Below are 230,686 nucleotides of genomic sequence, written 5' to 3'. Positions count from 1 at the left end.
CTTATGGCAACGGAACCAATACCAATAAACTCAGTGTTAGCCGCTTTAACGGCACTGCCTGGGAAATAGTAGGTACTGATGGATTTACGGCATCCTCTGCATTGAATGGCGCTATGACCTTAGACAAGTCAGGTAACCCCTGGGTGGTTTTTGCCGATGCCACCCGCAGCAACCGCCTTACAGTAATGAAGTACGACGGCAGCGCCTGGGTAACAGTGGGTAATGCCGGTTTTACCACAGGTATTCTTAGTACACACGTGGTGTACCATATGTGTAGCATTATAGTAGATAACACCAATAATCCCGTAGTCACTTTTGCAGATGCCAGTAATGGCGGTAAAGTATCGGCTATGCGTTTTAACGGCACTGACTGGGTGCTGTTAGGTGATGCCGGTTTTTCAGGTGGTAACAGTAATAAATGTGTGGAATTGCTGCGTTATAAAAACTGGATCTATACCGGCTTTGCCGATGTTACTACCTGGCAGGGACGTATTATGCAGTATAAACTATGTGAAGCGCCGGATGTGCCCACGATAACCGCAGATAAAAGTAAAGTGTGCCTGGGAGATGCGGCTACATTGCGCATAGGCAGCGGTGCATTGAATGATGCGGCGGAGTGGAGCTGGTACACCGGTTTCTGTGGCGGAACGGCAGCAGGTACAGGGGCTTCCATCACCGTAATGCCTACTGTAAACACTACCTATTATGTACGTGCCACCGGTGGTTGTGCCGATGAACAAAGCTGTGTGCCGTTTGCGGTGCAGGTGGCTGATAAACCGGAAACACCGGTAATTACGCAACAAACCAATGGCTTGTTAAGCAGCAGTGCCATCAATAATCAATGGTATGTAAATGGTGGGGCTATTAACGGAGCCAATGCATCCTTATATACGCCTGCTGCCAGCGGCAATTACACCGTAGTGGTTACCAATAGTGATGGATGTTCCAGTGTATCCCTGCCTTTTACAGCTACTGTAGGCACCAACCTGTCTAACGAACAGGTAATGTTGTTGCCTAATCCGGTTCACGATCATGTGAAAGTGCAGTTTAGCAAAATCATTCCCCAGGTGTTTATTAATATCATCAGCCTGGACGGAAAGCTGATCACTACTGCACGTTTTAACAATATAAACGCAGCCACCCTCGATACCAGGGCTTTACAACCCGGCGTGTACCTGGTGCGTGTGTTTAGCGACGATGGATCTTCCCAGATACTGCGTATGATCAAGGGCAATTAACTATTGTTTTATCTGCAAAAATGAATAACATGATTACCAAAAATATTACTGCTTTATTATTGATACTGCTGGCTGGCGGCACCTGGGCCGGCGCACAAAACCAGCAGGTGGTTACTACCTCTGTGCCTTTTTTACGTGTATCGCCCGATGTAAGAAGCAGTGGGATAGGTGATGCGGGCATTGCCACTACCGCCGATGCGTATTCGGTATACCGCAACCTGGCTAAAATACCTTTTGCTGCTAAACCAGCTGTCGTTGCCGCTTCTTATACTCCATGGCTGCAAAAGGTGAGTAATGGTGTATACCTGGCTGCTGCTACCGGTTATTATCAGCTGGATAACGAATCGGCAGTAGGTGGTTCTATCCGTTATTTTAATATAGGTACTGCACAGTATGCCAATGAAAACGGCGATCTGCTGGGCACGCATAAACCTTATGACATGGCTATTGATGCGGGTTATGCCCGTAAGCTTTCGGATAAATTCGGCATTGGTGTGGCCTTGCGTTATATACGTTCTTCTATCGCATCGGGTGCTATTAATGGCGACACCTATAAAGCAGGCAGTGCTTTCAGCGCCGATGTTTCTTTGTATTACAACGGAATCAATGCACAGGGTAGCGGCTTCCTGGGAGGTTTAACGCTTACTAACCTGGGTACTAAAATCAGCTATACGCAACAAGCCAATGCAGGCGGCTTATTACCTGCCAACCTGGGCATAGGTGGTGGCTACCAGATTACAGATGATGCTTACACCGTAGCATTCACTGCCGAAGTGAATAAGCTGTTAGTACCTGTGGCGGATGACGAAACTGATAAAACAGGCTATGTAAAAGAAAGTGTGATGCAAAGCTGGACAAAATCGTTTAACGCGGCTGGTTGGAAAACCCTGCAATACAGCGCAGGTGTGGAATGGGGCTGGAACCAGACCGTGTTTCTGAGAGGGGGGATACTGGCCGATGGCAGCAGGCGCATGGCAGGGGATGATGGCATGCATCTTACGTTTGGTGCAGGACTGCATTACCAGGCTATGCAACTGGATGTGTCTTTTTTATCTGCTAAAGGCTATGGTGGCAATGCTTTGCCGGCAGCCAATACGTTACGGCTGGGACTGGCCTACAGCTTTGCCGCTTCTAAATAATCAAGCATGTACAAAAGGATTGTTGTGATAGTATGTGTCCTGTTGTGGTTACCGGCTTTCAGGCCGGTAGCTGCACAGGATTATTCGAATAAAGGAAAAGATTTCTGGTTGTGCTTTCCGGCGCATTTACCTGTGGATGATTATTCGCTTGCCCAGATGAGTGTATTTGTTTCCAGCAGCGAAAACTCTTCCGGGAAAATAACGGTGAATGGATATACCACCACTTTTACGGTCAATGCCAACCAGGTAAGTGCGCCTATTGACATACCGTATAGTGTGGCTAATATATCCAATGCCGAAAGTGGCCGGCCGGTGACCAAGGGTATTCATATCACCGTAGATGAAGGGATGCCGCCGGTAGTGGTGTTTGCACACGTGTACGCGGCTATGCGTTCGGCAGCCATGCTGGTGCTGCCTACAAACGTGCTGGGTAAAAAATATTATAGTATGAATTTTTACCAGCGGTTTAAGTCGGATGCCTATTCGCAGTTTAATGTAGTGGCTACTGAGGATGCCACTACCGTGCGTTACCAGTTGCGCATTAATGGGATATTAAATGGCAGTGCGGTAACTGTAAACCTGCCACATGCAGGGGATGTGTTGCAAATTCAGAACAGGGATGATTTAACAGGTAGTATCATTGAGTCGGTATCTGCCACCGGCACAGAAGGTTGTAAAAGAATTGCCGTGTTTTCGGGCAGTTCGGCCGTTGCTATTAAAAGCTATGAATGCACGAATGTAAGTGATTGGTATTATTCTTTCGATCCGTTGTTGCAGCAGTGTTACCCGGTAAACAGTTGGGGCAAGGAGTATGCGCTGATTCCCTTTGCTGATAACCCCAAAGGTTTCCACCCGCGTGTGATGGCCTGTGAAGATAATACGGAGATTGATTTTGGCGGTATTACACTGGTGCTGAACGAAGGAGAATATTTTCCGTTAAACGACCCTAACCCCTTCCCCTTAACTATGCCGGTGGCTATCAAAGCCAAGAAGCCAATAGCGGTAGCGGAGTATATGATGATGGCGTATTGCGCCGGCAACACAGAAAGCAGTCTGGGCGATCCGGATATGGTATTGCTGAACCCGGTAGAGCAAAATATAAAAGATATTTCGTTATTTTCTTCCAACCTCGAAAGTATCACGGCTAAGTATATCAATGTGTACATGCCTACTGTGGCTACGGGTTCGTTTCGTATTAACGGCCAGCTACCGCAAAAGAAGTTTGCACCGATGGTGCCTGCTAATGGGTATAGCTGGCTTACCGAGTCGTTATCGCTTTCGCAAACGGCGTACCGGCTTACGGCCGATACGGGTTTCAATGCCATTGCCTATGGCATGGGTAAGGCCGAAAGTTATGCTTACTCGGCCGGGTCGTATGTAAAAGACCGTTACCAGTTTTTACAGGTGGCTAACCAGGAAGGTATTGCCAACCGGCTTGCTGCCTGTAAGGGTATTCCTTTTGATGTATACATGACCTTTCCTTATCAGCCTTTGCAAATTACCTGGAAGCTGCCGGGTATTCAGCCAGATGTGGTTACGTTGCAGCCGGTGCCGGATAGCAAGTCTGTTATGGATGGTAAAACCCTGTACCGGTATAAAATGCCGGGTGGGGTCACTATCGCCGCCACAGGAACTTATACGGCCGGTATTGCAGCTGTGAATCCTACCACGGATGGCTGTGGCGGATCGCAGGAAATGACCTATGATATTACTATTATAGAGCCGCCTGTGGCAGACTTTACCTACGCTACCGATATCTGTAATACACAGCAATGGCAATTTACCTACACCGGCACACAGGGTGGCAGCACGGATACGGCCTGGCGGTGGCGGCTGGGAGATGGAAGCGTTGCTGCTGTGCAGCATCCCCGGTACACTTATCCTCAACCAGGTACCTACATGGTAGGTGAATACACGGTGAACGATATTGGTTGTCATTCTGCTACCGTAGAAAAGATAATAGTGGTAGATGCTGCATTGCAGGCCAGGTTTAGTTACACGCCTGCCTGTGTAAAAGAACCGGCAGTATTTACCGGCATTAGCACCGTGCCTGATGGTTATACGGTTACACAAAGCACCTGGAGTTTTGGTGATGGTGCAGTAAATACTATCACTGCTAATGACCCGCAAACGCATGTATATGCTAAAGCAGGAAGTTATAAAGCATCGCTGCAATTACAAACCGCCAATGGCTGTAAAAGCAACTGGGATACTACCGTAGAGATACAGGATAAACCGGTGTTCAGCATTACGCCTTCACTGGTATACCTGCCCGATGGGAATGTGACGTTTACCGCTACCTCTAATGTGGCAGTAAGCGGGTATGCCTGGGATTTTGGGGATGGCGGCTCTGCCAGCGGCACTGCTTCTGTAAAACATACCTATCATGCAGAAGGCGTGTACCAGGTGGCGGTGAACGCTGTTACAGTATATGGTTGCAGTGGCGAAGCGGTTCAGGAGGTGAGGGTGGCGCCCGCACCGGTGGCGCCTGTAGTGCCTAATGTGTTTTCTCCTAATGGGGATGGCGTGCATGATTACTGGGATATTCTATTCCTGGACAGGTATACAGATGTAACCGTGCAGGTGTTTAACCGCTGGGGGGCAAAAGTGTTCAGTAGCAAAGGGTATAGTGCTCCCTGGAATGGCCGCGTAAACGGAAAGGCATTGCCACCCGGTACTTATTATTATATCATAGAAACAGGCGGCGCTACCGGTAAAATAACCGGGGCTGTCACTATTATTCAATAAACGGCATGCGCTCTGGCGCATACCGTTGTGTAAAATTATGCTGGTATGATGGATATACAGGTATATAACAGGCAGCAGCGTTTGTCGCGTCGCGAAAGCGAAATATTAAGGCTGGTGGCTTTAGGACTAACCTCCGACAAGATTGCTGCTCAATTGTTTGTGAGCAGGCGTACTGTAGAAAATCACCGGGCTAATATCCGGCGAAAATTGGATGCGCAAAACACCGCAGGTATGCTACATAAGGCCATGCAGGAGCGTTTGTTGTAAGGCGATATAAATGAGGTTTAACGGCAAAGCTTTTGTAGCTTTAAGAATAAAAAATATCTATGAGATTGCTTGCCATTGCCATTTTTAGTGTCTTTATATTTTATGTTGCAGAAGCCTGTAAACCCGCAGAGCCGAAACCAGAAAAACGCATATTAGTGTTCTCGCTCACCAAAGGGTATCATCATGCTTCTATTAAAGAAGGGAATGAGTTTTTTACCCGCTTAGGTATCCAGCACGGATTTGTTGCGGACACTACCACCAATCCGGCCCTGTTTACTTTAGATAATTTAAAAAAATATCGTTCGGTTGTGTGGTTAAGCACTACTGGCGATGTATTGAACGCGGAACAGCAGGCTGCTTTTGAAAAATACATTCAACATGGTGGCGGATACGTAGGCATTCATGCTGCCAGTGACACGGAATACGACTGGCCCTGGTATGGTAAACTGGTGGGCGCTTATTTTGTGAGTCATCCGGCCATACAGGAAGCTAAAATCGTAAACCTGGATAAATCCTTTCCCGCTACTGCCTTCCTGCCCGATTCATTTTCTCATAAAGATGAGTTCTACGATTTTAAATCAGTCAACACCGAAGCTTTGCATTTTCTGCTGCGGGTAGACGAGCAAAGCTATCAGGGTGGCAAAATGGGTAGCTTTCATCCCATGGCCTGGTATCATGAATATGATGGCGGCAGGGCATTTTATTCCAACTTTGGCCACACGCCAGAAACATTCAGCGATTCGTTGTTTGCGGAGCATTTCTGGAAAGGGCTGGAATGGACGATGCATGCTACAAAAAAATAAACTGGTGCCATATTTGTATTCCATGAGCTTAAAGAAACACGTTGACCTTGAAATGGAAAACTCTATTGTGCTGTTTGCTCACGGGCATGAACGGCTATGTGTATAGTCAGCAACCTGCTGTGGTGGATACGTTGAAAGTCGATTCGGCCAAGGCTGGATTGATGCGCAGGACGGATAATACAGCCGGACAGTTTGATGTGGGCGATCTGGCCCGTGTTATATTCCATCCGCGCAGGGAGGCATCTGCAAAACCATCATCCGGTATTATTGTGGTGCCAAACATTGCTTCCAATCCCAGCATAGGCACACAAATAGGCATTAAAGCAGTAGCAGGCCGTAAACTCGGTAGCGATCCCAATACCTTTTTATCTGTGGCGGCAACTTCTGCTTCTATTACCACCAAGGGCATTATTTACTTTTATATCAGTCATAATATTTATACACCCGGTAATAAGTGGAATTTGCAGGGTAGCCTGGTGGCGGCCAAAACAGTAACACCCGATTATGGGTATGGAATAGGCAAACCTGTTACAGATACGCCGGAAGATAGCATACTCACCAATCCGGCCCGAACGCCGCGCGCGTTACGATCTCAATTTTATGCTTTCCGGCAAAAAGTGTATAAAGAGGTATCAAAAGGCTTGTTTGTGGGGGCGGGCGTATCGTTTGAAATGAGAAGGAATATTGATGAGCGCAACACCTCCGGCAATTCTACGCCTTATGATATTTATAACAGCCGGCATGGCTTTCATCCGTATAACTATAATGCCAATGGTTTTTTGCTGAACGTACAGTATACCACGCGGGATAATCAAAACCGGGCGTATAAAGGCATTTATGCCGATGCGGGTATACGTGTGAACCAAACCTGGCTGGGTAGCTCGCGTAATGCGCTGCAGTTCACTTCCGATTTTAGAAAGTATATCAGTCTTAGTCATCGCAATCCCGAGCACGTACTGGCTTTGTGGAACTGGGGTGCTTACCTGGTGGCGGGCAATGTGCCTTACCTGGAATTGCCGGGTACGGCTAAAGATGCAGCGGTGCGAAGCGGGCGTGGATATACAACAGGTTACTTTAAAGGCACACAGTTTAACTATTCCGAAGCAGAATATCGTTTTCCTATCACGCGCAATAAGTTCCTCAGTGGTGTAGCGTTCTTTCATTTGCAAACGGGTAATAATGAATTGGGAACAGGCATCTTTCAGGTATGGCAGCCGGGTGGCGGCGGAGGTTTGCGGGTATTGTTTAATAAGGCAACACGCACGAATCTTTGTTTAGACTATGCCTGGGGTAAGTTTGGAGCAAAAGGTTTTTTTCTGGGGTTGAACGAAGCTTTTTAGCGCTATAAAATTTGCTCATAAATAATTACCTTGTAGTGTCAGCAGGCTTTTTTGTTTAAATAATTACCCAATTCCTGGAAGTTTATGTTACAGTACGGCCCTATAATTATTGTGGATGATGACAGCGATGATCGTGCTTTGTATGTAACCATTTTTAACGATTTGCAGGTGAAAAATCCTGTTAAACTGTTTGATAGCAGCACGGAAGCTTTTATTTATCTGTGTTCGTGCCGGGAGCAGCCTTTTCTTATTTTATGTGATATTAACCTGCCTTTCCCGGATGGATTAGAACTGCGCAGGAGGATCAACGATAGTGAATACCTGCGTGAAAAAAGCATCCCCTTTGTGTTTTTGTCTACCTCCGACAATAAAGACACGGTACGGGAGGCTTACGCGCTTATTTCACAAGGATACTTTGTAAAACAGCCTGATTATCAGCAGATGTTAGAAAATATGCGATTGATATATGGTTATTGGAGTGTTAGCCGTCACCCTAATAATTCGTATTTCTAAAGTTGTACATTCTATATGTCTGTGTCCGGCTTCCCAACTGTACACTCCATCACACCTGTTATCTGGCGGCATGGTTTTTTTATGTAGCAGTAAAAAATACAGTATATGTCAGATAGTAAAGTAAACATCGGAAAACAAGACCGTCTAAGGGTGGACTCCAAAGACCGCAGCGAAGTAGAATACCTGCATATGCAGTTTCCCTGGCTGCAGCATAAGCAAATTAAAGACGCAATTAAAAGTGTAGGGCCCTTTAGAAAAAATATAGAGCGTTATTTAAGCGATATCAGAAAGTAACATAGTGAAAGACTGTGTTTTGTGTTTCATCATTTCTATATCTGAAAGCTACGCAACTGTTGGCGTGGCTTTTTTATTGGTCATGCAATACGACCGTTGCTCATATATTTTTCCTCCTGCAAAGCGTAAATCGTTTTCTTTGAAATTGTAATCTAATATTCAAGAGAAAATGATGTTCCCCCGTATTCTGCTGGCGTGTTGCCTGTTGCTTTCCTGCGTTTGCTCCTATGATATAGCACACGGTCAATCTGTATCTAAAACCACATTACCCAACCATAAAGGACAAGTTACTGGTCGTGTGGTAGATTCTGCCAAGGGCGATGCTTTGGAAGCTACGGTAATTGTTACCAACAAATCGGGTTCGCAGGTGGCTACCGCTACGGCTAAAAAAGACGGCAATTTTTCCCTGGTGTTGCCGGGGTATGGCGAATACACTTTTACCATTTTATATGTGGGTTATAGCAAACATACACAGTTAGTAAGCTGGAAGCGGGGTGAGGTGGCAGAACTGGGTGTAATACAATTGAACGGGCAACCGGAAGAGTTGAACGAAGTGGTAGTGAAAAGTAAAAAGCCCCTGATACAAAGCAAGCCTGATAAGGTGGTATACAATGCTTCGGCAGACATCAGCAACGCGGCAGGCTCGGCGGCGGATGTACTGGCCAAAGCGCCTATGATCACGGTAGATGCAGAGGGGGCTGTAAAAATGCGCGGGAATGCCAATATTAAAGTGTTGCTGAACGGTTTGCCTTCGGGTATGTTTGCCCGCAACTTATCGGAAGCGTTGAAGATGATTCCGGCCAATACCATTGAATCTATAGAAGTGATCACCTCGCCTTCTGCAAAATACGAAGCCGAAGGGGCTGGTGGCGTTATTAATATCATTACTAAAAAGCTCAGGGGCTCTAACGGTAACCTCAATCTGAACCTGGGCAACCTGGAGCAATCAGGCAACGGTGCTATTAATATTACCCGTGGTAAATGGGATATCAGTTTAAGTGGACAAGCCAACAATCGTAAAAGGCATAGGATCACTGATCTTATCCGTCAAACGGTAGATGGTGATAATGTAACAGGCAGCCTGCATCAGGTATCCGACCTGGATAGGCATAACCGCAGTGCTTCGGGCGATTTCACCACAACCTATACCATCGATTCCAGTCAGAAGCTGAGTGCTAATGCCAGTCTTTGGAAAGGCAGCTGGCCGGTGATAGCCAATCAGTATACCAGTTATACCGATGCGCAAACCAATTCGCAATACAACCAGGTATCGGATCAGAAAGAGCAGGATCGTTGGTGGGAGTTCTCGCTCAACTATAAAAAAACATTCGCCCGTGCGGGGCAGGAGCTGGAGGTGGCAGGTAGCCATAGCGACTGGAAAAACAGCGCCAGTTACATCAACAACCAGTACGACATGACTGGTAAGAATTATTTCCGTGAGCAAAGTCCTAATAACGGTACCGGCCACAACTGGCGTATACAGGCCGATTATACGCATCCGCTCACCAAATCCGGCAAAAGCAAGCTGGAAACTGGTTTTCGTGCCGATAGAACCAAAGACTTTAATGAATACTCGGTAAGGAATAACCGCGATAATCCGGGCAGTGATGTGCTACAGGAAGACAGCAGCAGGGGCAATAGCCTGCACTATTACCAAAACGTGGTAGCGGGATATGTAAGTATGGTGGTGGAAGCCAAAGGAGGTTGGACTATTCGCCCCGGTATCCGTTACGAACGTACCCGGCTGGGTGGTGATTTCACCAATAATACCCAACCCGGCTTTGCTTCGGAGTTTGAGAATTGGGTGCCCAACCTGCTGATTGCTAAAAAGCTGAACGAGCGCCACGATGTAAAATTCAATTATAACGAGCGTATTAACCGTCCGGATATCTGGGATCTGAATCCTTATGTCAACGCCAGCGATCCGCGTAATATTAACTATGGTAACCCGGCGTTGCGTCCCGAACTTACCCGCACGCTGGAAGCAGGGCATTCCTATAAAGCGGGTGGTGCTTTTTCTATTACCAGCAGCGTGTATTACAGCTTTAACAGCAACGCGGTGGAATCGTTAACCACGGTGGATAGCGCTGGTGTATCTTACACTACCTCGCAGAATGTGGCTTCTAACAAGCGGCTGGGGGTGAACGTGTCTTCTTCTTTCCGCATTACCCGTAACTGGAATGTAAATACCGGTGGTGATTATTATCATGTATGGTATGCCAGCAAAGCGCTGGCGGTGAAAAATGATGGTAATTTCTATTCTGTGAATCTGAACAGCAGCTATACCTTACCGCGTAACTACACGTTGCAATTATCAGGCAATTACAACAATGGCTATGTCACTTTGCAGGGCAGGGGATCGGCTTACCTGAACTATGGTTTTTCGGCTCGTAAAGAGGTGCTGAATAAAAAAGCCGGCATTACCCTGCGTGTAAATAACATATTCCAGAAAACGTTGAACCAGTGGAGTTATACCCGCTTTTCCAATTTCAACAGCAGCACCTATAATATGTTTTACAACCGCTCGTTCACGGTTACGTTTAACTGGCAGTTTGGTGCATACCGCAAGGTGGAAGAAGGCGGCGGAGAAGGTGCTGGCGGTAGTCGATCTTAACAGCGGCAGGTTGTTATTACCGCTTATCTTCGCTGGATGAAAAAGCTGTTCATACTCCTTATTGTATTGCTGGCAGGTATTGCTGTTATTTCCTGGGGCCCCAGAGGGCACCGCACTGTAGCGCTGATTGCGCAAAAACACCTGGCGGCGAATGTAAAAAGTGCGGTAGTAACTTATTTGCAGGGCGAGAATATAGAAGCGGCAGCTACCTGGCCCGATGAACACCGTACTGCGCAAAATGCGCAATGGCATTTTGTGGATCTGCCACAGGGACTCAATTTTCAAAGCTTTCAAAACTATGTGCGCAGCAGTAAAAATACGCTGTATACTGCTTACCTGCAATCGCTGGCTACTTTGCAAAACAACAGCAGCAGCATAAGTCAGAAGCAGGATGCATTGCGGTTTCTGATACACCTGGTGGGCGATGCACACCAGCCTATGCACGTAGCGCGTCATTCTGATAAAGGCGGCAATGATATTATCGTGCGCATGGATGGAGAAAGCACGAATTTGCATGCCATCTGGGATAGCCGTTTGCTGGATCATGAAAAATACAGTGAAGCAGAAATGGTGGCAAAGTATGATGTGGCTACGCCGCAGGAAATAACCGCCTGGCAAAAGGATGATATTATCCAGTGGCTTTGGGAAAGCTACCAGCTTAGCAACCAGATCTATAGCGAAACCCGTTCGGGGCAAACTATCAGCAACGCATATTATCAAAAGTATATCAGCATTATTCATAAACGTATTAACCAGGCGGGTATTCGCCTGGCAGGGGTATTGAATACGTTATATATCAATGCGCCATTGCAAAAACTGCCGGTTAACCCAGGCAGAACCACGCCTGTGCAAAAAGAAGGCCCTGTGCGTATTACACTTACGGAAGTGAATAACAATATAGGCAAGGTGGTAACGGTAAGTGGTAAAGTGTACGATATCAAAAATGCAGGCAGCGTGTTGCTGGTAAACCTGGGAGGTTTTCATCCACATCAGTTGTTGACGCTGGCTATTAAGGGAGCAGCAAAGCAAACCGTAACGGTAAAGCAAAATGCGGTGGTTACAGTAACCGGGAAGATTATCTTGTTTAAAGCGAAGCCGGAAATTGTAATAACAGATGCAAGCCAGTTGCAATAGTTGGCTCATGTTGAAATAATAAAAAGAAATAAGGCCTTTGACTGGCAAAGGCCTTATTAGGCTTTCAGCGAGCCCCCCTTTGAGCATAATGAATGGTATGTGAACGAAAACTATGAAAGCAACACTACAAATCTACGGCCTGTACAACTGTTTATTGTTACAGCATTCCCTGAATAAGTTGCAAAATTGATTGATTGTATAAGTAAAATATCTTTTTAACACCAATCCCCACCATATAGGTTTACCTTACAGGAAGCAGGTGATTATACCTGTATTCAAATAACATATATGTTAAACATTACACAGGTAATCAGAGACAACAGGCACATGAGGAATTTTAATGAAGGTGTTACTGTGTCTGGTTTTGAACAAGTGTTGAACGGAGCTGGTCCTTTTACCGTTTTTGCTCCTTCGGATATTGCTTTTGGAAAACTGGCGTCTGGCGTATACCGGGAATTGTTGAAACCGGAAAATAAGGTAAAGCTTACCGATTTATTAAACTGTCATACAGTAGCGGGTGAAATTGAATTTAGCAGCCTGAAAGATGGCGATAAGTTGCAGTCTTTAAATGGTAAAGAGCTGCTGGTAAGTGTAATAGGAGATAGTGTGCGTGTAAATGGCGCCATTATTCAAAGCAGGGATGCGGTTTCTTCCAATGGTATTGTGCATTCATTAGATGCTATTCTAAAGAATTAGTGATCTTTTGTGTCATATCCACCATTCTTTCAGTGGTGGGTATGTTTTCTTTATTGTTCCTGCTGCATTATCCTATTATATGCCCTGTGAAAAATGAAACTAGTGATTAAAAACATGGTAAGTCTCAGATGCAAGCTTATTGTGAGATCGGAATTAGAAAAAATGCATCTTCATTGTATTGTTGTTGAATTGGGAGAGGTGGAAATAGAAGAAGAATTATCTGCTGCTCAATGGAGCACTCTTTTGGCTGGTTTACTAAAGTTTGGACTGGAGTTGATGGAGGATAAGAAAAGTATCCTCATTGAAAAAATAAAAGGCATCATTATTGAAATGATCCATTATAGTGAAGAGCCTCCTGTACAGAATTTTTCTGCCTTTTTAAGTGAAAAATTAAATTACGACTATAATTATCTTTCTTCCCTTTTTTCAGAAGTAAAAGGAACAACCATTGCCAATTTTATTATCGCACATAAAATAGAAAGGGCGAAAGAGTTATTGGTATATAATGAGTTGAGTCTTACGCAAATAGCAGAAAAGTTGCACTATAGCAGTGTAGCGCATTTGTCTAACCAGTTTAAAAAAGTGACCGGCCTGACGCCCACCTTTTTTAAAAAAATGAAATATAAACGTCTTATCGCATTAGAAGATATCTAATGGCACCTTGTATCATAGTGCTTTCAGCAATTCCAGCACAACAACATCATCTTTTCGTAAAACATCTTTAAAGGCATGAGCATGCAATCGGATAACACAGAACTGGAGAAATCTATTCCCCACATTGTAGTGGAGATTATTGAGTATGTTCCCAATTCTATTTTAATAAAAACTATTATAAAAAAAACAACAGGTAATGTAACTATTACGTCTATGGATGCCGGGGAGGAACTGGCAGAGAAAACCGTTCCTTTTGATACGTTTATCCAGATAATAGATGGAAAGGCACAGTTAATTATCAATGATAAAAAATACAACCTTCGGTTGGGTGAGGGAATTGTGATTCCGGCACATGCTGCACATTGTTTCAACGCTACCGAGCAATTTAAAATGATTTCTACCATCATTAAAAGCGGTTATGAATATTAGGAGCAAGTGTATATTGTGGGTATGTTGTTTATGGCCGTGTGTTTCTCTGGCGCAGAACCCTTCGAATGTGATGCCGCAAAACAAAGGCATAAAGGATACGGCCAGGCAAACAGATTTAATAGATATTGCAAAGGAGTTGTTCCATATACGGCAAAATAAACCCAGGAGCCAGGAAGAAAAGAAGATCTATTTCTCTGCACTTCCTTTTGGCGGTACATTACCTGGCGGTAGTGGGCGTGCTTTAATTACCAGTACCACCGCCGGTATTTATCTGGGCGCACGCCGTACCACCTATATGTCTACTGCCACGTTTGCGCCTTACTGGAATTTTAAAGGCCGCTTTGGATTGCCTTTACGCACCAGTGTATGGCTACCTGATAATACGTGGAATATCCAGGGGGATACGCGTTTTATGGTGTATCCGCAATATACCTGGGGGCTGGGCAATCATAACAATGATGAAAACAACCGGGTATTAATCAACTACAAGTATATACGCTTTTATCAAAGTGCACTGAAACGTATCCGGCCTTACCTTTTTGCGGGTTTGGGCTATCATCTCGACTACCGTTTTAATATACAAAGTGATGATCCGGAAGTGGATGTTAAGCAGTTTACACAATATGCTTACGGGCTGGGTAGTAAATCCCTTTCTTCCGGCGTTAGCTTGAACTTATTATATGATACGCGCAATAATGCCATTAATCCCTTGCCGGGGGCTTATATGAACCTCGTTTACCGTATTAATCCCACATTTCTGGGCAGCGATCATAGCTGGCAATCGGTATATCTCGATGTAAGAAAATATATGCCTTTAAACAAGGCAAGAGTAAATCAGCAGAATATGCTGGCCTTCTGGTCGTATTTCTGGACAGCACTTAACAACACAGCCCCTTATCTTGATTTACCCAGTACCGGTTGGGATCCTTATAACCGTTCTGCACGGGGCATTGATCAAAACAGGTACCGGGGCAAAAGTTTGTTGTACCTGGAAAGTGAATACCGGCGTGACATTACTAACAATGGATTATTGGGCTTTGTTGTTTTTGCCAATGCCAACACGGTTAGTGGCGCCGGTAAATTTTTCGCATCCTGGCATCCTGCAGCAGGCGCGGGCCTTAGAATAAAGTTTAACAAAGGTTCCAATACCAATATTGGTATCGATTATGGCTTTAGTAAGGGCTACAGCAGTATTATGCTCAACCTGGGCGAAGCTTTTTAACCATTTCAACCGGGTGGCTATTCGCTTATCTTTGCACTGGAATGTGTTCCCTTTTCTTTTGTACGGGCAGGTATGATGGCCGGCAGCTGAAAAATGAAGAATAATAAATCTGAAAGGTAAAGTGTGCAAAATGACGAGTTTATTTGTGAAAAATATGGTGTGCCACCGCTGTATAATGGTGGTGCAAAGCCAATTGGACAAGCTGGGCGTGGTAGCTAAAAGTATTGTCCTGGGTGAAGTAACGTTAGAGGAAGAACTGACCGCTGATAAAAAAGCTTTAATAGGCGCTGCCTTTAAAGAGGTGGGCTTTGAGCTGATAGACGATAAGAATAGCAGGATGATTGAAAAGATCAAAGGCGTGATTATCCGGCTGGTGCACCAGGAAAATTGTGCTGTTAAAACCAATCTGTCCGATCTGTTAAGCGGGGAGCTCCACTACGAATATCATTCCCTGTCTAACCTGTTTTCAGAAGTAGAAGGCATTACCATTGAAAAGTATTTTATTGCACAGAAAATAGAGCGCGTAAAAGAGTTGTTGGTGTATAATGAGTTATCGTTAAGCGAAATATCGGATAAGCTCCATTATTCCAGTGTGGCTTATCTGAGTAGCCAGTTTAAAAAAGTAACGGGCCTGACGCCCAGTCATTTTAAGCAGATCAAAGAAAACAAGCGTAAACCGCTGGATAGCTTATAACGCAAAAAAACCAGGGATATTTTACCTTCCCCGGCTTTTGCATTTTATAGTAAGGGTATGTTTATCTTACGCTGTAATAAATAAATTCGCTATTACCAATACCTCTGCTTTCGACAATGGTTCGTCAAAAGCTTCCGTTGCGGCGTTTACAGAAATGTTGCCACTTACGCCGGCAAGGTTGGTAATAGTTACACCGCCCTGCACCGTGTTATCTTCTCCTGCGTATACTGCATTCACCGATGCGCCTATGCCGCTGTCATTTGCGCCTGTGATCCAGGGTTTCATAGCAGTTTGACCGCCCCCGGCAGCAGCGCGACGCATCTGGCGGATATGAGAAGCGTGACGTGCTTCTACAGAATGAATGTTTAAGGCGGCAGTAAGGTAAGCGCCACCTTTTACCAGTTCTTTAGCTCTTCCTTTATAAGCCCTTACACCGGTATCTTCAAATGCCTGAGCTACTGCCAGGAAAGTAGTATAGTTGAGAAACACATTGCCGAAAGTGGCATTGTTTTCAAAATTAAAAGTAGGTTTGGCTATGGCTGTTCCACCAGCTCCTGCAATAGCTGTTTTCAAAAAGGTAACGTGTGCAGCTTCGTCATTTTTAATTTTAGTAATGGCGGCTTTAGCTGCATCGGTAGGAAAAGTAATACTGGTTTTAGTAAGCGCTGTAGCATAAAACTCCGCTTCCAGGTACTCTAAGGTTAATGCGTAGTTTAAAATTTCCAGAACCGTGGCGTTGGTAGATTGCCCGTAAGATTTATTAAAGAACGAACCCAGTGCCAAAGGAAGTGCTGTTAAGGCCACTTTTCCACCCAGGTGGGCAAAGTCTCTCAAGGCTGAACGGCGCGAACCCATTCTTTCTTCCAGATCCGGATCTACTTTCTCTATTTCCGATAATATGTTTTGTAAGTTCATGACAATCGTTTTAATGTGTTAAGCATTACAGGCCGTTTGCGTTTATTTTGGTTTTCAGGTACCCATTGGCCACTGCTACCACAGCCTGAGGTGTCATAGCTGTATCCATTCCATTCGCATCTGTAGAGTCAGAGAAGGTGCCATTGGAAATCAGGTCCCTGATGTAAGCCGCATGGCGTGCTTCTACAGATACTATTTTGCCGGCAAGTACCAGGTAATCGCCATTAGTGATGAGATTGCCCGCTCCGTTGTAGGCCGACACTCCCAGGTCTTCAAAGGCTTTAGCTGTGCCCAGTACGCTGGCCCGGTTACTGAAATTAATGCTACTGAAATCTACTTCCAATGCACCAATAGCATTGGTACTTAATGCTGTTTTGAAAAACTCGCGATGGGCAATTTCATGATCACGTATGCCCGTTAACAACGCTTGTTCATCCGAACTGAAAATGCTGGTAAAGCTGGCGTTAGCGGCTACCTGTATATAAAATGCGGCTTCCAGCTGCTCCAGGGCGTAAGCGTAATTCAATACACCTGTATCGCCGCTGCCTACACTAGTGCTGTTGTCGTCATTTCCACTTTTTTTACAGGCTATCGCTGCTACTGCAACAAGGCCGGAAGCGGCTCCTGCAAAGGATAGGAATTTTCGCCGTGACACGTTTCCAGAGTCTGGCGCGCTCCGAGAGATCACCTCATCGGAAGATGGATTTAATTCGGTCATCAGTTTGTTTTTAGTGATTTATCAATAAGAGTACAAGACGGCTACTCTGGTTCGATCTTCAATAGAAAGAAACGGTGGTTAGCTGAATGCAACGTCAATACATCTACGTGAGATAATGATTGCCGGTTTGAATCTGTTAAATAAATATGGTGAATTTTATAAAACCATCCCTGGATGTTATAAAGGGGGGTGGAGCTGCTGCCTCAACTTTGTATTTGTGCTGTACAAGTGCAGTGTATTTTTAGTTAATAGCTGTCAGGGATAAAAATCCGGATACATTACAAAGCTACTATAGTAATATGGAGACTGTTGGAAAACCCATATATCCGTGCCATCATGCATATGCCATTGTACACGGTGCATTTGGCAAAGTACATTTAATACACATAAAAAGTTTTTATAAGTGCAATGATCTGTGAAGTGGTAATGGATGCCGTTGACGGTATCGTTTTGGGTGATCATTTCCTGTATCCTGATGGCTGAGAAAGTAAGTTTTATTTTGTTGGTCTCCTGATTGTTGTCCAGTTCAATGCTTATATATTGTCTGGGAGGTGGAAAGAGTATGCCGCGTTTTTTCAACTCTGCTTCCATTTTGGGGCTATATGTTGCCAGGCTAATGATCCTTTTGTAACAAGGGTAGCTAAGATAATTGTATATCGCTGACACTTGTAAAGCAACTGCCAGAATTGCGAGGGCAGGGGCTAATAGATGTAAAGGTTTTGAGGATATTCTTGACAACAGTATACAATTTGTTTACTATAGAGATGCATTCTGTTTTGCTTTACATAAAATAGAACGAGTTTTTTAAACCTGGTGAAATAGGAACATAAGGCATATGAAACTTTGCTGTTATTGGTATGCCTTATGTTTTCGGGCATGCTAGTAAGGGCTGGTAGCTAGTGCCTTTTCATCGAATATCTGTTTTAGTCGCTGTTCCCAATTGTTCAATTGTATTGCACGTTCCTCTGCTGATATGCGTGATGGTTGATAGGTTACATGTGGTGTTAACGGGCTAAATCCGGTAAATTCAAATATCCCTCTTTGTATAGGTTTTAGAATATTCTGTATATTCCCATGCAATCCTCCGGGCTGGTAGGCAGTTTCAGGGCTGCCGGTAGTGAGTGACAGTAATGCTTTTTTGCCTTTGAATACTCCCTGCTCGTATATTTTTCCCTGACCGTAAAAGCGGCCCATAGCAAATATGCGATCAATCCACCCTTTTAATATGCCGGGTACACTAAACCACCACAGAGGGAATTGCCATATCATAAGGTCGCACCATTCTACTTTTTGTTGCTCGCTTTCGAGGTCGGGGGCAAAACCGTTCTCTTGTTCTACGGCGTATAATTCTTCCAGTTGTTGCTTGAAAAAAGCTTCGTTTTTCTGTTGTGAAAAATTGCGCCGGTCCGATATGGGATCAAACTTCATGGCATACAGGTTAGAGGTTTTTACTTCGTGTCCCGCTGCTTCCAGTGTTTCTATTGCTTTGTTAAACAATGCTCCATTCATGCTCAATGGCTCGGGATGCGCCAATACTATCAGTACTTTCATAATAAATCCGTTTTAAAAGCGGATAACAAAAGTATCTGGCTATGTGGTAACTTTGCAGTGCATAAAACAATGTATGATACGCACAAAAATGTAAGTAATGGCGCAGCGCAAACTCACTTCTACCAATACCATGAACCGCGATTTTCTCAATAATACCTGTGGTATGATGTACGCCATAGACATGCTGAATGGCAGATGGGCGCTATTGATATTGTACAAGTTAGAAAACCGCACACTGCGTTTCTCCGAACTCAAAAAACGCGTTCCTAAAATCACCGACCGCATGCTTACCCTGCAATTGCAGGAGCTGGAAAAGAACGGTCTGGTAATCAGAAGTGTATATGCTGAAGTGCCGCCACGGGTAGAATATCACCTTTCTGAAAGTGCCTTGAATCTCATTCCCATCTGGAAGCAGCTGGAGAAGTGGGGGGATGCTCATAAGGGAACAATGGAAAATGCTATGCAGTCAGCCGTGTAAATGCTATTCTATTAATTACAATTCCTGCCATGTGAAACCTGGAAGACTTCATTGTGGTGGGCCGGATTTTTATGGAGTATTGGAGCGTTTACCTGCTCCATAGGAAGATTATTTTGTAAAATATTTATGCGATTCCAAAGCTATGCAATTGCTTTAGGGACTACAACCGGTTAGGCCGGTCATAGGGTTTTAACAGCAAGCGTGCTCTTAACAAGGCGGCGGCAGTAGGGAAATGAACAACACGTTGTAGGGTGTTGTAGTCTGTTACATCCCAAAGGCCTGATCTGTGCCAGGGTGTTAAATGATCCCAGTCGGGTCTATCAATAGCCGGATACCAGCATATGCCCCATAACGGGGCATATGCAAGTACTATAGCACATTCCGCGGCAATAAAATCAATCCATAAGGGGCGTTCTTTTCCGGGATGACTGGTTTCACTGAGTATAAACGGGCGTTGGTAACGTTGATAAGCTTCCAGTAATAAGCTGCTTAAAGAGCGCCACCTGCTATCGGGTATTTCATTTAACCAGGGTAAAGAGGTGCCTGTTCCTGCGATCCATTGATTACTGTAGTAGTAATTAAATCCGAGAATATCCAGATATTCGGGCCTGCCGCCAAGTTCCGGACATATTTTGCCGGATAGTATATCCAGTACCTGGAATTGTTCTTCATGTTGCTGTATGGCAAATGCAGATTCTGCTTCACTGGCCTCTAAAGGTGCCACAATACTTACCAGGGGTTCTGTAGTCAGAAAACGGATATTGTTGTCCAGCATGTTGCAGGCTTCTATCCCTTTAATGTAGGCTTTCATTAAAGCGTATTTTACATCCCAGCCATTTCCTGAACAATAAGGTGTGGTGCCCGCCACTTCGCCGCCCAGCCATGATATAAAGCTAACCTCGTTAATAGGGGTGATAATTAAGGTGTCGGAAGGACTAATGCTGCGGTAAAATTGAATAAAGGACATGCACAGTGCAGCAAACCTGGTGGTGAAATGAGGATGTAAAGGAGTAAGATCATCCGGATAGCCAAAATGGCACATATCCCATATAACCTGGATGTCGTTGGCCTTGGCATAATGTATTACACGTGCCACACGGCTCCAGTCGTATTGATAGGGCTTTTTCTCCACCTGGCTCCAGCAGATGCCTTCCCGTACTGTTTGCATCTGAAACAGGCTTACATTTCTAAAATCCGATTCTATATGATGCAGGTGTCCTGTAATGTGTAAAAAGTCAACCCGGTTACCGAAAGCATTGAGCTGATCTGTACATTCAAAGCCAGCCATCCAGAACGATCTAAATGGACTGTGCATAGGTGTAGATCTTTGCAGGTAATAAATAGGTATTGTTATGCAACCTGGCTGTTTCTATTAACTGAAGCATTTTGCGTACGGTGCCATCCCATGACATATTTACCAGGTAGTTGTCTACACTTTTCAACCACTGCTCCTTCTCCTGTATGGCCAGCTCGCTGGCTGCTTTTTCTACAAATTCCTGTGGCGTACGGGCAATATGCACCAGATGTTTTATACCATAGGGATTAACAACATCTGTAATAGCTGTAGATACAACAGGTTTTCCTGCTGCCAGGTATTCGGGTGTTTTGGTGGGGCTGATGTACCGGGTAGATTCGTTCAGGGCAAAGCATATCATGGCAAGGTCCCATCCTGACAAGTACGCAGGTAAATCGGCGTATGCTTTAGCGCCTAAATAATGAATATTGGGTAATTGTGGTAAGCTATCGGGCTCTATTTTTACTACAGGGCCAACCAGCACCAGTTGCCAGGCAGGTTGTTGCGTGGCAATGTAGGTAAGCAAAGGGATATCCAGGCGTTCATCCAATACGCCACAAAATCCCAGGCGCGGATAAGGAATGTGCTGTTGATCGGCCGGGTCTATATGAATGGTGCGCGCTTTATGAAAATGCGCCTTGTCAATGCTGCTGGGAAAGGGGTGGATGTTGGCATGCTGATGCTTTCTGACTTCATAAAGACTTTGGCCACCTGTAAACACCAGGTGTGCAGATGCCAGTAGTTTTTTTTCCAGCCGCTTTAGTTCAGGTGGTGCAAATTTAAAGGCCGACAATTCATCCATACAATCATACACTACCAGATGCGGGTTGCATAAACTACCCAATGGCAGGGCCATGGGCGTATAATACCAGCACATATATTGTGTAACCCTGTTTTTATCCAGCAAAGCTTTTAAAAGCAGGTATTGCCGCAGGGGTACATCGGCTTCTTCTGCACCTTTTTCCAGGTGCGGCTGTATCACTATCACAGCTTCCTCACTTACATGCGTTACAAAATGATCTTCTGTTGCGTGAAACTGAGGTTCCTCTACGTAAAACACACGTCCTTGCCTGGCAAACCTGCCCATTAAATGTTGCGGGCGCTGATACACGAAATCCCATCGCAGATGGGAGAAACATATTATATCCATTAATTACTATTTACGGCATTGAAAGGAAAAGGGTATATGTGCAAGTGAGGTTGCGGCAGGGGTATCATTTTTAGGTACCGGGTTGTATAAGTAAAAATAGCAGGAAGGTTGTGCTCCTGCTATTGAATATGCTTACGCTTCTCCTTCTTCTGTGGCTGCTTCGTAGTTAATAGATGCTGCAATGGTGCTCAGGTTTTCATCTGTTTCCTTTTCCTCTGTCAATGTTGTTTTCAATAATTCTGCCACTTCTTCCAGTCCTAAAACGGTTGCCAGCTGAGCCAGCGCACCATAGGTGGCTATTTCATAGTGTTCAATTTTTTGCGATGCGAGTATAATACCTGCATCACGGGTAGAAGAACCGTCTTCTGTGTTTTCAATAATAGAGGCTCCCTCTATGGCCAATCCTTCCATAGCTTCACATTTCTTTGCCTGTGCTTTCATACCCAGGTGTTCAAAAACCTGGTCCAGCCTGGCTACCTGTGTTTTAGTTACTTCCAGGTGTTCGCCAATGGCGCCTGCCAGTTCCTGGCTGGTGGCCGATTTTTGCATTTTAGGTAAGGTTTTTACCAAATGCTTTTCTGCCCAGTAAATGTCTTTTATTTCGTCTTTAAACAACTCCAGTAAGGCAGGCTCTGTAGTTGTGGGTGGTTTTTGTTTTTTAGCAGTGTTCGTGCTTTTAGAAGAAGATGATGCTTTTGACATTTTATTGTTATTTGCTATTAACTCAGAATAATCATGCCAGCGCTTTTATATAAATGATAGGGATTGCCAGGATATATATGCTAACTAGGTGAGTGGCACAGGGCTATCTCTTTTTTTTACTTGTATCATCTGCCGGCAGGAAGATTTTGTTAATGGTATAAAGATATTGTGTAAGTGTTTTCGGGTAGGGAATAGGGCAGCCAGGATAAATACAGGTTTCCTGAGTAAAATAGTACCCCCTAGCTGTATACACTGTTATAAAAAAATGAAGCATTTCAATGGCGGTAATGTTTTATTAAAAGTGTCTATACTTTGGATGTCCGTTTTTAGTCCAAAAGAAAACTGTGACTTATAAGGGCCAGTAAAGCTGAATGCTGGCCCTATTAAAAAAATATAGAAAAATATGGCGGCCTTGTGCTGGCTACCGTGTCTTAATGACAACTGTTTATGTAATTGACTATGGAAAAGAGAAATATTATCATCGTTGAAAACGATGTGGATGAGCAGCTGCTTATGCGGGAAGGATTTGAAAAATCGGGCTACTTTAACCTGCTGGCTCCTTTCAATAATGGAAACGACCTGCTGTATTGGCTGAATGCTAACCCGGATGTTATTCCGGATGTGATATTGTCTGATTTAAACATGCCGGGGAAAAACGGGTATGATATAATGGTAAACTTACAAAAGATTGCAGCTTATGCAGAAGTACCATTTTTTATTATGTCTACTTTATCTAATCCTGTTCTTGTGCAAATATGCCTTTCACGAGGAGCGGCCGGGTTTCTGGTAAAGCCCCGGGTTTATATTGATTATACTACGTTTGCTTGCCAGTTGAACGCATTGGTTCTGCAAAATGTCTGGCAAAAACAAGGGGTTGGGGTAGTGTAACGCCCCACCTGGGTTTATAAGGGGATGTCGTAGAATAAGCCGCTGTTCTCAGCGGTTTTTTTTATTATTGTCAGTAAGGTGATTTTATAGATAATGAAATTGATGATGTGTTATAATGCTTGCTGTGGAATGTTTTATGGTCTCACTGTTTTCAGGGATAGTTACCGTAACATTTTTAAACTTGTTTAGGATAGAAGTATTTTTAATGTGTAGCGTAACCAGAGAATCATCTGATGTGTTTTTTTAGATATTGCAGGTATATACCATTCCTGATGGAGTTTATTATATTATGATGCAAAAGAATTCAATACAAGCTAACGTGTTATTGAAGTTGTAGACCTAAAATCCAATATATGAGTAAACCCTGCCTGCTCTCGCTAAGCGATGAAGAATTGATAGGATTATTACCTGTTAATAACGATGAAGTATTTTCCAGTTTGTATCGGCGATACTGGGGGCCATTGGTGCTTTTTGCGGCGAATTACATAACCGATAAGGATACCTGTAAAGAAGTAGTGCAGGAATTCTTTACCTCCCTGCTTGTAAAGCGGTCATTGGTAAATATAAAAACTTCAGTAGCCGCGTACTTATATAATGCACTGCGTAACTACATTTTTAACTATATCCGCAACTCCTCTGTTTATTCCAGGCATGTCAAAGGGGCTTTCCGCCTGGGAGGGCAAGTATTTGCCGAAAATAATGTGGAACAATTTGTTCGTATGAGTGAACTGGAAAGAACCATAGATGGTTGTTTAGTGAGCATGCCCCTAAAGTACCGGCAGGTATATGTTTTACACTTCCGGGAATATTATACATTACGAAAAACTGCTTACCTGCTGGATAGGCCGGTGGATACTGTTGAAAAGCAATGTCGCCGTGCGGTAAAATTGATCAGGGACAGGTTGAGTTGTCATAGGTGATAGCTGTTGTCTGATGTATTATCCGGCATAGTGTTTATGTTACGGTTACATTTTTATACAGGGATATATAAATTATATATTTGTGATACCGTAACATTTTGTTCTTTTCAGCATGAATAAGTAAGACTGATTGCTGTAATTAAGTACCAAATTAACTGTAGCTAACTCTGAAATTTGCTTTGCTTTTAATTGTTGCTATGTATTGCTATTTCATAATGTGTTTAATGTGATTCATTTAACCTATAAAAAAATGATATGTTCATGTCGAAAACACTGATTAGTGAAGTGGAAGTTTATTCACAATTAGATACCATTACTAATTCGCCGTTGTTTAAAGGGTCAAAAGTGTTGACCATTCTGCTTAAATTTATTGTAAAGGAGACACTGGAGGGTAGGGGTATGCAGCTGAAAGGGTATACTATAGCTATTGGGGCGTTGGGGTATAAGCATAAGGTGGATGAGCATCATCTTGCCATGGTGCGCATTTATGCAGGAAGGCTGAGGAAATTGTTGCAACGATACTACAGCAACTGTCATGACGGTGATGAAATTATTATTAAAATTCCAAAAGGAGGATATAATCCCCGGTTTGTGCGCATGTCAAAAACTACCTGTGTGCTGCTTATGTTGCTAATAAATGTAGTGTAGGTGATGGTAATATGATATAGATGACTGTTTTTTGTGAATGATTCATATATCCAGGAATAGAAAACTTGTAACAGTTGAAATATGCTATAGAAGTAATTGGGTTAAAGTAAACTGCTATTGAGTAGTTGTTGATGCAGGGGGATGGTACAGATGATTATTGTTTTTTATGTAGGTGAATAATGGGGTGTATCTACCTATTGGCATGTGAATGTGTACACGGTCGGTTTGACGATGAGTATGATAATACCTGTCCAGTAGTTTCCTTAACCGGCCTGCATATATTCTTACATGTGGTGGTGATTGTGGTGATATGGCTTTGTTGTGCTTTAATCCTTTCACTGCAATAGTGTATTCCTTAATTTCATTTTCTCTGCCAGCAAGGGTCTCTGTTACTATAAATGCTAAAAAGCTGGATAAAACTTTATTGTGCATAAATACCTCAGATTGTAAAATCTGGTCCAGCTGGTATTCTATATCTGTAAAATAAGGTTGAAGTGCGTGTGTGTCCCCTGTCATAATGTCTGTTTTTATTAGAGGTTATTAATATGGAATGCTAACCCCAATTACTTTAACTGTTACAAGTGTTAGTTCAAATATATGTATATGGGTTGTATCGGAATTGTGGTAGTACGTTTTTCCCTGTAGGCGATTAAATAGTTTTTTATTGTAATGAAATATTATATAGATATTTATAAGCTGTATTTTATATTTTCTGAAATTTACCTGTACGCGCTGAGTGATGAAAATTTGGTGCCGTTGTTTGATAAGCTTTTTGGTGAGCAGAAAAGACTGCTGATTGAAAGATTGGTAAAGCCGGAAGAAAATACAAGTATTCAATTTTGGAGCATGTATAATGCTTATGAAAAAGAAAGAAGAATGTTAAACAGTGCCCGTTTTGCTATAGTGAATGAGTACCTGAGAAGCGGGCATCTCTCCGAAAAACATTTTCATAAACGCATTTCTATCCGTGCGTTTAAAAACGGGATTGCTTTTATAGAACTGTGGAGGAAATACCGCAATGATTTCTCGGAAGTGATGGGGGTAGAAAGGGCTAACCGGTTTATAGAGCTGGAAATGTATTTACAAAAGCAAACCAAGATGGCATTGCAGGATGCTATTCCTTTTTTTCAGGAAGTAGAAACAATTTGGGCCAGTAATAATGGTGATTATGACTTCTGGTATGATGAAACCGGGTATGTTACCCAGGTTGGGTAAACGGAATGGGGGTGCTGTTGCCAGTTCAAATGTTTACATTTGCAACTGTATTTCAAAAACAGGAGTCGCTGAAAAACATAAACGTATATAAAAGGATAGCTGCCGCTGCTTTAGTAGCGCTGTATGCGTTTATTGTAACTCCTGTGCGCCTGTGGCACCATCATGCCAAACTGCGACATTCTGTTCAGGGATGTATAAAAGAAGGCGATCTGCCGGGTATACAACTGTTAAAAGCGGGTCATCATATTTATTGTCCGCTCGATTCCGATCATTATACTATACATATGCACACGCCTTCGTTCTTCCTGGAAGGTGATGTTGTATCGGTTTCAGGTAGCCGTAATGGGTGTTATCACATTTCATCTATTGCTGTCTTTATTTACCATGCAGCCAATAAGGGGCGGCCCTTTTTTAATGTGTAGTTGTTAACAAAAACAAGTAGGGGGTTAATGGCTACACATGATATATTCAATGCAGTGAAGGTAGCCACACACATTGGCATTATGAAACAGGGTAGCCTGGTGCATACCGTAAAAGCAGGTAATATTTCTGCTGCCGAACTGCAACAACTGTATCTGGAAACTATTTAAAACAACAAACAGAATAAAATTCGAAGATGCGGGCGGTAAACCGGTTTTTTTCTGCGGTTTTGAAAGGATGCGAGAATTATATTCTGTTTGTGTAGAAAGTTGAGTAGAATGTTCTCTTATTTGTTTTAAATTTAGAATATCGTTCTGAATAAAGCTGATTGTAGGTATGGGTGTTCGTCTCGATGATATTGATTTACAAATACTAAGACTGGTGCAGGATAATGCCCGGATTTCCAATGCCGATCTGGCAAGGGAGCTGGGCATGGCCCCAAGTGCAGTATTGGAAAGGGTAAGAAAGCTGGAACAGAAGCAGGTGATCAAAGGGTATCACACTGTAATAGATCCGGCGGCTGTAGATCAGAAATTACTGGCGTTTATCCATATCCGAACCAAAGACACGGATATAGAAGATATAGTAACAGCGGGCGATCTGGCTAAGATTCCCGAGGTGCAGGAAATACACCATGTGGCAGGAGAAGACTGTTTTATTGTAAAAGTACGTACGGCCGATTCCGCTTCTTTAATGCACCTGTTGCGCAATGTTATTAAAAAGCTGCCGGGGGTGCTGGCTACCAGAACCACCATTGTACTCGAAACCTCTAAAGAGCAACAGCAAGTAGTTATACCAAAACAATAAATAGTATATTTTATGGGCGCTAACGAGAAACAAGCCACCACTGCAGCAGTGGTGCTGGCTTTCGCTACCGTATACATTGTATGGGGCAGCACTTACTTCTTTATTCAACGGGCATTGGTGGGCTTTAGCCCGGTGATGCTGGGGGCTTTCCGTTTTACTACTGCAGGCTTATTGATGATGCTATGGTGTGTATTGCGCAAAGAAAGCCTGTTTAACCGGCAGCAGATAAAGTATGCTGTTATTACCGGCCTGTTGTTGCTGTTTGGTGGTACGGGGGCGGTAATGCTGGTTGAAACCACTTTGCCCAGTTCGTTGGTAGGTGTAATCATTACCTCAGAAGTAGTGTGGCTGGTGTTGTTTGATAAAGCCAAATGGAAAGAGAATTTTGCGAATAAAGGCACTATTCCCGGCTTATTGCTGGGGCTTACCGGCGTGTATTTTCTATTTGCGGAAAGAATACAGCAGGGCAGCTTATCTGGTTCGGGCTGGGCGCAGGTGGGCATGTATGCTATATTGATTGGAGGTACTATGAGCTGGGCCGCCGGTTCTGTGTTTTCCAAGTATAAAGCGTTTGGTTCCTCTACTGTAAACAGTGCCTGGCAAATGCTGGCGGCAGGTGTGGCGTTTTTCATCACCGGTGCGGTGAATGGTAATTTACAAAGCTTCCAGGTGCAAAGCGTGCCGGTGAATGCATGGCTTTCTTTACTATACCTGGTGCTGGCTGGTTCGCTGGGTGCGTTCAGTGCTTATGTATGGTTGCTGAAAGTGCGGCCTATTACACAGGTGAGCACGCACTTGTATGTAAACCCGGTGGTGGCCGTGTTGCTGGGGGTGTTGTTTGCTGATGAGCATATGAGCGGTTTACAGGTAGGTGGACTCACGTTTATTTTGGTAAGCGTATTGCTGATTAATCTTACCCAATACCGCCGGAAAAAGCAGGCTACTGCCGGTGAAACGAATGCGGGTAATTCCGCATTAATGTTTGGCACAAAAGAAAAATGTGTATTGTAATTGATGTGATACTGTGAGTGTTTTGCCGGATAATTGTGTCGGCAATTTTGTGTTATCGTGCCATTAATAATAAGTGCTGCCGGGTAAAAGTGTTGTTAGCCACCGTAATCTTGGAGTATCTGAGGACTAGCCTGGGGTTTGTACCTGTTTCGCCCTATCTGGATAAAAGGCAGGCTACGCAATCCGGCGTTCCGGTGGTGCGGGAATATAGGGCCTGTTATACCAATTACCGGGAAGCTATCAGCCAGATGAGCGCTACTTCGAGCGTGATGTTTTTGGAGGGGATGGCAGCGAAGTAATTCCTGGTAACTTCTTTTGCCATTTTTGTGAACCAATTGGTGTAATGTGTGTTATAATCCATTATAGTGTATGCTGGCAATAGATGCACCTATGAAGGCAAATAGCATAATTATAGAGATTTGCTGTTATGTTGTGGGAGATATTCCCTTCTTTGCATCATACCTACCATATCAATTGTAGTACAGTTGGTATTACCTGTCCAATATTCTATTAAATCACCTGTTGTTTTTGCAAGCCGTATAAAATGGGTTTCAGTGTAAATTGGCCATATAAACTTATGTAAGTCCTGTAGTGCTTTTGTTTATCTAATGCAGGCAGGCGGGAGCAGGCTGCCGGATAACTCTTTTGCAAGCTGAAGTAGAAGTGTACACAACCGGCAGTCTGCGTAGAACGCCCTTTTTCAACGGACAACAGGTATATTCTAAAGGGTTTGATATGCATATAATAGACAAGGATTATGCTCCTGCATGTTAATGCAGGAGCATAATGAATCAGTGGTTCTGAGTAAAATGAACAGTCCTGATATCGCTTTGAATATGCAAAACGCTGGCAGAAGCCAAAAAGGTGTTATTGAATATGAAGCCCTTTCCTAAATAAATCACATTAAAAAAATACTATAAGCCACCTCAAAAGGGTGGCTTTTTCGTGTCTACTTCTCTTTGGATGAAATGGTGTAATTCCGGAATCATGCTTTGCTTAGTAGAGGAACTCAAATGATGTCTTTACAGAGCTTCATGTTGAAACATGCTTGATTATATTAAGATGGTTACAAAATATCCTCCGCGTTCTTCTTTAGCAACCCCGCCAATATTTCAATGGACTTTTTCCGGTAGGCATCTGCAGGCCAGGCAATAGTTGCTTTGCGTTGCATGTTTTTTCCTTCCAGGGGGATGGCTTTTAAAGTGTGGTAGCCATGTGTAGATACCTTCATGAGAATAGTACCTATGTTGCCGCCTTTTATCATTTCCAGTATAGTATGTACATCGTTGCAGTCCATCCGGATATCGGGCTGTAGTTTCCCCTTTTCAAATGATTCGTCCATAAAGCGCCGTATGCTGTAACTTCTTACAGGTAATATCAGCGGAATGGTAACGGCCTCTTTTAGCGTGATGCTTTTGTTGCGGGCCAGTGCATGATTGGTGGGTACTACCAGTGATAGGGAAGAGGTAAATAATGTTTCAAATGCAATGCTTTCTAAAGGGGAAGAGGAGGCAAAGGACAGTACCATATCCAGTTTGGAAGCAGATAGCTGTTCCAGTAAAGCATCGGTAGTGCCATATTGTATATGCACCTGCACGTGTGGATACTGCGTAGTAAATGCCTGCAGGGCTTTTACCAGCAACTGCGTAAGTCCGTAAGTGGCTCCGATAGCGATACTGCCTGTTTGCAGGTTCATGAGATCGTTCAGCATTTCCCGGCCTGATAAGGCATCCTGTAATGTCTGGTTGGCATAGGGGAGGAATAACCTGCCGGCTTCGGTAAGGTGGATACGCTTGCCAATGCGGTTGAACAGGGGAATGCCTAGTTCGTCTTCCAGTTGTTTAATCTGTTGCGATAAAGTACTCTGGCTAATATACAGTGCCTGTGCAGCTTCTGTGAAGTTAAGCAGCTCAGCGGCTTTGGTAAAGTAGTTTAACTGGCGTAGTTCCATACCTGCAATATAACTAAAATTGTAAATCGGTAAATTCGATGATCAAAATCGAAAATGACCGTTTTGCCGATTTACGCCTTCGTGCCATCTTTGAGTCATCAAAACGAAATTTTTATGAAAACGCAAACAACTAACCCACGTCAGCTTTCTCATTCAGTTGTAAGTCATGTAATGAATGTGCCTATTGAAAAAGTAGATATTGCCGATTGGTTATTAAACCTGCCCGATGCAGAATACCAACGTTGTTCTACCGCTCACATAGCTGCCGGTTCTTCGGTTACGGATGACGGACGCCCGATGTCTATTAATGTAGAAACAATAGGCAATGCTACTATCATACAGCACTATGTAGCGGAAATACACGAACCACACTATTGCCGCATGGTTTCTATCTCTGATGCTATTTCTGTGAACGGAAGAACCAAAGTAAAAGTGCAGTGGGAATTACGGGCCACAAAAATTGATGATACGCATACTGAATATACCAACGAAATCAATGCCTTTGCTACGGATGAGTTCCTGGAGTTTATTGAAGAACACAAAATTACTTTAGAAGAAGCGGCCAATGCCCGCCAGAATGCATCTGACAGTCATAATAAAGAAGAAACGCCCAACTTTGCTAAAAGTATTGAACGCAAAGCCTTACTCAAATAAACCGATGAACCGTATACGCAAACACTCAAAATAAACTATATGAAAGCAGCTGTTATTACCCAACCAGGCGCACCGGATGTATTGCAATGGAAAGAATATACTACCCCCGTATTAGGAGACATAGAGGTGTTGATTGATGTGAAAGCGGCAGGTATTAACCGTGCGGATATATTGCAAAGGCAGGGTAATTATCCGCCGCCACCAGGTGTAAACGCTGAGGTGCCTGGTTTGGAAGTAGCAGGTGTGGTAGTGGCTTGTGGTGCGGGCGTTAGCTTGTGGAAACCCGGTGATGAGGTGTGTGCTATTATGGCGGGCGGTGGTTATGCCAGCCAGGTAGCCGTAAAAGAAGGCCAGTGTTTGCCCGTGCCTGATGGACTTTCCTTTGCAGAAGCGGCCAGCCTGCCGGAAACTGTATTTACGGTATGGTCTAATGTGTTTCAGCGGGCCCGCCTGCAACCGGGTGAAACCTTGCTGGTACATGGTGGCGCCAGCGGTATAGGTATTACCGCTATTCAGCTGGCGCACGCACTGGGCAGCCGGGTAATAGTAACGGTGGGCGAGGAGGAGAAAGGGCGTGCCTGCATGGTATTAGGAGCCGACAGATATGTGAACTATAAAACGGATGCCTTTGAAAAGGTATTGGCGGATGAGCGGGTAGATGTGATACTGGATATGGTAGGTGGCGATTACCTGGCAAAAAACGTTCAGCTGGTGAATGAAGAGGGCAGGATTGTATATATCAATGCCATGGAAGGATCATTGGTGCAGCTGGATTTATGGAAGGTGATGCAAAAACGAATTGCCATTACCGGTAGCACATTACGCGGCAGGCCATACGCCTATAAACACGCGTTAGCTGATGAGGTGCGCAAACATGTTTGGCCGTTGATAGCTTCCGGTGCTTTCAAACCTGTAATCTACCAATCGTTTCCTTTTGAAGAAGTGGCCAGGGCACATGCCTTAATGGAAGCAGGCAGGCATATTGGGAAACTGGTGTTAGTAGCAGATTAAATGTGGTAACAGAATAAAAGCTTTCCCCTTGGGTTTGAAACACAGGCAGTGTTGTAAAAGGCGTCTCATTGTATAATGGGACGTCCTCTTTTTATCAGGAAGTATGCTTGTTAAATGGCGCATGACTGCTCGGTCATTACGCTTTCCTGCGCCCGGCAGGAAAATATCGGTGCTTATCGATAATTACATTACTTTCGCGCCACATTGGTTTTTAACACAAGTTTCACGGTGTTAGAATTAATAGGGAATCAGGTGTAAATCCTGAGCAGTCCCGCTACTGTAAGTTCTGTAAACACACTTTCGCATCTACATGCCACTGTTTTTAGTGAATAAAAATGGGAAGGCCGTTGAAAGTGAGAACAAGCCAGGAGACCTGCCAATGTAGATACATTTTAAAGCTTTCGCGGATGAGGCTTGAAATACTATAATCTGGGCTGAAATATTTTCAGTGTCTGTTTGTATTCCTATTCTTTCCGGTGAGCTGTAATAACAGTTAAGAGAAAAAATCCAATTTGAATCAGACATTTATGAAAAAAAGCTTTTTAGCATTGGGGGCGGTCGTTGCCCTGGTAACAGTATCCTGCTCTAAAAAAGACACGCTTGTTTCTTTACCTGCACCGGAAGTAGCTATTGAAAATGTGACTGCACTGAATGATGTGGCACAGGAAGATACGGTAGTGTTTAAAGTGAAAGCCACCGGCGGCAGTGCTTTTGTCTGGACGGTAGATGGTAAGGATGTAACGGTGAAAGATTCTCTTTTCAGTTTTGTATCCAGTGATTTAGGGGAGCACACTATTGCAGTAACTGCTTTAAAAAATGACAAAAGCAACTCGGCGGAGGCCAGTGTTACCGTACACGGCAAATACAAATACGGCACATTTATATTGAACGAAGGTAACATGACCACGGAGAATGGCTCACTTACTTTTATCAGTCCCAATGGTGTAGTAACGGATAGTGTTTATTTTAAAGTAAATGGTACAGAGCTGGGAAATGTAGCGCAGGATTTATTCATTTCTAATAATAAAATGTACATCATTTCGCAAAACGGGAAAACAAATGCGGTAGGCAATTCTTTTTCCAATGATGGTATGTTGATAGTGGCGAATGCAGAAACATTGAAAAAAGAAGCGGCCTATAATGATGAACTCACTGCCCTGAAATGGCCTACACACGTAGCTGTACTCAATGCGGAGAATGTGATATTAAGAGATAACAATGGTTTATACCGTTTCAACAGCACCGCTAAAACGCTTACTTTTATTAAGGGTTCGAAGTCGGCCGCCAAAATGACTATGGCTGTTTCCAACAATAAAATATTCGCTGCCGCCGGCACCAAAGTATATGTAGTAGAAGCGGATAAAGACACTCTTACTTACGCTTTAGATATGAAAGCTACGGTGAGTGGTGTGGTAAGAGCCAGCGATGGTAACATATGGGTGTCTACCACTACTGCCCCTGCTAAAATTTCCAAGATCAATTACAGGGATTATTCTTTGATCAAAGCCAATGAAATTGCTATTGGTAGCCTGAGTGCCGGATTTGGCGCTACTCCGGGTATTACGGCCAAAGGTGATACATTGTACTTTAGCGGTGCGGGAACTAAAATATACAGACATGTGTTCAGTATGGGTTCTACTGAGTTTATGGGTGATGCTAAAACCATGGTAGAGAACGCCAATATTGTATACAACAATATCGCAGTACATCCTTTAACCGGTGAAGTGTATCTGAACACGATTAAAGCATATGGATGGGATTACCTGATAAATAATATCAGTGTGTTCAATTTCAACAATGCAGCGCCATTAAGATTGAACTATCAGAACTATACGAATTTTCCGGCGGGTATTTTCTTTACTTATAATTTCAAGTAAGCTTTGCCCGGGTTTGGATAAAAAAAGCTGTCTCCTGAATATTCAGGAGACAGCTTTTTTATTTTATCTGCTATTATGGAAACATGGTCGCCGAGCGACTGAATTCTTTAGCACCGGCAGAGAGGTCGGGCAACTCCATCACATATTTCATAGCTGTTATTTGCGTATATCAGGGTTGTTGAAATAATTATTTTCTTCTGAATGAAAGGCAGGACTTACTCCGTTATAAATGGTGAGTACACCATTGCGGCCATCCTGGGCAATGCCATTGCGCGTGTGGGCGGATTTATTCTCAAAATTTTCATTTTCTATGGTTAGCCTGATGGTGAGTGCCCCTTTTTTCCAGACATACACAGCTCCTTCAAAAGAGTCTTTTTTTACCAGCTTCTCTTTGCCAAATTGTTCCGTCAGTGCTTTTTTCAAATCCAACACATCTTCATCTTTAAAAACACCGGCTTTTACTTTGCCTTTAGGGCCATCATTTCCCACGTCTGCTATTACAATTAAAGGTTTGCCGGTTGTATCTACTATAAAACAGGGCATTTGCAGCGGCACCGAAAAGCAGGAGATCACTGGCTGTATTTCCTCTTTCTCCCAATTGATACCATACTCCGGCTCTATAAGCCTTAAAACAGTGTCGGGCAATTTTTCGCCATACAGCTTGACCCTGTAATTTTCAGCATTTTTTATCTCATTCTGCTGAAACGGAATCTTTTTCGATGTAAAAATGTCTTGTGGCTTTTGTTGAAGTAAATCCAGTAGAGAAAGAGTTTGTCCTTTGGTGGAGCATCCTGATAACAGCAAAAGGGAAAAGGCAAAGCAAATGGTATAGGTTATACGCATGAAGTTTGGTTTTTTAAGGAATAAGTTCGGCGCTATTGATTATTGGTAGCAAATAAAATAAGTTGCCCTTTGTCATTGGTAAGTGTCCATCTGGATTGTCCCGATTCCATGCTTTCGCTATAGGATAATTGAGTGTTTGCATCCCATGAAGAAAGTAATAGTTTTTCCTTCCCGTCTTCTATTGCATAAAAACAATAGCCATAATTCACAAACGAATCTGGTGCTGTGGCGTTCATGTAGGTGCTGATTGGCTGCAGCTTTGTTTTTTCAGGCAGGGCCATTTGTAATAACGTTCTGGTGAAATAAGTGGTAGACAACGTCTGGCTTTGATAATACACATCCGAAGCATATGCTTCGCCATTCAGGGCAGGAACTGTATTGTTAGCAGCTGGTTTGTAAATGCGTATAAATGCGTTTACAGGAGTGGCATCTGCCCAGGTGGCGCTTCTATACCTGGCATCGGATAGCAGACGGTCTGCTACTCTTACCTTTTTGCTGATGTTTGCTACCTCGCCATTGTTGCCGGTGACTGCTAATGCTATGGTGTAGTTGCCGGCTGCAGTATAAAAGGATACGGTGTCTTTTTGATTACTGGTTTGGGTATTGCCAAAATCCCAGGCATACGACACCGCATTTTTAGAGGTGTTTTGTGTTTTAAACTTAAAATAAGTGGGAAGTACAAACTCTTCGTTTACATAAATATCCACATTGGAAAGCCAGAAATCAGCAGTGGGCGCAGCTGGTGTGTTGTCTTTACTTTTTTTACAGGAAAACAATAGTGCCGGGAATAAAAGGGCGGAAATGATTTTTTTCATGAATCTGACATTTTAGTATAGGTCAATACTATTGGTTATAAAGCAATCGCAGGGAGGTGAGCAAATGTATTGGAATTTTAATAAATGTCATTTATTTTGTCGCTTTTCCTGACATACGTAAGAAAAACAGGCTATGGTCATTTTTTAACCTGGCGTTTTTCCGGTTTGTAACAGGTATATTTCTTTTTTCTCTTATTATTTTTGAAAGTTGTTTAAGGTAGCGTTCTATGAAAAAAATATGGACATTATGCATGGTTGTGTTTGCCACAACCGTTTGCGGTCAAGTGGTACAGAAGAAAAATCCTGCTGATTTTGTGCCTAAAGGGTATGTGTTTTTTGAAAAGGTAACCGGTGACCTGGATAAAGACAGTTTAGAAGATTGTGTACTTATTATTAAAGGAACCGATAAAAGCCGGTTCGTGAATGATGAGTATCGTGGAAAGCTGGACCGTAATCGCAGAGGGGTGATGGGAGGTATGGCTATTGGGAATACACATTCAGATATCAACATGCTGGGTTTGAGCTAATTGGTTATGATGCCACCGATGGAGGGGCTGTTATCGATGGAGAAACCAGTATTAACTTTTCTACCAGGAAGAGAAGGGATAGAGAAAATACCAATAAAGGTTGTGAGTCTGGAGAGGAAAAGTTTAAAGAAACCTGGCAGACTATTCATATAAATAAATTACTCAACTTATCGGAAATCAAAGATTTTGATGAGTTAGATATGAATAAATATTAGTTGAGGTTTTGTATATTGCCGGCCGTAAAAAAATGAGCTACCTATTACACTAACAGCTGGTGAGTGTGCTCTTATTGAACGAATCATTTCACCTCTATAACACTATAAACCTTGAAATTAAAAACACATCCCCACCACTTATTTTTAATTGCAGCTATCGGTTTTATTATAGCCGGACATGTTTTTTTTGGAAGCTACCGTGTATACGACAACTACTTTTCTCATTCCGGTATGCAGCCTGCTGTCCTGTATAGCTGGGAAATTGCTGGTGGTCTTATTCTAGGCTGGATAGTGTATCAATGTACCAGGCGATGGTTGTTTTCCAAAAGGAGAGTTACTGGATGAGCATTTCAGGCAGGCGTATGATCAATTGCCGGATACACTGATTCATTTGTGGTTTGGAGATCGATTGTATTGTACCGATCCCATGGTGGTAGCCGTTCCGGAAGGGGGCATTGGTACGGAGGAACATGTTTATAGCTTTTTTTCCGAAAACATAAACGAAGCAGGCATTGAGTAGCGTAGTAAAACAGCTGATCCACGTTTTGCTCATCTTTTTACTTATCTGAAACTGGCAGAACAGGGGAAAGCAGCATTTCCGCACTTTTCGCAACTTTTGAATATAAACAGGGGAGAAATGATGGAGGCTAACGTTTTTGATACGATGTATGGCCAGTATTTTTCCGGTCTTTTATATGACATGCCTTATGTGGCAAAATATCGGGTGAGGGAGTTTTTACATAGTGAGGATGGGAGGGAATTTAATTTTGTTAAAGGCCGTCAGAACGAATATCCATGTGCGCTACAGGGTAGTTTTACTGGTAAGGATATGGAGGAAGTGGTTTGTGTGATGAGTAACGAACACTATTTTGCAGGAGATGCATACAGGCAGATGATATTGGTTTTTGCATGCAATGAGGGTGGAGATTACCGTTTGATTTATAAGGAGAGTTTTCGCGAAGTGATACAGGTAGGAAGGGTGTATCCTGATGCAGAAGAAAGGTGGGATGCCGATGTGTACCAGGATTCGGAAGAAAAGCAGCCTCTGCCATTTGATGGCGTTCGCATTAGACGAGCCGGGCTACCGGATATTGTGCTGGTATATAATCAATCACTGGATAGCATGGGTCGTTACGTGCAGCTGCCTTTGTCGGAGTTAAAGGAAGGGAATGAAGGCAAAGGCAATGAGGATAAGCGGGTAGCCTTATAGTCGCATTGCTTTAAAGTAATTTATGGAGGCTTCGTTTACTTTAGCTAAATTGCTGTATAACGCTGTTTGTTTATGAAAAACAACCTTACGCAAAAAATAGCTGCATCAGCAGACAATGTGAAAGCGTCTTCTTTAGCGAGTAACAATCCTTTGCAATTATTAGCGAGGCCTAAAGGCAAGGGTAGTAATCCTTTCCAGTTGCTGGCAGATGCTGTATCCAGGTATCCTTCTTCCAATAAGCAAGTGATGCAAATGAAGCACGAATTGGGGCCTGACAATGGCGACTGGAAAAAGCCTGCCGGTTTTGTATTGGATGATGCTTTTGGTGCAACGCTTGGCAAAAAGGGGTTAAACTATGGGTATAAAATGGGCAATGATAATTCGCCTGTTCTTGCATCCAGTCAGCTATCAAAAGCCAACGCCGGTAACATGTTAAGGCCTAAAGGAAAGCAGGCTTTTGTTGAGAAAATAGAAAAAAATGATAGCAGGGATCAGCCTTACATAGATCAGTATGGTTATGTAGGTTCGCAGGAGCGGGCTGTTTTTGGCAGAGAACGTATACAAACCTATGATGGGGGACACCTGATAGGCCACCAGTTTTTTGGCAAAAAAGCAGATGTGCATGGTAACCTCGCCCCGCAGCATAACCAGTTTAACCAGCTTTCCTGGCGTTTGTTTGAAGAAATTGTTCAGGAAGGTTTTTACAATCCTGGTAATAAATATAGTTCCGGTGCCTATGGAGAGGAAGTGAAAGTGGATGTGTCTTTAACTTACAGTCCGGATACTTACCAGCGCAGTTTGTTAGAATTGCATAAATCAGGTGTTATAGATGATGATCAGTATGATTGTATCAAAACCGATACGCCAATGAAAGATACAGATCAGCTTACCTTCACCAGTTTTGTGCCCGTTACCTGGTCGGGGAAGGCAAAAGCTACAGATCCGCTGGCTAAGTCCCAGATAACCTCCAGGCCACATAAAGGGGGATATGCCTATAATATGCAGCAAACAAACAGTGATGTAGAGGGGATGGTTGGTGTGGATTCTGATGATGAATATATGCCCGCTTCGCAGGAAACCCATGGAGCATTGGGAAATTCCATAATAGACCTTACGGACTCCACATTAACCTTTGGGGGTAATAACGAAGAATCTTTTTATGGAATTCAGTCTGTGCCACGCGACCTGAGCAAGCAGAAGGCGGCTACTCTTAAAGATTATTATTATTTAAATAAAAGCAAGAATGGAAGTATTAAATCTACCATTCTTAAAATGATTCCCCCTAATCTGTCGAAGCCTGTATCTATGACGCATTTGAAGACATTAGATATTAAAAAAAGTCCTACAGTCCTGGAAGCAGAAGATGATCAGTTTGCTGAGCTGGTAGACAAAATTGGCCATAAAACAGTATGCAAGCAATTAGTGTTTAAATTGCAAACCTCAACAATGCCTACCAATAAAGAGGAAACGAAAAAGTTTTTAACCAAGGTAGCCATCGCTTCTGTTATCAAGCCGGGTACACCTAAAACTAAATTCCTGAGTTTGTGGACGGATTCAAATTTTGGTATATAAAAAAATGCAGATAGGATAAAGGAGGCTGTCAATGTAAGACAGCCTCCTTTTTTTGTACTCGTTCCGTCTTAAGTGAATGTGATGGATTCACTCGCATAAGTGATAGTCAGAATGACTGGCAGGGATGGCAAAGCAATCGTTCGTTGATAGCATATTGGATTGTTAACGAACGCGTTTAATAGGCATAAAGTCAGTAAATGTGGTATCTGTGCTGATGTAGCCGGGTTTTACCGGTTCTTGTTTCATCAGGTCGGTACTTAAATATTTTTTATTGCTGTCGGGCAATAAGGTTACTACGGTAGCATCCGTGCCCATTTGTTGTTGCAGTTGAATAGCGCCGATAACATTAGCGCCGGATGAAATGCCTACGGCCAGGCCCAGCTCTTTAGACAGCTTTTGCGCCATCAGTATCGCATCGCCATCGTGCGCCTGCACCACAGGGGCTAATTGGTTCAGCTTTACTATTTCTGGGATGAATTCATCAGATATACCTTGTATACGGTGGCTGCCTACTTTATAACCGGTGGTAAGCGTAGGGCTTTCAGCCGGTTCCAGCGGGTGTATGTTAATGCCGGGGTGCATGCCTTGTAAATAACGGCCGGTGCCCATTACAGTGCCACCGGTGCCTACGCCGGCAACAAATGCATCGGGCCTGCGATCGATAGAGGCGAGTTGCTGCCATATCTCCGGCCCGGTGGTTTGATAGTGGGCTTCTGTATTCCATTCGTTTTCAAACTGGCGGGGCAGGAAGTAGCCACTGTTGCTGGCACAAAGTGCTTCTGCTTTTTGTATGCTGCCGAGGAAGCCGCCTTCTGCCTTGCTTACTTTTTGTATTGCTGCGCCCAGGCTACTGATAATGTCAAAGCGTTCTTTGCTTAACCAGTCGGGCATCATTATAATTACTTTATGACCCAATGCTTTGCCTATGGCGGCGAAGGCTATGCCTGTGTTGCCGCTGGTGGCTTCTACAATGGTGTCGCCGGGTTGTATAGTACCATTTTTATAAGCTTCTGTAAGAATATGCAAAGCCATCCGGTCTTTGATGCTGCCGGTGAGGTTGTAGTGTTCACACTTTACGTAAATCTTCCCTTCACGCCCCTGGTAGGTGTAGTGAATTTCGAGCATAGGCGTGTTGCCTACGAGGTGCCATAAATTGCTCAGCTTTTGCGGAACGGCAGTGGTGGGATGTACGAGTGTTGTTTCCATCGTCTTTTTGTTTGCTTGTAGCAACAAAGCTTGGAAACATTGTTTAATTTTCGGATGACTGGCAAAAAGTCCGTAAATAATTCGGAAATGGCACTCTCTGGCCGAAAATAAAAACGTTTCTTCTTTTCTATATAACAAAAAGCCGTAATTTTTACACCCGAAAGGTTCGATCATGAAAACAGGTGTAGACGAAACCGATATCGAAATACTAAAACTGCTGCAAAAGAATGCTGAGCTTACCAATAAGGAAATAGCTGCGCAACTGCATAAAGCCGTAGCTACTATACACGAGCGTGTTCGCAGGTTAAAAGAGGAAGGCTATATTAAAAGGGTGGTGGCGATACTGGATCGCAAACTGATTGATAAAAGCCTGATTTCCTTTAGCCAGGTGCAGCTAAACGATCATACAGCCGAATCACTGCAGAACTTTGAAAGGGAAGTAGCAATGTTTCCGGAAGTGATGGAATGTTTTCAGATGACGGGGCAGTTCGATTTCATTTTGCGTATTGCCACTTCTGATATGGAAGCTTATACCAGTTTTTACCGGGAGAAGCTGGCGCGATTGCCCAATATTACTACAGTGCAAAGTTTCTTTGTGTTGTCGGAGATAAAGAGCGATACGGCTTATCCTTTGTAATGAGGTTTGCGGACGCTATTCCCTGCCAGATTGTTTTTTATTTATCTTAGAGACATGAACCAGTTTACACTTTCTCCCGGTCAGGCACGCAAGATTATATTGCATGCCGCAGGTTTATCTAAACGTGGTCAATTTGGAAAGGGCCCGGAAGCGGTGTATAAGCTGATTGATCATCTTGGCTTTGTGCAAATAGATGCCAACTATGTGGTGGAGCGTGCGCACCATCTTATCATTGCCGCACGTATTCCTGATTATAAACCGGAATGGCTGGAAGAGTTGCAGGCAGATGGCCGCATCTTTGAATTCTTTATTTCGGATTCCAGCTACATGCCCATGCATGATTTTCGTTTTTCCTTGCCTGTGAAAGAAGGCTTTCAATCCAAAAGACCTGCTTTAACAACGGCCGAAATCAATTTAATGAATAGTGTGCTGGATAGAATAGAAAGGGACGGCCCACTGACTATAAAAGATTTTGATAACGATAGGCAGGAAGCGAGTACGGGGTGGTGGGATTGGCGTCCTGCCAAGGTAGCGCTGGAACGTTTATATTTTGATGGAAGCCTGATGACCACGAGGAAAAAGGATTTCAATAAAATATATGATCTGCCTTTGAATCTGTTGCCGGATGATGTGGATAGAACGATGCCTGCGCCGGAAGAATTTGCCCGGCACATTATCAGGCGCTGTTTACAATCTATGGGAATAGCTTACGTGAAAGAAATTCACTGGCGTGCCCGCAGGGCAAAGACCAACCTGGTGAAACAGGAGATACAAAAGATGGTGGCTGAAGGGGAGGTGTGTGAGGTAGCTATTGAAGGGTTAAAATCAGCGCCGCTGTATATGTTGCCGGTGTACAAAAACAAGAAGATTACGCTGAATGAGGATGCTTTTATTCTTTCGCCTTTTGATCCATTGAATGTATTCAGGCACAGATTAAAAGATTTTTTTGATTTTGATTACCAGGTCGAGTGTTTTGTTCCCGAGCCTAAACGTAAGTACGGCTATTTTTCATTACCGGTATTATTGGGCGACACTTTTGTGGCCCGCATGGATTCTAAGGCTGACCGGAAGAAAAGTATCTTAATTATTCACAACCTTCATTTTGAACCGGTGAAACTTAGTAAAGAGGATATTCTTAAAATAGGCAATGCTATTAAGGCTTTTGCTACGTTCAATAAATGCCGGGAAATAACCATTACCAAATGCAATAGTAAACAATACGTCAAAGATATTAAGGGTTGTTTTTAATGCAACAGGCAGCCTGTAAACATTGAGCCATTTGATAATCTGATAATTATGAAAAACGCATCCAGAAGGAATTTTTTAATCACCGCAGCTGCACTTACAGCAGGCGCTGCTGCATCAGCTATGCCACTTGTAACTATGAAAGCAAATGAAACCGCGAAGTATCCTGTAGTGCATCATGTATTTTTCTGGCTTAAAAATCCGTCCTCCACCGAAGACCGGGAAAAGCTTATTGCAGGAGTAAAAACATTGTCCAAAATAGAAACCGTGCGTGCGTTACGGGTAGGAGTGGTGGCCAGTACCGAAAAGCGTGAGGTGGTGGATAACAGTTGGGCGGTATCAGAACTGATCTTTTTCAGTGATCTGGAAGGGCAGGCTACTTACCAAACGCATCCTATACACCTGGAGTTTATTAAAAACTGTAGCCATTTATGGGAGAAGGTGATTGTGTATGATGCGGTAGATGTGTAGATAACCCATTGCATTGAAAAGCCCCGCAATTTATAACTACGGGGCTTTTTCAGGCATTGTCACTGCAACAGCCTCCTTTGTGTGGTTATTAAAGTCCCAGCCCACCATCACAATGCAGTACAGTGCCTGTTATATAAGTATTGTCTATTAAACATGTAATTGCTTCTGCCACTTCTTCGGGTTTTCCTACCCGGCCTACCGGTATTTGTGTGGCATATTGTGCAAAGGCTTCCTGTTTGGCTTCTTCCGGTAAAAAGCTCCACCAGTTGGTGTCGGTAACACCTGGTGATACGGCGTTTACTCTTACCGGTTTCAGTTCTTTCGCCAATATGGGTATCATCAGTTCCAGTCCGCCGTTTAAAGCAGCCAGTCCGGATGTACCAGGCATTTTTGCGGTAGCTGAAGTAGCAGTGATGAGGGTAATGCTGCCATCTTCTTTTATAGAAGGTAATGCCGCCTGCAAGGTGTTGAGATGTGGCCAGAATTTTCCCTCAAAGGCATCCCGAAATTCAGATAAGTTCAATTTGGCAAATGGTCCCGCTCCCTTAGCGCCACTCAATGCAATTACCAGGTGATCTACCCTGCCTTGTTGTTGAAAAAAAGTATCCAGTTCGTCCCGCTTGCTGCTGTCCAGCACCACCGCCTGTATATTAGCATGCGCAGCAGCTGCTACCTTGCATTTTGCCTCATCTCTACCCGTAACGGTTACTAAAGCGCCTTTCTCTGCTAATAAAATAGCTGTTGCCAGTCCTATACCGGAAGTGCCACCGGCAATAATCACTTTTGCCTGCCTGTTTGTTGCTTTCATATGTATTTGTTTTTACCATACAAAAGTCCGCCACCAGCGAGGTTTCATCATTGACCGGTTTATGCTTTCGCTTAACCGGTTTATGCTTTTTCCCTGAAATCCTGTGGTGTGATTCCTGCCGCTTTTTTAAAAAAACGGCTGAAAGCGGCCGGTTCACTGAAGTTCAGCTGAAAGGCTATTTCAGATACCGGAGCATCTGTATAGCGCAATACTGCTTTTGCTTCCCGCAATAACATTTCTGTAATGGCATCAGATGCAGTATTACCTGTAGTTTCTTTAATCACTTTATTGAGGTGATTGGCTGTTATGGCCAGCATGCCTGCATACTCTGCCACCTTTCTGTTGGTAAGAAAATGCTGGCTCACCAGTTTTAAATAGCGGGTGGTGAGGTAATTGTTATCCCTGATATTTGTTGCCACCGCCAGTTGTTGCCTTTCATAGCTCCGTTTGGCTTCCAGCAGCAATAAGTATAAATACAACCGGATGGCTTTTTCCCTGCCGGTTTTGCGGCTTTGCAGCTCTTCATTCATCTGTAATACAAACTGTTCTACTTTACGCATCTCTTCTGCATTCATGCTGAAAAAAGGTACACCTGTATAATCAAAGAAAGGGAATACCTCTGTAAGCGTTCTTTCCTGTACCAGCTCTTCCAGGAAGCTACCTGTGAACAGTATATAATAGCCGAACAGATCATCGCTGATGTTCTTCTTGGAAAACACCTGGTTGAGTGTGGTAAAGCACAGACTACCAGGCTGAAGATTAAAATGCTCCAGTCCCAGCTGTACATCTACTGTGCCGCTAATGGTAATGCTGATTCGGTAAAAAGCAGATTTCAATGGCCCCATTGATGATTTTACACCCACGCTGGAATACATTTCAAACCCCGGTATCATCCATTGCTTATCCAGCTTATTGCAGCCAAAATCTGTATGCTCATTTTCCATACGGTGCAAAGGCCTGAACCCTTCCAGGGCGTAGCTGGGTATTTCCGCTTTTGGTTTGCTGTTTTTCCTGCTCATATAACTACCGGTGATTAGTAGAACGATAAATCAAATAAAGCTTTTTTCTCCCATTTTTCAACGATGTAAGTTCAAATTTGCCAGGCCGAAGATGCTTATAGTGTCAGGTGCAGCTAAGTGGTGATATAAGAAAATTTCCATTGCACATGCCAGCATGTCAATACTTACATGCAGGCATGTGCTTATGGAAAGAAAGGTGATGGTCGAAAAAAATATAAAAAATTTCTTACGCTTTGCGGGTAGCAATCTCTTTATGGAGGGCTTTTAATGAATTCAGATTCACTAAGAGTATAGGCAGTGTTGAAAAGTTCACGATGAGTACGGGCAGAAACTTCTTATGATGTAGCATCATGACAATAGCTAATGTCAGTAAAATAGTTGAGGTGAGTATCATGACGACAATCATCGCTTTTATCGTTTTCGCGGTCTTTGTAAGTTCCTCCGTGCTTCTGTCAGTTAATGGTTTGGTTGGCATTTCTTTTTTTCTCAAAGTTTAAACATTTATTTGTGAAAGTCAAGTAATTTGCCATAATTGTAGAAATAAAAAGCCTCGTAATTAAATATTACGAGGCTTGTAAGAAGTGCCCAGAACTGGATTCGAACCAGCACATCCTTGCGAACGCTGCGACCTGAACACAGTGCGTCTACCAATTTCGCCATCTGGGCAGTTCAAGTGGGCGGCAAATGTAGAAAAACTTTTAGGAACAACAAACAAATTATAGGATTTCTATGTATAGTCTCCTGATGTAACAAGGGATTTCATGATTTACCGAAATAGCGTAAATGAATAATTGTATCATTTTATGCTAATTGCTGTATATCAATAGCTTATAGCGTGGCATGTTGTTGGTAATCTGACGTGCTATTATTCACCATACTTACAATTTGTAAAAATGAAAATCACAGTAAAAGACGGCACCGAAATCTATTACAAAGATTGGGGCACAGGACAGCCTATTGTATTCCATCACGGATGGCCATTGTCAGGCGATGACTGGGATGCGCAAATGATGTTTTTCCTGGAGAAAGGTTACCGCGTTATTGCACACGATCGCAGAGGTCATGGCAGATCCAGCCAAAACTCCATCAATCACAACATGGAAACATATGCTGCTGATGTGGCTGAACTGACCAATCACCTCGATTTAAAAGATGCTATCCACATTGGTCACTCAACTGGTGGAGGTGAAGTAATCCGTTATGCTGCTAAGTATGGTAAAGGTCGTGTGTCCAAGGCGGTGCTGGTAAGTGCTGTTACACCTATCATGGTAAAAAGCGAAAGCAACCCGGATGGTGTACCTATGGAAGTGTTTGATGGCATACGTGCCAATGTTGCTACCAACAGGGTGCAGTTTTTCCAGGATTTTACTATTCCTTTTTATGGATATAACCGTGAAGGAGCCAAGATTTCACAAGGGCTGAGAGACAATTGGTGGCGTCAGGGTATGATGGGCGGTATCAAGGCTCATTATGATGGTATTAAAGCTTTTTCTGAATCTGATTTTACAGAAGATTTGAAAAGCGTTGATATTCCTGTGCTGGTATTACATGGTGACGATGACCAGGTTGTGCCTTTTGATGTCTCGGCTGCGAAAGCAATTAAGCTGTTGAAGAATGGTAAACTTATTGCTTATCCTGGTTTCCCGCATGGTATGCCTGCTACAGAAGCAGCAACCATCAACGCTGATATCTTAGCGTTTATCCAGTCGTAATAGTTGTTAAAAGCAGGATGTAACTTACTTGTATATAAAAGGGCATTGCCGTTTACCGTGCAATGCCCTTTTACTATAGTACTGTCGCCTATGAGACTTCTGCTGCCGGATCAATTACGCGGGTCAGGTACTTGCCATCCTGCATTACCCAGGTTACTTCATACCTGTTTTTACCTTCTCCGTTTAACATATAGATATATACCCTTCTTCGGTCTTTTGATCTGAATGCTTTACAGGTAGCCAATATGGGTTTGTTTCTTTTGGTGTATTGACTACAAAATTTCGGGTTGCGGATGCCGGCAATAGCACTATCCGGAATTTTTGCCATGTATTTATCATGATAGATCACGTCAATGTTACCTACATATGTTTCGGTGCCGGTATTTTTTGAATGGATATGAATTAACAGGTCCAGGGCTATTATTGATCCTTGCTCGAAATAAGCAAAACTATCTGAACATCGCTTTAGTACAATTGTCAGCAGTGTTTCCTGTAATGCCTGTTGATTGTTTGTTGTTGCGCTGCCTTTGAGGTTAAATAAGCCAATTTCTCTTTTAATAAGGCTATCCTGTATTTGGGTAAAGCTTTCAGCGCTATTGGTGGAAAGGGATGACATGGCAGCTTCCTGGCTCAGGCTTATGTTGGTGTAAAACAACAAGGCAAGAAGTGCGGTGGTTACCGGTATTTGCTTCGTCATAAGTTGTAATTGGTTAATAAAGAACTGTGAAATGTCACTATGATAATAAACTAAAACTTGCATCCTGTTATATAGTAAAAACAACTTTATTGATCATTTAACAGTAGGGGACTGGCCTTTTTATAGCAGGGGGGCATTCGTTTTTATTTCAAAACAATAGGCAACCCAGGCGCTAATTTTTTTTCAAAAAAGCTAAATAGTTTTTGGTAGAAATAAAATGAATTCTATATTTGCACTCCCAACGACAACGCAACGGGTTGATTCTGAGGGAATAGTTCTTTAGACCTGAATTTTTTAGACCTGATTCTTTAATGCCCAGATGGCGAAATTGGTAGACGCACTGTGTTCAGGTCGCAGCGTCCGCAAGGATGTGCTGGTTCGAATCCAGTTCTGGGCACTTGATAGCCTTACAAGTCATTGATTTGTAAGGCTTTTTTATTTTCGCGAGTGTCGGATTTTCCTGCTTTTTAGCCCTTTTTCCCACTATTTACGACACTCAAATGACACTCGCAATGACACTCAAAATTGCAGGCACTCCACCGGAACACAACCGGAATCTAACCAAGAGGTTTTTGTATCAAAAACGGGTTGAAAAGGCATATTTGACACCCGGTTTGACACACCCCATGACACTCGCTGCTGGCAGTGAAAGCCAAGCCTATATGGCAGTTCTGCCATTTTGTACAGGGTGGTTTTCAAAATTATTTTCAAGATTGTTGTTCCCGCTTTCTCTCGCAAACTTTCACTTGCTGGTAACAGGTTTTAATCAGACTAATTTTACTGTTGGCATGGCACACTCATTGGACTTCTCTCCCGTAACCTTTAAAAAAGAAATCCTATGAACATTGGAGAAAAGCTCAATAAGAAAGGAGACAAGATCTATTTCTTTTATGATTTAGGTCGCGGCCCCGGACAGCGACCTTCTACCGGGGTATTTATTTATGCCAACCCGCAAAACCAGATTCAAAAGAACTTCAACAGAGAAGCACTGAAGATACTGGAGACTAAAAAGAGCCAGTTAACTATTGAGCAGCAGGCGGTAGGTACACCGATTATCCCCGCTCATAAGTTCAAGGCAAACTTTGTTGAGTATTTTGAGGACTATATCAAATTAAATAAACGGGAAGGCAACCGGCATCTGGCCTGCTGTCTTACCAAGTTTAAGGCTTATATCAAAAGTGATTTTATTTCACCGGTAGATATTACGGAAAACTTTTGTAAACGGTTCCGGCGGCATTTGCTGGATACATTGACTGGCGAAACTCCGGCTAACTATTATGCACGTTTTAAGTGGGTGGTAAAGGCTGCTACTAAGGATGGATATTTCAGGAATAACCCGACAGAGGATATTCCGGCTGTACGCAATCCTAGCGCTGCTTTGAAGGAACACCTGGAATCAGAGGAATACGTTGCCTTACTTAACACTCCCTGTTTTAACCAGCAGGTGAAGCTGGCATTTTTGTTTAGTTGTTATACCGGGCTGAGATGGGTGGATGTGAAAAGGCTGGAATGGCAGGATCTACAAGGTGGCACATTAATTACAAGGATCATACAGCAGAAAACCGGCAAGCCTGTGGTGCTTACCCTGCACCCTATAGCCCTTGCTATTTTGGAAGAGATAAAACAACTATCCCTAAGTAAGACAACTTCGACCAATAAAGTATTCAGCCTGCCTACAGCTAATGGTGCCAATAAGGTGTTGGGAGAATGGATTAAACGGGCTGGTGTCAATAAATACGTAACATGGTCTTGCGCCCGGTTAAGTTTCTCTATTCTTTTAAAGGATAAGAATGTGGATGATGTGACTATCGCGTATCTCATGGGGCATACCACTACAAGGCAGGTACAACAGACTTACAAAAGGCATAAGCCCAAAGATCAGTCGGAGGCGATCAGTCACTTGCCTTCTTTTAATATTGCGGGTTTCCTTTAAGATGGTAACTTATTTCAGGGTGAGGTAAGTTAAAGCAACAGGGCTATTCGATGATGAATAGCCCTGTTTTTTATGCAGCTCTTAACTTGATGTGCGGGGTTGCAGCCTGCACTGCCGCTGTTTCACCGGACAACATCTTATCTATATCTTCTTTCCTGTAATAGCCACTATTGGTTTTGTAAACGCCATATTCTTCACAGTTCTTAGCGAATTGCGTTCGGCCAAGGTTACAATAAATCAGTGCTTCTTCTGGCTTTAGGAAAGGTTTAAAACAGAGTGCTATTGCTCGCATGATTAGTAGATCGTCACGTTTTATCATATAATATGGTTTAGTATTGAAATTTTACCTTTCATGGGTATCAGATTAGGGGTTAAATTCTTGGGCAAATAGAAACACCACTACAGGAAATCTTGCAGTGGTGGTAAAGCTGGCGTTAATCTTCCTCCTCATCATCATCTTCTTCGTCTTCCTCATTTTCATGGTAGTCGCAGATAATATCTTCGGCTTCATGGATGGCATTCCGCTGTTCTTTTTCGTATTCCACTTCAATAGTGATGTGGCCATCCTCTTCATCTGTGCCTGTAATGCTATTGGTAATTTCGTTTTCCAGTAACACATCGGCTACCCGGATCAGCACATTTACAGGCACCTGTAATTCGCGTTTTGTGATAACTGTTTGCATAAAATAAATGGATTTAGAGGTTATGAAATGATTATTCTGAAAAGTTGAGTTCACGGAACTTTACCAGCGGCACCATAGCTGCCAGCGTAAAACGACAGGCAATGAGGGATGCTTTCCGGTTAAGCGTTAAACGAAAGCGGGTTTTGCCTTTCGGCTTAACATTATAAACAATGCGGTCAAGGTTATGTATGATGTCTTTTACCAGCGCGGTGTAGGGATAATCAGCAGGCAGTTGCCGGTAAGGACGTGCCGCCGCCATATCAGCAAACGAATCCCGCAAAAGCGTTAATGTCTCGTTAGGTATGGAAGGGATATTGCTTAAACGAAGCATGTTTTCCAACAGGCAGCGCAATCGAAGGCTTACCCATTTTACTGGCTGTATGGCATAGGTTCCCCAATATTGGTCTGGGTTTTCAAATACAAATGTGTAGTTATTACTATCCAGGCATTCCTGCACTGCTTCCAGCAGCCGGGAATATACCTGCTGGTAGGGTTGGTCTTGTTGCCTTACCATATAATCTGATTTATCTACATCTGTTTTTGCTTCTGCCGGCAAAACTGTTGGTTCATTACCGTTTAAGGTGTTAGTCTCTGCATCTGCTAACGCCAATCCGTTTCGTTTGTAAAATGCTAACTGCTTGCAGGTATCACTACAATATTTACGGGTGCTCCGTAAGGCTTGCATGGGTGTGCCACAGTATTGACAGGTAGTTGTCATTGATTTCAGTTTAACGGTAAATGATTTTGTTAATAGTCGATGGCTTCATCCTGTGGAGTGCCTTTAACGTAATAATTGTAATCACCCAATATGCCAATGATGTTTTGTAAGGCTTTCTGGTGTTTAGGGTTACCCTGTTGGTGGGTGATTTGTACCAGCAGGGTGCTTTCCTGCTCATTGATGCCTTCTACCTGCCAGTGTAGACGGTTATTGAACAGGATGCGGATGATGTCCAGTAAAACATCAATGGGAATAGTGTGTGAACTGGTTGTAGCCGGTTTGTTAGCACTTTGCATGGTGATGTGTTTTTTAAGTTCTTAATCCATCAGCGAGAGACCGGTTGCAGTATTATGGTTATCGCTAATAGCTTTGTGTTGGTCTTGTTGATTCCGCTTCTTCCACTTCTTCTCCTGTTTTTTCAGTCTTGCTTTTTCAGGGTCCTGGGCTTGCGGTGACGGGTGCTTTTGTGTATATAACCAATAAGCCAGCAGGCAGAGGCCCGCTATAACGATCAGCGGATGAGTCAATAACTTATACCATGGTTGTAATCCCTCCTTTTCTGTGGGTAATATACCAGATAGGCGGTTTAACAGGTCCTGCGGAGCTATAGGCGTTCTGAGGGCTTTCTCCCTTGCCGCTGCTGGATCAGGTGGTACTTGTTTTGAGTCAGGTGTTGTTGTTGACATACAGGTTGGGTTTACCGGTAAACGGAGTTAATTTTTTACGTTTACCGTTCTGTATGCAAAGATGAGAATAGAAAGAGGGCTGGTATCCCCCTATAGGGATACCTATGTTTTAAAAATAGTTAGTAGGCTTCAATTGAGGATACCGTTTAACGATAAACTGTTTGTATTAGCGGTAAGCAATAGTTGTTATTTCCTGATCCCTTTAGCATGCTGCCGAATATCTTCATCAATAAGGGCAACAGCACTGTCCAGGTGAAGATCTGTGAAGTAAGGGCGAATATATTGAAGGTCTGCCAACAACTGTGCGCCTGCTTTGTGATCGGGTATTTTAGCGTATTTCTTATAGATGTCTGAATTTTGCAGGCTGGTAAACTTTACTCCTGTCAGCAGGTGCGCCAGTCTTACTACATCACTGATATTGCCATTATCCCGGTGTTCTGTCTGGAACCCTGCTTTGAGCAGGTAATATAAGGTGAGCAATTGCCGGTAGCGGGTTGCCTCTTTATCCGGTTCTTCTGTAGCAGGTGCAGTTATAGTTTCTACGTCAAGCCCCTCCGGCTCTTTTTGCAGGTAAAGAAAATGAATGGCCCGGTCCAGCACGTTTTGACAAAGTTGGAGAAATTGACTGATTTCATCTGCTGATAAGGATTGTTCAGCTCCCGGAAAGCTATTGAATACCTCACTGGAATAAATTTCTTTCTGCGCCAGCACGGTATCGTAGTGAAAATAGGCGTGAAAGCTCTTGCTCACGTAAGGCTTAAGGGTTTTGCCATAGCGTTTGAGTAACGCTAAATCCTTTGCTTTGTACTGATGCCAGAATTGATCGCTATGAGCACTCTCCTGCCGGGCCAAATGTACAAGGCTCAGCAGGTGTTCGGTAATTTCCAGTTGTTGCAATAAGGTGTAGTGCTCCATTATTGCCTCATAGTCATGCTGGAATTTTTGTAGCAGTAGAGGGGCTACATGGTTGCGGGGTGGGTTTAAGGGAGTTTCTTTCGTAGGCATGCTACTAATATAATAAAAACTGGTAATAATTCCTCCTCCCTTATTTGCCGGGTAGCTTATCCCGGCGTGTTTCTCTCTTCCTCTTTTGTGAAGGACAAGAACACCTTTGTGGCTTTTACGATTGCAGGATCATTGGTATGCAGAAAATCGTTTACCGATACGTGGTTAACGTAAAACTGAACCAGTGCCTGCAAGGTACATTGGGTAATTTCCGTAAGAATATAGCTGTCGTGCGTGTGGCGCAGGGTAAGTTGCTTTTTCATATGGTTAATATTTATTGCCGGTTATTGTGTTTGTCCAGTTGCTGATACCATTCCTTGATCAGGGCTGTACAGCTTTTTGTATGAACTGCCTCGCTTATCAGCGCGATTGTCTTTTGAGTATAGTATATACATATTTCTCTTTTAACCTTATCCGGGATCGCCTTGATGTGGATTGTATGCGTATAGGCAGCAAACACCGATGTGGCTAAAGAGTAAATATCTTCTTCCTCGTTTAATACATAGGAGACAATCAGGATATGATCTATCCAGAACTGGATAGCTTCCTGCTCATCCACTCCCAGTTGCTTACAAGCCATTTGGAATGTTGCTGGCAGGAATACTTCTATTGTCATGTTTGGCCCTGATCTATCGGGATTTCCGTATGGGCGGTTAGGCTGTCGTATCATGTGTAGTTGTTATAGGGAATATAATTGGTTGCCTATCCAGTTCTTGCAGCTTTGTCTGGTAAAGGGATTCGGCTACGGACATTAATTCCTTTATCCTGTCTATGAGGATAGCAGCCTTTTCAGCAGGTACAGTATAATCTTCTTTATAGCGGGCATCCGAATAGGCTTTGTTTAACAGGTTGAATAGTTCCGTTTCTTCCCTTGTCAATCGGGGAAAAATAGCAGATGGCTCCATGCTAAAGTTGTCAATCAGGGCCAATAAGCGGGATAGGTTATGGGTAGTTGACCGGTATCCGGTGATTCCTCTTAATATGGCCATGCAGGTATGTTGTGCTGCCTGATGCAGGTTAAATACTGCTTGCTCCAGCCAGTTCTCCTGTTGGCAATCAGTGGCTGTCTTGAAAAACCGTTGGGCAGTCGTAAAACACCGGTTCCACTGGGTGGTAATCCGTGTTTTAATCTCTTCTTTCGCTGGTTCAACGGGCAGTTCTGCTGGAAATGGCCTTCCGCTGCTGTAAACAGGTACGGCTTTACGGTAAACGGTAGTGTCAAAACGGTAACCGAAAGACAAGCCATCCATAAATGCGGCATATTTCTGCACCATACAGGTGATTTCACAGGGTAATGATGCCGCTTGCTGTTCTATTAGCTGGATAAGCTCGTATTCCGGCCGTTTTTCTATATCTGTGGTTAGGATCATCAAGTCGAACGTTGTTGGGAATATCGTTTCCCGGTAACCTTCACCCGGCCAGAAGCAACTCCAATCCTGCATAATGGTAGTACGGGTGCCTAAGCACCAGATCAGTTCCGGTTGCAGAACAAGTAGGATTTTCTCTATCAGCTTTGCCAGTTGTATGACCTGCTGTTTGGAAAGATGGGGTAAATGTGCACGCATAGATACTTTTTTAGGTTGTTTAGATGACGGTTTAGCGATAAACGGGAAGGGTTAACGTAAAAACGGTATTTCCCCGCTCGCTTTGTACAGCAAGAACACCGCCCAAAGCCTGTGCATACTGCGCGCTGAGAAATAGCCCTAGCCCGGTGCCAGCCAGACCATTGTCTAATCTCTCGTATGGCATAAATAAACGGGAGGCTTTATCCGGTGGGATTTCCATGCCCTGATTGATAACCTGTAGAGTGATTATGTTACTTTCCAAGCTACATTTTACGGTAATAACAGTGCCGGGATGGCTGTATTTAAGGGCATTGGAGAGCAGATTTTGCAGTATCTGCCCCAGCTTTACAGGGTCTGTGGTAACCTGTATATTTTCCAGCGAGGGATTCAGTATCAGGCAAACATCCTTTTGTTGCAGGGCCGCAGTCCTTTCCTGTTGGCGAATGACCGGTGTTATCCATGACCGGAAATCAATCTGGCAGTAGGCAGGTGTAATATCCAGTTTACCGTTATGGAATTTTACGGTAGCAAGCATATTGTCCAATATATGTAGGGTATCAAGGGTTGTCGTTTCCAGCGCCTGAAAGAAGGCTTCCGACTTGCTGCCTTCGCGGATATACCGGCAAACCTGGACAGTGCCGGCTACCTGTGTGCGTAGTTCATGGGCAAATATACCGAGGAACAGTTCTATAGTCTGGGGGGCACTTTTCGGGGCTGGCGCAGCCGTGGAAAATGTGGCAATAGTGTTGTTTTCAAATGAGATTGGCATAACTGGCTAGTTTAATGGTGTTAAGGGAGATGGTTGTCCATAATAGCTCCGGTAGAGTATTGCACTACTGGCGGCTGTTTGATACCTGATTCGTGTGGTAAATTACCATCCCCGGGAACCGTACCCCACTAAGCAAGCCTGTGCGTTAACAAAAATTAGTTGTATTTTACCGAATAGTTAACCGGGAATAACCCTTGGTATCTAACCAGCCCGGATGAAGTAGGATACCAAATTATTAGTTTTCAATATCTTTGTGACTATGACAATTACCAGTATGCCTGAAAAAGTACACCAAGGACGCGCGGTAAAACGCCTTAGAGAAATCTTGCATGTTAAACAGGATGTATTGGCTGATGCCCTCAATATCAGCCAGCAGAGTGTTTCTTTATTAGAAACCAAAGAAACCATTGAACCGGAACAGTTGGAGTTGATTGCAAAGACGCTAAAGGTGCCGGTAGATGCGATTAAGAACTTTAATGAGGAGGCGGCTATTTATAATATTCAGCATAATTATGAAGGGGCTACTGCAAACTCTACTCACTTTGGCCGCGATTATTTTAACTGTACGTTTAATCCTATGGATAAGTACATAGAGGCTATAGAGGAAAATAAAAAATTATACGAAGCTTTATTGAAAAGTGAACGAGACAAGATTATCTTACTAGAAAAGCTTTTGGGAGAAAAGAAGAAATAACGCGGGATTGATATGATATTATAAGTCACCTACCGAAATAGGTGGCTTTTTGTTTATATAATAAACACCTTGACAATGAGAAATATATTTCCTAATTTTGACACAATTGTCCAAAATATTTTGTCAAATGGAATCCTTTGGTAGTTATATTCGGCTATATCGGGATGCAAAGCGGTTACCGCTTCGAAAAGTTGCAGCTTATCTTGATATAGATACTTCGACACTCAGTAAAATAGAAAGGAATGAACGTTCAGCGTTACCTGAGTATTTAAAACCTCTTTCCGAAATTTTACAAATAAACCTTAAGGATATTCAAGCTAGGTTTATTGCTGATAAAATAAATAAAGATTTTGGGGAAATGGAATATTTACCTGAAGGGCTAAAGATGGCTGAAAAATATATTAAAATACCTGCAAAGGAAATGAAGTAATAAGATGTCGACAAAGTTTTTCACTAACGAAAATGAAAATACGCTTCTAAATAAAATTGAAGGCATATTCAAATATCGAAATATCTACTTTTTTGATGCGCTGGTTGGTTATTTTCATGCATCAGGATATTTCCGAATCAGGAAATTTATAGAAAAAAGTGATGAGATAAGAATATTGGTGGGGATTAATATTGATAAGATGATTCACCAAGCCTATCAACAAGGATTATTGTTTGATGGCGACATAGAACGTGCACAAGAAGACTTCTTCAATCAAATCAAAAAAAATATTCAAACTGCTGAATATGATCAAGATGTAGAACGAGGAATGACACAATTAATACACGATATCGTAACTAAAAAAGTTCTAATAAGAATACACCCTAAACAAAATATCCATGCTAAAATTTATATTTTCCGAGAAAAAGAAAAACATAGTCATGGGTACGGCGCTGTTATCACAGGATCCAGTAACTTAACTGAAGCTGGACTCAGCCATAATTTCGAATTCAATGTTGAACTTAGAGACAATTCCGATATTGAATTTGCAAAGGAGACCTTCGAAAAACTGTGGAAGGAATCAACGCCTGTAGCGGAAGAATACATTGAAAGGTTAACAAAGGAGACCTTCCTTAATGCTACTTTTACACCTTATGAAGTATATTTAAAGTTCCTTGTAGAATATTTTGGTAAAAGCATAGATTTTGATCCGAATTCTATAACAGATTTACCAAAAGGCTTTAAGAGATTGACCTATCAAATTGATGCAGTAAATGATGGGTATTCGAAAATGATAAAGCATAATGGATTCTTCTTAGCTGATGTTGTTGGATTAGGAAAAACTATTGTATCTACATTGATTGCGAAGAAATACTTCTATTCAAACGGATTCCCAACCTACCGCTCAAGAACATTAATAATAGTACCTCCTGCGCTGAAAGAAAATTGGGTAGAGACAATAGATAAGTTTCACTTAGATAATGTTGAGATCATCACTAATGGAAGTTTACATAGAATTAATAACCCAGATAAATACGATCTAGTTATAGTTGATGAAGCACACAAATTTAGGTCTGATACTTCTGGAATGTATAATGATTTGCAGAAAATCTGCAAGTCACGAACTAAAAAGATTTTACCAGACGGCAGTCGTGAACTAAAAAGAATTATTTTAGTTTCTGCAACCCCTCTTAATAACAGACCCGAAGACATTGCTAATCAAGTATACCTATTTCAGGACAGCAAGAACTCTACTCTTGAAGTAGGAAACCTTCAGCAGTTTTTTCGACAGCAAATCGATGCATATAGAAAGTTAAGGGATGAAAAGAATTTAGAAAAAGTAAAAGAAGGTGTAAAACATATATATGATAAAATTAGGATAAAAATAATAGAACCTCTTACTGTAAGGAGAACAAGGACTGACTTAACTATTCATAAACAATATGCTCAAGATTTAATCGATCAAGGTATTAGCTTTCCACATGTTCAAAAACCGGAAAAAATATTTTATGAACTAGAGCCACGACTAGATTTGCTGTATGATAAAACAATTCGTTGCTTAAGTCATCCCACAGACGGATTGACCTATAACAGGTATAGAGCCATAGGCTTCTTAAAGCCGCACAGAAAGAATAAATACCAGAAGGCAGATATGATCTCATCCCAGTTGGCTAAAATTATGAAAACCCTTCTGGTAAAAAGAATCGATAGCAGTTTTCATGCATTCAAACAATCATTGGAGCGATTTCTAAATGCGACAAAAGCGATGGTGAGGATGTTCGATAATGGTAAGATTTATATAGCGCCTAATCTTCCCGTATCGGATTATATTAATGAGGGTAAAGAGGAAGAGTTATTAGACTTGCTGCTTAATAAATCTCTAGAAGATCCTACTATTGAAATATGCGAACCCGATGATTTTGAACCAGAGTTTATCGTTGGCCTTAAGAGAGACTATGCTATCTTAATGGAGTTAAATATGGATTGGAGGGGAGTTGATGAAGATCCTAAGTTAGCTCAGTTTGTAATTTATCTAAAAGAAAAGCTATTTAATAAAAAAATAAATAAAGAGCAAAAGCTTGTCGTATTCTCAGAAAGTAAAGAGACTACAGCTTATTTAGAATTAAAGCTTAAAGCTGAAATTGATAAAAGGGTTATTACAGTAGATAGTAAGTCAAGAAAAGAACGTATGCCTGTGATAAGAGCCAATTTCGACGCTAACTATCCATTAATGGAACAGAAAAACGATTACGACATTATATTGTCCACTGAGGTGCTAGCAGAAGGTGTGAATTTGCATAGAGCCAATATCATTATTAACTACGACACTCCCTGGAACTCAACACGATTAATGCAACGTATCGGGAGGGTAAATAGGATTGGATCAAAAGCCAGTGAAATTCATATTTTCAATTTCTTTCCTACTACTAAGGTTAATAGTGATATTGAATTGGAGAAGAAAGCCATCATGAAATTACAGGCTTTTCATGCTGCCTTAGGAGAAGATAGTCAAATATACTCACCTGATGAAGAAACACAAACTTTTGGAATTTTTGATCATGCAATAGAGGAAGATCGTGATGAAAAGCTAATTTACCTCATGTTGCTCAGAGAGCTAAGAGAAAAAGAGCCGGAAATTTTCAAGAAGGTAAAGAATATGCCTTTAAGAGCAAGGGTAGGAAGGAAAAGCAAAATAATTCGAGATAGTACGATTTCGTTTATTCGCGATTCTCGCAGAGATTCTTTTCTATATGTAAAATCCAATAACGAAATTGAGGAACTGACTTTTCTTGAAACAGCAAAGCAATTTGAGGCAAAACGAGATGAAATGGCTTTCAATCTGCATAGTCTTCACCATAAGCAAGTTCAAAAAGCTGTTGAACATTTTTCTAATACCATAGAAGAGGAGAAAGCGCGGGATAAAAAAGTAGATATTACACAGGGTCCAAATGAAAAAAAAGCTTTAGCTTATTTAGATGCATTTTTAAATCTTTCTTTTGCTAATTCTTTCGAAAAAGAGTTGATTCTTGAAGCTAAAGAAGCAATACGAAAAGGGAAGTTTCAAAACCTTCAGCGGGATTTAAACAAATTGCAAAAAGCTGTAAAAAAAACACCTCTTAATCCTGTACTTCTTCTAGAACAGGTGATGGGTATTCTAAGATCATATCCTTTGGAAAGAACCCAAGAAGATATAATTCCAGAAGTGGCTCCATCTATTTTAATCAAAAATTTGAATCCAGATATAATTATCACCGAAAGTTTTACTGTATAAACAATGAACGAGCGACAAATAAAAGATATATTCAAAAATGGGGGTAGTGTTACCGTTTGGAAGCCTATTTTAGATTTCGTTTTTGGTAATGTAGAATATTTTTCGACACCCAGCAATCCTTTCCGAGAGGATAAAAACGTTATTTCAGGGAAACAAGTTGGACGTATTAGGCTTGATCAGGATAAGTTCATTTCGATTTTCGAAGTTGAGGTAAACGACCATATCAATATTGAACGTAATCGCCAGGGATTGAGAGAAATTGCCGTAAAATATATAGATCAGAATATCACACATGGAGCATTAGTTTTTTATCATTCTCGCAATCAAGCACTTTATCGTTTAACATTTATAGCGAAGTGGAGTGAAATTGATTTAAAAACAGGAGAATTTAAAAAGGGGGAAACTCAAAAAAGACGTTACACTTATCTACTAGGAGAAAATCAAAGTGGTAGCACTGCTGCTAAACGTCTTTTAGAAATTGCTGCAAAAAAGCCGGTAATAAGTATTGACTCAATAATTCAGGCTTTTTCGGTTGAGGCATTAACTAAAGAGTTTTTTAAAAAATATAAAGAGCATTACGAAAGATTTTGGCGATTTATTGATGATACTCCAGCTTACAAAAAATTACTTATAGACACATCCCCTGAAAAAACTCAGGATGAGCAAAGAAAGCCGCTTAGAGATTTTTCGAAAAAGTTATTGGGACGAATCGTTTTCCTTCATTTTCTACAAAAGAAAGGATGGATGGGCTGCCCAGTTTTGTCAACATCTAAAAAAAATAAAGAAATTTGGAAGGATGGTAATCCTAGTTTCCTACACGACTTATTTAAACAATTCAACGAGCAAGATCACTTCTATAGTAAATGTCTAAGTAAACTATTTTTCAATACATTAAATCAACCGGATAGGCCTAATAATATTTTTCCAATAACTAATAGCAGGGTTCCTTATCTTAACGGTGGTCTGTTTGACAACGACCAGCCTAATACAGATCATATAGATTTTCCAGCGGTTTACTTCAAGGATTTATTGGAGTTTTTTGAACAATACAATTTTACTATTGACGAAAATAGTCCGGACGAGCAAGAGATTGGCATTGACCCAGAAATGCTAGGCCATATTTTTGAAAACTTACTTGAAGAAAATAGGGAGAAGGGAGCATTTTATACTCCTAAAGAGATTGTCAACTACATGTGTCAAGAAAGTCTGATTGAGTATTTAAGAGTTTATATGCCGAAAGAAGCTGAGATAGAGCAATTTATCAGAAAGCAATATATCTCTGAATATCTGCGTGACAGGGCAAATGCAATAAAAATTAACAATTTATTAGATCAGGTAAAAGTTTGTGATCCTGCTATTGGATCAGGAGCATTTCCTATTGGTATTTTGCAAGAGATATACAAAGCCAAGATCCACATCTACCCTTACCTTAACCCTGTTACTCCTTTTGATCCTGTCCAAGCCAAGAAAAAAATAATAGAAGGAAGTATATATGGAGTAGATCTAGAGCATGGTGCTGTAGAGATAGCCAGGTTACGCTTCTGGTTGGCATTGGTGGTAGATGAAGAAGTACCCCAACCGCTCCCAAATTTAGACTATAAAATAATGCAAGGAAATAGTCTATTGGAAAGATTCGAAGATATCGACTTAAGTTTAATTGGAAGTAGTAAAAAAAACTTAACCGTTTATGAAGCTGAAAAAGATTTATTTGGCAATATATTGGAAAGCCAAATGAAGATAACATTTGCACAAACTGGAACGATAAAGGAAATACAACAATTAATGAAACAGTATTTCAACGAAAAGGAGCCCGCCGAAAAAGCAGATTTGAAACACGAAATTAATCAGAAAGTTCACAAACATATAGACTATAATCTTGAGCTAAGGGAAGCACAACTCAGCCGAGTAATAGAAGAAGCAGGTGATGAGGAAAAATTAAACAATAAGGCTAGAGCTAAACTAAAAGACCTTAAGCAAGATCTAGTATCGTTTTCAGTTAAAAGGGCTCGACTTCACGATATACAAAATACAGAAGAAAAACCTTATTTCTTATGGCATGTATTCTTTAAGGATGTATTTGATAATGGAGGATTTGACATTGTAATTGGAAATCCACCTTACATACAACTTCAAAAAATGATTAAGGAGGCAAACGAGTTAGAGCATGCCGGATACTTAACATTCACTCGAACTGGTGACTTGTACTGCCTCTTTTATGAACAAGGTAATAATTTGCTTAAGAACAATGGGGTATTAGCATATATAACTTCAAACTCATGGTTAAAAACTCAATATGGTAGCCTATTGCGAAAATACCTTACCCAATATACAAATCCTCTAAAACTTTTAAATTTTGAGGATACAAAAATATTCCATTCAGCAACAGTTGAGACTAATATTCTGCTATTTAAAAAGGGACATTGGGAACAAAAATTGAAAGCCGTAGTATTTCGATCCGATTATTCTTCAGGTGATTCAATTGTAAACTACTATAGCTCTAATTCAATTGAACTAAGTGATTTAAGCGACGAAGGATGGATTATCCTCTCAAGGAAAGAATATGATACAAAAAATGAAATAGAAAAAAAATCCATCTTATTGAAGGACCTAAATATGACAATTAATTTTGGAATAAAAACGGGCCTTAATGAAGCTTTTATAATCGACAAGAAAACTTATGACGAATTGATTGAACTTAATCCTGATAATGCAAAAATAATTAAACCTATTATCAGGGGTAGAAATGTTAAAAGCTATAGCTATAAATTTGAAGAACAGTATATTATTTTCACAAGAAGGGGCATTAATATCGATGAATTTCCGGAAATTAGAGATCATCTATACAAATCATATGACCGATTAAAGCCGCGACAACCGGGAGACAAGGTAGGGAGGAAACCAGGACCATATAAATGGTACGAAATACAAGACAACGTTGCATATTATACAGAGTTCGAAAAGCCTAAGTTAGTATGGGGAGAGCTATCTGATAAACCAAAGTTTGCTTATGATGATAAAGGTATGTACCCTGAAGCAACATTATTCTTTATGACAGGAGATAACTTAAAGTATCTTTTATCTATTCTAAACTCAAGGCTAGCGTCATGGTATTTTAATCAAATTACAACTACATCAGGAATGGGTACTAACAGATGGAAAAAATATAAAATTGAGCAATTACCGATAGCATTCATTAATAGTAATTCTAAAAAAATTGAGGTAGCTTCTGACTATATGCTTTTTTTGAATGATACAACTACTCCTGCTGTAAATTCCTATACCGAAAATGAAAACATAGCACAGGTTTTTGAAGATACATTGAACATGATGATTTACGAGCTTTATTTCGAAGAACATATGAAAGAACTAGAAGTAGATGTTTTACAGTTTATCACAGAAGATACATTTCCACCGCTTACAAAAAATCCGTTGGAAAATGCCCAGACAGTAGGAAGAATATATAAATGGCTTCAGGAACGAGACAACCCAATTCGAAACAGAATCATTTCTGCCAATATTAATAGTAATTACATACGTGGAATTAATAGTACAACACATTAAGCTATGGCTGCTTCTTTTATTGAGGATATATACATACAGAATTTCAAATTCTTTCCTAAGCTGAACGAACCAATAAAGCTCGAAGGGAAACATTGGCTATTATTTGGTGAAAATGGGAGTGGTAAAAGTTCTATCTATTGGGCTCTTTATACTTTACTTGAATGCTCAAACAAAGAAAATATTGAACAAATTAAGAAGTATTTCAGCCATGATGAACTTGAGAAAGAAAGATTGATAAATATACATTTAAAACATGGCACACCCAATTGGGTAGATTCTTATGTAAAAATAAAGCTTAAGGATGGAACAGAGTTTAACGTTTCATTTACTGACACTACAATCAATACAAATCAAAATGCTAAGGAGAGCAATTATGCGTCTGATTTCATAAATTATCGAAATCTATTAAGTTTATACAATTTTGCACATTCCGATGAAATTGACGTGTTTGGTTTCTTTGAATACGCAGTGTTGCCTTATGTCAAGTTCACACCGGCAACATATTGGCATAATGATGTAACAAATGCGATTATTTCATTGACAACAGACAGTGCAACCGAAATCTGGGAGTTTGTAAAAAATGGACCGCAAAAAAATGTACCTAATCGAACAGGCCATACGAGATATCCTAAAAGAGGCGAAATCCAATATACGGAATACAAAAATTTGGTTGATAGATTTAAAACTGATTTAAACACACTAATAACTTTTATCAATACAGAAGGAAATCCAATTTTGAAAGACCAGTTGGGCTATGATTTAACCTTTAAGCTTGAGCTAGAAGAGGAACCAGTATACAAAGGAAAAAGATTGAGTAGAGAATCATTTACTTTGTCTGAGCAAAAATTCATACGTCCTAAATTTTATATTAAACTCAGTATACCGGAATACGAAGGAGAAAGAGATGTCGTTTATAGGCCACATTCATTTTTGAACGAGGCCAAACTTACAGCCATTGGGTTAGCTTTACGGTTAGCGGTTTTAAAGAAATCGCTTGAAACAGGAAATCCCAAGTTAAAGATTCTAGTACTAGACGATTTGCTGATCAGCCTTGATATGAGCAACAGAGAAAAGGTACTGGCGCTTATATTTGACGATTATCTGAGCACACACCAGCTGTTGATATTAACACATGATAAAGTTTTTTTTGAATTTGTAAAGTTGTTCATCAAACAAAAATCCAATTTAAGTGATTGGAAAATTAGTGAAATGTATAGAGGAATTGATCCAGCAGGAGTACCGTATCCAGTGATAATTCCGGGAGAGTTTGGGTATTATGACAAAGCCAAAAGATATTTCGAAGCGCATGATTATACTGCAAGTGCTTTGTATATCAGAAAATCTTTGGAAAAGATAGTTTATGATCGAATTCAAGAGGAAATAACGCGAGTAATCGACGGTAAGCCCAACAACCTGCAGTTTTTGTGGGAAAGACTTTTAGAACGATATCAGAGTTTAGGACATAAAATTTCAGATAATATTATAAAAAGTTTTGAACAGACGAAGCTAATGTTGTTAAACCCACAGGCTCATCATGATTTGTCTACACCGGTATACAAGCTTGAGCTCGAGAAGGCCATTAAACTAATAAATGATATAGAAAATACTTGTCCAATCCCAACAACTATGATTTTGCTGTCTAAAGGAATGACTATGCAGTACAAGCATCCTGATATAGCACATAATTATTCCATCGATTTTGAATTGCTCACGGATTTTCGCACAGATGGCTTATTAGGGAATACAACAACCGTATTTCCAAGATGTCGGATTATATCGTGGCAATACAATGGGACCGCATTTTGGGATTTTCGAAGAAGTATTGCTGCAAAACCTGGAAAACCAATAGAGCATCGATTAGACCAGATTAAAGGCACTCTTACAGATATGGCAATGGTACCCTTAGGAATTACTGATGATATGTTTTTAGACAATACAATCTTAACTAATGGCATTTGGTCATTAAGAGAAATCATTAATAAATCGGGGGCTGTAATATAAGTATAAAGTTCAATTACATATTAGTAAACTACATTTTTATCCCTATCTTTATAATGACAGGTGAAGAAGAGTTAAAAAGAGTGACGAATAGGCACACTTTTTAACTGTCTAAAAAACAGTGTCACCAATTTGACATCCCGCGACTGTAAGATATTAAGAACCAGACAGATAGTATTCCTGTTCTGGGCACCATTTAAAAGCCTTGTAATCATTGATTACAAGGCTTTTTTGTTTTTATCCGTGTCCTTTAATTCAAACCTCTGTATTCATTCGGTGTATAACCTGTGCTTTTTTTGAAGGCCCTGGTAAAATGATGGGGGTATTTAAAACCGAGATCATAAGCTATTTCACTAATGGATCTGCTGGTATCAAGAAGCCGTTCTTTGGCCATATCTACAATCTTCAAATGAATGTACTCGAACGGAGTTTTACCCGTTTCTTTTTTCACCATATCGCCAAAGTAATTGGGAGAGAGATGTAACTGTTCCGCAAAATAAGATACTGCTGGTAATCCAACAGTTTGAGGTTTGTCTGAATGAAAGTAGTTTTTTAATAGCTTCTCGAATTTTTCAAGGCTGTTTAAGTTGGCTTCGTTGCGGGTAATAAACTGTCGGTCGTAAAAGCGAATACAGTAATTAAGAAATAATTCAATGTTTGCTGCTATTAGTGTTTTGCTATGCTTGTCTGTTCCTTGTTCTAATTCGTATTTGATCTTTTCAAAGCAATCCAGCACCATCTTCCTTTCCTTTTCTGATAAATGCAAGGCTTCGCGTGATTCGTAGGAGAAGAAGGTATAGTTGTCGATGTTTTTGCCAAGTGGTGTTCCCCGAATAAGGTCTGGATGAAACAACAATGCAAAGCCGGATGGCTTGTATTCTTCGTTTATATCCACATGAATAACCTGGCCCGGAGCAACAAAAACCAAGGTTCTGTCCTGATAGTCGTAGGTGTGGCGGCCATATTTCATATCACCGCATTGCACATCTTTCAGATAAACGGCATAAAATCCAAAGTTCATTTTGGAGGCGTATACCTCCGGCGCTGTTCCTGTAAAATCTATCACGCTTACCAGAGGATGCAGATTCTCCTGGTGATAGAATTTATCATGCTCGCTAACCGTATCTATCCTTAGTATTTTTTCCATAACCATTCCACCGCAGTTTGAATGGTATAATAACATTTATGGCTGTTATAGAAGACCGTAAAGCAAAAGGAATACAGGATATAGAAGGTAAAGCTGCATCGCCGGTAAACGATTCCAATAAATACCAAACTGGCAAGAAGACTTTGCAGGTATTGACAAATATAGAAGAGAAAGCTCCCGCTGGTGCTAATGCGTTTGCTCCTGCCATTGATACTTTTTTGAAAGAACATTTGTTCGCGGATATTTTTAGCCGTGACGTACTGACTTATCAGCAGCGGGAGCTGGTGACGGTTTCTGCATTAGCCAGCATGAGTGGTGTTGTTCTGCAGCTACAGGCTCATATTGGCCTGGCAATCAATACCGGGTTAACCGGACCTCAGTTATCAGAGGCTTTTGCTATCATTGTGTATATTCTGATGATGTTGACCCAGTGTTCTGGGATGTTCACCCACCTGCGAAGCAGGCAATAAGAGTAAGAGCTTGATGCAGGTTAAAAATACAAAGTGTTATTGATTAGCTTTCTCTTTTTTTCTTCGGAGAGATTCACCTTTGAGTTCCACCCGGTGAGCATTGGCTGTCAGCCTGTCAAGCGTGGCATCAGCTAAGGTGGGATCGTTTAAGTATTCATGCCATTTTGCAACTGGTAATTGTGAGGTCACAATAACACTCTTTTTCCCATACCGGTCTTCCAGTAACTGTAGTAAGGTAAGACGCATATCCTGCGTCATCGGTGCCAGGCCAAAGTCATCCAGGATAATCAGGGATTGGCGTTCCAGTTGATTTAAAAGTTTAATATAAGAGCCATCCAGTCTGGCCAGGGTTATCTTCTCCGCAAGCCGGTTCATGTTCAGGTAAATAGTTTTATAACCATGCAGGCACGCCTGGTGTCCCAGAGCGCACGCCAGATGACTTTTTCCGCAGCCGGTTGCACCCGTAATCAGTATGTTTTCTCCCTGTAAGAGGTATCTGCCTTCTGCCAGCATAGCCAGTTGTTGTTTAGTGATGTTTCTGGCCTGACTACATTCCACTTGTTCTATGGTCACTGGTAGCCGGAGCTTTGCGAGCTTAAGGCAAAGAGCTGTTTTTTCATTAGAACGGTTTTGTTCTTCAGATTGAAGCAGGTGGGCTATTAGTTCATGACCATCCAGTTGCTGATCCATAGATAGTTCCAGCTGGGAACGGTAAGCCTGGTACATACCTGGCAGTCGCAGTTGTTGCATTTGCTGAAGCGTTTGCGTTGTGTTCATTTTTTTTAGTTTATGTAATTATTGATAATGCTCTTTACCTCTTATGTTATCATGGGTTAGTGGCGGTGGTGCTTCTTCTAATGGCAACTGTTTGTCAAGGGCACGTTCCAGAACATTCCTGATCATGGTGTAGTTAACACGGGTGCCTTGTAGTATGCGGGCGCAGGCAGCTTCCAGCCGTCCGGATCCGTATTTTTTCGAGAGCATCAGCATGCCAAAACAGGCTTTGTAATTCTGCTCTATGTAAATGCTATTTTCCAGCATAAGTGCTGCCGCCTGGTATGTAGAGGGACCTATACGGGTTGCCTGGGCCAGTAGGTCTTCCCGATTCCAGCCTTTAATCTGTTGCATCTGCTGATGATGGGGAGGCATATGCTCAGCCAGTGTTGTATACGACTTTTGGTGGCTTTTGCGTATATGCAGGGCTATACGCTGATGATCCAGGTATACTTCTACCGTCCGGTGATCATACAATACTTTTACCTTTTTGCCTACATGCACATAGGGTACGCTGTAATAATGATGATCTTCTGAGAGCTGTATATGGTAGTTGCGTTGAACCGTAAGAGTAACCACCTTTTTAGGGCTAAAGGGTTCGGTGGGTAATGGTTTAAGGGCGCTGCGTTCCTGCTGTTCAAAGTAATACCAGCGGCTATAAGGTGTATTCTTGTAAGGCTTGTTATTGAGCAGGAGCAGCTGTTCCTGCATGGCTACATTTAGCGCCTGCAGGCTGGTGAACTCCCGGTTTCTTAAAGGAGCATACACATGAGTATATACTATATTAACAGCACGTTCTGCCATCGCTTTATCTCTGGGGCTATACGGGCGGGTTGCACTAAAGGTGGTGTTATAATGCTCACTGAGCTGATGGCATATATCTGTAAAAACAGGTTCATACCGGCTGGGATGGGTTACGGCAGTTTTCAGGTTATCGCAAAGAATGGTGGCGGGCACACCGGTATAAAACATCAACATAGCATTGATACAGGTGGTAAAGTCTGCGGTTTGCTGGCTATGTACCGCCAGGCAAAAAATAAGACCGCTAAAAGGCAGGATAGCCACAAAGACCTGGCATGGAACAAGCTCGCCGGTAGATAGGTCTATATAAGACTGCTTTTTACCTGCAAAGTCGATCATAATCATATCGGCTACCTGGTATTCCAGGTGCATTGATAAGTCCCTGTTTTTAAGGTATTGATTGAGGTGGTGGCAATAATGGCTGTACACATAGCCGTCTGGATGTTGAACCATGTATTCCTGCCAGAGCAATTGCCGTGTCACACCGGTTTTATTCAATTCAACCTGGGCATATTGAAAATGAGTAATCAGTTGTTGCAGGCGGTTTGCATCATGAACCACGCTATCGTTTCCATAGGCTCTGTCAGCAAGCGTTTTATTATCGGATTCTTCAACAGGAGTATCTGCAGCAAGCAAAGCAATGTATTTACGCACACTATTACGGCTGATGCCTATACGCCGGGCTATCTCACGTATACCGACACCATCCTTTTGAAGCTGAATAATCTGTTTTAATTGTTCCATTGCTATGGGCTTTTGTGCCATGCTCCTGTTTTTGGAGCAAATGACTATAAAAAGCGCCTACTATTATTTCCTGCTGTCGGGTGGGTCAACATGCCAGAATGACAATGGTGTTTCGTAACCAGAATTACGGTTGGGGGTGGGTCAACATTCCAGAATCGCTAAAAAACGAATCCCAGAAAAACCTTCTAAACGGGTGGGTCAACATCCAGAATGGTGGGTCAGCATGAAAACAGAACGATGGGTTAACATAATTCAGAATCTACAATCATTGATCATAGCATAAGTAAAAGTCAGGGAGATATAGCAAGGTTAACGTTGGATAAGGTACTGGACGCAAAAAAGAAGTAGCATGTACTGTTTTGTAGTACCGTATAATGCTTTTAAATAAGATGGAGGCCATTTCCCCATAGAAAGAAAGGTGGTTCGCGACCACCTTTCTTTTATCTTTTTATAGCTGCTAACAATCAAGTCGCTGTTCAGCATCCGCTTTGTCCAATTGTGCGATAGTCTCATCATACACTGCAGCAGGATAATCGGTATATCCATTTTCGCCCCCGCTATAATAGGTATCCCGGTTGCTTTCTGATAATGGTAAATGATATTTAAACCGCTCTGCCAGATCAGGGTTAGCGATGAATGGTGTGCCAAAAGATACCAGGTCGGCTGTGCCTTCCTGCAAAATGGCATTGCCGCTTTCCTGCGTAAAGCCCAGGTTGGCCATCAGCCTGCCGTTGTAGTGATGACGGAAATGACTAAAGTAGTTGTTCTGCAACGCCTCTACCGGCGTACCGGTTAAATCTTCTGCCGGGCCAGTAATGTGTAGGTAAGCGAGATGATAATCATTCAATTTTTTAAGGATGTACTGGAACATAGGGATAGTTTCAACATCTGGTATTACGATGCCTACATGGCTAAGTGCAACCGGCGTGAACTTTATGGCTATGCGTGTGCTGTGCCACACTTCTATGATGGCGTCCAGAATCTCAAATACAATGCGTGCACGGTTTTCAATACTGCCACCATACTCATCTTTGCGCTGATTAGTGGCCAGGCTTAGAAATTGAGGAATGAACATACCCGCTTGCGCATGTATCTCAACGCCATCAAACCCTGCTTCCCTGGCATTTTTAGCAGCCTGCCTGTAATCCTGTATAGTTTCTTTTATCTCAGCAACAGTCAGCTCACGGGGCGTTAGTGTAGCTTTAAAGCCTTCCGGAGTATAGGAATGAGTTTGCGGATTGATGGCGGAAGGTCCGGCAGGCAGTTCTCCATCAAAGAAATCCGGGTGAGATGCGGAGCCGATATGTCCTAACTGGGAGAAGATCAATCCGCCTTTATCGTGTACCGCTTTGGTCACCAGTTTCCATCCTTCTATCTGTTCCCTGGTAAAGATGCCAGGCACATTAATAAAACCGATAGCCCTTGGACTCAACCAGGTGCCTTCACTCAAAATTAAACCTGCAGATGCGCGTTGTGCATAATATTGGGCCATCAATGCCGTAGGTACAATGCCTGCGTTGGTAGCGCGTCCACGCGTAAGTGATGCCATCACCACCCGGTTTTTCAATGTCAAATCGCCTAGCTGGTATTCCTCTAATAAAGGCTGTGTTGTCTTTTTCATTGCTTTTTTTTGCAAACCTCGGGCATATGTCACTGTAGCACAATACGGGAAAATTTAATGGTATAGGGGTAAATTTATCCCCTATATGAATTGAGATGCAATGTCTATTTTTGAGTAAAGTGGACAGTGTATGTACGAAAGAAAGACTCCCCTCACTATAGATTGCGGCCTGCACCTGACCAGGGAAGTGTTGAGCGGTAAATGGAAGCCTGCCTTGCTTAATGCTATCTCAATGGATATAAAGCGTCCAAGCGAAATGCTTCGTTTATTGCCTGGCGCCACCCGCAGGGTATTGAACGTGCAACTCAGGGAATTGGAGGGGCATGGCTTAGTAGAGAAGAAAACCTACCCTCAACTGCCGCCTAAAGTAGAGTATTCACTTACAGAGGTGGGCTGGTCGTTGATGCCTGTTATTGATGCCATGAACCAATGGGGCGATGCTAACCGCAGCCATTTAGAAACTGTTATTACACAAGATCCTAAGATTAATGAAACATCAAAATCCGCATGCAAGATCTACCGGCAAATGGCTGCAGATCGTAAAATAGGATAACCATTTTCCTTTTAAAAAAAAGAAGCCACCTGCTCGTCCCGGAAGAGATACTTAGCGTCTTTATTTATTATGGCATTACTATAATAAATAAAATATGATAAAGAAAAACCTATTCCTGTTATGCTTATTGGCTGTCAGTCATTTGTTTGCCCAGTCTGGTAAGCCGTTGCTGCAAATAGGAGATCCCGCGCCGCCTTTACAAATAGCTACCTGGCTAAAAGGGACTCCATTGAAGGAAACATTTACGGCAGGGGAAGTAACCGTAGTGGAGTTTTGGGCCACCTGGTGCGGGCCATGCCTGGCTAATATTCCGCATTTATCGGAAGTGGCCCATACTTATGCAGGTAAAAAGGTGAATGTGATAGGTGTGAATGTGCGGGAAAGAAGTGATGTAGGAGCTGACTCCTTACAACGGTTTATGAAGGGACAGAAAGGGCAGGAAATGCATTATACGGTAGGGGCAGATGATACTACAGCTTATATGGCCAATCATTGGCTGGCAGCCGTAGGCCAGCGAGGTATACCGTTTGCCATGGTAGTGAACCAGGCCGGGCAGATTGCCTGGATAGGGCACCCGGCTTCGATAGATGCTCCATTGGCTAAAATAGCAGCCGGTAATTGGGATGTGAACAAGGCCCGGATGGATAGAGAAGAGTCGCTGCGGTTAGATAAGGTGGATATGTCGGTGATTGACCGATTGAATCCATTGATGGTAAGCCGAAATTATAAAGAAGCGATGGTGGTGCTGGACAGTATTTTGAAACAGGAGCCAGGGTTGAAATACCGGCACTCTACCGGGCACTTTCTTTTCTTCTCCTTGTTGAATACGGATGTGAATCAGGCGGTTGTTTTTGCCAGGGAGTTATGGGAAAACAGCGATTTCCCGGATTGGAAAACGGTGTCTGATGGGGTGATGTGGGCTAATTTCAAAAAGATAAGCCTGAATGCAGCCGCTTATGCACTGGGTGCAGAAGCTTTGGATGCCCAGATTGTTCATTATCCCTGGAGTATGGATATTCCAGCTACCTATGATGAGATAGCAGGCTTGTATGCACAGGCTAACCAGCATGACAAGGCTATAGATGCAGAAAAGAAAGCTATTGCAGCGGCAGAACAAACGCCCAAAGTAAAATCTGAAACTATTAAAAAGTACCGTAAGGCATTGGAGCAATATCGTGCGGCAAAGTAGTAGGTGAATATCAGTTTAAGTTAGGATATACTAATGTCGTATCAGGTATCGGTCCTCAGTCAATACCTGATACGCCTTAGTTATCAAACAACGACAAAGCTGTGGCTGCAATGTCTTCAAAAAACTGTTTATCATTGGTAACCTTGGCATATACCCGCATGCCGGTTATGGTATTACACAGGAAGCGTGCAAGGGCTCTTGCATCTTTAGAAGGATTGATGTCACCATTGTGCTGCCCTTTTTGAATATATGCATATAAAGCATCTTCAATTACCCGGTTGTCTTCGCAGAGTAATTTATGGGATGGTTTATCCTGCGAAGCCACTTCTACCTCTGCATTCACTTTAAAACATCCTTTAGGCCGCCCTCTGGCTACCACATCGCCAATCACCAGGTCCAGCAACGCTTTTATTCCTTCTTTTACAGAGGTTGTATTATCCAGCACTGCCAGTATACGGCGGGTGCCTTCCTGCTGGTATAGCTCCAGTGCTTTTATATACAGGCCATGCTTATCGCCAAAAGCGTGATAAATGCTGGACCGTGCTATGCCTAACCCATCAATCAGGTCGTGCAGGGACGTGCCATTATAGCCGTTCTTCCAAAAGATGGTAATGGCTTTTTTTAATACTTCCGTCTCGTCAAAATCTTTTGATCGCATATAATAACAATAGCTTTGTCTGTTGCCAGCAAAGCTATTCATTTAAAATAATATCTGATTACCGTAATCCGCCACTGGCCAGTATCACCTCGCCTGTAACCCACCTGGCGTCGTCTGATGCCAGAAATGCGGTTGCCAGTGCAATGTCTTCCGGCTGACCCACCCTGCGAAGCGGCGTATTACTCACCATAGCTGTTTCTATTTCACTTCCTATAAAGCCGGCAGACGTAGCGCCTTCTGTTACCACCATGCCCGGGTTCACTGAATTTACACGAATGTTTTTAGGCCCCAATTCTTTTGAAAGTACACGTGTGATGGAGTCTACTGCACTTTTAGTAGCGGTGTAAATAGCACTACCCGCCGGTGTGGCGCTGGATACGGCTGAGCCGATATTAATGATGCTGCCGCCTTTTTCTGAAAAGCTTTTCACTGCTGCTTTGGAAGCCAGCAGTACACCCAGCACGTTGATGTTGAACTGAAAGTGGTATGATTCTTCTGTAAAATCTGCCAATGCACCCCACTGATAAACGCCCGCATTGTTCACCAGTATATCAACGGCGCCATATTGCCCTAAGGCTTCTGCAAAAAGATGATCTACGTCAGCAGCCTTTGATACATCTCCCTTCACGGCTATTGCTTTGCCGCCGTTAGATATAATTTTAGCTACTACCTTTTCTGCATCTTCCTTGGAAGAAGCATAGTTTACTACTACTGCCGCGCCTTCTGCAGCCAGCTTTTCCGCAATGCCGGCTCCAATTCCTTTCGATGCGCCCGTTACTACGGCCACTTTGTTTTCCAGTCTTTTCATATTGTATTGTACCATTTGGTACACAAAGATAAATAGTATTGTACCAAATGGTCTAATTTATTTTTTGTCCTGTCTGATCTGTGGTGTGTCGGGGGGAAAATGTGTTCTTGAGGTGACGGGTCTTTTTGCCACAGGCTTCACTGCAAATGATAAAAAACAGTATTATATTATCGGGTGGCAGAGCGCAGAAAGGGCGGGCGGGTTAACCACAGCTCTTTACAATACAGGAAGGTAAGCAAAGGAATGGTAAGCACATTTAAACGGTTGAGCTGATAAGCGGCCGGGAAATTGAGATGCAGGCAGGCGCTTATACCTCTGAGAACACCACAGCCATAGCAATCTTTTCCGGTAATATTTTTAAACAGGCACACAGTAAAGTGCCCGTTCCCGCTGTGATAATTGATTTGAAAAATCAACAGGGGAACGAGCAACCATACGGTAAACAATAATTTATTTCCTAACGAGGAATCTGCCTTCGCCATCTTTAAAGGTTCCTACTACAATCAAAATCAGATCAATTAAAGCCCAGATACCGCAGCCACCCAGGGTTAATAACTGGATAATGCCAATAGTGGTCTTTTTGGTGTAGAAGCTATGAACTCCAAATGCGCCTACGAAAAAGCAAAGTAATAAAGTAGTTAACCAATCATACCCTTCCGCATTAGCAGCCGGGCTGGCCGGGTTGGCATGTGCTGCGAATTGGTTGGTTGGTACGCCGCATTTAACGCATACAACGGCTTTGTCGTCAATTTGAGCTCCACAGTTTGTACAAAACATAATGATTCAGGATTTTAAATTTTGCGCATGATAAGGATAAATTATTATATAGTAAAAAGGAAAACCTTATAAATCAAGCTGTTTTAAAAATGAAACGTTAGTGCATTAATATAAAATAAGTTATTTTTTACTTCGTGAGGGATTAATGTATTTACATCGTTTATGATATATGCTTTTATATTTATTAATAACAGTTTAGTAATTATAGTAAATTGACGCCGTGAAACAGAACCTTATTCCCTTATTATTTCTTTTGCTGCCGGTGCTAACGGCATGCAATAATTCTACTGAAACTACTATGCAAAAAAACGGTGAGCTGGCCGGCGTTCATCCCGTGAAGCTGGTAAAAGACGACCTGTTCAACCGGTATGTTGCAGTGTATGACAAATGGACACACCTGCTTGAAAAAAAGCAGCAGGTGGTGAAGTGGATGTACGCAAAAGAAGATCGCTTTGATGTGGAGAAGTATGCGAATGGTGTTTTGCCGGCTGGGGGGCCTTTGCTGGATAAATGGGAGCCGGATGCGAATTATAAGTATGGTTTGGATTCCGGTGGCAGGCCTTGCTACATGCAATATGAAGCCAATGGCGGAGAAATAGTGTATGCAGGCATTTTTAAGTGCAGCAATTCCTGTGTAGAATATGTTGAATACAATATGAGAGACCGGAAACCGGTAGTGATAGTACGATTGCTACAGGAAAATGGCAGGAAAACCGCCTACCAGGCGCTGCATATCAATGGCAAAAAATTGGGCAGGGACTATGAAAATCTTACAGGGCGCGAGGTGGCTGATAAGTTACAGCAAATGGAACATGATATCTTTTGTATGGTAAAGCATTTTCAATACGGCCACGACCGGATAGAAAAGGCTGATTGCTGGGAGTCGCTTGCGGGCGTTAAAGCCACATATTATGAAGAAAGATATCAATATACGGGCACAGGAGCGTTGGATGAAATAAAAAGTGTTTACCCGGATGGTACCAGCCAGTTGCTGTATGTGAAAATGCCGGATAACACCACGATAGAACAACTGTCTGATCAACTGGCGTTACAAATTGCACAGTCGGTAACGGAGAGGCTGGTGAGAAAAAAATGGAATGCGCCTTTGTCTATTTTGCAGTTAGGCATTCACGAGGTGGATGATTATCATCCCCATTTAAGTATGCTTACGGTGAAGGAAAAGGTGGATATATTGAATACTTATGACGAATTGCGTTTTGAAAAACTTTTTATACTGGTGAGTGATGATAAGCATTTTCGGGCCGACACCAGTTATGAGCGGTTATATACTGCTTTTATGGGCAAGGTGCAGGAGGGGGATGAATGGTGGTTGCCGGCTAATGAAATGATATATAAAGCAGCCAGGTTGCTTACGGTGAACAAGCTTTGGAATAAGGTGCCTGTAGATAAAGATTTTGTTGCCTATGCGGTGGATTGGAGCATGGGGCCGAATGAGGAAGGGGAGATGGGTAAATTGCTGCTTACCTGTGGTTTGCCGGCAGAAACTTTGCGTAAGTGGGAGCGGGAAGGATATTTCAAATAATTGACACAAAAGCATAGTTTTGGCGGCGTAATACAATCAATTCTCAACAACAGACGAATGAAAAGTAAAAGACAATTGGTACTCATGACCGTAGCAGCTGCCGGCATGTGGGTAATGACATCTTGCAAAACAAATGATTACAAAGAGTTTCCGAAAGAAGAAGAAACGGAAGCGCACGGACATGATCATTCCGAAGCGAAACACGAGCATCAGGAAGAAGCTGCTGCACAGGATACTACTAAAAAGGCTGCTTTTACCGTGGCAGGTGTAGTGGGTGATGTGGCTAATGGCAAAGATGGCTTTATGGCTACTATCACTAATGATAAAGGTGTGGTGTATTCCAGCGTATTCAGCATCAGAAACCTGGAAAAAAGCTACAAGCAGCTGAAAGCAGGTGATCATGTAGAGGTAACCGGCGATACTATGCAACTGGGCGACAAAACCCATATCGTAGTAAAGCAATTTACACAGCAATAAGTGGTTGTTGAAAACATTTTATAAGGTACAGTTCCGGCCCTGTGAAGTTTAGCCTGCTGTACCTTTTTTATTCCCTGTTGTTAACAATTGTTAGTTAAGTGGGGCGGATACATTATATTCGTTGAACGTTCTTTAGAAATATACATTTAGCCGGAACTGGTTTTACACAGCCGTAAAGTAAGAGGGGAATCGTGTGTCAATCACGAACTGTCGCGCAACTGTAAGTAACCACTAAGGCTCTTTCAATACATTCACTGTATGCGGTGCGTATGGGAAGGAGGAAGAGCTGTTACAAGTCAGGAAACCTGCCACTCCGGGTAGACAATGCTTTCGCGATTTGAAGTATATGTCGGATAGACGATGGAAGTGCCAGCCGTATTATTCTGTTCAATTAACGTTGAGGAATAGTTTCATGCCTTTATTCCTTTTATCCTGCCTGCCTTATCGCAAAGCTTACGAAGCGCTTGTAAGACATAGTTGTAATAACACCGTTTTCAATTGTTAACAGCCATATGAGTATGAATCCAGTATTACCATCTCCGGGGCTTGCCTTCCGGGATGCATTAAAAAAAGAGTTTCCGCTTCAGATTGTGGGGGCCATCAATGCCAACCATGCGTTGCTGGCCCAGCAGGCAGGTTTTCAGGCTATTTATCTTTCAGGAGGCGGGGTGGCTGCCGGATCGCTGGGCATTCCTGACCTGGGCATTACCCAGCTGGAAGATGTGCTTATCGATATCCGCAGAATCACAGATGTGTGTTCCCTTCCCTTATTGGTAGATGTTGATACGGGCTTTGGTCCTTCAGCCTTTAATGTAGCGCGCACGGTAAAGTCTTTGATACGGGCAGGGGCAGCGGCATTACATATAGAAGACCAGGTGGGGGCCAAGCGTTGCGGTCATCGTCCCGGTAAAGAAGTGGTAAGTAAGGAAGAAATGGTGGATCGCCTGAAAGCTGCCGTAGATGCCAGAACAGATGCGCAGTTTGTGATCGGTGCCCGTACAGATGCTTTTGCAGCCGAAGGGCTGGAAAAAACACTGGAACGGGCGGTGGCGTATAAAGAGGCGGGTGCAGATTTCATTTTTGCCGAAGCGGTGCCGGAACTCGCGCTCTACCGGCAGTTTGCAGATGCTACAGGCCTGCCGGTGTTGGCTAACATCACTGAGTTTGGAATGATTCCGATGTACACAACAGAGCAACTGCACGATGCCGGGGTGGCGATGGCGCTTTACCCGCTTTCAGCGTTCCGGGCAGCGAATAAAGCGGCAGAGAACGTTTACCAGCACATACGGAAAGATGGCACACAGCAGCAGGTGTTAAACACCATGCAAACCAGAGAAGAGCTGTACCGCTCTATCGGATACTACAGCTACGAACAAAAATTGGATGAACTTTTTAAAAAGAACAAAAATGTCTAACGATACCGCTTCCGAATCTTTTAAGCCCAAAAAAAGCGTGATGCTTTCCGGGGTGGCCGCAGGCAATACTGCACTTTGCAGTGTAGGTAAAAGCGGCAACGACCTGCACTACCGTGGATACAATATTCTTGACCTGGCCGGCAAAGCCCAGTTTGAAGAAGTCGCGTATTTGCTTATCTATGGCACTTTGCCCAACAAGGCACAGCTGGCTACTTATAAAGCCAAGCTGAAATCACTGCGAGGGCTGCCGCATTCTGTAAAGAATATCCTGCAGCAAATTCCCACATCCGCCCATCCGATGGATGTGATGCGTTCTACTGTATCTGCCTTTGGAAGTATACAGCCCGAAAAAGATGATCATAACCTGGCGGGCGCCCGGGATATTGCAGATAAACTACTAGCCTGTTTCAGTTCTGCTTTACTGTACTGGTATCACTACTCTCATAATGGAAAGGAGATACAGGTAGAAACAGATGACGATTCTATCGGTGGTCATTTTCTTACGTTACTGCACGGGAGAAAGACGCCTGCTTCGTGGGAAAAAGCGATGCAGATTTCATTGAATTTATATGCAGAGCATGAGTTCAATGCTTCTACTTTTACCAGTCGCGTTATTGCCGGTACGGGGTCTGATTTTTACTCCGCCATTACCGGCGCTATTGGTGCGCTGAGGGGGCCCAAACATGGTGGCGCCAATGAAGTGGCTTATGATATACAAAGCAGGTATGCTTCGCCGGACGAAGCCGAAGCGGACATTCGCAAAAGGCTGGAAAGTAAAGAAGTGATCATAGGCTTCGGGCACCCGGTTTATACGATCTCAGATCCCCGGAATGTAGTGATCAAGGAAGTGGCCAAACAGCTTTCGGAAGAAGCAGGGGATATGCTGTTGTTCCAGGTGGCAGAGCGACTGGAAACACTGATGTGGAACGAGAAAAAAATGTTCCCCAACCTCGATTGGTTTTCGGCGGTTTCCTATCATCTGATGGGCGTGCCTACGTTGTTGTTTACACCGTTGTTTGTGATTTCGCGGGTAACCGGCTGGAGCGCGCACATTATTGAACAAAGGCAGGATGGTAAAATTATCCGGCCCAGCGCTAACTATATCGGCCCTGAAAACCGCGATTATATTCCATTAGAGCAACGCTAATTTCATTTCAAAAATAATATCCTTTATGTCTTCCCATATTTCTAACGAACGTCCGCAACCAGACCAGGTGTTGGTGGATATTGCTGATTACGTACTTTCTTATAGCATAGAAAACGAACTTGCCTGGCAAACAGCGCATTACTGTTTGCTGGATACATTAGGCTGCGGCTTTGAAGCCCTTACTTATCCCGCCTGTACTAAACTGCTGGGACCGGTGGTAAAAGGCACTGTTGTGCCGCATGGCGCTAAAGTGCCGGGTACACAGTTTCAATTAGACCCTGTGCTGGCTGCGTTTAATATCGGCGCTATCATACGCTGGCTGGATTTTAATGATACCTGGCTTGCTGCGGAATGGGGGCATCCTTCCGATAACCTGGGTGGCATATTAGCTACTGCCGACTGGCTTTCGCGTACCGCTGTAGCTAACGGTAAAGCGCCGTTAAAAGTAAAGCAGGTGCTGGAAGCGATGATTATGGCGCACGAAATTCAAGGTGTTCTGGCCCTGGAAAATTCGTTTAATAAAGTAGGTTTAGATCACGTGTTACTGGTGAAAGTGGCATCCACCGCAGTGGTTGGTAAATTGCTGGGCTTGTCAAGGGAAGAGCTGATCAATGCCGTATCCCTGGCTTTTGTAGATGGGCAATCGCTGCGCACTTACAGGCATGGGCCTAACACGGGTAGCCGTAAATCGTGGGCTGCCGGAGACGCTACGTCCCGTGCAGTACGATTAGCACTGATAGCGCAAACAGGAGAGATGGGGTACCCATCGGTGCTTACTGCTAAAACCTGGGGCTTTTATGATGTGTCTTTTAAAGGAAACGCCTTTCAGTTTCAACGTAACTATGGCTCTTATGTAATGGAAAATGTATTGTTTAAAATATCTTTTCCTGCTGAATTTCATTCACAAACCGCTGTGGAAGCTGCGATGACGTTACACGGGGTATTGAAAGCTGCCGGAAAATCAACCGACGATATACGTAGCATCACCATCCGCACACATGAAGCAGCTATTCGCATTATTGATAAAAAAGGCCCGCTGAATAACCCGGCCGATAGGGATCATTGTATTCAGTACATGATAGCTGTGCCGTTATTATATGGCCGACTGACAGCTGCTGATTATGAGGATAGTGTCGCCGCTGATACACGGATAGACCTGCTACGTGATAAAATGCAGTGTGTGGAAGATCCGCAATTCACAAAAGATTATCACGATCCGGAAAAGCGCTCTATTGCCAATGCGCTTACGGTAGAGTTGAACGATGGCACCGTGCTGAGTGAAGTAGTGGTGGAATACCCAATAGGACACAGGCGCAGAAGAAGCGAAGGCATACCTGAGTTAATTCAAAAGTATAAGATTAACCTGGCGCGTATATTTCCGGAGAAGCAACAGTTGCTCATACAGCAGCATACGCTGGACTTTGCTAAAGTTGCCGCACTGGATGTGCATGTGTTTACAGATCTGTTTGTGATCTAAGTTCTGTTTTTAAAAGCATACTGGTTTCAAAAGCAAAAAAGCATTAATCATGGGATTAATGCTTTTTTTATCACCGATAAACCCAAGGGAAAAGCTTACAACAATTCGTCTATCACGGCTTTCAAATGTTCTTCTACCTGTGGGCCTTCGTAGCCTATATGTTTATATTGTAATTTCCCTTTGCTGTCAATAATATACAATGCCGGTATCACTGTAAAGCCAAACACATCGCCTACGGCACTATTGGTGTGGAAATATACCGGGAAACTGTATTTTTTATTGCCCCACCAGCCTTGTGCATCTGCCAGTGTATTGCGTGCTCCGCTGTTAATGATCATCATTTGCACACGCGGGTTATTCCGGTACGTATCATATACCTTTTGCAGGTAAGGCATTTCCTGCATACAAGGTACACACCAGGTGGCCCAAAAATCAATCAACACAATTTTGCCTTGTAAGGTGTCGGGCAATACCGGCTTGCCAGCTAATGTTACAATGCCTTCCAGTGAAGGGGCTTTCGCATATAACAGTTGTGTACGCGCTTCTTCCCGTAACCGTATACTGCGTTGCTGTTGTATCTGTTTCCATTCCGCAGGCCAGCCGGTGCTGTCCCCGTTTTTCCAGAGCATGTAACTGCGGTGTGCTGCTGTAACCAGTGTCGTGTCTGTTACTGTGTTATGCTGTACCTGCCTGCTGTATAAATGAAATGCTTTTTCGTATTGCTGTATCTTTTCATAGCCGGTGGCTGCATATAATAACACTTTTTCATCTGCCTGTAATGCTAAGGCGCTATCCAGGTATTTCTGTGCCTGTGTGTTGTTGTGGCTGTTGGCATAAATGATACCGGTGAGGGCCAGACTGGTGGCAGCAGCGCCACGATGTACAGCGTGGCGTGTGGCATCCGGCACGTAAGAAGGAATATGCCCGGTTTCTTTAAAGTAGCGGATAAGGCCGGCAGGGAAGGTGTCTGACAGCTGGTAGCTCCATCGCGCATATTGCAAAGCTGAGTCGGGGGCCAGGCCCTGGAGTGCCAGTGTTTCTGTTATTTCCTGTATCTGGCGGGGCAGGTAAGGACTATTTACGTTATAGCTATGCCTGGCATGATATAATGCTTTGGTGGCATTTCCTTTTGCGGCATAGTATTGAAACAAGGCTTCATGCGCTCCCGTAAGTCCTTTGGCGTTTTGCGGGGTGGCACTGGCTATTTCTTTTTCCAGCATAGCTACCCGTTTGGCAACGTCTTTTTCTTTCACCATTTCTTCCACGCGCATTTCTGTGCCTGTTGCGGTGTGGGCAAAGCGGGTTTTAATAAGTTGGTATACAGAGTCTGTGCGATTGCCACCCATAATGAGATAGCCCATGGTGGCCAGGTTCATGTTCTCGACAGGATCTGCTTCCAACTTCCGTGCTATATACTCATAGGCCTGTTGGCGAATAGCGGTTTTCTCTGGCTCTGCAGCCTGTGTTACCTGGTTCTGATACAGTCGTACCCGGGCTTCGTAATTATCCGGGTAATCGTGTAGCTCTTCCTGTAACAGTTGCTGTTGTTGTTGCAGCAGGTCAGGGGCTTTACGTAATTGCACGGCCAGGCTGCCGCTTTGGTACATACGCACGTTTTTTACCGGTACATTATTGGCGGTATATACGGCAATAGCAAAATGCCTGCCTTCGGCTGTTCGTATGGTATCGTTGCCCTGCTTAATAAAGAAGGTGGCATAAGTGGCATAGCGCTGTAAAGGAAAGCCTGCTATCCATGCGCCTCCTGCTTTTTGCATAGGCATTGTCACCGGCAACTCGTAAAAGTTGGAAGTGGTAAATACAAGCTGTGGCGTATCGGCTTTAGTAGTGGCAGGCGTATAGGTAATGGTAACGGGATCACCTGCATGCGGGTATTGCGGCAAAATGCTTACCGTTTGCCCTTGTGCATATAAGGAGCCTGCACACCAGGTAATCCCAGCCAGCACCACCCTGTATAGGGCGGTGTGGTGGGTGAACGGGAACCTAGTAATCATTTTGTGTTAAATGTGGATTTGATTTAATCGCATCTGCTGGTATCGGATACAGGGTATCTTTCGATTGCCAGTTAGTGCCTTTACGTGCGCCCAATACAGCATCGGCTCTTTGGGTACGTTTCAGGTCCAGCCAGCGGTGTCCCCATTCGGTAAACAGTTCCACCCTGCGCTCTTGTTCCACAGCCAGCAATACGCCGTCTTTATCCAATGTTTCGGGCAGGGAAGTCAGTAATGCCCGGTGGCGTAGTGTGTCGAGATCGGCACGGGCATCGCTCAGCTTATCCTGTTGTGCCCTGGCTTCTGCGCGTACCAGGTATTGTTCTGCCAAACGCATTACCATAGAATATTCGGTTACACCTGCTGTGTTGGTGCGTATTTTATACTTATAAGGGAAATACACGGTAGCACCAGTGCTTAAAGTTCTGCTGCCGGTCCAGTTGGCTTTACGGGCATCACCGGGTTCAAAAGCGGCTGCCAGGGTGCTGTCCAGTCGGTACAGCGGAGTGGAAGTAGCGGTAGCAGGTGTAGCCGTAAAACCTTCCCAGGTGTTGCGGCCGCCGCTGATGTTTACAGGTTGCAGCTGCCATAGGGCTTCTTTGCTGTTGCCCAGGAACACCTGGTTTAAATTGCTCAGCAACGCATAATTATTATTGCTGATGACTTCCGATGCTTCTGTTTCGGCAGCCTGCCACTGGTGCAGGTACAGATACACGCGCGCCAGCATGGCGGTAGCTACGGCTTTGTTAGGGCGCACTCGGTTGCCGGAAGGATAGGCATCGTTCATCAGTTCCTTCGCCTGTTTCAGATCGCTTACAATGGTTTCATATACCTGGGAGGTTTTAGCCCTCGGTTGCAGCGAAGTGGTTTCGTAATGCGTAGAAGTGATCAAAGGCACATCGCCATACAGGTTCACCAGGTAAAAATGATAGAAAGCGCGCAGGAAATAAGATTCGCCCAGCAGCTGCTTCCGTAACGATTCTGTTAAACCGGTAGCCGCCTGCAGCCCTTCTATACAGGCATTGGCGTTATAGATGTAATAGTAAGGCTGTGTCCACATGGTTAACACATATTGACTACTGGGTAGTAAGGCATTATTTTTAAACACATCAAAGGTGGCAAAGGTGGTATAGTAGTATAACTCATCTGCACCCATGGCCGGCAAAAAGTTCACCAGCACATTCGGAAACTGGTAATTGAATCCGTTCATTTCTGAGTATACGCCCACTACTGCGGCAGTGGCTGTTTTATCGGTAGTGAAAACCAGTTCCGATACCAGCTCTGTTTTGGGTAAGGGAGTATCTACGTATTTGTTGCAGGCACTTCCTGCTATGGATAAGGCTGCAACAGCTATCAGGTATATTCGTTTCATACTAATCAGGTTTGTACAGTGTTTTGGTTAAAACGATAATTGTAAACCGGCGGTAATGGTTTTTAAGGGTGGCAGCACGCGTCCCTGTGTTTCCGGATCAAAGCCATCGTAGCTGGTGATGGTGAACAGGTTTTGTGCCAGCACATATACACTCAGGCCACTGAGCTTCCATTTTTTCACATAACTGCTGAGATCGTAACGCAGCGATACATTCTTTAAACGGATATAAGAAGCGTCACCCCATGCAGCGGTAGACAGGCGGTAGTAATTGCTATACGCATCGTAAGCGGCATTGCCTGCTGTTAAGCTGGCCCGGGGAATGTCGGTAATATCACCTGCTTTCTGCCAGCGGCGTAACGCATCTTTATCCTGGTTCACCATAATACCAATAGGAGAGGCCAGCCTGCTGTAATGCACAGTAGGGCCTTCCTGGTGTACTAACTGTACCAGGAAATCGAGTTGCAGGTTCTTGTACGTGAAACTGTTTTGTAAACCACCATAGTAGTCCGGCATCGTTTTACCCATTACTACATAATCGTCGTATTCCGATACGCGGTTATCGCCCGTTACATCCTGGAATTCAGCTACACCGGTAGATGGATTTACGCCGGTGAACTGATAGCCTTTTACAATGGTTAACGACTTGCCCACCACGTATACATTATTGTAAGAAGAGTTGGCTATGTCGTCATACCGCTGCAGCTTATTGCTGGGAAGGGTAAAGTTTACAGATGTTTTCCAGGTAAAGTTTTTACGCTGAATGTTGGTAGTGTTCAATTCCAGTTCCAGGCCGGTATTTAATACAGTAGCCGGGAAGTTTACGGTAACGGATGGACGGCCCGCCTGTGGAGATAAGGCATAATCCAGTATCTGGTTATCAGAAATATTGCGATAGTAGTTAATGTTCAGCAAAATGCGGTCTTTAAAGAAGCCGGTTTCCAATGCCAGTTCCAGCTTTTTATTTCGCTCCCAGCTAAAGTAAGGATTGGCAATACGAGAAGGGGTTAAACCAGAAACGCCGTCATAAGGATAACTCACGGGGCTCCAGCTATCGAGGTAGTCGTAATAACCACCCATCTGGTCGTTGCCCGAGCTGCCATAGCTGGCACGTAGTTTACCAAAGCTGACAATGCTGTTGGATGGAAAGAATGATTCATTGGTAAATATCCAGGCAGCGCCTAATGCACCAAAGTTGCCAAAGCGCCTGCCACTGCCAAACCGGGTACTGCCATCGCGGCGGAAAGTGGCGTTGATAATGTATTTGTCCTGTATGTTATAGTTGGCTCTTCCATAACCAGCCGTATAGCGGTAAAACTGGTACACGCCGGGGTTGCGGTTGGTGATGCTGCCGGCAGAGGCGATATCTTCCAGTAACTTATCGCTGGGGAAGTTTTCACCCAGCAGGTTCCTGCCTTCCCGCACGCTTTGCTGCCAGGTAGCGCCTGCCAGTAATTGCAGTTTGCCGGGGCCTGCCACTATGTTGTAATCTACCTGCGGCTCTATGGTGTACGAACGCAAAGTGGTATTGCCAAAATAGCTGAAACTGCCGGTGCTGGTAACGGGGTTTAACGAAATGTCCGGGTAGGTTTGCACCACGTCCGAATTGGCCTGGTTATAGCCCAGGCTGGTTTTCAGGTTCAGGCCTGGTAACAGCGTATAGCGTATGGTAGAACTGGCCAGGAGGTTGGTGGTACGCGAAATGGATTTTCTTTCCAGGTAAGCTGCCGGGTTTTGTGCGGTGGTTTTAAACCAGTAATAGTTACCGGTAGAATCGTATAAAGGATAGTTGGGCGACAGATCGTAAAACTGGGTAATGTCAGCAGATAGGGAGTTGTTCTTATCTGTGGTGAAGTTGACAGAAGCAGTAATGTTAAACCTGTTATCGTTGCTGTTGTGTTCAATGTTCAGGTGTGCTGAACCGCGCTGATAGCCTGCATCGCCCGCCAGCACCGTGTTTTCTTTACGGTAGGTGGTGCTGAACATGAAATGTGTTTGGGCGCTGCCACCAGATATGGAAGCAGTTGCCTGCGTTACTTTACCGGTGTGTCCGAACATATACTTCTGCCAGTCGGTGCTTTGCTGATTGCTCCAGGTGAACAGGTCGGGCGCGTTATCGGCATTAGGTGTAATGCCATCATTGGCAAATGCTTCTTTCCGCATTTGCAGGTATTCAGTGGTATTGAGCATGGGCAGCATGTGCACTACTTTACTGCCACCGGTATATACATTGAAGTTAAACTGGGTTTTGCCTGCTTTGCCTTTGCGGGTAGTAATGAGGATAACGCCATTGGCGCCACGCGAACCATAAATGGCAGTGGCATCGGCATCTTTCAATATATCCATGCGCTCAATGTCGGCCGGGTTAATCAGGCTTAATGGACTTTGCTTGCCGTTAGCGCTGGTAAACTGGTCCAGCGGGTCAGAAGTATAAGGCACGCCATCAATAATATACAATGGGTCGTTTCCATTTACCAGCGAGTTCTGGCCACGTAACCTTACGGTAAAGCCGGCGCCGGGTAAACCATTGGAAGCGTTTACAAACAGGCCTGCTACGCGGCCCTGTAAGGCAGCCAGGGGATCGCCTACGGGCTGGCGGGCTATATCGTCTGATTTCACGGTAGCCACGTTACCGGTGTTTAGTTTGCGGGATGTTTGATAATACCCTTTTACCACTGTTTCGTCCAGCTTGTTAACAGAAGGAGCGAGTATTACACGCACGGGTGGCATGCCCGCCTGTAGGGTAATGGTCAGCTGTTGGTCCGCATAGCCTATGTTGGTAAACAGTAAAGTGTATTGGCCGGGGGCAATATTCGCAAAAACAAAACGCCCCTGCGCGTCTGTTTGCACGGTTTTCTTTACCGCTTTCAGCAATACTGCCACACCGGCCAAAGGTTGTCCTGCTTCATCTTCCACAGTGCCGGTAAGCTGTTCGGCTGCCGGAGGAACATAATAACTGTTCAGGGCATCGGCCGCCTTGTTACTGGTGCTGCGGGCAATGACTATAATATTATCCGTAATGGTATAGGTTAAAGCCTGGTTGCGCAGGCAGGTTTTTAATACCTCTTCCAGCGGCGCTTCTTTTACGTTCAGCGTAACCGCCGGCGCATGCGCCAGCACAGACTGGTCGGCTACAAAGGCGTAGCCGGTTTGTTGTTTAATCAGCTCAAATACCCGGCTCAGCGAAAGGTCTTTCCCCGAAATAGATACTTTCTGGGAATAAGACCGGGCACTCACCTGCAAGGTGGCTGCTAATAAGAAAATAGCAGATAGTTTCATAACCAATAGCAGTTTCATACTTTTGTGTGGTTTGGAGTTTACACGTTTTTGTTATTCGCAAGATGGCATTACAGTAAGCCCACACTTTTGGCCGGCGGCGTGAGCAGACGCTTCCGGCTTTTTTATGTGCTTACCTTACAGTCTAAAAGTGTTATGTGGCGCCGGTTTTAAGCAGGCCCGGCCATAACTACGATAGTATTCCCTCTCATAATAAAATGCACGTTTTTGGTAAGTGATAAAGCTTTTAATATCTGCGACACGTATTCTTTACGTGGGATAACTCCATAAAATTCATTACCGGGCACCGGGCCGCTGTATTCCACTTCCACATCGTACCAGCGGGCAATCTGCCGCATAATGCTGGTTATTTTCATATGCTGGAAACGGAATTCGCCTTCTTTCCAGGCCATTACCTGTTGCATGTCGGGGCTGGTTACGGTTAACCCGCCTGTGTTTACAACCGCTTGTTGGGCCGGTGTTAACAGGCAGCTGGCATTGCCAGCGGTAGTGGTTTGCACCCGAACGCTACCCTGTAGCAGGGTGGTGCGGGTGGCATCTTCATCGCTGTAGGCATTGATGTTAAAAGCAGTGCCTAACACCTGCACCTGTTGTTGCTGTGTAGTTACTATAAACGGCATGGCCTTGTTGGCTGCTACTTCAAAATAGGCTTCTCCTGCAAGCGTTACCGTGCGGTTAGCGCCGGTAAAACGAGAGGGATAGCGTAAGCTGGAAGCTGCATTGAGCCACACTTTAGTGCCATCGGGTAATACCACCTGAAACAGGCCACCTTTGGGGGTGCTAAGAGTGTTCCATCCGGCAGCGTCATCGCCGGCGGTGATGTCCGGCTGGTAAGCTATCTGGCCGCTATCCAGTTTTACAATGGTAATACCGCCTTCGCGTGCTACGGTGCCATTCGTGTTATTGTTCAGTTCAATCACCTTACCGCTGGCCAGTGTAAGGGTAGCCCTGCCGGTAGCAGGCGCTTTATCGGCTGCAGCTATTACCGGCGATGACGGCTGATCTTTAGGAGTGATCAAAAGCCAGGTGCCAGCGGCTACTACTAATAGTATAGCCGCCGCAACTGCTGTTGACCAACCCAAAGCACGTAAACGTCCCCCCGAACGTTTGTGCGTATGTAATAATGCGCCCTGCTGTTGCAGGGTTTGCGTAATCTGTTGTAATACTGCTTCGTCGCCCTGTGGTGCAGCCATTGGTTGGGGCAGGGTAGTTTCCCATGCCCGCATTGCTTCGCGCAAATCAGTCTCCTTCAGCGTTTGCAGCCATTGCTGAAACTGAGCTGTTTCCTGCGGCGAAGCTGTGCCTGCCGCTATTTTTTCTAATAGTGATTTGTTAAGCATGTAACTACGTTACCATAATGACGCTGCTACATAAGAAAAGAGGATGGTGAACAGGAAAAAAATGATTCCGCCTTTTTCTGATAATTGTTGTTTGATGAAAGCCACCGATAAATACAGCTGCTTTTTTACCACGTCTTTCGACAGCGATAGCTGTTGGGCAATTTCATCGAGGGAAAGATCGGATACGGTGCGCAGCAGAAAAATCATACGTCGCCTTTCGGGTAACTGCATAATAGCCTGCTGTGCGGTGTGATGATACTCTTTCAACGCCAGTTCGTTTTCTGTTTGCCAGGTTTGTTCGTCCCGGTTATGGGCCGAAAGCTGTTCGTATTTATCCCGGTGCCGCTGCTGCCGGTAAAGGTCCATGGCGGCGTTACGGGCCATACGAAACAGGTAGGGCCTGAAATAACGTACACCTGATAGCATGTCGCGCTTTAACCAGAGCTTTACAAATACTACCTGGATAACTTCCTGGGTTTCAAGAGCCGAACGGTGGGCGAAAGGAAAAATGTACTGATATAATAACTGGTAATAGCGATGATACACCTGGGTAAACGCCTGGTACGCCGCAGTTTCAGGCCCTCCTAACTGCTGCAATAACAATTGTTCGTTTTCATGTACGTGCCCGCTGCTATATTCCTGCTCCTCTTTCAATATATATACACCGCAGTTTGTTTACAAAGCGCTAATGTAAGTGTAAAAACGCACAAAGTATGGTATGGCTTTACCAGAAGCATATGACCATCATCACCTGCACACCGGTATGTAAATTCATAAAAACAGCTTACTTTGCACGCATACCATCGTATACTCCATAGGATAGCGACACAACTGCATTGAACCGTAACCTTACATATCATAACAGCGAATTACTGGAACGTGTGGCGGCAGGCGATAACGCTGCCTTTACCGAACTGTTCAATCAATACTGGGATAATATATACAGCGTAGCCCTTGTGCTTACCAAGTCGGAAGCCATGGCAGAAGATGTAGTGCAGGAAATATTCCTGAAAATATGGAATAAGCGTCAGGAACTTACCGCAGTAACCCGTTTTGATAACTACCTGTTTATTTTAGCGAGGAACCATATTTTCTCCGATTTTAAAAAGCTGCGTATACGCAAGGAGCATGCAGAGCGGCTGCAACACTATTTCAGCGGCTACGAATTCACTCCCGAAGATCAGCTGATGGAAAAAGAAGTATCGGCCATCCTGGAAGCCGCTGTAGCCGGACTTTCTGCCCAGCAGCAGCAGGTGTACCGGTTAAACCGCGAGCAGGGGCTTACTTACGAACAAATTGCCGAAGAACTGGGCATTTCTGTCCATACAGTGCGCAATCATATGGTTCGGGCGCTCAAACATATCCGTGAATATCTACTTCCCTACAATACCAATCTTATCTGGCTGGCAGCCCTTCTCCGGGCTTTTTTATAATTTTTTTGCAGAAGTGTAGTAGCAAAACAGAAGGTTAGTCGTCTTTAGTTCACAGAAGCTGATAACAGGCATGAAAAAGTGGACACAACAATTCAATGAATACCTCACTTCCCAACTGAAAGCCAACGAGCTGGAAGCGTTTTTACAGGGGTCGGTACAGCATGATGCAGAGATCAATGCGGTGATAGAGGAACTGTTGCAGGAAGGGGCTATGCGTGGCATGGGTACCGAAGAGCAGCGTATTCGTATACTGGAAAAGATAAGGCAGCAGCAACAACGCAAGGGCATCCTGCGCCATATGTGGCCTTTGTATCGCTATCTTTCCGCCGCAGCGGTGGTATTGCTGGCGGTTGCCGGCACCTGGTGGCTATTTCGTGATATACCCAGGCGCGACAGGCTGGAAAGTGCTACACATATACAACCCGCTTCTGATAAAGCCACGCTTACCCTGAGCAATGGCCAAACCATTGTATTGAACCAGACAGCTAATAACACCATTGAAGATGCCAACGGGGTAAAGATCCTCAACTTCTCCGGCGGGCAACTAAGCTACCAACAGCAGGCAAAGGGGGGGCCTGCCGGCTTTAATACCCTGGCCACACCACGCGGTGGTCAATACCATGTAATACTGCCCGATGGCTCCAGAGTATGGCTGAACACGGCTTCTTCTATCCGCTTTCCGCTGGCTTTTAACGGTACCCAACGAACCGTGGAAATAACCGGGGAAGCGTACCTGGAAGTGGCTGCTAATCCGCACCAGCCTTTTATAGTAACCACCCCGCATCAACAGGTGCAGGTGCTGGGTACACGCTTTAATATCAATGCTTATTCCGATGAGGTGGAAGCGGCCACTACCTTATTACAAGGCAAGGTGGCTGTGCGCAGCGGTACGCAGCAAAGTTTGCTGCAACCCGGACAGCAGGCCATTACCGCACAGGCAAACCCGGGCATTCGCGTAACGGAAGCAGATACGTCCGGCATTGTATCGTGGATGAACGACAAGTTTGTTTTTACCAGGGCAGATATCAGCGGCGTTATGAGAAAAATACAGCGTTGGTATGCCGTAGAGGTTCTGTTTGAAAAAGGTTTTGATCAGCATTCAAAATTCTCCGGCAGCATTTCCATGAGTCAAAACCTGGCGGAGGTGTTGAAGGTGCTGGAGCTGAGTGGCGTACAATTCGAGGTTGCCGACCATACGGTTACAGTGCTGGCTGGCAATAAAAGATAAGCCGGCTGCCAGCAGGCAAAAAAGGATTCTTCATTTAAACATACCAAAACTATGCTTTCCCGTTATTTATCACCACATGGGCTAAAAGTGCTGCTGTTGCTTTCTTTCGCCCTCAGCATGCACTTTGCATCTGCCCAGAACATTACACTCAAACTTACCAATGCCAGCTTTACACAGGCTATGAATGAAGTAAAGCGGCAATCGGGTTTTGATGTTTTTTATAAAGATGAGTTGATAGAAAATGCCCGGCCCATTGCGTCCCTGCGTCTTGCCAGTTGTCCCTTACGGGCAGCATTGGATTCTATATTCCACACGCAGCCTTTTGATTATTCCATTTCCGGTAAAACTATTGTGCTCACTGCCCGAAAGGTGCGTGCTTCTAAAGGTGGCCCGGCTACTTTGGCGCCTGCGGTAACCAGTACGGCCACCCAGGATTCATTGATTCACGGGGTGGTAAAAGACAGCGCCGGCAACCCGTTGCATGGCGTATCTATACGAAACCTCAGCCGGCCCGGGTTGCAGGCCCTTACCCAATCAGATGGCAGTTTTGATATAGCAGGCACCAGCCACGATGTGTTGAAGATGAGTGCTATTGGATTTATTGCCGACTCTGTGGAGTTTAGCGGTGAGCAGATGTTTGCGATACGTTTAAAAGAACAACCGGGCTTTTTAAAAGGCATACAGGTAGAAACTTTTAAGCAGGAGAAAAAAGACCCTACCACCTCGGTGGATATGACGATGCGCAGCTATATGAACCTTGGCCAGGTGCTGCAGGGTACCGTGCCCGGGTTGAGCCTGCAGATAGTGAATAGCACCACCAAAAAAGTGTTGGCGGTAGATGTGTTTCGTCAATATCAAACCAGTAACAGTGGCGTTATCTATAAGGCCGATTATGTACGGATGAGTGTAGAGGAGTTTCTCAATTATGCAGGTAAAACAGAAGGCAACCGCATTATTAATGGCCTGCTGGATGGTACTATTGTTTATCCGCCCAATGTTGTGCCTATTTATGTATTGATCACTACTACTGTTATAACCAATACGGTAGTGCCGCAGGTAAGAGGGGCCAACAGTTTTTCCGGTAATACTTCGGGCATGCTGGTGATTATTGACGGCTTTCCGCAGGATGGTTTTCCGGCCGATTATCCCATGAATAACGTGGAAAGTATTGATGTGATCAAAGACCCCAGGGAGCTGGTGAAATGGGGGGCTACTGCTGCGGGGGGGATTATTATGATCAAAACCAAGGGGGGCAGGCGGGGTACTATCCGGATAAACTATGCTACTAACTTTTATTTTTCACCTACCCCTACATACACTACTGACAAGTACAGGCAAACGAATACGGGTGATTACCTGGATTATGTAAAAGACTACGACTCTGTAATTCAAACCAGGCGGGACCCTACAGCCACCAATCTCAGTGCCGCTGCACGCCTGCTGGCACAGCGTTACCTGGGCAAGATCACCGAAGAAGCTTTTAACCAAAGCTGGGATTCGTTGCGTGGGTTAAGTAATGAGCAGCAACTGCAGCTGCTGCAACAAAATGCTTTTAAACAAAACCATACATTAACCCTCACGGGCGGCGGCCGGTTGTACAATTTTGCTATCACAGGCATGTATAACAACAGCCGGGAAAGCACTATTGGTAATCATTCCAAAGATGGCAGTATTAATATGAATACGCACTGGAACCTGCTCAATAGTAAATTAAAAATTGACTGGCTGGCAAAGTATGGGCAGGGTACGGCTGTTTCGGGATACACTTTCGATCCCGCAGGCAGTGCTATAGAGCCCTACCAGATGTTGCTGGATGCCAAAGGCAATTATGTATATGATAACACGGCTTTATCGCCCGACTACAATGCTTTAATTATGTCGCGTGGTTATAGAAACTATGGCGTAAACGTGCTGGAAGATGCACGGTTAAACAATGCTACCGCCCGAACAAGACAAGTGCAGTCGAGGCTGAACATGAGCTGGAACCTGGTGGATAATCTTAGCTGGAAAACATCTGTGTATATTACCCAAACTAAAAATGCCACAGAGTCGTTTTACGATAAACAGTCCAGCTACGTGCGGCAGCTGGTAGATAATTACGGGGAACTGTCACCAGGTGGCAGCATCAACTTTTATGTACCCTGGGGTAACATTATGATGTCCGGTACCCGGCATACAAGCGATTGGAATGTACGTACCGGTTTAAACTACGACAAACAGATAGGGAAGCATAGCTTTAGTGCTTCCGTTGGTGCGGGCGCCTCCAGCACCTATTCGTGGAAGCCGGTCAGCTACACACAATATGGCTATAACCCGGCTACTAAAACCGGTGTACCTGTTTTTTTACCCACACCATCCAATACTGCCAGCATCAAAAACTTTTATGCTTTATTTGAGCAATACGGTGGCGTAAACATCAATCCTTATACACTGGTCACTGCTGTTAATGGCGATACCTCCAGAAGCAGGTCTATCAACTATAACGCCTCTCTTTCTTACAACTACAATGGGCTGCTTACTATCAGTGGGGATATCAACAATGCTCTCAGCCCCCTGTATGGGCAGCAGGGCACCTATGCGGTATTGTCTAATAACAAACTGGATATTACTTACCGGCTTTTTAACCGCAAAGGTGACCGTAGTCTTTTCAATTCCCTGTACTTATCTGCGGGCCGGGGAGTTATTAAAATGCCCGATCTGCCGGTAGCTTACACCAACAGCCGGTATCAGCAGGTGTACTGGGGCGATTATACTATCTGGGTAAACGGCGTATCGCCTAACCAGCAAAAGGGACAAAGCACTATCAATTATTACCAGAAGCTTACCTGGAAGTTATTAGGTGAAAAGCTGGCTGTGGATGTGGCTTATAACACCAATAAAATATCGGGTGCTACTACCACGTATTCCAGCACAGATAAAAGCAAGGATACCTCTTACCAGCAACGGTATATGAGCGCGGGTATGAAGGGATCGCTCCGGCATAACCTGCTGAATGTGGCAGTGAACTATAATAAATCGCCGGAAGGAGAAACACAGCTGAATGGTACGCTGGAATATGATATAGCTCGCGAAACCTATTTCCATTCTAAAAAGATCACTACGTTGAAAGTGGGGGGCCTGATGCAGAATATCAGTCCCTACCAGGGCTTAAGCCTGATGATGGGTACTAATGTGGCATCCGGAAACGGGTATAGCCTGGCTACCAATAACGATTTCAGCACGCTGCCACCGAAGAATGTGAACTGGGAAATCCACGGTGCTGTTGGAATGGCCAACGACCGGTACCTGCTGGATTTGCGTTACTATAACAAAACCACATCGGGCCTTAACAGCTATGTGCCTTCCTATACCGACCCTGCCACCGGCGTAAGCTCGCAGGTTACTTACAGCACCATTATTAATAAAGGCGTTGAATTCTTTCTTAAAAACACGCTGGTAAAAACAAAAACGTTCTCCTATATGCTCACGCTGAACGGCGCTTATAATGTAAACGTAGCCAAAAGTGTTCCTGTTACTGCTTATAGCGCCTCCAGCAGTTATGCTACTGCTTTACGCAGCGGGTATAATACCAGTAATCTGTGGACGTATAAATGGGCCGGGCTTAACAACCAGGGCGATCCGCAGATCTATGATGCCAAAGGCGGGGTAACGGCTTCTTTTGACAGCGCTACGCTGGCTTCCTCCCTGGTATATGCAGGTGTGTTAAAAGCGCCGTGGACGGGCGGGCTGATACATGAATTCAGCTTCAAACGCTTTTTTGCCCGAACCTCTATGGTGTTTAGCTGGGGCTATGTAATGAAGTATTACATGCCCTCGTACAGCAGCATTGGCGACAGAAGCGCCATTGTTAAATACCGCTGGCGCAAACCAGGTGATGAAAACTTTACCGATGTACCGCGCATTGCCAATTCGGGAGTGAACAGCAACCGTTCTTACGTGATACAGAACACCAGTAACAACGTGATTACGGCGGATAATATCCGTTTGCAGGAAATAATGATTGGCTGGAACGCGCCTGATGCCCTGGTAAAAAGAATGAAACTGAGTTCACTGATGTTTACACTACAGGTGCAGAATGCGGCTGTATGGGCGCGCAATAAATACAAAATAGATCCCTCCCGTGTAGGCTCTGATGGTAAAATAGGCAACCCTATACTTCGTCAGTATTCCTGTACGCTTAACCTGGGCTTATAAATTGACAATCATGAAAATGTATAAATATCTATACCTGTTGCTTTGTATTTCCGGTGGGATGATGCTGGTAAGTTGTAAAAAGTTCCTGGACATCCGGGCTTCTTCCACAACGGTGAATCCTACCAAAATTTCCGATTTCCAGGAAATGCTGAACAACGACTCGCTGGGTACCAATAATAACCTGCTGGCAGATCTGATCACCGATGATATTACCATGTCGAACAATCATTTGCAATCAGATAATAATTTCAGCCGCACTTACCTGTGGAACAGTATCATCTGGGGATCGGCCGATCAGGACTGGATGTATAATGGTTATTATTCCCGGATACTGCAATTGAATATTATCCTGGACAGGATAGGGAATGCAGAAGCGGACAGTCTGAATACCGAAGAAACCAGGAGTACAATTATTTCAGAAGCTAAAATACATCGTGCCTGGTATTACCTGCAACTGGCTAATATATATGGCCCTGCTTATAATGCCACCACTGCGGCTACCGATCTGGCTGTACCGTTAATACTAACACCGGATGCCAGTGCGCGTCCGGCCCGGTCCAGCGTAGCCACAACCTACAACCAGGTATTGGCCGATCTTACCGATGCAGTAAACAGCACTTACCTGCCTGCCAGGGGAAGGAATATCATTCATCCGGGCAAGGCATCCGGTTTTGCCCTGCTGGCGAGAACCTATTTGTATATGGGCAATTACGATGATGCGCAACGTTTTGCCGATTCTGCCCTGCAATTACAAAGTGCCCTGCTGGATTATAATAAAAAGTATTTCCAGCCCAACCAGTTAACTGATTTATCTGCACATCCGGAAATTATGCTGGGCCGTGTTAGCATAGACAGGGGATACTATAAAACCTATACTGCTCCTCATCTGATAGGTGCCACGCTGAAAACATTGCTAGGCACAGCAGACCTACGTTATACCCGGTTGTTTTACCAGGATATATTTCGCAGTGGCTTTTTAAATGGCGTATCGGTTATTACCACAGATAATAGTGTGGGGGTGCCGGAGGTAATGCTGATAAAAGCAGAATGCCTGGCCCGTAAAGGGAGTGTTGCCGATGCTGGTGCGCTGGTTGATCAGCTGCGTAAAAACCGCTTTACTGCCAGTAGTTATACCTCCCGAACCTATACTACAGATAACATTTTGTCTTATGTATTGGATGAAAGAAGACGGGAGCTGGTGTATTATGGCGGTTTGCGCCTGTTTGATCTGAAACGGTTGAACAAAGATGCGGCTTATCAAAAAGACCTTACCCGCACCAGTGGTACTACTGAACTGGCGAGGCTTCCGGCGGGATCGCCCAAATACCTGTTTCCGTTTGCACCGCTGGTTATCAGCAACAACCTCAATATTGTTCAAAATCCAAGGTGATTTATTAATAGCATTAATTATCTATACCATGTATACTCTCTATAAAAGAATATTCCTGCTGCTGTTTGTCAGTGCGCTGTTTTGGGTAGCTGCCTGCCGTAAAGACAAACCCAGCGATTTCGATGCATTAAGCGGAGCTATGGCAGGCCTGCATGCCAGTTACTACGAACATGCAGTGGCTGTGTTATTAAACGATAGTTTCTTTCATGTTACCAATTCCTACACCAATATACCAGTGAAGCTTACTGCTGCGGCTAGTGTCAACGATACGGTATATGCTGTGGTAGATACGGCACTGATCACTTCTTATAATAGTATGTTTTCTGAAAACAACCCTATTATACCCGCCAATGCTTTTGTGGCATCTAATAACGGAAAATTTGCCATAGCAGCCGGGCATGCCGAGTCTGTAGATTCGTTGCATGTGCAGCTGAATAATGCCACGCAATTAAAAGACAGTGCTATTTACCTGGTACCGGTAAGGTTGTCCGGTAAAAGTGGTATTAGCCTGCAACCCTCTGTTATCTTTTATAAAGTGCAGGTGACTTTTCAAACTTTAAAAGCAAAGATGACTGGAGGTTCTAACAACCCGTTTATTTTTAACCGTGTGTGGTTCTTCAGCCCCTCTGTAAGAATTAACTCTGATGGCAGTGTTACAGGGCCGGGTGTTATTAAAATAGCAGTAGGTTTAAATGCGCCCTTTCCGTTTGCCGATGTATATGTGAACGCAGGCGTTTACAACGATACTACCACGTTGTACGAGTTTTCCCGATACTATACACCTTACCCGGATAACTCTTTCAGCATCGCTAATAAGCGTATCCGTATTCCGGCTAACTCGCTAAAGGGAGTGGATAGTATAGAACTTACCCTTTCCAATTTTGCTTCCTTAAAAAAGTATACCAGTTACCTGCTGGCAGTGAAACTTACCAGTGAAACTGGTTCTGTGTATTCGGTGCCGGTAAGCAAGGATAGCTCGGCTGCTTATTTTTCCATCTTCCCATTTTAATAAAACAAAGTATAAACCATATAAGACATGAAACAGAAAAAATGGCTTACAGCGGTATTGGCAACGGCATTACTGTCTGCAGCTCAGGCGCAGGAAAAATATGTAATAGAAGGCACGGTACAACCTGCCCCGAAAGATATTACCCTGCACCTTTTTTACAGTGGTGATAAAGCATTCTTACATGATTCGGCCAAAGTGGTGAATGGTAAATTCCGGTTTGAAGGAAGTGTGCAGACGAAGGGGATGGCTTATGTAGCTGTACCGCCTGATGGAGAATTGATGGATGTGTATGTGGCAAAACATGGTGGCATGCCTGCCTACCAGATTGGCGTATACCTGGAAACAGGTACCATTAGTTTATTGCTCCATCCCACCGATCAGCAATCGGTAGTGGTGAAAGGTACTGTTAACAATGATGTGATGCAGGCTGCCCGTGCCATTGTGTGGAAATACAATAACCTGGAAACTGCCAGGGCAAAGCGGCTGGAACAAGGTGATAGTGTGCAAAAAGAAGCGGCTGTAAAGGAATACTACCAGATAGTGAAAGCGAAAACGGTGGCCATGGGTGAATTTATAAAAGCACATCCCAATGCATTGGCCAGCCTGGATTTACTGAAAAGGTGGATTAACCCTGTTACCGACCTGTCGGAAGCAAAACAATATTATGCCTATCTAAGCGATGATTTGAAAGCCAGCAGAACAGGTATGATCTATGGAGGGTTGCTGAAGCAATCGGCCCGGATTGATATCGATTCCATTGCCCCGGATTTTCAACTAACAGATACGGCTGGCACCATGCATCACCTGAGCGATTATAAAGGTAAATATGTATTGATCGATTTCTGGGCCAGCTGGTGTGTGCCTTGCCTGAGAGAAATGCCCCATGTGGTAAAAGCGTATGATGCTTTCAAAAACAAAAACTTTGAAGTGATAGGCGTATCGCTGGATGCGCAGGCAGATAACGGACGCGCCAAATGGATCAATGCTTTTAAAAAGGCAGGGATGACATGGCCGCAATGGTCCGATTTAAACGGATGGTCCAGCGCCCCGGCAAAGCTGTATATGATCAATTCCATCCCTTCCAATTTTCTGCTGAACCCTGCCGGTAAAATCATTGCGAAAGACCTGCGTGGACAGGATTTAATGGATGCCTTGCGTAAATACTTATAAATATGAAAGGGAAAAAGATAAGCGTATTACTGGCCTTTGGTTTGAACATGTGTGTAGCTGCCGCACAGGAAGCCCGCTTTACAGTAACCGTGCATATGGCAGCAGGCAAGCCGGGCCGGCAGTTATATTTGTTATATAGGAGGAATGCAGATAGTAAAGCCTTTGACTCTGCCCGGGATGAGAATGGGAAGTTTACATTTTCCGGTAAAACATTGCATCCGCAAAAGGCATTCCTATGCCTGCCAGCGCCTGGAAAAACAGTGGAAAACACGCCTCTGAAAGAAGCTTTCCCGCTGTACCTGGAAAAAGGGAATATTGTGGTTATTGCCGGCGAAACGTTGAAGCATGCCCGTGTTGGTGGCACTACACTGAATAACGATTTACAGGCATACAATCACCTGGAAGACTCCTTAACACTGATAAAAGACGCGCTAAGAGAAAGGTATGGCAAGGCCTACCGCGATAAGAATAAAGATTCATTACAGGTTGTTACCGAAGCATTTTACCAGTTGGAAAGGGATCAGTTGCAATGTGAGGTGCTTTTTTTTCAGCAGCATACGCATTCACATGTAGCGCTGGAATGGTTAAAGAATGCTTATAACATTCCGCAGGAAAAGTCGAAGGTGGTAAACCTGTTTGCGCAGCTGGGCGATAATGTAAAACAATCGTTCAGTGGTCAGGCTTTTCAGGCCGAACTTGCCGCTGCGGCTTCCGTGGAATTAGGAAGTCCGGCACCTGTATTTTCTGAAAAGGATACCACAGGGCTGGCGGTTTCGTTACAGTCTTTCCGTGGCAAATATGTGTTGCTCGATTTCTGGGCCTCATGGTGTGGCCCTTGCCGTAAAGAAAATCCCAATGTGTTAAAGATGTATAAAGCCTTTCAATCGAAAGGGTTTACGGTGCTGGGTTTTTCAGTAGATGATTCGCCGGAGCGTTGGATGGCAGCGGTAGTGAAAGATTCGTTGCCCTGGTGCCAGCTGCGCGAAACTGGAGCAGGGACGAAAAAAGTGGCAGATGTGTATGGTGTAAAGGGGATACCCAGCAATTTCCTGATCGATCCCAATGGCAATATCATCGCTACCAATTTGCGTGGTCAGGAGCTGGAAGATACTTTAACAGCGGTGTTTAGCCGCCAGCAGCCGGTAGTAAAAGCCTCCAAAAAAGACGCTGTTGCGGCAGGCCTGGATATGACCCGGTATACATTTGAAGATAAAGAGGGCAATGCCATGAACCTGAAAAACTATACGGGCAAGTATATCATGATGGATATATGGGCATCGTGGTGTTACCCATGTAAAAAAGAATTTCCCGCCTTTGATTCGCTGAAAGCCGCTTTCAAAGAAAAGAATATCGTTTTTCTACAGGTATCGTGCGATGAAAGTAAGCGTAGATGGATCAACGAAATGGGCTTTACCAGGCGTATGTATGATCAGTATATCGCCAGCGATAAAGCTTTCCTGGATGAATTGCAGGTGTATACCATTCCCCGCTATTTGTTGATTGATACAAAGGGTAAGCTTATCAATGCCTATATGACCCGCGCTTCCGATCCGGTTACAGCAGCAACTTTATTACAATTAAAAGGTATTTAAAAAGTACATTTAGGGTCAGGGGCACAAAAAAGTTCGTGTGCTCCTGACCTTAAAAAACAGGATACTATGCTATACAAACGTATTTTTTCTTTTGGATTAGTAGTCAGTAGTTTTCTTTGTTTACCGGTAACAGCCCGTTGCCAGTTTCCCAATGCAGAAAAGGATATTTTTTCGCCACTGAAGCAGTGTGCCGATTCATTGAGAAAAGCGGAGGGACCAACCATTACGCCGGCAGAGGTGTTGAATATATTGGATAGTAACCCACCTGCGCGTGTATCGGTGGCATTGCCTGTTACTATCAAAAAGCAACTATTGTCGGCATCCGCACTGTATCAACAAAACCTGGCTGCGGTAGGGCTGGTGGCTATGTGTGCTGTATCCAATCCTTTACGGGGTGTGCAGTTAAACCATGCCAGTGGTTTTGTGATTACAGCGGATGGCGTTTTTATCACCAACTATCATGTACTGTATAGTTATGCGCATTCCCATTCCATGCATGACTGGGGTACGCTACTGGTGCGGCTGGGTAATGGCAAGGTATATGGCGTGAGAAAAATACTGATGTTTTCTGAGCATGATGATCTGGCTGTGCTACAGCTGGATGTGAAGCAGGAAACACTTCCTTATATTTCATTGGCGCCGAAAGATGCTACTATAGGGGAAGCTATTTATGTGTTAAGTAATTCGGATAAGCAGCTATACAGTATCACTACAGGTATTGTATCAGACAAGTACAATCAATCTATGGGTGGGCCTTCGGGTGTTGCCTCTTTTGATAGAAACCTGTTGTCTATTACAGCGGAGTTTGCTGTTGGTGCCAGTGGCGGCCCCATACTGGATGGTAATGGCAACCTGGTGGGTATTGTATCCAGCACGCATGTGATAGAACAAATGAATACGGGGCATCCACAAAGCCAGATGACCATTAAAAATGCTATCCCGGTGTCGTCTTTACAAAAGCTGACACGGTAAGTATTAATTACTAAACAGTTGGCAGCTGAACATGCTGTTAACTGTTTAGTGATATTAAAAATTAGTGTGCATGCCTGTAATGTCTTCTTCTGTGGTCTGTGCCAGCATTTTTTTTTCCAGTGTGCCTTCGCAGCGAAACTGTAAACTCAAATGAAAGCCTTTATCCCCTTCAATGGTAAGCTCGCCATCTAACTGCATGCTCAGGCCATAGATAAGGCTCATGCCTAATGAGCCGGCAGTGGTAATGTCAAAGTTTTCCGGTAAGCCTATGCCATCATCTGTAATAGTAAGATGATAGCAGTTATCCTGTGCTTTGAGTGTGATATAGATATGGCCTTTCCGGTTTGCGGGAAAGGCGTATTTAATAGAGTTGCTGACCGTTTCATTGAGAATAAGGCCAATGGGCACAGCCTGGGCTGCGTCCAGCTCCAAGGGTTCTACTTGTTTGCTGAATACAATTTTATCTGTTGTGCCAAAGCAATCTTCCATATAGTTCACCAGCTCTGTCACATACCATTGCATATTAATAGTGGCCAGGCTTTCTGTCTGATATAGCTTCTGGTGAATCAGTGACATGGCATACATGCGGTGCTGACTGTTTTGAATGGCGGCAATAGCTGCTTCATTGTCGAGGTAGGCGCTCTGGCTGTTCAACAGGCTCATTACTATTTGCAGGTTGTTTTTTACCCGGTGATGTATCTCCTTTAGCAGCCACTCTTTTTCATCCAGCAGTCCTTCTTTTTCTGCCAGTAGTTCTTTTATCTGGTTATTCTGTATATGTATCTCTTTTTGCTGCGCTTGCAGCTGGCGGTTCACCTGGTGCTTTGTGCGGTAGTTGCTGTAGAGGATAATACAAAAGGCAATCAGCACCAGTATGCCTATGATAACGCTATTTTTGCTTCCCCTTTCTGCCAGGGTTTCCAGGCGTATCAGTTCATTGGCTTTCTGAGCCTTTGCCACCACTGTAACACAAAGGCACAGAACAGGAACCAACCACACAAAACGGGAAGTAGCGAACATGGCTATACAGGGGTTTTGTACGCAAGTTAAAGGCGATAGAAGTCCGGATAGGGTATGCGTTGATTTGTGTAAGCTTTTGTATGCTTTGTGCAAAAGATGCCTGTGATTGCAGGGGATTATTGTATAGCCCCCGTTTTGCCAGAAAATGAACCCGGAAATACCATTTTTTGAACCTAAAGTGATAATTATTGAACCTCTTATCGGCTGAGTACCAATACATTTGATGCTGTAAAAATCAACGAAGGCCCTGTAAGGTGAGCCATGAGGTTGTTGCTTGTTGTTACGTTCGACTGGTTTAATGCTCCCGATTGCATTACTGCTTTTTCGATGAATTCTTTCTTGCCATTTTTAACCATTGCTATATGCGAACATGCTATCTGCTACTATTTTTTTGCTGTGCCTGCCTGACAGCAGCGGCGCAGACAAAAACTGTGAAAGGAACCGTAAGGGATGAAACAGGTATTGCGCTGGCCGGCGCTTCTGTTGCCGGGCGGGGCACCCCAATTGTCACTGCTACAGATTCCGGTGGTCATTTCCGCCTGGTGGTGCCCGAAAAAACTACCACATTGATTATCAGTTACACGGGTATGGAAACCCAGGAAGCAGCGATAACAGGAGGAGACGTGATAGTGGTGCTGAAAGGCAGCGCTTCGTCGCTGAACGATGTGGTGGTGATTGGATACGGCACCGCCCGTAGAAAAGATCTGACCGGTTCGGTGGCTTCTGTATCGGGCAAGCAAATTGCGGCGGTGCCCGTGGCCAATGCGGCACAGGCGCTGGCGGGTAAGGTGCCCGGTGTAAATGTTACGGTACAGGATGGCCGGCCCGATGCCAGTGTGTCTATCCGTATCCGGGGCGGTGGTTCTGTTTCTCAAAGCAACGAGCCATTATATATAGTAGACGGTTTTCCGGTAAGTAATATCACCGATATCCCACCTAACCAGATAGAAACCATTGACATCTTAAAAGATGCGTCTTCTACTGCCATTTATGGGGCCAGGGGGGCCAACGGTGTTATCATCATCACCACCAAAAACGGGAAAGCAGGTAAGCTTACCATCGCCTACGACAATTTTGTGCAGTGGAACAAGGCTACCAAATATCTCGAAACCATGAATGCCTACGACTACATTGCCTATAACTGGCAGTATGCCAAAGCCATCAGCAACAGCTATGCCGATGCCTGGGAACGTTTGTGGGCCATTGGCAGTTATGCTGCGCAGTATAACAACACGGAGGGCATTGATCATTATAAAAATACAGGTGCCAGAAACTTCTCTAAAGAAGCCTACAACAGCTCTTTCTCGCACAGCCATAACCTCAGCATCAGTAATGGCAATAATAAAACGAAGTATATTTTATCCATGAGCTATAACGATAACCAGGGTATGAAAATCAATTCCTGGTTTAAGCGTATGAATGCGGCTTTTAAAGTAGAGCAAAAGCTTACCAACAAGCTTACCCTGGGTTTTGATACCCGTTACACCAATATCGAAAAAATGGGAGATGAGGGTACTACCAATGGCAAGGGCTCTGTCTTATCTTCTGCCTACCAGTTCAGGCCTATTGCTACAGCCGATGTGCTGGGCGAGCTGGACGACCGTAAAAACTCGCAGCTGGGTTTATATGATATGGTGTTGCAGGACAGGTATAACCCGGTAGCGCTGATGAAAGATTATCAGCCTTTGGGCAAAGAAAGATCATTGCGTTCCAATGCGTCTTTAACCTGGAATATCCTGAAAGGATTAACTGCCCGGTCAGAACTGGGTTACAACCTTAACTGGAACAAGGGCAAGATATGGTCAGGTGCGGTATACAACAACTACCTCACCGATAGCGGCACTAAAACATTCTCGGGTAATGCCACTATCAACACCAGTGAAGGATGGCAATTGCGCTGGGTAAATACGTTGAATTACCAGGTGTCCGGCCTGGGTAAAGCCCATAACCTCAATGCTATCATTGGCCAGGAAGTGAACAATTCCAATTCAGAAGGCACCAGCATGTGGGGGCTCAAGTATCCTGTTTCCTTTACATCAGACAGGGCATTTGCCATGATGGATCAATACCTGGCCACGGTGGGCACCACGGTCAATTACGGGTATAGTTCCACTGCGGGCACCCCCAACAGGCTTACTTCGTATTTTGGTCGTGCCAACTACACGTTACTGGATAAATACCTGTTCTCTGCTACGTTACGGGCCGATGGGAGTTCCCGTTTTGCGCCTTCTAACCGCTGGGCTTATTTTCCGGCAGCTTCGTTTGGCTGGCGCATCAGTGATGAAAACTTCCTGAGAGACGTAAGTACTATCAATATGTTGAAGCTGCGTGTGTCTTATGGTTCGGTAGGTAATGACGGCATCAGTGCCAACCTCTGGAAAAATCAATGGACATCCAACGGGCTTACGCAGTTTTCTATCAATGAGGTAAGGCAAAGCGCCTATTCTCCGGCCAACACTATTGCCAATCCTAACCTGAAGTGGGAAACCACCATTACCCGCAACCTGGGGCTGGATTTTACCTTGCTGGATAAACGTTTGTACGGTACCATTGAAGGCTACTGGAACTCTACCAAAGATTTGCTGATGCTTACACCTATATCGCCTATCAGTGGATTTTCGTTCACTTATCAGAACGTAGGTGCTACCAGCAACAGGGGTATAGAGCTTTCTTTAGGTAGCGACCTGGTGCGTGGTAAAGACTTTAACCTGAGCGCCAGTTTCAACATCAGCATTAACAGGGGCAGAATAGATGAGTTGTCACCGGGCATTACCGGCCTGTATAAATCACAATGGGGTTCCACTGTTACACAACCTAACACCGGCGATTACATCCTGCAGGTGGGCAAGCCGGTAGGCCAGGTGCGTGGGTATACCTACGACGGCTGGTATAAGCCGGAAGATTTTACCTATGCCAATGGCGTGTATACGCTGAATAAAAGCAAGGATAACCCGGATATAGGTTCAGGTATTATTGGTACTGTATTCGGTACTACTACCAGCAAGCCTGCCGGGCAGGTAGCACACCCTGGTGTGATTAAGTTTAAAGATCTTACAGGCGATGGCGTGGTGGATGAAAAGGATGTAAGCATTATTGGTGATATGAATCCCAAACATACCGGTGGCTTTAACCTGAATGCTTCTTACCGCAACTTGGACTTTGCTATGAACTTTAACTGGAGCTATGGCAACAAGGTGTATAATGCTACCTACCTGGCTGCGTTTATGGGAAGCAAGGAAGATGGATTGTACAAGAATCGTTTGAACTACTTGTCCAGCTCTTACCGTTTGTATGATATACAGGGCGGACAACTGGTAAAAGTGACCGACCCGGCCGGGCTGAATGCTTTGAATGCGAATGCTACCACCTTCCTGCCTTACCAGGAAAACCCGGTGGTGTCATCTTTAGGTATACAGGATGGTTCATTTCTGCGCTTAAATACTGTAACGCTGGGCTATAGTCTGCCTGCAGGGATATTGCAGAAAATGCACATCAGCAGGCTGCGCTTGTATGGTTCTATATTCAACGCGCTGTTATTTACCAGTTATAAAGGGCTTGATCCGGAAGTGAACACTAATACCAGCCAGGGCGGTGCACAATATCCCACTACCGGACTGGATTGGGGTGCTTATCCGCGCGCCCGGTCATTCACCCTTGGTTTAAATGTTGAATTTTAAATGATTGTAAACGGTTCCAGATATGAAAAAGATAATACCCATTCTTTATATAGCCGTGTTACTGATACCGGTTGCTTCCTGTAAAAAAAGCTTTTTAGATGTGCAGTCGCCATCTTCTGTTGACCAGGACTTTGTATTCTCTTCTCCCAGTGAAACCTATAAAGTGCTGATAGGCTGCTACGATCTGTGGCGTTCGGGCGCCAGTGGTTTGTTTTATGATATTGACGTAGTGGGGTCTGATGCAGAGTGCCATCCCGAAACATACGATGCGCAATTAAGGCATATTCCCGAGGGGTTATATGCCAGTGAAATTTCCATTGATTATGCCAACTCGCTCAACGCCTGGGCCAACCTGTACAAAATAGCCAACCGCGCCAACATTATTATGGATGCCATACGTGCCAAGCCGGAATACCAGCAGGCGGTTGCGGCAGGCGCTGTTACCGATTGGACGCAACTGTATGGAGAAGCTGCGGTGTTCCGTGCCTTCTCTTACCATACCTTGATCCGTTATTTTGGCGATGTGCCTTATTTCCAGAATACCATATCTACCACTGCACAAACAGACAGTGCCAGGCTTACTTCGCGTGATGTTATTTACGACGGCGAAATAGATAACCTGTCTAAGGCGGCAACAGGTATGTATCGCCTGGGCGAAAGTGGTATTAATGCAGAAAGGTTTTCGCGCACTTTTGCTTACGGGTTAATGGGTAAAATGGCGATGTATGCCGGTGGTTATGGCTTGCGCCGTACCGATCTGAACTATGGTGGCGTAACCTTTACACAGCTGGGTATTGAAAAATGGAATGCCAAATATGTACGCCGTACGGATTATAAAAAATATTATGAATTAGCGAAAACAAATCTGAAAGCCTGCCTGGACAATGCCGGATCTGCCTACCTGATCACAACAGACCCGCGTGGTACGGGTTTTACAAATCCGTTCCAGTATAATTTTCAGTATAACATGAACCTGGTAGTAAGCCCGGAGTCGTTATACGAAATTGGAGAAACGCAGGCGCAGTTTTCAGAACGCCCTTATGCTTTTGGCCGTCCGTCTAACGGGGGCAGTTCCAATGCCTATCCTAACAAGGCATATGGACAAAGCCGCATGCATCCTTCTTTTTATTATGGCGATTATGATCCCAAAGATCTGAGAAGGGATGTTTCTGTTACCGTTACTGCCAATTCCGGCAGTGCTTCGGAAGTGATTATAGACTTTACTCCCGGCTCGCGCGATAAGGGTGGTCTGGCTAACAATAAATGGGATGAAAGCCGTATGCCTAATCCTTATGTAGCTGCGCAGCGGCAATCCGGTATTAACTGGCCGCAGCTGCGTATGGCAGATGTGATATTGCTGCTGGCAGAAGCATATGCCGAAACAGGAGAAGAAGGGCAGGCGAAGGTGGAACTGGCTAAAGTAAGAAGCAGGGCTTTTGCAGCGGCTGATCAAACAGAGAAAGTAACCAATTATATCAATGCCCTGGGTGGTGATGCGTTGAAAGAGGCCATTTTGCAGGAGCGGAAGCTGGAGTTTGCCGGGGAAGGCTATCGCCGCGAAGACCTGATACGTACTGGCAAGCTGCCGCAAAAGATTAAAGCACTACGGGATGCCCAGATAGCGATGGTAGCAGGCTTAAAAGCCAATGGCTATTATACTTTTCCTAACGGCAACACCATCTCTAACTATATCTATACCAAAGGGGTGAATGCGGCCGACCTGGGGTTGAGTAAAATGCTTACCACCCAAACTACTGTGGCAGAAGGAGCGGCCACTTATCCCATTCTATTCCCCGGCTGGCGTGGTAATTCAGATGCCTGGGTGGGATTGGGTTATACGGCAAGCACCAACAACCGTAATCTGGCTATACAGGGTTTGTTCCGGTATATCGATCCTAATGGGGCCGAAGCGGCCGACCTGGTAGCGAAGGGGTACAAGAAAACGGCATGGGGCGCTAATATTGTGGCCAATGAAGCGCAGTACACCACTAATATTTTTAAAGGATATCCTGACAGTTATTTCAGTTCAGGTGTTCCTCCCAGGTATTTACTGCCTTTAACATCAGAAACGGTTTCGAAATCGAATGGCCTTATTACCAATGGCTATGGATTTCAATAATCTATAATTGTTTTTTTTAGACAACAAGCGATCGGAAGCTGTTTCTACAGCTTCCTCTTTTTTTATACTCAGCAGGTCGCTTTCAGGCATGCCTGAAAATAGGAGTGAAAAACGAATAGCTGTTTTTTTATATTAGTTGTATCTTAGAATATTGCCGGATGTATTTTTTTTGAACGATTGCTTTTTGCTTATGAAAAGTGCACTGAGATATTTTTTGTTGCTTCTTGCCACGCCTGTGTGTTTTTGCCGGGTACATGGTCAGCCACGTTGTAAAATAGAACATTATTCTACCGAAGATGGCTTGTCGCACGATATGGTTACCAGCATGTATAAGGATAAAGAAGGCTTTATGTGGTTGGGTACCTGGAATGGATTAAACCGTTTTGATGGACGGCAGTTCCTTTCTTTTAAATCTGCCCCCGGCGATTCCTCCTATATCAAGAATAACCGTATTGACCAGGTTACAGGAGATGATTATCACCATTTGTGGGTGAAATCGTACGACGGGCAAATTTACCGTTTTGATAAAACTACAGAGCGTTTCCGGCCTGCTATGGCCTTGTTGCGGAACCCACCTGCCATAGGATCGTTTAAAGGAGTGCTGTCGCAGTATGATGATAAACTGTGGATGGAAACAATAGAGCAGGGCATTCTGTTAATGGAAAAGCCTGCTTCTGATTCTTCTTCGTGGCATTGGTATACACAGCAGGCAGCGGAACAGTTTCGCATACCTTCCAACAAAGTGTTGTTTATGAAGGAAGACCGGCAGGGCCAGGTATGGCTGGGTACCGATAAGGGGCTGTGCCGCCTGGTAAAAAATAAGGCCGGAGTGTATGAAAGCATGCGTTGCCGGTATGCGTGTGACACGGCTGCTGTTACCTGTATGGCAGAAACAGCCGAAGCGGTGTACGCAGGTACGGATGATGGCCGTTTATTGGTAATAGCACATTCAGGTCAGTTGCTCACCTCTTTTCATTTGGGTAATGCTGCCCTGTATGGTTTGCTGGTGAACAGAAATCAGAAATATCTCTACGCTACAACGGGCGCTGGTGCGTTGGTGCGTATAACGTTGCGTACCTGGGAAATACAGCAATTTATGCAGGACAGTAAAAACGCCTTGTATTCGTTGTATGAAGACAGGCGTGGCGATCTGTGGATTAAACCGGAAAAAGAAGGCGTGATTGTGTTTCATGTGCAGCGGCAACAGTTTAAAAACTATTTCCAGCAAAACAATGCACGGTATAATTATGCTGGCGATCATTTTAAAGTATATGAAGATAAGAATGGCATCCTGTGGGTGAACATGAAAGGAGGGGGCTTTGGTTATTACAATGCCGAAAAGGATGCGGTAGAATATTTTTATAACAATCCGCTGTCGGGCACACGGCGCATGTCTAATATCGTAAGTACGTTGTTTTATGATACAGATGGGTTGCTGTGGTTACGCACCGATGAAAGAGGTATTGAAAAAATTATCTTTCAGCCGGAAGATTTTCAGCAACGACTATTGGTGCAGGGTAGTGTATACCGCTCTGATAATGAAGTGCGGGGATTGCTGGAAGACCGGCGGCACCGTCTTTGGCTGGGTATGAAAAGCGGCCTGCTGTATATTCTTGAAAATGGCAAACCAGCGGGTGTGCGTTTTGAAAACATGCCTGGCCATGGGATAGGGCAGGTATATACTATTCTGCAGGATAAAGCGGGTTGTATGTGGCTGGGCACTAAAGCACATGGGTTATACAAGGCTACGCCTGTGAATGCACCCGAAACTGTTTACCGGCTGGAACATTTTATGCCAGATGCTGCTGACGCTACCAGCATCAGCAGCAACGAAATTTATACCTTACTGGAAGATAGCCGGGGCTTGTTATGGGCCGGCAGTTTTCAAAATGGTTTAAACCTGGTACAAAACGATAATGGCCATACCCGCTTTATACACGACAGGGAATGCCTGGCTAATTATCCTGCCGGCAGGTACCGGAAAATACGGCATATGGCCGAGGATAAAAACGGCCGCTTATGGATGGCTACCACAGATGGTTTGCTAATTGCAGATGTAACCACCCCTGCTTCTTTTACCTATGCTTCTTATCAGAAAATATCGGGCGATGGGCATAGCCTGGGTAATAACAATGTACAGTATATATGCCGGGATACACACGATCAGATGTGGCTGGCCACGCTGGGAGGAGGATTGAACAAAGCCATAGGCGATGATCCTTTACGGTCGCTTCGGTTTGATGTGTATACGATGAAACAGGGGCTGCCTAACGATTACCTGCTCAGCTGTGCAGAAGACAGTTATGGATACCTGTGGATTGCTACCCAAACCGGCTTGTCGCGGCTGGATAAAACCACCATGAAGTTCCGGAACTATAACTCTAATGATGGACTGCCCCTGTGTACTTTTTCGGAAGCTTCCTGCCAGTTGTGTGATAACGGGCATATGGTGTTTGGTACCATCCGCGGATTGGTGGAAGTAGATCCTCCGCATTTAAAAGATCATGTAACAGATATGCAACTGGCTTTTACCGGCCTTTCGGTGAACAACGAAACCGTGCTGCCCGGTACCGGTAACCCGGTAATGCCGGTGGCCTTGAACTATACCAAAGAGGTAACCCTCCATTACGATCAGAATACGCTGGGCTTTGATTTTACTATCCCCGATTTCCGGCTGGGCAGCAAGCAGGCCTATGCTTACCGTTTGCAGGGCTTTGAAGATCGCTGGAACTATACTTCGGAAGGTAGCGCTACCTATACGCATCTGCCACCGGGAAGGTATGTGCTGGAAGTAAAATGCATGCATACGGCGTTGTATCAGCAGGTGCCTTACCGGCAGCTGGCGGTTACTATTTTGCCGCCACTGTGGAAAACGGGATGGGCTTACCTGTTATACAGCGTTCTGATAATGTCGCTGGGATGGGCTTTATGGAAAACAGCCGCTACGCTGTTACGGTTAAAGCAACGTATTGCGCTGGAAAAGAAAGTGGCTGCATTGAAGCTGGATTTTTTTACCAATGTTTCTCACGAATTGCGAACGCCTCTTACATTGATCATGAACCCGGTGGCAGCGCTGGAACAGCGCGAGGGGTTAAGTCAGCTGGGTAAACAATATGTGGAAGTAATTAAGCGCAATGCCAACCGCATGAACCGGTTTATTAACCAGTTGCTGGAACTGCGCAAACTGGAAAGCGGTAAAGCACAGTTGCAGGTGGCGCAGGTGGCATTACCCGAATTTGTAAAAAATATTACTTCCTTTTTCCTGGAAATGATCCGGGAAAAACAAATACACCTGGAAATCATTGCCGATGTGGGCAGCTTGTATTGCTGGTGTGATAAAGATAAAATGGAAACCGCCTTTTATAATGTACTGGCCAATGCCTGTAAATACACGCGGGAGTGCGGGCATATTGTTATCAGGTTGCAACAACAGGAGCAGAATATGCTGATAGAAGTAATGGATGAGGGTGGTGGTGTGGAAGAAGGGGAGTTGCCTTACCTGTTCGATCTGTTTTATGCAGGCAAGGGTAGCCATAAAACGGGTGTCAAAGGCACAGGCATTGGGCTGGCGCTTACCCGGGAGATTATAGAGCTGCATGGTGGCAGCATTACGGCCTGTAACCGCGGGGGAGGACTGGCCGTTACCATTATGCTTCCTATAGTGGTAGCTGCTTCTAAAAAGGCTGGCATCAGTTATGTGCAGGAGCCGGCGGAAATGCACGATAACGCAATACCGGATATAGTAGCGGATCCTTTGTTGCACGAGCCTGCTGCACAGGGGCAGGGCAGGCATCCGGAGCAGCCTTTGCTGTTAATAGTAGAAGATAACTCCGATCTCAGGGCATTTATACAAAGCCTGCTTTCTCCCTTTTACCGTATAGCCCTGGCAGAGAACGGGCGGGAAGGCTGCCGTATAGCGCTGGAACTGATGCCTGACCTGGTGATCAGTGATATTATGATGCCGGAAATGGATGGCATACAAATGCTGGACTACCTGAAAAAGAATATGGTAACGAGTCACATACCCGTGATTTTGTTAACGGCTAAAAGCGCCGTGGAAAGCCAGATTGAAGGGCTGGAATACGGCGCGGACTATTATATTGGTAAACCCTTCCAGAACGACTTTTTAATGGCTGCTATCAGAAGCCTGGTGCGGCAACGGAAGCTGATGTTGAAGCACCTGGTGAACGGGAAAGAAAACATCCGGCTGGAGCCGGGTACGCTACAGGTAACCTCACAGGATGCGAAATTTTTAAAGCAGGTGACAGAAGTAGTGGAGGAGAAGATGGCGGATGAAAGCTTTGATATAGACACCGTAGCGGTTTCTATAGGTATGGGCCGAACTACCTTTTATAAAAAATTTAAAGGATTAACGGGCATGGCGCCTGTGGAATTTGTGCGCGAAATGCGCCTGAAACGTGCGCAGCAGTATTTTGATGCGGGCTATGGCAATGTGTCGGAGGTGGCTTATGCCGTAGGGTTTAACAACGCCAAATATTTCAGTACCTGTTTTAAAGCCCGTTACCAGGTAGCGCCCACCGAATATCTGAAACAACATCAATCCGGCAACCTGGCAGCCGGCGAATCGTAAGGTTTATTATTTATCGTTTTTCATACTGTTTTTGTGCAGCTGCGGCAGTGTAAGCAGGGTAATGATTTTTAAACCCATCCGGTTAAAAAGCAAACCTGTTTACCTGTTGCCTGGTGTAGGTTAGCGATCTTCCCGTGGCAGATGGCCGCCGGAGATTAAAACAAAATATATGAAAAGCAAGATTGCAGCCATTGCTATAGCCAGCCTGGTAATAGGCGGTTGTAGTAAAAAAGAACAACCGGCAGTAGCTTCCGGGCTAACTGCCAAAGACCTGGGATCTCTTTCGGTAGTAGACGTTCCCAGTATCCCATCCGGTACCTTTCCCATCACAAATTACGGGGCTTCCACCAGTGCAGCTGACAATGCATCGGCCATCCTGGCTGCTATTAATGCAGCGTTTAACGCCGGAGGGGGTACCGTGGTTGTTCCATCAGGAACATTTGTAAGTGGCCCTTTAAAGCTGAAAAATAATGTAGGGCTGCAGTTGTCCAGTGGCACTACGCTTAAAGTGCTGGCCTATGCTTCTTATCCCGGCGCAGGTGGCACCGCAGACGTAGCCGCTTTTATTGACCTGGGCGGCATCGCCAATGCAAAGGTGTCAGGGCCGGGTACTATTGACGGGCAGGGGGCTGCCTGGTGGAGCGCCTATAATACTTCCAAGGCCAATGGTGCTGCTATTGCGCGGCCTGCCATTATTGGTGTAGGGGGCAGCGCCAGCACGCTGGAAATATCCGGCATCACTATTATCAATGCGCCTAATAGCCATATCGGCATCGGGAAAAACAATAACAGCGTTACTGTTTCCGGTGTTACCCTCAGTTCGCCCGCTACTTCTCCTAACACAGATGGTATCGATGTGTGGTGCACCAATGTAAACATCACCAATTGTAACATCAGCTGTGGAGATGATAACATTGCTATTAACACCAATGGGAAATATGTGACGGTAACAGGTTGCACCTTTGGCGCCGGGCATGGCCTTTCTATAGGCAGCTATGCGGCTAATATTGATCATGTTACGGTAGATAACTGTACATTCAACGGAACAGATAATGGTATCCGTATCAAATCGAACCGCACCCGCAGCGGCACCGTGCAGTACCTGACCTACACCAATCTTACTATGACCAATGTCTCTAATCCTTTTAACCTGGTAGAATACTATCCTGATAATACCATTCCCGCTTCCGCTTCCGGCGATGCGGCGCAAACGGTTACCAGCACTACGCCTGTTTGGAAGCATATTGTTTTCAGCAACATTACGGTAACAGGGGCGGATAAGGCAGGCACATTATGGGCGGTGCCTGAAAAGGCGATGACAGACCTGCTTTTTGATAACGTGAAAATCACTGCTACCAAGGGAATGACGGCTAATTATGTAAACGGTGCTGCTTTTACCAATGGCTCCAAAATAACGGTGTCCAGTGGTAATGCTTTTGTGAGCACGTATAACTCTACCATTACCGGTATCAACACCACCACCGGTGCAGCACAATAAATAACTTTTAAAACACAATGTATGAAGGCTTTACCATATTTCTGTTGGCTATGGGGTGCCATGGCGCTTTTTAGCTGCCGGAAAGAGCAGGCTCCGGCGAATCTTAGCCTGAACACACAAATGGCAGCAGTGCCTGCTGGTGTGTCTATTACAGTAGCGCAGGATGGCAGTGGTAACTATACTACGGTGCAGGCTGCGTTTAATGCAGTACCAAGTAACAGCAGCACCAGAACCGTGATCTATGTTAAAAATGGTACTTATAAAGAAGTGCTTACGGTAGAAACCGCGAAGAAGAATATTACCATTGTAGGGGAAAGTGTAACCGGCGTAAAGCTTACCTATGATAACTATTCCAGTAAAATAAACCCTGCTACCGGCAGCGGCTATGGCACTTCCGGATCGGCCAGCACTTTTATTAAAGGAGAAGGCTTTTATGCACAGGATATTACTTTTGAAAACTCCTCCGGTCCGGTAGGGCAGGCATTGGCTGTTAATATCACGGGCGATAAAACCATCTTTAATAACTGCCGTTTCCTCGGCCGTCAGGATACCTGGTATGGTGGTAATTGCCGCGTGTATCTGAAAAACTGTTACATAGAAGGAACTACTGATTTTATATTCGGCGCCGCCACCGCTTATTTTGATGGCTGTAGTATTTACAGCTATGGCGGCACGGCGCTTACGGCCGCCAATACGGCTAATTATGTTACCTATGGCCTGGTGTTTAATAATTGTGCTGTTACCGGCGCATCGGGGGTCTCTACTTTGCTGGGCCGTACCTGGGGCGCTTATGCTGCTACAGCGTTTGTAAACAGTTCTTTGTCGTCGATCATTTCGGCGGCGGGCTGGAACGATTGGGGCAATACGGCTAATGATGCCACTGCGCGTTATAACGAGTATGGTAACACAGGAAGCGGGGCCTCTACTTCGGGGCGTGTATCGTGGAGCAGGGTGCTTACCAGCGCACAGGCGGCCAGCTATACCTCTTATCTGAATGTGTTGAAAACCACGTATGCCAGTTCGCCCGTTATAGATAACTGGGACCCTTATGTAGTGATCAATGATCCTGCGGCTCCGCCGTCTTCTCCCATTGTTTCCGGTGCTACCTATGCCATCCTCGCAAAGCATAGTGGTAAAGGGCTGGATGTTACCGGTGTTTCTACGTCCAGTGGCGCTGCCATACAGCAATGGAATTATGTGGGGGCCACTAACCAGCAGTTTGTCATTAATGATGTGGGTAGCGGTTATTATAACATTGTAAATGTAAACAGCGGCTTGTGCCTGGATGTAAAAGATGGCTCTACCAGCAATGGTGGTATTATACAGCAATGGGGTTATGCAGGAAGCGCCAACCAGCAGTTTACTATTACCAGCACCGGTAATGGCTATTTTAAAATCATTAATAAAAACAGCGGCAAATGCCTGGATGTAAAAGATGCTTCTACCAGCAATGGTGCGGTAGTGCAGCAATATACGTTTGCCAACGGCGATAACCAGCTGTGGCAGTTGAGTAAGGTGAATTGATCATGGGAGCAGAAAGAGCCTGTGTCTGAGCAGATACAGGCTCTTTGTATCCTATTTAATCGTCTCCTGGTGTAACGCGGCAACTACTTGGTAGCACCTGGTTGGTTTTAGTTGAACGATCTTCTGAATTCCAAAGGCGACAAATTGGTTTTGGATTTAAACAGTTTGCTGAACGATTGGGAATGTTCAAAGCCCAATTGATACGCTACTTCACTTACGGTAAGGCTGGTGGTGGATAGCGTTTCTTTTGCTTTTTCAATGAGTTTGTTGTGAATGTATTGTTGTGCGTTGCTGCCGATAAGCGAGCGCAGCATATCGCTTAAATAACTGGGCGTGAGGTTTACATGTTCGGCCAGGTGTTGAACGCTGGGCAAGCCCTGGTGAAGCCCGGTATCCTGGCTGAAATAATCGTTCAGGTAATCTTCCAGTTTTTGCAGCAGGTTGTTGCTTACAGCCTGGCGGGTAATAAACTGGCGTTTGTAAAAGCGGTTGGCGTAGTTGAATAACAGCTCTATCTGGGCAATCACTACATCATGGCTAAAGTCGTCAATGCGGCTGTTCAACTCTTCTTCTATCATCCGGAATATCCCGAGAATGGTTTCTTTTTCGCTTTCTGATAGATGCAGTGTTTCATTCACGGCATACGAAAAGAAGCCATATTGTTTTATCTTTTTAGCTATGGGATAATTCAGCAAAAAGTCCGGATGTATCAATAGGGTGCAGCCACACATTTCTTCGGTGGTAAACCCTTTTTGGTTGTTGTGGCCAATGATCTGGTTGGGGGAAGCGAATAACAAACCGCCTTCGTCAAAATCATAATGTCCCTGGCCGTATCTTAAACTGCCATCCAGTTTAGATTTAAAAGCGATCTTATAAAAAGCCAGTACATGAGAGTGGTGGCCGTCTATGGAATAGGCATCGTGATGGCTGCCCCTTATCAGGCTAATCAGCGGGTGTTTAGGCTTGGGCAAGCCAAAGTACTTATGTGCGTCTGATATAGAACTGAATTTATAATGGTTCGCTTCCTCTTTTTTCATACTAACCTCTTTAATTCCTGGTAGCTGGCTGCTGTAGGGCAGCCGGCTACCAGGAATGTGTTATCAAATATACTACCTGTTTACGGTATCTCTATTCCACCTGGCCTTGTGCAGCGCTGGAAATAGCATCCCATTCTTCCCAGGTTTTTAAACGCTCGGCATAAGCGGCGCGTACGGTAGGCAGGTTGTGCTTGCCCAGGTGAAAACGTAATGGAGGTTCCGCTGCGTCTACCAGGGCAAAAACAGCATCTGTAGTGGCGTTCGGATTGCCGCGTTCCAGCCCTCTTAGCTGGGTGAAGAAGTTGGCTTTGAAGTCGTTATACAGGTCCAGGTTTTGGGTAAACTTCAGGGAGTCCTGGCTGCCAAATTCGGTAGCATAAGCGCCTGGTTCAATAAGGCTTACGTGAATGCCAAAGGCTTTTACTTCTGCAGCCAAGCTTTCATGAATGGCTTCAAAAGCCCATTTAGAAGAGCAGTAGTAGCCAATTACCGGGTAGGTGATATGCCCCACGTTGCTGGAGGTGCCAATGATATGTCCACCGCCTTGCTGGCGCAGTAAAGGCAGGGCAGCCTGTATCACCGCAACAGGGCCAATAACATTGGTTTCATAGAGTAGCCTGATATCGTCTGCACTGGCTTCTTCAACAGTACCTACCAGCGAGTAGCCGGCATTGTTGAGTACAATGTCCAGTTTGCCAAAATGTGCATGTGCCTGCTCTACGGCTGCTTTTGCCTGGCCGGGTTTGGTAACATCCAGTTCCAGTGTAAGCACATTCTCCCCATATTTTTCCTTAAAATCGGCAATGCTTTCCAGTTTACGTGCGGTAGCAGCAACCTTATCACCCCGTTTCAAGGCTGCTTCTGTCCATATGCGTCCAAATCCACGGGAAGCGCCCGTAATAAACCAGGTTTTACCTGCATGTTGTTGTGCCATAAGTTTTTGTGTTTAACGTATGACAAAGTTCAGCCACGGGTACGGAGCGTTTGTAGCCTTATTGAGGGTACTTGTAGCCAAAACGGGGGAGAGTGCGGGGATGATGTGAGCTGTTTACAATAAGATGCGGGATACCTGCAACGGGCTATTGCCTGTTTGCTGCACGGTAACATAAGCTTGCTGTAAAGTGTGGTGCTTTTGCTGTATAACACTGCTTGTTTGCAACATTGTATTGTCTGTTTGCTATAGGGTATGGCAGGTTTGATGCATATGGCTGCATACCCGCAGTATACCATTATATGTTTGTAGTCTGCCGTTGTACAGTTGCTGCAGGATGCCTTACGTTTGCCGCTTGTTGCTGTCTACTTACCGTGTACCAATGCATGTTTGACGTGTGCAGCTGCATAGTTGCAGTGAGATAAAGCACAACTGCAATGTTCCATTGTACATCTGTAATCTTTTGGAAAATATGTTCCGCGTATTGTTGCACATGTGCAGTGTCGCGCGCCACATGTGCAGCGTTGCATGTAAGGTTTTGGGGCAATTTTGCAAACGGTACATCGCCTTCCTGCACATGTACAGGGGCATGAGGCACATCGGTAAATGTTTCTTGCAACATCTTACGGGTTTTCTGCACTGTTTAATTGTTTTGTTGCAGATGTGCATTATTATGTTGCAAGGTGAAACAGGAACCGGGCATATGTGCTGCGTTTTTCGGCACATATGCAGCGGGATAGTGCAAATGTGCAGTGGTACACTGCACATGTATCATTTCTTGCGAAGTAAGATCTGTGATTTGTTGCAGATGTGCAATGGCATGCTGCGTATCTGCATTTTTTTGCTACGGCAGGCTGTTACTGTATACGTTTCATAGGGAAGGGGCGTGCCTGGTAGCTTCCTTTTAACATGCCTGCAATCTCTGCTACTGCAGAATCCTGCGTAATTCTTTGATAGGTGATCTTTTGGGGGAAGTCGTGTTCTTTATTTTCAAATACCAGTTTGCCAATTTGAATGTCAGTAAGTGTGAAGCGTACAGGTTGTTCATTATTCTGTCCTTGTACAACGGGAACATAGAACAGTTGTTGGTGGCGGTATTCCAATGTGGTTTGCTCCAGCAACACGGTGTCTTTTCCTTTTAAAAAATAACTGCGGCCTGTAAAGGTGCTGTCATCCGCTTGTTTCCATTCTTCTATCTGGGTGCGTTTACCGGCTTTTTGTTGCCATACACCTAATATCCAACGGGCCTGCTGTAGCTTGCTGGAAGGCATAGGGATGATAAATCCCAAACAGGTAAAAGCTAATAAGGTGATAATGCGCTTCATTGTTGTAATATACACTATTTGAATGTGAAGTTACTGTAAATAAATAACCATCTCTTTGTAAACAACCTACTGGCAGCAAGCGTTTCACGAATATCGCTTCGTGTGCTGGTGTTGCATTGTTAGGATGAGAAACCTATCTTAGCGGGCTATGAATAAAATAAGAGCAGGTTTACTAGGCTTTGGTAAAACAGGCAGTTTGGTGGCTCGTGAGCTATTGAACGACGCCCGTTTCAGCCTTAGTTGGGTAATCAGGAAATCTACGCATGAGACTGAAAAATTTGCAAGCAAGTTGTTAAATTTCAGTCACAATGCTGCCCCTATGTATTCAGCAAGTGAAATCAATGATCAGTTTCATGACGACAACCCCGTAGATGTGATCATTGATTTTTCAGATGCTTCCGGTATTAACCTCTACCAGAAGCCTGTTGAAAGAGGTGTTAAAATTGTATCGGCTATTTCTAAGTATGAATCTTCGCAGATAAGCCAGATACAGGAGTATGCAAACCATACCGCTATAGTGCATTCGCCCAACATCACTGTTGGTGCAAACTTTCTGATAGTAGCTTCCCGTTTACTGAAGATGATAGCGCCGCATGCAGATGTGGAGATTGTGGAAACGCATTTTAAAAACAAGCCTGAAGTGTCGGGCACTGCTTTAAAAATGGCTCATGCTTTAGGTATGGAAGGTGATAGAGTGCATTCGTTGCGTGCGGGTGGCGTAGTAGGTAAGCACGAAGTGGTTTTTGGTTTGCCTAATCAAACCATACGTTTGATACACGAAAGCATTAACCGTTCTGCATTTGGGCAGGGCGCCATCTTTGCCGCATTGTGGTTGCAGGATAAAAGCAAGGGTTTGTTTTCTATGGAGAATATTTTCACCCAGCTATTAAGCGGTTCTTCTTTTACCGATTTGGCGATAGAAGGCGAATAAATATACATCACATCGTTTGCAACAGGTCAATGGTAACATTGACCTGTTTTTTTTCTCCCGTACCTTATGATAATTCCCTGTAGAAAATATAGCCACCGTGGTGCAGGGTGTTGTCATCTACAAATGTTCCATCGGCAGTAAAGCCGGTATCATCCCAATAGTATATATATGTACCCTTGATCTCATACCTGCCGGTATAGGCACTTTGTTTGTTGCCGCGTGCTTCGTCGTACCTGTTGTTGGATAAAAGCTCCTGTCGGATATAGCCGTCAGAAGTTACCCACATGCCTTCATATTTTTGATTGTCCATAAGTGAATTGTGTTTTTGGATAACACAAAATTGCGCAACCTTTGAATGAGGTAAATTACAAATACGCAACAGATGCTTGCATAAATCAAACGCAGGGGTTATTTACCACGTATGGCAGGACTGAGCTCTGTAGGAGAAACGCCGAATACATTTTTAAAAGCGTAGGAAAAATGCGATAGGTTTTCAAAGCCCAGATCAAGATAAATATTAGAAGCTGTTTGTCCTTTTTCCTGTATCAGATAGCGGGCCTGGTCCAGCCGTTTTTGTTGTAACCAATGGCGGGGTGAGGTGCCGAATATTTTTTGAAAATCTCTTTTGAAAGTGGCAAGACTTCTGCCGGTGAGATAAGCAAACCTTTCCAGTCGTACATTAAAGTGATAATTCTTTTGCATGAACGATTCCAGGTCTATCTTATACGGTTCGGCAAAATCAAACAGGATGTTCTTCAAATCCGGCTGCACCTCCAGTATCAGCAGTAAAGCTTCTTTCTGCTTTAGCTTAGTCAGTGCAGGATTGGTAAAGCCGTTTACCTGCTGGTATTCCAGTAAGGAGTGCAGGTAGCTTTTTATCAGCGGAGTGGGCTTGATATCAAAGATGGATTGCTGGCTTTGTTTTTCAGCAGCAGTAATGCCATACTCTTTACTGAACTCTTTTAATGTTTCCTGGTCCAGGTAAATGCTGAGCGATTGAAATTCCTGTTTTTCCGGAGGATGCTTTACAAATTTCAATAGCTGGTTTCTTTTGATGAACCGCAATGAGCCGGCAGCAGCGTTGTAGGCCTTTTTGCCGTCGTTTAACACCAATGAACCAGCTGCCAGGTAACTCAGTGTTTGTTCAGGCACAAAGTGTTCACCCTCCCGGCTAATATTGTGATAGCAGGAGTATACTATGCCTGTTGAAGAGGTGGATACTTTATCTGGAGTCATCTTGTACAAATGTATTGAATTCACATGGGGAAAAGTATAAAGTCCGCCTTGGTGCGTGGACTTTATACTTTGTATAAAAGCACCGGTTTTTACCGGAAATAATAAGGGTATGAAGAATATTCTGCTGTGTTGGCCCTGCTTACAGTTCAATACCTTTTATCTTCAAATATTGTTTGCCTTCTTCGGTTTCGTGAAATTTTATCGCATCGCTATGGTCGGTAGATAGTGTTACGGGCAGCCATTCCAGGAATTCTGCTTTACGGGCTTCATCTGCTTTTTCCAGTATGCCTGCTGCTTCGCTGCCTAACACCAGGTGAACGGGAGGTTGCGGGTGATTAGCCAGTTCTACCATCACTTTGGCGGCTTTGGCCGGGTCGCCCACGGGTACAAAAGTGCCGGAGCTTAAAAAGTTTTTTACCACGCCAATGCTTTGCTCGTAACCTTCCACATCCGGGGCAAAGGTCATAGAAGCGCCTGCCCAATCTGTACGGAAACCGCCGGGTTCTACTGCGGTAACATGTATGCCCAGGTGCGCTACTTCTTTACGCAATACTTCTGAAAAACCGGATAACCCAAATTTAGCCGCCTGGTAAATACTCAGCCCGGCATTGCCTACGCGGCCGCCAATGGAGCTGATTTGTAAAATACGTCCGGAACGTTGTTTGCGCATATAGGGTAATACTACACGGGTAATTTCAATAGGAGCATACAGGTTCACGCTCAGCTGGCTGCTTACCTGTTCATCGGTAAAGGCTTCTGCAGCGCCTGTAATGCCAAAGCCAGCATTGTTCACCAGCACATCAATGCGGCCAAAATGTTGTACGGTTTGTGCTACTGCCGCTTCTATCTGTTGTTTGTTATTTACATCCAGTGGCAGGGCCAGTATTTGTGCCGGGTATTGCTGTACCAGGTCGTTTAACTGATCGGTGTTGCGGGCGGTAGCGGCTACGTTATCCCCGCTGGCTAATACGGCTTCTGTAATGCTTCTGCCTAATCCTCTGGCGCTTCCTGTGATAAACCAAACCTTATTCATAGTATTTTGTTTTTGATAGCACAAAGTTGCCACCAAAAACGAAGTGGCTGGTTTGTTCAACAGCTCAAATTTGGTTTGTTGTATGGTTCATGTCTGGTGCCGGGTAAAAGGGGCTATTGTAACAAATTCGTACACTTTTGTTCAATAATGAACAGGTTGGTTTCCGGAGAAATTGGGGTAAGTGATTTATTTTTAATTGTTTATGTGTTGAGCATTATTGTTGAATGTTTGGGCCTATATTAACAAGGCTTATGTTTAAGAACTACATTACCATTGCCTGGCGCAATCTGAAAAAGAATGTTGTCTTTTCATTTATCAATATCCTGGGCCTTACTATAGGCATCACCACCTGTTTGCTGATCTTCCTTTTTATCATCAACGAATTCAGTTTTGATAACTTTCATAAGGAGGGTGATCGTATATACCGTGTCTTGCGTAATATGAAAGCAGATGGGCAGGTGAAATCTGCTGCTTATTTATCAGGTCCGTACAGGGGCGCATTGCTGAATGATTTCCAGGGCCAGATAGAAAGTGCAGTGCGTATTAATGAGAATAATAACCTGATTACTATCGGAACACAGTCTTACAATGAAAAGAAGGTTTTAGATGTGGATGGCAATTTCTTTACTTTCTTTTCTTTTCCCTTATTGAAAGGCGATCCGAAAACGGTGCTGCAAAATCCTCATAATGTAGTGTTAACCGCCTCTACAGCTAAAAAATACTTTGGCAGCATAGACAATGCTATGGGTAAAACTATTTTGCTGGAAAAAGATATTCCCTTAACCGTATCGGGTATAGCCAAGGATGTTGCGGCCAATTCGCATCTGGAATTTGATGTGGTAGCGTCTTTAGATTTAATGAAGAATGCCACCTGGATGACTAAGTGGATTAATAACGGTCTTTACACCTATGTAAAACTGGCTCCGAATATAACACCGGCACAACTGGAAAAGCAGTTTCCGGCATTCATGGAAAAATACATGGGCAGTGAAATGCGTGAATATGGGTTTCATTTTGTTCTTTCACTGGTTCCGTTGCGGGAGGTGTATTTTGGTAATACTACTTTTGACCATATTAAACACGGCGACAAAAAGACCGTGTATATATTTCTGTCTATTGCCATTCTGATATTGCTTATTGCCTGCATTAATTTCATTAACCTTTCTACTATACGTGCTGCAGAACGTTCTAAAGAAGTAGGGCTGCGTAAGGTGTTAGGTGCTTTACGCAATAATATCATAGGGCAGTTCATTGGTGAATCGGTATTGCTTACGCTTATCTCGTGTATACTGGCTGTAGGGCTATTGTTGCTGGTAATGCCGTGGTATAACCAGTTACTCGGCTACACTTTGCTGGTATCGTGGACCACCTGGCCTATCTATCTTTTCCTGGCGGGTGTTATTGTGGTGGTGGGTTTTTTAGCGGGTTGTTATCCTGCCTTTTTCTTATCACGCTTTCTGCCTGTGGAAGCGTTGAAGGGAAAGCTGCGTATAGGAAAAAGCGGCGCCGCCTTTCGTCAATTGCTGGTAGGGGTGCAGTTTTGTATTTCGGTAATGCTGATGATTGGCACCTTTATCATCACCCGGCAAATGAACTATGTAAAAAACAGGCAGCTGGGGTATAACCAGGAACAAACCATGCTGGTGCGTGTAGATAATGAGGATATTTACCAGCATGTGCTGACTTTTAAAAATGAGCTACAGAAAGAAGAGCGTGTGCAGTCCGTTTCGTTGATGTCGGGTGAGCCAGGTGGCTATTTTGACGTGCATGCATTTAATGTAGAAGCACATGCCGAAAAATGGAGCGCCCGTACAGAGTTTGCCGATTTTGAATTAGTGAAAACATTGGGGCTGAAAGTGATTGCGGGAAGAAGTTTGTCTGCTTCTTTTCCTACGGATTCCACAGATGCAGCCATGGTCAATAAAACGGCTGTTGCCAGGCTGGGATGGACACCTGAACAGGCCATTGGCAAATGGATACAAAACACCGTACTGGATAGCAGCCGTCGCAGGATAGTGGGGGTGGTGGATGATTTTAACTTTCAATCACTCAAAAGTGCCATTGAACCGCTGGTGATTGCTTACTATCCGGACAGAAGGGTGGTGGCCATTAAACTAAAGCCGGGCAACCTGCAGGCAGATGTAACCCTGGTAGGAAAAGTGTATAAACAGGTGGCTGCGTCTTATCCTTTTGAATATAGCTTTTTAGACCAGCAATTCGACCAGCTGTATAAAAAAGACATACGTCAGCAAACCATACTACTGATATTTTCTGTAATGGCCATTTTCGTGGCCTGCCTGGGCCTGTTTGGTATTGCCTCCTTCTCCACTGTCAGACGCTTTAAGGAAATAGGCGTTCGCAAGGTATTAGGCTCCTCCGTACAAAGTATTGTGGTGTTATTATCTAAAGACTTGTTACGTCCCGTAATCATTGCTACCGCTATTGCTATCCCGGTAGCTTACTGGGCCATGAGTACGTGGCTGCAAAACTTTGCCTATAAAACCACGTTAAGCTGGTGGGTGTTTGCATTGGCTGCATTGGTCACCTTTGGTATTGCGCTTATTACCATTTGCACAAAAGCGGTAAAAGCAGCTGTTGCTAACCCGGTGAAGAGTTTGAAAGCGGAGTAGAAAATTAAACAATCTGCTCTGTTATCAAGAAGCATAAAAGAGTTTGATACAATATGAGCCTGAAGTTTTATTCTTACCTGAATAGAATTTCAGGCTTATTTAGTTGGGGAGTTGTAAACGCTGGTTTTGTATAAGTAACCAGCTTAGGGTATATATAAAAAAGATCCGCCTGAGGAAGCTGATCTAACGGGTAGCTTGGCGGGTTCGATTATTTCGAAGATACACGAAAAAGGTAAAAAGGAGTATTTTATGAAGAATAATTTGCCGTTTTTTACAATTGTAAGAAAAAAGTATGTTATAATGAGCTGGTTTTAAGTGACTATTCGCATTGGTCTGGTTTGATATAAGGATTATTTTATTATAAACATCCCACCGTGAAATTGGAAAGAGCTTTAGAAGAAAAAGAATTAAAGACACTGGACGACAAATTGCAGCACAATAACAGACTGCTGCGCAGGATGGTGCGTTTCCTGTGGGTATGGATATCACTTGCGTTGGTAATAGGCGGTATTGTATTTTTCTGGATGAAAAACAGGAATGAGGTGTATTTGCTTGGCACTACAGTGGTGCTATATATAGGCATAGGTGTGTGGGTGGCTGGTAAAGATTACGGTGCATTGCGGAAGGCCAATAAAAGCATTGAATATCTGAAAAGTAACAACAGGGTAACAGTAGTATCGGTACGTGCTGATAAATACTATGAACTGAAAGAGCAGGAAGACGAAGGTGTTTTTTATCTTTTTCAGCTGGAAGAGGATAAGGTGTTGTCTTTTGGCGGGCAGGAGTTTTACCCGAATAGTCAATTTCCCAACGATCAGTTTGATATTGTAGAAGCGCGGGGTTTATATAATGAAGTGCTGTTACTGGAGATATATACTTATGGTAGTAAAATTGCTCCTTTGCTCGTATTGGAAGGACAGCAGAAATGGGATGTGTTAAGTAGTGGTCAATATCCCGATCCTTATCAAATGACTATTGTTAACGGTAAAGTAGAAGACTTTATATAATCCAATATGAATAGAAAGAGTTACGCTGCTATATTGACAGGTATGCTGGTTATTGCCATGTTGCCTTTTGCTTTAATAGCTCAAACCCGTAAATCCAAACCTACACAGGCGCATGCGAATAAAAAAGCCCCGCTATACGAAGGTTACCTGTTTGCCTATTTTGAAGGTTCCGGCCCTAAAACTTTACAGGAGCAGCTACGTTTTGCAGTAAGTGCAGATGGTATTAACTGGAAGGCATTGAATCAAAACGAGCCGGTACTTGCTTCTGCGGATATATCCAACACCGGTGGCATTCGCGATCCGCATATTCTGCGCGGTAATGATGGCAAACAGTTTTACATGGTAGCCACGGATATGTGTACGGTAAAGAACGGATGGGAATATAATCCCGGTATGGTGCTGTTGCATTCAGATGATCTGTTGCATTGGAAGCATAGTGTTATTGACCTGGAAAAACAATATCCGCAGGCTTTCCCTAACATTAAATGGGTGTGGGCGCCGCAAACGATTTATGATTCTGCAGTGGGCAAATACCTGGTGTATTTTACCGTTCGTTTTAAAGACAGTGCTGCCTTGAACTTTTATGCAGCCTATGCCAATAAAGACTTCACCGGTTTTGAGGATACACCTAAGCTGTTCTTTGTGCCTAAGTATAGCGCTATTGATGGCGATATTATTTATAAAGATGGCATTTATCATTTCTTTTATAAAGGCAATACCAAGGGTGAAAATGGAAAAGAGGTTCAGAATGGTATACAGCAGGCTACTTCCAAAAGTTTACAAGGCCCCTGGGTAGAAGATTTTAGATACCTGGATGCTTATTCCCCTCAACATATTGCCGTGGAAGGTTCCGGTATATTCAAACTAAACAACTCGGATACGTATGTGCTGATGTATGATATGTACAGGAGCCATCGTTACGAGTTTCAAAGAAGTACAGACTTGTTTCATTTCAGTGAGCAACCAGAAGTGTTTACGAAAGACTTTATGCCACGTCACGGCACTGTAATGAGTATTACCCGCGAAGAAGCGCAACGGTTGAACAAAGAATGGGGCGGTGTGCCGGAAGAGCTGCTGACTGTGAAACCGGCTGCCAGGTAAGGTCATCAAAGCTCAACGGGCTTGCTGCCACCTGTTTGCCCCATGCTAAAACGCTATAGATTAAGCTGGCTTTAAGGTACAATTAAGGGTTTTATCAGGCCGGTGTTTATACACAGACCTACATTTGAATAAGAAATAATTGCAAGATGATTGGTGTACCTAAAGTGAGCTTACAGCTTAGCCGGAATAAAGAAATTACCCAATGCCTGGAGTCTCTGGCAACTGAATGCGATATGCCGGTTGCTTTGTTAACCATACTGGGAGAGCGGCTGAAATATGTAAGGGGTAAGCATGCTTTTTCTGTGCAGGTGTCTGATGTGTATTATTCTTTTCTTTCCCGTACCGAACCGGAATTGTATATGCTGAATCATATTCAATGGCCTTTGCCGGGTACAGAGCAGTATAAAGAAAGCATGCCCACCTGGTTGCAATTTTATGCGGGCCTGCCATTGATCACTTCTACCGGGCTTTTTCTCGGAAGCATATGTGTGATGGATCATCAACCGGGCAGGTTGTCTGTGAGCCAGCAGGAGTTACTGCGGCAAACGGCAGACCGTATCCTGACTTTATTGTAAAAGGATAGTATCACAGAAAACTGCCGTAAAGAGCCAGCCAAGGGCATAAAGTGGTTATTGCCGGATTTATAGATAAATTGCATCTGCCAAAATATCTGTGATGGATCAACTGAACACTGCTTTTGAACTTTTTGATGCCTATAACCAACAAGACCCCTTAGCGTTGGAATGGAACGGGCAATCGTTTGCCCGGGAATATTTTTATGCCCTTCGCTTGTACGAATGGGTGCTGAAACTATCCCCTCATGCCAGTGAGCCACTCCAACTGGCTGCCCGCTGCCAGCATATTGGCCGCTGGGAAAAGCCTCGTAACACTTATCCGGAAGGAAGGGTGGGCTATCTTACCTGGAAAAATGATTTGTCTAAGTTTCATGCGGTTAAAGCGGCTGAAATACTTCGTTCTGTAGGCTATGACGAAAATAGTATCCAGCGGGTTTCTGAAATTGTGCTGAAAAAGCGGCTGGCTTCTGATCCTGATGTGCAAACGATGGAGAATGCGCTTTGCCTGGTATTCCTGGAATATCAATATGATGATTTGATTGCTACCCAACCGGATGATAAGATGATTGCTATTTTGCAGAAAACCTGGGGAAAGATGACGGAGCCGGGCAGGCAGGCTGCTTTAGCGTTGCAGTACAGCGATAAGGGGCTGCAACTGATACAGCAGGCGCTGCAATAGTATGTCGGAGCTAAAAAACACTCATCAGCCCAGGAATAACTGTATGAACGCAAAAGAAATACTGAAACAACATATTACTAAAACGATCACGCTTACAGATGATCAGTTTGATTACGTCTATTCCCATTTCACTCCTTTATCCTATAAAAAAGGGCAGGCGGTTATTTCGGCCGGTGGCCTGGTAGATAGTGAATATTTTGTGCTGGAGGGTTGCCTGAAAACGTTCTATATTAACGACGACCTGAAAATGTTTATCCTGCAGTTTGCCATGGCTACCTGGTGGGCTTCGGATTATGCGGCCATGTATAGTGGTAACAAAGCCACCTACGATGTGGATTGCATTACAGATGTGGAACTGTTGTGCCTGAAATCGGCCGACAGGGAAAAGCTTTGCAAAGAGATACATGCTATAGAATACTTTTTCCGCTGGCGTACCAATAAAGGATATGTAGCAGCACAAAACCGGTTGCTGTCGTTTATGAACAACGATGCCAAAGCCCGTTACGAGCAATTGATGAACCTGTACCCGCAGTTGTACAACCTGGTGCCTAAAAGCCTGATAGCTGCTTACTTAGGCGTTTCGCGCGAAACGTTAAGCCGTTTATACCAATCCCGTAAATAGTGATCTGCGTCACATAATGCCCCGCCCGTTTGCGATGTGATGTACGTCACACACCTTTCTGCCCAAGCCGGATCAACTTTGTGTTATCAAAACAAAAAACACAAAGTATATGGCAACAACAACATTCGACATTTCCAGCGCACAAAGCACCATTGATTGGGTTGGGCGTAAAGTAACCGGTGCACATAATGGCACTATTCTGCTGAAACAAGGCACACTTACTTTTGCAGATGGCCTGCTTACCGGTGGCCGTTTTGCAATAGACACTACCGCTATTACTATCCTGGATGTAACCGATCCGGCTACCAATGCCCAGTTTGCCGGTCACCTGGCTTCTGATGATTTCTTTAACTCGGCCCAATATCCCGAAGCGGTGTTCCAGGTAACCATTGCAGAGCCACGTGGCGATGATAGTTATCATGTAACAGGCGAGCTTACCATCAAAGGCATTACCCATGCTATCAGCTTTGATGTGCAGTTGCAACACAACAGCAACGGGGTAACCGCATCCGGAAAAATTACCATCGATCGCACGAAATATGGGATGAAATTCCGCTCTGGTAATTTCTTCACCAACCTGGGCGATACGCTTATCTATAACAATTTCGACTTACACATTCATCTCACTGCGCTGGCGGTTGCCTAAGCTGCCGCGCGTAAAACTTACCACTATGCCTTATATCAAAATAGAGCTTACCCGTGAAGGAGTTACCCGGGAGCAAAAACAACAGCTGATAAAAGGAGTAACCGATTTGATGACTGAAGTGTTGAATAAAGACCCGCACCTGACCCATGTGGTGATACAGGAAATAGACCTGGACAACTGGGGCTATGCCGGGGAACAAACTTCTGTGCTTCGGGAAAAAGGAATCACCGCCAATAAAAAATAAAGAACATGAAAACGCAAACCATTATAGTAACCGGCGCTTCGTCAGGTATTGGAAAAGAAGTGGCCCGGTATTTTTTAGAAAGAGGAGACAATGTAGTGATCAACGCTACTACTGCCGCTAAGCTGCAACAGGCATACGAGGAATTAGGGAGCGGCAGCAACCTGGCTATGGTAGCAGGGGATGTGAGTAAGAAGGCAACGGGCGGGCAATTGCTGGCCACTGCCCTGGAAAAATTTGGTAGTGCCGATGTGCTGATTAACAACGCAGGCATTTACGAAACCAAACCCTTTTTGGAAGTGGAGGAAGCTTACCTGGATCGTTTTTTAAACACCAACCTGAAAGGAACCTTTTTTACCACGCAAGCCGTGTTGCCTCAAATGCTAAAGCAGCGCGATGGCGCTATCATCAACATAGGTACGCCGCTGGTATATCATGCGCTGGCAGGGGCGCCTTCTACCGCACCGGTTTCCAGCAAAGGTGCCGTGCATGCGCTTACACTACAGCTGGCTGCTGAGTTTGGAAAACAGAATATACGGGTGAATACCATAGCAGCAGGTATCATTCGCACGCCTATGCATGGCGATAATGCCGATGCGGCTTCCGGATTGCATCTGATATACCGCGTAGGAGAGGTGGAAGAAGTGGCGCAGATGATATATGCAGTGGCTAAGAACACTTATATCTCCGGCGCTGTTATTAATGTAGACGGCGGCATGGGCGGTGGTCATCATTTGAATTAACATATTATGAAAACTATTTTATTCACGGTCTTGCTCATAGGGCTGTTGCCCTGTGGGAAGGCTCAATACCAACAACATATGAACACACAGGAAGAAGTAACCGCTATTACGGCGGTACTGCAACAGTATTATTTTAAAGGTTTGTATGAAGGTGATACCAGTTTACTGGCCCGGGCCTTTTTGCCGGGTACGCAATTGTTTGGCGATGTAAACAGGCAGCCTTATGCCAAAACACTGGATCAATACCTGGATGGCGTAGCGCACCGGGCCAGTCCGAAAGCAGCCGGTAAAACCTTTGAGCCGGAAATTATAGCTATAGACGTGATTAATTCCATTGCAATAGCGAAACTGCATGTGAAAATGTACGACTTCAACTACTACAATTTTCTCACCTTTCACAAAGTGAATGACAAGTGGCTGATTGTGCATAAAACCCTTACCCACGTGGCGGAATCATAGGCAGTAACCCATCAATCATTCATTATGTGGAACAACACTACAGCAACGGCATTACTTGGTATAGAGTATCCTATTATGCAGGGTCCTTTTGGTGGCGGCCTGTCTACGGCGCAGCTCACGGCTGCTGTTTCCAACAAAGGTGGCCTGGGCGGCTATGGCGCTTATACGTTAAGCGGCCAGGAAATATATGAAGTTGATAAGCAAATAAAAGCGCTTACTCATAAACCTTATAATATTAACCTATGGGTGTCAGAAACAGATGCACCCGGCGGTGTTGTTACCGATGAGCAATATGAGCAGGCCAAAGCCCTGTATCTGCCTTATTTTGACGAAGTGGGCATTCCGGTGCCACCCAAACCAGGCCCGTTTAAAAACCGCTTTGAAAACCAGCTACAGGCTATATTGGATATTCGCCCTAAGGTATTCAGCTTTATGTTTGGTACGCTGCCGCAGGATGTGCTGGAGCAATGCCGTAAGCTGGGCATTAAAACAGTGGGTGCTGCTACTACACTGGATGAGGCTATTGCGCTGGATGCTACCGGCGTGGATATGATCATTGCTTCCGGCTTTGAATCCGGGGGCCACCGCCCGTCTTTCCTGGATGCAGCGGAACAATCCACTATAGGTACTTTTGTACTCATCCAGTTATTAAAAGAAAAGATTAAAACTCCTATCATAGCCGCAGGTGGCATTGCCAATGGCAGGGGCGTTGCAGCGGCATTAACACTGGGTGCAGATGCCGCTCAGATAGGCACGGCCTTCTTAGCCTGCGAAGAGTCCGGCGCATTGCCTGTTCACCGCGAGGTATTATTTTCAGAAGCGGCTAAACACACGATGCTTTCCCGTGCGTTTACGGGTCGCTTAGGACGTGGCATTGCTACGCGTCTGGCCAAAGACCTGCTGGGCAAAGAACACCAGGTATTGCCTTTTCCTTTACAAACCACGTTTATGGCACCCTTGCGCAAAGCGGCACTGGATCAGCAGAAGCATGATATGGTGTTATTCTGGGGCGGGCAGATTACGCCTGTATTGAAGCATAGAAAGGCTGATGAGCTGATGCAATCGCTGATAGCGGAAACGGGGCAATATGTAAGGTGATTTTAAGAGCAGTGTACACCGGTTTTTTTAAGATAAATGAATACAGATAGTAATAAAAAAGCTATACCCGTGCAGGTATAGCCTTGATATAATATCCTGTACTTATTAAGCAGCATCCATTGCTTCGCGTAATGCTTTTGCTGCGGCGGCCGGATCGGGGGCGCCGTAGATAGCTGCTCCTGCCACGGCTACTTTTACACCGGATGCAACCACTGCTTTAATATTGTTGATGTTAACGCCACCGGCAATAGAAACCGGTGTGTTAGCGGTACTGGCTTCATCAATCAGTACTTGAATAGAATAGCCAGGCGTCCACTGTTCGTCCAGTCCTGCGTGTAACTCTACAAACGTTGCGCCCAGTGCAGCAGCTTCGCGGGCTCTTTCTACGCGGTTAGGTGCGCCAATAGTATCTACTACCACGCCTTTACCATGTGCTTTGGCAGCTTTAACTGCGCCTGCAATAGTAGCATTGCCGGCTACGCCTAATACCGTAACCAGGTCTGCGCCTGCTTTAAAAGCAATGTCTGCTTCCAGTTCACCTGCATCGGCTGTTTTTAAATCGGCAAATACTATTTTGTCGGGGTGTGCCTGCTTCATAGCGGTGATCACACTAACGCCCATGTTTTTAATCAGTGGGGTACCCAGCTCGATGATATCTATGTAAGGTGCTACTTTTCCTGCCAGCGCCAAAGCCTCTTCTGTTGTGAGCAAATCAATTGCTACCTGTAATTTTGCCATATATGTGTTGTTATTAATTTATTCCATGTTTGCGTGCTGCTTCCATATTTCTTCTGCCGGTAGGTTACTCAATGTCCATATGGATTGAAAAATGGCATCTGTTACCAACAGCACGCTTTGCTCGAACAGGCTACCGGCATATTGTTGAGAGATAGTACCGTTAAAGTCCTGCTTTTGTGCAGCGGGTATCAGTAGTATGGTATCTGCTATCGCTGCCAGTGGTGATTGGGTGGTGGTGGATATGGCCACTACCTGTGCACCTGTTGCCTGCGCTTTCTCTGCTGCTTTTACAATAGAGCTGGTAGTGCCGGAGCCGGATGCTGCAAGTAACAGATCGCCTTTCTGTATGGCAGGCGTGGTGGTTTCGCCTGCTACATACACCGTAAATCCCAGGTGCATCAGGCGCATGGCTGCCGCTTTCATCATCAGACCCGTGCGGCCCGCGCCTATCACAAATATGCTGTTGGCCTGCTGCATCAGTAGCACTACGGCGGCTATTTCGTCGGCTGATAACTGCTCTTCCAGGCGTCTGTTCTCTTCCAGTATCATGGGCAGTGCCGCACTTACACGTGTGGCTACTGTTTCTTTTTCAAATTCAAACATGTGTGGTTGTTTCGAAGTGCAAAGCTAGTAGTGCCGGCAGGGCTTGTTTTTATACTATCAGCTAAATACATGGGATATTCAGGACATAGGGGCGGGTGCTTGTCGCCATTGTGCCATGCTATGGGCAGATTGTCCCATGTGGATGTAGTACCTTTGCCCATTGGTACATGAAAAGTGCAGATATGAAAGAGAAGGAGCCTGTGTCGCAATTAGAACAAGCATTATTATATATCCGCAACCTGGATAGCTGCCCCCCGAGTTATTTATATGATGCGGCCCGGAAAGACTTTTTTGAAGTGCTGTGGCTGCAGGAGGAATTTCCATTACATCAAACTACACCGGAGCTGGCTGCTGTAAAGGGGCAATGGATTTACCTGATGCCGCCTTACCGCGTGCATCAATTGAACAAAGCAGGCAAGAAAGGAATATTGTTTTCTTTTAAACGGGAGCTGCTGGAAGAGGGGGATAAAGAGTTTGCCCTGGATGTGTTCCGGACTTTTAACATGAGCGGTGAATTCACCTGTATGCGGCTTACTGCCAATATGGTGGAACGTTTGAATAAAGTGTATGAATTGTTAGAAGCAGAGTACCGGGATAACTCCGGTAATCTTACCATGATAAAATCGTTACTGAAAGTTTTTCTGCTGCATCTGATCATGATGAAAAAAGAAGAACTTACGGCGCTGGACATTAACCAGAAAAGGGCTTACGAGTTTTTAATGCTGCTGGAAGATCATTACATTGATGAACGCAATATGCAATTTTATGCAGACAAACTAAGCCTTAGCACCAAACGCTTAAACCAGGTACTGAAAGAAGTGCTGAATGAAACCAGTGTGCAGTTATTGCACGACCGCCTGATACTGGAAGCCAAGCGACAGATTATACATAGCGAGAATAGTATTAAAGAAATAGCCTGGTTGCTGGGCTTTAAGGATCGCCCTTATTTCAGCCGTTTTTTTAAAGTGCATACCGGCCAAACGCCGGAAGCCTTTCAAAAGCAGGTAAAGCATCATATTGATACCTTGCTGAATACGCTGGTGAGTTAAGTGGAATTCATTTCTTGTCCTGGATTAAGTTTTCTCCGGCAAAAAAGGGTCAGGTTTGTTGCCTGAAACCAAGCATATGGAAAGAAAAGATTTTATCCGCAAAGGACTCATGGGCACGGGGATGTTTGTGGCCAGCGCTGCGCTGGGAAATGTGCTGAAAAACGACGTGGACGAGCTGACCCAGCTGGAGCCGATGGGCTTTAACCACCTGCCTAACACAGAATCGAAGCTAGGCGACAATATGGTGCTGCACAAAGCTGATACACGGGGGCATGCCAACCACGGCTGGCTGGACACGCACCATACTTTTAGTTTTGCCAACTATTATAATCCCGAACGTATGCACTTTGGTGTGCTGCGTGTGTTGAATGACGACAGGGTAGACCCGGGTATGGGCTTTGGTACACACCCGCATGATAACATGGAAATTATTTCCATTCCGCTGGAGGGCGACCTGGAGCATAAAGACAGTATGAATAATGTAGCGGTGATAAAACAGGGTGATATCCAGTGTATGAGCGCCGGTACAGGCATTTATCATAGCGAGTACAATAAAAACGCCGACAAGCTTACCCGCTTTTTACAGATATGGTTGTTTCCGCGTACTAAAAGTGTAACACCGCGCTACGGCCAGGTAACACTGGATGTGAAAGACAGGCATAATCAATTACAACAGATTGTATCACCCCATTCGAACGATGCAGGTGTATGGATTCATCAGGACGCCTGGTTTCATATGGGGCGTTTTGATAAAGGCTTTTCCACCACTTACACCGTTAAAAAGCCAGGTAACGGCGTATATGCCTTTGTGATTAAGGGAGATGTAACTATTGAAGGACAAGCTTTAAACCTGCGCGACGGACTGGGTGTGTGGAATGTGAAAACCTTGCAGATCACCGCTAATTCGGCTGATGCAGAGGTGTTACTGATGGATGTGCCGATGGTAATAGGATGATGAAACAAACAACCCGCAAAATATTTTGCGGGTTGTTTGTTTATTGCTGCTTATTCTATGGCAGGGTAACGTGCAGGCCTGTTGTGTCTATGCCTGTTACATGGTTGAGTGATAACCCTGTTGTTGCCTTGATATAACAGTTTTCAAATGTTACATTCTGAATAGGGCTATTGTCCAGGCCACTCATATCGCCTGCTGATTGCACGGTGCCGGAAACATTTTTAATCAGGATGTTTCGTACAATGGTGGGCACTTCGGCTGGTTTGCGTATAGTACCTACCATGCGCCAGGCCATATTAAACTCAAACGCTTTGCGGGTGTTGTGGAGTGTGATGTTTTGATAGGTGATGTTTTCCACCACGCCACCGCGGCTGGGTTGTGATTTAAACCGGATGGGAGCCCAGTTGTCACTATCTATTACACAGTTGCTGATGAGTACATTATGAATGCCACCGCTTACCTCGCTACCCATTGCTACACCTCCATGTCCGTATGCAAAATGACAACTGTCAATGATGATGTTACGGGAGGGTTTGTTTACTCTGCGGCCATCTTCATCTTTACCGGATTTAATAGAAATGCAGTCGTCGTTTACATCAATAAAAGTGTTGCTGATGTGTACGCTGTCGCTGCTGTCAATGTCAATGCCGTCAGAGCTGGGTATATTGTGTTGTGCGGTAATGTTGATATGGTTTACGGTTACGTTGTGGCTATATAATATATGCAGGCACCATACTGCCTGGTTGTGCAGTTGCAGGTGGCTTATGCGCACGTTGGAACAGTTTTGAAAACATATTAACCGTGGCCTTCCCACTTTGGGGAATGGTGTGGCGGATTGCTTTTGCCGGTGATACTGTTTCACCCATTCATCCCCGGAACCGTCAATAGTGCCTTCGCCATAAATGCAGGTTCCTTCCTGATCATTGATGTTGAGGAATGCAGCGGTGAACACCTGTTCTTCGCCTTCCCAGCGGGTATGTACCTGCGGGTAATCGTTGGGGTTGGTTGTGCCCTTTAATACACCGCCTTTTTCAATTTGAAGGTGAACGCCTTTTTGTAGAAAGAGTGCGCCGCTGAGGAAAACGCCTTTGGGTATTACCACCACGCCGCCACCTTTAGCGGAGCAGTTGTTTATGGCGGTTTGTATGGCTTGTGTGTTTACCGTATTGCTATCGCCCTTAGCGCCATAACGTGTTACCAGAAACCGTTGCTGGGTTGAGCTGATTATAAAGGCGGTAAGGGTAATGCCGGTGAATAACAGTAATATAACTACCAGGTACTTTTTCATGCACTAGTGTTGAATGATTAAAAAAGTGGTTTGATAGCTGTTCAGGGTAAGGGGCAGGTTAGTAGCGTTTCCGTTGCTGCGAGCGTCTGTAGCTGCTGTGATGGTTGCGTTAGTGGCATCCCAGTAATATGCTTTTCCCGAACCTGTTACGGTGGCATTCACTATTTGCAGTTCTTTGCCTTCGTTAAAGAAGAAATAGAGATCGGCATTTTTCCATTTGCGGTGCAGGTATTTAACGGCTGGGGCAGGTTTGTGGAAACGTACATCTTGCGGTAGCTGTTGGTAAAAAGAAGGGGATAGCTGTTGCCAGTTATCTGCACTTGCCCATTTCACATCAGGTAAAGTTTTAGCGTTCAATATATTGCTGTCGCTTACAATAGCAGGTGTTTCGCCCAGGAAAAAAACTTTACCACCACCCTTTACAAAAGCTTTGAGCCGGGTAAGTGCTTTTTGGCTGATGACATTGGTCGATGGAAAGAGGATGGTTGTGTATTGTTGTCCGCTTAGGTTGGTGAAGGTGCCGTTGGACAAGGTGAAGTCAGTAGCCAGTCCCTGGTTATCTACATAATCAAAATCCACCTGGTGTTCCAGCAGGTTTTTACCAATAACGCGTAAAGAGCTGTCGGCCATTTTATTGCCCAGCCACATGGTTTCGGTAGGACAATACAAACCAACGGTAGCAGCAGGAATGCCATTGGCCAGTAACCAGGACGCCCGGTTGGAATAAGTGCTGAGTGCGGGAAAGGTGGTATCGGTTAAGTAACTGTTGTGTCGCTGGCGTCCGCTGGCAGAGGAGGGCCAGAACATATATTCAAACAGGTTAATGCCGCGTACCAGCTGTTCATTCACCACCCAGCGCGCATCATCAACCGTAGGGGCAGGCGTATAAGCGGCAAAGCTTTCACTGAACGATCGTGGCCTGCCGTACATATGTGCGGCGGAAGAAGCCAGTTTGGGAAAATCGGCTATGTTATCGTACCATATCTGGTGCCAGATAGCATCTACACCAGGTATGTGCACATAGCGCATGTCTTTGAAGAAATCGCCTTCGCTGCGCGCCAGTTTCATTAACATATCTTCATGATTCACGTGTACAAAATATTCCAGTCCGTTTTCCCGGCACCAATCTGCCTGCACTTTAAAAAAGTTATCGCGAAACAGGTCGGACCATACATCCAGGTAATCGGCAAATGCTTTTTGCTGCTCCACACCTGGTTGTGGCAGGAAGAAAGAGGGGATGTAGGGAGTGATATCATAGTTTTTCTTTTGCCGGAAAATTTGCAGCATGTTGGGCGTCCAGGGAATAAAGCCGTATTCAGGTTCGTCTCCCCTGAATCCTAATACTGTTTTGCCAAATTCCTGGCCAATGTATTTTTTATATTGCTCATGGGTATACTCCATAAACTTGCGGGTGGCAGCAGGATCAAGATAATCGATCAGGGAATGCAGCGTGTCTTTGCCGTGGGCAGCGTTATTGATGGAGCGTGTTACCGATGTTTTGTAACGGTGGTCAACGATAAGGAGGTTCCAGTTGCCTGCAGTAGCGGGCCACTGCAGCTGACCGTTGCTGATGGTGATGGGTTTGCTTTCATGGCTGCCTTCTTTCATGGCAATAGCGCCCAGTGTTTGTGGTGGCACCTGCAGTTGCAGGGGCTGATTGTCTGTTACATGTATGCGTTGAGCGATGGTGATGCCCTGCATGCGTAATTCAGGACTTTTCTGTGAAATAAGCCCTCCGGCAAAGCCGCTGGGATATTTGCCCTCATCAATGATCCAGAGGTGCATGTTGCGGTTCTTCAACTCTTCTACAATCATTTGCACATTGTGGAAATAGCCAGGCGAAAGGTAAGGTTCTGTCATACCGTAACCGCCTTCCATACTTACACAACGAATGCCCTGTTGGTAAATAGCATCCAGATCGTGCTGTATGGTTTCGCGGGTAATATGGCCTTCGAGGCCCCAGGTAAGTGTTTGTGCATAGGGATGGGGCGGCTCGTTAAAACTGCGGGCCATGGTTTCGTACGTGGGCAAGGTGATTTTTTGCCAGGCTCCCTGGGCAAATAGCAACGGGTAAGGGGTGATAAACAGGCCTAACGCCAGGGACAATTTTTTCATCATGGGCGTTAGACTGCTTTCTGCCTGAATCGTTTAAACGTTCCATTGCCATCTTTGGTGGCGACAGCAATGGAACGTTGTTTTATTTTTTCTTCCGGAGAATATAGGTATTGAAAGCGTATTTCCAGGGCATGGCAATAATGGGAAGGGGTACCAGTAAAAATGCAAATACCATTCCTTCGGCCGGGGAACCTGCCAGCTGGTGAGAGGCCCATAGCGGATAGGCCACCAGTAGCAGCCAGATGATTTTGTATAGTATTTCCAGCATGATGATGGGCAGCATGGTAAGCGGGCGTACCAGGCCAATGGCAGACAGTACTGCATAAGATGCCCATATACTGAAATTCATAGCTTCTGCCGGGTCCCAGGCGCCTTTGTGCGTGAAAATATAAGTCCATGCATCTTTACCAAGAAACACCAACATTAAAAAATAGAGCAGTCGTAACAGGTAAATGTTGATAGGACGAACACCTTCCCAATTTTCATGATCAGGCTTAAAGATATTTCTCATGGTGATGTTGGATATGTGATTAAAAGTAGCGGGTTCTTTGGTAGTATGATGGTTTTTGTGATGAACGGCAGCGGGGAAGAAAAGACAGCTATTTTATTTTGGATTAATCTTGCAGTAATTTGTTGCTATGAAAAGAAACCCTGCCTGTTGGTTATTACGTTGTATGATAGCTGTTATGGTGTGGAGCGTTGGTGTAACAGCTACCGCTCAAACCGTGTATACTGTTCCGGATGCCAGGGGGAAGGATGGCTGTAAGGCTTGTGACGAGCTGATGCGCAATAAGCCGGCGGAAGTGTTGTTTGGTATTGACATCAGTGAAGGGGAAGTGTATTTTTCGATATCGGATAAGGTTTGGTTTCAAAAGATTTTTTCCAGCCCCCGGGATGGGGTGGCGATAGATATTATTACGAAAGACCGGTATAAGTGCGGGAAGGATCTGCCGGAAAAAACGCTGCCGGTGGGTCGTTTCCTAAAACCTTTGTACCTGGCAGAATTAAAGGCAGGCTTGCAGGAGTTTGACGGCCACATCCGGGTAAAGATGGGCAATTTGCCCAAAGAGTTGCTGCAAAAAGAAATAGAGGGTAACCTGGCTATCATTAAAAACGGGCAGATTTGCGATTATCAGACTTTTGTAAACATTGATCGCAGTTTGTGGGATCTGCTTCCTATGGGATTATTTGCCGATACGCTGATGCAGGAGCAAACGGCGCTTTCAGATACTGTAGTTCACCGGTTGTTTTTTACACGCCAAATGCAGATGGTGATTCCTTTTGCCAAAAGTAAAGCCGTATTCCATGAAGCAGATATCAAGGCGTTAAGGGATACTTTGGCCAAACACAACTTATATGTGCGGCAAATGGATATTCGTGCGTATTCTTCCGTGGAAGGGAGTGTTACTGCCAATGAATTGCTGCAACGGAAAAGGGCGGCAGCTGTGGTGGCAGGGCTTCAAAAATACCAGCATGCTCCTATTCAACATACGATCACGTCATTTGAAAACTGGGTGGAGTTTTATAAAGATGTAGAAGATACTGACTTTGATGAGTTAGGCTACCTGACCAAAGCAGAGGTAAAACAAAAACTAAAGAATGCAACCCTGCTGGGTAAGATAGAGCCGTTATTGCAAAAGGAAAGAAAGGCGGTGGTAACCGTATACCTGGATAATAACAGCGGCGTGGAAACCGTGCCGGATACGGCGTTGTATACACGATTTAACCAGGCGGTGAAAGAGAAACGGATAGGACAGGCTTCTTTGCTGCAAAAGGAGGTTTTTAGCCGTATTGCGGCAGGGCACTTGCCGGAGGAGTATATGAGCAAGCTGGAAATTCCGCGTGAAAAGGATAACACAATACTGCTGGTGAATGAACAAACTTATTTGTATGAACTGGGATTTATTAATGCTACGGCAGCTATCAAAGAATACCAGGAATTATTGAAGCTGGCCCCGGACAATGGAAAAATACGCTATAATATATGCGCCTTACTATTGACCGTGTGGAGGTATAATGCATCGGATATAAAGGTAGACGAAGTGAAGACTGCTATCTGGTCGCTTTCGCGGTATGGTATTGACACTTTGCTGGTAAAGCGTTTACAGGTAAATTATCATATCCTGTTAAGCGAATATCATATGAAGCAACTGGAATATGATAAAAAGGACAGTGCTGTTGCCTTTGTGGCTGATAATTATCCCGGATTAACGCTGACCGACAGGGAGCTGTTATCGCTGGCTAAATATCTTTGTTCTTATGGTTGGTTCACTAAGTCGGAGGAGTTACTGGAGCCGAGGGTAACCGAAATTAATGTGGAAGAAGACCTACTTTTTTATTATCTGAACCTGCAATTGTTTCATCCGGCCAGTTATGAAGAAGATAGTTTTGAGTCTATCGTGTTAAACGCGGTGACCTTGAATAAAAAGCGTTTTTGCGGGTTCTTTCATTCTATTAACAACGGCGGCGCCAGCTTTCAGCTGCTGGAAGATGAAATATTACGGGATATGTATTGCGAATATTGTAAGCCATAAGTATATAGGCTATTGACCATAAACATAAAGGCCAGGTTATTACTACCTGGCCTTTATGTATTTAGTTGCTGTAAGCAGCCAGCCATTTGTTTTTAATGGCAGCACGGGCTTCTATGAATTCTTTATCGGTGCCTTGTGCAATGGCATCCAGCGGGAAGCGCAGCGGGCGGGTGCCTTGTTGCAAATTCACCAGGTGTAAAATGCCATCGGCAATGGTTTGCGGGTTCATATCAAACTGGGCCATTTTGCCAAATAAGGCTGCTCCCAGGGCATTGAACTTGTCAGATGCTTCATCGCCATACTCTGCTACAATGTCTGCTTTATCGGCATGGATGCCTGCTTTGCTGCCATTGTTCATTTCGGTAGGATATACACCGGGTTGTATGCTTACGTTTTCAATGCCAAATGATGCAAGCTCATCCTGTAAACCTTCGGTAATGCTTTCTACTACAAATTTGGAAGACAGGTAAGGGATCATAAAAGGCAGTGTGTGGCCACTGGCGCCGGAAGTGATATTGATAACCAGTCCTTGCTTTGCTTTACGCATGTGGGGTAATACAGCCTGGTAGGTGCGCAGCACACTAAATACGTTTACATCAAACATGCGGCGTACCTGGTCTAACGAATAACCTTCCAGCAGTCCAAAACCGCTCACAGCCGCATTGTTCACGAGTACATCAATTTTACCATATTTTTTGACGCTGTTGTTGATGGCATTTTCAACGGAGGTATCGCTGGTGATATCTATATCTACCACTTCAATATTCGCAATGGCATTTAATTCGGCTGCAACGGCGGCATTGGAGGTGGCGGTGTTGCGCATGCCCGCTAATACGGTGTGTCCGGCTTTAGCTAATGTGATAGCGGTAAGTTTACCAAATCCTGTGCTGGTGCCTGTAATAAAAACTGTTTTAGACATAACTGTTATTTTTTATCGTTTGTGATTGTTTGTTTTAACAGTACAAAGATGAAACAGTCCGCTGCACCCTGCATTGAGATATGATAAGAAAGAAATTGATATAGATCAAGTGTTTTTACTGCCGTTGGAAAAGGAGAAATAGTATATCTTCAACTATAACTCAACCTAAGCCACATGAAATATATCCTGATGCTACTACTGCTTTGTGCTGCGTATTGCGGGAGCAGGGCTTCCAGTATCTCCCCCAAGGCGTTTAGCCAGAAAATGCTGGAATGCAGGCATTACTATCTCTGCCGGATGGTACGTGTGATGGAGGATAGCGTGATGGTATCCGACAAGCAAACCGGTAAAGCGTTTACAGTACATAGAAAGAGTTACCGGGAAAGTGATACCTGTAGTTTCCTGGTGCTGGATTATGGGACAGAGACATTTCTTTCGGATGAATATCCCGGTACGGCAGAAAACGACCGGCTGGTAAAAAAGCTATCGGAGCAGATAAGGTATATCAATACCATCAGCAACGAGGAAGAGCAATTCAGGGCCTGTAAAGAGTGGATATTCGCTACGATGAAGGCTCCCTTTATACAATGGAATGGTTTTTACGAATGGCTGCATAATGGTATCATTTGGGGATACGCTATGAAGCATGCGCAGTTATTTAAAAAAAGGCCGGATGACAGGCTGGATATTCTTACTGCCAAAGAAAAAAGCAGGTTATACAAGGATTTGCTTACTTATCGCTGGCCTGGTTATTATACCTGGGATATAGTAAATATGCTGGATACAAGCTATGACAACCGTTTGATTGGTTATGTAATGGAGGAGTTGAAAGGAATGCTAACAGTAGATCACCGGAACTTAATGGATGATGGAGGGGTATACAGGTTATTAAACAGGGATATTGGCGGAAAAGCTTTTTTAACAATCGCTTTTGATTATACATCTAATGGCCATAGTTATGACATCAGCACTCGTCAGCGGTATCTGAAAGAAATGGTGGATGCTTTAGAATTGTATCTGGCACATCCATAACAAATTCCTTATCTCGGTTTTTTTTTATACTTTGCTGTTGTTCCATTCCGTAACCATCCATGACTGCACAGGATTATTTAAAACAACATATTCTCAAGCGTACCGCTTTCAGCGAAGAAGAGCTGGAAGTGTTTACCCAGGCATTTAAGCTGATGAAGGTAAAAAAGCGTCAGTTTATTGTACAGCCCGAATTTGTGGCTAAACACCGCTATTATGTTACCGAAGGCTGCTTTCGCGCGTATGTGATAGGAGAAGAGGGGCAGGAACATACCATACAGTTTGCCATTGACGACTGGTGGATATCGGACTACAACAGTTATATTTTTCAGCAGCCGGCTTCTATGTTTGTAATGGCTTTGGAAGAGAGTACGGTGTTGCAGATTGACTATGAAACAGAACTGCAGCTAAAGAAAAGCAATCACCACTTTGAAACCTTTTTTCGCATACTGGCAGAGGGCACTGCCGCCCATATGGCCCGCAGGGTGATTATTAACCTTACACAAACGGCGGAACAGCGCTATGAAGGGTTTATGGAGCGTTATCCTTTAGTGGCCCGGCGTGTGCCGCAATATGCCCTGGCTTCTTACCTGGGAATGACCACAGAATATCTTTCCCGCCTGAGAAACAAACGCACTTCGCGAAAAAGTTGAACCAGATCAACCTTTTTGATTGAACCAGTTGGACCGGATTTCCTGATCCAGTTCATTGGATAGGGGGTAGTATGATGCCAACTTTGTAATGTTCAACAAACAATTACAAAGTATCGTTTAAATAACATTTTATGGCATCACTTACTAAAACCCAGGTTATGATTATGGCTGCCACGGCAGGCATAGCAGTGGCCAACGTGTATTACAGTCAACCTATTCTTGGTGCAATAGCACAGTCGTTTCATATCACTGCCGAAAAAGCGGGCAGTATGTCGGTATTGTCGCAGGTTGGTTACGGAATAGGGTTGTTTTTTCTAACGCCTGTGGGAGATATGATCGAGCGCAAAAAACTGATCCTTTACCTGCAGGGCGGATTGATAGCAGCTTTATTGCTAATCGCTTTTGCGCCTAATGTATATGTGTTGTTTGCAGGCAGCTTGCTGATTGGGGTGTTTTCGGTGGTGGCCCAGGTGATATTGCCTATGGCGGCAAGCCTGGTAAAAGAGAACCGTGGAAAAGTGGTAGGGCAGATATTTACCGGTTTGCTGGTGGGCATACTGGTGGCGCGGGTATTCAGCGGTTTTATCACCAACTGGCTGGGATGGCATTATGTGTATATGCTGTCGGCAGGTTTGGTATTGGGCACTGCAGTGCTGATGCAGGCCGATTTTCCTTCCACACCTGAACGCTTTAGCGGTACTTACGCAGGCTTACTGAAAAGTACAGTTGCCCAGCTGGGCCGGTTTTCCCTGTTGCGCAGGGCTGCGCTTACAGGGATGCTGGCATTTGGTACGTTAAGCGCTTTTTGGGTAACGCTTACCTTTTATTTAAGTGATGCTCCTTTTCATTATTCTCCTTCGCAAATTGGCCTGTTTGGATTACTGGCGGCCGCAGGTGCCCTGATAGCGCCCGTTTTTGGAAAGCTGGCTGATAAAGGTACGCCGCACCGTTCTTTACTGTTTTCTACCGGTATTACCTTAGTCAGTATCCTGGTGTTAAAGCTGGCTCCCGGCTTAGTGGCTGCTATCTGGGTTACAGTCATCCTGATGGACATTGGCGTACAGGCCACGCAGGTAACCAATATTGCCTTGATCTACTCATTGGACCACACTGCTAACAGTCGTATCAATACCGTGTATATGACCAGTTATTTTATAGGAGGTGCAGTGGGCTCCTTTGCAGCCATACAGGTATATCATGCCGGTGGCTGGCCTTGGGCAACCACTTTGATGGTGCTGCTGTCTGTAGCGGCATTGATGAATGCTTTCACCTTACAGCCTAAAAACAACATCGCCAGCATATGAAAGTAATAGTAATAGGCGGTTCCATTGGCGGACTGCATACCGGAATAGCGCTGTTGCAGCAGGGCTTTGATGTAGAGATTTATGAAAGAAGTGCGCATGATTTGCAGGACAGGGGAGCAGGGCTGGTGATACAGCATGATATGATGGAGTACCAGATGGAATTGGGTATTTCGCCTAAAGCCTTATTGGGAGTACCTGCCAGTCGCCGCCAGATACTGGATAGTAAGGGCCGTGCTGTGTTAACTTATCCCAACAATACCGTTTTTACTTCGTGGAACTATATCTGGCGGCAGTTGAAGGATTATTTTCCTGCCAGCAGGTATCACTTTGGGTTTGAGGTAGAAACCCTGTTGCAAACCCAGGATGATGTAGTGGTTAGTTTTCGCAACGGACAGATTAAAACTGCAGACCTGGTAGTAGGTGCAGATGGCTATGGTTCTACAGTACGGGCATTTATGTTGCCGGGCATACAGCCACAGTATGCAGGTTATGTAGCTTACCGCGGATTGATTCCGGAAAGTGAACTGCCTGCTGAAGCCGTGCATTTCTTTGCCGATACTTTCTCTTTATATCCTTATGATCACTCGCATATGCTCAGTTATATGGTGCCAGGCCCTGGCGGGGAACTGGAAGCGGGCAAGCGGTTATATAACTGGGTATGGTATCAGAATAAAACACCGGAAGCTTTGGATAAGCTGATGACAGATAAGAATGGCCACAGAAGAGGATACGCTGTACCCGCAGGATTGTTAAGTGCGAACAGTGTAGAGGAGTTGCACAAAGAAGCTGCCCTTTCCCTTCCCCCTATACTGGCAGACAGAGTAGTACAAACAGACAAACCCTTTGTGCAGGTGATAATGGATCTGGCCGTTCCCCGAATGTATGATGGTCGCCTGGTTGTGTTAGGCGATGCCGCTTTTGTAGTGCGGCCACATACCGCTTCGGGAACCGCTAAAGCATTCCGGGATGCTATTGCTTTAGCCACCGATTTAAAAGATTTCAATACTATTGCTGATGCTCTCGCTCATTGGAATGAACACCAGACCAGGCACGCGCTGGCACTAATGGCGCATGGCAAACAACTGGCGGCAGGCAGCAGGTTGGGCGGCTGATTGCATAGCGTTGAAGTTATATCAAACAGCCCCCAATATAATTATTTATACTGCTGCTCCCTCATTTGCAAAAGCCTTTTGAAGGAACGCTGAGAAAACAGCCGGTTTTTGGCCCAGTGCCCTTTCTACATACCAAACCTGTGCTACATAGGGTTGCAGCTTTGCGGGGATGGGTATGTGCATGTGTGGCGACATAGGAATAGTTGTTCAGTTTAAAAGTAAAGAAAAAATCCGGGTAAAGAAAAAGCCCTCCTTTACGGGAAAGGAAGGCTTTGATATAGGATTGTTGTTTATTGTGCTAAATGGTTGGCTTCGATGATGGCATCGGCAAAGGCTTGCGGTGCTTCCTGCGGAAGATTGTGGCCTATGCCGCCTGTAATAGTGTGGTGCGCATATTTGCCGGTGAATTTTGCTGCATAGGCGGCTGGTGCCGGGTGGGGCGCGCCGTTGGCATCGCCTTCCAGGGTAACAGCGGGTACTGTAATGGCGGGGCTGGCTGCGAGCCTTTTTTCCAGTGTATCGTATTGTGCTTCTCCGGTGGCAATGCCCAGGCGCCAGCGGTAATTATGTATTACAATGGCAACATGATCGGGATTGTTAAAAGCGGTGGCTGCCTGTGCAAAAGTGCTATCAGAAAAATGCCATTGCGGAGAAGCGGTTTGCCAGATTAACCGGTTGAATTCGTTGGTATGCGCCTGGTAACCGGCTTGGCCGCGTTCGGTGGCAAAGTAGTATTGATACCACCAGGAAAGCTCGGCCTGGGGCGCTAAGGGTGCTTTGTTGGCTTGCTGGCTGCCAATAAGGTAACCGCTTACCGATACCAGGGCTTTGCAGCGTTCGGGCCATAAAGCGGCTATAATATCGGCGGTGCGTGCACCCCAGTCAAAGCCACCTATCACAGCTTTGTTGATTTGTAAGGCATCCATAAAGGCGATGATATCTGCAGCAATGGCGGCTTGCTGGCCATTGCGCATGGTTTGTGCTGAAAGGAATTGTGTGGTGCCGTATCCACGCAGGTAAGGTACATATACATGGTATCCTTTTGCGGCCAGTAACCCGGAGGCGGCGGTGAAACTGGTGATATCATACGGCCATCCATGTAACAGGATAACTGGCTCACCGTTGGCAGGGCCAACTTCGGCATAGCCCACATTTAATACACCTGCTTTTATTTGTTTAAGATGTTGAAAAGCATATTGTGCATCATTGCCGGCCACCGCGAAAGTGGAATCTGGTTGTTGGCCTGCTGCCAGGGTGGAGGTAGTGCTTACGCAGGTAAGTATTACCAGTAACAGGATGAAAGTTGCGAAACGGTTGGTTTTATGTAAAGTATTCATGGCTTTGGTTTTAGTAGTATAAGTGATAAAGTGGTGGCCGGAAGGCATCAGCCGTTCATTACATATGAACAGGCTGATGAGTAGTAGCTGGTTGTGCTTTTGTGTAAGTGGCAGGATACAATTTCCTGAACATTACATAGGTAACGGAGATAACGGTAAAGGCAACCACCGCATCGATAGCAGCACTAAAGCCCAGTACGGCAATTTTAGAGAGGAAGGCAAACAGGATATCGAAAAAGATGCCTGCAAATACCCATTCTTTTAAACGTAACAATTTGCCAGGGGTTAATAACACTACGATACCGGATAATTTAAATACGCCCAGGATGTAAATGAAATGAGCAGGGTAGCCGAGTTGTTGTGTAATGCCCCATACAATCGGGTTGTGCGTAAGCTCGAAATAACCGCTGGCTCCAAACCATAAAGACATAAAAATTGCACCTGACCAGTAGATTGCTTTTGAAATTTGTAAGTTCATAACGTTGGTTTTTTGTGTTTGTTTGATGACACAAAATTGTGCTGAACCTGGTCAGTTTCATAGCAGCAAGTTGTTGAAGTGGACAGATGAGGGAGCCAGTTAGACAATCCCGCACTTCATGCCGGAAGGCGGGTGTTGCCATCAGCGTCCTTTAATCCGTTTCTGATGGTCTTTGCCCCATTTTATCATAGCCAGTATGATATCTGCAAAGGAATAACAGTAATCTGTAGCGGTATATTCCACGCTGGCGGGATTGAGATCGGACACGGTGCGCAGTATTAACTGGTTCAGTTCCATTTCTTTTAGCTCCCTGGAAAGCATGCGGGTAGTGATACCGGGAATACTGCGCTCAATTTCCCGGAAACGTTTGTTGCCGTTACAGATGGAATTGATAATAGGTAGTTTCCATTTACCGCCGATCACATAAATAGCATCCTGCAAGGCCTGTACTTCTGCCTTTGGATCACGTGGATGACCTAATACTTCCTTTGCCAGTTTTTCGCGTTTTGTACTGCTCATTTTGATTACATGAATGATACCGGTTACAAAGTTATACCAAAGGGTAGATAGCTTTGCCAAATAATAAAATTTATTTGCAATGAAAGATTTGAAAGGAAAAGTAGCAGTGGTTACAGGCGGGAACAGTGGTATTGGTTATGCAACTGCAAAAGAATTGAAAGAGCAGGGTGCTGAGGTGATTATCACTGGCCGCCGTAAGGAAGCGGTAGAAGCAGCCGCTGCTGAATTAGGAGTTACCGGTATAGTTGCCGATCAGGGTAGCCTGCCTGCTATTGAAAAACTGGTGGCCGATGTAAAGGTGGCGCATAGCAGCATTGATATCCTGTTTGTGAATGCTGGTGTGGTAGGAAGTTCTTCTTCAGTGGAAAATGCTACGGAAGAAAACTTTGATTATGTATTAGATATCAATTTCAAGGGAGCTTATTTTACATTAAGCAGGTTTATTCCGCTTTTAAAAGATGGGGCATCGGTGGTGATGTTATCTTCTAATACGGCCAGTATGAATGGAGCCAATAATTCTATTTATTCTTCCAGCAAGGCGGCGCTCAATGCTATCACTAAAATTGCTGCTGTTGAACTGGCCCCACGGCATATTCGTGTGAATGCAGTAAGTCCTGGTCCCATTGAAACAGATATATTAAGCAAAGCAGGTTACACCGAAGAAGGGTTAAAGGCAGTGAAGTCGTGGATTATTGACCGCGTGCCTTTGCATCATATGGGTAAGGCGGAAGATGTGGCCAGAATGGTAACACATTTATGTAGTGATGCTTCTTCTTTCATTACCGGTTCGGAATTTATTATGGATGGCGGGATGCGTTTGTAGGGTTCATGCCCCGGTATTTCCGGTTGACGGTGCAAAATGTCCAGTTGAAGATATTGTGCCTTTCCCTGGGCTGCCGGTAGCTATACTTTTGAGTTATAAAATTGATCATTATGACACAGGTTAAAGTATTAAATACAGCAGACACCACACCTATCGAAGTTTCCAAAGTGTTATATACAGGAAGGGTACATGTTACAGGTGGCCGCGACGGCTATGCGAAAAGTGAAGATGGCAGATTGCAAACCGGGCTTACTTCTCCGGGAGCTAAAGGAACAGGCACTAATCCGGAACAGCTGTTTGCAGCCGGATGGTCGGCCTGCTTTATCGGGGCTATGAAACACAATGCTGTGCGATTGGGCGTGCAATTGCCGGAGGAGGTTTCGGTGGATACAGAAGTGGATCTGGCAACAGCAGAAGAGGGCTTTTTGTTACAGGCCCGTTTGCAGGTAAACCTACCCGGATTGATAGAAGAGCAGGCGCAAATGCTGGTAGAAGCGGCCCACCTTACCTGTCCTTATTCCAAAGCCACCAGGGGGAATATTAATGTGAGTATTTATGTTACGGTTTAAGTGAGATAACGTGGTTAGGTAGTAGCGTTGCAGAGACTGTTTCCTAAATAATGGGAACAGTCTCTTTCTTTATGGAGTAATATACGCGTTTGTGCAAAAAATGGGGTGCGATGTGTTATCTGTTATTAGTTGTACTTTAGCTGCCTTAAATTATCATCAGGCATGAAACCCTTCACCTTTTATGCCGTTAATACTAACTCAGATATGAAAAGACGTAATCTTATTTCTCCTTTAGTTCTGTTGTCGGGACTATTTTTTGTTGTATTCCTGGTTTCTTGTAGTAAAGAAGGCGCACAGGGGCCTGCTGGTCCTGCCGGTACCTCAGGTGATTCTGTGTTCTATTCTGATTGGCTGGATGTGTCGTATAAGGCAGATACCATACATACTTCAGGTGGTGGTATTGATACCATAGGATATTATGCCACTATCAATGTGCCTAAACTTACATTGGCGCTGTTGAATACCGCAGATGTAAAAGTGTATATCAACTCTCAGGATGCAACTAATCCTGTTGTTTTTTCATTGCCTTATTATTCTGCCACCTCCGGCCTTTACATTCAGGCATCGACCTCTGTGCAGACGATTGATTTGTATTCCAATGCGAACGTGGGTACTTTTCTCTCTAACAGTGGTGTAAAGTATCAACAATACCGGTACATGATTGTGCCAGGCAATACGCATGCAAGGAAAGTCGATTCGGTAAACTGGTCTGATTATGCCGCGGTAAAAGCGTATCTCGGGTTAAAAGACTAAAAAGAAAAAAGGCTGTCTCAAACATATAATGGAGACAGCCTTTTTTTATATAACGCAGGTAGGCAGGTGTTACGATTGTTTATACCTGTTCATCGATTGCCAGTACTTGTCTTTATAGAGGTCGTAACCGATAGTGAAATTGCTGGCATATTTCAGTTGAGTATGATAAAGCAGTTTGGATATTTTGCGGAAGTCTTTAGCTGCAAAGTACACTTCCCTTTCATTGGAAACGGTTTGGCGTCCTATGTTTACAATGCCATCTTCACTGGTAATTTCAGCCATTATTTCATCTTCTATGGTGTTTAGCAGTGCATAGTCGTTTTCGCTAAGACCAAATGCACCCTCCGCTCCGAACCTGATAATGAGTATAGCCATCCAGGGGTGCGATACCTGCCCTTCCCAGCTTAGCAGGTGCATATTTATCAGGGCAAACAGTTTGCCACCATCTTCAAAGCTGGCTTCAAATACAGAAAAGCTGTCCTGGCCGGAATCGTATGCGATGCCATCGTATTTTTCTACAAACTCTTTCTGACGCCAGATTAGAAAGTCTTTCAGTTTACTGATGGGAATGAGATCCCGGGTAGCATCAGCAGGGCCAATGATAGCAAGGCTGTCGATGTTATTGATAAAGTCCAGCTCGCCCAGGTAATTGTCCAGGAAAATGTAAGTGCCGTTTACAATAGCATCTTTGTTTTCAGGGGTAAAATCGTTGTGAACAACGGTGATGTCTATTTCATCGGGACATGCGGGGGTGTCGTTTGCATAGAAGTGAATGTTGTTGCTGCTGAATGCAAAGCCATCCATGTCAATAACAGTGTCTTCAATCTTTACTGCTGGCTTTAGTGAGATGATTTTCCAGTTTTCCATTGCAGGGGCTGCCTGCACCAGTTCTTCTACAAATACTACATTCTTAACAACGCCGTCGGCGGTAAAGATCAGCTCTGCAATATTTTCGTTGTTGATGCCCGTAAGAAAATGATATCCTTCTTTTAGCTGATCCAGTTTTTCACTTAACGGGGCAAAGAACACGGCTCTTATATCGCCGCGTTCTTTTACTACGTTATAGAATACCTGTTGATTGGCTGCAAACCAGTTCCAGAAATCTTCATAAGAACGGACGGGGACAGGTGGAGTATCGGTGTCTTTGTTTTTAAAGATGTTTTTAAAAAGGCTCATGCTAGTGTGATTTTTAACTTACTAAAAATAAGGCTATTTTATGAATGCCGTGGTATTGCTATGGTGAGAAGTGTTACCAGCAATGGCAGAAAGGTGATGTGGCGCTGCTTAAATGTAGTATGTTTGAGTATTTATATTAACATGATCTCTGCAGTAAATATATTATTCAATGAGTTAAAGCATCACCGCGCCAGTATATTGCGCCTGGCGCAGCAGGCAACGGAAGCATCTGTTGCGGGTAGCGTGAAGGTGCTGGGTAATTCGCAGATGGATGTGTATTATGGTTTGCTGGATGTGCCTGTGCTTTTTGAAGAAGTGGTAGCGCAATTGCCGGTGAACAGTGAGCGGGATTATCTGCACTGGCTGGCGGAAGGAGAGGGATATCGCAAAATAATACTATCAGATGCTTCTCAATGGATATTGCTGCGTGGTATTGAACCCGGACAATATGTGCATTTGCACCCGGCGCGTTATTCGCCCCATAGCATGCGCATGAAAGCCACCACCTTAAAAACGGCGATAGCCTGCCTGGTATGTTTGCCGGGTGTGGCGGCGCCTTCTCTGGAACAGTTAAATGCTATACGTAATACATTACTGGATTTATCGCCGGTAAAAGATATTGCGCAGTGCCATCATTTATGGAAGGTGATTGATTTGTTGCGGAAGGAGGTGGGATGTTGAATTAATGGGATACTGCTTTGAGCCCTATCACAGAACCAATAAGTGTGATAATAAAAAATACGCGCCAGAAGTGAACGGGCTCTTTGAATATAAGAATACCTACCAGTGCAGTGCCTACTGCACCAATGCCTGTCCATACAGCATAAGCGGTGCCAATGGGTAATTGCTGAACGGCTTTCATCAGCAACAGCATGCTGCCCGTTAATGCCACTACAAAGCCTGTGTACCACATATAGGCTGCATTGCCGGATGTGGTTTGTGCTTTACCCAGGCAGGATGCAAAAGCCACTTCAAATAAACCGGCAATAATCAGAATCAACCAACTCATATTCTCTTTGTTTAGCCTGCAAATTTCAGAAAGAGGACGGCTGGAAAATTTTACAAATGATAAAAAAATTACCGGATCTCAGCTCTTATCCTGCTAAGGCTTACCTGTGTAATGCCCAGGTAGGATGCAATATGCCCTAGCTGCACCCGCTGTAGCAGGTGTGGGCTTTCGTTCATCAGTTCTTTATATCTTTCGGTAGCCGTGCGGCATTGCCGGGATATAAAGCGTTCTTCTGTTTTAATCAGTTCTTTCTCGGCCAGTCTGCGGCCCCAGTTGGCTATATGTATATCCTGGTGAAATAGTGCTTCCAGTTGGGCTACTTCTATTTCATACAGCTCACAATCTTCCAGTAGTTCTATATGTTCGTAGCCTTTTTCTTTCAACACATAGCTTTTCATGCTTAATACCGGGTCGCCTTCTTTTCCAAACCAGAAAGTGATTTCATTATCCTCGTATTCTGAATAGGCCCGTACTATCCCTTTTTTGATAAAATACATCACCTGTTCTACCCGGTTGGCGCGCAATAAAATATGGCCTTTGGGGTGCGACACTTCGGACACCTGTGTTTTCAGCAGTTGCAGGGTGTGTGGAGGGAGTGGATATATCTGGTTTATAATAGCGTCAATATGCATATGGTATCCATTGGCAAAGTGGTAAAGATATTACCTCCGTCAGAATTTTTCATAAAAGCGTGGTGGTGGTCAGTCGGTTAATAATCAGCTACATAGCATTGTATGGCTGATTATTTAAATCCCTATTGAAATAGTAGGGAATGTGGATTGCGGAGCCTATTTTTGTAACTTGTTCCATTATGGGTTCACTTGCAAGCGGGTAAATATGCAATTAATTAACGAACAGGCACTTATAATTCAATTGAAAGAAGGCGATGAAATTGCTTTCAGAGAATTGTATCACGCTTACAGTGAGGTGCTGTATTCCTTCCTGGTAAAGCTGAACGTGCAGCGGGAGGATATAAAGGATGTGATTCAGCAGACTTTTACTAAACTCTGGGAAAACAGATCGGGATTAAAAGAAGGGCTTTCGCTGAAAGCCTACCTGATGACTATTGCTAAGAATGATATTTACAACATCGTTAAAAAAAGATTGACCGAGAAAAAACACCAAACTGCTCCGCAGGAGAGCGAAGAACCTGCTTTGCAGGCAAGTGAAGTACGCGATCTGCTTTATAATATACTCCAGGAACTACCCCATAAAAGAAGGGAAGTGTTTACCATGTCACGCATAGAAGGTTATTCGAACAAGGAAATTGCGGAAATGCTGAACATTACCAAAAGCACAGTAGAAAATCATATTAACCTCTCTACCAGGCAATTAAAAGGAGTGCTAAAGAAGTTTGGCTTTTCGGAATGATGCCTGTCCGGAAAAATATTTTTATTTCGTTAGGTGTATTCGTCTTCCATATTGTATAGTATATAGAACCTGATTCAACACAGTGAAAAGAGAGATCCTAAAAAGTTATTTTGAGAAAACCTGTTCTGCTTCTGAAGCCGCTATGGTAGAGGAGTGGTTGCTGAAGCCTCAGCACCAGGCAGAGTTTGAGAGGTTTCTTGAGTCTTATTGGGAGGAGCATACCGGGGAGGAAGAAAGCCGGCCACCTGCACCGGAGAAGGGTGCATTGCGGTTGCGCTATCTGCCACGCATGGTAGCAGCAGCGGCGATATTAGGTGCTGTTGCGTTTTCGGTATACTACTTTGCCGGAACAAACACAAGTGTTGAGTCGCATCAGGAGATGGCGGTTGTAAAGGTGATACCTGAACAAGTGCCGGCAGCGGTGAACGTTGATACTACCCGCGTTTTACCTAAAGCTGCTGATGTGAAAAAAACAAAAACTAAACAATATGGAAAGAAGCCTCTTCCCACACAAGCTGTCGTACCGGTTATTGTTGAAGTTAAAGACACGGCAGCGCCCCCTGCAACGCCACCGAAGGCCATGAAGATGACTGCTTTTAAGAAGATCATGTTCAACGACAGTGCGTTTAGCAAGCTAAGCAAGGCCGATCAGATACTGGTGTCTAACCAGATGCTGTTGCGGGTGAATTTTAGTAATGCCAGCTTCAACGACCTGGTTGCCACTTTCCGGGATAGATATGGTATTGTACTGGAACTGTGTGCAGGTACTACGCCCGACCAGGTGATGAAAGCTTATACAGGCAGCTTTGCTAAAATCACACTTCCTGAATTGATCAGCGACATGTCTACTCAAATGCTATTTTCTTACACAGTATCTAACAATGTAGTTAAGGTGTGTTTTAACTAGTTCACTGCTTTAAATATCTTTTTTCTGCTTATGAGAGTATTGCTTCATGCGGTAGGGTATACCGCTATGCTTATCCTTTTGTCCTGTTCGAAGGATAAAGGTGCCAATCCAGAGGTGCCAATAAAGTTTCAAAATACACAACCCAAAAATTGAGTTATTCCTAACAAGTAAAAAACAAAACTGCTTATGTTATTGAACAAAAAAAGGACTGGCGGGCAATCCCGGGGGGGAATGCTGCTGCTACTGGCCTTGCTTTGGCTGCCGGCAGCCCTTTGGGCACAGGTGCCTGCGCAGCCGGTAAAGATGATACCCAAAATAATAGGAAGGGTACTGGATGAAGACAAGCATCCGCTGGCGGATGTTTCTATCCGGTTAAAGGGTAATAACAAAATAGGGGCTACTTCTAACAGCCAGGGGGAGTTTGTGATTACCCTGGATCAGACGGAAGGGGTGCTGGTGTTTAGCCATGCCAGCTTTAAGCCAAGGGAAGTGGTAATAAAGCCGGATATGAAACTCTCCCTTGTGGTAAGCTTGGAAAAGAACAGTGAGGAAAAAGAAGAGGTGGTGGTTACAGGCTATGCTACCCGGAAGAAGAACAGCTATACGGGTGCTTCGGTAAGCTACTCGGCTGATGATTTAAAAAGAGTGGGCAACAAGAATGTATTACAAAGCCTGCAATACCTGGATCCGGCATTTGCACTTACCGAAAACCTGAGTGCGGGCTCTAACCCCAATGCTTTGCCTAACCTGAATTTACGGGGTAAATCGGGTTTAGATGATGTAAAGGGAGAGTATGCCGGTAATCCTAATGAGCCGTTGTTTATCCTGGACGGATTTGAAGCCAGTTTGCAAAAGATATATGACCTGGATATGAACAGGATAGCTTCTGTTACCTTATTAAAAGATGCATCGGCCAAAGCGATATACGGTTCCAAGGCGGCCAATGGAGTGGTGGTAATAGAAACTATCCGGCCACAGGAAGGAGAGATGCGCGTTTCGTATAATGGCAACCTGAATGTAGAAGCGCCCGACCTCAGTTCTTATCATCTTGCCAATGCCCGTGAAAAATTGCAGGTAGAAGTAAATGCAGGACGTTACACCTCTACGCAGCCTTTTACACAGCAATTTTTGCGCGAAGAGTATAATGACATTTTGAAAAATGTGGAAGAAGGTGTGAACACCTACTGGTTGTCGAAGCCTTTACGTGTAGGATTGGGCAATAAGCATACGCTGTACCTCGAAGGCGGTTCTTCTTCTATGCGGTATGGCATTGATTTAACTTATAACAATGTAGCCGGTGTGATGAAGGGCTCGAACAGAAGAAACCTCGGTGGTTCTATCAATCTCTCGTACAGGAAGGGTAAGGTTAACTTTCGTAATATCCTGAATATTACTTTTAACAGGGCTAATAATTCTCCGTATGGAAGTTTCTCGGAGTATACTAAGATGAATCCGTATTATTCGCCTACGGATGAGAATGAGAATATGAAAAAGCTGCTGGGTTCTTACAGGCCCACTGCCAGCACCACTTCCAGCTCTGCCACTTATTATTTTAACCCCTTGTATAATGCGCAACTGGAAACCAAAAACTTTAGCCGGTACAGTGAGATAACGGAGAATTTTTATGTAGAATACCAGGCTTTGAGCAGCCTTAAACTGACGGGTAGGATAGGCTATACACATAATGCCAATGCTTCGGAAGTGTTTTTGCCGGGCGATCATACCAGCTTTGCGTTATGGACAGGTGACTCGTATTATAAACGGGGATCTTACACGATGACGGATGGCACCAGCAGTACTTTAAGTGCTGATTTGTATGCCAACTGGACAAAGAGTTATGGCAAGCATGTGTTTTTTGCAAACGGGGGCGTGAATGTGGCTGCATTTACCAGCGACACGCATGGTATGACTGCCTGGGGATTTTTGAATAACCGCGTGGATTATATTGCCTTTGCCAAACAGTATGCCGATAATGGCGTGCCTTATGGTACAGAGTCTATTAAAAGAGAAGTAAGCCTTATCAGCTCGGGTAACTATGCTTACGATAACCGTTACCTGTTGGATGTAAGCATGCGCAGAAATGCTTCTTCGGTATTTGGGGCCAACAGCCGGTGGGGTAATTTCTGGTCGGTAGGGTTAGGCTGGAACATGCATAACGAAGCGTTCTTTAAAAAGGCCAGCTACGTCAATACGCTGAAGCTGAGAGGTTCTATTGGTTCTACAGGTAGCCAGAATTTCAACCCTTACCAGGCGATGGCTACCTATAACTTTTTTACCAACAGCACCTACGATAATATATCCGGCGCTTACCTGTATGCACTGGCCAACGATAACCTGAAATGGCAGGAAGCCAAAGAGTATAATGCCGGTGTGGATATGAAACTGTTTAACAGGTTAAATATCCGCTTTGACTATTACCTGAAAAACACCAATAATCTGCTGATAGATTTTACGTTGCCTACCTCTACCGGGTTTGGTTCGTATAAAGAAAACCTGGGAACGCTCAGAACTATCGGTTACGAAGGTGCTATCAGCTACATGGTATACTCGAATCCTAAAAAGCATTCTTATGTAACATTGAATACAGCGTTTGCCCGTAACTATAACAAGATTGTGCATATCTCCGATGCTTTGAATACGCAGAATAAAGAGCAGGATGAAAGTACTACTAACATAAGTACACCTAAAACCCGTTATAAGGAAGGCCAGTCGATGAATGCTATCTGGGCGGTGCCTTCACTGGGTATTGACCCTGTTACCGGCAAGGAAATGTTCCTTACCAAAGAAGGGAAGACTACTTATGTGTGGAATGCCGATGATCAGGTAGTGGCAGGAGTAACAGACCCTAAGCTTACCGGTAATTTTGGTGTAAGCCTGGAATACAATGGCTGGGGCTTTTCTGCTTCTATGCGCTACTCTTTGAGTGCAGGTTATTATAACAGTACTTTGGTAAACAGGGTGGAGAATGTAAATATTGCTGATAACGTAGACACGAGGGTGTTGAATAACACCTGGCAAAACCCCGGAGATCAGTCTTACTTTAAAAAGATAACCAGTACTGCTACTACCACGCGACCTACTACGCGGTTTTATCAAACCAAATCGGACCTTACCTTTTCTACATTGAACCTGTATTACGATTTCAAATGGCATAATATCAAAAGGTATGGATTTCAAAACCTGAAGCTTGGCTTTTATACAGCAGAGGTGTTTGTGGCATCGACTGTAAAAACGGAACGTGGTACAGATTATCCTTTTTCGCGCAGTTTCTCATTTTCCATTCAAACCAACTTTTAATTGTCGGGTATGAAAAAGATCAGTTTATTATTGATGGCTTCCGGTATCGTCCTGTTCTCTTCCTGCAAAAAGTGGCTGGATGTGCAACCGAACTCGCAGGTGAAGGAGTCTGAACTATTTAAAACCGAATCCGGCTTCAAAGAAGCGCTGGCGGGTACTTATACCATTCTTACAGAGGATGCTTTATATGGCAAGGAGCTTACTTATGGCATGATGGGCGTGTTATCGCATGAATGGGCATCTTTTCCTGCGGCTTATGTGGATGATGGCAATTACAATTATACTGTTACTGCCACCCAGGCACGTATAGATGGCATATGGAGTAGTATGTATAAAGCTTTAAGCAATGCGAATAATATTCTGGAGAATATAGAAGCGCATTCTGTGTTCAGTGGCGATAATTATAAGATTATAAAAGGGGAAGCGCTGGCGTTACGGGCGTTTATACATTTTGATCTGCTCAGGTGTTTTGGCGCTTCTTATACGGTAAATGCGAGTCAGCCGGCTATTCCTTATGTTACTGAATATACGGCTAAGCAAACAGCACAGCTGAGTGTAGGAGCGGTAACGGAAAAGATATTGGCCGATTTGCTGGCTGCGAAAGAGCTGTTAAAGGTAGACCCTGTTTTTACCGGAAGGGTAGTGAGTGAGCAGAATGATAACGGGTACCTGATGAACAGGCAATTGCACCTGAACTATTATGCAGTGGAAGGCTTGCTGGCGAGGTTGTACCTGTATATGGGCAATTATGAGCAGGCAAGGATCAGTGCACAGGCGGTGGTGAATTCGGGTAAGTTTTCTTTTTCCACGCAGGCTAATCTGATCGGCGGCATTGATTTATGTGGTGCACCGGAGCATCTTTTTGCATTACAGATCACTAATCTTAGCCAAAGCGCTGTCAATTATCTATCACAGGAAGGGAGTGGTGTTTTTTCGCTGAACCAGGGCATGTTACTTAGTTATTATGAGAATACAATAGATTATCGTTATCTGTATTGGTTTGTAGCAGGCGAAAATGCTTCTGCTAATAGTAGCTATCTGGTTAAATATACGGAAACAGACAATGACGATAGTTATTACAAGAACAAGTTGTCGGTGCTGAAAATTGCTGAGATGTATTATATACTGGCAGAGTGCGATAACAATGATCATGTAAGCACGCTATCGCACCTGAACCCTGTAAGAAAAGCAAGAGGTGTTGAACAGCTTACCATTGAGCCAGTTGACTTCAGATCGTATATGACGGCGGAATACCGCAGGGAGTTTATAGGAGAGGGGCAATTGTTTTACTATTATAAACGTTTGAACCGCTCTGTTATTCCTGAATCTGATAAAGATCTGGTAGCGCTGAAAGCGTATATTTTTCCATTGCCTGTTTCTGAAATGCAAGCTGCGGACAGAGCCAGTAACCGATAAAATGTATTGTATGAATATGTTTAAAATTTTATTGATGATAGTTGGTACAGGATTGTTTGCCTGTACTAAAAATGAGGAGCTGTATTTTTCAAAAGAGAAACGCGGCATTAATATCTGGCTGGGTACCAGCACTGCACCTGTTGATAGTGTTACGTATAATTTTTCCTATGTAGTTACCGGAAAAGATTCGGTGATGTTTAATTATCGCGTGGCCGGTTACCCACCCGACCATGACACGGAATTTGAATTGCAGGCGGTATCGGGTGATACTAACCTGGTGTATTACTCATTGGGTAAGTATACTATTAAAGCGGGTGAATACCAGGGAACTGCACCTATTTATATTGAGAAACCTGCGGGTTACAGCGAATTTCAAAATGGTTCGGGCAAGATTGTGTTCCGGTTAAAGCCTTCTGATGAATATGAGGAAGGGGCGCTGGAGTTGAGTACCTTAAACCTGGCCTTTAAAAACTACGTGGCCAAGCCTGATAACTGGGATGCTGCTACCTACCCTTATTTTGCTATGAGCCGGTATTTTGGCACGTATAGCAATGTAAAATACTCCTTCATTATACAAACTACAGGGCTGGTGAATTTTAAAATTTATTATACCGTAGCCAAAGATCCGGCATTGGAGACAAATACAATTACTTCCACAAATGCAGCTGCGCTCCAAGTGCAATGTAAGCTGGCTTTGAAGACCTATAACGAAGAGCATGGTGCGCTGATGGATGAGAATAATAACCAGGTTGTTTTTCCCTGATAATCATTTTACATTATGAAAAAGATACAATATTTAATAGGGGTGGTGCTGGTTTGCTTTTTTATGCAAAGCTGTTATAAAGACAAAGGTAACTACGATTACCAGCCTGTTGGTAATGTGTTGATAGATACAGCTGATAACGGTATTCTATCGTCGTATGCTATTTACCGGTACGATACGTTGCGTATTGCGCCTAAAATATATTTCAATGGAACGCTGGTGACAGATGAAAAATCTGTGGCGGATAAGCTGGATTTTACGTGGGTGATTTTTCAGGCTACCACCGGTGGTATTATCAATACCCGGGATACCCTATCGCACACTATTGCCTTGAGTGAACCTATGATCAGGCCATCCGGTAAGTGGATTGTTCATCTTACAGTAAGGGAACTGGCTACCCAGGTAGAAACTTATATACGCTTTCCGGTAGAATTATCTGAAACCACCTTGCCGGATGGCTGGATGGTGTTGTATGAAAAAGATGGGAGAACGGATGTGGGCGTGATAGTGGACGACCGCTCTAAGAAGGGTGTAGTAACTGCTAAGCTGTTCCTGGACCTGGTGAAGGGCTCGAATGGTATAGCATTGGAAGGAAAGCCCGTGGGCATGGTGCATTCGATAGCACCACTTTCTTCGGGCGAAGTGCTGGTGGCATCTGAACATGATTTTATAGCCGCGGATAAAAACTCCTTTGAAGCAACGTTTCAATTTACTGATCTTTTCTGGACCCCACCGGCTGAAAAATCGTTGCAAGCCCTGATGGGTAGTTATCAGCGAAAAGAGCTGGTGGTGAATAATAACAAAATACATACGGTAAACTTTGCCTCCTCCGGCCTTTTCAGAACCAATAAGCTGGGGCCTGCTATCAGCGGTAGTTATGGGACGCTGGCGAACTGGGCGGCCCCGTATTATGGAGCCAGTTACGATGCCGTGGTATATGATAAAACCAATAAGAAGTTTATATACGTAGCAGCCAACGCCATTACGGTGAGTGATTTTCCGGCACAGGCCAATACGGCGCAGTTTAGCCCTTCTGATGTGGGTTTGGATATGAAAGCCAGCGATTGGGGGCTTTCTTCTTATGAGTATAGTATTATGGGTGACAATACCGCTAGTTACCTGCTGGTGTCCAACTTTGTTTCTACTACTGCGAATGTGGGGTTAAAAAAGATAAGTATGACGGGCAGCCCCGAGGTAGAATCGGCTTCTACCGTAGCTGCGGCTTATGTGGGACAATATGTTTTGTATGGAGCAGGAGCGAACGTATACCTGTTTAAATACAACTCCGGATTGCCTGCAGAAAAGGCCTGGTCGGCGCCTGCCGGCGAACAGGTTACCTGTGTGCGGTTACAAAAGTTTTATTACCCGGTTATCCAGGCGTCTATCATTCCCCTGCCTAACCAGGTGGTGTATATAGCTACCTGGAATGAAGCGGAAAAAGGCGGGAAGGTATACAGCTATACCATAGACCCTTCGAGTGGCAGCATTAATAAAGCTTCGGAAAGGGTAACGGAAGGGTATGGCAAAGTAAAGGACATGAGTTATAAGTGGAATCTTTAAATAATAACATAAACAAAGAGTGATGAAGTATTTACCATTAGTTGGCGCGTGTTTGCTGGCTTTACCATTAGGCAGCCTGGCGCAAAAGCCGGAATTGAAAAAAGTGCATATATCCGGCAAGTATGTGAATGTGGAAGAGAAGTATAATAAGATCTATGTTTTTTACACCGAAGATGGCGCTAAACACCTGGATAGCGCCTGGGTGGTGGATGGTAAATATAGTCTTGACTTGACTATTATAGAGCCTTTGCTGGTGGATATGCTGGGTAAGGAAAGCCATCCTGGCGACCACCCTGGTGTAATGCTTGGCCAGACCAACCGGATGCAGATTTACCTGGAACCGGGCAATATGAGCATCACGAATGAGGGCCATTTTGTGAATTACACTGTAGCGGGTTCTAAAAGCCATACAGAGTATGTGAAAATAAATGAACAGGCAAAAGTGTATCAGCAAAAGTTGATGGACCTGATGAAACAGGGGCATGAAAAAGGTGTAACGGCGGAGCAAAAGCAGGAGATAGATGAGAAGCTGAACAGTACGAAGAATGAGTTGTACGAAGGGGTATATAAAAAGTATATTGATGAAAACCCGGAGTCGCCCATTCTGTTCTATGTGTTACAGCGCTATGGTGGCGGTTCCAGGGAGAGTATGTACAAAATACTGGAAATGTATAAGAAGCTGCCGGAAGAGCAACGTAACTCACTTTCAGGTATTGCTTTTGCCAAAAGGATACAAGGGCAGCTGGATATCACTATCGGTAGCAAAGCGCCTGACTTTGCCGCAAATACACCCGATGGTCAGTTAGTAGCACTTTCTTCTCAACGTGGAAAATATGTGTTACTGGATTTCTGGGCCAGCTGGTGTGGTCCTTGTCGTAAAGAAAACCCGAATGTGGTAATTGCCTACAATAAGTTCAAGGATAAAGGCTTTACTGTTTTTGGTGTTTCACTTGACAATGCCGGTGGCAAGGAAAAGTGGATAGAGGCTATTAAGAAAGATGGATTAGGCGCATGGACCAATGTATCGGATCTTAAATACTGGAGCAGTGAGCCTGCTTTAAAATACGGTATCTCTGCTATTCCTCAAAACTTTCTGATAGACCCCGCTGGTAAAATCGTTGCCAAGAACCTGAGAGGGGAAGAGTTATTGAAGAAGCTGGAAGAGTTGTTGTAATAAGAGAACAGGTACAGAAGGAATAACATGCTTAGGAAGCGCCTCATTTTGATGAGGCGCTTTTTGAGTATATAGGTTTATAGATTTTCAGCCGCGGCTATAATGACTTTGGCTACTGCTTCGGGCTGTGATAAAAACACCACATGGCTGCCTTTTATTTCGGTGGTTTTAGCATGCGCGCGTTGATACATAGTGCGTTCTGTTACGGGGCTTAATGCTTTGTCTTCGGTGGCTACAATGCCATAGCTGGGTTTTGTTTTCCAGGCCACGTTTTGTACTGCTTCGGCAAAGCATTGCCCTTTGATAGGCACCTGTGAGGCGTTCATGAAATCGCTTTGTGCTTTTGGCAGGTCACCGGCAAACCCTTTTTGGAATTTAGCGGGATCGAAATATACATAGCCGGCGCTGTCTGGTTGTGTAAAGCCTGCTTCGGGGGCAGGAGGAGCGGCTGCAACCCATTTGCCGGCAGATTCTCCTTTGTCGGGCATAAAGGCGGCTATGTATACCAGCGCGCTTACTTTAGGGTTCACGCCTGCTTCTGTAATAACGGTGCCGCCCCAGGAGTGGCCTACCAACACTACGTTGCTATCCTGCTGGTTGATGACGCTGTTGGTGGCGTCTACATCGGCCTGCAAAGAGGTGAGGGGGTTTTGTACAATGCTTACATGGTAACCTTTGCGGGTAAGAATGTCATATACGGGTTTCCAGCCAGAGCCATCGGCAAACGCGCCGTGCACTAATACAATGTTTTTAGCGGTTTTGTGTGCTTCCTGTTTGTTTTGTGCAAAAGAGAACAGGGGAGATACGGCTACTAAGGTGGCGATGGCCAGATGAGTGAAGCGGTTGCGTGGTTGGTTTTGACTTGTCATAATGTGTTGTATTTATAGATTGATGAATGATTGAATAAAATGGATTACAGGGTGATGTTGGCTGCGGCGGTGATTTCGCCGGTTTCGATGTTCTGTAAAAAGCCTACCAGGTTGTTATCCTGTTGCTGAAAGCTTTGTGCAAGCTGTACCTGTCCACTGCCAGAGTTGCCTTTAATATCCCAGGTTTGAAACTGGCGCACAATGGCTACGTGCGACAAGGTGTGACCGGCGTTTTCTCCTCTTGTTACCTGGCTTACACCGTGTTTTTGCACAACAGCAATCAGCAGTTGCATATTACGGGTATTGCCGGTAAGCTGGTATTGAAACTGCAGGCGGTTGTTTTGTTGTGTGCCGCTTATTTGCAAGGTGTTGGCGCTGGCGCTGTTTAACTCGTTTTGCAGGGCCTGTTGTATGTTAGGGGCATCAGACCCTACTATAGAAGTTTTACCGTTAATGATCAGTTGCGGGGTATATACCTGTTCGCCCAATTGCTGGCTGTAGTGGTATTGACGTTCTTCGTTTTGCGGCGAGCTGAAAATATCTTTCCAGCCCTGGCGACGCCAGTAATCTACGTGATAGGCCAGCACATATACAGGCAGGGTATCTGTTACCTGTTGAATTTGTGCCAGCAGTGCATCGGCGGGCGGACAGCTGGAGCAACCTTCGGAAGTGAATAGTTCTAATACTGCGAAGCCTTTGCCGGGTGTGGCTGGTGGTATCTCTTTGGGTTTAGCAGTAGTAATATTGCAGGCGATCACTGCTGCGGTAAAAAGAGTAAGTACTGCTGAAATGCCTACGGCTGCTATGTTTGCTGGTTTCATGTCTTTTGGTTTTTGTTGACTCAAAAGTACCAGTAACAGGCAGCCGTAGTAAGTAAAAAGGTGTTCGGCCGGTCATTTTGCCACCTGAGTTAGACAGGGCCGGCTTTGAAAATTTCGGGGTATTACCGGTTCTCCATCCAGGAAAGAAAACTGTTGGCTTTTTCTTTATTCACCAGCAGTTTTTCCGGTGTTTCTATCACCAGGCGCACATACAGTTTACGCAGGAAATAAGGCTCCACTTCTTTAATAGCTTTAAAATTCACCAGGAACTGCCGGTTAATACGGTAGAACTGCTGGGCGGATACAGCGCTGGTGATCTGGTCCAGCGACTGGGTAATAGGATATTCCTGCTTATCAAAGCACATGATCCAGCTGGCATTGTGTTTAATGTAAAAGAAGGCAATGTCTTTTACATTCACTGTTTTATATTTCTGCTGCTGAAAAATGAGAAAGCTGGTTTTGCCACCACTGGCAGCGGGAGGGCTTAGCTTGCTCAACAGCGATTCCCAGTCCGGCGTATTCTTTTGCTGAAAGAAGTTTTGCAGCTCGTCTACTTTCTTTAACGCCTTTTGTATATCGTCTTTGGAAAAGGGCTTTAATATATAATCTACCCCGTTGTTTTTAAAGGCGTCTAACGAATACTCGTCAAAAGCGGTACAAAACACAACGGGGCTGGTGATGTTCACCTGTTTGAATATTTCAAAGCAAAGGCCATCTGCCAGCTGAATATCCATAAAGATAAGATCTGGACTGATGCCGCCTTCAAAGGCTTCCACCACGCTTTCTATGCTTTGATACTGGCCGATGATACTGGCGTCCGGCTTAAAATCCAGGATGGCCTTTTGTAGTGATTGGGCTGTTTTCAGCTCGTCCTCAATGATGATGATGTTCATGAATAACCGGCAGTTTGATTTGAAATATTTTCTGGTCGTTAATAATGTCAATGTGTTGGTTCAGCAGGTGATGGTAGCGGAGATCTATATTCTGCAGCCCAACGCCCAGCGAGTTGTTATCGCCTGCTTTCAGCTGTACCTGGTTTTCTACCACTATTTTATTGTTCTCCATATAGATGCGGATGTGCAAAGGTTTTTGCAGGGAAACCACATTGTGTTTGATACAGTTTTCTACCAGCAATTGCAGGGTGAATGGTGGTATCAGTGTTTGCAGTATGGTATTATCCAGCTTATTGGTAAAAGTGAAGCCGCCATCAAAGCGGGCTTTTTGCAGGAACAGATAGGCATTCAATATATCCATTTCGTCGCTTACATGAATGAGGTCGAGTTTGCGGCTTTCGAGGGTAAAACGGTAGAAGTTGGAGAGTTTGATGATAAAGTCAATGGCTTCCTGGTCGCCGGTTTCTACCATCGCTTTTAACGTGTTCAGGCTGTTGAACAGGAAGTGGGGGTTGATCTGCTGTTTCAGTAGTTCGTATTGTGCACCAAGATTATCGCTTTTAATCCGTTCCAGTTCCATGGTTACCCGCTGGTTTTCGTAGTTCTGCTGCAACAGGTGCAGGAACATATAAAATACCAGGTTGATGAGTATGCCGCGCACCTCTACCATTAACATGGTAGGGCCAAAGTTGATATGGGAAAGTATGAGCTGCTGTATGCAGGCAAGGGCCAGCATTACTACCAGCCCCACTAATAAACTGCTGAGCAGTCTGGTGTACGAGATGGTTTGCTGCCGCGGGGCACTGGTGCTTTGCCGCGACATCATAAACAGGTTTACATACCACATCACCAGCGCAAAAGTGGCGGTGATGCCCGCGTTAACGGCGGCTTCGGCGGCATTGAACTGGTGTTGTGCAAACTGGGGTATCGATGATAATAAACCCAGTACAATGGAGCTGATCCAGATAGTGGCCCGGGATATGGTAAATTTGTTCTTCTGCATCAATAACAATGTGATACGGCCAAAGGTATTGATATTTTGTATTGGGTAATGGTGGCGGCTCATGGGAATACGGAAGGTTTATGTGAAAGCAGGAAGGCTATGCGCACGTTGGAGGGGATGGGCTTGCCGGTGTTGTCGGCAGGGGCTTGTCCCTGTTGCAGACGATAAGTCCACATGGGAGAAGCGCCAATGCCGGTGATCTGTTCTACGCTTTGTATTCGGCCGTTAATATAACTGCCAAACCAATAAGGATTGTTGGCCTGCTGGTAGGTAACCAGGGTAAACTGCGCGCCTGCTGCCGGTGTGGTGCTGGATGCCAATGACAGTTTTTTAGCGGCATCGTTACCATATAAAACAGACATGGATTGTTGCGCCCTGTTGGCAAACACGGCAATCACGTGCTGGCCGCGGGCATCAAATACTTTGCGTTGCGGGGTACTGGTGGTGGCCTGCTGTTGCGGAGCCGCATCCGGCAGGGGCAGGTTAAATATATAATCGTTTTTATCGGCTATTTTATGGCAGTTGAAACAGGTGGTATTAAAGGCTGCCGATTGACCGTAGGGAGTTAATTGAATGCCGTTGAATTTGGCAAAGCCCCAGCCTTTGCTGTCAGGGAATTTTTTCAAGTCTTTGGTCATGATCTGAACACTATTTAAAGAACCGGAGGAGATATTCCCATTCTTTTCTTCTATACTGTTCCATACGGCTTTTACAATAGTGCTGCCTTCAGGGAAAGAAGCGGTTTGATTTTCGCGAATGGCTTTTGCGGCAATGTCATTAGCATAGATGATACGAATGCTGTGGTTATCGAACCGGTTGGTGGTGCTGATGACCTGCCAGTTTTGAAAGTCGGGTATATAGGCTATGCCGTTGGCAGTTACGCGTTGTTGCGTGAATGGAGTTTGTTGCTGCTGAAATTGCAGGAACTCTTTTTCGGCCTGTTGAACGATCACAGTGTCGTGCCAGGTGCCGGGGCTAAGTTCCTGTGCATATTTTTTCAGTGTGTCAATATCCTGTTTGCTCAGGTGCGCTTCGGGATGCAGCGCGGCATACGTAGGCAGCGGCATTTTACGGGTAATAGCCATATTCACTATTTCCCAGAAGCGGCCCTGCTTATCCGCTGCACTCAGGGTATCCCAGGTTGAAAAGTTGAAGCGGGAGCGGGCTTCTTTTACATCAGCAGCTATCAGCCAGGACGCAGGCGCTATTTTATCGTACCAGTTAAGATGAGTTTCGTTGGAGTGGCAGTTGAAACAGGACCGTTGCAAAATGCCGGCTACCGCAGGCGGGGCCTGCAGGGGATGGGTAGCCGGTGGGTTTTGCACGGAAGCGGGTATAAACTGAATTCCGATGAACACTATTATCAGTAGGAGAATGGCTCGTTTCATGGCTTGTATTTAAATGATGAATGAAATAGCGCGGATGCACCTGCGCCCTGTAACGAAAATAGGTTCGGTGGCAGGGGGAAGGCAAGCATTAATCCGGGGAGGTGGACAAACCAGGGGCTGGATCAGACATCCGGCACCATGAAAATTGGGGTATGAAAAGCAGGTAAACCCGAAAAATTGACTACTTTCCCGGAACTACGATATAAACCCTGCTATTATGATCCATTGCACCTTTTTGCCTGTGTTCTATGAATATCACCAATGCAAGAAAACAGGCAAGCCTTTGCCGGAATATGCCCATTACCAGGATGTGGAAAATGTTTGGATGAGCTTTTATGACCTGGGTGCTTTTGAAGCCTTTCAGTTTATATATACAGACTGCACCAGTATTGCTCATTTCCAGGAGTGGTTGATTGGTAGAAGAGGGTTGCAACAGGTGCAGGAATCGGCAGCAGCTTTTGCGCTTTGGATGCAACAAAAGGATGCTGCCGGGGCGGCGGTGCGCATAAAACAGGGGGTATTGAGTGATGAGCAGCTGCAATGCTGGCAGGAGCAGGGTTATGTGCGGGTGAGCGGCCTGCTGGAGGAGCATTTATGTGATGCGGTAGTAGCGCTTATTTGCCGGCATATGGGGGTAGACCTTTCCAACCCGGCCACGTGGTATAACGGGCATGCTGAATGGCATGGGCTGATGTTGCAGTTATACCAGGATGAGCATATTTATGCTATTAAATCGCACCCTGCTATTAAGCAGGTGTTTGCCGAATTGTATGGTACAGACAATATTATAGCCAGAACGGAAAAAGTAAGCTTTAACCCGCCGGAAACGGAAGGCTGGAAATTTGCCCATAGCGGTTTGCATTGGGATGTTGATTTGAAAAAAGAGGATTTGTATTACATACAGGGGCTTGTGTATCTCAACGATGTGCCAGAAAACAGGGGGCCATTAAAGGTGGTGCCGGGTTTTCAGCACCGGTTTGGTGACTGGATGAAAACGTATCCTGATTTTCAGGAAGCGCATCAGGCTATGATACAATCAGAAACCGCTATCCCGGTACCTGGGAAAAAAGGCGACCTGGTGTTGTGGCAGCAAACGTTGCCGCATGCTGCCAGTGTAAACCATTCCCACTTGCCGCGTTTTGTGCAGTATGTAAGTTTTAGTAAATTATAGGTGTTATACCAACGTGTGTGCATGGTCTGTAAGATATCCGCTTAAATAAGGGGCGTTATGGCTGTAGTATATATAGATGAAATGTTACATCTTACAGTGCAGGACGCCTTCCTTAAAATAAGGCCCCATATTTAGCGCAGAGATATCAAAAGCAGGGTATATATATGACTAAAATGATGGTTCGCTGTCTGTTATTGCTATGTGTAATAACAAGTACGGCTTCGCTAACCAAAGCACAGATGTGGAACATTAAAAACGATGTATTCTGGAACACCCAGGATGGACAACCTATCTACAGCCAGGGAGGTGGCGTTTTTAAATTTGCCGATCCCAACAGCAGTAAATTTAAGTATTACTGGTATGGTGTGCATTACAAAGAGGCGGAGTATTACCGCGACTCTTCTTACAAAACACAAACGACCAACACATTTGAATCGGTGACCTGTTACAGCTCGGACGACTTGGTAAACTGGAAGTTTGAAGGGGATGTGGTTACTAAAGCGTATATGAATGGGCTGGATACTGCCATGTGGGTAGGCCGTTTAGGGGTAGCCTATTTACTGTCGCTGAATCAATACGCCATGTTTGTACAGCACGGAGGAAAGGTGCTGATACTGGTGGCAGATTCGCCTTTAGGACCTTTTACGCGTCACCAGGAAATTAGTATGGAATCCATGATAGGCACCAGTAACACGGGCGATCAAACTGTATTTACAGATGAGGATGATGGGAAATCTTATCTTGTTTACTCCTACGGCAGAGGCCGTAACAGGATATATGTATCTGAGATTGGTTCCAAAAATGGTAAGATAGGTTTGATGGATTGTACACAGGTGTTCCAGGGTGAAAGCAGGGAGGGCAACTGTATGTTTAAATATGAGGGTCGCTATTATATGTGTGCTTCTAATATTTATGGCTGGGATGCTTCTTATGCTTATTACCTGGTGGCTGATAATATTCGTGGTCCTTACCTGCCTGCCAATGATATGCAGGTGATGAATGGCTGTAGTGATGATTTTGCGCATGTTACCCAAACCGGATTCTTTTATACGATCAAAGGCAGTAATCGCGAAACGGTGGTGTATTGTGGTGATCGTTGGGCTGATTTTGCAGGTAACGGTTTAGGATACAATCAATGGATGCCCATTTCTTTTGCGGGAACCAATCCCTACCTCAATTCGGTGAGCTCGTGGCACCTGGAGGAGCCTACAGGATTATGGAAAGTGGCAGATGATAATAACTATATTAAGAATGGCAGTTTTGAAGCAGATCGCAATGCTATCCCAAGCAGCGTAAAGCCGGCCCAGGAACAATTAACGGGTTGGGCAACTGTTGTTACAGAGGGAAATCATGTGGAAGTAAACGGCCCGAATTCGCCGGTGTTGAATTACTTTAACACAGAAAGCGACCGTAAACAGGTGATAGGTGAAAAGAGCTTAAACATCAGCGATAAAGTGAATTTTCAGCGGAAGGTGTCGCAGATAGTAGCTTCTTCTCCTTATGTGGCTTTGCGGGATGGTAAGTATGTTTTAACAGCACATGTAAAAAACAGTGCGGGCTTTTCTAACCTGGAAATGTATGCCACAAGCGGGGGCAAACAACTGAGTTATCGTGTTGAAAAGGCAAATGATAACTGGCAAACCATTGAGATCAGGGATATAACTGTAAGCGGTGGAAAAGTGGAAGTAGGCTTTTTAGCCACCGGGGAAGCGAATGCTTTTTGTAATATAGATGATGTATCGCTGGTAAGAATGTAAAGATGATGGTGATTTAGCCTTAATTTGCTGCGCAAACAGGAAATGTTATGGTAGCGTTACTGGCCAAGAGAGGGATACATATTTTTACAGAGATGGATGAAGAAGGTGAAAACTCGTACAGTTATATATTTACGGGTGATATGCTGGCGAACCGCATGGTGGTTACCTTAGAACAGCATTTGCTGGATGCAGAATCGGAGTATTATGAAACAGTGATATCTGTATCGTTTATCACTAATGATGATGCCTACGAGTTTTATATCTGCCACGATGATCGTCCGGTGATTCCACCTTTGTATTTATACCGTATTATCCTGGACACTATTGAAACGATAACGGACAGCACGGCAGATAGCCTGCTTTCCAATCTTACAGAGATTTCTACAGGATCGGCCAGTACGGAAGAGTACACCGATAAGGAAATTCGAAACAATTATTATAACGGGGTGATTACCAAAATAGACACCGCCCTGAAATTATACAGTGAACACCAGGCCGAAAACAATTAGGCCTGGTGTTTTGCATTGTACCCATGCCTAATGGTATAGCTATAACTATACACAACAGCCAGATCCCGAATTTATATATTACTTCTTATAAACTTTAACCGGAAGCGCATTCTATATTGTTGGGCTGCTGGTAAATTTGTGCAATAGAAAAACCTGTGGCCTGCAGAAAAGAATGCTTCTGACGAGAGAACACCGGGTTAGGTTAGATGGATGGGGGAAATTTGCGAAGAATAAGTTAGCATTGTAAGGAATTTCAATGAAACTATAGCAAAATGAAAAGTCGTATTGTAAACACCATCCTGTTGCTGGGGCTTATAGTCTCTGTTAAAGCACAGGATAAGGCGAAGACGAAAGAGAAAGAGGTTGTACCCGAAAAGAAACCGTTCACTGTAGTGGCTGAGTTTAAAGGGCAGCAGGTTACCGGTGTTACGGTGGCTGGCTTTGGACGCATCTTTGCTAATTTTCCACGCTGGAGGGCTTCTGTTGAAAACTCTGTAGTAGAAGTGAAGCCTAATGGTACTTCTGTTGCCTATCCTGATGCACGCTGGAACAGCTGGAAGCCTGATATGCCGGTAGAAGATTCGGTGTTTGTGGCAGTGCAGAGTGTGCAGGAAGCAGATGGTAAGCTGTATGTGCTGGATACCCGCAACCCTTTATGGAAAGGCGTTGTAAACTCTCCCCGCATATTTGTGTTTGACCTGAGAACGAATAAGCTCGCCGATATTCTGGTGTTGTCTGAATATAGCTACAAGCCCAATTCTTATATCAACGATTTGTGTATTGACACCAAGCACAACGTTATTTATATGACCGATTCCAACGAACCGGGTTTGGTATTGTATGATTTGAAAAAGCGTACCTGTAACCGTGTGCTTACCGATCATGTTTCTACTACAGGAGAAGTAGATCATTTGACTATTGATGGCAAGAAATGGGGTAGCAAGCCGGTGCATTCAGATGGTATTGCTTATGATGAGATGAACGATCGCCTGTATTATCATGCGCTTACGGGTTACACTTTATATTCAGTCAGTGCTTCTGCCATGCGCAATGGTACGGATGATGATGTGGTGGGCAGTGTGCGTAAAGTGGCTACCACTCCTGCACCGGATGGGATGGTGTTTGATATGAGGGGTAATATATACATGGCCGACCTGGAAAAGCATGCTATTGTGTATGTAACCCGTAAAGGGGAACAGCGCACGCTGGTAGAAGATGTAAAGGTGGGCTGGGCCGACTCTTTCAGCATTCACGGCGGCTACCTGTATTTTACTAATTCCCGGATACATGAAGCCGGTAGTGGGGCGGAAGAGCTCAGCTACCAGATATATAAAATTCCATTGGAGTATATGTACAGAACCCGGTAATTGCCGGGTTGCTATATTGTGAGGGCCGCTGTGTAGGGTTACACAGCGGCCTGTTTTTATAGCGGAGGTAACTAAAATCAGGGGGGTAGTAAGGCAGAAAAGCCTGTTTTGTGCCTGTATCCCTAATTAAAGGGGGTGTAATACGCATAATAAAAGAGCGGTGCATTCGCAGTACCTCTTATATTTAACCACTTTTTTAATGCATTAGAAAAACGTTATGGTTAATCTGGATTTTAATTACGAAGAGGATGATTTGGAGCTGCTACAGGAGAAGCAGGAGGAGGAAGAACATGAGGAGAAGAAGAAAAAGAAACGCCCCGCTTTTTTGATGATCGCAGCTATTATTTTACTGCTGGCCTTGTTAGGCCTGGGTGGTTGGGTTGTGTATGATAAAGCGCAGAAGCAGGCCAAGTGGGTGAACATGCAAATGGAATTTGATTCTTCTAAGAATAGCTTAAAGGAGGAATATAACACCGTTTTACAGAAAATGGATTCTTTAAGCACTACCGGAATGGATTTGCAAACAGAACTGCAGGATAAAAAGAAGCAGTTTGATAACCTGAATAGTGAGCTGGAGCGTGTGGTTCGCGAAAAAGATAAAGATTTAAATGCTGCCCGTGTAAAAATACAGGAGTTACGTACCCAGTTGCAGCAGTTAATGGAAGAAGTGGAAGCTTTGAAAAGACAGCATGACGAATTGATGGCGCGTAAGGCTGCCGGGTTGCTGGTGTCGCCTGGTGATACTGTATTGGTGAATACCCGTGCACTTCAGTTTGAAGAAGTATCTGGCAAAGCTGCCGTATATACTTCGGAAAGCATACGTAGCTTAAAAGTGGTACAGATGGAACTGATAGGCGTGGCACCTGGTGGACAGGAGAAAGTGGGTGCACTTTCTAAATTTACCTCTGGTATTAAAGTTTCTTTTATGCTGGATAAAGATGATGCACAGGTAAACGGTAACCGCGAACTGCAGTTGGTATTGTCATGCCCCGGAGCCAGTGCCAGTGAAAGCAATGCTGCAGCGGCTACTGCTACAGCTGCCACAGCAGGGAAAGATACCAAGCCTGCTGCAAATAGCGGTGTAAATGGTGTTCAAAAGGTATATTCTGTAAAAAAATTAGTGCACTACGATAAAAAGAAAGGTGTTAAAGTGGATAATACCTGGACCCCACCTACCAAATTAAACTCTGGCGATTACAAGGTGGAAGTATTTTGTCAGGGAAGCAAGCTGGCAGAAAAAACCATGTACCTGAAAAAAGGTACCAAGGCTTTCCCTTTCTAGTGTATAGTTGATTGGCTGTATAGCAGCAAATGATATTGTCCGGCGTTAGTGTAGGAAGCACTGGCGCCGGATTTTTTATGGTGCTTATTAATTCGCCCCCTACAATCTCTTTATTTCCCCCTCTTGCTTACGGAGAGATATGTTTTCATTTGACATTGGTAAAACACCCACTTGTGTAAAGGAGGAAGGCTGGCTTGTTAACCAAAAAACGATGTTATGAAAAATTATAAACCTATTTTTCTAGCCTTTTTAATAGGCCTATCTGCCTGTAAAAAGGAAAATGCCAATGAAAACGTACCGAATGAAAACACTAACAATCGCTCTGCTACGGAAGAGCTTTCCTGGGTAAACGTAATACCCACTACATCCTTTAGTAATTTCAGTACCTATTGGAACAACCTGTATCCCTGGGGATCGGATCATAACGGCAGTGCACGGATGCGCACGCAGAATATTGCTGTTTCGTCCGGGGTGCTAACGCTTACCAGCGCACCTACCAGCGGTGTAGGCAACAGCACTTCCTCGCCTTACCTGGCCATTAAGTATTATTCCGGTACTATTTACGCCAAAACCATCCCGGTGGTGAATGATTCCTGGCCCAAATGGCATTTTAAGGGAGAATTTCAGTGTGAATCACAAACAGGAACCTGGCCGGCCTTCTGGGCTACGGGAGCTAGTTCGTGGCCGCCGGAAAGCGATTTTATGGAGTTTAAAGGCAGCACTACCTGCTGGGTGAATACTTATAAAAACCCCAGTGGAGGTTGGAGTAGTGTTGGTGTGCCTATATCCAGTCCCGGCTCGTGGCATACGTATTCTGTATACATGACCAAAATAAGCGCAACAGATGTATCAATTGAATACTGGATAGATGGTGTGTTAAAGTCAACTCAAACGGGGGCCAACTTTGTGGGGCAGGGCTTATACATTATTATAGATTACCAGATGGAGGGCTCATCAGGCGCTCCGGGTCCAACGGGCACTACTTACATGCGCGCCCGCAATGTGCTGGTAGAAAAAAGCGCTACTTTATAAATTAACTGATTGTAAAGGCCTTCCTTCTTTTACACATGATTTGCAGTGAAAGCGATCAGATGAGATAAAAGAAAATTTTATCTCACCTGGTGCTTTTTCAGAGGTTACACGAGTGCATGGGCATCCAGCAAATCCAGCATTTTGTAGAAAGAAGTATACAGTTGTTGCAATTCGGCTGCATCTGTAATACCTCTTTGAATTTCCAGTTCCAGAATTACCTGGTTGTATTCGTTTTCTGTAACGCTTAACACATAGTCATCCATATCCTGGTAAGTTTCGCGAATGCTTTTATCGGCGAATAAAGCTTTCACTTCTTCTTCATCGTTGGTTTTTACCACCACTTTCTTATCAAAATCGGGGTAGCCGATAGTAACATCCTGAATGCCAAAGAGTTTCCCTATTTCATACAGGAAGTTCTGTGGATGAATAGCAAAGCGGAAAGGGGTATCGTGAATGATAGAGGTAAGTGTGGTTAATTCATATCCACCCTCAAAGCCACCACCATAATCGATGTTAATGTCCAGCTGAATGTCTTTCCCATCCTGGTTAATAACTACATGATAATCGGTCAGGGCTTCATCGGCTGTAAAGTCCGCCTTAATCTGTTGCCATATCTCGCTAACGCTTTCTCCTTTAATGAGTTTGTTTTGTTGCATAAAACGTTTTTTAGAGTTATAATAATATCCTCAACAAATACGCCAACATGGGTAATATTGTTTACCGGAAGCGGAGCATAACTATTTTTTAAAATGGCCCGTAAAAAAGGTGACCTTTTGATGTTTCACCCATTTACCTGTAAAGAACAGTTTTCATGAACGATTGGAAGATAGTGGAATTAATAAAGGCCGGAAAAAGCGATACTGCTTTGGATGCTTTATATAAACACTTTCCGTTGATGCGGAAAATGGTAGTGTCGAAAGGGGGCACCGCTACAGAAGCCGAGGATGTGTTTCAGGAAGCGCTGATTATATTGGTTAAGAGAGTGCGCCAGCACGATTTTGAGCTTACCGCCCGGTTAAGTACCTATTTATATAGCGTGTGCCGTTACCTGTGGAAGGATGAACACAAAAAGCACAGAACACATATAGCATTTGATTATAACAGTGAGTTGCCGCTACAGGAGGAAGAAGTGTGGCTGGAACTGACAGAGCAGGAAAATAAGGCCAGGCTGGCAGCAAAAGCATTGGAAGCATTGAAAGACCGTTGCAGGGAGCTGTTGCTGCTGTTTTACAGTGGACGCTTTACGTTGAGGGATATAGCAGGGAAAATGGGCTACAGCTCGGAAAACACGGCTAAAAACCAGAAATACAAATGCCTGGAAAGCGCGAAGAACAAACTGAGTGAACTAAAACAATCCATGCAAACTGCTTAATCCCGAATGCTATGCGAAACGAACTGGAATTACTGGAGCTGATAGAGCGTTACCTGGCAGGTCAACTTGGCACTGCAGAAAAGGCAGCTTTTGAAGCGGCTGTCAGGAACAACCCACAATGGCAGTCAGAACTATTGTTGCAACAGGAATTAAGAATGGGACTGGAAAGGGCGATGTTAAAAGAGGAGGTGTTGGCTGCGGGAGCACGTTTTCACCAGGGGAAAGGGTGCAGGAGGTGGTGGTTTATAGGCATATTGCTGACTGCATTGTCTTTGTTGGTGTTACTATGGGTGTTTTATGAATCGCCTGATGCACCAAATGCATCACAAAAGGTGCTTGTGACAGATACCTTGCCTGCTATTGCCCACGCAGATAGTTTGCGGGCAGATTCATTGCCTTTGCCAGCCAGGGTGGTTTATGCCGGAATTGGTAATGGTGATACAACTTGTTGTAAGGAGGTCGTTTATCAAAACACGCTTGTAGACTTAGTGATAAAGGATACGGTGTCTGTGCATTGGGTAAATGCAGATAGCAGCCTGGCTGCCCAGGTGTTTTGGGTAAACACACAGCGGGATACAGTGCTGGAAACCAGGGATGGGATATTATTAACGCTGCCTGCCTATAGTTTTATTCACCGGGATGGGGTGATAGCCAATGGCGTGGTGGAAGTATGGATAAAAGAAGCGCTGGATGCCGCCACTATTATGCTGGCCGGCTTAAATACTTTGTCAGGAACGGAACTGCTGGAAAGTGGGGGTATGTTTTCAGTGGATGCACGGCAAAATGGCGAAGCATTGCTGCTGAATGCGCAAAAAATGGTGTTGGTTCAGGTGCCGGCAAATGAAATAAAGCCAGGTATGCAGTTGTTCACCGGCAGACGTATGCCGGATGGCGGTATTAACTGGGAAAATCCCAGGCCCTTGGAAAACAGGCTCCCTACCGACAATATTCATAACCTGCAATTTTATCCACCCCATTACCTGGATTCGGTAAACGCCTGGGGTGGTAATGCAAAAGATAAAATGTACACCGATAGTCTCTTTTTTTCGCAGGCGGCTATTGTTAATGGTAACAAAGGCTGGGCTTTGGGTACTGATAATGAGAGAGGGAAAAGCAGGATAAACCCCAATGATTTAATAATTGAAAGGCAAGATGTGGGGCGACGATATACCAACGAGATATTGCGGTGGTATACGGATACGACGTGGGCAATTGGACTACGACTTGTTATTAATTATTATGCCAGTGATTCGTTGGATTGTATGATAGATCCCGCCCGGATTAAGGTGATCTGGAGTGACGATTTTCAGCAAACGTTACTGGCTACCCGTGCTTTTGAAGAACGGTTGGCCTGGATATATCAAACACATGATAATGCTGTGCTGGATTTGTATGTAAATAACCTGGATAAAGACTTGTATGTGCTGGATAGCATGGCGGCTGCTTTAGTTTCTGGCAGCAACCGGCAGCAGTTTCTGACTTTTGCGGCAAAACATGAAGGTGGAGTACCTGTAGATGCCGGCCGGTTACAGGAATTGCAACATCTGTATAAGGTGCAACCGGATGTTTTCAGGCAAAAGATGAAGGTGATACAACAGCAATTCTGGGCCCGGCAGGAAGAGCAGGATAAGTTGGTGCATATGAAAAAGGTAGACCGTGCGAACAAGCGGAAAGTGCGGGCATACAATAACCCGCAAGAGGAGATGGATGTGAATTTTAATAGCGTTTATGAGCAGATGGGGGTGCAAATGAGTAATGTAAATGTAAAGAACACTACGGTTGTATATAAAAGAAAGTATAAGCAAAGGTATCCTGCTGCATATACCGGCCGAATCACGCAAACGGGTTGGCATAATATAGACCGCTATGTAGCAAATAGTGTGATAAACCGAACTTCTTTTCAATATACAGATGCCTACACGGGTAAAAAAGCGGCTATTCGATATTCTCCTGCTTCCTTTACCGTAAAAGATGCGGCTGCTTATGATCGAGTGCTGGTATACCTGCTGCCGGATAAGCTAAGCAGTTGTATGCGGCTTGTGGATTCTGCAGGTGTGTTTAAAGAGCAGTTGAATGATTTGATACACTATCACCTGGTATGTTTAGGTTTTAAAGGGGAGCAGGTGTTTGTGCACACGCAAAGGAATATAGCGGCCGGTCAGCATGCTGCAATAGAACTGGCTTCAATGGGAAAAATGCAATTAGTGCAAGAGTTGAATGAGTTGGGTTCTTTACAAAAGGCTGTTGAAATACAGGATGATATTCAACTTAATATACGCAACTGGTGGAAAGAACGTCATGATTTTTTGGTAGATCCATTGCGTGCATTGCGTATAAAAATGGTTACTTTTTTAATGCCTTGTGCTGGCAGGATGGATATAATACCTGTTATGAAGAGTAAGGCATTTCCCTTTTAAACCTGGAGACATAGTAGGGAATGACAGCAATTGTATTACTTTTATTTTTTTATTTAATGTAATACTACAGGTATATGTTCATGAAAATTGCTAATGCCTATAAGCGTTCTTTTACGGGCCTTAGCAGGGAAACGTGGTTATTAAGTTCGGTGTTACTGATAAACAGGTGCGGCAATATGGCTGTTCCTTTTATGAGTTTGTATGTTACCCAGTCGCTGAAAAGGCCTGCGTCGGACGCGGGGATTATTATTGCTTTGTTTGGAGTGGGGTCGGTGATGGGATCGGCACTGGGAGGATGGTTAACGGATAAAATAGGTTTCCGGCCGGTGCAGATTGTAGCGGCTATGGTAAGCGGTATCTTCTTTTTGCTGTTTGGAGCTATTACACACTTTCCTACGCTTTGCTGTTTAATAGTGATCATTAGCCTTTTCTCTGATGCTTTTCGTCCGGCTAACTTTACCGCTATTGCCTTTTATGCTAAAAAAGGAACGGAAACCCGGTCAAACTCTTTAAACAGGCTGGCGGTAAATGTGGGTTGGGCAGTAGGCGCCAGTGTGGGAGGTATTATAGCATCGTATAATTACCACCTGTTGTTTGTGGTAGAAGGTACTATCAGCATTATGGCGGGGCTGTTGATTGTTTGGTGGTTGCCCGGCGCGAAGGAACTGGTAAAAAAGGCGAAGGAACATGCGGTAGATACAGTGGCGCTAAAACCCTGGAAGGATAAAGTGTTTGTAGGTTTTGTAGCTATTACCTGTGTGTTTAGTTCGGCATTTTTCCTGATGTTCAGGGTAGGGCCGTTATATTTTAAAGAATACTGGCACCTGGATGAATCTTTAATAGGCGTTATGCTGGGTTTTAACGGGGTGATCATTGCCTTGTTTGAAATGGTGCTGGTGAACTATATCGAGGATAAGCGCACTTTGTCATTCTTTATTATTGCGGGTTCACTGGTGCTGGCGGGTTCTTATCTTTTCTTATTGCTGCCAGGTAGTATAGCCTTGTTGGCTTTGGGGTTGTCGGTAACCTGTTTCACTATAGGGGAAATACTCTCACTTCCTTTTATCAATACATTCGTTATCGGCCGCAGTACCCCGGCAAACCGGGGGCAATATGCGGCAGGCTATGCTTTATGCTGGTCGTTTGCACAGGTGGTGGGGCCGGCAAGCGGTTTTTACCTGGCCGACCACTGGAGCTTTCATGCTTTATGGGTGGTGCTAAGCCTGTTGCTGGTGATGTGTGCCTATAGCTATTACAGGCTGATAGGCAGGGCCACTCCTGTACGGCAACAAGGATATGTGTAAAGGAACCGGCAACTAAGACAAAACCTCCTGTGTGCTACAATTTATAGTAGTAAAACACAGGAGGTTTTGCATATAAAGTAATCAGGTTCAGTTATCTAGGTAGCAGGTGAAGGTTCACCGCCACGATGTATGGTGCCGGCAGTGCCCAGCACACAGGGCGTAGAGGTCATAATGCCATTAGGAATGGCTGTTTTCCATTTTTGCTGGCCTGTAACAGCATCCAGTGCATAAAAATAGCCTGTGCCGCCTCCACCTATATAAACGGTGCCATCGGAAACCGTTGCTCCTGCGCCATTGGCATATAAGGTTTTTTGCCATAGAACGTTGCCGGTAGCGGCGTTAATAGCATAAGTGTTGCCATCATCGGAAGATACAAAAACCTGGTTATTGGTTACACAAGGGTCTGAACCTATGCCCAGGGTATCCAGACCATGCCATACCAGTGTACCCGTAGCGGCGTTTACGGCATATAAACTGCCTTTTTGCTTAAAGTCATTAAAATTATACCAGCCGCCAATATAAACAATGTCGTTGGCTACGGTAGGGTTACTCATTTCCAACGAAATGCCACCAGTAGAGAATCGCCATTGTAATGTGCCTGTTGTTGCATTCACTGCATGTAAATAGCCGTCACGGCTACCTATAATAATATTGTTATTATATAGTGCGGGGCTGGACTGGTTAATCAATGCACCTGTTGCATATTTCCATTGCAAGGCGCCTGTAATAGCGTTGAGGGCATACAGGTAATTGTCTGAACTGCCCACATATACGGTTCCGTTATATACCAATGGGGTAGAACTTACATTTTGTGCTGTCTGGTATTTCCAGAGAAGGGTTCCTGTTACCTTGTTGATCGCATAAAGATAATCATCATTGCTGCCTACATAAACGATATTATCTTTCACGGTAGGACTGGATTCTATGCCAAAGCCGCCGGTTAAGAACTGCCATTTTATAGCGCCTGTTAAAGCGTCAAAAGCATACAGGTAATTATCTATAGAACCAGCATATACTACACCGCTATCATAAGTGGGGCTGGAATATGAAAAACCATTGGTGCCGTTGTATTGCCATTTAATGCTGCCGGTGTTGGCATCTAATGCATAAAACGAATTGTTGCTACTGCCTATAAATACCAGGTTGTTAATAATGTTCTTACTCAGTTTTACTACATAAGTATGTGTAGTGCCATCGGCTGCTGTAACGGTATAGGTTACTGGTTGGGTAAAATTTTGAGCCAGTCCGCTTTTAGGAGATATGCTTATGCCTGTAAACTCTATTTCCGGAATAAGATTACTGATGTCTACAGAAGAGGGAAGGCCTATTAAAATACTGTCGTTGGTAATAGAAACAGTAATGCTATTGGAGTCAATAGCTGCTCCGCTGCTATATTTTAATAAAAAGCTGGTAATAGCTTTTTTTGTGGAAACAGGGTCGGGTGTATTTTCCTTTTTACAGGAGAGTAATGTAAGGATGGTTATGCAGGCCGATAGAAGCCAGGATTGCGCAAGGCGCCGGGTGGTTTGGGTTAACAGATGCATATGCGTAGAATTAAATATATTTTATGTCTAATGTAAACTAATTACACGGGTTATTTGCCATTTGTTGCCAGTTTGCTTCCAGATGATCACAAACTTGCCGGGGTGGGAAATGGTGCCGGCTGGTTCCTGATTGTTGTGAAATTTATGAATGCCCGTTTCAATAGCGCCGTAACCGGGAATGGGAGATACCTCCATGCTTCCTTTTACCAGTTCGCGGGTTACTTTGCCACAGATATTCCGTTTAGTGGCATCCAGTATAGCCTGTTTGGAAGTCATCAAACCTCCCTGATCGTGATAAAACTCAATGCTATCTGAAAGCAGGGAAGCCTGCGTGTCCATATCGCATACATTATAGGCCGAAAAGAAGAGACTGTCCAGCGTTACAATGGTATTGTACAGCTGCTGCGGGGCAGGGCGAGCCGACGGTGTGGTGTTGCCTTGTGCTTTTACGGTGCCGGTAATAACAAGGATAAAGAGACTGGCTAAAGTGCAAAATGAAGATCGATGCATAGTATAAGTATTGTAGGTGTAATTGCTATTGCATAAACTGATAACCTAATAACGTAATATTCTCGGCGCAGTTGGTTAAAATAACTACTCCTTTTTCGCTTTCCTTATCAAAAGCTATAAATGATTTAAAACCGAATGTAGCGCCATCGTGTATAAATATGTCATGTCCGTTTAATTGTTGTATCATCCACGCCAGCCCTACCTGGTTCACTCCATCTGTAAAAGTGCGGTGTTGGGCCAGTTGAATAGCAGGCAGCAATGAAGCGGGTGCTTTGCCGAGGTTCGCCTGTATATAGCGGGCCATATCGGTGACGGTGGAATGTAAGCCGCCGGCTGCGTTTAATGACTGCATATTCCATAAAGCATTGGGCTCGTTCCTTTCGTTATAGCCTTGCGCATGTTTACTGCTGTCTTCTGCGGTGAGGGTGAGTTTAGTATGGTTCAGGTGCAGCGGTTGCAATATGGTTTGTGTTAATAATGCTTCATAGGTAGTGTGATGGTGCCAGGCAAGTAATTGACCCAGCAGGCCCATGCCCAGGTTTGAATATGCGAATGTAGTACCTGGCTTATAAGCAGGATGAAACTGTTTCAGGTAGGCGAGCAGCAGTGAGGAATCGTAATGATTATAAGGAGTGCTGGTATCTGTTTTTAATGTAAACAGGTTGCCGGGTATCCGGGGCAGGGAGGAGGTGTGGTTGGCTAGAGTTAGTAAAGTGATAGGTGTGCCCTGATAAGCCAGATTGGTGATGCTGTCGGGCAAAAAACGTTCTATGTCCTCATCAGGTTCCACTTCCTTGTTTACAATGCCAGCTGCCAGCAGCAGGCCGGTAAAGGTTTTGGTGTTGGAGCCTATTTCAAAAAGAGTAGTAGCCGGATCGGGTAATTGCTTGTTGCCTTTTTTTGTTTCCCCATAGCTATAAGTAGCAACAGTATTCTTGTCAATGATGGCAATACATATACCTGCTGTATTTTGTAGTTGTATATAAGGCGCCACCAGGCTGTCCACTTTTTTATCCAATGCGCTGGTAAGGGAGTTGTTGCTGCGCACTTTTTCTGTTTTATGCAACTGGTTGGAATAAATAGGCTTGAAAGTGTAATAGCGGATCTTGCCCAGGCTATCGGTAAGCAAGGTGAGCAATACCTGTTGCTTTTCAAAAGTAACGGTATAAAAATACACCTGGTTGAGTTGGTACATATAGCTGGCTTTTTGCCAGTTGCCCAGTTGTTTATATACGTTTTGCAATTGTTGGGCAACTACCTCTTTGGGAGGAGCAGGTTGCTGTATTACCTGCATTAGTGCATCCAGCGCTTCTGGCTGTTGCTGGTTATACGCCTGCTTTAGTATTTGTTGTAAAGAATCAATATGCTGTCTGGTTTGTTGGGTATAGCCATTTACGGCTATGCTCAACATGATGGCAAGGATGGCAGTTAGTAGCGGGATATTTTTCATAAATAAACTTACTATATAAGATATAGTGGTAAAAACTACAGGGGTAAATGGCCTTTTAGCCGGACAAAAGGTAATTGGAAGGGATAGTGGTATATTTGTAATGGCAATTGGCTGTTACCTATAATTGAAAAACAATGGCAGAACAAACAAAAACAGGCTGGTTACGCTTACTTTCACTGGATATATTAATTGCAGCAGTGCTGTGTTTTATAGCTATTATCCTGTTTGCTTTTGTGGCGCATACTATTGTGTTAAACAAGCAGGATTTATTCGATACCCGTTTTTTTCAGTTCTTTCAGCAGTATACCACTCCTTTGCATACCCGGATAGCTTTGTTCATTACCTTTTTTGGCAGCGGTACTTTTTTACTGCCTTTTTACCTGCTGGTGATTATTGTGCTGTGGTTTGCCCGAAAAAGAAACTATGCGGTAATAACCGGGGCGATAGCTATTGTAAGCTTTATATTGGGAGCCGTATTGAAAAACCTGTTTCAGCGCGAGCGGCCTTTGCTGGAGCACCTGGATGCAGCGGCGGGTGGTTATAGCTTTCCCAGTGGGCACACATTGGCTATTTTCACTTTTGCTGGTATGATGATGTATCATGCCTGGCACACCCGTTGGAAAACTACAGCCCGCGTAGGGGTATGCCTGTTTTTATGGGCGTTTGCCTGCCTGGTGGGGTTAAGCCGCATTTACCTGCATGTGCATTTTGCCAGTGATGTGCTGGGCGGTTTGTGTGTAACTATTATCTGGCTGGGTATCTGTTTTATCTATTTTCACTGGGGCACTAAACGCTGGCTGGTATAAAGCGGGCTACCATTTCTCCTCATCGGGTATCTGGCTATCGTCCTGCCTGAATTGTTTGCGCAGTTGTAATTTTTGAACCTGTCTTTCAATGATCAGATCGGCAATCAGCACGCCGGCATCGGTATGTGTTTGCAGCAGGTGTTTTATCTTTTGCTCGCTCAAATCAATGCGATATAAAAGGTAAATCAGTTTGTGCTGATCGTTCACGATCAGGCTGCTGATATAGGCAATCAGCCTTTCATGCAGGTCCTGGCCGGTCTGCCCGGGCAGTAGCTCTTCTCCGGTTATTTTTTCCAGTTCCTGTTGCAGTTCTTCCGGTACTATTTCCATGAGCGACGGTTTACAATAGTCAATTGTGTGCGGGTGTGAAAATACAACGTGTTTTAGGGAAAACATATTATATTGCCCATCTTACTAAAGCCAGCAACCTTTATATGAGTGTAAAAAAGCGGTTATTTACCTGGATGGGCATTGCAGCAATGGGTTCTTTTGCCTTTTATGCCTGTTCTAAAGAGGAAGAAACCACTAATGGCCTGGAGGTATACAGCCAATCGGTATTGGGCCGGTGGAACGTAGTATATCAGGGGCAGTTTAATAACACCGACACCACCCGCGACACCATTGTGGGTACAGACGCTGATTTTATGGATTTTGGTAAAAATGATACGGTAATGTCTAATACCATACTGTTTGGGGAAGATACTTCGCCTTTTACTATTTTAAATGTACAACGGTTTTTAATTGGTGCTGATACGGTACATAATGCTTCGCTGGTTTCGGGCATGCTCAATTTATATATCCGGCAGCCTTTAACAGACTCTACTTATACCCAGTGGTGGGTAGATTTGAAAAAAGCAGACTAACTATTTGTAGCAAAAAATTGCCGCTTAGTAACCGTAACAAAGCGAAATGTACAACAAACTATAGCATAGATGCCAGGTATATTTTACCTGGCATTTTTAATTTGGTATATCTTGTACTGCTGCTCATAAACGGGATTTTACAAATAAGGTGGGGAAGTTATTTTAACCTGAGTTAAAATAATTGTGCTGCTGGTTGCGGAGCTTTACACTATCAAAGCAATCAAATTCAAACACAAATAAAAATTAAGCTTTATGAAAAGGACAGCAAACGCGCATTGGGATGGTAACCTGAAAGAAGGTAAAGGTAATATTTCCACTCAAAGCACTGTATTAGCTAACACTCAGTATTCGTTCAATACCCGTTTTGCAGATGGGGTGGGTACAAACCCGGAAGAACTGTTAGGCGCTTCGCATGCCGGTTGTTTTACCATGGCGGTGAGTGCTTTTTTAACCATGCAGGGTATTACTGCAGGTAGCCTGGATACCAAAGCTACTGTTGAGCTGGATGTGAATGCACAAAAAATAGCTGGTATTGCCCTGGAATTAACGGCTTCTAAAATTGAAGGTGTATCCGAAGAGCAGTTTGTGGCTTTTGCTACAGGTGCTAAGGAAAATTGCCCTATCTCAAAAGCATTGGGTGGCACACCTATTACTCTTACTGTAATTTACCAATAGGTATTAAAAAAGGGGATAACGGTTGATGTTATCCCCTTTGTTTTTACAGCTGTTGCTGCTTATTGTTTCAGGAATTCATAATAATAACCTTCCAATCCTTCGCCTAATCTTTTTTCAAACAGCACCAGGCTTTTTGAAGTTACAGAGGTAACGGTGTAAGTATGAGCGTATAGGTTGCTGATAGTGTTATCGCTATTTAACTGATCAAGATCTATTCCGCGCTCTCCATTGCCGTCGTAAATAAGTGTAACGGTTTTGCTGGCAGCGTTATAGTTAAAACCACCTGTAATGGTATAGTCTGTGTCATAATTTTCGTACACCAGACTGTCACAGCCAGAAAGTTCCCAGTTTAACTCGCGGTATTTTTGCTGATAGTGGTAAGAAAACTGATTGCCTGCGCCTAAAACAAAATCTTGCGCCTGATTAGCATTAATAGTGTTGATTTTGCTAATTCTTTCGTAATCGGTGTAGTTATTCCAATATTGCAAATGGCCATCCACACAGGCAAAATTGTCGTAGTAATTGTTCTTATCTACGTTGTAAATGGTAGAATCGCCCCAGTTTTCACTATAAAAGTTCTTTTGCTTGTTGAATCTCCATTTTCCAGCGAGCTTGCTATTACTTGCACTGTCGGCATCGCTGGTAACATGAATGATAGCGTTAATGTAATTACTTACATTGTTAGACGCATCGTACGCTGCATATCTGATAGAAAATGTATCGGTGCTTAAACCGGCAGGTAACTTAATTACGATAGAAGAATCGTTGTAGTCGTCACCTTTCATACTGCTATGCTTGCTACCTGATTTTCTGAGGTTATAGGCAGTAGTGTAATCTATTTTGAAGTAGCTGTCTGATCCGGTAATGGTAACATAGTACCCGCTTGCATCACCTTTGTACAAATGTGGATACAAAACGATGTAACGTCCACCAATAGCGTAATAGTTTTGGTAGTCATACACCTGTTCCAGCATGGGCGCGTCAGCAGAAGTGCTGCTGGCGGGGGCGCTGCTGTTTACTTTTGTGCCATAACCTACCTTCATGCCAGAAGCCACCAGAGAGCCGTTGCTGGCAGTGGCAGGTGTAGAATCGTTGTCTTTGTTACAGGCAATGAACGCGATGCCACATGCAATCGCTGTATAGATAAAAATCTTTTTCATTATATAGAATAAGAAATGTGATAAAATGAATGAATAAACCTTGTTCGTTTATAGTTTTTTAAACTCGTAGTAGTCGTATGATAGCTCGTCGTGGTTATCGTTGTTGCTATAGCTTACAAGTATCATTTTCTGGTTGGTTACAGACAACACTTTATAGGTGTCTACATATAAGTTACTATTGTCGTAGCCATCTCCATCCCATATTATAATCAGTGTTTTGGTTTTAGCGTCATAAGTATAGCCACCATTGTATGTTTCAATATACGAGTTGTCATAGTATACATAGTTGCTGCAGGAAGATGCTCCTGTATTAATGTATTTATAGATATACCCGTATGTGTTGGTGAACTGGCTTTTACCCTGGAACGAATAATCGTTGTTTGTATAACCTTGTATATAATAAGGAAGCCTGTCTATTGCTTGTGATCCTTGAGGGGCATAATAGTAATAATAGATACCATTTTCATTACAGTTGTAATAAGAGTAAAAGCTGGTATCCGGATTGTTGTATTTAATAGTATCCTCGTTCCAGTCGTCTATGCCATTGCCATACCTGTTTCTTCTCCAGTTACCGGTTACCAGGCTGTTGCTGGCGCTGTCTGATGATGCAACAGCAATAATAGCATTAATGCTGTTACTTACCTGGTTGTTGGCGTTGTAGGCAGCATAAGAGATAGAGAAAGTATCTGTTACCAGGTTAGCAGGTAATTTAATAACAATAGATGAGTCGCTATTGTCTCCTTCTTTAGCACTGCTATGCTTGGAAGAAGCTGCTTTTTGTGCTTTTCTTAAATTTCTGGCAGTGGTGTAATCGATCTTGTAATAAGATTTAGCACCATTTACCTGGATGTAATAGCCTTGCACATCACCTGAAAGTATACTAGGTCTGATGACGATGTAACGGTTACTGATAGCATAATAAGTAACGTTATCATACAAACTGTCCAGTACAGGAGCATCTGCGCTGGTGCTGGCTGCCGGAATGTTACCGGTAACACTGGTAGCAGCGTACCCTACTTTCATGCCGGCTGATAAAGCAACCGGGTCAATTTGGGCCACAACTGTAGGCGTAACGGTAGAATCCTTGTCCTTACTGCAGGAGAAGGTGGTGAGTGCGCATAATGCAGCACCCATCAGGATGACTTTCTTCATCTTTGATAGATTGGGTTAAATTATAAAAAACGTTGATTATGCAGGTATGGAGTGGTTACTCCATTTTATTGTTGACATAAATTGGCAATGCATGCTCAAAGGCATGTAATAGGGGTAGGTTAAATTGCAGCATGTTAATATTAAATATGGGTTAATGTGCAAATGTATCCGTATAAGTATCGGTTGGTGGAACCCTTAAATAAGGTGGGTGTGGTTTTGGGAGGAGGTTTACGATGAACAGATATTTTATGAAGATAAAAATACCGGTTTACAGCTACGGCTGTTGTAGTTGTAGAACTACAAGAAGTGAAAGAAGTAGCAGAGATACATGTGCTTGTTTGGAGTGGTTAGGGAAGATTATTACTTTCGCCACCCGCGGAGTTTTGTTACTCCTATAAAAACATTAAATCGAAAACATGAAAGCCCTTGCATTAAGTGCATTACTGGCCACTTCGTTATTATTATTTACAAGTTGTAAAAAAGATAATTCGGTTGACACGGGTACTATCCCAAGCACATTGAATGATAGCCTGGTTGCCTATTTACCCTTCAATGGAAATTTGCTGGACTCTACCACGTTTAAAAACAACGGTACCACAAAAGGTGGTGTAACATTCACCAGCGATCGTTTTGGTACACCTGGTAAGGCGTTGACTTTTGATGGTACGGGTTATGTGGTAATTGCGCCCAGCAAATCAATGGACATTAAAGGAGATTTCTCTTTTTCTGTATGGATTAAGCCGGATACCATTACTACTGACTGGCATGGTTCCTTTCTGTTACAACGTTGTGGCGACAACCCGGTAGCGCATAACCCTTTTACTGTTTCTTATAACAACTGGTTACTGCATATAGATATGGGGTTGTTTAGTGGCTCCGGTGATATTTCTGAATATCAGGGCTTAAGCATGCCTGATGAAATCCGTTTTAAAGGTGTATGGACACATGTGGTGGCTACCTGTAATAAAACGACCAAAACCATGAAATTATACTCAAATGGTTTGCTGGTAGCATCTAATGTGTTGAATAACCTGGACATTAATTATGAAACAGCTGACTTTTTAACTTACCTGGGTTGTACACACGAAACGCATTCTATGTACAAAGGCGTAATGGACGAACCACGTTTGTATAACCGTGAGCTTTCAACGGAAGAAGCCTTGCAGCTGACCCTGCTGGAAAATTAGTAGTGATATTGTTATTTAGCAAAAGCCCCATAAAGTGCCAACTTTATGGGGCTTTTGCTTTTACTAATAATTTCGGGAAATAAAGGTGTAGTGGTTATGAATGATTCAAAAGAAATCTGTTTTTTATATTAATTTGTGTTATTTATTAGTTAAAGCGAATTGAATTGTTATTTATGAAATAATTAAATATTTCTATTTAACATCAATTGCTAAATCCCCTGATATTTGTTTCATCAATCAGCTTATGAAACAAACTACAACCCTGGGCCTGTTAGCCCTTATATTATGTACGTATGTGCATGCACAAACACCTGCTTTGCAGAGAGTCATCTATTTTGAACCCGGGAAAGCTGCTGTACACAGCAGTATATTAGCTTCTTTACAGCGTTATTATGACAGCGTAAAGCTGGATAATAGTGTGCATGTTTTTATTGCAGGGCATGCTGATAGTGGTGGAGGGTACGAACAAAATATGCTGTTGAGTAAAGAAAGGGCGTTGTATATAAAAGAATGCCTGGTAAAAAGTGGTATTGCAGATAGTCTTATTTCTGTTGAGTATTTTGGTACGGATAAACCTGTTGCCAGTAATGCTACTACAGAAGGCAGGAATAAAAACAGGCGGGTAGAAGTGTCTATAAGTATAGAAGCCAGGCCTGTAGAAGGGGATGCTTCGGTAGTAAAAATGAACGAATTGCTGGCTGCTATGGCAAGCCCTGTTCAGGAGTTTACTGTAAGCAGGTTAAAGGATACAGTAATCAAGTGTAGCAATGGAACCATAATTGGGATGAAAGCGAATTCGCTTATTCCATTGCCGGGAAGCGATAGTGATAAGGTGGTATTGAAAGTAAAGGAGGATGTAACTATTGGTGATATGTTACTGGACAATTTATCTACTACCTCTGACGGAAAGATACTGGAAACCAGTGGGATGATTTATATGGAAGCTTTTGACAGCAAAGGCAACCGGCTGGAGTTGCAACGGGGGAAAGGTTTGGAAATAGCTATGCCTGCAGATTCGCTGAAGCTGGATGTTCAACTATTTAATGGAACTGTTAATGCGCATAGCCATGCGTTAAACTGGGTGCCTGACAAGGAAAGTGTACCTGTGGGGGTGAGTTGGCCCGCATGCTTAGGATGCATTCGTGAATATAGGATGGATACAGTGTTGATTAGCCCTGCTCCTTTTTTGTGGAGAGTGGCTCGTATGCGCAATGTAATGATAGGGACATTCAGCAAAGAAATGCGTATGAAGAATATATATTACAGAAAAAATGCGAGGGACAGAAGGATACGATACAGGCAAAATATAAAAGATACTTTTTGGGTAGAAATGCCGCCGGCAGAAAACAGTAAAGATCCCAGATGCAAGGAATTGTTGTCCTTGTATCAGAAATACCGTGTGTATAAGGATACTGCTTTGATAAAAGCGATGAATTTCGCATTTATGAAGAAATACAATGTATGGACTATTGAGGAATTATCTTACAAACTTGTTCTGTTAAAAATAATAGAACAAGCGAATGTTTTTGGACAGGGGCGAAGCTATAACTTCTTTACAACCGGAGTGTTGGGCTGGAGAAATCTGGATTCCTATGAACGTTCTGCGCAGATGATAAAGCAGTATGTTAATGTAAAAGCAAATGGTGATAATAGCTATTGTAAAATTTTGTTCAGGAATAGAGGTGTTATTCTCAATGCCAATGTTGTAAATGGATATTTTGTATTTGGCCAGGTTCTCAAAAATGAAAAAGCAGTTATTGTAGTGATCAAAAACGAAAATAATCAACATTACCTGGGCATAAAAGAAATAGTAACAGGAAGGAAGCCAGTAGATATTGATTTCAAAAATGTAAGTGTGGATGAGTTGAAAGCCGAGTTAAAGAAGCTAAACTGATATGGAACGTGAATACAGCGTGTATAGGAATGATACTTGATAATGCTTTTTAATGCTACCAATACTAACTGAAATCGTCTGAATGCCCTGGGTATATGCTCCGGGGCATTTATTATAAAAGAAACAATGTAAATATCAGATCATTGGTAAAATGCACCATTGTGTGTTAAATTTAATTGTATCCTTCCGTACTTTAATTATTTTGCTCCTGTTTTCAAATCTGAACCCGTATGATGAATAAATTGAAGATATTGTTAGTGGCCGGCATGCTCTGTTCCGGTGTGTCAATGGCGCAGACGTTGCAATCTGTAACAGATAGTGGAAATGTAACTACCCGTACCCTTATCGGCAGAAACGATGCCAACTGGCTTGACTTGCAGGAATATAGAGGGGTGAGTATGTTTACTATAAAACGTAATGCCAATGGTATTGAATTCAATACTTTTTCGGGAGGAACTAGTCCATTATTATTAAATCCGTATGGTAATGTTGGTATAGGTCTGTCTACACCGGCTCATAAACTACATGTAAATGGAGGGGCGAGGTTTGAGGATTATGTAAGCGCTGCTAATGGAGTAACTGCCAATACGGGGTTTATTGCCGGATCCGGCAACGCTGAGTGTTTGAGAATGGTATCCGATAATGCTTATATATCAAGCTTTGATGCTGCTAATACTAACAGGAATGGTTTCCTTCAATTTGTTAATGGGATTGTGACATTGGCTGCTGAAAGAAATAACCGGCTTCGGTTTGAGGTAGGGGCGGCTGAACGATTGTCTATTTTACCTAATGGAAATGTGGGGATAGGTACTACGGTGTTTGGCAATGACTACAAGCTCGCGGTGAATGGAACTATAGGAGCCCATAAAATAAAAGTAACACAAGAACACTGGGCCGATTATGTGTTCGATTCCTCCTACCAGTTAGCGCCATTACAGCAGGTAGAACAGTTTATACAGGTCAACAGGCATTTACCGGATGTGCCTTCTGCTAACACTGTAAAGCAGGAAGGAATAGATATTGGTGATAACCAGGCTTTACTTTTAAAGAAAATAGAAGAGCTTACCCTCTATATTATTCAGCAGAATAAAGAGATACAGGGAATGAAGCAGGAAATAGCAAATTTGAAAAAGGCGAAATAAGCAAATTTATTGTTGATGATAAGTTGAGCTTAGTTTATTTTGCTTACTTATTTTTGATCTTTACATCAACCTAAAACTTAAAGAATGAATGTAGTAAAGTTGGCCTTTCTTTTTTCTGTAGCTGCAATTTCTACGATGTCATGTAAGAAGAGCGGTAAGGACGCTGAAAGTGTAGATCCGGTAAGCGTAATAAATGCGGGAAGTTTTAAATGGAATGACTCCACTTATAAAACTGATACTGCTTTTTTTGAGTATGGAGATGGGTATGGATGCACCCTCTATTTGTCCAGCCTTGACTTTAGCAATGGCAAGTATCTGTACAGCGATTTACGGAGGAATTGTGTGTATTTTGACTTTAATGATACTACAGCTATACCTGCTGGCACCTTTAGCTTTTCTACAGGTTCTACCAAAAACAATTTGAAATCCAGTTGGATGCTTACTGATTGGGTTATGACTGGTCTTATTAATGGTGGTGGGCCTGCGGAAAGTGTTTCTGTAACTATTGAAAAGATAAATGATTACTACAAAATTCAATATTCCGGAAAATTATACAATAAGCCTGTAGACTTTGCTGGTAGTTATACAGGTACGGTTAAGTATGTAAAGTTGTCTAACTAGCAATGGAGCTTTGTAGTGGCTATGCACTTGCATCTACATAATAATTCGCCCATAAAAGAGGTTTTATGGGCGAATCCTTTATATATCCATCAGGCAATCACCGTTTCTGCCGGCTGATGCTTCACTTCTGTTACAAAGTCTTCTACGGGTGTTATAACTGTCTCCGGTATTTCATCACCTACCACAGGCCCGTTAGCGCTGAGTTCGCTGCCTTCTATTTTAGATTTAAAGATGGGCCATAACAGCTGGGCCTGCCATTCTTCTTCTTTATAATGTTTCAGGCCATAAGATGCTGGGTATTTACGGGTAATGATACCCGTACCAAAGGTTAGATCCCATATAAAGAACATGTTGCCAAAATTTCCTTTATAATGGCCTACGCCATCATCGGTGGTATCGGCATGATGGGCGTGGTGGGTGGCAGGGGTGGATATGAGCCGTTCCAGTACCCAGCCAATAGGTTTTAACAGTCTGTAGGTATAAAACGGTTTATCCCATTTAATACTGGAGTGTGCGGCGGTGGTGATCAATGATTTGATACCTCCTACAAACAACGCCGGATAACCTAAACCTAAATAGGTGAGTGTAGTGGTAAGGTATATCTGCGAAAAGAAGAGCGTATAAATTACGTTCTGCCTGCTGGCCATAGCCATGCCCATGTAAGGGGCAGAGTGGTGTGTGCGGTGAAACCGCCACAGCCAGGGTAGCTGGTGGTGAAGGCGATGATACCAATATTGGGTGAGATCGTCTGCTACTGCTATAATGGCAAAGCCCCACCAGAAAGGTACCCACGAGAAAGCTTTGGCGGCATGAGGCAACAAATAAGGCAGCAGCTGTAAGCCAAACCAGGCAATGAGGGGGCGCAGTACCAGCTTGGGAGCTACAAAGCAAACAATGTCCAGTATGCGTTCGTTTTTGGTCCAGCGGTTTTCATACAGGCCAACTGCAAACTCTATAATACCTACTACCACCATAATAGCGGGCAGACCCCAGGTACCGAGGTTTTTAAATATGGTTTCCAGGAAATGCGGAAGGGTAAAAGGGAGTGAAGGTGTGGTGGTTTCACGCCAGGGATGCTGGCCGGTAAAGTAAAATGTTGCCAGCATAAGCGCTACCGGCAAGGCATACAATACTACGCTGATGCTGAGATCGCGGCTTATTTTACGGATGTTTGTTGTAGGAGTGCTCATAAACTATACATTTAAAACTGATGTAATTAATGAAACAGGTACCAGGTGAGCCAAAGGCCTCCGGCTATTACAGCCAGTGGCAACAGGAATATGGCTATACCCAGTGCTATCTTTTTTGATAATAACAAAATGTCGGCGGTGGTCATAGCGGTGGAATTATGGTATGACATGATCTACAATAATTTTATGAAGAATACCGGTGAATGTAAAAGGTGTCTGGTAGTTGGGCGATACCGGCGATGCGTTGTCGCGGCCTACATCCAGTCCTTCATCATAAGGCAGAATAGTAGCATCGGCCTTGGTTATTTTTCTTTCAGCTACTTTCACATCATTGATATACAGGCTTTCTGTACCGGCTTCATCGGTTAGGTTTTTAGCGGGTATATAGGTGAGGTCATAGCGTAGTATGGCTTTGCCTTTAGCGATAGGTTTATCGCTGGTGAGGTATACCAGCTTGCCATTGTTGTTGTGTGCTACGGTAAGCTTACCGTTCTGTACATAAAAAGTGAAGCCGGTAAAACGTCCGCCAGCTGCCAGCAGCACGCCTTCGTTGCGGGTGTCCGTTATTTCCACATCAGCTTTAATGCTAAAGGAGTGCTGGTACAGGAACGGGGCGGCACGGGTAGGTAATTGTGTTACTCCGGGATAGAGTATCGCCTGCTTGCGTCTGTCGAATGGTCCTTTGGTGAGCTTAGAAAAGTCGCGTCCTTGTGTGTCGCCTAGTAAAGGGTATACATTGTATTTGTTGGCTTGTTCATCAAACAGGTTTTGTAGTTCTTTCAGTTTATCTGGTTGAGTGGCGGCCAGGTTATGTTGTTCGTTAAAATCATCCTGCAGGTTATACAGTTCCCAGGTGTCGTTGGTGAATGGAGTACCTGTCTGGTGGTATACTTCTGCTTTCCAGCCATCTTTATACACGGCTCTGCTGCCGGATATTTCGTAATACTGCACGTGGTGTTTATCAGATGCTTTTTCGTTGGCAATGGTATAAGCCAGGCTTACCCCCTCCAGGCTATCCTGGCGGTAACCGTTGATAACATCGGGTACCGTTAAGTGGGCAATATCAATAACGGTAGGGGTTACGCTGTTTACGTGGGAGTATTGGGTGCGTATCCCTCTTTCTTTAATGCCATCCGGATAAAACAATATCAGCGGGTTGCGGGTGCCGCCTTCGCTGTTGGCATCCTGTTTTAAATAGCGGAAAGGTGTGTTGGCGGCCTGTGCCCAGCCTGCGGGATAGTTGGGGCCGCTTTTAGAAGAGCCAATGAGATCGTATACTTTGTTAATGGCGGCAATACGGTCTTCATACTTTTCGGTGTACACACTGCCATCAATGTATTCGTTAATGCCAAAGGCATGCCCGGTAAGCCCCCCTTCTTTACTGGCGCCATTATCGCCTATTATCAGCACTACCAGGGTATTGTTCAGCTGGTTAATTTCCTGCAGGTAGTGTATCAGGCGGCCTACTTCATAATCGGTGTGTGATAAAAAGCCGGCATAGGCTTCAAAGAAGCGGGCAAACACTTTCTTCTCTACGGCGGATAAAGAGTCCCATGCTTTTACGCCGCTGTTGCGAACGGGCAGGGTGGTGTTGGCAGGCACTAAGCCCAGCTGCTTTTGGTGGGCTAACACTTCTTCGCGGTACTTATCCCAGCCGCCATCAAAGCGGCCCTTGTATTTGTCAATCCATTGTTTATCTACCTGGTGTGGGCCGTGCGTGGCGCCCGGCGTTAAATACAGGAAGAAAGGCTTGTCCGGAGCAGCGGTTTTTTGCCCGGCAATGTATTCAATGGCTTTATCTACCAGCACGGTGGTAAGGTGTTTACCATGCAGGTCGGGCTCAATCTTTACTGTGTTCTCCCACAGTTGTGGCGTGTACTGATCGGTTTCGCCAGCCAGGAAGCCGTAGAAATGATCAAAGCCACGCCCGGTAGGCCAGCGGTTAAAGGGGCCGGCGGGTGATATATCCGGTGTGGGGGTAACGTGCCATTTGCCTACCGCAAAGGTGTTGTAACCGTTTTCGCGGGCTATTTCGGCAATGGTGCCTTTTTCAAATGGGATGTAGCCGTTATGGCCTGGTGCATCTACTGCGGCATCAATCACGGTGTTTACGTTTACCGAGTGGTGGTTGCGCCCGGTAAGCAGTGATGCGCGTGTAGGCGAGCAGATGGCGGTGGTGTGAAAGTTGGTATAGCGCAGTCCATTGTTGGCCAGGCTGTCGAATATGGGGGTATCTACCAGGCCGCCAAAAGCGCTGCTGGCGCCGAAGCCTACATCATCTAACAGAATATATACAATGTTAGGCGCGCCGGGTTTGGCTGCGGGGTTAAACTGTGTGTTACCGGCAGTGGTTTCTGCCAGTGTTTTGCCCACGGTGCCGGTAAAAGCAGGAACAGGGCTATGCTGCGCCTGTGTGGTATAGGCGCCTGCCAGTAGTGCTACTGTGGCAAACAAGCGATGATGAAATGGTATGGCCATGTGTTTGATCGGTTATATGTGTTTGAATATTATTTGGTAGCAGGTGCTGCGGAAGCGGCCTGCTCTTTTCTTTTTTGTATAAATTGTTGAAAGGCATTGTTTAACTCGCCCGGCTGAAACCGGCTTAGCTCAGAAGGAGCTACTGGTGCAGCTGCTAATTGTGCCGTGTAAAGTTGTTGCAGTGCAGCCACTATGTCAGAATGACTACTGCTTACATCTTCTTTTTCGGAAGGATCGTTCTCTATGTTATACAATAGCGGTGTTGCGTGTTGTTGCGGTGGCTGGGGCGAGTAGCCGCTATGGGTGCTGAAATGCGCTTTCCAGCTGCCTTTGCGTATGGCATACAGCTTATCCGAATCGTAGTAATAAATAATAGTTCTTACCGTATCGTTTTTGCCGGTAAGCACAGCGGTAATATCCACGCCGTCAATGGGTTTGTCGGCCGGAACGGTTGCGCCTGCCTGGTGCAGCAGGGTGGGCAATATGTCCAGGCTGCTGGTAATAGCAGTGCTTACGCGTGGGGGTATGGTGCCGGGCCACCAGGCTATGGCAGGCACACGGGTGCCGCCTTCCCAGGCTGAGGATTTGCCATCGCGCAGTAAACCTGCCGAGCCACCGTTTTCATGCTGGGTAAGCCAGGGACCGTTATCGCTTAAGAACAACACAAAGGTGTTGTTATCCAGTTTCAGCTCTTTCAGGGTTTTCACAATCTGGCCTACGCTCCAGTCAAACTCCTGCACTACATCACCATACTGTCCGCGTTTACTTTTACCTGCAAAAGCGGGCGATGCAAACAACGGCACGTGTGGTGCGTTGTTGGGGTAATACAGGAAGAAAGGTTTATCCTTATTGCTTTTGATAAAGTCAACAGCGGCGGTGGTATAGCGTTGTGTGAGCAAGCGTTGATCGGGATTTTCTTCTATTACTTTATTGCCTTTATACAGGGGCAGGGCCGGATAGGGGATGTGTGCCGCGTTGTTGGGCTCCATATCGTTAGAATACGGAATGCCAAAGTATTCGTCAAAGCCATAGTGGGTAGGTAAATAATCGGGCAGGCTGCCCAGGTGCCACTTGCCTACAATACCTGTATGATAGCCCTTTTGCTGTAAAGCCTTTGCAATGGTTATTTCGGTATGCGGCAACCCGGTGGCAGAGTGTGGGAAAAACACACCCAATCCGCCGGTAATGCCCGTGCGCACCGGTAACCGGCCGGTAAGCAATGCGGCACGGCTGGGTGAACATACACTGGCGGCTACGTAAAACTGTGTAAAGCGGGTGCCTTCCTGCGCCAGTTGATCCAGATAAGGGGTTTCTATAGTGGGATGTCCATAGCTACCTAAATCGCCGTAACCAAGATCATCTGCCAGAATAATAATAAAGTTAGGTGGCCGTTGCTTGCTTTGTGCGCTAACAGCGCTGGCTGTTACCAGTAGTAACAGCAGCGCAGATAGCATAGATGGGTATGGTTTGTAGTTGCTCATGTGCTATTATTTATCCCACCATAACCGGGGTGTTTGATAACCCGAACCGGAGGGAGTGTTTTTGTTTAATGATTGCTCGTTCTGCGGGTAAGGAATGCGGCGCGGAATAGCACCAGCCGGATTAGCGGCGCTGGTGGCATTCTGAGCCAACGGTATGGCCGGGAAACCAGTACGTCGGTAATCGGCCCATACCTCAGGCTGCAGGAACAAGGCAAGGTATTTTTGGGTGATAATAGTTTCGAGATCGGCAGCGTAGTTACCGGTAAGCGTGGCTTTGGCAGTGATATAAGCGGCTTGTTTCTGAGCCGTGGCATAGGGATCGCTGCTATTGCTGATAACCTTACTGAAAGAAGCTTTTACGGCTTCCTGTAAAGCGGTTTGTGCTGCCGGATCGGCCGGGTTGAGGATGATCCGGGCTTCTGCTTCCAGAAACTTTGCTTCGGCGTAGCTGGTGAACACTACAGGCGAGGTGGGGCTGCCGTAATAGCTGCCTATTACGGAATAGGCACCTGGTACACCGGCGGTACTGCCCTGGTATTTGCCACTACCGGTGGGGTAAGCGGTGGCATAATAAGCGCGGCGCGGATCAACATACGTGCCTTCGGGCGTAGTGTTGGCATCGGTAGCCTTATTGCCATTGAGCAGGTTTACGAAAGAAGCCCCCAGCCCAATCCAGCCGGGGCGATATGTGTTTTGCTGATAGTAGGGGTTGGCATTGGTGGCTGAAGAGCCGAACACTAGTTGCGCATCGCTGGCGTTGCTGGCAATGCCCCGCCAGGTGGTGCCGTTGTACAAATAAGATAATACTTTTTGTGCGGCGCCGGCAGCATCTGCTTTGCTCAGATGCAGGGCATATCGTGCTTTTAAGGTATAAGCGGTGGCTATCCATTTAGCTATGTTGCCACTGAATATTACATCGTCTGATGCCGGCACGGCACCCAGGTTAGCCGATTGCGGCTGAGACAGATCCAGTATCGCTGAATCCAGCTGCAGCTGCAATGCGGTGTAAATGCTTTCCTGGGTATCGTAGGAAGGGTTAGTAACATTATTGCCGTATAAGGATTGGGTATAAGGCACATCGCCAAATAAATCGGTTAAGGTGCCATAGCCATAACTGGTTAATATGCGTGCAATGCCACGGTAATAAGGCAGTGTTTGTGCAGTGGCTGTTTGCTGCACTACTTTTAATTCGTCTAATACGCTTACATACAGGTTGCCCCAGGTGGAATTGAAATAGCCGGGTGCAGTAGTGTAGTTATCAAACGATGCGGCATCGCCATTCGCGCCTGATAGCTGCTGAATGTAAATGCTGGAAATAATGCCATCATCCACGCCCAGGCTAAATGCCTGCGATACTTCTGCGCCGGTTAATACGGCACTGATGCTTACATCGCTGGACGAATTAGGGTTAACATTGGTTTTCTGTAAATCGCACGAGCTTACAGCCAGTAATCCGGCAGCTGCAAAGCTGTGTTTGATATAATGAAGAATATGCTTTTTCATGATGTACTGTTTACCGGTTAAAAGGTTACGTTTAATGCTGCGCCAAAACTGTGCGTGTTAGGAGTGGTCCAGAAATCGATACCGGAATAGTTGGTTAATCCCTGGCGTGTGCCCAAATCCGGATCACTGCCGGTATAGTTGGTTTTTAACAGGAAGTTGCGTGCAGTTACGGTAAAGCTGGCGGCAGATATTTTCAATGGTTTCAATATAGCCGGTGGTAAATCGTAAGTGAAGTTTACATCTTTCAATTTTAACCAGTACAGGTCATGCTCTATATACAGCCCCTGTACACTAAAAGTTTTGCGGTACCATGCCTGTGATAATACGGCCTGTGTGGCGTTAGGTGTGCCTTTGCTTTGGGTAACGCCTTCAAACACGGTAGTCTGGCCCCTGGTTTCCGTAGAAGCATCTACCCCGTTAAACACCATTTGCAGGCGGGGCGCATTAAAGATGTCAAACCCGAAGCGGCCATCCAGTAAGAAGGACAAAGTGAACGGTCCTGATTTAATTTCGTTGCGTAAGCCCAGGTTGAATTTCGGATTAGGATCACCAATTTTAGTAGCCACGGTATTGATAACAGGATAGCCGTAGTTGCTACTGCCGGGGTTGTCATCTATAATAGTTTGCCCGGCTGCGTTGCGTGCCACATCAATGCCATAGAATACGCCATAGGGTTGCCCGGCCTGGCCCCTGGCTTCCATCCAGATACCACCAAGACTTACATTGTCAATATCGTTGGTGATATAATTTACCTTGCTGCTATTTTTAGAGAACAGGGCGGTTGCGCTCCAGGTAAGCTTTCTGTTTCTTACAAAGTATTGTTGTAAAGATGCTTCCAGGCCGCGGTTTACAATGTTGCCGGCATTGATAAGGGTGTTGTAAGCGCCGGTGGAGTAAGGCAGTGACACGGGAATGATCTGGTCTTTACTGCTATTGTGGTAATAGGTTACGTCCAGCACGGTGTTGCTTTTAAAGAAGTGCAGTTCGGTGCCTATTTCCCAGGTGCTTATTCTTTCCGGTTTCAGGTTGGCATTGCCAATGGTGCTGTTTAAGCTAAGGCCTTGCTGACCATTAAATGGAAAACTGAGGGCACTTTGAATCCAGCCGGATATGCTGGTGGGCGTGTAGTAGGTTAATAAGGAATAGGGATCGGCATCATTACCTACCTGTGCATAGGTAGCGCGCAGTTTACCAAAATTAAACGTGTTGGTTTTTAAGCCTAATGCATCTGTAAAAATGAAGCTGGTGTTTACAGAAGGATAGAAGAACGCGTTTTTTCCTTTGGCAAGGGTAGAGGTCCATTCGTTACGGCCTGTTAATTCCAGGAACAGCCACTTTCGGTAATCCAGCTTTACATCGGCATAACCGGCTACCAGTTTTTTATTGATGGTTTGGTTGGTCACCTGTACCGAAGATGCGTTGGATATATTAAAGTTGCCGGGAACGGTTAAGCCATCTCCACGGGTGTTTACCTGGTTTTTATACGATGCGTAATAGTTATAGCCGGCTACCAGGCCCAGGTGTAAGTCTTCGGAGAGTTTATGCTGGGAGGTTACTAACAGGTCGAGGTTGTTATCGCGGCGGGAAAACAGGATATCATTAATAGTGCCTGTGGCTACGCCGGAGGTTCCACGGCTGAAAGCACCTTTGCGGTTGTCGGTATAATAATCAACGCCATAGCGTGCAGTGGCTTTCAGCCAGCTGTTCACATCGTAGTTGGCTTCGGCAAAGGTGATAAAGCGGTTGGTTTCATCCGATTGGGGGTTCATATTCAAACTCCAGTATGGGTTATCCCATCCAATACCATTGGCATAAGAGCGACTATCGCCCCAGGGTTTGGCAGCAGTAGCGGGTAGCTTGTATGCTTCGGGGTGCTTCCAGGCTTCTGCATAGCCATTGGTAATGTCAAAGTTATCGGGAGAGTTAATGAGCGCACGCATTACATTGGTGTTAAAGCCGCCCATTAAAGCGCGGTTATGTGCGCCGTCCTGTATATAGTTGATGCCACCGGCAAACTTTAGTTTATCTGTGGCGGAGAAATCGCCATTGAAGCGGAAGGTTTGGCGGTAGAAATCAGTAGTAGGAATAATGCCGGTTTGCTTGAGGTTGCCATAGGATAAGTAATAACCTGCGTTGCCGGTATTGCCATAGAGACTAATGTTATGGTCTTTGGTGTAACCGGTAACAAAGAAGTTGTCAATGTTATTGTAATGGTTCACTGGTTTGCCATTACTCAGGGGATTGCTTTTACCTACTATTACGCCGTTTTTATCAAAATTGCTGGTCTGATCACTATAAGTAAGTGTGTCCAGCAATGCGCCCCAGTTTTCGTCCGATCCGGTGGTGCCAGGTAAAATATAACTGCCCCCTAAACCATTGGAGAATTTGTGCTGGCGGGGTTGTATGCGGCGGTTTTTATTGTCAACGGTAAACGAGCCGCTGTAGCTTACCACAAACTTTTTCTGGGTGAGTGCGCTACCTCTTTTGGTGTTAATAACCACAGCGCCGTTAGAAGCGCGGATGCCATAGAGCGCTGCAGCTGCGGGGCCTTTGAGTATGGTAAGGCTGGCTACATCCGAACCATTAATGTCAATGCCACGGTTAGAAGGGGTGGCTAAGGAGTTGCCATTGGTGATGTTGCTGCGCAAGTCCTGTATAGAGTTATCTACGGGAATACCATCGAGGATAAACAGCGGGGAGTTGTTGCCCAACAACGAGCTGTTGCCCCTTATTTTAATACTGGAAGAGCCGCCGGGCGAGCCGCCGCTGTTGTTAATTTGCACGCCGGTAACCTTGCCCTGCAAGGCGGCTACCAGATTGGTTTCGCGGCTTTGCACCAGGTCTTTACCCTTTACTTCGGCTACACTGTAGCCCAGGGCTTTGGTGTTGCGTTTAATACCTACTGCGGTTACTACTACTTCATTTAAATCATCTGCTTTTTCCTGCAGGCCTATTTCTGTATACTTATCCGTAACTGTTACTTCCAGGCGATTGTAGCCTATATAACTAATTACCAATGTTACCGGCAACCGTTGCCCGGTTAAAAAACTAAACTGGCCTTCGCTGCCTGTTACAACTTCGTGTGTGGTTCCGGTAATATGCACCGTAGCGCCCGATAGGGGCGTTTTGGTTTTATCGTCCACTACTTTTCCGCTGAAAGCTATATTCTGCACCTGTTGTGCGTTAGCAGAAAGCCAAAAAAGCAGCTGCGGAAGGAGGATGCTAAAAGAAAGTACCTTCTTCATTATCTTTGTTTTGGTAATTAATAAAATGAGATGTCCATGCAGCTGTTGAACAGCGGCTGGAATGCTTCGCCAAGAAGACTTGTTTTATTTGCCTGGCCGGAGCTGCTGTAACAGTATCCGGCCTTTGTTTTTAATTATACTATGATAAGGCACCCTCAGGTACTATTCTGATACTTTTGCATGGCAATGACGAATTTGGTATTGGTGAAAAATGTAAGGGCAGAATAAGGGAAGAATGGCTGCAATACAAATCAACAGCAGCAGCAGTGGATGCTACAACAACAGTAATGAATATCTTCTCTCGCAGTAAACATTGCTGGTTCTCTATTTTGGTACACAATATTAGGGAATATTTACAAGTCTACAAAATAAGTGGGTTAAATATTCTTTCGCCAGTGTTTTAAAGGGTTTGGCTCATTACTTAATTAATTCTTTTACAAATACTAAGGAGTGTTGGCGGGGCGGGGCAGGGTATTTTGCCCTAGTGCGGTTATATTTGTTTAGCAAGTATATCATATGAGTTATACCTGCTTAGATATTGCCAATTAGAAAATAAACCAGATACCAGCAACTATGGGTATGCTTCCACTGAAAAAACTAGCCGCTGTAACTGCCCTGTTGGGCGGCAGCTTCTGCGCCGAAGCGCAGGATAGCACTAACGATCAACACAAAAAGCCACAGCTTTTAAAAGACGGGAAAATATGGCTGAATGAAGATGGCAGCAACTATTTTAAGTTTACCCTATTAACACAGGTGTGGGTGCGCAACACCGATGTAAACCCCGGCAGCACAGTAAATGGTTATGCCAAAAGTAATATTACAGATATAGGTATTCGCCGTGCCCGCATGCAGGCGTTTGGGCAAATTGCCGACCGGGTGTTTATCTATACACAGGTAGGCATGAACAACTATAGCTATACGGCTGATAGAAAGGCAGGCTTTTTTATTCATGATGTTACCGGCGAGTATGAAGTCGTGCGCAAGAAATTATCATTAGGGGCGGGCTTAACTGCGTGGAACGGGCTTACGCGTTATGCATCGCCTTCGGTAGGTTCTATTATGGGTTTGGATGCCCCTTTGTTTGAACAGACTACCAATGATGTAACCGACCAGTTTTTAAGAAAGCTGAGCATCTATGCCAAGGGTAAGCTGGGTAGGCTGGATTATCGCCTGGTGATGAGCGACCCTATGAACGTTACCAAAAGCGCCGGCTATTCTTCGGCTATCAGCAGTATCTCTAACTTTTCGCCCATGCCTGCCAATATGCAGTTTCAGGGCTATTTGCAATGGCAGTTTTTAGACCCCGAAGGCAATACAACGCCTTATGCCACCGGCACATACCTGGGAACTAAAAAGGTATTTAATATAGGAGCCGGTTTTCAATACCAGAAAAATGCAATGTGGCACCAGGGAGCAACTGGCGATACCGTCTCCACAGATCTGAAGCATTTTGCAGTAGATGTGTATTACGATGCACCTGTTAATAAAGAGAAAGGATCGGCTATCAGTGCCTACGGTACGTTTATCAATTTTGATCATGGCCCGGGTTATCTGCGCAACCAGGCTACCATGAACCCGGCTACCGGTTCTAACACCCCGGCTGTTATCAATGGCTCAGGAAATGGATATCCTTCTTTTGGTACGGGTAATTTACTGTATGCACAGGTAGGATATAAATTCAATAATAACCTGGTGGGGAATACTACGTTTATGCCTTATGCCAGCATACAACACGCCAGCTATGAAAGACTGGATAAAGCCATGAATTACTGGGAAGCAGGCGTTAACTGGTTACTAAAGGGCCATACTTCCAAACTGACGTTTACTTATCAGAACAGACCCATTTATGAGCAACAAACTGCCGGGAATGCTACGCTTACCGGGCATAAAGGGGCGTTTGTGATGCAATACCAGGTGTTTTTGCAGTGATTTCTAAATAATAGAAAAGGATGAGAAAACAGGTGAATTCAGATTTTTAAAGATGTAAATATCTTTGGATGTATCATGAAGTAAACTCTTTAGGGAAGCCAACTCTCTCAATTCTTTTTTTGGCTTGTGCCGCTTTTTTGACAAAGAAAGGGTCATTGCCATAATCAGCTATTGAATTGGCCGGCTTTCCTTTAGAAGGAAGGATACTAGCGGTAATGTTTTTTGATTTATCTCGCTGTTTCATAAAAGCTATTGAGATTAGTTGTAAAGTTACTAAATTTTAGATTTGGTTCTCCGGCGAAGCCAAAATGCAACATATTCTACATTTTTTTTTATAAGGTTCCAGTGTGTCATCGTCTTTAATTCCAAAAATTTCAAAATGGGGCACAATTTCGTTCCATAGTCGTGTAATCCCCATTCTATATTTTCTTGTTCTTGATGGAGAACTGCCTTCTGCATAAATAAGTGTGTCAGGAAAGCGGCTTGTGAAGTCGACAACTATTGCTGCAACAGTAGCCAGAACTTTTTCGGTGTCGGAGTTATTGGTAATAACCATGTCATTCATCTTATGATCTTCTTTAAGATCGCCAAACGCAAGATTGTAGTATCTGATGTTATTAACTTTGTCTGCTTGAAATCGTACAATCTTCTTAATGTATCCTTTGGGACCTTCACTAAAAAACTCATAGTCTAGGTAAGAAGGTGCAGTTTCATAGTCGTATCAATCAAGATTCATCTTTCATATTTTGGCTTTTTAAAAATAAAGTCTTACTTCATACAATGCTGTGTGCATTAAGTATAAATTAAAATGCGATATGTTCGCGTAGGTATTATGCAAAATCATCATCAGAAATTATTGTCGCTGCTGGAATCATTGGTGCGTTTGGATGCGTCTGATAAAGAAATGGTGATACAGTATTTTGAGCCGGTGCAGTATAAGGCAGGTGAGTTGTTGGTGAAACCCGGTGGCATAGCCCATTATATGTACTTTATTAATGAAGGGTATTTGCGTACTTATTCGCTGGCAGATGCTACAGAAATAACACATCATATCAATTGCCCCATGGGCTTTATCACGGCCTATAGCAGTTACACTACACGTCAGCCTTCTGTAGAATACCTGCATTGCATTACCGATTGTGAACTGTTGCGTATTGCTTCGGAGCAGTTGACCGCTTTGTTTCAGCAGAATGCAGCGTGGGCCGAAGCGGGGCGCATAATTAATGAACGGGTGGTAACGTATAATGAAAAACGATCGCGCGATCTGGTAGGTAAAACGGCGGAACAACGCTACCGGGATGTAATAGAATCTCATCCTGATTATCTGCAAAACGTTCCCTTACAATACATCGCTTCTTTTATTGGTGTAAAGCCGGAATCGCTGAGCCGCATACGGCGGGGAATTATGAAATAGGGAGTTTATCCCAGTTGTTTCCTAACCTATGTTAGAAATAACCTGTCTGTTCTGTAGCAGTTTTGTATCTGTAAAACATACAGATATGCAAACAATAAAAGGCAAAACAGCATTGGTTACAGGGGCTTCATCAGGCATAGGAAAGGCATTGGCTTACCAACTGGCCCAGCAGGGCGCTAACCTGGTAATTACAGCCAGATCGGTGAATAAGCTGGAGATTATAGCAACAAGTATCCGCGAAAAATGCAAGGTAACAGTAGAGGTGATCACGGCAGACTTAAGCCTGCCGGATGCTGCTAAAGATTTGGTGAATGCAATAGCTGGCAAGGGCATTGGTATTGACATACTGGTGAATAATGCAGGCTTTGGTAAGTGGGCGCCTTTTCTTCGGGAGGAGGAGAGTACTTATATGCAGATGATACAGTTAAACATCAGCGCGCTGGTGCAGCTTTCGTGGCTGTTGTTACCTGGCATGTTGAAGCGGGGTAGTGGTGGGGTGATTAATATAGCTTCTACGGGCGCTTTTCAGCCCTGTTCGTACATTGCTGTGTACTGCGCCAGTAAAGCATTTGTACTTAGTTTCTCCGAAGCTTTATATGGCGAGTATAAAAGTAAAGGGATAACGGTTACGGCAGTGTGCCCCGGTAATACGCAAACCGAATTTGCCACTACGGCTAATGCGCAAACAGAAGGAATGGCTTTTGCATCGGCAGAAGCCGTGGCCAAAGAGAGTTTGCAGGCTTTTATAAAAGAAAAGAATTATATAGTAACCGGGGGAGTAGGGAATTATATCCAGTCTTTGTCTGCACGCTTCCTGCCGCGTAAAACCATGATCAATATAGTGGCTGGTATGTTTAGTAAAAGAGTGGGAGCGGCTTAGGTGTTTTTTGATGTCAGCTGGCCGGCATTGGAAATTTGTGCTGGCTGGCATGTCAGGAAGAAAGGCATGTTACTATTCTGGAAGGGAAGAAGACAATTATAGATCAGATGGTTGTTTGGCGGTGCTCAAACAGTTTTTTTCGGGAGTAAATAGTAAATACGGGTGCGTGTATGTTCTGCTCGATCGAACGGCTGTTCTGCCTGGCTTAATCAATTGTTTGCTCCATTCAACGGATCAGAACATTTATTCACCTGTAAGTTTGTTTTTTGGGGTATTACCATCTCAAAAATGCTCGGGAAAGAGTAGGCGTTGCCAGGCATGTTTGTTCCGGTGATAGGAATGTGGGGTGTTTTTTAAACTACAAACGCTCCAACCTTCCGGCAGAGCGTTTGTATGTAAATATCTTCTATCTAACGTTATTTATTCTATGGTTCCATTGTCAGTTCCACAATAGAGCCTTGTGCGTCTAAGGTAAAAGCTATCAGGTAGTCTGTTACATCTTTACCAATGGTGTAGTCGAACAGCACAAAACGTTCGGCATCTTCCGGAAAAAAGCCTACTCTTTTCAGATGTACCAGCGAGAGTAATTGCTTTTCTTTGGGTAAAGAGGGATCTGTTTCAGACAGCAGATCGGCCAGGGTTTCGGGTTCTACCGATTCCAAATGCTGATCGATATACTTTTTTACGCTACCGCCATTTTCATAATCCGTTAATATGGCCTGGTGGTTGGCCTGGTGTAGTGCTGGTAAATCTTCCAGTAGTTTCTGGATGATCTGGGCGGTGGGGTCGGCAATAGATGTTTCGTCAAAACTTAAATCCATATCTACTGTTCGGCCATCCAGCTCAATTGTTCCGGCATAATACTCTTCCAGGTCATCAAGATCCAACTGGTTAAAAACAGGTAATTGGAATGAACGCATATCTTAGGCTATTTCACTTTATGAGTAAAAATAGCCTAAGATTATCTGTTAAAAAATAAAATCTGTGCTTAAAAAGCCGGAATCGTGGTTTTTAACAATCTCGTTAATCAGCTTTTTATTCGTGTCGTTGGCCTTGGTGGTAACCAATGAGCGTATCGAAAATGCCCTCAATGCATCGGCAATGGAAAGGGTGCCTTCTGCACTGTCTTTGCGGCCGGTGAACGGATAGGCGTCTGGTCCGCGTTGGCTAAGGCTGTTAATGTTTACGCGGCTTACCAGGTTTACGAACGGATCAATGAGCGAAGCTACTTCTTTGGCATCGTTGCTGAAAATGCTTACCTGCATGCCGTGTGAAGAATTGATCTGGTAATCGATAGGCTCCTGGATAGACTCGAACGGCACCACCGGCAGCACCGGGCCAAACTGTTCTTCGTGATATAGGCGCATGCTGTCGTTTACCGGGTATACCACTGCCGGAAATACAAAGGAAGATGCGGTGGCGCCACCGTTTTCGTTCACTACGGCTGCACCTTTGGCGGTAGCATCCTGTATTACCTCATTTAGGTAAGTGGGCTTGTCGGCTTCGGTAACCGGGGTAATTTGTACGCCGGGCTCCCAAGGCATACCGTATTTCAGTTTGCTTACAGCGGTGTTCAGTTGCTGTAAAAACGCATCGGCTACGCTTTTGTGCACGAATATGATTTTAATAGCGGTACAGCGTTGTCCGTTAAAAGATAAAGAACCCAGGATAATTTCGCTTACGGCAACGGCCAGATCGGCATGCTGGGTTACGATAGCTGCGTTTTTGGCATCCAGGCTTAACACGGCGCGCAGGCGGTTGATTTTGGGGTGACGCTTTTTTAAATCGTTGGCCACCTTGCTGGAGCCGATGAAGGCCAGCACATCTACTTTACCGCTTTGCATTACGGGTGGGGTAATTACTGCACCACGACCATAAATGGTGTTTACTACGCCTTTGGGAAATGACTCCTGGAAAGCACGCAGCAAATAAGAGTGCAGCAGCACGCCGTGTTTGGGCGCTTTAAACAGGATGGTATTGCCCATAATAAGGGCGGGTATTAAAGTGGTAAAAGTTTCGTTGAGCGGGTAGTTGAAGGGGCCCATAGATAACACTACACCCAGGGGCGAGCGTCTTATTTGTGCTACTACACCTTCTTTAATTTCGAAGCGGGAGCTTTGGCGGTCGGTATCTTTTAACGCATCAATAGTAGCATTGATATATTCTACGGTGCGGTCGAACTCTTTGGCAGAGTCGGTATACGATTTGGCAATTTCCCACATCAGCAGTTTTATCACCTCTTCGCGTTGTTTAATCATTTTGTACACGAAGTTTTCCATGCAGGCAATGCGTCCGCTTACACTCATGGTGGGCCATTCGCCCTGGCCATTGTTGTAGGCTGCTACGGCTGCATCCAACGCTTCCATCGCTTCTTTTTCTGTGCCCAGGGGGTAGCTACCCAACAGTTTTCTTTTCAGTTCGCCGTTTTCCAATGTATACACGGGCGAATACACTTCCTGTACGGGGCCATCCCAGATTTTAATTTCACCGCCTACCAGGTATTCGCGCTGGTGCAGTGGGGTAACTTTAAATTGCTCCGGTACTTTACTTTCTTCAACAAACAACGCCGATAACGAATCGGCAAATTGGGCTGTTGTGCTCATGGTTTAATCATTTATGCTATAGAATATGAATTGGCGGGAGAATATGTTAAGTTAACACATTAAATGATACTATCACACAACTAAGGTAACAGGGGCTGGCAGGTGAGGCAAGGTATATATAGGAGTATTGCTTGTATAATTGAATGCCGGTGCTAACTTGCCGTAAAGAAACAATCGTATGGCAAAGGTGCAGTTAGTGCAGGAGGACCTGGATTTTTTGAAAGCTTTACACAAGAATAACAACCGGGAATGGTTTACAGATAATAAAGACCGGTATACAGCGGCCCAGCAACGGGTGGAGGTGTTTGCTGAAGCGTTGTTGCAGCAATTGCAGCTGCATGATGTAATTGAAACCTTATCAGGCAAAAAGAGTATGCACCGTATTTACCGGGATATCCGTTTCTCTTCCGATAAAACGCCTTATAAATGTAACTGGAGCGGCGGCTTTAAACGGGCTACCAGGTCGCGGCGCGGCGGTTATTATTATCATATTGAGCCGGGTAATAAAAGTGAAGTGGTGGGCGGCTTTTGGGCGCCCAATGCGCCGGATTTAAAGCGCATTCGTGATGAGGTGGCTTTTGATGCAGCACCGCTTCGCAAAATTCTTCAAAGCAAAACCTTTGTGGCCAACTTTGGCACTTTGCAGGGCGAGCAACTGAAAACTGCGCCTAAAGGGTTTGACAAGGATAGTGAAGGAGTAGATCTGCTGCGGTATAAACAATTTTTGCTGCGCCGGACTTTTACGGATGAAGAAGTGCTGAGCCCTTCGTTTGTGAAACTGGTGTCGGACACTTTCAAAAACATGCGCCCGTTTTTTGATTATATGAGTGAGGTGTTAACTACCGATATGAATGGTATTGCGCTGTAACAGGGTAAGCGGTAGCGATGCCATTAATTATGGTAACTTTATAGCTCCATGAAAACGAGAGAAAAAAGGGATGTGGATGTGGTGGTGGTAGGGGCGGGGCCTAACGGGCTGGCTGCTGCTATTACCCTGCAGCAGGCAGGCTTGCAGGTGTTGCTGATAGAAGGTAAGGACACTATTGGCGGCGGTATGCGTTCGGCATCGTTTACCTTACCCGGTTTTGTGCATGACGTTTGTTCTGCCGTGCATCCGTTGGCTGCGGCTTCGCCTTTTTTTCAAACGCTTCCTTTAACTTCTTTTGGCCTGGAATGGCTATATCCTGAAATTGCGGCTGCACATCCTTTTGATAACGGTATGGCGGCTGCCTTATATGCTTCGGTGGGGGAAACTGCTGCACAGGCAGGTAAAGACACGGATGCTTATAATAAGCTAATGCAACCGCTGGCCAACAAATGGGATAAACTGTTGCCGGCTTTGCTGGGGCCTTTTGACCTTTCTCATGCATTTACGCTTTCCGGTTTTGGTTTATCTGCTTTGCAATCGGCTTATGGCCTGGCATCCAGACATTTTCAAACGCCTGTAATGCGTGGCCTGATGGCAGGTATGGCAGCACATTGCATACAGCCATTGACCAATAAAGCCACTGCTGCGGTGGCATTGGTATTGTTGCTGAGCGGACATGGTAAGGGCTGGCCTATACCTAAAGGCGGATCACAACAACTGGCTAATGCGCTGGCGGGGTATTTTCAGTCGCTGGGCGGTACCATTGAAACAGGGCTGATGGTGCAATCGTTAAGCCAGCTGCCTTCCAGCCATGCAGTGTTGCTGGATGTTACACCCCAACAGTTATTGCGTATTGCAGGGCATCAACTCTCGCCCTTGTATCGTTGGCAGTTAGAGCGCTACCGGTATGGAATGGGTGTATTTAAAATGGACTGGGCTATTGAGGGCGCTGTGCCTTTTGTGGCAGAAGCCTGCCGTAAAGCCGGTACGGTGCATATAGGCAATACCATGGAGGAAATTACTGCGGCCGAGCTGCAAACCTGGAAGGGAAGGCATGTGGATGTGCCTTTTGTATTACTGGCGCAGCCGGGCGTATGTGACGCTTCGCGTGCGCCGGAAGGGCGGCAAAGTGTGTGGGGATATTGTCATGTGCCGGCAGGTTCTGCCCGGGATATGACGGAAGCCGTAGAGCGGCAGGTAGAGCGTTTTGCACCAGGGTTTCGCGACCAGATACTGGACAGGCATGTAATGAGTGCGTTGGATATGGAACAGTATAACCCTAACTATATAGGTGGAGATATTGGCGGTGGGGTGCAGGACATTGGACAGTTGTTTACACGCCCTGCCTTACGTCTTTCACCTTATCGCACCAGTGCCAAGGGCATTTATATTTGCTCTTCTTCAACGCCGCCGGGTGGCGGGGTGCATGGTATGTGTGGGTATTATGCGGCGCAACGGGCTTTGAAAGATGTGTTTCTGTAACAAAAACGCTCCTGCAAAAGCTTTTGCAGGAGCGTTTTTGTTTTATCTTTTACCTCTGGCTACCATCCATGATTGCAGCCCCACAGAAGCCATTACAAAGAATAAGCCTACGTAAAACGAGAAGTTGATTTCCTTGCTTTCATTAAAGAACAGGAACGCCATAATAATAGCATAAATGGGTTCCAGATTAAAGCTGAGGTTTACGGTAAAGGCAGGTATCTTTTTCAATACTTCGGCAAACAGTACATACAAACCTACTGTACAGAATAACGACAGCAACAACAGGTAAATGGTATCCTGTGTACCAGGCAGCAGGCTGGTTACCGGGAAGAAGTGCAGGTATACCGGCAACAGCATACCAAGCCCTGCAGTGCCCCCGAACATCTGGTAAAAGTTGATGAGTTTGCTGTCGTAATGCTGTACCAGCCGCTCATTGAAAATGGTGTACAGCGCAGCGAAAGAAGAGGATATAACGCCCAATGCAATGCCCAGTTTATAAGATGCATCAAAATGGAAAATAAGGCTGATGCCCAGCAGGGTTAACGCACTTAACAGTAATTCTGATAACTTGAATTTTGATCTGTCTATCAACGGCTTGAACACCGCAGTGAAAAAGCTGGTGAGACAATAACAAACCACCCCGATGGAAATGTTGCTGTATTTAATGCTGCCGTAAAAGAATATCCAGTGTATGGTGATGATCATGCCCACGGCAGCAATACGTAGCTTCTCTTTCAGTGTAATACGGGTGCTTACTTTAAACAGCTTTAATGCCAGAAAGAGTATAATAGTAGAAAAGAAAACACGGTACCAGGTAAGTAATCCTTCGTTTAAAGAGATCAGTTTGCCAAAAACACCTGTAAAACCAGCCAGTAACACCGCGCAGTGTAGTAATAGATATGATTTTTTCATAAAAAGTATCTGCCTGTTCCCGTGAACAAGACGCTATAGGATGAATTATTTAGTTGAAAGAGAAGCATAGCAAAATGGCCGGCAGAGTTACCGGAACTATACTTCTTTACTGAGTGGAAGAAATACTAAGGCGCTGGTGGCGATATGTGGCCGTTTCTTTTCATACTTATTGTGTAGTGTATTCAAATATAGGGAAAAATGAACAGTTTACAAAGCACAACCCAGCCGGTAATGCACCAGGCTGGCCAGGTATTTACAAGGCTCATATATTGCTTTATTGAAAGCTGGGTTACGGCTTACCATGTGTTGAAGGCTGGTGCCGTTTCTTCCTCCGTTTTTGTCAAAGCCTTTTATCTTAATATAATCTCCATCCAATACCATTTCGCGCTCGCTATGAGGTTGCATACCCCAGAAATCAGCATAATTTATTAGTGACGTAAACTTATCCCAGTTTTTCTGTGTGAGTTGTAGTGAGACTTCTTTTTCCACTTGAAAAGAAGGGTGGCTATAATTGGCCCGGTAAATCACTGCGTGCAGGTGGATAGAACACTCTTTTTTGAAAATGGTGAAATAAAAATCCTCATAGCAGAATGATGTATAGTAAAATAACTGGTACGCTTCCTCTGCCTGTAGTTTTTCCCAATCAGGATGTTTGGGTAAGTAAGGAGGGAAACTGTCGCCTGTTAGCTCCTTTTGCCATGCAATATTGTTCATGGCTTTTTGTAGAGAAGGTGTGTCGTTGGTATAATAGGCTTTTAAAAAAGAAAAATCATAGTTGCTTAATTCTGAATAGTGCGGTGTTTGTGAAATGTGGTCTATATACGCTTTTAAGGCAGAATCTCTGTAAGGTTGTTTGGGGCTGGGTGGTGTATGAGATGAGCAGGATAAAAATAAGAATAAACAGGCAGTATATAAAATGTGTTTGGGTTGCATACCTGGTAGCAGTTTAGTGGTTGTTTGCAATATATTTATTTATAGTGTTTAATGGTGAGATATAAGAAAATTAATACTGGAGAACTGCAAGTGTTATATAAAAAAAGCCTGTGCCTATTTTATAAGCACAGGCTTTGAAATAATGTATAAATGTTTTAATTGGCTGCTTCTTTATGTTGGGCTTTTGTGCCATTGGGGAAGCGTGTGAGAATGAGCTGGTCTACCGCTTCTGCTTTAGCATTATCGCCTGCCAGCTCGCGGTAGGCTTTACTTACCATTCGCATTTCTTTTTCTGTAACATCGGGTAAGCTACAAATGTAATTTGCTTCTACGGGTAAAGATGTAGCAAACCGTGCGCTATCCACTTCCTGGAGTATAGCCATGGCATAATAGAAAATACGCCTTCTGCTTTCGGGATGATGTTCTATTTCGCTTTTCATCCACATACGGCTTACTTCGGGTTTGATATAGGCCGAGTCTTCTGCAATTTTAGGCACCAGTCCTTTGTTGATTAAAAGAGGGGTACGCAAAGCGCCCCATGCGGCAGAGGAGGTGCTTACCACCTGGCCATTTTTAGTGCTGCAAAGGATAGCATACGTGAACTTGCCGCCCCTGTCTGTTTTGCCGCCGGCGCTAAGAACGGGCACTATCAACGCTGTGCCTTCGGGCAGGTAAATACGGCTGATGTAGCCGGTGTCGGTGAGGTGTAAGGATAAATCATGTTTTTCCCACTCATCGTTCCTGTAAAAGTAAATAACGCCGGTAACGGGCGACAAGCCTTTTAGCAGGGTATACTCCGGCTGGTATTGGAATGTGACGGTATCGCCAACAATGGGCCTTTGGGGGTAATATTCATGAGGGTTTTGTGCGGTGGCACTCACTACCATAAGCATGGCCACAAGCAGACATCCGAATTGGTTCATAACGGGATCATTTTACCTGCAAGACAGGGGGAGGGCATTATTTTACCCCACGGGAATGTGTTAAAATGCCGGAAAGGTGTTTTTGGGGTTGGTGGGGTGTCAGGCAGTTTTTGAAAAAAAACAGCAATTTTTTATTGAAACCAAATAGTTGCGCGTATGTTTGCAACCGAATAGTTTCTTAAGAAAATTCAATTCCATGAGAAGAGATGTTTTTCAGGCGATAGCTGACCCAACCCGCAGAGCCATTATTGCGTTAATAGCAGTGCAGGCTATGACACCCAATGCTATTGCGGAGCATTTCGATACCACACGACAAGCGGTATCCAAGCATTTGCGCATTCTTGCTGAGTGCGAGCTGGTAAAGCAGCAGCCCCAGGGAAGAGAAATTTATTACCAACTGGAACTGGAGAAAATGAAAGAGGTTGATAAGTGGCTGGAGCAATTCAGGCAGATGTGGGAAAGCCGCTTTGCGCAACTGGATCAATTGTTAGACACTATTAAAAAGAAAAAATAATGAAACACAATTTGCAATTCGACTTTATTGCAGATAAGGTAAAGAATACCTTGACTGTTAGACGTGAGTTTTTAGCCGGCAGGCAGTTGGTGTGGGATTGTTATACTCAACAGGAACTGCTGAATCAATGGTTTGCTCCCAAGCCGTTCACCACCAAAACAAAGTCGTTCAATTTTAGCGAAGGTGGTCACTGGCATTATGCCATGGTGGAGCCTAATGGTACAGAGTATTGGGGCTGGACCGATTACCTGACTATCAGGCCTATTGATTATTATACCTCTTTGGATGCGTTTACCAATGAAGCCGGTGACATTAATACAGATTTGCCACGTGCTGAGTGGGTGGTAACATTTACTGACAAGGGTGAAAATACTTTGGTAGAAACAGTAGTTACCTATAAATCGTTATCCGACCTGGAAACAGTGATAAACATGGGTATGGAGCAAGGAATGATAGCTACCCTGGAAAAACTGGATGAGTTATTATTAACTATAAAGCAATAATCATGAGCAATACCATAACGGTGAGCGCCATAGTGCATGCAGATAGCAAAAAGGTATGGGATTATTATAATAATCCTGAGCATATTACGCAATGGAATTTTGCAGATCCTTCGTGGCATTGCCCTTCCGCTTCTAACGATATGCGTGTGGGTGGAAAATATGTAGCCCGGATGGAAGCCAAAGATGGCAGCTTTGGCTTTGATCTGGAAGCTACTTACAATGCAGTGGCAGAAGGAGAAAGTTTTACTTATGCCATGCCCAATGGCAGGCAGGTAACGGTTGTGTTTCAGCAGAAAGGTAACGCTACCGAGGTAGATGTAACATTTGATCCGGAAACGGAGAACCCTTTAGAAATGCAAAGGAATGGCTGGCAGGCGATATTGAATAGCTTTAAGCGGTATACAGAAACGCATTAAGTCATAACCTCGTTTCTTGCACTTTATATAAAAAGCCCTTGACAGTAATGTTCCGGGGCTTTTTTGTGCGTATCTGTGAATCTGTACCTGTAATGCGAGGAATAATAAAATAAAATCAGTAATATAGAATGTGGGAATGAAATGGGACTGAAAATCTTACCTCTATGAATGCGAACGGGAAACATCGAGTTACGGCTGCGGGGCTGTTGATTGCCCTGGGTGTTATTTATGGCGACATAGGTACCTCGCCTTTGTATGTGCTGTCTGCTATTATAAAAGGAAAAACCATTACACAAGAACTGGTGCTGGGTTCGTTATCGCTGGTGATATGGACACTTACGCTGCAAACTACTGTGAAATATGTGCTGATGATTTTAAGGGCCGATAACCACGGGGAGGGTGGCATTTTTGCTTTGTATGCTCTGATAAGGCGGCGGCGTAAGTGGCTGGTGATACCTGCTATGATTGGTGGGGCTTCGCTGCTGGCTGATGGAATGATTACGCCACCTATGTCGGTAACCTCTGCTATTGAAGGGCTGCGCAATATCCCGGCATTGCATGCTATTACAGATAGTGCTATTGTGGGCATAGTGCTGGCTATTATTGTGGTGTTGTTTTTTGTGCAGCAGTTTGGATCGGGTTCTATTGGTAAGTTGTTTGGCCCGGTAATGTTTGTTTGGTTTTCTATGTTGGCGGTGTTGGGCGTGAACCATCTGGCAGATTACCTTGGTGTGTTTAAGGCTTTTAATCCCTGGTATGGCCTGCAGTTACTGGTGTATTATCCGCAAGGATTCTGGATTATGGGAGGTGTGTTTTTATGTACTACCGGGGCCGAAGCCTTGTATTCCGATCTGGGACATTGCGGATTAGCTAATATTCGCATGTCGTGGATATTTGTGAAAACCTGTTTAATACTCAATTACCTGGGGCAGGGTGCCTGGTTGCTATCGCACATGCAAGGCACTTTTATCACGGAAACAATCATCGAAAGCGGTTTTAATCCTTTTTATAGCGTAATGCCACATTGGTTTTTAATGGCGGGTATTGTTATTGCGGCCACGGCGGCCATTATTGCCAGCCAAGCGTTGATAAGCGGTTCTTTTACACTCATAAGCGAAGCCATGCGGTTGAACCTTTGGCCTAAAATGACCATTAAATATCCGTCGGAAGTAAGAGGGCAATTGTATTTGCCGGGTATTAACTGGCTGCTACTGGTGGGTTGTTGTGGAGTAGTGCTTCATTTTCGTAAATCCAGTAATATGGATGCGGCATACGGACTGGCTATTACCCTGTGCATGCTGGCCACTACTATCCTGTTTGCTAATTTTCTGGTTATCCGGCGGATAAAGGCTTCTATTATTTATGTTTTTTTGGCGGTATATCTTACTATTGACATCACTTTTCTGGTGGCCAACCTGGCTAAGTTTAAAGAGGGTGGTTATATAGCCTTGCTGGTGGCTGGTGTGCTGTATATAGTGATGTATGTGTGGTTCAGGGCCCGCAAAATTAAAAACCGTTACCTGGAATTTGAAAAGCTGGAACCGCATGTTCCCTTACTGGGCGAGTTAAGCAGTGATAACTCGGTAGCTAAATATGCCACGCACCTGGTATATCTTACCAGTGCCGATAATCCGCGTGAGATAGAACGTAAAATTGTGTTTTCCATATTCAGGCGACAGCCTAAGCGAGCCGATATATACTGGTTTGTGCATGTAGATACCCTGGACGAGCCTTATACGGTGGAATATCAGGTAAAGCATATACTGGTGAATGATGTGATACGTATAGACTTCCGGCTGGGCTTTCGCATACAACCAAGGTTAGATCTTATGTTTAGAAAAGTGGTAAAAGAGCTGGTGGCTAACCATGAAGTAAATGTGAAAAGTCGTTACGAAAGCCTGGAAAAGAAACATGTAACCGGTGATTTCACTTTTATTGTTACCGAGAAGTACCTCAGCAGTGACCGGGGGTTGAGCTATATAGAGCGTGTGGTAATGAAATTGTATTTCTGGCTGAAAGATATGAGTGTGTCGGAAGAGCGGGCTTTTGGGCTGGAAGCCAGTAATGTGCTGGTTGAAAGAACGCCGTTGGATGCTAATATTAATATGGTGCGGCAGATAGGAATTAAGCGGGTGTATCCTGATGTGGAGGAGGAATAGTTCTATACTTGCAATCTCGTACTTTTATCCCTGTATGGACAGATTAAGGCAACATATTGAACAGATCACTCCTTTAACCAACGAGGAGTTTGAGTATGTGAAAACGTTTTTCTCTCTGAAAAAAGTACGGAAAAATCAATACCTGGTGCATGAGGGGGATGAGGTGAAATATGAATACCTGGTTTTGTCGGGCATTTATAAAGTGTTTTATGTGGATGAGCAGGGTAAAGAATCGATTGTTCAGTTTGCACAGGAAAACTGGTGGATGAGTGATTACTATGCGTTTTTTAAGCAAAAGAATGCAGGAATGTTTATTGAGTGCATGGAAGCAGGAGAAGTGCTATGCTCTACACTGGAAGCGAGAGAAAAACTGTCGGCCGACCTGCACAAAATGGAGCATTTTTTCAGGGTGAAGTTAACCAATGGTTATGTGGCTTTACAGCAGCGGGTAAAGCTACTGCTATCCAGTACGCCACAGCAACGGTATGAAGCATTTTCTCACCTGTATCCTGATTTGATTCAGCGCATTCCTAAAAAGTTTATTGCAGAGTATTTAGGCGTGAGCCGGGAAACGTTGAGCAGGTTATATTCTGCTAGTAAATAGCCGTTTTTAGCTAGCTACGTCTCCAGATGACCAGGTTGCAGCTTAATGCAATCACTAATATGTTTTCATTGCAGGAAAATCCATATGTTCTTAGCTCGCATGCCCCGTCTCTATCAGTAAATATTGGGAGAGGAGAGTTGGGATGTTTGATATAGATATTTTTGACAGGATATTTTCCGTCGTAAGCGTCTTCGTGGTATATATGCCAGTTATCTTTCGTTGTTTTAGTTAAATAATGTTCCCCATACATGCCTGTTATTTTGATGGTAGTATCATTTTCAGTTCCGAAGCCAGGAACGGAACTGTCTGCTTCCTGAAAGAAGGTATACCAGTCTTCATTGTCACGAAAAAGTTTTTCGCCGGTGACAGCGCTAATAATTCCCCGGCCCTGGTTCGACAATACAATGATGTTGCCGGATTGAGCGAAACCAATATTTTCTAAGCCGCCTATAGCTATGGTGGTAAGATGTTGCCACATAATATATTACAAGGTTTAAAGCTGTTTGCAAGGTAATATGAGAACGGGGAATTACTCTTATTTTTTACGGTATTGAAAAGTGTGATCGTAATCACACTTTAATAGTGATTTGGCTCCTTCTGCGGGGGCAGGTGGTGATGGTAATTTTGACTTATCAAAGCACACAAAATTGCTTAACCACTAAAAAGTATAAATATGAAAAAGCGCATTTTAATCATCGTTTCTAACGCTAACGTTATTGGCTCTCACAATAGAAGAACCGGTACCTTTTTACCAGAAGTAGCCCACCCTTATGCGGAGTTTGACAAAGCGGGTTACACGATTGACTTTGCCAGTTTAACCGGCGATACTCCTTACCTGGATGCCCTGAACCTGGCAGATGACCCTGATAACCTGAAATTTTTAACCGGTAAAGGCTGGGCGGATATGCAAAAGGCTGCGAAGCTGGCTGATGTGGATGTAAGCACTTACAATGCTGTTTTTGTACCAGGCGGACTGGCTCCAATGGTAGACATGCCCGAAGCGCCACTGTTGAAGAAAGTGATTGCGGAAACCTACGAACGCAACGCAGTGGTAGGTGCGGTGTGTCATGGTCCGGTGTCACTGCTGAATGTGCAGTTAAGCGACGGCAGTTATCTGGTAAATGGCAAGAACATTGCTTCTTTTACTACAGAGGAAGAAGATAATTACGCCCGTGCCGATGTGCCTTTTGATTTGCAAACCGCATTAACCAAACAAGGTGCTATTTTTCACGCTGCTGCTCCGTGGAGTGCCAACAGCATTACAGATGGTAATTTAGTGACCGGACAAAATCCGGCATCTGCCAAAGGCGTAGGTGAAAAGATAGTGGCCATTCTGGAAAACAAATAAAAGATAGTTATGATTACGATACCCGTTTATACCTTTGCCAAATGGCAGGTGAAAGAAGGACAATTAGATACCGTGTTGGGGTTGCTGGCAGAAGTAGGGCAGAAAAGTGCGGCAGAGAAAGGGAATTTGTTTTACAAGGTGCATCAGAGTAATACAGACGCCAATACCTTGGTTTTGTTTGAAGGTTATGTGGATGAGGAAGCGGTGCAGGAACACAGGAATGCACCTTATTTTCAAAATATTGTTGTGGGGCAGATTGTGCCGTTGTTGGAAAGCAGGGAGGTGATTTTAGCTTCAGAAGTGTTGTTTTAGAGGAAGTAGGGGGAGAGAAGTAACAAGGCTTCGGGTAGTTATACCAGAAGCCTTGTTGTTGTATAATAATTGAATTGCAGTAAAGGGGGCTTTTAGAAGAAACATTCTTTCTTCTAATTGTGTACCAGTGCCTTAGCTTTTTTGTTTAGGTATTTTAGTACAATCCACAGGGGTGAATTCTAAAGAAAAGCTACTGGTATCTTTTAATATTTCTCTGCCTGTTTTAGCATCGTACTGGTAAGGCTGTTGCAGCACATTGCCATCTTTAAATTTCAATACTACTGGTAATGTGTCCTGCTGTCCTTCCTGAATATAGCTCCAGGTGGCTGTAACAGTCTTGTCTTTCATTGCGCCTGCCAGCGTGCCGCGGCGGGCATCTTTTTGAAAAGGCATTTCTACCAGTTCGCCGGTTACATTGCTGCCATCTATTATCAGGTGAACTGTGAAGGTATCCTGACGCAATGGGCCCGCATATCGTTGAAAACATAAGGATATGGGTGCTTTGGCTGAGTCGGCAGTAGTGATAGATGCGGAATCTTTTGATGTGCCGTTGCCGGGGTTGTTATTGCATGCGGTTAGGCCTGCAATAAGAAGTGCTGTATAGCCTATCTTTTTTATCATAGAGTAATTGTTTATGTGGGATTTTAATCAATAAGTATACCAGTAGGGGATAGATATAATAAGTGTAGTTGTTAGATAAAATAGAGACTAGTCTAAAGTAACTACAGATTCTATTCCGTTTGCATGTAATACCGATGATAATTCTGTCAACCTTTCTTTGTCTCCTTTATCTATAAGGGATGCATTACTTTCTTTTAATTGTTTGATATCCGCAAAAGATAGGTTTAGGGAGTTTTTCAGTTTGTATATATTATGAACATTATTGAACGAGAAGTTAACAAGCCGTAGTTTCCAGGTGTTTCGTTCCTCTGCATACAATTTTATCATGGTTTCGAGGTGAAAGGATGTGCCAAAGGTTGATATGCTGCCGTCTGTTTTGGAGATGAAAAAAGGAGCGTTGCCACAAATGCCATATTTCAATGTATCTCCGGTTTCCAGTAATTTTTTGGATGTATAAGAAAATATCCAGGCATCAATTATTTCAGTAACTTCTGAGATGACTAATAAATCGTCGTCCGTTCCTGTAAAATTGCCTTGTTGAAGCTTTTGCTCAGCTATTTGCCGGGCCTGTTCAAGAGATAGCATTGTAATGATTTCAAATGCAATATTATTAAATCACCTGAACATTGTTTTAAAAGAGAGCGGGAAGAATGGTGTGTAAAAAAGCCCCTCTTTTCAGCATTGGCTGAAAAGAGGGGCTGGGTAAAAAGATTAAGCCACTAACTGGCCTGCAAATACTTTTTCAAAAGCCTGTTCAAAATCGGCTTTGATATCTTCAATGTGTTCTATGCCAACACTTACTCTTACCTGGTTGGGTTTTACACCGGCTGCAACCTGTTCTTCGGCGCTTAACTGCTCGTGTGTGGTAGAGGCGGGATGAATTACCAGTGTTTTAGCATCGCCTACGTTGGCCAGGTGGCTGGCCAGTTTCAGGGAGTCGATTAACTGGCTGGCTTTTTCTTTGCCGCCTTTGATACCAAAGTTTACGATGCCGCCAAAGCCGTTTTTCAGGTATTTGCGGGCAAGGTTATGGTAGGCATTGTTTTCCAGTCCGGGGTAGTCGACAAACTCTACCTGCGGGTGCTGTTGCAGCCAGGTGGCCAGTGTCAGCGCATTATCTACATGGCGTTGCACGCGTAATGATAGGGTTTCCAGGCCTTGTAGCAGCAGGAAGGAGTTGAAGGGACTCAATGCCGGGCCAAAATCGCGCAGACCTTCTACGCGTGTTCTGATGGCAAAGGCGATATTGGGTAAGCCTAATGGATTGCCTTCGCCAAATACTTCCCAGAATTTTAAGCCGTGGTAGCCCTCTGCGGGTTCGGTGAATTGCGGGAATTTGCCGTTGCCCCAGTTGTAATTGCCGCCGTCTACCACTACGCCGCCGATAGTAGTGCCGTGTCCGCCAATCCATTTGGTGGCAGATTCTACCACTATGTTAGCGCCATGCTCCAGCGGGCGAAACAGGTAACCGCCTGCGCCGAAGGTGTTGTCTACCACCAGTGGGAGATCGTAATCTCTAGCCAGCTGGGCTATTTTTTCGAAGTCGGGAATGTTCAATTGTGGATTGCCAATGGTTTCGAGATAGATGGCTTTGGTGTTTTTGTCAATGTGCTTTACAAAGCTGTCCGGATTATCGCCATCGGCAAAGCGGGCTTCTATGCCCAGTCGTTTAAAAGCTACTTTAAACTGGTTGTAGGTGCCGCCATATAAATAAGACGTGCTTACAAAGTTGTCACCTGCCTGTAAAATATTGGTCAATGCCAGAAACTGAGCCGCTTGTCCCGAGCTGGTAGCTACGGCCGCCACACCACCTTCCAGCGCTGCAATGCGTTGCTCAAACACATCGGTGGTGGGGTTCATAATGCGGGTATAGATATTGCCAAATTTGCGCAGTCCGAATAAATCGGCAGCGTGTTCGGCATTGTCGAATCCGTAGGAGGATGTTTGGTAAATAGGTACGGCCCTTGATTTGGTGGTGGGGTCAATTTGTTGACCGGCATGGAGTTGCAAGGTTTCGAAGCGGAGTTGTTTACTCATTGGTAATGTGTTTAAATATGGAATAAATAGATGCAATCGGATTGGATACGGTGGTAACAGGTTTGTTATGGTGTATATATGGTTATTACATACAACACGAATAGCCAGCAAAACGGATGTAAGTATTGTGTGAATGCATGTTTTAGAATATCCTACAAGATATATAGGGTAAATGATGTGCCCAAATATTTTTTCTTATGGAATTGTTAGGATGGGGGCTGTCAGGTGGCAAAACAGGGGTTGCAAAAGTGGGGGGAGGGGTTATTGGTATAATACAGCTTCGCTATGGGGCCGTTTCGTGTTCGGGTTTAAAGCGTTCGGTTTTTAAGGTACTCTTTTCTGTGTTTTCGTTAATTTAGGTTGTAAACGTACGCTATGGCCATATATACAGCGTCTTTTTCAGCGGCTGGTGTAGCATGTGGTGTAATTCTGTAAACTGGCATTCGTGCCCTGGTAGGTATCAGGGCTTTTTTATGTATATTATCTTAAAACATTCAGGAATGTGCAAACTGTACCTGCTTTATAGTGGCATGAGATGCCGAATGCTGTTATCTGCAACAGTGGCAATGCTTTGCGCATCTGTAGCCAGCGGGCAGTTTATGTCGGGGTTAAATAAAGACAGTCTTCGCAACGTGTTGCAAAAAGCACCGGAAGATAGTGCCAAGGTGTTCACGCTTATACTATTGGGTCAGCAATATGAAAGTAACCTGCCTGATTCAGCTATATATTTTTATAAACAGGCAAAGGAGTTGAGTGTGCGTATTCATTATCCTGCGGGAGTGGTCAGGTATATCAATAACTATACAGCCGTGTTGAATGTACAGGGGAAATTTGATGAGTCGTTGCAATTAAACCAGGAAGCAACTGCTTTGTGTAAGCAGTATGGGTTGAAAGAATTGTATATAAAATCTCTGATTAATATAGGAGTGGTATACCAGTATAAGCAGGATTATGAAGCGGCTGCCAGTCATTATTTGAAAAACCTGCCTGCGTTGGAGGAAGCAGGTAATAGCCAGGCATTATCTATGGTGTATGGTAATCTTTGCGGGGTGTACCTGGATATTGGGCAGTACCAGCAGGCGTATGAGTATGCGCAGAAAGAACTGGAAACGGCCACGGGATCGGGTGATTTGTATACCGTGGTAGCGGCCTGTAATAACCTGGCGAACGCTTTGAAAGGAAAAGGCAGGATGGCGGAAGCGATACCTTACCTTGAAAGGGCTTATAACACGGGCCGTAAAATTGAGGATGTGAATGGAATGGAAACGGCTTTGATTAACCTGGGCGACCTGTTTAACAAGATGCATGAGCCAGTGAAGGCTATACGTGCTTTTCAGGCTGCGCTTCCTTTAACCGATTCGCTGGAGGATGTATATGGTAAGTCGTTGGTGTTGCATGGACTTGCGTATAGTTTATATCTTCAAAAGAAGTACCAGCCGGCTTTTGTGCAGGCAGAAACAGCGCTGGCTTTTGCCCGGAAGCATGAGCAGCAGGAAACAGAGCGGCAGCTATTGATGCTGTTGTCTGATGTTGCCATAGCTAAGGGCGACCTTGCCGGGGCTGAGCGGTTTAGGGATGCTTATGATTCGTTAAGCGCTGTGGTGTCGCATGAGGCTTTGATGAAGGATATAAAGGTGATGGAGTCTAAGTATGAGGTAGAGAAAAAACAATCGCATATATTAAAGCAGAACCTTTTGCTGGTGCAGAAAGACAGGCAGGCAGCCCGGCAGCGTTTGTTGTTAGGGGCTTCTGTGGGTGGCATATTGTTGCTGGTGTTGCTGCTGTTTTGGGGAGTGCGGTATTACCGGCAACGGCAGTTATTGCATGCGAATGCGTTACGGGCATTGGAGGTGGAGCAGGAGCGTATGCGTTTGCAGTCGGTGATAGACGGGCAATTGCAGGAAAGGCAACGCATCAGCCAGGAAATGCATGATGATATCAGTTCGGGATTAACCTCCCTGCTTTTTTTATCCCGTTCGGTACAGGGACAGGAATCTGTAGCCAACAGGCTCAGGAGTATTTCGCAGGATTTGGTGCAAAAGATGAATGAGATTATCTGGACGTTGAGTAATGAGCAGGATACTATGGAGAGCCTGGTGGCTTATATGCGCAAGCAACTGGCTGAAATGCTGGATAGTGCAGGTGTGGACTACCGGTTTTTAGTAACGGAGCCATTGCCTGCACTGGCGGTGGGCGAACAGTTGCGGCGTAATGTTTACCTGGTAGCCAAGGAAGCGGTGCATAATATTATTAAGCATTCCGGGGCCAGCAGGGTTGATATTCACATAGAGGTGGGGGAGCGTTTGCATATGACTATAGCGGATAATGGTAAGGGGTTTGGCGGTACGCATGTTTTGGGTAATGGCGTTAGAAATATGCGGCAGCGGATAGCGCAGCTGAATGGCAAGTTTGATATTACGGGTGGCGAGGGAACGGTGGTAGCTATTACGGTGCCGCTGGATGTATAACTTTTGTTATACGGGTGTTATTGTATTCTAAAAGAACTTTACAGGATGGAGTGTATATTGATAAGCATTGTAGAGGATATTACGGAAATCAGGGAGGGGATGCGCTTCCTGGTAAACCAAACGCCGGGATTCCGGTGTGTATCGGTGTACGACAATGCGGAAGATGCGGTGAAGGGCTTACCGGATGATGCGCCGGATATAGTGATTATGGACATTGCCTTGCCGCAGGAAACGGGCATTACCTGTATCAGGAAGTTAAAGGCATTGGGGTTAACCATGCAGTTTATGGTGTTTACGGTGTATGAAGATAGTACGCAGGTGTTTGATGCATTGGCAGCGGGCGCCAGTGGTTATTTGCTAAAGAATACATCGCCGGAGAAGATTATCAGTGCTTTGCGGGAATTGTATGAAGGCGGATCGCCTATGAGCCTTTCCATTGCCCGTAAGGTGGTGGCTTCTTTTCAGCAGCCGGCGGAGAAGAATGAATTGTCGGCCAGGGAGATGGAAGTGCTGGGGTTGCTGGCTAAGGGATTACTATACAAAGAGATTGGGGAAAAGCTTTTTATCAGTACCGGTACTGTGAAGCAGCATATACATCACATTTACGACAAGCTGCATGTACAAAACCGCACAGAAGCTATTAATAAGGTGTTTGGGAAGAAAGGATTATAACCTTTGTTCTATTGCCAGCGGCTTTGAAAGCTGATAGTTTTGGGTATTCAAACACCTCAAAAAAATCATATGAAACACAATCTGCTGATCTGCTTTCTGCTGCTGGTATCTGTGGCCGGCTTTACACAAAACGGAAGAAAAGGATGGTATATAGAGCCGGGTGTGGGCTATGGTTCTTATAAGCTGGATTTATACAATTATAACGGGGGGAGTGGTACGTATGCCGATCAAAAATTTTCGCAGCCTGTAGTGAGTGTGGGATTGGAGCGTAAATCGATACTGGAGAAAAACAGGTTTGTGCTGGATGGCGGTGCCACGCTTACCGGTGGGTTTGGGCTTACTACCAAAAGTAAGGGGGCGGGTAGTGGTAATGCAGGAGATATAAAAGGGGGCTGGTCGTTAGGTATCAGTGCATTGGCTAAGGCAGGATACCTGGCGGGTAGCAAGCCTGGTGCTATTGTGCCGCAGTTGGGGCTGGGGCCTTATTTTATTTCCCTGCAATCTGGTTCGGGCGAAGAGGGGTTTAGTAGTAAAATTTATGGAATACAGGGGATTGCAGGTGTTGAGTTTCATGTGAGTAACATAATGCTTATGCCTAATATCCGGTGGGGAGTTGGTAGCTGGGGCAACTCGGACAGGTTTATAGGTCGCGCAGATAATACACAGAACGGCCAGCCTGCCATGTTTGAGGTGGGGGTGAGTGCGGCTATCCGATTGTAGCGGAGTCTGGTAATAGTGATTGGGCATTATACTGATTATAAGTAAGAAATGCTTAAGGTTTGTGTATATTAGCCCTACCTTAAAAAACAACTTGCTATGCGTTATTCCTTTTTGTGGCTGGCTGTGTTTGCCGCTACTGTTATTGCCTGTAACCCTAATCCCGGAGCAAAATCACCTGCTGATTCTACTATTAATGCTGCTGCGGCAGTAACACCTTATTCTATTGTTCAGGTGGTGGCTAAGTTTACGCCCATGCGGTTTGATACCTTACGGATAGATTCGCCCGATACTGATAGTGCGTCCCGTTTTTGGGGCAGGCATCTGGATAGCCTTGATATGAGTTTTTTACCGGAGGATGTAAGGTGGTTTGAAGGAATAGGGGCTATTGGTCAGTTTAATTTAGATAGCAGTCATATAGGGCTATTAGTAAGAGCGCATGGAGAATACACATACAAGGTGGTGCTTTTGAACTATGATAAAAAGCTGCAACAGATAATAAGTTCTGTGATACTGGCTCAGAATTTTGGAGATGCGGGGTATAGTTCTAATTTAAATTCCTGGCTATTTACTGGCGGAGGATATGTAAAGCAGGCTTTGACAAACCTGGAAGAGTATACCGATAACAGTGTGGAGAATGAGAATGATACTACCACCACTACCAGTTACCAATATGCTTTGCTAAAACTGGAGAAGGAGTTGACTGATACAGCTGCTATGACCCAGGAGGAATTGTATAAAAAATTTGAACATTTATTAAAGCATAAATAGTTTTTACAATTAAACAGATGTCCCAGGTGCTGGTATGGGTAATACGGGCACCCGGGCTGTTTCTTTTGTCTGTTGTTTTAGATGCTGCGTACGGTGCCGCCATCTACGCGCAGCAATGCGCCGCTTACATAATCGGCATAAGCACTGCTGAGGTATAGCACTGCCGCTGCTACCTCTTCCTGCCGGCCAAACCGGTTGGCATCGTTAGGCACCAGGTCTTTTACGGCGTTGCGTTCTATTTCTGCTATATCGGTTCCCCAGCCTTTTTGTGGTGCGGCGTTACGCAGCCATTGTTCTACGCCGGGGTTCATAATGGCACCGGGGGCTACTACGTTAGAAGTGATGCCGGTACCGCTGAGTTGCCTGGCCAGCGATACGCTCATGTTATGACGTGCGGCCAGGCTGGCGTTGTAATGGGGCAGCTCGTTAATGGGTTGTACCCCCAGTCCGCCGCCGATGTTGATTACCCGGCCCCAGCCTTGTTTTTTCATAGTAGGTACTATGCGCTGGATCATGCGCACGTAGGATACTACGTTTACGTTGTACACTTCCAGCCAGTCGGCTGTGCTGGTGTTTGACCAGGAGGTGTGTGCGTAAAAACCGGCATTGTTTACCAGTATGTCTACTGGTCCGGCTGCCAGTGCGGCCTGTGCTACGCTATCTGCCCCTTCGTCTGTTGCCAGATCTCCCAGGGCTATTTCGGCGCTGCCGCCGTTGTCGATAATCTGCTGCATTACGGCTTGTGCGCGTTCTGCATTGCGGCCGTGGATAATGACGTGAATGCCTTCTGCTGCCATCATTATGGCAATAGCTTCGCCAAGGCCGGCGCTGGAACCTGTTACCAGTGCGCGCTTGCCCGCTAAATTGTAATTCATATATCTAATATTTATGGATGAATGCGTTTTTATTGCCCCTGCGAGGGCGCTTTACCAAATGCTTTTTTATAGGCGAAAGAAAAATGTGACAGATCTTCAAAACCCAGATCAAGATAGATTTCAGATGCCATTCTACCTTTTTGTGCTATGAGGTAATTGGCTTCTTCCAGCCGCCTTTGGGTAAGCCAGCGGCCGGCGGTGGTATGGAACAGCTTTTGAAAATCTCTTTTAAAGGTAGACAGGCTTCTGCCAGTGAGAAAGGCCATACGGTCCAGTCCCACATTGTAGCGATAGTGCGTACTCATAAAGGCTACCAGGTCAATTTTACCCGGATCGTCAAAGTTGAACAACGCCTGTTTTAATGCCGGATTGTTTTGCAGCAGCAGTAACACCAGTTCTTTGGTTTTCAACGACACCAGCGCCTGGTTATACACCCCGGATGCATTGCAGTAAGGGGCGATGCTGTTTGCATAGCTTTCCAGCCAGCTGTCGGGCTTTAGCAACTCTACGTCTTTACCTGTATAAGGGGTGTTTACAGTATCGGCATATAAGGGCGTCATTTCCCTGAGCGTGTTTTCATCTATATGTACTGCAATAGATTGAAAGCCTTGCTGACCGGGACGCTTTACGTATTTGGTCAACTGGTTGCGTTTGAAAAAACGATAGTCGCCCGCTTTAAACAGGTAGGTTTGATTGCCCGACCATATTTCTTGCGTGCCGGAGAGGATATAGCTAAAAATGTGATCGGTTACAAAAGCTTCGCCTTCCCGGAAGTTGTTGCCATAGTTGTTGGCAATAATTTGTGGGTGTTGAAGTTTGATGGTATTGTCGCCGGTTTCCATTGTTTTGTGTTTGTTACACAAAGGTGCGACGGAATGCGGTTAGGGTGGTTTGTTTAGCAGTTCAATCTGGTTTGTTGAAAAGGTCAGGGAGTAATCAGGCGCACTTTCCTGTCAATAAAGTCTGTTTTAAATCCGTTTAGGTGTAACAAGTGGGATAAACGGAGTTGGTAGTCGTACCAGCCGGTACCATCATAATGGTCTTCCTTGTCTATATCATTTAATATTGCCAGAATTTCAATAACGTCTGATTGCGTGAGCGTTTGTTTATTTTCTATAATGGTGTTGATTGTTTTAGATACTTCATATTCTGGCTTAAATAGTATATGGGTTTGTATATTTCTTTCAAAATAGGCGTTGCATTGTTTTAAACTGTCAATTGTATTGGACTTGAGTGTTGCTGGATCGGATTTCTGTTTTGCAGAAACTGTAACTTCTTTTTTGAATAGTTTTTTCCAAAAGTTCATGCTATAAATACAACTTTTTTTAATAGGAGAGAAGCAGGCTGCAAATTAGATTTTCATGTGGGAAAACTGCAATCTGGTTTGTGAGAAAGGCCTTTTTTAAGCATAAAACAGGATAAAAGGATGTATTATAAATAATCGTGTCGTGTTTTAAAGGCTTTTTTTACTGTGGGGATCATCCCCACAGTAGCTAGACTCATCGCCATAGTAGTGGGGATGAGCCCCACAGTAGCTAGACTCATCGCCATAGTAGTGGGGATGAGCCCCACAGTA

214 protein-coding genes, 2 tRNA genes, 1 pseudogene and 2 riboswitches (2 of these 219 only partly in view) are annotated in these 230,686 nt (G+C 44.4%); of the genes and pseudogenes, 127 read left to right on the top strand and 90 right to left on the bottom strand.

Annotation, left to right across the window (positions count from 1 at the left end):
* The 15 genes from FLA_RS16775 to FLA_RS16705 all read left to right on the top strand — a co-directional run.
* A protein-coding gene (locus FLA_RS16775) for an Ig-like domain-containing protein (RefSeq protein ID WP_084206452.1) crosses the window boundary here: on the top strand, positions 1-1,238 show its 3' portion. The gene continues 658 nt to the left of window position 1, outside the view; only the last 1,238 of its 1,896 coding nucleotides appear in the window; the start codon falls outside the window, past its left edge; the stop codon is at positions 1,236-1,238.
* Between the two features lie 29 nt (positions 1,239-1,267).
* Positions 1,268-2,377: a type IX secretion system outer membrane channel protein PorV gene (gene porV, locus FLA_RS16770; protein ID WP_076381595.1), complete on the top strand. Its 1,110-nt coding sequence runs from the start codon at positions 1,268-1,270 to the stop codon at positions 2,375-2,377.
* A 6-nt stretch (positions 2,378-2,383) separates the two neighbouring features.
* On the top strand, positions 2,384-5,125 hold the full coding sequence (locus FLA_RS16765) for a PKD domain-containing protein (RefSeq protein WP_076381508.1): 2,742 nt from the start codon (positions 2,384-2,386) through the stop codon (positions 5,123-5,125).
* A gap of 45 nt (positions 5,126-5,170) precedes the next feature.
* Positions 5,171-5,392, top strand: coding sequence for a response regulator transcription factor (locus FLA_RS16760; RefSeq protein WP_084206454.1), 222 nt, complete (start codon positions 5,171-5,173; stop codon positions 5,390-5,392).
* A gap of 59 nt (positions 5,393-5,451) precedes the next feature.
* Positions 5,452-6,195: a ThuA domain-containing protein gene (locus FLA_RS16755; RefSeq protein WP_076381510.1), complete on the top strand. Its 744-nt coding sequence runs from the start codon at positions 5,452-5,454 to the stop codon at positions 6,193-6,195.
* Positions 6,196-6,242: 47 nt separating this feature from the next.
* Positions 6,243-7,535: a BamA/TamA family outer membrane protein gene (locus FLA_RS16750; protein WP_197705800.1), complete on the top strand. Its 1,293-nt coding sequence runs from the start codon at positions 6,243-6,245 to the stop codon at positions 7,533-7,535.
* An 84-nt stretch (positions 7,536-7,619) separates the two neighbouring features.
* The gene (locus tag FLA_RS16745; RefSeq protein WP_076381512.1) at positions 7,620-8,048 is read left to right on the top strand and encodes a response regulator; all 429 of its coding nucleotides are present in this window, start codon (positions 7,620-7,622) and stop codon (positions 8,046-8,048) included.
* A gap of 105 nt (positions 8,049-8,153) precedes the next feature.
* Entirely contained in the window at positions 8,154-8,342 is a 189-nt protein-coding gene (locus tag FLA_RS16740; protein WP_076381513.1) for a DUF3606 domain-containing protein, read from the top strand.
* 169 nt (positions 8,343-8,511) lie between these two features.
* Positions 8,512-10,956 (top strand): outer membrane beta-barrel family protein, encoded by a 2,445-nt coding sequence (locus tag FLA_RS16735; RefSeq protein ID WP_076381514.1) that lies wholly within the window; start codon positions 8,512-8,514, stop codon positions 10,954-10,956.
* 36 nt (positions 10,957-10,992) lie between these two features.
* Positions 10,993-12,090 (top strand): S1/P1 nuclease, encoded by a 1,098-nt coding sequence (locus tag FLA_RS16730; protein WP_076381515.1) that lies wholly within the window; start codon positions 10,993-10,995, stop codon positions 12,088-12,090.
* Between the two features lie 288 nt (positions 12,091-12,378).
* Positions 12,379-12,786 carry a fasciclin domain-containing protein gene (locus FLA_RS16725; protein WP_076381516.1) on the top strand — a complete coding sequence of 136 codons (408 nt, stop codon included), beginning with the start codon at positions 12,379-12,381 and terminating at the stop codon, positions 12,784-12,786.
* A 93-nt stretch (positions 12,787-12,879) separates the two neighbouring features.
* Positions 12,880-13,440 (top strand): helix-turn-helix domain-containing protein, encoded by a 561-nt coding sequence (locus FLA_RS16720; RefSeq protein ID WP_076381517.1) that lies wholly within the window; start codon positions 12,880-12,882, stop codon positions 13,438-13,440.
* A 75-nt stretch (positions 13,441-13,515) separates the two neighbouring features.
* A complete protein-coding gene (locus FLA_RS16715) occupies positions 13,516-13,869 on the top strand; it encodes a cupin domain-containing protein (RefSeq protein WP_197705799.1) in 354 nt (117 codons plus the stop codon).
* Positions 13,870-13,939: 70 nt separating this feature from the next.
* The gene (locus FLA_RS16710; RefSeq protein WP_231940274.1) at positions 13,940-15,091 is read left to right on the top strand and encodes a BamA/TamA family outer membrane protein; all 1,152 of its coding nucleotides are present in this window, start codon (positions 13,940-13,942) and stop codon (positions 15,089-15,091) included.
* Between the two features lie 130 nt (positions 15,092-15,221).
* Entirely contained in the window at positions 15,222-15,785 is a 564-nt protein-coding gene (locus FLA_RS16705; protein ID WP_076381519.1) for a helix-turn-helix domain-containing protein, read from the top strand.
* A 66-nt stretch (positions 15,786-15,851) separates the two neighbouring features.
* On the opposite strand, the gene FLA_RS16700 is transcribed toward FLA_RS16705, so the two are convergent.
* From FLA_RS16700 to FLA_RS16685, 3 genes are all read right to left on the bottom strand, one after another.
* Entirely contained in the window at positions 15,852-16,700 is an 849-nt protein-coding gene (locus tag FLA_RS16700) for a ferritin-like domain-containing protein (RefSeq protein WP_076381520.1), read from the bottom strand.
* A gap of 25 nt (positions 16,701-16,725) precedes the next feature.
* Positions 16,726-17,418 carry a ferritin-like domain-containing protein gene (locus FLA_RS16695; RefSeq protein ID WP_076381521.1) on the bottom strand — a complete coding sequence of 231 codons (693 nt, stop codon included), beginning with the start codon at positions 17,416-17,418 and terminating at the stop codon, positions 16,726-16,728.
* Positions 17,419-18,297: 879 nt separating this feature from the next.
* Complete coding sequence (locus FLA_RS16685; protein ID WP_076381523.1) at positions 18,298-18,969, bottom strand: NAD(P)H-dependent oxidoreductase; 672 nt, start codon at positions 18,967-18,969, stop codon at positions 18,298-18,300.
* Between the two features lie 97 nt (positions 18,970-19,066).
* Between FLA_RS16685 and FLA_RS16680 the strand changes: the two genes are divergently transcribed.
* On the top strand, positions 19,067-19,447 hold the full coding sequence (locus FLA_RS16680) for a winged helix-turn-helix transcriptional regulator (RefSeq protein ID WP_076381524.1): 381 nt from the start codon (positions 19,067-19,069) through the stop codon (positions 19,445-19,447).
* Positions 19,448-19,607: 160 nt separating this feature from the next.
* Here the strand turns inward: FLA_RS16680 and FLA_RS16675 are convergent, their stop codons facing one another.
* The 3 genes from FLA_RS16675 to FLA_RS16665 all read right to left on the bottom strand — a co-directional run bounded on the left by FLA_RS16675 (position 19,608) and on the right by FLA_RS16665 (position 22,593).
* Positions 19,608-20,762 carry an amine oxidase gene (locus FLA_RS16675; RefSeq protein WP_076381525.1) on the bottom strand — a complete coding sequence of 385 codons (1,155 nt, stop codon included), beginning with the start codon at positions 20,760-20,762 and terminating at the stop codon, positions 19,608-19,610.
* The gene (locus FLA_RS16670) at positions 20,746-21,891 is read right to left on the bottom strand and encodes a glycosyltransferase family 1 protein (protein ID WP_076381526.1); all 1,146 of its coding nucleotides are present in this window, start codon (positions 21,889-21,891) and stop codon (positions 20,746-20,748) included. The genes FLA_RS16675 and FLA_RS16670 overlap by 17 nt, the downstream gene beginning before the upstream one ends.
* Positions 21,892-22,023: 132 nt before the next feature.
* Positions 22,024-22,593: a YciE/YciF ferroxidase family protein gene (locus FLA_RS16665; protein WP_076381527.1), complete on the bottom strand. Its 570-nt coding sequence runs from the start codon at positions 22,591-22,593 to the stop codon at positions 22,024-22,026.
* Between the two features lie 459 nt (positions 22,594-23,052).
* Here FLA_RS16665 and FLA_RS16660 point away from each other — a divergent pair, with 459 nt between their 5' ends.
* The 9 genes from FLA_RS16660 to FLA_RS16615 all read left to right on the top strand — a co-directional run bounded on the left by FLA_RS16660 (position 23,053) and on the right by FLA_RS16615 (position 28,801).
* Complete coding sequence (locus tag FLA_RS16660; protein WP_076381528.1) at positions 23,053-23,481, top strand: response regulator; 429 nt, start codon at positions 23,053-23,055, stop codon at positions 23,479-23,481.
* A 353-nt stretch (positions 23,482-23,834) separates the two neighbouring features.
* Positions 23,835-24,401 carry a sigma-70 family RNA polymerase sigma factor gene (locus FLA_RS16655; protein ID WP_076381529.1) on the top strand — a complete coding sequence of 189 codons (567 nt, stop codon included), beginning with the start codon at positions 23,835-23,837 and terminating at the stop codon, positions 24,399-24,401.
* Positions 24,402-24,662: 261 nt separating this feature from the next.
* The gene (locus tag FLA_RS16650) at positions 24,663-25,049 is read left to right on the top strand and encodes a hypothetical protein (protein ID WP_076381530.1); all 387 of its coding nucleotides are present in this window, start codon (positions 24,663-24,665) and stop codon (positions 25,047-25,049) included.
* Between the two features lie 669 nt (positions 25,050-25,718).
* Positions 25,719-26,264 (top strand): hypothetical protein, encoded by a 546-nt coding sequence (locus tag FLA_RS16640; RefSeq protein ID WP_076381532.1) that lies wholly within the window; start codon positions 25,719-25,721, stop codon positions 26,262-26,264.
* Between the two features lie 29 nt (positions 26,265-26,293).
* Positions 26,294-26,686 carry a hypothetical protein gene (locus FLA_RS16635; protein ID WP_144264130.1) on the top strand — a complete coding sequence of 131 codons (393 nt, stop codon included), beginning with the start codon at positions 26,294-26,296 and terminating at the stop codon, positions 26,684-26,686.
* Between the two features lie 27 nt (positions 26,687-26,713).
* Positions 26,714-26,854 (top strand): hypothetical protein, encoded by a 141-nt coding sequence (locus FLA_RS16630; RefSeq protein WP_197705798.1) that lies wholly within the window; start codon positions 26,714-26,716, stop codon positions 26,852-26,854.
* A gap of 166 nt (positions 26,855-27,020) precedes the next feature.
* Positions 27,021-27,491 carry an Lrp/AsnC family transcriptional regulator gene (locus tag FLA_RS16625; RefSeq protein WP_076381534.1) on the top strand — a complete coding sequence of 157 codons (471 nt, stop codon included), beginning with the start codon at positions 27,021-27,023 and terminating at the stop codon, positions 27,489-27,491.
* Positions 27,492-27,503: 12 nt separating this feature from the next.
* Complete coding sequence (locus FLA_RS16620) at positions 27,504-28,502, top strand: EamA family transporter (protein WP_076381535.1); 999 nt, start codon at positions 27,504-27,506, stop codon at positions 28,500-28,502.
* Positions 28,503-28,612: 110 nt separating this feature from the next.
* Entirely contained in the window at positions 28,613-28,801 is a 189-nt protein-coding gene (locus tag FLA_RS16615; RefSeq protein WP_144264131.1) for a hypothetical protein, read from the top strand.
* Between the two features lie 767 nt (positions 28,802-29,568).
* Here FLA_RS16615 and FLA_RS16605 read toward each other — a convergent pair.
* Positions 29,569-30,453 carry a LysR substrate-binding domain-containing protein gene (locus FLA_RS16605; protein WP_076381538.1) on the bottom strand — a complete coding sequence of 295 codons (885 nt, stop codon included), beginning with the start codon at positions 30,451-30,453 and terminating at the stop codon, positions 29,569-29,571.
* 114 nt (positions 30,454-30,567) lie between these two features.
* Between FLA_RS16605 and FLA_RS16600 the strand changes: the two genes are divergently transcribed.
* The 3 genes from FLA_RS16600 (at position 30,568) to FLA_RS16590 (ending at position 33,995) form a co-directional block, all read left to right on the top strand.
* Complete coding sequence (locus FLA_RS16600) at positions 30,568-31,107, top strand: hypothetical protein (protein WP_076381539.1); 540 nt, start codon at positions 30,568-30,570, stop codon at positions 31,105-31,107.
* 39 nt (positions 31,108-31,146) lie between these two features.
* Positions 31,147-32,118, top strand: coding sequence for an NAD(P)H-quinone oxidoreductase (locus FLA_RS16595; protein ID WP_076381540.1), 972 nt, complete (start codon positions 31,147-31,149; stop codon positions 32,116-32,118).
* 188 nt (positions 32,119-32,306) lie between these two features.
* Positions 32,307-32,513, top strand: a riboswitch (cobalamin riboswitch).
* Between the two features lie 132 nt (positions 32,514-32,645).
* Positions 32,646-33,995, top strand: a complete 1,350-nt coding sequence (locus tag FLA_RS16590) for a DUF5074 domain-containing protein (RefSeq protein WP_076381541.1) — start codon at positions 32,646-32,648, stop codon at positions 33,993-33,995.
* Positions 33,996-34,151: 156 nt separating this feature from the next.
* Here FLA_RS16590 and FLA_RS16585 read toward each other — a convergent pair whose 3' ends face one another.
* Together FLA_RS16585 and FLA_RS16580 are read right to left on the bottom strand one after the other, a co-directional pair.
* Complete coding sequence (locus FLA_RS16585) at positions 34,152-34,838, bottom strand: hypothetical protein (protein ID WP_076381542.1); 687 nt, start codon at positions 34,836-34,838, stop codon at positions 34,152-34,154.
* 32 nt (positions 34,839-34,870) lie between these two features.
* On the bottom strand, positions 34,871-35,653 hold the full coding sequence (locus tag FLA_RS16580) for a PKD domain-containing protein (RefSeq protein ID WP_076381543.1): 783 nt from the start codon (positions 35,651-35,653) through the stop codon (positions 34,871-34,873).
* A gap of 227 nt (positions 35,654-35,880) precedes the next feature.
* Between FLA_RS16580 and FLA_RS31730 the strand changes: the two genes are divergently transcribed.
* The 3 genes from FLA_RS31730 (at position 35,881) to FLA_RS16565 (ending at position 39,177) form a co-directional block, all read left to right on the top strand.
* Complete coding sequence (locus tag FLA_RS31730; RefSeq protein ID WP_197705797.1) at positions 35,881-36,180, top strand: hypothetical protein; 300 nt, start codon at positions 35,881-35,883, stop codon at positions 36,178-36,180.
* Between the two features lie 852 nt (positions 36,181-37,032).
* Entirely contained in the window at positions 37,033-37,605 is a 573-nt protein-coding gene (locus FLA_RS16570) for a hypothetical protein (protein WP_096511086.1), read from the top strand.
* Between the two features lie 72 nt (positions 37,606-37,677).
* The gene (locus FLA_RS16565; RefSeq protein WP_076381545.1) at positions 37,678-39,177 is read left to right on the top strand and encodes a DNA/RNA non-specific endonuclease; all 1,500 of its coding nucleotides are present in this window, start codon (positions 37,678-37,680) and stop codon (positions 39,175-39,177) included.
* 162 nt (positions 39,178-39,339) lie between these two features.
* Here the strand turns inward: FLA_RS16565 and FLA_RS16560 are convergent, their stop codons facing one another.
* A complete protein-coding gene (locus FLA_RS16560) occupies positions 39,340-40,383 on the bottom strand; it encodes a PLP-dependent cysteine synthase family protein (protein WP_076381546.1) in 1,044 nt (347 codons plus the stop codon).
* Positions 40,384-40,555: 172 nt separating this feature from the next.
* Between FLA_RS16560 and FLA_RS16555 the strand changes: the two genes are divergently transcribed.
* The 3 genes from FLA_RS16555 to FLA_RS16545 are packed head-to-tail and all read left to right on the top strand — an operon-like array spanning position 40,556 to position 42,736.
* Entirely contained in the window at positions 40,556-41,020 is a 465-nt protein-coding gene (locus FLA_RS16555) for an Lrp/AsnC family transcriptional regulator (protein WP_076381547.1), read from the top strand.
* Positions 41,021-41,074: 54 nt separating this feature from the next.
* On the top strand, positions 41,075-42,268 hold the full coding sequence (locus tag FLA_RS16550; protein ID WP_076381548.1) for a winged helix-turn-helix domain-containing protein: 1,194 nt from the start codon (positions 41,075-41,077) through the stop codon (positions 42,266-42,268).
* Positions 42,269-42,316: 48 nt separating this feature from the next.
* Complete coding sequence (locus FLA_RS16545) at positions 42,317-42,736, top strand: Dabb family protein (protein WP_076381549.1); 420 nt, start codon at positions 42,317-42,319, stop codon at positions 42,734-42,736.
* A gap of 88 nt (positions 42,737-42,824) precedes the next feature.
* On the opposite strand, the gene FLA_RS16540 is transcribed toward FLA_RS16545, so the two are convergent.
* From FLA_RS16540 to FLA_RS16525, 4 genes are all read right to left on the bottom strand, one after another.
* Positions 42,825-43,544: an SDR family oxidoreductase gene (locus FLA_RS16540; protein ID WP_076381550.1), complete on the bottom strand. Its 720-nt coding sequence runs from the start codon at positions 43,542-43,544 to the stop codon at positions 42,825-42,827.
* An 80-nt stretch (positions 43,545-43,624) separates the two neighbouring features.
* Positions 43,625-44,563 carry an AraC family transcriptional regulator gene (locus tag FLA_RS16535; RefSeq protein WP_076381551.1) on the bottom strand — a complete coding sequence of 313 codons (939 nt, stop codon included), beginning with the start codon at positions 44,561-44,563 and terminating at the stop codon, positions 43,625-43,627.
* A gap of 226 nt (positions 44,564-44,789) precedes the next feature.
* Complete coding sequence (locus tag FLA_RS16530; RefSeq protein WP_144264132.1) at positions 44,790-45,053, bottom strand: hypothetical protein; 264 nt, start codon at positions 45,051-45,053, stop codon at positions 44,790-44,792.
* Positions 45,054-45,145: 92 nt separating this feature from the next.
* Positions 45,146-45,229: transfer RNA gene (locus FLA_RS16525), tRNA-Leu, on the bottom strand.
* 227 nt (positions 45,230-45,456) lie between these two features.
* Between FLA_RS16525 and FLA_RS16520 the strand changes: the two genes are divergently transcribed.
* Entirely contained in the window at positions 45,457-46,275 is an 819-nt protein-coding gene (locus tag FLA_RS16520; RefSeq protein ID WP_076381553.1) for an alpha/beta fold hydrolase, read from the top strand.
* Positions 46,276-46,363: 88 nt separating this feature from the next.
* On the opposite strand, the gene FLA_RS16515 is transcribed toward FLA_RS16520, so the two are convergent.
* Positions 46,364-46,972 carry a hypothetical protein gene (locus FLA_RS16515; protein ID WP_076381554.1) on the bottom strand — a complete coding sequence of 203 codons (609 nt, stop codon included), beginning with the start codon at positions 46,970-46,972 and terminating at the stop codon, positions 46,364-46,366.
* Positions 46,973-47,285: 313 nt separating this feature from the next.
* On the opposite strand from FLA_RS16515, the gene FLA_RS16510 reads away from it, so the two are divergent.
* The 3 genes from FLA_RS16510 (at position 47,286) to FLA_RS16500 (ending at position 48,905) form a co-directional block, all read left to right on the top strand.
* Positions 47,286-47,369, top strand: a tRNA-Leu gene (locus FLA_RS16510).
* A gap of 115 nt (positions 47,370-47,484) precedes the next feature.
* Positions 47,485-47,814, top strand: coding sequence for a hypothetical protein (locus FLA_RS16505; protein ID WP_144264133.1), 330 nt, complete (start codon positions 47,485-47,487; stop codon positions 47,812-47,814).
* On the top strand, positions 47,811-48,905 hold the full coding sequence (locus FLA_RS16500; RefSeq protein ID WP_076381556.1) for a site-specific integrase: 1,095 nt from the start codon (positions 47,811-47,813) through the stop codon (positions 48,903-48,905). The genes FLA_RS16505 and FLA_RS16500 overlap by 4 nt, the downstream gene beginning before the upstream one ends.
* Before the next feature lie 70 nt (positions 48,906-48,975).
* Here FLA_RS16500 and FLA_RS16495 read toward each other — a convergent pair whose 3' ends face one another.
* The 10 genes from FLA_RS16495 to FLA_RS16450 form a co-directional block, all read right to left on the bottom strand.
* Positions 48,976-49,224, bottom strand: a complete 249-nt coding sequence (locus FLA_RS16495; RefSeq protein WP_076381557.1) for a hypothetical protein — start codon at positions 49,222-49,224, stop codon at positions 48,976-48,978.
* Between the two features lie 115 nt (positions 49,225-49,339).
* A complete protein-coding gene (locus tag FLA_RS16490; protein WP_076381558.1) occupies positions 49,340-49,588 on the bottom strand; it encodes a hypothetical protein in 249 nt (82 codons plus the stop codon).
* A 31-nt stretch (positions 49,589-49,619) separates the two neighbouring features.
* The gene (locus FLA_RS16485; protein ID WP_076381559.1) at positions 49,620-50,306 is read right to left on the bottom strand and encodes a hypothetical protein; all 687 of its coding nucleotides are present in this window, start codon (positions 50,304-50,306) and stop codon (positions 49,620-49,622) included.
* Between the two features lie 29 nt (positions 50,307-50,335).
* Entirely contained in the window at positions 50,336-50,602 is a 267-nt protein-coding gene (locus tag FLA_RS16480) for a hypothetical protein (protein ID WP_076381560.1), read from the bottom strand.
* A 21-nt stretch (positions 50,603-50,623) separates the two neighbouring features.
* A complete protein-coding gene (locus FLA_RS16475; protein ID WP_076381561.1) occupies positions 50,624-50,992 on the bottom strand; it encodes a hypothetical protein in 369 nt (122 codons plus the stop codon).
* Between the two features lie 186 nt (positions 50,993-51,178).
* Complete coding sequence (locus FLA_RS16470) at positions 51,179-51,997, bottom strand: hypothetical protein (protein WP_076381562.1); 819 nt, start codon at positions 51,995-51,997, stop codon at positions 51,179-51,181.
* 56 nt (positions 51,998-52,053) lie between these two features.
* Complete coding sequence (locus FLA_RS16465; protein ID WP_076381563.1) at positions 52,054-52,260, bottom strand: hypothetical protein; 207 nt, start codon at positions 52,258-52,260, stop codon at positions 52,054-52,056.
* 11 nt (positions 52,261-52,271) lie between these two features.
* A complete protein-coding gene (locus FLA_RS16460) occupies positions 52,272-52,613 on the bottom strand; it encodes a hypothetical protein (RefSeq protein ID WP_144264134.1) in 342 nt (113 codons plus the stop codon).
* Positions 52,614-52,650: 37 nt separating this feature from the next.
* Complete coding sequence (locus FLA_RS16455; protein WP_076381565.1) at positions 52,651-53,562, bottom strand: HEPN domain-containing protein; 912 nt, start codon at positions 53,560-53,562, stop codon at positions 52,651-52,653.
* 31 nt (positions 53,563-53,593) lie between these two features.
* Complete coding sequence (locus FLA_RS16450) at positions 53,594-54,331, bottom strand: sensor histidine kinase (protein WP_076381566.1); 738 nt, start codon at positions 54,329-54,331, stop codon at positions 53,594-53,596.
* Between the two features lie 259 nt (positions 54,332-54,590).
* Here FLA_RS16450 and FLA_RS16445 point away from each other — a divergent pair, with 259 nt between their 5' ends.
* From FLA_RS16445 to FLA_RS16425, 5 genes are all read left to right on the top strand, one after another.
* A complete protein-coding gene (locus tag FLA_RS16445) occupies positions 54,591-55,025 on the top strand; it encodes a helix-turn-helix transcriptional regulator (RefSeq protein WP_076381567.1) in 435 nt (144 codons plus the stop codon).
* 127 nt (positions 55,026-55,152) lie between these two features.
* The gene (locus FLA_RS16440; protein ID WP_076381568.1) at positions 55,153-55,455 is read left to right on the top strand and encodes a helix-turn-helix domain-containing protein; all 303 of its coding nucleotides are present in this window, start codon (positions 55,153-55,155) and stop codon (positions 55,453-55,455) included.
* A gap of 4 nt (positions 55,456-55,459) precedes the next feature.
* Positions 55,460-58,726: a helicase-related protein gene (locus FLA_RS16435; protein ID WP_076381569.1), complete on the top strand. Its 3,267-nt coding sequence runs from the start codon at positions 55,460-55,462 to the stop codon at positions 58,724-58,726.
* Between the two features lie 3 nt (positions 58,727-58,729).
* Complete coding sequence (locus FLA_RS16430) at positions 58,730-62,287, top strand: Eco57I restriction-modification methylase domain-containing protein (RefSeq protein WP_076381570.1); 3,558 nt, start codon at positions 58,730-58,732, stop codon at positions 62,285-62,287.
* Between the two features lie 3 nt (positions 62,288-62,290).
* Positions 62,291-64,288: an ATP-binding protein gene (locus FLA_RS16425; protein WP_076381571.1), complete on the top strand. Its 1,998-nt coding sequence runs from the start codon at positions 62,291-62,293 to the stop codon at positions 64,286-64,288.
* Positions 64,289-64,535: 247 nt separating this feature from the next.
* Here the strand turns inward: FLA_RS16425 and FLA_RS16420 are convergent, their stop codons facing one another.
* Complete coding sequence (locus FLA_RS16420; protein ID WP_076381597.1) at positions 64,536-65,432, bottom strand: helix-turn-helix domain-containing protein; 897 nt, start codon at positions 65,430-65,432, stop codon at positions 64,536-64,538.
* Positions 65,433-65,470: 38 nt separating this feature from the next.
* Here FLA_RS16420 and FLA_RS16415 point away from each other — a divergent pair, with 38 nt between their 5' ends.
* Positions 65,471-65,902 carry a carboxymuconolactone decarboxylase family protein gene (locus FLA_RS16415; RefSeq protein WP_076381572.1) on the top strand — a complete coding sequence of 144 codons (432 nt, stop codon included), beginning with the start codon at positions 65,471-65,473 and terminating at the stop codon, positions 65,900-65,902.
* 36 nt (positions 65,903-65,938) lie between these two features.
* On the opposite strand, the gene istB is transcribed toward FLA_RS16415, so the two are convergent.
* The 3 genes from istB to FLA_RS16400 form a co-directional block, all read right to left on the bottom strand.
* A complete protein-coding gene (gene istB / locus FLA_RS16410) occupies positions 65,939-66,679 on the bottom strand; it encodes an IS21-like element helper ATPase IstB (RefSeq protein WP_076383023.1) in 741 nt (246 codons plus the stop codon).
* A gap of 18 nt (positions 66,680-66,697) precedes the next feature.
* Complete coding sequence (gene istA, locus FLA_RS16405; RefSeq protein ID WP_076383021.1) at positions 66,698-68,242, bottom strand: IS21 family transposase; 1,545 nt, start codon at positions 68,240-68,242, stop codon at positions 66,698-66,700.
* A 436-nt stretch (positions 68,243-68,678) separates the two neighbouring features.
* Positions 68,679-69,842, bottom strand: coding sequence for an alkene reductase (locus tag FLA_RS16400; RefSeq protein WP_076377447.1), 1,164 nt, complete (start codon positions 69,840-69,842; stop codon positions 68,679-68,681).
* A 130-nt stretch (positions 69,843-69,972) separates the two neighbouring features.
* On the opposite strand from FLA_RS16400, the gene FLA_RS16395 reads away from it, so the two are divergent.
* Together FLA_RS16395 and FLA_RS16390 are read left to right on the top strand one after the other, a co-directional pair.
* A complete protein-coding gene (locus FLA_RS16395; RefSeq protein WP_076377449.1) occupies positions 69,973-70,395 on the top strand; it encodes a winged helix-turn-helix transcriptional regulator in 423 nt (140 codons plus the stop codon).
* Between the two features lie 94 nt (positions 70,396-70,489).
* Positions 70,490-71,584 carry a TlpA family protein disulfide reductase gene (locus FLA_RS16390; protein WP_076377451.1) on the top strand — a complete coding sequence of 365 codons (1,095 nt, stop codon included), beginning with the start codon at positions 70,490-70,492 and terminating at the stop codon, positions 71,582-71,584.
* Positions 71,585-71,660: 76 nt separating this feature from the next.
* Here the strand turns inward: FLA_RS16390 and FLA_RS16385 are convergent, their stop codons facing one another.
* From FLA_RS16385 to FLA_RS16370, 4 genes are all read right to left on the bottom strand, one after another.
* On the bottom strand, positions 71,661-72,242 hold the full coding sequence (locus tag FLA_RS16385; protein WP_076378409.1) for a TetR/AcrR family transcriptional regulator: 582 nt from the start codon (positions 72,240-72,242) through the stop codon (positions 71,661-71,663).
* Positions 72,243-72,300: 58 nt separating this feature from the next.
* Positions 72,301-73,050, bottom strand: a complete 750-nt coding sequence (locus FLA_RS16380) for an SDR family NAD(P)-dependent oxidoreductase (protein WP_076377453.1) — start codon at positions 73,048-73,050, stop codon at positions 72,301-72,303.
* A gap of 167 nt (positions 73,051-73,217) precedes the next feature.
* A complete protein-coding gene (locus FLA_RS16375) occupies positions 73,218-73,532 on the bottom strand; it encodes a DUF2752 domain-containing protein (RefSeq protein WP_076377455.1) in 315 nt (104 codons plus the stop codon).
* Positions 73,501-73,827, bottom strand: coding sequence for a TM2 domain-containing protein (locus FLA_RS16370; RefSeq protein ID WP_076377457.1), 327 nt, complete (start codon positions 73,825-73,827; stop codon positions 73,501-73,503). The genes FLA_RS16375 and FLA_RS16370 overlap by 32 nt, the downstream gene beginning before the upstream one ends.
* A 298-nt stretch (positions 73,828-74,125) precedes the next feature.
* Here FLA_RS16370 and FLA_RS16365 point away from each other — a divergent pair, with 298 nt between their 5' ends.
* From FLA_RS16365 to FLA_RS16345, 5 genes are all read left to right on the top strand, one after another.
* Positions 74,126-75,370 (top strand): hypothetical protein, encoded by a 1,245-nt coding sequence (locus FLA_RS16365; RefSeq protein WP_144263987.1) that lies wholly within the window; start codon positions 74,126-74,128, stop codon positions 75,368-75,370.
* Between the two features lie 57 nt (positions 75,371-75,427).
* Positions 75,428-75,847: a hypothetical protein gene (locus tag FLA_RS16360; protein ID WP_076377461.1), complete on the top strand. Its 420-nt coding sequence runs from the start codon at positions 75,428-75,430 to the stop codon at positions 75,845-75,847.
* A gap of 140 nt (positions 75,848-75,987) precedes the next feature.
* A riboswitch (cobalamin riboswitch) is annotated at positions 75,988-76,174 on the top strand.
* Positions 76,175-76,365: 191 nt separating this feature from the next.
* Positions 76,366-77,262 carry a methylisocitrate lyase gene (prpB, locus tag FLA_RS16355; protein ID WP_170022679.1) on the top strand — a complete coding sequence of 299 codons (897 nt, stop codon included), beginning with the start codon at positions 76,366-76,368 and terminating at the stop codon, positions 77,260-77,262.
* Complete coding sequence (gene prpC / locus FLA_RS16350) at positions 77,255-78,409, top strand: bifunctional 2-methylcitrate synthase/citrate synthase (protein ID WP_076377465.1); 1,155 nt, start codon at positions 77,255-77,257, stop codon at positions 78,407-78,409. Before prpB ends, prpC begins: the two co-directional genes overlap by 8 nt.
* Positions 78,410-78,434: 25 nt before the next feature.
* Entirely contained in the window at positions 78,435-79,886 is a 1,452-nt protein-coding gene (locus tag FLA_RS16345) for a bifunctional 2-methylcitrate dehydratase/aconitate hydratase (protein ID WP_076377467.1), read from the top strand.
* A 95-nt stretch (positions 79,887-79,981) separates the two neighbouring features.
* Here FLA_RS16345 and FLA_RS16340 read toward each other — a convergent pair whose 3' ends face one another.
* The 5 genes from FLA_RS16340 to FLA_RS16320 form a co-directional block, all read right to left on the bottom strand.
* On the bottom strand, positions 79,982-81,898 hold the full coding sequence (locus tag FLA_RS16340) for a TlpA disulfide reductase family protein (RefSeq protein WP_084206113.1): 1,917 nt from the start codon (positions 81,896-81,898) through the stop codon (positions 79,982-79,984).
* Positions 81,888-83,267 (bottom strand): RagB/SusD family nutrient uptake outer membrane protein, encoded by a 1,380-nt coding sequence (locus FLA_RS16335; RefSeq protein ID WP_076377469.1) that lies wholly within the window; start codon positions 83,265-83,267, stop codon positions 81,888-81,890. Before FLA_RS16335 ends, FLA_RS16340 begins: the two co-directional genes overlap by 11 nt.
* Before the next feature lie 27 nt (positions 83,268-83,294).
* Positions 83,295-86,561 (bottom strand): SusC/RagA family TonB-linked outer membrane protein, encoded by a 3,267-nt coding sequence (locus FLA_RS16330; RefSeq protein WP_076377471.1) that lies wholly within the window; start codon positions 86,559-86,561, stop codon positions 83,295-83,297.
* Between the two features lie 149 nt (positions 86,562-86,710).
* Positions 86,711-87,901 carry a FecR family protein gene (locus FLA_RS16325; RefSeq protein WP_076377473.1) on the bottom strand — a complete coding sequence of 397 codons (1,191 nt, stop codon included), beginning with the start codon at positions 87,899-87,901 and terminating at the stop codon, positions 86,711-86,713.
* A 9-nt stretch (positions 87,902-87,910) separates the two neighbouring features.
* Positions 87,911-88,555, bottom strand: coding sequence for an RNA polymerase sigma factor (locus FLA_RS16320; protein ID WP_076377475.1), 645 nt, complete (start codon positions 88,553-88,555; stop codon positions 87,911-87,913).
* A gap of 182 nt (positions 88,556-88,737) precedes the next feature.
* On the opposite strand from FLA_RS16320, the gene FLA_RS16315 reads away from it, so the two are divergent.
* The 8 genes from FLA_RS16315 to FLA_RS16280 all read left to right on the top strand — a co-directional run bounded on the left by FLA_RS16315 (position 88,738) and on the right by FLA_RS16280 (position 100,889).
* Positions 88,738-89,334, top strand: a complete 597-nt coding sequence (locus tag FLA_RS16315) for an RNA polymerase sigma factor (RefSeq protein ID WP_076377477.1) — start codon at positions 88,738-88,740, stop codon at positions 89,332-89,334.
* Between the two features lie 70 nt (positions 89,335-89,404).
* Positions 89,405-90,562 carry a FecR family protein gene (locus FLA_RS16310; RefSeq protein WP_076377479.1) on the top strand — a complete coding sequence of 386 codons (1,158 nt, stop codon included), beginning with the start codon at positions 89,405-89,407 and terminating at the stop codon, positions 90,560-90,562.
* A 51-nt stretch (positions 90,563-90,613) separates the two neighbouring features.
* The gene (locus FLA_RS16305) at positions 90,614-94,756 is read left to right on the top strand and encodes a TonB-dependent receptor plug domain-containing protein (protein WP_076377481.1); all 4,143 of its coding nucleotides are present in this window, start codon (positions 90,614-90,616) and stop codon (positions 94,754-94,756) included.
* Positions 94,757-94,766: 10 nt separating this feature from the next.
* Positions 94,767-96,146, top strand: coding sequence for a RagB/SusD family nutrient uptake outer membrane protein (locus tag FLA_RS16300; RefSeq protein ID WP_076377483.1), 1,380 nt, complete (start codon positions 94,767-94,769; stop codon positions 96,144-96,146).
* A 28-nt stretch (positions 96,147-96,174) separates the two neighbouring features.
* On the top strand, positions 96,175-97,155 hold the full coding sequence (locus FLA_RS16295; RefSeq protein ID WP_144263988.1) for a DUF1735 domain-containing protein: 981 nt from the start codon (positions 96,175-96,177) through the stop codon (positions 97,153-97,155).
* Between the two features lie 27 nt (positions 97,156-97,182).
* Positions 97,183-98,325 carry a redoxin domain-containing protein gene (locus FLA_RS16290; RefSeq protein ID WP_076377487.1) on the top strand — a complete coding sequence of 381 codons (1,143 nt, stop codon included), beginning with the start codon at positions 97,183-97,185 and terminating at the stop codon, positions 98,323-98,325.
* Between the two features lie 2 nt (positions 98,326-98,327).
* Positions 98,328-99,917, top strand: coding sequence for a TlpA disulfide reductase family protein (locus tag FLA_RS16285; RefSeq protein ID WP_076377489.1), 1,590 nt, complete (start codon positions 98,328-98,330; stop codon positions 99,915-99,917).
* A 66-nt stretch (positions 99,918-99,983) separates the two neighbouring features.
* Positions 99,984-100,889: a S1 family peptidase gene (locus FLA_RS16280; protein WP_076377491.1), complete on the top strand. Its 906-nt coding sequence runs from the start codon at positions 99,984-99,986 to the stop codon at positions 100,887-100,889.
* Positions 100,890-100,943: 54 nt separating this feature from the next.
* Here FLA_RS16280 and FLA_RS16275 read toward each other — a convergent pair whose 3' ends face one another.
* Positions 100,944-101,909 (bottom strand): sensor histidine kinase, encoded by a 966-nt coding sequence (locus tag FLA_RS16275; protein ID WP_076377493.1) that lies wholly within the window; start codon positions 101,907-101,909, stop codon positions 100,944-100,946.
* 362 nt (positions 101,910-102,271) lie between these two features.
* Between FLA_RS16275 and FLA_RS16270 the strand changes: the two genes are divergently transcribed.
* The 5 genes from FLA_RS16270 to FLA_RS16250 all read left to right on the top strand — a co-directional run bounded on the left by FLA_RS16270 (position 102,272) and on the right by FLA_RS16250 (position 115,318).
* Entirely contained in the window at positions 102,272-105,586 is a 3,315-nt protein-coding gene (locus FLA_RS16270) for a SusC/RagA family TonB-linked outer membrane protein (RefSeq protein ID WP_076377495.1), read from the top strand.
* 22 nt (positions 105,587-105,608) lie between these two features.
* Complete coding sequence (locus FLA_RS16265) at positions 105,609-107,705, top strand: RagB/SusD family nutrient uptake outer membrane protein (protein ID WP_076377498.1); 2,097 nt, start codon at positions 105,609-105,611, stop codon at positions 107,703-107,705.
* A gap of 190 nt (positions 107,706-107,895) precedes the next feature.
* Positions 107,896-112,296, top strand: coding sequence for a hybrid sensor histidine kinase/response regulator transcription factor (locus FLA_RS16260; protein ID WP_076377500.1), 4,401 nt, complete (start codon positions 107,896-107,898; stop codon positions 112,294-112,296).
* Positions 112,297-112,465: 169 nt separating this feature from the next.
* Positions 112,466-113,794 (top strand): glycoside hydrolase family 28 protein, encoded by a 1,329-nt coding sequence (locus FLA_RS16255; RefSeq protein ID WP_076377502.1) that lies wholly within the window; start codon positions 112,466-112,468, stop codon positions 113,792-113,794.
* 21 nt (positions 113,795-113,815) lie between these two features.
* The gene (locus FLA_RS16250) at positions 113,816-115,318 is read left to right on the top strand and encodes a pectinesterase family protein (RefSeq protein WP_076377504.1); all 1,503 of its coding nucleotides are present in this window, start codon (positions 113,816-113,818) and stop codon (positions 115,316-115,318) included.
* Positions 115,319-115,425: 107 nt separating this feature from the next.
* On the opposite strand, the gene FLA_RS16245 is transcribed toward FLA_RS16250, so the two are convergent.
* The 4 genes from FLA_RS16245 to FLA_RS16230 form a co-directional block, all read right to left on the bottom strand.
* Positions 115,426-116,355: a helix-turn-helix domain-containing protein gene (locus FLA_RS16245; RefSeq protein ID WP_076377506.1), complete on the bottom strand. Its 930-nt coding sequence runs from the start codon at positions 116,353-116,355 to the stop codon at positions 115,426-115,428.
* 91 nt (positions 116,356-116,446) lie between these two features.
* Entirely contained in the window at positions 116,447-117,289 is an 843-nt protein-coding gene (locus tag FLA_RS16240) for an SDR family NAD(P)-dependent oxidoreductase (protein ID WP_076377508.1), read from the bottom strand.
* Between the two features lie 295 nt (positions 117,290-117,584).
* A complete protein-coding gene (locus FLA_RS16235) occupies positions 117,585-117,926 on the bottom strand; it encodes a hypothetical protein (RefSeq protein ID WP_096511081.1) in 342 nt (113 codons plus the stop codon).
* A gap of 217 nt (positions 117,927-118,143) precedes the next feature.
* Positions 118,144-118,611: a DUF6265 family protein gene (locus FLA_RS16230; protein ID WP_076377512.1), complete on the bottom strand. Its 468-nt coding sequence runs from the start codon at positions 118,609-118,611 to the stop codon at positions 118,144-118,146.
* Between the two features lie 148 nt (positions 118,612-118,759).
* Here FLA_RS16230 and FLA_RS16225 point away from each other — a divergent pair, with 148 nt between their 5' ends.
* Complete coding sequence (locus tag FLA_RS16225) at positions 118,760-119,542, top strand: 4-hydroxy-tetrahydrodipicolinate reductase (protein WP_076377514.1); 783 nt, start codon at positions 118,760-118,762, stop codon at positions 119,540-119,542.
* 64 nt (positions 119,543-119,606) lie between these two features.
* Here FLA_RS16225 and FLA_RS16220 read toward each other — a convergent pair whose 3' ends face one another.
* The 3 genes from FLA_RS16220 to FLA_RS16210 form a co-directional block, all read right to left on the bottom strand.
* Positions 119,607-119,852 carry an Atu4866 domain-containing protein gene (locus FLA_RS16220; RefSeq protein WP_076377516.1) on the bottom strand — a complete coding sequence of 82 codons (246 nt, stop codon included), beginning with the start codon at positions 119,850-119,852 and terminating at the stop codon, positions 119,607-119,609.
* Between the two features lie 98 nt (positions 119,853-119,950).
* Positions 119,951-120,778, bottom strand: a complete 828-nt coding sequence (locus FLA_RS16215) for a helix-turn-helix domain-containing protein (protein WP_076378413.1) — start codon at positions 120,776-120,778, stop codon at positions 119,951-119,953.
* 139 nt (positions 120,779-120,917) lie between these two features.
* Positions 120,918-121,811 carry an SDR family NAD(P)-dependent oxidoreductase gene (locus tag FLA_RS16210; RefSeq protein ID WP_076378415.1) on the bottom strand — a complete coding sequence of 298 codons (894 nt, stop codon included), beginning with the start codon at positions 121,809-121,811 and terminating at the stop codon, positions 120,918-120,920.
* Between the two features lie 251 nt (positions 121,812-122,062).
* Between FLA_RS16210 and FLA_RS16205 the strand changes: the two genes are divergently transcribed.
* The 11 genes from FLA_RS16205 (at position 122,063) to FLA_RS16155 (ending at position 131,612) form a co-directional block, all read left to right on the top strand.
* Positions 122,063-124,441, top strand: a complete 2,379-nt coding sequence (locus FLA_RS16205) for an ABC transporter permease (RefSeq protein ID WP_076377518.1) — start codon at positions 122,063-122,065, stop codon at positions 124,439-124,441.
* 374 nt (positions 124,442-124,815) lie between these two features.
* The gene (locus FLA_RS16200; RefSeq protein ID WP_076377520.1) at positions 124,816-125,448 is read left to right on the top strand and encodes a hypothetical protein; all 633 of its coding nucleotides are present in this window, start codon (positions 124,816-124,818) and stop codon (positions 125,446-125,448) included.
* Positions 125,449-125,454: 6 nt separating this feature from the next.
* The gene (locus FLA_RS16195; RefSeq protein ID WP_197705796.1) at positions 125,455-126,549 is read left to right on the top strand and encodes a glycoside hydrolase family 43 protein; all 1,095 of its coding nucleotides are present in this window, start codon (positions 125,455-125,457) and stop codon (positions 126,547-126,549) included.
* Between the two features lie 146 nt (positions 126,550-126,695).
* The gene (locus FLA_RS16190) at positions 126,696-127,124 is read left to right on the top strand and encodes a GAF domain-containing protein (protein WP_076377522.1); all 429 of its coding nucleotides are present in this window, start codon (positions 126,696-126,698) and stop codon (positions 127,122-127,124) included.
* A gap of 100 nt (positions 127,125-127,224) precedes the next feature.
* A complete protein-coding gene (locus tag FLA_RS16185) occupies positions 127,225-127,803 on the top strand; it encodes a DUF4202 domain-containing protein (protein ID WP_076377524.1) in 579 nt (192 codons plus the stop codon).
* Between the two features lie 43 nt (positions 127,804-127,846).
* Positions 127,847-128,425, top strand: coding sequence for a Crp/Fnr family transcriptional regulator (locus FLA_RS16180; protein ID WP_076378419.1), 579 nt, complete (start codon positions 127,847-127,849; stop codon positions 128,423-128,425).
* A 109-nt stretch (positions 128,426-128,534) separates the two neighbouring features.
* Positions 128,535-129,071 carry a YceI family protein gene (locus FLA_RS16175; protein WP_076377526.1) on the top strand — a complete coding sequence of 179 codons (537 nt, stop codon included), beginning with the start codon at positions 128,535-128,537 and terminating at the stop codon, positions 129,069-129,071.
* A 25-nt stretch (positions 129,072-129,096) separates the two neighbouring features.
* Complete coding sequence (locus FLA_RS16170) at positions 129,097-129,315, top strand: tautomerase family protein (RefSeq protein ID WP_076378421.1); 219 nt, start codon at positions 129,097-129,099, stop codon at positions 129,313-129,315.
* Positions 129,316-129,320: 5 nt separating this feature from the next.
* Positions 129,321-130,055, top strand: coding sequence for an SDR family NAD(P)-dependent oxidoreductase (locus FLA_RS16165; protein ID WP_076377528.1), 735 nt, complete (start codon positions 129,321-129,323; stop codon positions 130,053-130,055).
* Between the two features lie 78 nt (positions 130,056-130,133).
* The gene (locus tag FLA_RS16160; RefSeq protein WP_231940273.1) at positions 130,134-130,514 is read left to right on the top strand and encodes a nuclear transport factor 2 family protein; all 381 of its coding nucleotides are present in this window, start codon (positions 130,134-130,136) and stop codon (positions 130,512-130,514) included.
* Positions 130,515-130,538: 24 nt separating this feature from the next.
* Positions 130,539-131,612: an NAD(P)H-dependent flavin oxidoreductase gene (locus FLA_RS16155; RefSeq protein WP_076377532.1), complete on the top strand. Its 1,074-nt coding sequence runs from the start codon at positions 130,539-130,541 to the stop codon at positions 131,610-131,612.
* Positions 131,613-131,717: 105 nt separating this feature from the next.
* On the opposite strand, the gene hxlA is transcribed toward FLA_RS16155, so the two are convergent.
* On the bottom strand, positions 131,718-132,350 hold the full coding sequence (gene hxlA, locus FLA_RS16150) for a 3-hexulose-6-phosphate synthase (RefSeq protein WP_076377534.1): 633 nt from the start codon (positions 132,348-132,350) through the stop codon (positions 131,718-131,720).
* An 18-nt stretch (positions 132,351-132,368) separates the two neighbouring features.
* The gene (gene hxlB / locus FLA_RS16145) at positions 132,369-132,953 is read right to left on the bottom strand and encodes a 6-phospho-3-hexuloisomerase (protein ID WP_076377536.1); all 585 of its coding nucleotides are present in this window, start codon (positions 132,951-132,953) and stop codon (positions 132,369-132,371) included.
* 182 nt (positions 132,954-133,135) lie between these two features.
* Between hxlB and FLA_RS16140 the strand changes: the two genes are divergently transcribed.
* Together FLA_RS16140 and FLA_RS16135 are read left to right on the top strand one after the other, a co-directional pair.
* Complete coding sequence (locus FLA_RS16140; RefSeq protein ID WP_076378423.1) at positions 133,136-134,002, top strand: helix-turn-helix domain-containing protein; 867 nt, start codon at positions 133,136-133,138, stop codon at positions 134,000-134,002.
* A 76-nt stretch (positions 134,003-134,078) separates the two neighbouring features.
* Complete coding sequence (locus tag FLA_RS16135) at positions 134,079-134,957, top strand: pirin family protein (RefSeq protein WP_076377538.1); 879 nt, start codon at positions 134,079-134,081, stop codon at positions 134,955-134,957.
* 55 nt (positions 134,958-135,012) lie between these two features.
* Here FLA_RS16135 and FLA_RS16130 read toward each other — a convergent pair whose 3' ends face one another.
* From FLA_RS16130 to FLA_RS16120, 3 genes are all read right to left on the bottom strand, one after another.
* Positions 135,013-136,245 carry a glycoside hydrolase family 28 protein gene (locus FLA_RS16130; RefSeq protein ID WP_084206115.1) on the bottom strand — a complete coding sequence of 411 codons (1,233 nt, stop codon included), beginning with the start codon at positions 136,243-136,245 and terminating at the stop codon, positions 135,013-135,015.
* 3 nt (positions 136,246-136,248) lie between these two features.
* Positions 136,249-138,363 (bottom strand): glycosyl hydrolase, encoded by a 2,115-nt coding sequence (locus FLA_RS16125; protein ID WP_084206116.1) that lies wholly within the window; start codon positions 138,361-138,363, stop codon positions 136,249-136,251.
* A gap of 79 nt (positions 138,364-138,442) precedes the next feature.
* Positions 138,443-138,871: a hypothetical protein gene (locus FLA_RS16120; protein ID WP_076377540.1), complete on the bottom strand. Its 429-nt coding sequence runs from the start codon at positions 138,869-138,871 to the stop codon at positions 138,443-138,445.
* Between the two features lie 127 nt (positions 138,872-138,998).
* Here FLA_RS16120 and FLA_RS16115 point away from each other — a divergent pair, with 127 nt between their 5' ends.
* Entirely contained in the window at positions 138,999-140,894 is a 1,896-nt protein-coding gene (locus FLA_RS16115; protein ID WP_096511077.1) for a hypothetical protein, read from the top strand.
* A 61-nt stretch (positions 140,895-140,955) separates the two neighbouring features.
* Here FLA_RS16115 and FLA_RS16110 read toward each other — a convergent pair whose 3' ends face one another.
* Complete coding sequence (locus tag FLA_RS16110) at positions 140,956-141,813, bottom strand: SDR family oxidoreductase (protein ID WP_076377543.1); 858 nt, start codon at positions 141,811-141,813, stop codon at positions 140,956-140,958.
* Positions 141,814-141,987: 174 nt separating this feature from the next.
* Between FLA_RS16110 and FLA_RS16105 the strand changes: the two genes are divergently transcribed.
* The 4 genes from FLA_RS16105 to FLA_RS16090 all read left to right on the top strand — a co-directional run bounded on the left by FLA_RS16105 (position 141,988) and on the right by FLA_RS16090 (position 145,911).
* Positions 141,988-142,845, top strand: coding sequence for a hypothetical protein (locus tag FLA_RS16105; protein WP_144263989.1), 858 nt, complete (start codon positions 141,988-141,990; stop codon positions 142,843-142,845).
* Positions 142,846-142,904: 59 nt separating this feature from the next.
* On the top strand, positions 142,905-143,495 hold the full coding sequence (locus tag FLA_RS16100; RefSeq protein WP_076377547.1) for a Crp/Fnr family transcriptional regulator: 591 nt from the start codon (positions 142,905-142,907) through the stop codon (positions 143,493-143,495).
* A gap of 131 nt (positions 143,496-143,626) precedes the next feature.
* Positions 143,627-144,799 (top strand): MFS transporter, encoded by a 1,173-nt coding sequence (locus FLA_RS16095; RefSeq protein ID WP_076377549.1) that lies wholly within the window; start codon positions 143,627-143,629, stop codon positions 144,797-144,799.
* On the top strand, positions 144,796-145,911 hold the full coding sequence (locus FLA_RS16090) for an FAD binding domain-containing protein (RefSeq protein ID WP_076377551.1): 1,116 nt from the start codon (positions 144,796-144,798) through the stop codon (positions 145,909-145,911). Before FLA_RS16095 ends, FLA_RS16090 begins: the two co-directional genes overlap by 4 nt.
* Positions 145,912-146,201: 290 nt before the next feature.
* Here the strand turns inward: FLA_RS16090 and FLA_RS16085 are convergent, their stop codons facing one another.
* From FLA_RS16085 to FLA_RS16075, 3 genes are all read right to left on the bottom strand, one after another.
* On the bottom strand, positions 146,202-147,296 hold the full coding sequence (locus FLA_RS16085) for an alpha/beta fold hydrolase (RefSeq protein ID WP_231940272.1): 1,095 nt from the start codon (positions 147,294-147,296) through the stop codon (positions 146,202-146,204).
* A gap of 10 nt (positions 147,297-147,306) precedes the next feature.
* Complete coding sequence (locus tag FLA_RS16080; RefSeq protein ID WP_076377553.1) at positions 147,307-147,726, bottom strand: DoxX family protein; 420 nt, start codon at positions 147,724-147,726, stop codon at positions 147,307-147,309.
* A 141-nt stretch (positions 147,727-147,867) separates the two neighbouring features.
* On the bottom strand, positions 147,868-148,305 hold the full coding sequence (locus FLA_RS16075; protein ID WP_231940271.1) for a winged helix-turn-helix transcriptional regulator: 438 nt from the start codon (positions 148,303-148,305) through the stop codon (positions 147,868-147,870).
* A gap of 19 nt (positions 148,306-148,324) precedes the next feature.
* On the opposite strand from FLA_RS16075, the gene FLA_RS16070 reads away from it, so the two are divergent.
* The 3 genes from FLA_RS16070 (at position 148,325) to FLA_RS16060 (ending at position 150,390) form a co-directional block, all read left to right on the top strand.
* Entirely contained in the window at positions 148,325-149,068 is a 744-nt protein-coding gene (locus FLA_RS16070) for an SDR family oxidoreductase (protein WP_076377555.1), read from the top strand.
* 110 nt (positions 149,069-149,178) lie between these two features.
* A complete protein-coding gene (locus tag FLA_RS16065) occupies positions 149,179-149,637 on the top strand; it encodes an organic hydroperoxide resistance protein (RefSeq protein ID WP_076377557.1) in 459 nt (152 codons plus the stop codon).
* Positions 149,638-149,841: 204 nt separating this feature from the next.
* Positions 149,842-150,390 carry a hypothetical protein gene (locus tag FLA_RS16060; protein ID WP_144263990.1) on the top strand — a complete coding sequence of 183 codons (549 nt, stop codon included), beginning with the start codon at positions 149,842-149,844 and terminating at the stop codon, positions 150,388-150,390.
* A 69-nt stretch (positions 150,391-150,459) separates the two neighbouring features.
* On the opposite strand, the gene FLA_RS16055 is transcribed toward FLA_RS16060, so the two are convergent.
* Positions 150,460-151,566, bottom strand: a complete 1,107-nt coding sequence (locus FLA_RS16055) for a DUF695 domain-containing protein (protein ID WP_076377561.1) — start codon at positions 151,564-151,566, stop codon at positions 150,460-150,462.
* A gap of 123 nt (positions 151,567-151,689) precedes the next feature.
* Here FLA_RS16055 and FLA_RS16050 point away from each other — a divergent pair, with 123 nt between their 5' ends.
* Positions 151,690-152,247, top strand: coding sequence for a hypothetical protein (locus tag FLA_RS16050; RefSeq protein WP_144263991.1), 558 nt, complete (start codon positions 151,690-151,692; stop codon positions 152,245-152,247).
* A 1-nt stretch (position 152,248) separates the two neighbouring features.
* On the opposite strand, the gene FLA_RS16045 is transcribed toward FLA_RS16050, so the two are convergent.
* Entirely contained in the window at positions 152,249-152,575 is a 327-nt protein-coding gene (locus FLA_RS16045; RefSeq protein ID WP_076377563.1) for a DMT family transporter, read from the bottom strand.
* A gap of 68 nt (positions 152,576-152,643) precedes the next feature.
* Positions 152,644-153,207, bottom strand: a complete 564-nt coding sequence (locus FLA_RS16040) for a Crp/Fnr family transcriptional regulator (protein ID WP_076377565.1) — start codon at positions 153,205-153,207, stop codon at positions 152,644-152,646.
* A gap of 205 nt (positions 153,208-153,412) precedes the next feature.
* Here FLA_RS16040 and FLA_RS16035 point away from each other — a divergent pair, with 205 nt between their 5' ends.
* From FLA_RS16035 to FLA_RS16005, 7 genes are all read left to right on the top strand, one after another.
* Positions 153,413-153,946 carry an RNA polymerase sigma factor gene (locus tag FLA_RS16035; protein WP_076377567.1) on the top strand — a complete coding sequence of 178 codons (534 nt, stop codon included), beginning with the start codon at positions 153,413-153,415 and terminating at the stop codon, positions 153,944-153,946.
* Positions 153,947-154,028: 82 nt separating this feature from the next.
* Complete coding sequence (locus FLA_RS16030) at positions 154,029-154,853, top strand: hypothetical protein (RefSeq protein ID WP_076377569.1); 825 nt, start codon at positions 154,029-154,031, stop codon at positions 154,851-154,853.
* 186 nt (positions 154,854-155,039) lie between these two features.
* Positions 155,040-158,150 (top strand): SusC/RagA family TonB-linked outer membrane protein, encoded by a 3,111-nt coding sequence (locus FLA_RS16025; RefSeq protein ID WP_076377571.1) that lies wholly within the window; start codon positions 155,040-155,042, stop codon positions 158,148-158,150.
* 9 nt (positions 158,151-158,159) lie between these two features.
* The gene (locus tag FLA_RS16020; protein WP_076377573.1) at positions 158,160-159,566 is read left to right on the top strand and encodes a RagB/SusD family nutrient uptake outer membrane protein; all 1,407 of its coding nucleotides are present in this window, start codon (positions 158,160-158,162) and stop codon (positions 159,564-159,566) included.
* Between the two features lie 10 nt (positions 159,567-159,576).
* The gene (locus tag FLA_RS16015) at positions 159,577-160,329 is read left to right on the top strand and encodes a DUF4843 domain-containing protein (RefSeq protein WP_076377575.1); all 753 of its coding nucleotides are present in this window, start codon (positions 159,577-159,579) and stop codon (positions 160,327-160,329) included.
* Positions 160,330-160,344: 15 nt separating this feature from the next.
* Positions 160,345-161,889 (top strand): PKD-like family lipoprotein, encoded by a 1,545-nt coding sequence (locus FLA_RS16010; RefSeq protein ID WP_076377577.1) that lies wholly within the window; start codon positions 160,345-160,347, stop codon positions 161,887-161,889.
* 22 nt (positions 161,890-161,911) lie between these two features.
* Positions 161,912-163,063 carry a TlpA disulfide reductase family protein gene (locus tag FLA_RS16005; RefSeq protein ID WP_076377579.1) on the top strand — a complete coding sequence of 384 codons (1,152 nt, stop codon included), beginning with the start codon at positions 161,912-161,914 and terminating at the stop codon, positions 163,061-163,063.
* 77 nt (positions 163,064-163,140) lie between these two features.
* On the opposite strand, the gene FLA_RS16000 is transcribed toward FLA_RS16005, so the two are convergent.
* From FLA_RS16000 to FLA_RS15980, 5 genes are all read right to left on the bottom strand, one after another.
* Positions 163,141-163,932, bottom strand: a complete 792-nt coding sequence (locus FLA_RS16000; protein WP_076377581.1) for an alpha/beta hydrolase — start codon at positions 163,930-163,932, stop codon at positions 163,141-163,143.
* Positions 163,933-163,976: 44 nt separating this feature from the next.
* The gene (locus tag FLA_RS15995; protein WP_076377583.1) at positions 163,977-164,753 is read right to left on the bottom strand and encodes a DUF1223 domain-containing protein; all 777 of its coding nucleotides are present in this window, start codon (positions 164,751-164,753) and stop codon (positions 163,977-163,979) included.
* A 122-nt stretch (positions 164,754-164,875) separates the two neighbouring features.
* Positions 164,876-165,646 carry a LytR/AlgR family response regulator transcription factor gene (locus tag FLA_RS15990; RefSeq protein ID WP_076377585.1) on the bottom strand — a complete coding sequence of 257 codons (771 nt, stop codon included), beginning with the start codon at positions 165,644-165,646 and terminating at the stop codon, positions 164,876-164,878.
* The gene (locus FLA_RS15985) at positions 165,627-166,649 is read right to left on the bottom strand and encodes a sensor histidine kinase (protein WP_076378430.1); all 1,023 of its coding nucleotides are present in this window, start codon (positions 166,647-166,649) and stop codon (positions 165,627-165,629) included. Before FLA_RS15985 ends, FLA_RS15990 begins: the two co-directional genes overlap by 20 nt.
* 59 nt (positions 166,650-166,708) lie before the next feature.
* A complete protein-coding gene (locus FLA_RS15980; protein ID WP_076377587.1) occupies positions 166,709-168,037 on the bottom strand; it encodes a heme-binding domain-containing protein in 1,329 nt (442 codons plus the stop codon).
* Positions 168,038-168,254: 217 nt separating this feature from the next.
* Between FLA_RS15980 and FLA_RS15975 the strand changes: the two genes are divergently transcribed.
* From FLA_RS15975 to FLA_RS15950, 6 genes are all read left to right on the top strand, one after another.
* A complete protein-coding gene (locus tag FLA_RS15975) occupies positions 168,255-169,208 on the top strand; it encodes a phytanoyl-CoA dioxygenase family protein (RefSeq protein ID WP_076377589.1) in 954 nt (317 codons plus the stop codon).
* A gap of 173 nt (positions 169,209-169,381) precedes the next feature.
* Entirely contained in the window at positions 169,382-170,965 is a 1,584-nt protein-coding gene (locus tag FLA_RS15970) for a family 43 glycosylhydrolase (RefSeq protein ID WP_096511484.1), read from the top strand.
* A 47-nt stretch (positions 170,966-171,012) separates the two neighbouring features.
* Positions 171,013-171,474, top strand: a complete 462-nt coding sequence (locus FLA_RS15965; protein ID WP_076377593.1) for a hypothetical protein — start codon at positions 171,013-171,015, stop codon at positions 171,472-171,474.
* A 272-nt stretch (positions 171,475-171,746) separates the two neighbouring features.
* Positions 171,747-172,841: an L-dopachrome tautomerase-related protein gene (locus FLA_RS15960; protein ID WP_076377595.1), complete on the top strand. Its 1,095-nt coding sequence runs from the start codon at positions 171,747-171,749 to the stop codon at positions 172,839-172,841.
* Between the two features lie 217 nt (positions 172,842-173,058).
* On the top strand, positions 173,059-174,123 hold the full coding sequence (locus FLA_RS15955) for a hypothetical protein (protein ID WP_076377597.1): 1,065 nt from the start codon (positions 173,059-173,061) through the stop codon (positions 174,121-174,123).
* Positions 174,124-174,339: 216 nt separating this feature from the next.
* Positions 174,340-175,155, top strand: a complete 816-nt coding sequence (locus FLA_RS15950; RefSeq protein ID WP_076377599.1) for a LamG domain-containing protein — start codon at positions 174,340-174,342, stop codon at positions 175,153-175,155.
* A 104-nt stretch (positions 175,156-175,259) separates the two neighbouring features.
* On the opposite strand, the gene FLA_RS15945 is transcribed toward FLA_RS15950, so the two are convergent.
* Entirely contained in the window at positions 175,260-175,811 is a 552-nt protein-coding gene (locus tag FLA_RS15945) for a hypothetical protein (RefSeq protein WP_076377601.1), read from the bottom strand.
* Positions 175,812-175,966: 155 nt separating this feature from the next.
* Here FLA_RS15945 and FLA_RS15940 point away from each other — a divergent pair, with 155 nt between their 5' ends.
* The 3 genes from FLA_RS15940 to FLA_RS15930 all read left to right on the top strand — a co-directional run bounded on the left by FLA_RS15940 (position 175,967) and on the right by FLA_RS15930 (position 180,248).
* The gene (locus FLA_RS15940; RefSeq protein ID WP_076377602.1) at positions 175,967-176,527 is read left to right on the top strand and encodes an RNA polymerase sigma factor; all 561 of its coding nucleotides are present in this window, start codon (positions 175,967-175,969) and stop codon (positions 176,525-176,527) included.
* An 11-nt stretch (positions 176,528-176,538) separates the two neighbouring features.
* Positions 176,539-178,944, top strand: coding sequence for a hypothetical protein (locus tag FLA_RS15935; protein ID WP_076377604.1), 2,406 nt, complete (start codon positions 176,539-176,541; stop codon positions 178,942-178,944).
* A 74-nt stretch (positions 178,945-179,018) separates the two neighbouring features.
* Positions 179,019-180,248 (top strand): MFS transporter, encoded by a 1,230-nt coding sequence (locus FLA_RS15930; protein ID WP_076377606.1) that lies wholly within the window; start codon positions 179,019-179,021, stop codon positions 180,246-180,248.
* Between the two features lie 95 nt (positions 180,249-180,343).
* Here the strand turns inward: FLA_RS15930 and FLA_RS15925 are convergent, their stop codons facing one another.
* Genes FLA_RS15925 through FLA_RS15915 form a run of 3 tightly spaced genes read right to left on the bottom strand, consistent with a single transcriptional unit; the run spans position 180,344 to position 183,752 of the window.
* A complete protein-coding gene (locus FLA_RS15925) occupies positions 180,344-181,792 on the bottom strand; it encodes an outer membrane protein assembly factor BamB family protein (RefSeq protein ID WP_076377608.1) in 1,449 nt (482 codons plus the stop codon).
* A 27-nt stretch (positions 181,793-181,819) separates the two neighbouring features.
* Positions 181,820-182,302 carry a nuclear transport factor 2 family protein gene (locus FLA_RS15920; protein WP_076377610.1) on the bottom strand — a complete coding sequence of 161 codons (483 nt, stop codon included), beginning with the start codon at positions 182,300-182,302 and terminating at the stop codon, positions 181,820-181,822.
* 25 nt (positions 182,303-182,327) lie between these two features.
* Positions 182,328-183,752, bottom strand: coding sequence for a serine hydrolase domain-containing protein (locus FLA_RS15915; RefSeq protein WP_076377612.1), 1,425 nt, complete (start codon positions 183,750-183,752; stop codon positions 182,328-182,330).
* 134 nt (positions 183,753-183,886) lie between these two features.
* Here FLA_RS15915 and FLA_RS15910 point away from each other — a divergent pair, with 134 nt between their 5' ends.
* Entirely contained in the window at positions 183,887-184,558 is a 672-nt protein-coding gene (locus FLA_RS15910; protein WP_076377614.1) for a phosphatase PAP2 family protein, read from the top strand.
* Between the two features lie 6 nt (positions 184,559-184,564).
* Here FLA_RS15910 and FLA_RS15905 read toward each other — a convergent pair whose 3' ends face one another.
* Positions 184,565-184,888: a hypothetical protein gene (locus FLA_RS15905; protein ID WP_076377616.1), complete on the bottom strand. Its 324-nt coding sequence runs from the start codon at positions 184,886-184,888 to the stop codon at positions 184,565-184,567.
* A 104-nt stretch (positions 184,889-184,992) separates the two neighbouring features.
* On the opposite strand from FLA_RS15905, the gene FLA_RS15900 reads away from it, so the two are divergent.
* Together FLA_RS15900 and FLA_RS15895 are read left to right on the top strand one after the other, a co-directional pair.
* Positions 184,993-185,421: a hypothetical protein gene (locus FLA_RS15900; RefSeq protein ID WP_144263992.1), complete on the top strand. Its 429-nt coding sequence runs from the start codon at positions 184,993-184,995 to the stop codon at positions 185,419-185,421.
* A gap of 252 nt (positions 185,422-185,673) precedes the next feature.
* Complete coding sequence (locus FLA_RS15895) at positions 185,674-186,096, top strand: OsmC family protein (protein WP_076377620.1); 423 nt, start codon at positions 185,674-185,676, stop codon at positions 186,094-186,096.
* A 59-nt stretch (positions 186,097-186,155) separates the two neighbouring features.
* On the opposite strand, the gene FLA_RS15890 is transcribed toward FLA_RS15895, so the two are convergent.
* Positions 186,156-187,256, bottom strand: coding sequence for a hypothetical protein (locus FLA_RS15890; protein ID WP_076377622.1), 1,101 nt, complete (start codon positions 187,254-187,256; stop codon positions 186,156-186,158).
* Positions 187,257-187,304: 48 nt separating this feature from the next.
* On the bottom strand, positions 187,305-188,408 hold the full coding sequence (locus FLA_RS15885; protein WP_096511074.1) for a hypothetical protein: 1,104 nt from the start codon (positions 188,406-188,408) through the stop codon (positions 187,305-187,307).
* A gap of 416 nt (positions 188,409-188,824) precedes the next feature.
* Between FLA_RS15885 and FLA_RS15880 the strand changes: the two genes are divergently transcribed.
* The 4 genes from FLA_RS15880 to FLA_RS15865 all read left to right on the top strand — a co-directional run bounded on the left by FLA_RS15880 (position 188,825) and on the right by FLA_RS15865 (position 193,252).
* Complete coding sequence (locus tag FLA_RS15880; protein ID WP_076377626.1) at positions 188,825-189,595, top strand: LamG domain-containing protein; 771 nt, start codon at positions 188,825-188,827, stop codon at positions 189,593-189,595.
* 244 nt (positions 189,596-189,839) lie between these two features.
* Complete coding sequence (locus FLA_RS15875; protein ID WP_076377628.1) at positions 189,840-191,489, top strand: OmpA family protein; 1,650 nt, start codon at positions 189,840-189,842, stop codon at positions 191,487-191,489.
* A 230-nt stretch (positions 191,490-191,719) separates the two neighbouring features.
* Positions 191,720-192,631 carry a hypothetical protein gene (locus tag FLA_RS15870; protein WP_096511073.1) on the top strand — a complete coding sequence of 304 codons (912 nt, stop codon included), beginning with the start codon at positions 191,720-191,722 and terminating at the stop codon, positions 192,629-192,631.
* 135 nt (positions 192,632-192,766) lie between these two features.
* Complete coding sequence (locus FLA_RS15865) at positions 192,767-193,252, top strand: hypothetical protein (protein WP_144263993.1); 486 nt, start codon at positions 192,767-192,769, stop codon at positions 193,250-193,252.
* A gap of 89 nt (positions 193,253-193,341) precedes the next feature.
* On the opposite strand, the gene FLA_RS15860 is transcribed toward FLA_RS15865, so the two are convergent.
* Genes FLA_RS15860 through FLA_RS15840 form a run of 6 tightly spaced genes read right to left on the bottom strand, consistent with a single transcriptional unit; the run spans position 193,342 to position 203,149 of the window.
* The gene (locus tag FLA_RS15860; protein ID WP_076377634.1) at positions 193,342-194,442 is read right to left on the bottom strand and encodes a sterol desaturase family protein; all 1,101 of its coding nucleotides are present in this window, start codon (positions 194,440-194,442) and stop codon (positions 193,342-193,344) included.
* A 26-nt stretch (positions 194,443-194,468) separates the two neighbouring features.
* The gene (locus FLA_RS31505) at positions 194,469-194,612 is read right to left on the bottom strand and encodes a hypothetical protein (protein WP_159445072.1); all 144 of its coding nucleotides are present in this window, start codon (positions 194,610-194,612) and stop codon (positions 194,469-194,471) included.
* Positions 194,599-196,920: an arylsulfatase gene (locus tag FLA_RS15855; protein ID WP_076377636.1), complete on the bottom strand. Its 2,322-nt coding sequence runs from the start codon at positions 196,918-196,920 to the stop codon at positions 194,599-194,601. The genes FLA_RS31505 and FLA_RS15855 overlap by 14 nt, the downstream gene beginning before the upstream one ends.
* Before the next feature lie 29 nt (positions 196,921-196,949).
* Positions 196,950-198,374, bottom strand: a complete 1,425-nt coding sequence (locus FLA_RS15850) for a sulfatase family protein (RefSeq protein WP_076377638.1) — start codon at positions 198,372-198,374, stop codon at positions 196,950-196,952.
* Positions 198,375-198,407: 33 nt separating this feature from the next.
* Positions 198,408-199,904 carry a SusD/RagB family nutrient-binding outer membrane lipoprotein gene (locus FLA_RS15845; RefSeq protein ID WP_076377640.1) on the bottom strand — a complete coding sequence of 499 codons (1,497 nt, stop codon included), beginning with the start codon at positions 199,902-199,904 and terminating at the stop codon, positions 198,408-198,410.
* Between the two features lie 17 nt (positions 199,905-199,921).
* Entirely contained in the window at positions 199,922-203,149 is a 3,228-nt protein-coding gene (locus FLA_RS15840) for a SusC/RagA family TonB-linked outer membrane protein (protein WP_076377642.1), read from the bottom strand.
* A 573-nt stretch (positions 203,150-203,722) separates the two neighbouring features.
* Here FLA_RS15840 and FLA_RS15835 point away from each other — a divergent pair.
* Entirely contained in the window at positions 203,723-205,078 is a 1,356-nt protein-coding gene (locus FLA_RS15835; protein WP_096511071.1) for a hypothetical protein, read from the top strand.
* Between the two features lie 73 nt (positions 205,079-205,151).
* Here FLA_RS15835 and FLA_RS31500 read toward each other — a convergent pair whose 3' ends face one another.
* Positions 205,152-205,322, bottom strand: a complete 171-nt coding sequence (locus FLA_RS31500; protein WP_159445073.1) for a hypothetical protein — start codon at positions 205,320-205,322, stop codon at positions 205,152-205,154.
* A gap of 36 nt (positions 205,323-205,358) precedes the next feature.
* Positions 205,359-205,739 (bottom strand): annotated as a pseudogene (locus FLA_RS32075) (DUF6934 family protein); the annotation flags it as partial.
* 147 nt (positions 205,740-205,886) lie between these two features.
* Here FLA_RS32075 and FLA_RS15825 point away from each other — a divergent pair.
* Together FLA_RS15825 and FLA_RS15820 are read left to right on the top strand one after the other, a co-directional pair.
* Positions 205,887-206,492: a Crp/Fnr family transcriptional regulator gene (locus FLA_RS15825; protein ID WP_084206121.1), complete on the top strand. Its 606-nt coding sequence runs from the start codon at positions 205,887-205,889 to the stop codon at positions 206,490-206,492.
* Between the two features lie 85 nt (positions 206,493-206,577).
* Complete coding sequence (locus FLA_RS15820) at positions 206,578-207,372, top strand: SDR family NAD(P)-dependent oxidoreductase (RefSeq protein ID WP_076378434.1); 795 nt, start codon at positions 206,578-206,580, stop codon at positions 207,370-207,372.
* 425 nt (positions 207,373-207,797) lie between these two features.
* On the opposite strand, the gene FLA_RS15815 is transcribed toward FLA_RS15820, so the two are convergent.
* Both FLA_RS15815 and FLA_RS15810 read right to left on the bottom strand, forming a co-directional pair.
* Positions 207,798-208,292: a DUF2004 domain-containing protein gene (locus FLA_RS15815; RefSeq protein WP_076377646.1), complete on the bottom strand. Its 495-nt coding sequence runs from the start codon at positions 208,290-208,292 to the stop codon at positions 207,798-207,800.
* A gap of 48 nt (positions 208,293-208,340) precedes the next feature.
* On the bottom strand, positions 208,341-209,975 hold the full coding sequence (locus FLA_RS15810; protein ID WP_076377648.1) for an NADP-dependent glyceraldehyde-3-phosphate dehydrogenase: 1,635 nt from the start codon (positions 209,973-209,975) through the stop codon (positions 208,341-208,343).
* Positions 209,976-210,153: 178 nt separating this feature from the next.
* Between FLA_RS15810 and FLA_RS15805 the strand changes: the two genes are divergently transcribed.
* Positions 210,154-210,843, top strand: a complete 690-nt coding sequence (locus FLA_RS15805) for a DUF2461 domain-containing protein (protein WP_076377650.1) — start codon at positions 210,154-210,156, stop codon at positions 210,841-210,843.
* 48 nt (positions 210,844-210,891) lie between these two features.
* A complete protein-coding gene (locus FLA_RS15800) occupies positions 210,892-212,325 on the top strand; it encodes a phytoene desaturase family protein (protein ID WP_076377652.1) in 1,434 nt (477 codons plus the stop codon).
* 42 nt (positions 212,326-212,367) lie between these two features.
* Here the strand turns inward: FLA_RS15800 and FLA_RS15795 are convergent, their stop codons facing one another.
* The 3 genes from FLA_RS15795 to FLA_RS15785 form a co-directional block, all read right to left on the bottom strand.
* Entirely contained in the window at positions 212,368-213,237 is an 870-nt protein-coding gene (locus tag FLA_RS15795; RefSeq protein ID WP_076377654.1) for a DMT family transporter, read from the bottom strand.
* 207 nt (positions 213,238-213,444) lie between these two features.
* Entirely contained in the window at positions 213,445-214,170 is a 726-nt protein-coding gene (locus tag FLA_RS15790; RefSeq protein WP_076377656.1) for a hypothetical protein, read from the bottom strand.
* A gap of 155 nt (positions 214,171-214,325) precedes the next feature.
* Positions 214,326-215,093 carry a hypothetical protein gene (locus tag FLA_RS15785; RefSeq protein ID WP_076377658.1) on the bottom strand — a complete coding sequence of 256 codons (768 nt, stop codon included), beginning with the start codon at positions 215,091-215,093 and terminating at the stop codon, positions 214,326-214,328.
* A 196-nt stretch (positions 215,094-215,289) separates the two neighbouring features.
* Between FLA_RS15785 and FLA_RS15780 the strand changes: the two genes are divergently transcribed.
* The 5 genes from FLA_RS15780 (at position 215,290) to FLA_RS15760 (ending at position 219,289) form a co-directional block, all read left to right on the top strand.
* On the top strand, positions 215,290-215,607 hold the full coding sequence (locus FLA_RS15780; protein ID WP_076377660.1) for an ArsR/SmtB family transcription factor: 318 nt from the start codon (positions 215,290-215,292) through the stop codon (positions 215,605-215,607).
* Positions 215,607-216,110 carry an SRPBCC family protein gene (locus FLA_RS15775; RefSeq protein WP_076377662.1) on the top strand — a complete coding sequence of 168 codons (504 nt, stop codon included), beginning with the start codon at positions 215,607-215,609 and terminating at the stop codon, positions 216,108-216,110. Before FLA_RS15780 ends, FLA_RS15775 begins: the two co-directional genes overlap by 1 nt.
* Before the next feature lie 2 nt (positions 216,111-216,112).
* The gene (locus FLA_RS15770) at positions 216,113-216,526 is read left to right on the top strand and encodes an SRPBCC family protein (RefSeq protein ID WP_076377664.1); all 414 of its coding nucleotides are present in this window, start codon (positions 216,113-216,115) and stop codon (positions 216,524-216,526) included.
* 164 nt (positions 216,527-216,690) lie between these two features.
* Positions 216,691-218,685 carry a KUP/HAK/KT family potassium transporter gene (locus FLA_RS15765; RefSeq protein WP_076377666.1) on the top strand — a complete coding sequence of 665 codons (1,995 nt, stop codon included), beginning with the start codon at positions 216,691-216,693 and terminating at the stop codon, positions 218,683-218,685.
* 34 nt (positions 218,686-218,719) lie between these two features.
* Positions 218,720-219,289 carry a Crp/Fnr family transcriptional regulator gene (locus FLA_RS15760; protein ID WP_076377668.1) on the top strand — a complete coding sequence of 190 codons (570 nt, stop codon included), beginning with the start codon at positions 218,720-218,722 and terminating at the stop codon, positions 219,287-219,289.
* Positions 219,290-219,299: 10 nt separating this feature from the next.
* Here the strand turns inward: FLA_RS15760 and FLA_RS15755 are convergent, their stop codons facing one another.
* Positions 219,300-219,767: a hypothetical protein gene (locus tag FLA_RS15755; protein WP_076377670.1), complete on the bottom strand. Its 468-nt coding sequence runs from the start codon at positions 219,765-219,767 to the stop codon at positions 219,300-219,302.
* 195 nt (positions 219,768-219,962) lie between these two features.
* Here FLA_RS15755 and FLA_RS15750 point away from each other — a divergent pair, with 195 nt between their 5' ends.
* Together FLA_RS15750 and FLA_RS15745 are read left to right on the top strand one after the other, a co-directional pair.
* On the top strand, positions 219,963-220,637 hold the full coding sequence (locus FLA_RS15750; RefSeq protein WP_076377672.1) for a type 1 glutamine amidotransferase domain-containing protein: 675 nt from the start codon (positions 219,963-219,965) through the stop codon (positions 220,635-220,637).
* Between the two features lie 9 nt (positions 220,638-220,646).
* Positions 220,647-220,949, top strand: coding sequence for a putative quinol monooxygenase (locus FLA_RS15745; RefSeq protein WP_076377674.1), 303 nt, complete (start codon positions 220,647-220,649; stop codon positions 220,947-220,949).
* Positions 220,950-221,081: 132 nt separating this feature from the next.
* Here the strand turns inward: FLA_RS15745 and FLA_RS15740 are convergent, their stop codons facing one another.
* The 3 genes from FLA_RS15740 to FLA_RS15730 form a co-directional block, all read right to left on the bottom strand.
* A complete protein-coding gene (locus tag FLA_RS15740; RefSeq protein WP_076377676.1) occupies positions 221,082-221,570 on the bottom strand; it encodes a hypothetical protein in 489 nt (162 codons plus the stop codon).
* Positions 221,571-221,657: 87 nt separating this feature from the next.
* Positions 221,658-222,155, bottom strand: coding sequence for a YrhB domain-containing protein (locus tag FLA_RS15735; protein ID WP_076377678.1), 498 nt, complete (start codon positions 222,153-222,155; stop codon positions 221,658-221,660).
* A gap of 126 nt (positions 222,156-222,281) precedes the next feature.
* Positions 222,282-223,607, bottom strand: coding sequence for an O-acetylhomoserine aminocarboxypropyltransferase/cysteine synthase family protein (locus tag FLA_RS15730; RefSeq protein WP_076377680.1), 1,326 nt, complete (start codon positions 223,605-223,607; stop codon positions 222,282-222,284).
* Positions 223,608-224,137: 530 nt separating this feature from the next.
* Here FLA_RS15730 and FLA_RS15725 point away from each other — a divergent pair.
* The 4 genes from FLA_RS15725 to FLA_RS15710 all read left to right on the top strand — a co-directional run bounded on the left by FLA_RS15725 (position 224,138) and on the right by FLA_RS15710 (position 228,235).
* Complete coding sequence (locus FLA_RS15725; RefSeq protein WP_159445074.1) at positions 224,138-226,075, top strand: tetratricopeptide repeat-containing sensor histidine kinase; 1,938 nt, start codon at positions 224,138-224,140, stop codon at positions 226,073-226,075.
* 45 nt (positions 226,076-226,120) lie between these two features.
* Complete coding sequence (locus FLA_RS15720) at positions 226,121-226,747, top strand: response regulator (protein ID WP_076377684.1); 627 nt, start codon at positions 226,121-226,123, stop codon at positions 226,745-226,747.
* Between the two features lie 69 nt (positions 226,748-226,816).
* The gene (locus FLA_RS15715) at positions 226,817-227,467 is read left to right on the top strand and encodes a hypothetical protein (protein WP_076377686.1); all 651 of its coding nucleotides are present in this window, start codon (positions 226,817-226,819) and stop codon (positions 227,465-227,467) included.
* A gap of 96 nt (positions 227,468-227,563) precedes the next feature.
* A complete protein-coding gene (locus tag FLA_RS15710) occupies positions 227,564-228,235 on the top strand; it encodes a hypothetical protein (protein WP_076377688.1) in 672 nt (223 codons plus the stop codon).
* A 77-nt stretch (positions 228,236-228,312) separates the two neighbouring features.
* On the opposite strand, the gene FLA_RS15705 is transcribed toward FLA_RS15710, so the two are convergent.
* The 3 genes from FLA_RS15705 to FLA_RS15695 all read right to left on the bottom strand — a co-directional run bounded on the left by FLA_RS15705 (position 228,313) and on the right by FLA_RS15695 (position 230,416).
* Positions 228,313-229,110: an SDR family NAD(P)-dependent oxidoreductase gene (locus tag FLA_RS15705; protein WP_076377690.1), complete on the bottom strand. Its 798-nt coding sequence runs from the start codon at positions 229,108-229,110 to the stop codon at positions 228,313-228,315.
* 29 nt (positions 229,111-229,139) lie between these two features.
* Positions 229,140-229,952, bottom strand: coding sequence for a helix-turn-helix domain-containing protein (locus FLA_RS15700; protein WP_076377692.1), 813 nt, complete (start codon positions 229,950-229,952; stop codon positions 229,140-229,142).
* Positions 229,953-230,035: 83 nt separating this feature from the next.
* Entirely contained in the window at positions 230,036-230,416 is a 381-nt protein-coding gene (locus FLA_RS15695; protein ID WP_076377694.1) for a hypothetical protein, read from the bottom strand.
* A 165-nt stretch (positions 230,417-230,581) separates the two neighbouring features.
* On the opposite strand from FLA_RS15695, the gene FLA_RS31200 reads away from it, so the two are divergent.
* A protein-coding gene (locus tag FLA_RS31200) for a hypothetical protein (protein WP_148666372.1) crosses the window boundary here: on the top strand, positions 230,582-230,686 show its beginning. Its footprint extends 339 nt past the window's final position; the window shows 105 of its 444 coding nt (coding positions 1-105); its start codon is at positions 230,582-230,584; its stop codon lies beyond the right edge, outside the window.

It is taken from the genome of Filimonas lacunae, from assembly GCF_002355595.1.
GTDB lineage: Bacteria > Bacteroidota > Bacteroidia > Chitinophagales > Chitinophagaceae > Filimonas > Filimonas lacunae.
The sequence above is the reverse complement of the archived record's forward strand: the minus strand, read 5'-3'. Positions and strand labels throughout refer to the sequence as shown.

Excerpts from the sequence above, each read along its gene's own strand:
- FLA_RS15760 (WP_076377668.1), top strand. The coding sequence starts at position 218,720 with ATGGACAGATTAAGGCAACATATTGAACAGATCACTCCTTTAACCAAC.
- FLA_RS16055 (WP_076377561.1), bottom strand. The coding sequence starts at position 151,566 with ATGAGCCTTTTTAAAAACATCTTTAAAAACAAAGACACCGATACTCCA.
- FLA_RS16760 (WP_084206454.1), top strand. The coding sequence starts at position 5,171 with ATGATGGATATACAGGTATATAACAGGCAGCAGCGTTTGTCGCGTCGC.
- FLA_RS15825 (WP_084206121.1), top strand. The coding sequence starts at position 205,887 with ATGCGATATGTTCGCGTAGGTATTATGCAAAATCATCATCAGAAATTA.
- FLA_RS15700 (WP_076377692.1), bottom strand. The coding sequence starts at position 229,952 with ATGGAAACCGGCGACAATACCATCAAACTTCAACACCCACAAATTATT.
- FLA_RS15740 (WP_076377676.1), bottom strand. The coding sequence starts at position 221,570 with ATGATAAAAAAGATAGGCTATACAGCACTTCTTATTGCAGGCCTAACC.
- FLA_RS16620 (WP_076381535.1), top strand. The coding sequence starts at position 27,504 with ATGGGCGCTAACGAGAAACAAGCCACCACTGCAGCAGTGGTGCTGGCT.
- FLA_RS15950 (WP_076377599.1), top strand. The coding sequence starts at position 174,340 with ATGAAAAATTATAAACCTATTTTTCTAGCCTTTTTAATAGGCCTATCT.
- FLA_RS15775 (WP_076377662.1), top strand. The coding sequence starts at position 215,607 with ATGAAACACAATTTGCAATTCGACTTTATTGCAGATAAGGTAAAGAAT.
- FLA_RS16515 (WP_076381554.1), bottom strand. The coding sequence starts at position 46,972 with ATGACGAAGCAAATACCGGTAACCACCGCACTTCTTGCCTTGTTGTTT.
- FLA_RS16065 (WP_076377557.1), top strand. The coding sequence starts at position 149,179 with ATGACACAGGTTAAAGTATTAAATACAGCAGACACCACACCTATCGAA.
- FLA_RS15915 (WP_076377612.1), bottom strand. The coding sequence starts at position 183,752 with ATGAAAAATATCCCGCTACTAACTGCCATCCTTGCCATCATGTTGAGC.
- FLA_RS16460 (WP_144264134.1), bottom strand. The coding sequence starts at position 52,613 with ATGACAATAGAAGTATTCCTGCCAGCAACATTCCAAATGGCTTGTAAG.
- FLA_RS15750 (WP_076377672.1), top strand. The coding sequence starts at position 219,963 with ATGAAAAAGCGCATTTTAATCATCGTTTCTAACGCTAACGTTATTGGC.
- FLA_RS16420 (WP_076381597.1), bottom strand. The coding sequence starts at position 65,432 with ATGGAAAAAATACTAAGGATAGATACGGTTAGCGAGCATGATAAATTC.
- FLA_RS16545 (WP_076381549.1), top strand. The coding sequence starts at position 42,317 with ATGAAAAACGCATCCAGAAGGAATTTTTTAATCACCGCAGCTGCACTT.
- FLA_RS16430 (WP_076381570.1), top strand. The coding sequence starts at position 58,730 with ATGAACGAGCGACAAATAAAAGATATATTCAAAAATGGGGGTAGTGTT.
- FLA_RS31505 (WP_159445072.1), bottom strand. The coding sequence starts at position 194,612 with ATGTCATACCATAATTCCACCGCTATGACCACCGCCGACATTTTGTTA.
- FLA_RS15865 (WP_144263993.1), top strand. The coding sequence starts at position 192,767 with ATGTCATGTAAGAAGAGCGGTAAGGACGCTGAAAGTGTAGATCCGGTA.
- FLA_RS15785 (WP_076377658.1), bottom strand. The coding sequence starts at position 215,093 with ATGAACCAATTCGGATGTCTGCTTGTGGCCATGCTTATGGTAGTGAGT.
- FLA_RS15815 (WP_076377646.1), bottom strand. The coding sequence starts at position 208,292 with ATGCGTTCATTCCAATTACCTGTTTTTAACCAGTTGGATCTTGATGAC.
- FLA_RS15970 (WP_096511484.1), top strand. The coding sequence starts at position 169,382 with ATGATGGTTCGCTGTCTGTTATTGCTATGTGTAATAACAAGTACGGCT.
- FLA_RS16215 (WP_076378413.1), bottom strand. The coding sequence starts at position 120,778 with ATGACTCCAGATAAAGTATCCACCTCTTCAACAGGCATAGTATACTCC.
- FLA_RS16585 (WP_076381542.1), bottom strand. The coding sequence starts at position 34,838 with ATGCGTATAACCTATACCATTTGCTTTGCCTTTTCCCTTTTGCTGTTA.
- FLA_RS16230 (WP_076377512.1), bottom strand. The coding sequence starts at position 118,611 with ATGAAGCGCATTATCACCTTATTAGCTTTTACCTGTTTGGGATTTATC.
- FLA_RS16570 (WP_096511086.1), top strand. The coding sequence starts at position 37,033 with ATGATGGAGGCTAACGTTTTTGATACGATGTATGGCCAGTATTTTTCC.
- FLA_RS15860 (WP_076377634.1), bottom strand. The coding sequence starts at position 194,442 with ATGAGCACTCCTACAACAAACATCCGTAAAATAAGCCGCGATCTCAGC.
- FLA_RS16540 (WP_076381550.1), bottom strand. The coding sequence starts at position 43,544 with ATGAAAGCAACAAACAGGCAGGCAAAAGTGATTATTGCCGGTGGCACT.
- FLA_RS16505 (WP_144264133.1), top strand. The coding sequence starts at position 47,485 with ATGACACTCAAAATTGCAGGCACTCCACCGGAACACAACCGGAATCTA.
- FLA_RS15945 (WP_076377601.1), bottom strand. The coding sequence starts at position 175,811 with ATGCAACAAAACAAACTCATTAAAGGAGAAAGCGTTAGCGAGATATGG.
- FLA_RS16415 (WP_076381572.1), top strand. The coding sequence starts at position 65,471 with ATGGCTGTTATAGAAGACCGTAAAGCAAAAGGAATACAGGATATAGAA.
- FLA_RS16380 (WP_076377453.1), bottom strand. The coding sequence starts at position 73,050 with ATGAAAAGACTGGAAAACAAAGTGGCCGTAGTAACGGGCGCATCGAAA.
- FLA_RS16000 (WP_076377581.1), bottom strand. The coding sequence starts at position 163,932 with ATGACAAGTCAAAACCAACCACGCAACCGCTTCACTCATCTGGCCATC.
- FLA_RS15980 (WP_076377587.1), bottom strand. The coding sequence starts at position 168,037 with ATGAAACGAGCCATTCTCCTACTGATAATAGTGTTCATCGGAATTCAG.
- FLA_RS15990 (WP_076377585.1), bottom strand. The coding sequence starts at position 165,646 with ATGAACATCATCATCATTGAGGACGAGCTGAAAACAGCCCAATCACTA.
- FLA_RS16725 (WP_076381516.1), top strand. The coding sequence starts at position 12,379 with ATGTTAAACATTACACAGGTAATCAGAGACAACAGGCACATGAGGAAT.
- FLA_RS16305 (WP_076377481.1), top strand. The coding sequence starts at position 90,614 with ATGCTTTCCCGTTATTTATCACCACATGGGCTAAAAGTGCTGCTGTTG.
- hxlA (WP_076377534.1), bottom strand. The coding sequence starts at position 132,350 with ATGGCAAAATTACAGGTAGCAATTGATTTGCTCACAACAGAAGAGGCT.
- istA (WP_076383021.1), bottom strand. The coding sequence starts at position 68,242 with ATGGCACAAAAGCCCATAGCAATGGAACAATTAAAACAGATTATTCAG.
- FLA_RS16385 (WP_076378409.1), bottom strand. The coding sequence starts at position 72,242 with ATGCGATCAAAAGATTTTGACGAGACGGAAGTATTAAAAAAAGCCATT.
- FLA_RS16285 (WP_076377489.1), top strand. The coding sequence starts at position 98,328 with ATGAAAGGGAAAAAGATAAGCGTATTACTGGCCTTTGGTTTGAACATG.
- FLA_RS15965 (WP_076377593.1), top strand. The coding sequence starts at position 171,013 with ATGGTAGCGTTACTGGCCAAGAGAGGGATACATATTTTTACAGAGATG.
- FLA_RS16240 (WP_076377508.1), bottom strand. The coding sequence starts at position 117,289 with ATGGCACAACAACATGCAGGTAAAACCTGGTTTATTACGGGCGCTTCC.
- FLA_RS15735 (WP_076377678.1), bottom strand. The coding sequence starts at position 222,155 with ATGCTATCTCTTGAACAGGCCCGGCAAATAGCTGAGCAAAAGCTTCAA.
- FLA_RS16160 (WP_231940273.1), top strand. The coding sequence starts at position 130,134 with ATGAACACACAGGAAGAAGTAACCGCTATTACGGCGGTACTGCAACAG.
- FLA_RS16495 (WP_076381557.1), bottom strand. The coding sequence starts at position 49,224 with ATGATAAAACGTGACGATCTACTAATCATGCGAGCAATAGCACTCTGT.
- FLA_RS15925 (WP_076377608.1), bottom strand. The coding sequence starts at position 181,792 with ATGCATCTGTTAACCCAAACCACCCGGCGCCTTGCGCAATCCTGGCTT.
- hxlB (WP_076377536.1), bottom strand. The coding sequence starts at position 132,953 with ATGTTTGAATTTGAAAAAGAAACAGTAGCCACACGTGTAAGTGCGGCA.
- FLA_RS16340 (WP_084206113.1), bottom strand. The coding sequence starts at position 81,898 with ATGATTACTAGGTTCCCGTTCACCCACCACACCGCCCTATACAGGGTG.
- FLA_RS16580 (WP_076381543.1), bottom strand. The coding sequence starts at position 35,653 with ATGAAAAAAATCATTTCCGCCCTTTTATTCCCGGCACTATTGTTTTCC.
- FLA_RS16730 (WP_076381515.1), top strand. The coding sequence starts at position 10,993 with ATGAAAAAGCTGTTCATACTCCTTATTGTATTGCTGGCAGGTATTGCT.
- FLA_RS16345 (WP_076377467.1), top strand. The coding sequence starts at position 78,435 with ATGTCTTCCCATATTTCTAACGAACGTCCGCAACCAGACCAGGTGTTG.
- FLA_RS16465 (WP_076381563.1), bottom strand. The coding sequence starts at position 52,260 with ATGAAAAAGCAACTTACCCTGCGCCACACGCACGACAGCTATATTCTT.
- FLA_RS16330 (WP_076377471.1), bottom strand. The coding sequence starts at position 86,561 with ATGAAACTGCTATTGGTTATGAAACTATCTGCTATTTTCTTATTAGCA.
- FLA_RS15905 (WP_076377616.1), bottom strand. The coding sequence starts at position 184,888 with ATGGAAATAGTACCGGAAGAACTGCAACAGGAACTGGAAAAAATAACC.
- FLA_RS16425 (WP_076381571.1), top strand. The coding sequence starts at position 62,291 with ATGGCTGCTTCTTTTATTGAGGATATATACATACAGAATTTCAAATTC.
- FLA_RS15930 (WP_076377606.1), top strand. The coding sequence starts at position 179,019 with ATGTTCATGAAAATTGCTAATGCCTATAAGCGTTCTTTTACGGGCCTT.
- FLA_RS16375 (WP_076377455.1), bottom strand. The coding sequence starts at position 73,532 with ATGGCGAAGGCAGATTCCTCGTTAGGAAATAAATTATTGTTTACCGTA.
- FLA_RS15755 (WP_076377670.1), bottom strand. The coding sequence starts at position 219,767 with ATGTGGCAACATCTTACCACCATAGCTATAGGCGGCTTAGAAAATATT.
- FLA_RS16245 (WP_076377506.1), bottom strand. The coding sequence starts at position 116,355 with ATGAAAAAAGAGGAAGCGAACCATTATAAATTCAGTTCTATATCAGAC.
- FLA_RS15710 (WP_076377688.1), top strand. The coding sequence starts at position 227,564 with ATGCGTTATTCCTTTTTGTGGCTGGCTGTGTTTGCCGCTACTGTTATT.
- FLA_RS16260 (WP_076377500.1), top strand. The coding sequence starts at position 107,896 with ATGAAAAGTGCACTGAGATATTTTTTGTTGCTTCTTGCCACGCCTGTG.
- FLA_RS16155 (WP_076377532.1), top strand. The coding sequence starts at position 130,539 with ATGTGGAACAACACTACAGCAACGGCATTACTTGGTATAGAGTATCCT.
- porV (WP_076381595.1), top strand. The coding sequence starts at position 1,268 with ATGATTACCAAAAATATTACTGCTTTATTATTGATACTGCTGGCTGGC.
- FLA_RS15875 (WP_076377628.1), top strand. The coding sequence starts at position 189,840 with ATGAAACAAACTACAACCCTGGGCCTGTTAGCCCTTATATTATGTACG.
- FLA_RS16135 (WP_076377538.1), top strand. The coding sequence starts at position 134,079 with ATGGAAAGAAAAGATTTTATCCGCAAAGGACTCATGGGCACGGGGATG.
- FLA_RS16440 (WP_076381568.1), top strand. The coding sequence starts at position 55,153 with ATGGAATCCTTTGGTAGTTATATTCGGCTATATCGGGATGCAAAGCGG.
- FLA_RS16400 (WP_076377447.1), bottom strand. The coding sequence starts at position 69,842 with ATGAAAAAGACAACACAGCCTTTATTAGAGGAATACCAGCTAGGCGAT.
- FLA_RS15800 (WP_076377652.1), top strand. The coding sequence starts at position 210,892 with ATGAAAACGAGAGAAAAAAGGGATGTGGATGTGGTGGTGGTAGGGGCG.
- FLA_RS31730 (WP_197705797.1), top strand. The coding sequence starts at position 35,881 with ATGAAAAAAATATGGACATTATGCATGGTTGTGTTTGCCACAACCGTT.
- FLA_RS16290 (WP_076377487.1), top strand. The coding sequence starts at position 97,183 with ATGAAACAGAAAAAATGGCTTACAGCGGTATTGGCAACGGCATTACTG.
- FLA_RS16070 (WP_076377555.1), top strand. The coding sequence starts at position 148,325 with ATGAAAGATTTGAAAGGAAAAGTAGCAGTGGTTACAGGCGGGAACAGT.
- FLA_RS16310 (WP_076377479.1), top strand. The coding sequence starts at position 89,405 with ATGAAAAAGTGGACACAACAATTCAATGAATACCTCACTTCCCAACTG.
- FLA_RS15705 (WP_076377690.1), bottom strand. The coding sequence starts at position 229,110 with ATGAATTACAATTTAGCGGGCAAGCGCGCACTGGTAACAGGTTCCAGC.
- FLA_RS16090 (WP_076377551.1), top strand. The coding sequence starts at position 144,796 with ATGAAAGTAATAGTAATAGGCGGTTCCATTGGCGGACTGCATACCGGA.
- FLA_RS15845 (WP_076377640.1), bottom strand. The coding sequence starts at position 199,904 with ATGAAAAAGCATATTCTTCATTATATCAAACACAGCTTTGCAGCTGCC.
- FLA_RS15955 (WP_076377597.1), top strand. The coding sequence starts at position 173,059 with ATGGTTAATCTGGATTTTAATTACGAAGAGGATGATTTGGAGCTGCTA.
- FLA_RS15695 (WP_076377694.1), bottom strand. The coding sequence starts at position 230,416 with ATGAACTTTTGGAAAAAACTATTCAAAAAAGAAGTTACAGTTTCTGCA.
- FLA_RS15730 (WP_076377680.1), bottom strand. The coding sequence starts at position 223,607 with ATGAGTAAACAACTCCGCTTCGAAACCTTGCAACTCCATGCCGGTCAA.
- FLA_RS16295 (WP_144263988.1), top strand. The coding sequence starts at position 96,175 with ATGTATACTCTCTATAAAAGAATATTCCTGCTGCTGTTTGTCAGTGCG.
- FLA_RS16045 (WP_076377563.1), bottom strand. The coding sequence starts at position 152,575 with ATGAGTTGGTTGATTCTGATTATTGCCGGTTTATTTGAAGTGGCTTTT.
- FLA_RS16700 (WP_076381520.1), bottom strand. The coding sequence starts at position 16,700 with ATGAACTTACAAAACATATTATCGGAAATAGAGAAAGTAGATCCGGAT.
- FLA_RS16175 (WP_076377526.1), top strand. The coding sequence starts at position 128,535 with ATGGCAACAACAACATTCGACATTTCCAGCGCACAAAGCACCATTGAT.
- FLA_RS15840 (WP_076377642.1), bottom strand. The coding sequence starts at position 203,149 with ATGAAGAAGGTACTTTCTTTTAGCATCCTCCTTCCGCAGCTGCTTTTT.
- FLA_RS16595 (WP_076381540.1), top strand. The coding sequence starts at position 31,147 with ATGAAAGCAGCTGTTATTACCCAACCAGGCGCACCGGATGTATTGCAA.
- FLA_RS16435 (WP_076381569.1), top strand. The coding sequence starts at position 55,460 with ATGTCGACAAAGTTTTTCACTAACGAAAATGAAAATACGCTTCTAAAT.
- FLA_RS16705 (WP_076381519.1), top strand. The coding sequence starts at position 15,222 with ATGACGAGTTTATTTGTGAAAAATATGGTGTGCCACCGCTGTATAATG.
- FLA_RS16480 (WP_076381560.1), bottom strand. The coding sequence starts at position 50,602 with ATGCAAAGTGCTAACAAACCGGCTACAACCAGTTCACACACTATTCCC.
- FLA_RS16060 (WP_144263990.1), top strand. The coding sequence starts at position 149,842 with ATGAAAAGACGTAATCTTATTTCTCCTTTAGTTCTGTTGTCGGGACTA.
- FLA_RS15770 (WP_076377664.1), top strand. The coding sequence starts at position 216,113 with ATGAGCAATACCATAACGGTGAGCGCCATAGTGCATGCAGATAGCAAA.
- FLA_RS16125 (WP_084206116.1), bottom strand. The coding sequence starts at position 138,363 with ATGATGAAAAAATTGTCCCTGGCGTTAGGCCTGTTTATCACCCCTTAC.
- FLA_RS16720 (WP_076381517.1), top strand. The coding sequence starts at position 12,880 with ATGAAACTAGTGATTAAAAACATGGTAAGTCTCAGATGCAAGCTTATT.
- FLA_RS16605 (WP_076381538.1), bottom strand. The coding sequence starts at position 30,453 with ATGGAACTACGCCAGTTAAACTACTTTACCAAAGCCGCTGAGCTGCTT.
- FLA_RS16640 (WP_076381532.1), top strand. The coding sequence starts at position 25,719 with ATGAAATATTATATAGATATTTATAAGCTGTATTTTATATTTTCTGAA.
- FLA_RS16535 (WP_076381551.1), bottom strand. The coding sequence starts at position 44,563 with ATGAGCAGGAAAAACAGCAAACCAAAAGCGGAAATACCCAGCTACGCC.
- FLA_RS16665 (WP_076381527.1), bottom strand. The coding sequence starts at position 22,593 with ATGTCAAAAGCATCATCTTCTTCTAAAAGCACGAACACTGCTAAAAAA.
- FLA_RS15935 (WP_076377604.1), top strand. The coding sequence starts at position 176,539 with ATGCGAAACGAACTGGAATTACTGGAGCTGATAGAGCGTTACCTGGCA.
- FLA_RS16745 (WP_076381512.1), top strand. The coding sequence starts at position 7,620 with ATGTTACAGTACGGCCCTATAATTATTGTGGATGATGACAGCGATGAT.
- FLA_RS15885 (WP_096511074.1), bottom strand. The coding sequence starts at position 188,408 with ATGAAGAAAGTCATCCTGATGGGTGCTGCATTATGCGCACTCACCACC.
- FLA_RS16275 (WP_076377493.1), bottom strand. The coding sequence starts at position 101,909 with ATGTTCGCTACTTCCCGTTTTGTGTGGTTGGTTCCTGTTCTGTGCCTT.
- FLA_RS15975 (WP_076377589.1), top strand. The coding sequence starts at position 168,255 with ATGATCCATTGCACCTTTTTGCCTGTGTTCTATGAATATCACCAATGC.
- FLA_RS16600 (WP_076381539.1), top strand. The coding sequence starts at position 30,568 with ATGAAAACGCAAACAACTAACCCACGTCAGCTTTCTCATTCAGTTGTA.
- FLA_RS16265 (WP_076377498.1), top strand. The coding sequence starts at position 105,609 with ATGAAAAAGATAATACCCATTCTTTATATAGCCGTGTTACTGATACCG.
- FLA_RS16740 (WP_076381513.1), top strand. The coding sequence starts at position 8,154 with ATGTCAGATAGTAAAGTAAACATCGGAAAACAAGACCGTCTAAGGGTG.
- FLA_RS15920 (WP_076377610.1), bottom strand. The coding sequence starts at position 182,302 with ATGCATCGATCTTCATTTTGCACTTTAGCCAGTCTCTTTATCCTTGTT.
- FLA_RS15870 (WP_096511073.1), top strand. The coding sequence starts at position 191,720 with ATGATGAATAAATTGAAGATATTGTTAGTGGCCGGCATGCTCTGTTCC.
- FLA_RS16675 (WP_076381525.1), bottom strand. The coding sequence starts at position 20,762 with ATGCACAGTCCATTTAGATCGTTCTGGATGGCTGGCTTTGAATGTACA.
- FLA_RS16685 (WP_076381523.1), bottom strand. The coding sequence starts at position 18,969 with ATGAAAGTACTGATAGTATTGGCGCATCCCGAGCCATTGAGCATGAAT.
- FLA_RS15850 (WP_076377638.1), bottom strand. The coding sequence starts at position 198,374 with ATGCTATCTGCGCTGCTGTTACTACTGGTAACAGCCAGCGCTGTTAGC.
- FLA_RS16475 (WP_076381561.1), bottom strand. The coding sequence starts at position 50,992 with ATGTCAACAACAACACCTGACTCAAAACAAGTACCACCTGATCCAGCA.
- FLA_RS16110 (WP_076377543.1), bottom strand. The coding sequence starts at position 141,813 with ATGTCTAAAACAGTTTTTATTACAGGCACCAGCACAGGATTTGGTAAA.
- FLA_RS16005 (WP_076377579.1), top strand. The coding sequence starts at position 161,912 with ATGAAGTATTTACCATTAGTTGGCGCGTGTTTGCTGGCTTTACCATTA.
- FLA_RS16485 (WP_076381559.1), bottom strand. The coding sequence starts at position 50,306 with ATGACAACTACCTGTCAATACTGTGGCACACCCATGCAAGCCTTACGG.
- FLA_RS16490 (WP_076381558.1), bottom strand. The coding sequence starts at position 49,588 with ATGCAAACAGTTATCACAAAACGCGAATTACAGGTGCCTGTAAATGTG.
- prpC (WP_076377465.1), top strand. The coding sequence starts at position 77,255 with ATGTCTAACGATACCGCTTCCGAATCTTTTAAGCCCAAAAAAAGCGTG.
- FLA_RS16225 (WP_076377514.1), top strand. The coding sequence starts at position 118,760 with ATGAATAAAATAAGAGCAGGTTTACTAGGCTTTGGTAAAACAGGCAGT.
- FLA_RS16270 (WP_076377495.1), top strand. The coding sequence starts at position 102,272 with ATGCGAACATGCTATCTGCTACTATTTTTTTGCTGTGCCTGCCTGACA.
- prpB (WP_170022679.1), top strand. The coding sequence starts at position 76,366 with ATGAATCCAGTATTACCATCTCCGGGGCTTGCCTTCCGGGATGCATTA.
- istB (WP_076383023.1), bottom strand. The coding sequence starts at position 66,679 with ATGAACACAACGCAAACGCTTCAGCAAATGCAACAACTGCGACTGCCA.
- FLA_RS16180 (WP_076378419.1), top strand. The coding sequence starts at position 127,847 with ATGAACGCAAAAGAAATACTGAAACAACATATTACTAAAACGATCACG.
- FLA_RS15790 (WP_076377656.1), bottom strand. The coding sequence starts at position 214,170 with ATGCAACCCAAACACATTTTATATACTGCCTGTTTATTCTTATTTTTA.
- FLA_RS15880 (WP_076377626.1), top strand. The coding sequence starts at position 188,825 with ATGAAAGCCCTTGCATTAAGTGCATTACTGGCCACTTCGTTATTATTA.
- FLA_RS15805 (WP_076377650.1), top strand. The coding sequence starts at position 210,154 with ATGGCAAAGGTGCAGTTAGTGCAGGAGGACCTGGATTTTTTGAAAGCT.
- FLA_RS15835 (WP_096511071.1), top strand. The coding sequence starts at position 203,723 with ATGGGTATGCTTCCACTGAAAAAACTAGCCGCTGTAACTGCCCTGTTG.
- FLA_RS16325 (WP_076377473.1), bottom strand. The coding sequence starts at position 87,901 with ATGCTTAACAAATCACTATTAGAAAAAATAGCGGCAGGCACAGCTTCG.
- FLA_RS15910 (WP_076377614.1), top strand. The coding sequence starts at position 183,887 with ATGGCAGAACAAACAAAAACAGGCTGGTTACGCTTACTTTCACTGGAT.
- FLA_RS16195 (WP_197705796.1), top strand. The coding sequence starts at position 125,455 with ATGAATAGAAAGAGTTACGCTGCTATATTGACAGGTATGCTGGTTATT.
- FLA_RS16735 (WP_076381514.1), top strand. The coding sequence starts at position 8,512 with ATGATGTTCCCCCGTATTCTGCTGGCGTGTTGCCTGTTGCTTTCCTGC.
- FLA_RS16450 (WP_076381566.1), bottom strand. The coding sequence starts at position 54,331 with ATGCCAATCTCATTTGAAAACAACACTATTGCCACATTTTCCACGGCT.
- FLA_RS16625 (WP_076381534.1), top strand. The coding sequence starts at position 27,021 with ATGGGTGTTCGTCTCGATGATATTGATTTACAAATACTAAGACTGGTG.
- FLA_RS15715 (WP_076377686.1), top strand. The coding sequence starts at position 226,817 with ATGAAACACAATCTGCTGATCTGCTTTCTGCTGCTGGTATCTGTGGCC.
- FLA_RS16370 (WP_076377457.1), bottom strand. The coding sequence starts at position 73,827 with ATGTTTTGTACAAACTGTGGAGCTCAAATTGACGACAAAGCCGTTGTA.
- FLA_RS16085 (WP_231940272.1), bottom strand. The coding sequence starts at position 147,296 with ATGCCTTCCGGCCACCACTTTATCACTTATACTACTAAAACCAAAGCC.
- FLA_RS16165 (WP_076377528.1), top strand. The coding sequence starts at position 129,321 with ATGAAAACGCAAACCATTATAGTAACCGGCGCTTCGTCAGGTATTGGA.
- FLA_RS16680 (WP_076381524.1), top strand. The coding sequence starts at position 19,067 with ATGGCGCAGCGCAAACTCACTTCTACCAATACCATGAACCGCGATTTT.
- FLA_RS16590 (WP_076381541.1), top strand. The coding sequence starts at position 32,646 with ATGAAAAAAAGCTTTTTAGCATTGGGGGCGGTCGTTGCCCTGGTAACA.
- FLA_RS16395 (WP_076377449.1), top strand. The coding sequence starts at position 69,973 with ATGTACGAAAGAAAGACTCCCCTCACTATAGATTGCGGCCTGCACCTG.
- FLA_RS15780 (WP_076377660.1), top strand. The coding sequence starts at position 215,290 with ATGAGAAGAGATGTTTTTCAGGCGATAGCTGACCCAACCCGCAGAGCC.
- FLA_RS16010 (WP_076377577.1), top strand. The coding sequence starts at position 160,345 with ATGAAAAAGATACAATATTTAATAGGGGTGGTGCTGGTTTGCTTTTTT.
- FLA_RS15960 (WP_076377595.1), top strand. The coding sequence starts at position 171,747 with ATGAAAAGTCGTATTGTAAACACCATCCTGTTGCTGGGGCTTATAGTC.
- FLA_RS15820 (WP_076378434.1), top strand. The coding sequence starts at position 206,578 with ATGCAAACAATAAAAGGCAAAACAGCATTGGTTACAGGGGCTTCATCA.
- FLA_RS16655 (WP_076381529.1), top strand. The coding sequence starts at position 23,835 with ATGAGTAAACCCTGCCTGCTCTCGCTAAGCGATGAAGAATTGATAGGA.
- FLA_RS16130 (WP_084206115.1), bottom strand. The coding sequence starts at position 136,245 with ATGAAAAAGTACCTGGTAGTTATATTACTGTTATTCACCGGCATTACC.
- FLA_RS15985 (WP_076378430.1), bottom strand. The coding sequence starts at position 166,649 with ATGCAGAAGAACAAATTTACCATATCCCGGGCCACTATCTGGATCAGC.
- FLA_RS16095 (WP_076377549.1), top strand. The coding sequence starts at position 143,627 with ATGGCATCACTTACTAAAACCCAGGTTATGATTATGGCTGCCACGGCA.
- FLA_RS16105 (WP_144263989.1), top strand. The coding sequence starts at position 141,988 with ATGAAATATATCCTGATGCTACTACTGCTTTGTGCTGCGTATTGCGGG.
- FLA_RS16015 (WP_076377575.1), top strand. The coding sequence starts at position 159,577 with ATGAATATGTTTAAAATTTTATTGATGATAGTTGGTACAGGATTGTTT.
- FLA_RS16500 (WP_076381556.1), top strand. The coding sequence starts at position 47,811 with ATGAACATTGGAGAAAAGCTCAATAAGAAAGGAGACAAGATCTATTTC.
- FLA_RS31500 (WP_159445073.1), bottom strand. The coding sequence starts at position 205,322 with ATGAAACAGCGAGATAAATCAAAAAACATTACCGCTAGTATCCTTCCT.
- FLA_RS15745 (WP_076377674.1), top strand. The coding sequence starts at position 220,647 with ATGATTACGATACCCGTTTATACCTTTGCCAAATGGCAGGTGAAAGAA.
- FLA_RS16455 (WP_076381565.1), bottom strand. The coding sequence starts at position 53,562 with ATGCGTGCACATTTACCCCATCTTTCCAAACAGCAGGTCATACAACTG.
- FLA_RS16250 (WP_076377504.1), top strand. The coding sequence starts at position 113,816 with ATGAAGGCTTTACCATATTTCTGTTGGCTATGGGGTGCCATGGCGCTT.
- FLA_RS16020 (WP_076377573.1), top strand. The coding sequence starts at position 158,160 with ATGAAAAAGATCAGTTTATTATTGATGGCTTCCGGTATCGTCCTGTTC.
- FLA_RS16335 (WP_076377469.1), bottom strand. The coding sequence starts at position 83,267 with ATGAAACGAATATACCTGATAGCTGTTGCAGCCTTATCCATAGCAGGA.
- FLA_RS16255 (WP_076377502.1), top strand. The coding sequence starts at position 112,466 with ATGAAAAGCAAGATTGCAGCCATTGCTATAGCCAGCCTGGTAATAGGC.
- FLA_RS15855 (WP_076377636.1), bottom strand. The coding sequence starts at position 196,920 with ATGGCCATACCATTTCATCATCGCTTGTTTGCCACAGTAGCACTACTG.
- FLA_RS16170 (WP_076378421.1), top strand. The coding sequence starts at position 129,097 with ATGCCTTATATCAAAATAGAGCTTACCCGTGAAGGAGTTACCCGGGAG.
- FLA_RS16550 (WP_076381548.1), top strand. The coding sequence starts at position 41,075 with ATGAACCAGTTTACACTTTCTCCCGGTCAGGCACGCAAGATTATATTG.
- FLA_RS15810 (WP_076377648.1), bottom strand. The coding sequence starts at position 209,975 with ATGAGCACAACAGCCCAATTTGCCGATTCGTTATCGGCGTTGTTTGTT.
- FLA_RS16365 (WP_144263987.1), top strand. The coding sequence starts at position 74,126 with ATGCAAAAAAACGGTGAGCTGGCCGGCGTTCATCCCGTGAAGCTGGTA.
- FLA_RS15725 (WP_159445074.1), top strand. The coding sequence starts at position 224,138 with ATGAGATGCCGAATGCTGTTATCTGCAACAGTGGCAATGCTTTGCGCA.
- FLA_RS16445 (WP_076381567.1), top strand. The coding sequence starts at position 54,591 with ATGACAATTACCAGTATGCCTGAAAAAGTACACCAAGGACGCGCGGTA.
- FLA_RS16080 (WP_076377553.1), bottom strand. The coding sequence starts at position 147,726 with ATGAACTTACAAATTTCAAAAGCAATCTACTGGTCAGGTGCAATTTTT.
- FLA_RS16140 (WP_076378423.1), top strand. The coding sequence starts at position 133,136 with ATGAAAGAGAAGGAGCCTGTGTCGCAATTAGAACAAGCATTATTATAT.
- FLA_RS16695 (WP_076381521.1), bottom strand. The coding sequence starts at position 17,418 with ATGACCGAATTAAATCCATCTTCCGATGAGGTGATCTCTCGGAGCGCG.
- FLA_RS15765 (WP_076377666.1), top strand. The coding sequence starts at position 216,691 with ATGAATGCGAACGGGAAACATCGAGTTACGGCTGCGGGGCTGTTGATT.
- FLA_RS16025 (WP_076377571.1), top strand. The coding sequence starts at position 155,040 with ATGTTATTGAACAAAAAAAGGACTGGCGGGCAATCCCGGGGGGGAATG.
- FLA_RS16520 (WP_076381553.1), top strand. The coding sequence starts at position 45,457 with ATGAAAATCACAGTAAAAGACGGCACCGAAATCTATTACAAAGATTGG.
- FLA_RS16670 (WP_076381526.1), bottom strand. The coding sequence starts at position 21,891 with ATGGATATAATATGTTTCTCCCATCTGCGATGGGATTTCGTGTATCAG.
- FLA_RS16765 (WP_076381508.1), top strand. The coding sequence starts at position 2,384 with ATGTACAAAAGGATTGTTGTGATAGTATGTGTCCTGTTGTGGTTACCG.
- FLA_RS16560 (WP_076381546.1), bottom strand. The coding sequence starts at position 40,383 with ATGGAAACAACACTCGTACATCCCACCACTGCCGTTCCGCAAAAGCTG.
- FLA_RS16300 (WP_076377483.1), top strand. The coding sequence starts at position 94,767 with ATGAAAATGTATAAATATCTATACCTGTTGCTTTGTATTTCCGGTGGG.
- FLA_RS16115 (WP_096511077.1), top strand. The coding sequence starts at position 138,999 with ATGAAAAGAAACCCTGCCTGTTGGTTATTACGTTGTATGATAGCTGTT.
- FLA_RS16120 (WP_076377540.1), bottom strand. The coding sequence starts at position 138,871 with ATGAGAAATATCTTTAAGCCTGATCATGAAAATTGGGAAGGTGTTCGT.
- FLA_RS16280 (WP_076377491.1), top strand. The coding sequence starts at position 99,984 with ATGCTATACAAACGTATTTTTTCTTTTGGATTAGTAGTCAGTAGTTTT.
- FLA_RS15720 (WP_076377684.1), top strand. The coding sequence starts at position 226,121 with ATGGAGTGTATATTGATAAGCATTGTAGAGGATATTACGGAAATCAGG.
- FLA_RS16100 (WP_076377547.1), top strand. The coding sequence starts at position 142,905 with ATGACTGCACAGGATTATTTAAAACAACATATTCTCAAGCGTACCGCT.
- FLA_RS16715 (WP_197705799.1), top strand. The coding sequence starts at position 13,516 with ATGAGCATGCAATCGGATAACACAGAACTGGAGAAATCTATTCCCCAC.
- FLA_RS16660 (WP_076381528.1), top strand. The coding sequence starts at position 23,053 with ATGGAAAAGAGAAATATTATCATCGTTGAAAACGATGTGGATGAGCAG.
- FLA_RS16635 (WP_144264130.1), top strand. The coding sequence starts at position 26,294 with ATGTTTACATTTGCAACTGTATTTCAAAAACAGGAGTCGCTGAAAAAC.
- FLA_RS16040 (WP_076377565.1), bottom strand. The coding sequence starts at position 153,207 with ATGCATATTGACGCTATTATAAACCAGATATATCCACTCCCTCCACAC.
- FLA_RS16470 (WP_076381562.1), bottom strand. The coding sequence starts at position 51,997 with ATGCCTACGAAAGAAACTCCCTTAAACCCACCCCGCAACCATGTAGCC.
- FLA_RS16565 (WP_076381545.1), top strand. The coding sequence starts at position 37,678 with ATGAAAAACAACCTTACGCAAAAAATAGCTGCATCAGCAGACAATGTG.
- FLA_RS16390 (WP_076377451.1), top strand. The coding sequence starts at position 70,490 with ATGATAAAGAAAAACCTATTCCTGTTATGCTTATTGGCTGTCAGTCAT.
- FLA_RS15900 (WP_144263992.1), top strand. The coding sequence starts at position 184,993 with ATGAGTGTAAAAAAGCGGTTATTTACCTGGATGGGCATTGCAGCAATG.
- FLA_RS16210 (WP_076378415.1), bottom strand. The coding sequence starts at position 121,811 with ATGAATAAGGTTTGGTTTATCACAGGAAGCGCCAGAGGATTAGGCAGA.
- FLA_RS15795 (WP_076377654.1), bottom strand. The coding sequence starts at position 213,237 with ATGAAAAAATCATATCTATTACTACACTGCGCGGTGTTACTGGCTGGT.
- FLA_RS15940 (WP_076377602.1), top strand. The coding sequence starts at position 175,967 with ATGAACGATTGGAAGATAGTGGAATTAATAAAGGCCGGAAAAAGCGAT.
- FLA_RS16755 (WP_076381510.1), top strand. The coding sequence starts at position 5,452 with ATGAGATTGCTTGCCATTGCCATTTTTAGTGTCTTTATATTTTATGTT.
- FLA_RS16190 (WP_076377522.1), top strand. The coding sequence starts at position 126,696 with ATGATTGGTGTACCTAAAGTGAGCTTACAGCTTAGCCGGAATAAAGAA.
- FLA_RS16555 (WP_076381547.1), top strand. The coding sequence starts at position 40,556 with ATGAAAACAGGTGTAGACGAAACCGATATCGAAATACTAAAACTGCTG.
- FLA_RS16630 (WP_197705798.1), top strand. The coding sequence starts at position 26,714 with ATGGCTACACATGATATATTCAATGCAGTGAAGGTAGCCACACACATT.
- FLA_RS15895 (WP_076377620.1), top strand. The coding sequence starts at position 185,674 with ATGAAAAGGACAGCAAACGCGCATTGGGATGGTAACCTGAAAGAAGGT.
- FLA_RS16710 (WP_231940274.1), top strand. The coding sequence starts at position 13,940 with ATGCCGCAAAACAAAGGCATAAAGGATACGGCCAGGCAAACAGATTTA.
- FLA_RS16035 (WP_076377567.1), top strand. The coding sequence starts at position 153,413 with ATGCAATTAATTAACGAACAGGCACTTATAATTCAATTGAAAGAAGGC.
- FLA_RS16650 (WP_076381530.1), top strand. The coding sequence starts at position 24,663 with ATGTCGAAAACACTGATTAGTGAAGTGGAAGTTTATTCACAATTAGAT.
- FLA_RS15995 (WP_076377583.1), bottom strand. The coding sequence starts at position 164,753 with ATGAAACCAGCAAACATAGCAGCCGTAGGCATTTCAGCAGTACTTACT.
- FLA_RS16220 (WP_076377516.1), bottom strand. The coding sequence starts at position 119,852 with ATGGACAATCAAAAATATGAAGGCATGTGGGTAACTTCTGACGGCTAT.
- FLA_RS16360 (WP_076377461.1), top strand. The coding sequence starts at position 75,428 with ATGAAAAGTAAAAGACAATTGGTACTCATGACCGTAGCAGCTGCCGGC.
- FLA_RS15890 (WP_076377622.1), bottom strand. The coding sequence starts at position 187,256 with ATGAAAAAGATTTTTATCTATACAGCGATTGCATGTGGCATCGCGTTC.
- FLA_RS16185 (WP_076377524.1), top strand. The coding sequence starts at position 127,225 with ATGGATCAACTGAACACTGCTTTTGAACTTTTTGATGCCTATAACCAA.
- FLA_RS16205 (WP_076377518.1), top strand. The coding sequence starts at position 122,063 with ATGTTTAAGAACTACATTACCATTGCCTGGCGCAATCTGAAAAAGAAT.